Source organism: Amycolatopsis sp. NBC_01488 (genome assembly GCF_036227105.1).
Lineage (GTDB): Bacteria > Actinomycetota > Actinomycetes > Mycobacteriales > Pseudonocardiaceae > Amycolatopsis.
On record NZ_CP109434.1, the window covers coordinates 7,049,968 to 7,278,622 of the forward strand.

Sequence of the window (228,655 nt, forward strand, 5' to 3'; positions counted from 1 at the left end):
GGTGCTGCACGCCGAGGACGGCCGCAAGGGCGTCGAGACCGTCGCCGCGCACCCCGGCATCGACCTGATCCTGATGGACGTGATGATGCCGGAGATGGACGGCTACACCGCGACGGCGAAGATCCGCGCGATGCCCGAGCACGCCGGCATCCCGATCGTCGCGGTGACGGCGAAGGCGATGCCCGGCGACCGCGAGAAGAGCCTGGCGTCGGGCGCCACCGACTACGTGACGAAGCCGGTCGACGCGGACGACCTGATCGCCCGCATCAAGCGGCACGTGACGGCGTGATCGGGTGACCGCCGAAGAGGAGACGCTGCCGGTGCTGGCGCCGCCCGCCGAGGTGTCCGCCAACCTGGCTCGGCTCGCCGACACCGTCGCGCGCCTGCGCGGCGAGGTCGACCACGCGCACGCCGTCGCCGACGGCCGAGCGCTGATCGAGCTGGCCAAGGGCGTCCTGATGGAACGTCTGCACTGCACGCCCGCGGACGCCGCCCGGCAGCTGGAGACGTTGGCCGAACGCGCCGGGCTGACGTCGCTCGAGTTCGCCGCGGACGTCGTCGGTGAGGCCGCCGAGGACCGGATCACCGAGGTGACGCAGGAGTTCCTGGCCCGCGCCGAAGGCGAGGAGTCCGTCGCGGTGCGGTTGCGCACGGCCGAAAGCGGCGTGCTGGCGGCGGGGGACACCCAGCGCGTCGCGGAGTCCATCTTGGAGCACGCGCTGCGGCCGCTCGGCGCGAGCGCGGTCGCGGTGTGGCTGGCCGGACCGGACGGGTCCCTGACCCTCGCCGGGTCGGCCGGGTTCTCGGCCGAGGAGGCGGCCCGCTGGCGGTACGTCCCACCCGGCGTCGCGACGCCCGCCCGCAGCGCGCTGCTCGAGCGCGACACCGTCTGGTACCCGACGCTGTCCAGCGCCGGGCTGCCGTCGATCGGGCAGCACACCCTCGCCGAAGGCGGGCGCGTCGCGGTGCCCACCGGGACCGGCGGCCGGATCATCGGCGTCGTCGAGATGTGCTGGCCGGACCCGCTGCCCGCCGAGCCCGGACGACAGCGTCGGCAGCTGGAGGCGCTGGCCGAGTTGTGCGCGCACACGCTCGACACCTGGGACGGCGTGATCGCGCCGGTGGCCGCGGACGGGTCCGGGGACTTCCTCGGCGAGCTGGTGGATTTCGTCGACGGCCTGCACGACCCGGCCGTGCTGCTCTCGCCGTGCCTCGACGGCGGCCGGCTGAGCGACTTCCGCATCCACCACGCCAACGTCCGCTTCGCCGACCCCGGCGGGCGGCCGCGCAGCCGGATCGTCGGCACCCGGCTGCTGGAGACCTACCCGCTGGCGGCCGAGGAAAGCGGCCTGCTCGACATGATCCAGCGGGTCTACGCCACCGGCGAGCCGTTCCGCGCCGAGAGCATGGCGATCACCACCCTGGTCGACCAGGTGCCGCTGACCGTCCTCGCCGACGTCAGCGTGACCCGCTTCGCCGGCAACGTGCTGCTGATCCTGCGGATCCAGGACGACGCCGCGAAGCTCGCGGTGCTGCTGCAGCACGCCCAGCGGCTCGGCCGCATCGGCGGCTTCGAGGAGAACGTCGTGACCGGGGCGATCACCTGGAACACCGAGCTGTTCGCGTTGTACGGGCTGCCGCCGACCGCGACCCCGCTGTCGCTGAACGAACTGGCCGCGCACGCGCACGCGGACGACGCGCAGGGGATCGGCCGGTTCCTGCGCGCGGTGCTGCACCACCGGCGCCCGTCGTCGACGGCGTTCCGGCTGCAGCGCTCCGACGGCGTCGCCCGGTACATCCGGGTGGTCGCCGAGCCGGTCGTGGACAGTCGCGGCGAGCTCGTCGCGGTCCGCGGGGCTTATCAGGACGTTTCGGCGCAGCACTGGACCGAGGTGGCGCTCGCCGCGACGCGGGACAGGCTGGCCGAGACCGAGCAGCAGGCGATCGAGCGCAACCGGCTCACGCTGCAGCTGCAGCACGCGATCATGCCGCCGGCCACCGGCCCGATCGACATGCCGGGCCTGCGCGCCGCGGTCCGCTACCGGCCCGCGGAGAAGGAGCACCTGGTCGGCGGCGACTGGTACGACGCGGTCGCGCTCCCGACCGGCGAGGTGCTGCTGTGCGTCGGCGACGTCGCCGGGCACGGCATCGACGCGGCGACCGGGATGGTGAGCCTCCGCAACGCCCTGCGCGGCCTCGCGGCCACGGGTGCCGGGCCGGCCCAGCTGCTGACGTGGCTCAACCTGGTGGCCTACCACCTGACCGACCACGTGACGGCGACGGCGGTGGCGGCGGTGTACGACCCGGCGCACCGCAAGCTCCGCTGGGCCCGCGCCGGCCACCTGCCCCCGATCGTCCGCCACCGCGACGGCTCGGCGACGACGTTGCCGCTGATCCGCGGGTCGCTGCTGGGCGCGGTACGGGACGTCGAGTACCAGGAAGAGGAGCTCCAGCTCGCGGACGGCGACATCCTGCTGATCTACACGGACGGCCTGATCGAGCGCCGCGACCGCCCGGTGCAGGAGACGGTGTCGCGGCTGGTGACGCTGGTGGAGGGCCACGGCGGCGAGCTGGAGCACCAGCTGGACACGCTGCTGACCTACAGCACGGCCGACACCGACGACGACACGTGCGTGGTGGGCATCGAGGTCACGGCGACACCCTGAACCGCGTCGGCTCGCCCGGCTCAAGGGTTGACGGCCAGCACCAGGAAACCCGCCAGCAGCACCAGGTGCACGCCGCCCTGCAGGCGCGTCGCCCGGCCGGGGACCACCGTCAGGACGCTCACCACGACGGTCAGCGCCAGCAGCACGATCTGCGTCGAACCCAGGCCCAGCAGCAGCTGGACCGGCAGCCACACCGACGCCAGCGCGATCGCCGGGATGGTCAGGCCGATGCTCGCGATCGCCGAGCCGTAGGCGAGGTTGAGACTGATCTGCATCCGGTCGCGCCGGGCCGCGCGCGTGGCCGCGAGGGTCTCCGGCAGCAGGACGAGCAACGCGATCACGACGCCGACGAACGACTGCGGGAACCCGGCCGCGCGCACGCCCGACTCGATCGCCGGGGACTCGACCTTGGCCAGCCCGACCACCGCGACCAGTGCCACCAGCAGGAGCGCGAGGCTGCCCAGCGCGGCCCGGTTGGACGGCGGGTCGGCGTGGTCGTCCTCCTTGACCTCGCCGTCGGCGGCCACCGGGAGGAAGAAGTCGCGGTGGCGCACGGTCTGCGTCAGCACGAAAGTGCCGTACAGCGCCAGCGACGCGACCGCCGCGAAGGCCAGCTGCGCCGGGGAGAACGCCGGACCGGGGGTGCTGGAGGTGAACGTCGGCAGCACGAGGCTCAGTGCGGCCAGCGTCGCGACCGTGGCGAGCGCGGCGCCGCTGCCTTCGGGGTTGAACAGCGTGACGCCGTAGCGGCGTGCGCCGGCGAGCAGCGAGATGCCGACGATGCCGTTGGTCGTGATCATCACCGCGGCGAACACGGTGTCCCGCGCCAGCGAACCGGCTTCCGGGCCGCCGGAGACCATCATCGTGACGATCAGCGCGACCTCGATGACGGTGACCGCGACCGCGAGCACGAGCGATCCGAACGGCTCGCCGACGCGGTGCGCGACGACCTCCGCGTGGTGCACCGCGGCCAGCACGGTCGCGCCCAGCGCGATCGCGACGACCGCCACGAAGACCGGGCCGAGGTCGCGGCCCCAGGCCAGCGCCAGCACGACCACGCCGAGCACCGGCGTGACGGAGGTCCAGGACGTCAGGAAGGATCTCAGCGCGGCGACCATGCCTCCACCCTGGCACACCGGGAGTCACCTCGCGTGGTCGTACGGCGATGCTCACATAGTCCCTTGTGGACGGTCGAGGCCGGCGGGCACCGTGTCGAGGACGTACCGGCGGAAGGTTTCGCTGGGCGGCGGGAGGTTCCGCCCGGCCGCCCAGGCGAGGCCGATGTCGCGGGCAGCGTCCACATCGGTCAGTTCGAGGTGCGGTGCGGGGAACGCGGCCGTGTGCGGCAGCGACACGCCGAGCCCGGCGGTGACGAGCCCGCGCAGTGGTTCGACCTCGTCGCCCTGGTCCGCGGTTCCGTCCGTCAGTTCCGCCTCGAGCCCGGCCTCGCCGTGCTGGCGCAGTTCGAACCGGGCGCCCGGGTGCTCGCGCAGGAACCCCGCTCAGCGGAAGAGCCGGAGCGTCTGCGCGTCCATGCGTCCAGTGTATGGATCTTCAGCCGATCAGGCATTGGACGCATCGATCCGCGCAGAGGAGGCTGGAGGAATGGCAACCGTGGCAGAACAGCTGGTCAGGACCCTGCGGGACGCGGGCGTCGAGCGCATCTACGGGATCGTCGGCGACAGCCTCAACCCGATCGTCGACGCGGTCCGCCGCACCGACGGCATCGAGTGGGTGCACGTCCGCCACGAGGAGACGGCCGCCTTCGCCGCGGCCGCCGAAGCGCAGGTCACCGGCAAGCTCGCCGTGTGCGCGGGCAGCTGCGGGCCCGGCAACCTGCACCTGATCAACGGCCTGTTCGACGCCCACCGCTCCGGCGCGCCGGTGCTCGCGATCGCGTCGCACATCCCGTCGAACCAGATCGGCACCGGCTTCTTCCAGGAGACCCACCCGGATCGGCTCTTCGCCGAGTGCAGCCACTTCAGCGAGGTGGTGGCCGACCCGGCGCAGCTGCCGCGGCTCCTGCGGATCGCCACCCAGGCCGCCGTCGGCAAGGGCGGCGTCGCGGTGCTGACCATCCCGGGCGACCTCGCCGACCGCAAGGCCGCCGGCCCGCTGACCGAACGCCTGCCGCTCGTGACGCCGTCGCCCGCGGTGCCGGCTCCGGAAACCGTCCAGGAGCTGGCGGACCTGCTGAACTCCGGCGAGAAGGTGATGCTCTTCGCCGGCGCCGGTGTCCGCGGCGCGCACGAGGAAGTCATGGCGCTGGCCGAAAAGCTCGCGGCACCGGTCGGGCACTCGCTCGGCGGCAAGGAGTGGATCCAGTACGACAACCCGTTCGACGTCGGCATGAGCGGCCTGCTCGGCTACGGCGCCTGCTACGACGCGATGCACGAGGCCGACCGGGTCGTGTTGCTGGGCACGGACTTCCCGTACGACAAGTTCCTCCCACAGGCGCGCACGATCCAGATCGACCACGACGCGTCGCGGCTCGGCCGCCGGACCCCGCTCGAGCTGGCGGTGCACGGCGACGTCAAGGAAACGCTGCGGGCGCTGCTCCCGCTGCTGCGGCCACGCACGGATCGCGCGTTCCTCGCCCGGATGCTGCGGGAGCACGTGCGGAAGCTGGAGAAGGTCGTCGGCGCGTACACGACGAAGATCGAGCACCGGCGGCCCGTCCACCCGGAGTACGTGGCCTCGGTGCTCGACGAGGTCGCCGCCGACGACGCCGTGTTCACCGTGGACACCGGCATGGGCAACGTCTGGGCCGCGCGTTACCTGACCCCGAACGGCCGCCGCCGCGTGCTCGGCTCGTTCCGGCACGGCAGCATGGCGAACGCGCTGCCGCACGCGATCGGCGCGCAGCTCGCCCAGCCGGGCCGCCAGGTCGTGTCGCTCTCCGGCGACGGCGGGCTCGCGATGCTGATGGGCGACCTGCTGACGCTGCCCGCCTACGACGTCGGGGTGAAGGTCGTGGTGTTCAACAACGCCACGCTCGGCATGGTGAAGCTCGAGATGCTCGTCGACGGCCTCCCGGACTTCGGCACCGACCACGCGCCGGTGAACTTCGCGGCGATCGCGGCGGCGTGCGGGATCTTCGCCGAGCGCGTCGAGGACCCGGCCGACGTCCGCGGCGCGCTGGAAAAGGCGTTCGCCCACCCCGGCCCGGCGGTGGTCGAGGTGGTGACCGACCCGAACGCGCTGTCGATCCCGCCGCGGATCACCGGCGAGATGGTCCGCGGATTCGCCCTCGGCGCCACGAAGACGGTGCTCAACGGCGGCGTCGGCAAGATGGTCGACCTGGCGCGCGCCAACCTGCGCAACGCGCCGCGGCCGTGACCGGAGGTGGCCACCACGTCGTTGTGGTGGCCACCCGCCGGAGTCACGGGTCGGCGACGATGACCCCGGCGGCGGCGAGGTGCTCCAGTGCCGCCACCACCCGGGCCCGGCTCGTCTCGCCCAGCTCCGCGGCGTCGAGCGCGTCGCGGGCGGTGGCGTGCATCGCCAGTGCGCGGACGAACCGGACCACGTCCGGGGCGTCGAGCAGGCACCGCTCCGGGCGCTCGCAGCGGTGGGCGAGCGCCCCGAGCGGCTGCAGCGGGTTCAGCCGGTACGGCGCATCGAGGTCCACTGTGGACACCCGCGGCTAGTCGTGGACGATGACGCCGCGGATGTTCTTTCCGTCCCGCAGGTCCTGGTAACCCTCGTTGACCTGCTCGAGCGGGTACTTGCGGGTCACCAGCTCGTCGAGCTTGAGCTGGCCGGCGTCGTAGAGCCGCAGCAGCCGGACGATGTCGTACTGCGGGTTCGCCGAACCGAACAGCGTGCCCTTGATCGTCTTCTCGAACAGCGTCAGCACGCCGCCGGAGACGTGCACGGTGAGCTTCTCGGGGTTGGCGAGGCCGGTGATGACGACCGTGCCACCCTTCCCGACGACGTTGAACGCCTCGCTGACGACGTCCTCCTCGACGGTGCCGACGGTGATCAGCGCCTGGTCGGCCAGCTGGCCCCAGGTGAGTTCGTTGACCTTCTCCGCGGCTTCGGCCGCGGTGGCGAACGCGTGGGTGGCGCCGAACTTGAGCGCCGCCTCCCGCTTGAACTCGACGGGGTCGACCGCGACGACGTACTTCGCGCCAGCGTGCGCCGCGCCCTGCACGGCGTTGATGCCGATCCCGCCGATCCCGTAGACGACGGTGGTGTCCCCGGCCCGGACGCCGCCGGCGTAGTTCGCGGTGGCCCAGCCGGTCGGCACGCCGCAGCCGACCAGCACGGCCGTCTCCAGCGGCAGCCAGTCGTCGACCTTGACCACCGAGTGCTGCGAGATGGTGGCGCGCTCGGAGAACGTGCCGAGCATGCACATGGCGCCGAAGTCCTGGCCGCCGCCGTGGAAGCGGAAGGTGCCGTCCGGCAGATGACCCTCGAGGATGGTGGCGCCCATGTCGCACAGGTTCTGGCGGCCGGTGGAGCAGTAGCGGCAGGTGCCGCAGTTGGGGATGAAGCTGCAGACGACGTGGTCGCCGGGCTGCACCTTGGTCACACCGGGGCCGACGTCTTCGATGATCCCGGCGCCCTCGTGGCCGCCGATGATCGGGAAGCGCGGCACGAGGTCGTTGTCGATGAGGTGCAGGTCCGAGTGGCACAACCCGGCGGCGGCGTACTTGATGAGCACCTCGCCGGGGCCCGGGCCGTCGAGGTCCAGCTCCATGATCTCGAACGGCTTGCCGGCATCGAACAGTACGGCTGCCTTGGTCTTCACGGCCATCTCCTCCACGTGCGGCGGTGCACCCTTCGTGCTCGATTGTGTGGACCCGCGGGAGTGGTGGAGTGTCCGAATCCCGGACACCGCGAGGTCAGCGGACCCGCAGCGCGCGCATCCGGTTGTAGAGCGTCGAACGGCTGATGCCCAGCTGCTTGGCCGCCCGGACCTTGTTGCCGTCGCACGCGCGCAGCGTCCGGACGATCACGTCGTACTCCGCCTGCTCCCAGCCGCTGAGCGCCGCGCCCGGGGCCGGGTCCGAGCAGCCCGGGGCGATGTCCGACGCGGTCAGGTCGCCCGCCGACCGGCGGTCGGCCGCGTCCGCCAGGACACCCGCCAGCTCGCGCAGGTTGCCCGGCCACTGCTGGGAGCCCAGCAGCTCGAGCGCGCCCGGGGTCAGGCGCAGCGAGTCGCTGAAGCCGCGCAGCAACGCTCGGGCGATCGCCGGGATCTCGTCGCGGCGCTCGCGCAGCGGCGGCAGCTCGATCCGCCGGTGCACGCGCGCCGCGAGCGTCGCCTGTTCGCCGTGCAGCTCCGACGGCGGGCCGCTGAGCAGCGCGAACCACGCCGTCGTCGTGTCCAGCAGCCGGGCCACGCGGACCGCCGCCAGCGGGGGCAGCAGCTGGATGCCGTCGATCACCAGCAGGCCGCGCGCCGCCGCAGCCGCCGTCTCCACCCGCGCGCACCAGCCGGCCTCGCCGTCGACGACGTCGGACGCGTCGAACTCGTGCACCGGCTCGTCGCCGGCGACGACGCGGGCCGCCGTCGTCCGCCCGGCGCCCGGCTCGCCGGAGATCAGCACGCGCCGCCGGGCCCGGCCCGCACCCCGGAGGCGCTCGTCGACCGGCGCGGGGAAGAGGCCGCGCGCGGCCCGCGGGCGCGACACCACCGGGCTCGACGTCCGGACGGGCGCCAGCTCGAACAGCAGCCCCGCGCTCGCCGACACCGCTTCGACGCGCACCTCGACCGGCGTGCCCGACGTCAGCCGGAGCCGGCCGAGGCCACGCTGCGTGCGGGCCAGCTCGCGCAGCAGCCGGTGGTCGGCCGTGTCGACCAGCTCCGTCGCCGCGGTGTTCGCGAGCACGACGTCCTGGCCGAGCGCCAGCACCGCGCACGCCCGGTGCTGCACCGACTGGAACGCGGCCAGCAGCTGCTGCTCGGCCAGCTTCGCGCCGTCGAGCAGCCGGCGTTCGATGTCGGCGACCGCGCGCCGCAGGAACGGCCCGAGCAACGGGTTCGCGTCGCCCGCCGGGCCGGTGATGTCGAGGACGCCGGCCAGCCGCCGCGTCGTCGGGTGCACCAGGGGGTGGCCGTAGCAGGTGAACTGCTTCATGGCTTCGAGGAAGTGCTCGTCGCCGTCGACGGAGACGCCGCGGCGGGTTTCGAACGGCGTGGCGAGGGAGTTCGTACCGGTCCGCTCCTCCAGGAACTGGCAGCCGGGGACCGCGCTGATGTTCTCCAGGGCCAGCTCGACCGACCGCTCGCTGAACCGCCGCGCCACGATCCGGCACTCGTCGTCGGCGAGCACGACGCAGAACCGGGTGCCGGCCAGCTGCCGAGCCAGCTCGTCCAGCACCGGCGAGGCGGCCCGCAGGAGCCGGCTGCGGCTGTCGACGTCGGTGACGTCCAGCCGGTCGACCGCCGACGCCGGGGAGAGCCCGGACAGCTCCGCCCGCCGCCACGACTGCGCGATCTCGGTCCGCAGGTCCACTCGCACTCCTCGTCGAGCCGATCGGTGTCCCCGGGCCTCCATCATCACACGGACCGGGCGCGCGGAGAACCATCGCGGCGAAGTCCGTTGCGGCGCAACGGTTAGGCTCCCCACTCCGGCAGCCGGACGCCGTGCAGGCCGCGGTAGGCCGCGCGTTCGGGCGGGCGCCGGCCGTCGAGCAGGCCGGCACGAGGCTTGAAGACCTCGACGCCGATCGGGTGGCAGACGTCGATCGGGTCGCGGGCGCCCGGCCCCCACAGCGGGATCGACAGGTCGCCGCCCGGGCAGGTGGACAGCGCGCACAGCAGGTCCAGTTCGGCGAAGAACTCGAAGTGGTCACCCGGGCGGGCGGGGCAGGCCTTCATGAAGTACCGGTCCTCGTCGTTGAGGCCGGTGCACTGGAAGACGTTGAGGACGTCGTGCACGTCGAACTCGGTCAGCCCGAACGGCGCGACCGCGCGGACCAGGTTCGAGTGGCAGTGGAAGTCGAAGTCCTCGCCGGTGAGCATCCGGTTGACGTAGGGGTCGCACCGGGTGCCGAGCAGGTCGTGCACGCGGCCGCCGTCCGCGTCCTCGCCGTGGTCCTCGAGGGTGTCGGCGGTGATCGTCGCGAGCGGGCGGAGGAAGGGGAGCGTCGACCAGAGCCGGTCGAAGGTGCTGACGTGGGCACGCTGGAGCTGGCGGGTGCGCGCGGCCCAGAAACGTTCGCGGGGGTCGTCGGCGTTCCACAGGTTGAGGTCGCCGACCTGCGGGCCTTCGACGGTCGTGAGCCGGCAGAGATGGCCGCGCGGCACCCGCCAGGCACGGCCCGAGCGGATCGGGACCTCGAACGCGTCGACGAGCTCCCGGCCGGGCTCTTCGGCGAGCCGCCGGTAGAACGGCCGGTCGACGTCGAGCGCGCGGCCCTGGTAGGCGGCTGGGGGCATCGGGATCTCCCTCGTGCGGCGTGGGTGCCGCTCCAGCATGCCCCGGCTACGCACGGTGGCGCTCGACCACTCGTTCGGCTGCTGGGACGGCGGCGGGTCCGGCTCTTACCGTCGGGGGAGCTGTTTCGTGGGAGGAGTGACCGGCGGTGCTCGTGACCCTCCAGCGCACCGGCGACGAGCGGCGCCTGCCGGCCGCGGCGGAGCACCTCGTGGCGGTGCTGCGTTCGTGGGGCCCGGGCCCCGACCACCTGACGGGCCTGGCGCTGACGGGAATCACGGTCCCGAGCCGCCTCGGCCCCCGCCCGGTGGACGCGCTGGTGTTCACGCGGTCGGGAGTGGTGGTGATCGCGGCGGGGCTTTCGCCCGGAGCGGGGGAGCGAGCCGGAGCCGGCGTGGCGGCGGCAAAGGGAGCCCTGGCGGCTCACGACGGCGGGCGGTACGTGACGGGGCTGGTCGCGGTCGTTCCGGTGATCCAGGGCGACGGGCGTGGGGCGCCGGAGCCGGACGAGACCGGGGTGGCCGCGGTGCCGGACCCGCGCGAACCGGTGGCGGAGTCGCGTTGGCGCGGCGGGGCGGAATCCGCTCGGCGTGGGGCAGATGCGGGCGGGTCCGAGTCGGAGCGGGCTTGGCGTGGGGTGGGGTCGGCGGGTCGCGCGCCGGATCAGCGTGGTGCGGATCGGGGTGGGCTCGAGTCGGATCAGGCTTGGCGGGGGGTGGACTCGGTGGGTCGCGCGCCCGACGAGAGGCAGCAGCCTGGGGCGGATGCAAGTGGGTCTGCGTCCGAGAGGGCTTGGCTTGATGCGGGTTCGCCGGATCAGGCGCAGCTTGACGCTGACGCAGGCAAACCTGGGCCGGGACCCGCGCCGGAGCAAGCCTGGCGTGAGCCGGGGCCGGCCGACTCCGATCTGCCCTGGCTCGACGCCGGGGGCTTCCCCGGTGTCGCCGTCGTGCTCGCTGATTCGCGGGGGCTTCGGCGGATCATCGGGCAGCACAACCGGTGGCGGACCGTCTGGTCGGCCGACGACGTCCTCGACGCCTGCTACGCCCTTTCCCTCGCTCATCTCGCCCCACCTCGGGCCGCGTTGCTCGCCGACGGGTTTCCCGTCCGGCTTCCAGCCTTCGAGCGGGTGCCCGAACTGCCCGCCGTCGTGGCCCTTCCCTCTGAGCCGCCGCCCCGGGTCGAGGACGATCCCGGGCCGCGGGTCCGGGTGTCGCGCGGGCAGGCCGTCCCGCGGCCGCGGCCGATCCGGCAGGTGCCGTGGGGCTTCTGTTCGTGCTGGTCCTGCTCGTCACCGTGGGCGTGATCGCCGCCGTGTTCGTCGCGCAGGTCTTCCACGGCTCGTAAGGTTCGCGCCAACTAGGCCATCTGCACCGTTTCCCCGCCGCGTCGCCTGGGCACTTCCCGGTAGACGTGAAAGGGGTTCACGATGCCGCGCACCCGAGCGCTCGTCCTGCTGGCCGTCCTCACGGGCGCTTGTCTCACCGCCTGCAAGGTGCCCGACGTGTCCGCGTCCGGGGCCGGGTCCCAGCCCGCCGGGACGGCCGCCGCGGCGCCGGTCGCTCCCGGCGAGGCACGGGCCGAGCTGGCGCGGCTCAAGATCGCCGTGCGCGGCACCACCGACGGCTACAGCCGCGACAAGTTCCCGCACTGGGACAAGGTCGACGGCGCCTGCGACACGCGTGAGCAGGTCCTCAAGCGCGACGGCAAGGACGTCACGACCGGCGCCGACTGCGCCCCGAAGTCCGGCACCTGGGTCAGCCCGTACGACGGCGAGACCTGGCACCAGGCGTCCGATGTGGACATCGACCACCTGGTCCCGCTCGGCCAGGCCTGGGTGAGCGGCGCGAAGTCGTGGACCCAGCAGCGCCGGGAGCAGTTCGCGAACGACCTGATCCGTCCGCAGCTGCACGCCGTCACCGACAACCTCAACGAGCAGAAGAGCGACAAGGCGCCGGACCAGTGGAAGCCGCCGCTGGTCTCCTACTGGTGCACTTACGCCACCGACTGGATCGTGGTCAAGAGCAACTACGGCCTCACGATCACCGTCCCGGAGAAGACGGCGCTGGCCGGCATGCTCGACCACTGCTGACCTCAGCCGAGCGTCCGCGCCGCGGCCACCGCCTGCCCGGCGTACGACCGTCCGAACAGGACGGTGTGCACGAGCAGCGGGAACAGCTGGTGCAGCCCGATCCGCCGCTCCCAGCCCTCGGCCAGCGGCGCGACCTCGTCGTACGCGCCCAGCACGCGGTCGAGGTGCGGGCAGCCGAACAGGTGCAGCATCGCCAGGTCCGTCTCGCGGTGCCCGCCGTGGGCGGCCGGGTCGATCAGCCACGCCTCGTGCCCGTCCCACAGGACGTTGCCGGTCCACAGGTCGCCGTGCAGCCGAGACGGCGGTTCGGCCGACGCCGGGATCCGGCCGCAGGCGCGCTCGAACAACGCCGCTTCGGCCGCGTCGAACGTGCCCGCGTCGACCGCCTGCCGGACGTAGGGCAGGACGCGGTCCGACGCGTACCAGGAAGCCCAGTCGTCGCCGGGAACGTTCGCCATCGGCGCCCGGCCGATCCACGCGTCGGCGGGCCCGCCCGGGGGAGCCGCGCCGAACGCCGGGGCCCCGGCCGCGTGCAGCCGCGCCAGCTCCCGGCCGAGCCGCTCGGCCGCGGCCGCCGAAGACCGCCCCGGCGGGACGCGGTCGACCACCAGCCAGTCGTCGTCGTGGCCGGCCACGGACGGCACCGGAACGGCCTCCGCCGACGCCAGCCAGCGCAGGCTCGCGGCCTCGGCCGCGGTCGCGCCCGGCGCGTGCCCGCGCTTGACCACGACGACGCGGCCGTCGTCCAGGACGGCTTCGCGGAGGTCTCCCGGCATCGGGCGCCACTCGGCGACGGCGTGCCCGGTGAGCCGGGCCACGGGCTCGGTCATGTCCCGCACGGTACCGGCGCGCTACGGTGTCCGCCGGAGGGTGCGACGGTGACGGTGCGGGTCCAGGAGTTCGAACGGGTGCTGACGGCGCTGGCGGAGGTCCAGCGGTCGGAGGCACGCGACTATTCGTCGTTCAGCGTGCGCGGCAAGCGGTTCGGCTACTACTGGCCGCGAACCCGCACGGTCGGGGTGAAGCAGACGATCTCCGAGCAGCTGGCGCTGGTGTCCGAACGCCCGGACGTGTTCGAGGTCCAGTTCACCGCGGGCGGCTTCGGCTGGGTCGTGGTGTACCTCGACAAGATCGACGCCGACGAGCTGGCCGAGCTCGTCTACGAAGCCTGGCGGTTGTCCGCCCCGGAGGACCTCGTCGCCGAGGTCCCCTTCACCAGGATCGCCCGCGCGTAGCGCAGGGCGGACCGCCACGGTGTCGCGGGAAGGCCGTTCCCCGTCCAGTCCCCGGACTGGCGGACGCGGACGGGGAACGGAACCGGCTTCCTCAGCCCTCGACGCGGTGCGAGGCCCAGAACGACGTCAGGTCGGTCGACCCGGCGGCCGCCTGCGCCGCGGCCTTGAACTCGGCCGTCGTGGACACGCCGTACCAGTGCGACTGGGCGTAGGACTTCAGCAGGTTGGCCATCGCCGTGTCGCCGATGGTCCGCCGCAGGTCGTGCAGCGTGCACTTGCCGTAGTCGTAGACGACCGTCGAGTACCGGGACGAATGCGCGTCCCAGTACGCCATCGAGTTGGTCAGCTTCTCCGCGCTCGACTGCCAGGTGATGCCGCAGCCGCTGCCGGTGATCCCGCGGTAGAGGTCGGTGGCGTAGTCGGTGAAGCTCTCGTCGAGCCACGGCGAGTTGTACTCGTCATCGCCGACGATGCCGTAGAACCACTGGTGCCCCAGCTCGTGCGGGAGCGCCGTGGCCGACACGAGATCCAGCACGAAGCCGGGGTACTCCATGCCGCCGAACCAGAAGTTGTTGTCCAGCACCACGTCGACCTCGCCGTACGGGTAGTCGCCGAAGCGGCCCGAGTGCACGTCGATGGCGTCGGCGGCCAGGCTCAGCATCTGGTTGGCGCTGCTGGTGGAGATGCCGCTGACCGAGTAGACGTTGACCCGCACGCCCTTTCCGGACGTCGTGGTGATCTTCGCGAACGGCCCCGAAGCCCACGCGAAGTCGCGCACCTTGCTCGCGACCGCGTGCGTGGTGGTCGTCGTGCCGCTGGTCGTCTCGGTCGACGTGCCGGTGGCCGGGGTCAGCAGTGACGTCGGGTGCACCAGCGTGACGTCGAAGTCGCTGATCACGGTGTAGAACGACTCGCCGTTGTTGGTGTACGGGTCGAGGTGCCAGCCGCTGCCGTCGCGGACCGCGAGCACCGGCAGCGCATTGCCGATCATATTGTACGCGCCGTCGTGGCCGAACCGGTCGGCGCCGCTGGGCACCACGACGCTCAGGTCGAACCCGATGGTCGCGCTCTGGCCCTGGGCCAGGGGGCTCGGCAGCGTGATCTTCATGGCCGTGCAGTTCACGCTCAGCGCGGACGGCGTGCCGCCGGTGACGTTCGTGACCGTGATCGGCGTCGTCGGGCAGCTGCCGTGGTAGTTGTCCCACAGCCGCAGGTAGACCTCCGGCAGCGCGGTGGCCGACCCGTTGGTGAAGCTCACGCTCTGGTGCCCGGTCCACGTCGTGCCGGAGCTGTTCGACGTGAGGTTCACCGTGTAGGCGGGGTTGATCGGCGTGCGCGTGGAGTCCGCGGGCGCCGCGGTGATCGTCCAGGAGAAGGTGGCGCTGCCGCTGTTGCCCGCCGGGTCCTTGGCCGTGACGGTCACCGAGGACGTTCCGGCGGTGGTCGGCGTGCCGGTGATCTTGCCGGTGCCCGCGCCGATAACCAGCCCCGCGGGCAGGCCGCCGGCGCTGTAGGTGAGCGCGTCGCCCTGCGGGTCGCTCGCCTGGACCTGCAGCGAGACGGCCTGGCCGACCGCGCCCGACTGGGCGCCGGGTGAGGTCACGACCGGCGACTGCGGGTTGCTCGTGCCCGTCGTGGCCAGCGAGAAGTCGTCGAGGAGGAAGTCGGTCGCGAGGCTCGAGTCCTCGGTGCCGGTGATCTTGAGCGTGACGGTCTGGCCCAGGTAGCGCGACACGTCGACGGTGCGCTGGACGTACCCGGTGTTCTTGTCGAGGTTCGAGTAGCTCGCGAGGGTGTCGGTACCCGCCTGCACCACCAGCTTGTCGTAAGCGGTGCTGGTCGTCGTCTCCTTGGTGTCGACGTGCGCCCACCACGACAGCGTCGCCGAAGCGCAGCCGGCCGGGAGCGTCAGTGACTGGGACAGGGTGTCGGTGTGCGTGCTGCCGTAGCCGTCCAGCCAGGCGTCCATCGTCCCGCCGTGCGCGGGTTCCGCCGAGGTGGCGGCGGAGATCACGCTGGCGGACTGGGTCCACGGGGCGGTACCGCTCTCGAACCCGCCGTTGCCGACGATCTGGTCACCGCAGACCGCGGCGGCTTGGGCCGGCGCGGCGACGACGACTGTGCCCAGCAGGCCCGCTACGACGCTGAGCGCAGCAGAAAGCACCCTCGATCTCATGGAGGCAGTCCTTTCCCGGCTCCACCCGTGGGAGCCACGAAAAGCGTCCTCTGCGGTCCGGGTGGCAACAACCCGCCATGAGTCGGGTTCGGCGTTCAGGCCTGCTGGAGCACGTTCAGGAGGATGAAGAGCAGGACGAGGGCCCCGGCCACCGCGACGCCGGCGGAGACGGTGGTCCGGATCATCTCCCCGAACCCCTTGGCCGTGCGGGCCCGGTAGGCGGAGTAGTTGGAGCGTGCCTCGCGGGCGCTGTGGACACGGCTGCCGACGAACAGCCCGGCCCCCAAGGCGAGCAGGACGGCGAGGAAAACGGACACGAGCGGGTCCCTTCGGGTCGGAGGTGAATGGTGGACGGCCTCATTACTAGACCCGACGGACGCCGCGCGCCACGGCTGCGGGGTATCTCGTTTCCGGGCCGGTCGGCCCTGGTGGGACGGATGTCCCGCGTTCCTCGGAAAGTCCCGGCGGGCAGTCGACGGTATCCGTGGTCTTCCGTGCCAGGCAAGGAGTTTTCGGTGGTTCAACCCTCGGCCGCGAGTCCTTTGTGTCGTTCCCGCAATTCTCGCTTGACGATCTTTCCGCTGGGATTCTTGGGAAGGCGGTCCGCGAACACGACGTACTTGGGACATTTGTAACCGGCGAGATGTGCCTTTGCGTGGTCGATCACTCGCGCAGCGTCGAGGGTCACGCCTTCGCGTGGCACGACCACCGCGGTCACCGCTTCGATCCAGTGTGGATGGCCGATCCCGAAGACGGCGACCTCGGCGACGCCGTCGAGCAGGTACAGCGCTTCTTCGACCTCCCGGCTCGCGACGTTCTCGCCGCCGGTCTTGATCATGTCCTTCTTGCGGTCCACGACGGACAGATAGCCGTCTTCGTCGACGACGCCGAGGTCGCCCGAGTGGAACCAGCCCGCGCGGAACGCTTCGGCCGTCTTGGCCTCGTCGCGGTAGTAGCCGAGCGTGGCGTGCGGGCTGCGGTGCACGATCTCGCCGATCTCGCCCGGCGCCACGGGGTTGTCCTCGTCGTCGACGATGCGCGTCTCGACGTTGAGCGACGGCCGCCCGGCCGAGCCGGCGCGGTCGAGCTGTTCGTGCGGGCGCAGGATCGTCGCCAGCGGCGCCATCTCGGTCTGGCCGTAGAAGTTCCAGAGGGCGACGTCCGGCAGGCGGCGGCGCAGCTCGCGCAGCACCTCGACCGGCATCGCCGAAGCGCCGTAATACCCCTTTCGCAGGCTCGACAGGTCGGTCCGGTCGAAGTTTTCGTGGCGCAGCAAGGAGATCCACACCGTCGGCGGCGCGAACAGCTTCGTCGCGCGCTCCCGCTCGACGGCGGCGAGCAGCGCGGCCGGGTCCGGGCCGGGCAGGATCACGCTGGTGGCGCCGAGGTAGACGTCGACGGAGAAGAAGCAGTCCAGCTGGGCGCAGTGGTACAGCGGCAGCGAGTGCACCTCGACGTCGTCGGCGCTCATGCCGCCGTCGATGACGCACGAGACGTACTGCGCGAGCAGCGACCGGCTCGACAGCAGCACGCCCTTGGGGCGCGATTCGGTGCCGGAGGTGTACATGATCCGCAGCGGGTCGTCGTCGGCGACGAGGACGTCGGGCGCTTCGGCGTCCCCTTCGGACAGCCAGGCGCCGATGTCCGCCCACTCGCCGCCGCCGCTCTTCGGGATGCGCCCGCGGACGACGTCGGTCAGGCCCGCCAGCTCGAGAGCTTGGGCGGCGGTCGGTTCGAGGGCGTCCTCGACGACGAACGCCCTGACTTCGGCGTGGCGCAGGATGTAGGCGATCTCGTCGGCGCCGAGCATGAAGTTGACCGGCACGAGCAGCACGCCGAGCTTCGCGGTGGCGAACGCGAGGACGCCGTACTGCCAGGAGTTGTGACTCAGCAACGCCAGCCGGTCGCCCTTGCGGAGGCCGCGGGCGGCGAGGGCGTGGGCGCAGCGGTTGGCGGCGGCTTCGAACTCGGCGAAGGTGAGCTGCTCGCTCCCGTCGACGACGGCGAGCTTGCCCGGCAGCCGCAAAGCGGTGCGGCGGAGCAGATCGCCGAGGGCGTGCTGCCGGGCGCGGTCGACGAGGTGCTGGTCCATCCCGGGAGTCTCGGCCGGGGCCGGGGAACTCGCAAGTCTCCGGTCGGGCTTTCAGCGGGCGCTGTCGTCGATCTGCACGGGGTAGCCGGCCCGCAGGACGGCGATCGTGGCCGGTGGGGTCAGCACCCGGACGGTTCCTGCCGTGGGCAGCTGCTGCTGCAGGCCGTAGCCCGCGGTCGTCCAGGTGGTGAGGTGCCCGTCGACCTTGAGCTCGGGGTGGTGGTCGCGGAGCACGAAGACGCCGTCGGGGAGGTCGGCCCAGTTCAGTTCGTGGAGACGTCTGCGGTGCGTGCCGCGGATGAGGCGTTCGGAGTGCAGCCGCCGGTTCATCGCGGTGGCCGACGGCGTGCCGGGCCAGGCGTCGCGGTAGGCGGTGTAGGCCGGGCGGCGGCACTCGCCGCAGGGCCGGTGCCCGGCGGCGAACGAGACGGCCTCGTCGTGGAAGTACAGGTGGGTGTACCGGTTCGGCAGCCACTGCTCGCGCCACCGGTTCTTGAACGTGAGCGCGCAGGTGATCCACAGGTCGCCGCCGTGGCAGCGGACGATCTCGTGGCCCCGGTGCAGGACGCCCCGGTTGCCGGTCCAGGCGCCGCGCAGCGGGATGTCGACGATGTCGCCGATCGGGGTCACGCGGTTGCGCACCGGCGCCCCCGCTTTCCGGAGTGGCGGGCCGCGCGGGCGCACCGCAGAATGCGCGCATGCAGCCGACGGTCGTCCGGGTGGCGCGCCTGTCCGACCCGGCCGGGCCCGCCGACGGCGTCCGCGTGCTCGTCGAACGCCTGTGGCCGCGCGGCACGCCCCGCACGGCGGTGGTCCTGGACGGCTGGTACCGCGGACTGGCCCCGTCCGACGAGCTGCGCACCTGGTACGGCCACGACCCCGAGCGCTTCGCGGAGTTCGCCGCGCGGTACCGCGCGGAGCTGCGCGAGCCGGACCGGCTGGCGGCCCTCGAGCGGCTGCGGAACCTGGCGGCGGGCGGCCCGCTGACGCTGCTGACGGCCAGCGGCTCCCCGCCGATCAGCCAGGCGGCGGTGCTGGCCGAGGTGCTCGCCGCAGGGGAGTGAGGACGCGGAAGCCGCCGTGACCGGGCGGGGACGACCAACCGAGGTCAGCGGTCCGCCGGTCACGCGCGCGACCCGGCTTCCGAGCCACTTGCCGTGGTCGTGACCGTCGCGGTTGCCGTGCCCAGCGTGTCGTGGCGGGCGGTCAGCGTCAGCGTTCCCGGCGGCCCCGCGAACGGGCGCAGCCACACCGCCGCCGCGCCGCCCGTCGCGCCCAGGTCCAGGGTCGGGTCGCCGACCAGCTCGCCCTGGCCGGTCAGCGCCAGCGTCACCTTGCCGCTCGCGCCCGCGCGCAAGGTCCCGAAGCGGTCCAGGGCCGACACCACCACCCGGGTCGCGTCGCCGCCGTCCGCGCGCAGCTGCGTGTCGTCCGGGACGCACGCCAGGACGTCGCGGCTCCGGTCGCCGCTGAAGCGCCGGGACACCGCCAGCCGGTCACCCACGTAGCCGTCGATGCGCAGCTGGGGACGGTGTCCGCGCGGCACCGTCAGGTCGGCCGCGAACCCCGGATGCGGCAGGTGCGGGAAGTCCGCCTTCCGGCTGCGCGCCTCACCGCACGGCCGGTCGTCGAGGAACAGCAGGAGCCGGTCGCAGTTCGACCAGATCGTCGCGCCGTGGCCCGGTCCGGTGGGCGAGGCGGTGAAGTCCCAGGCGAAGCCGGGTTCGACGACCGCGCGGACCCGCGGGTCGCCCTGCGAGGCGTAGAACGCCGCCGCGGGCTTGGGGATCCGGAAGAAGTCCGAGACGCCGGCGAACTTCGAGCCGCCCATCGAGCGCTGCCAGCCCGACGGGTAGTCGAACGCGCACCACGCGAGCAGCCCGCAGTACCGGTCGTCGGCAGCGGCCAGGTCGTGGGCCTTCGCGTGCAGCTCGGCCTGCAGCTGCTGGGTCGCCGCCGGGTCGATCCGGCGGTAGGCGCGGACGCCGGCGATCGTGCCGATCGTCTCCGTGACCAGGTACGGGACCCCCGGCCGCGGCGGGCGCAGCTGAAACGGCGCGCCGCGGCGGGCGGTGTAGTCGTTGTAGGCCAGGATCTCGACGTCGCTGCCGGCGAACCGCGCCCCTGTGGAGCTGGCCAGCGCGCCGCTCGTCGGCCGCGACGGGTCGAGCTTCCGCGCGAGCCGGCCGGTCCGGCCGTACATCGCCGTCGTGCCGTTCGCCTCGTTCACGCGGGTGCCCCACACGATGATGCTGGGGTGGTTGCGGTCCCGGGTGATCATGCCCGAGACGTCCCGGAAGTTCTGCTGCTGCCAGGCGGCGTCCCCGATCCGGCCCCAGCCGGGGATCTCCTCCCACACCAGCAGGCCCAGCTCGTCGCACGCGTCGAGGAACGCGCTCGACTGCGGGTAGTGCGAGCAGCGGACCATCGTGCAGTTCAGCTCGCGCCGCAGGATCTCGGCGTCGCGCCGCTGGACGCGGTCCGGCAGCGCGCCGCCCGCGAACGGGTACCACTGGTGCCGGTTGAGGCCGAACAGCTTGAGCCGCCGCCCGTTGAGGAAGAACCCGTCCGGGGTGAACTTCGCCTCGCGGAACCCGACGCGCACGGTCTGCTGGTCGAGCGCCCGTGGCCCGGACCGGACGCTCACGACGACGTCGCACAGCGCGGGGTCTTCGACGTCCCACAGCCGCACCGCGCCCAGCCCGCGGACGTCGAACTCGACGGTCCGGGTGCCGACCGGCATCGGCGCGACGTCGACCGCGCCGCGGGCCAGCTCCCGGCCGGCTTGCCGCACCGACGCGGTCACCTGGATCGGCTCCGCGATCGCTACCGTCGTGTCCAGTTCGCACGTCAGGTGCAGCGACCGGTCCGGCCCGAGGACGTCGGCGGGGCGGGCGAAGACGTCGGCCAGCCGCGTCCGCGGGACCGTGTCGATCGAGGCCTGCCGGTAGATCCCGGCGGGCTGGTAGAAGTCGATCACCGACGGGCCGGCGGCGCTCGGCAGGTTGGGCGGGACGTCGAGCTGCCAGCGCCCGTCGACGACCACGGCGAGGACGTTGTCGCCCACCGTGACCTGCGGCAGCTCGACCTCGAAGGGCAGGTAGCCACCCTCGTGGGTGGCGACGAGCCCGCCGTTGAGGTAGACCGCCGCGTTCGTCATGACCCCGTCGAAGCGGGCGCGGACGCGCTCGGCCGTCATCGCCGCGGTCACGGTGAAGTGCTTGCGGTAGATCCACCGGTCCTGCCAGGACGACGGCTGCCAGCCGGTCCACGAAAGCGGCGTCACGCAGTGGGGGAGCTGCACCGGCGAAAGGTCGACCTCGTCGAAGTCGAGGTCCGCGCAGCCGTCCTCGTACCGCCCGAACAGCCAGAAATCGCCCAGCCGCACGGCGTCCGGGTCCGGCTCGCCCATGCCCGCCGACCCGGCCACGGTGCCGGCGACGGCCACGCCGAGCAGCGCGGCTCCGCCCGCGGCGAAGAACCCGCGCCGCGTCAGGCGGGTTTCGCTGCCGGCCATCGACGACCTCCGCTCGGTGCCTCACCCGGTAATCGCTTCTCACCTCTTAGACGTGACAAGCGATCAAAGGGTTGGCTCTCAGCGCAGAGTCGAAGCGCGGACGACCAGCTCGGGGGTGAAGACGACCTGCCGGTGCTCGTGGCCCGGTTCGGTCTCCGCCAGCAGCAGCTCCGCCGCCGTGCGCCCGAGGCGGCGCCGCGGCTGGCGGACCGAGGTCAACGGCACGGCGGCCGCCGCCGCGAACTCGATGTCGTCGTAGCCGACGATCGCCAGGTCCTCCGGGACGCGCATGCGCAGGTTCGCGCACGTCTGGAGCAGGCCGAGGGCGACCAGGTCGTTGGCGCAGAACGCCGCGGTCGGCCGGATCGACGCCGGTAGCCCGGCCAGCCGCTCGCCCGCGCCGCGGCCGTCGGCCACGGTCAGGGCGGTCGTCGTGAGGTCGACGAGGTGGTCGGGACCGAGGCCGGCCGCGCGGAGCGCCCGCAAGGCGCCGAGCCGCCGGTCGCGGACCTGCCCGACGGTCGTGTGGTTGCCGATGAACGCGATGCGGTCGTGCCCCTGCTCGACTAGGTGCCGCACGGCGATCTCGCCGCCGTAGACGTCGTCGACCGCGACCGAGCAGTGCGTCGTGCCGCCGGGTGTCCGGTCGACGACCACCACCGGCGTGCCGCGGAGCGCGATCTCGTGCAGCAGCGGCGCGTCCGGGTCGACCGGCGTGATGAGGATGCCCTGCACCCGCTGCTGCTCGAGGCGGCCGAGGTAGGCCGCCTCCCGGGACGGCTGGTGCGCGCTGTTGCAGAGGAACAGCGAGAGGTCGCCGGCGTCGGCCGCGTCTTCCATGCCGGCCGCGACGTCGGTGAAGAAGGGGTTGCTGCCGTCGAGCATCACGTACGCCAGCACGCGGCTGCGCCCGGCCCGCAGCTGCCGCGCGGACTCGTTGCGCACGAACCGCAGCTCGGCCATCGCCGTCTCGACCTTCGCGCGCGTGGCGGGGCTGACCCGGTCCGGCCGGTTGAGCACGTTGGACACCGTGCCGAGGGAGACACCGGCGGCCGCGGCGACGTCCTTCATGCCTGCCGCTTTCGGTTCGGCACCGGGCTCCTGGACCGTCATGGACCCCCCTCATTGAAACGTAACATCGCCACGAACAGTCCGACCGTGAAGACGTTCGGCCACGGTTCGGCGGATTCATTGACTTGTTCTCCGACCGCATAGTAGCGTCACCGCGCCAGGTTTGTGAAACCTTTCAATCCGGAGGTCGCGATGACGCGGCAGGACCCGGGCCGGGCCCCTCTGCTGGAGGTGCGCGGCGTGACCAAGTCGTTCGGCGCCGTCGCGGCGGTCGACGGCGTGAGCTTCGGCCTGTACCCCGGCGAGGCCCACGCGCTCGTCGGCGAGAACGGCGCCGGCAAGTCCACCATCGTGAAGATGCTCGCCGGGGTGCACAAACCCGACGACGGCACGCTGCTGCTCGACGGGCAGCCCGTGGAGTTCGGTTCGCCGGCCGACGCCAAGGCGGCCGGCATCGCGGTGATCTACCAGGAACCGACGTTGTTCCCCGACCTGTCGGTCGCGGAGAACATCGTGATGGGCCGCCACCCGCGCAAGGGACTCGGCCGCATCGACCGCGCCGCGATCCGGGCCGAGGCCGAGCGGCTCTTCACCCGCCTCGGCGTCCGGATCGACCCGGCCCGCCCGGCCCGCGGGCTCTCGATCGCCGACCAGCAGATCGTGGAGATCGCCAAAGCGCTCAGCGCCGACGCCCGCGTGCTGGTGATGGACGAGCCGACCGCCGCGCTGAGCCGCGTCGAGGTCGACCGGCTGTTCGGCGTCGCGCGGGCACTGCGCGAAGAAGGCGCGGCGATCATGTTCATCTCGCACCGCTTCGAGGAGATCACCGAGCTGTGCCAGCGCGTGACGATCATGCGCGACGGCAAGCACGTCTCCACCGACCTCGTCGACGACGTCACGGTCGACGACATGGTCAAGCGCATGGTCGGCCGCGACCTGGACGCGCTGTTCCCCAAGCAGGACGTCGAGCCCGGTGCGGTCGTCCTCGAAGTCGAAGGACTGGCCAGGGAAGGCGTCTTCCGCGACATCTCCTTCTCGGTGCGCGCGGGGGAGATCGTCGCGTTCGCCGGGCTCGTCGGGTCCGGGCGCTCGGAAGTCGTCCAGGCCGTCTTCGGCGTCGACGAGCGGGACGCCGGTGTCGTGAAGGTGAGCGGCAAGAAGCTCAAGGCGCACTCGTCGCGGGCCGCGATGGCCGCCGGGATGGCGCTGGTCCCCGAAGACCGCCGCCAGCAGGGCCTGATCATGGACCTCTCGATCGAGCGGAACGTGACGCTGCCGCGGTCGCGCGCGCTCTCGAAGCTCGGCTTCCTGACCGGTGCGAGCGAGCGGCAGGAGGCCCGGCGCTGGACCGAGCGCCTGCGCACCAAGTACCGCCGCCTCGCCGACCCCGTCGGCACGCTCTCGGGCGGCAACCAGCAGAAGGTCGTGCTGGCCAAGTGGCTCGCGATGGCGCCGAAGGTGCTGATCGTGGACGAGCCGACGCGCGGCATCGACGTCGGCACGAAGGCCGAGGTGCACCGGCTGATGTCGGCGCTCGCGGCCGAAGGCGTCGCGATCGTCATGGTGTCCTCGGAGCTGCCGGAGGTGCTCGGCATGGCCGACCGCGTGCTCGTGATGCGAGAGGGCAGGCTCGTCGCCGAGCTCCCGCGCGCCGACGCGACCGAAGACGCCGTCATGTTCGCCGCGATGGGCCAGGGGGCCGCTGCATGACCGTCACCAAGGAGGCCCCCGTGACCGGGGAACCGACCGTCCACACGCGACGGTCGTGGACCGCGAACGTGTTCAAGGCCCGCGAGTCCGGCATCGTCCTCGCGCTGATCGTCCTGGTCGCGTTCACCGCGACGCAGAACTCCCGGTTCCTGTCCGGCCAGAGCATCCGCGACATCCTGCTCGGCACGGCGATCCTCGCGGTGCTCGCCGTCGGGCAGGCGATCGTGATGATCACCCGCAACATCGACCTGTCGGTCGGCTCGGTGCTCGGCCTCGCCGCCTTCGCCGTCGGCTCGCTGATGCGCGACAACCCGGGCCTGCCGGTGATCGTCGCCGTGCTGGCCGGCCTCGGCGTCGGCGCGGTCTGCGGGCTCGTGAACGGCGCGCTGGTCCGGTTCGGCCAGGTGCCGGCACTGGTGGTCACGCTCGGCACGCTCTACGCCTACCGCGGCGTCAGCTACTTCTGGGCGGGCGGCCAGCAGATCAACGCCGACAAGCTGCCCGCGTCCTTCCTCGACTTCGGCACGGCGTCGGTGCTGGGTGTGCCGTGGCTGGTGCTCATCGCCCTGCTCGTCCTGGTGATCGCCGGGATCGTGCTGCGGAGCTACCCGGCCGGGCGCCAGCTCTACGCGATGGGGTCGAGCCCGCAGGCCGCGCAGCTGGCCGGCATCCGGGTCGGCCGCAACACCACGGCGGCGTTCCTGGTCAGCGGCGCGCTGGCGGGACTCGCCGGGGTCCTGTTCGCCGCGCGGTTCGGCACCGTGGACGCGGCCGCCGGCACCGGCTACGAGCTGAACGTCGTCGCGGCGGCCGTCGTCGGCGGGGTCGCGGTGTTCGGCGGCAGCGGCTCGGTCTGGGGCGCGGGCCTCGGCGCGCTGCTGTTGACCGTCATCGGCAGCGCGCTGGCCGTGCTCGACATCAACCAGTTCTGGCAGCAGGCGATCGTCGGCGCGCTGATCCTGCTGGCCATCGGCGCCGACCGGCTCGTCGCCGTGCGGATTGAAAAAACACTGCGAAGGCGCTTAGGAACGCAGGAGAGGGATTCCCATGTCTGACCAAGGGAACCGGCTCGGCCGGCTGCTCAGCTGGGACGCCGCCGTCGTCCTGGTGACGGTCATCGTGCTGATCATCGCCTCTGGCGCCGTCGAGAACTTCGGCACCAGCCGCAACTTCACCTTCCTGCTGCTCGACCTGCTGCCGATCGCGCTGGTCGCGCTGCCGATGACGTTCATCATCGTGACCGGCGAGATCGACCTGTCGGTGGCGAGCACGCTCGGGCTGACGTCCGCGGTGATGGGGTCGCTGTGGGACGCGGGGATGTCGATCGAGACGATCATCCCGCTCTGCATCCTGCTCGGCGCGGTCCTGGGCGCGTTGAACGGCTTCTTCGTCACCGTGCTGAAGCTGCCGTCGCTGGCCGTCACGATCGGCACCCTGGCTCTCTACCGCGGCCTCGCCTTCGTCGTCCTCGGCGACGGCGCGGTCGCCGACTTCCCGCGCGCCTACACCAGCTGGGTCACCGGGACGATCGGCGACGGGCCGATCCCGAACGTGCTCGTCCCGCTGCTCGTGGTGGCCCTGATCTTCGGCGTCGTGCTGCACGCGACCCCGATCGGCCGTGGCGTCTTCGCGGCCGGCGCGGGCGAGCAGGCGGCCCGGTTCGCCGGGATCCGCACCGGGCGGCTGAAGTTCTGGCTCTACGTCGTGAGCGGTGCGGTCGCCGGGCTCGCCGGGATCCTCTGGACCCTCCGTTACTCGAGTGCCCGCGCCGACAACGGCTACGGCCTCGAACTCGCCGTCGTGGCCGCTGTACTGCTCGGCGGCGTGTCCATCTTCGGCGGCAAGGGCACGCTGCCCGGCGTGCTCGCCGGAGTGGTCCTGTTGGCGTCGCTGCAGAACGCCCTGCGCCTGCAGGACGTGTCCAACGAGGCGCTCAACATCGTGACCGGCGTGCTGCTCATCGTGTCGGTCCTGCTGCCCAACATCGTGTCCTCGGCCCGGACGGCGCTGCGACGCCGGCACCGGGCTCCCAGCGCGGTTTCCCCAGAAAGGTGACGAAGATGTCCCGACGGTTCCTCACCGGTGCAGTGTCGGCCGGGCTGGTGCTCGTGCTGGCCGCCTGCAGCGGCACCACCAAGAACGACAGCGGCGGCTCCGGCGCGCAGCAGTCGACCGCCACGGCCAACCCCAACGCCGCGGCCAAGGAAGGCGTCAAGATGGCCTTCCTGCCCAAGCAGCTCAACAACCCCTACAGCGACATCGAGGTCAGCGGCGGCAAGGCCGCGCTGGCCGAGCTGAAGGGCGAGTACAAGCTGGTCGGGCCGAACGACGCGAGCGCGTCGTCGCAGGTCAGCTACATCAACACGCTGATCCAGCAGCAGCAGGACGTGATCGGCATCGCCGCGAACGACCCGAACGCCGTGTGCCCGTCGCTCAACCAGGCCCGCAGTGCCGGCATCAAGGTCGTCGCGTTCGACTCCGACGCCGCCAAGGACTGCCGCGACGTCTTCATCAACCAGGCCACCACCCAGGGCATCGGCGAGGCGCTGGCCAAGCAGGCCAAGGACCTCTCCGGCGGCTCCGGCGAGGTCGCGGTCCTGTCCGCGACGCCGAACGCGACCAACCAGAACGCCTGGATCGACGTGTTCAAGAAGGAGCTGGCCAAGCCGGAGTACTCGACCCTGAAGCTGGACAAGGTCGCGTACGGCAACGACGACGACCAGAAGTCGTTCCAGGAGGCCCAGGGCCTGCTGCAGTCGTTCCCGAACCTCAAGGTGATCATCGCGCCGACCACCGTCGGCATCGCGGCCGCGGCGCGTTACGTCAGCTCGTCGAGCTACAAGGGCAAGGTCGCGGTGACCGGGCTCGGCACGCCGAACCAGATGCGCGCCTTCGTCAAGGACGGCACGGTCAAGCAGTTCGCGCTGTGGAACCCGGCCGACATCGGCTACCTCGCCGCCTACGCGGGCGTCGCGCTCAAGTCGGGGCAGATCTCCGGCAAGGAGGGCGAGAAGTTCAAGGCGGGCAAGCTCGGCGACTACACCATCGGCGCGAACGGGGAGATCGTCCTCGGCCCGCCGACGACGTTCGACGCGAACAACATCGACAAGTTCAACTTCTGAGCGGCCTCCGCGGCCGGACCGGATCGCCGCCCCGGTCCGGCCGCGGGTTCCACAAAGGACGGATTGTGCCCCGATACTGCTTCTGCCTGCAGGTGAAGCCGGACCGGACGGCCGAGTACGCGCGGCGGCACCGCGCGGTGTGGCCCGAGATGCGGCAGGCCCTGCTCGACACCGGCTGGCGCGACTACTCGCTGTTCCTGCGCGAAGACGGCCTCCTGATCGGCTACGTCGAAGCCGACGACCTCGAAGCCGCGCAGGCGGCGATGGCGAAGACCGAGGTCAACACCCGCTGGCAGGCGGAGATGGCGGAGTTCTTCACCGGTCTCGACGGCGGCCCGCCCGACGAAGGCTTCCAGCTGCTCGAAGAGGTCTTCCACCTCGAACCCCCCACCGTCGCGGAAGGACAGTGATCGCCATGGGCGACTTGACGGCCGTGAAAGCGGCTTTGCGGGCCCAGCGCATCGAAACGCCGTCGTGGGCGTACGCGAACTCGGGCACGCGCTTCAAGGTGTTCCCGCAACCGGGCGTCCCGCGGACGCCCGAAGAGAAGATCGCCGACGCCGCGACCGTGCACCGCTTCACCGGGGTCGCCCCGAGCGTCGCGTTGCACATCCCGTGGGACCGCGTCGACGACTACGGTGCCCTGACCGCGTACGCGCGTGACGCCGGTGTCGAGATCGGCGCGATCAACACCAACGTGTTCCAGGACGAGGACTACAAGCTCGGCTCGGTCACGAACCCGGACGCCGGCATCCGCCGCAAGGCCACCGACCACCTCCTCGAGGCGATCTCCATCATGGACGCGACGGGTTCGCGCGACCTCAAGCTGTGGTTCTCCGACGGCATCAACTACCCCGGCCAGGACGACCTCCGGGACCGCCAGGACCGGCTGGCCGCGGCGTTGAAGGAGACCTACGACCGGCTCGGCGACCACCAGCGGATGCTGCTGGAGTACAAGCTCTTCGAGCCGGCGTTCTACGCCACCGACGTCCCGGACTGGGGTACGTCGTACGCCCACTGCATCGAGCTGGGGGAGAAGGCGACGGTGTGCATCGACACCGGCCACCACGCCCCCGGCACGAACATCGAGTTCATCGTCGCGTTCCTGCTGCGCGCCGGGAAGCTCGGCGCGTTCGACTTCAACTCGCGCTTCTACGCCGACGACGACCTCATGGTCGGGGCGGCGGACCCGTTCCAGCTGTTCCGGATCATGTACGAGATCGTCCGCGGCGACGCCCTCGACCCGGCGTACGGCATCGCGTTCATGCTCGACCAGTGCCACAACATCGAGGCCAAGATCCCGGCGATCATCCGGTCGGTGATGAACGTCCAGGAGGCCACGGCCAAGGCGCTGCTCGTCGACCGTCCCGCTCTGCGCGTGGCCCAGCAGGCAGGGGACGTGCTCGGCGCGAACGCCGTGCTGATGGACGCCTACAACACCGACGTCCGGCCGCTGCTGGCCGAGCTGCGCGAGGACGCCGGGCTCGACCCGGACCCCGTCGCGGCCTACCACCGCAGCGGGTACCAGGAGAAGATCGTGGCCGAGCGCGCCGGCGGCACGCAGGCCGGATGGGGAGCATGACGATGACCGTGCCGGAGCAGCTCATCGCGCGCAGCAACGCGCTCGGGGCCGACCCGCGCAACACCAACTACGCCGGCGGCAACACCTCCGCCAAGGGCGCCGTCACCGACCCGGTGACCGGCACGCCGACGGACGTGCTGTGGGTCAAGGGCTCCGGCGGCGACCTCGGCACGCTCAAGGAATGCGGGCTCGCGGTGCTGCGCCTCGACCGGCTGCGGTCCCTGGTGGACGTCTACCCGGGCGTCGAGCGCGAGGACGAGATGGTCGCCGCGTTCGACTACTGCCTGCACGGCCGAGGCGGCGCGGCACCCTCGATCGACACGGCGATGCACGGCCTGGTCGAGGCCCCGCACGTCGACCACCTGCACCCCGACTCCGGCATCGCGCTGGCCACGGCGGCCGACGGCGCGGCGCTGACGAAGGAATGCTTCGGCGACCGCGTCGCGTGGGTGGACTGGCGGCGGCCCGGCTTCCAGCTGGGCCTGGACATCGCCGCGGTCAAGGCGGCCAACCCGCAGGCCATCGGCGTGATCCTCGGCGGCCACGGCATCACGGCGTGGGGTGCCACCTCGGAAGAGTGCGAGCGGAACTCGCTCGACATCATCCGGACCGCCGAGGAGTTCCTGGCCTCGCGCGGCATCGCCGAGCCGTTCGGGCCGGTCGTCCCGGGTTTCGAGGCGCTCCCCGAAACCGAGCGGCACGCGCGTGCCGCGGCCCTGGCGCCGGTGGTCCGCGGGCTGGCCTCGACCGACCAGCGGCAGGTCGGGCACTACACCGACAGCGACGTCGTGCTCGACTTCCTGGCGCGCGAGAAGCTCGCGGCCCTCGCGGCTCTCGGGACGTCGTGCCCGGACCACTTCCTGCGTACCAAGGTCCGGCCGCTGGTGGTGGATCTCCCCGCGACGGCGCCACTGGAGGACGTCGTCGCGCGGCTGAAGGAGCTGCACGGCGAGTACCGCGACGCCTACCGCGCCTACTACGAGCGGCACGCCACCCCGGACTCGCCCGCGATGCGCGGCGCCGACCCGGCGATCGTGCTCGTCCCGGGTGTCGGGATGTTCTCCTTCGGCAAGGACAAGCAGACCGCGCGCGTGGCGGGCGAGTTCTACGTCAACGCGATCAACGTCATGCGCGGCGCAGAGGCCGTTTCCTCCTACGCGCCGATCCCCGAGAGCGAGAAGTTCCGGATCGAGTACTGGGCGCTCGAGGAGGCGAAGCTACAGCGGATGCCGAAGCCCAAGCCTCTCGCCGGGCGGATCGCGCTGGTGACCGGGGCGGCGTCGGGCATCGGCAAGGCCATCGCCCAGCGGCTCGCCGCCGAGGGCGCCTGCGTCGCCATCGCCGACCTCAACGCCTCGGCCGCCGAGGAAACGGCGACCGAGATCGGGAACGCGGACAAGGCGATCGCGGTCACCGCCGACGTCACCGACGCCGACGCGGTCCAGGCCGCGATGGACGCCACCGTGCTCGCCTTCGGCGGGATCGACCTGGTCGTCAACAACGCCGGGCTGTCCATCTCGAAGCCGCTGCTGGAAACCACCGAGCGCGACTGGGACCTCCAGCACGACGTGATGGCCAAGGGCTCGTTCCTGGTCGCGCGGGCGGCGGCCAAGGCGATGATCGATCAGGGCATCGGCGGCGACGTCGTGTACATCTCGTCGAAGAACTCGGTGTTCGCGGGTCCGAACAACGTCGCCTACGGCGCGGCGAAGGCCGACCAGGCCCACCAGGTCCGGCTGCTGGCCGCCGAGCTGGGCGCGCACGGCATCCGCGTCAACGGCGTCAACCCCGACGGCGTCGTCCAGGGCTCCGGCATCTTCGCCGGCGGCTGGGGCGCCCAGCGCGCCGCCGTCTACGGCGTCGAGGAGTCGAAGCTCGGCGAGTTCTACGCCCAGCGGACCATCCTCAAGCGCGAAGTGCTGCCCGAGCACGTCGCGGCCGCGGTGTTCGCCCTCACCGGCGGCGACCTCACCCACACCACCGGCCTGCACGTGCCGGTGGACGCCGGGGTGGCCGCCGCGTTCCTGCGATAGGGAGGATCGGATGACCCTCGACCGCATCACGCCGCGCAAGACCCGCGTCGGGCTCGTTTCCGGCGGGCTCGGCGCCTACTGGCCGCAGTTCCCGTCGCTGCTGCCGCAGCTGGCAGCCTCGGCCCGGCGTGTCGCCGACCGACTGTCCGAAATGGACTGTGAAATCGTCGACGCCGGGTTCGTCTCGGACGCGCAGCAGGGCGCGGCCGCCGCGGAAAAGCTGCGGGTGGCCGGCTGTGACCTGATCGTCGGGTTCCTCACGACCTACCTGACCTCCAGCATGCTGGCGCCGGTCGCGCAGCGCTCGGGCGCGCCGGTGCTGCTGCTCAACCTGCAGCCCACCGAGGCGATGGACCACGAGTCCTTCGACACCGGCGCGTGGCTGGCCTACTGCGGGGCTTGCCCGCTCCCGGAGATGGCCAACGCGTTCCGCCGCGTCGATGTCGAGTTCCGCTCGGTGTCCGGCTACCTCGAGGACGCGCGCGCCTGGACGCGGATCGAGCGCTGGATCAAGGCCGCGGGCGTCCGTGCGGCGCTGCGGCACGGACGGCACGGCCTGCTCGGGCACCTCTACCCGGGCATGATGGACGTCTCCACCGACCCGACCCTGGTGTCCGGCCAGCTCGGCGGGCACGTCGAGATCCTGGAGGTCGACGACCTGCGCGTGCGGGTCGAGAAGGTCACCGACGACGAAACCGCCGCACGCGTCGCCCTGGCGCGCGAAGTGTTCACTGTGGACGAGTCCGTAGTGGACGAAGACTTCGCCTGGGGCGCGCGGGTTTCCGTGGCGCTCGACCGGCTCGTCGAAGACTTCTCCCTCGACTCCCTGGCCTACTACCACCGCGGCCTCGACGGCGAGACCCACGAGCGGGTCGGCGCCGGGTTCATCCTCGGTGCGTCCCTGCTGACCGCGCGCGGCATCCCGGCCGTCGGCGAGTACGAGCTGCGGACGTCCCTCGCGATGCTGGTCATGGACCGCCTCGGCGCGGGCGGCTCGTTCACCGAGCTGCAGGCACTGAACTTCCGCGACAACGTGGTCGAGATGGGCCACGACGGCCCGGCGCACCTCGGCATCAGCGCGCGCAAGCCGCTGCTGCGCGGCCTCGGCGTCTACCACGGCAAGCGCGGCTGGGGCGTGTCGGTGGAGTTCGACGTCAAGCACGGGCCGGTGACGCTGTGCGGGCTCGGGCAGCGGCGCGACGGGACGTTCACGCTCATCGCGTCCGAAGGCACGGTCGTGCCCGGGCCGCTGCTGCGGATCGGCAACACGACCTCGCGCGTCGACTTCGGCTGCGACCCGGGGGAGTGGACCGACGCGTGGTCGGCCAGCGGCATCGCGCACCACTGGGCGCTCGGCACGGGCCACCGCGTCGCCGAGCTGACGGCGGTGGCGGACCTGCTCGGCCTGGAGCTGACCGTGGTGAACCCGTGACGCGGGTGGCGGCCGTCGACCTCGGCGCGTCCAGCGGGCGCGTGATGGCCGGGACCGCCGGGCCCGGCGTGCTGAGCGTCGAGGAGGTGCGGCGCTTCCCGAACGGCGGAATCCCGGCGGGACCGCTGCTGTACTGGGACGTCCTGGGGCTGTACCGCGAAACTCTCGCCGGGATCCGGGAGGCCGGACCGCTCGACGGCGTCGGGATCGACTCGTGGGCCGTCGACTACGGGCTGCTGGACGAGCGGGGCGCGCTGCTCGGCAACCCCGTCCACTACCGCGATCCGCGGACGGACGGAGTCCCCGCCGCGGTGGCCGCGAAGGTCTCCGACCGCGAGCTCTACGACGTCACCGGGGTGCAGCGGCTGCCGTTCAACACGCTGTACCAGCTGGTGTCCGAAGGCGACCGGCTCGACGCGGCGCGGACGATGCTGCTGATCCCGGACCTGCTGAACTACTGGCTCACGGGGTCGATCGGCGCCGAGCGCACGAATGCGTCGACCACGCAGCTCTACGACGTGCGCGCGCGGACCTGGGCGACCTCGCTCGCTTCGCAGGTCGGGATCCCGCCCCGGCTGCTGCCGCCCCTGCGCGATCCCGGCACGGTGGTCGGCACGGCTCGCGAACTGTCCGGGCTGCCGGTGGTCGCGGTGGGCTCGCACGACACGGCGTCCGCGGTGGTCGCCGTGCCCGCCTCGCCGGGGACGAACTTCGCGTACATCTCGTCGGGTACGTGGTCGCTGGCCGGGCTGGAGCTGCCCGAACCCGAACTCGGCGACGCGGCCATGGCGGCGAACTTCACCAACGAGGGCGGCGTCGACGGCACGATCCGCTTCCTGCGCAACGTGATGGGCCTGTGGGTGCTGTCGGAGACGCTGCGGACGTGGTCCACTTCGGACCTTCCCGGCCTGCTTCGCGCCGCGGCGTCGTCGCCCGGGCCGGCGTCGGTCGTCGACATCGACGCCCCGGAGTTCCTGCCACCGGGCGACATGCCGGCGCGTCTTGCGGCCGCCTGCACGGCGACGGGCCAGCGACCGCCGTCCGGCCGGGCCGCGGTGGTCCGGTGCATCTTGGACAGCCTGGCCCTGGCGTACCGCCGCACGCTCCGCCAGGCGGCTTCGCTGACCGGCCGCACCATCGACGTCGTCCACGTCGTCGGCGGCGGCGCGCGCAACGAGCTGCTGTGCCGGTTGACGGCGGACGCGTGTGGCGTGCCGGTCCTGGCCGGCCCGGTCGAGGCGGCGGCGCTGGGGAATGTGCTGGTCCAGGCCCGGGCGCTGGGGGAGGATCTCCCCGACCTGGCGGCGATGCGCGCGCTGGTGCGCGAGACGCAGGAGGTCCGCCGCTACGAGCCGTCCGGCGAGGGCGACTGGGCCGCGGCGGAGGCCCGGCTGGGCAGCCGGGACTCCCTTGGCCGCAACGCCTAGCTCGTCACCGGGCTGCTGCGGCCGCGCTTCAGCTCGAAGAACCCCGGGGTGCCGGTCACGAGCAGCACGCCGTCCCACAGCCGCCCGGCTTCCTCGCCGCGCGGGACCGGGCTGACGACCGGCCCGAAGAACGCGGTGCCGTCGACGTGGATCGCCGGGACGCCGAGGTCCTCGCCGATCGGGTCGAGCGCCGCGCGGTTGCCCTCGCGCAGAGCGGAGTCGAGGTCCGCCGAGTCCGCTGCGTCCGCCAGCGAGGCGGGCAGGTCGACGGCGGCCAGCGCGGCCAGCAGAGTTTCGCGTGAGACCGGCGCCTTGTCACGGTGGAAGCGCGTCCCCATCGCGGTGTAGAGATCGCGCAGCACCTCGTCGCCGTGCGTCCGCGCGGCAGCCAGCGCGACGCGCGCGGGGCCCCAGCGCTCGTCGAGCCAGCCGCGGTACCAGGCGTCCACTTCGCGGCCTTCGTTGTGCAGCGCCAGGCTGAACACGTGGAACCGCGTCCGGACCTCGCGCACCTCCTCCACTTCCAGCAGCCAGCGCGACGCGATCCACGCCCACGGGCACACGGGGTCGAACCAGAAGTCAACAGTTTTCACCCGGCCAACGCTAGGCGCCGGATCGGCCCGGCAGAAGATCCAATTCCGACATGGTGGACCGGGCCAATCAGAGCCAGCCGCGCTCGTCCGCGATCCGCACCGCCTCGACGCGGTTGCGGGCGCCGGTCTTGGTGATCGCCGCCGAGACGTAGTTCCGGACCGTGCCTTCGGACAGGTAGAGCCGCGACGCGATCTCGGCGACCGTGGCGCCGGTCCGGGCGGTGACGAGCACGTCCCGCTCGCGCGCGGTCAGCGGCGACTCGCCCGCGGCCAGCGTGGCCACGGCCAGGGCCGGGTCCACCACGCGCTCGCCGGTCCGCACGCGGCGGATTGCGTCGGCCAGGACGTCGGCCGGGGCGTCCTTCACGACGAACCCGGCGGCGCCCGCGTCCATCGCGCGGCGCAGGTAGCCGGCCCGCCCGAACGTCGTGAGCATGACGACCCGGCAGTCCGGCACCTGCGCGGCGAGCACCGCCGCGGCGGAAAGGCCGTCGAGGCCTGGCATTTCGATGTCCAGCAGCGCGACGTCGGGCCGGTGTTCGCGCGCCGCCGCGACGACCTCGTCGCCGCGGCCGACGGACGCGACCACCTCGAAGTCGTCCTCCAGCGACAGCAGCGCGCACAGCGCCTGGCGGACCAGCTCCTGGTCGTCGGCGAGCAGCAGGCGGATGGTCACAGCGTCACCCGCAGCCGCCAGCCGCGCGGCCGGACCGGTCCGGCGCGGAACTGCCCGCCGGCGGCCTTGACGCGTTCGCGCAGCCCGGCCAGGCCGGAGCCCTCCTCGGGCGTGCCGCCGACGCCGTCATCGACAACCTCCACAGTGGACTCCGAAAGGGTGACCGTGCACCGGGTCGCGCGGGCGTGCCGGGCGACGTTGGTGAGCCCTTCGCGGACCACCCACCCGAACAGCTCCTGCCGCGCCGGGTCCACGACGTCGGTCGCGGTCGGCAGGTCGGCCGTGACGCCGCACGCGCGCAGCAGCTCGCGACCGCGCGCGAGCTCGCCGGCGAGGGTGACCTCCCGGTAGCCCGACACCGCCGCGCGCACGTCCGTCAGCGCCTGGCGGGCGAGTGTCTCGACCGCGGTCATCTCCTCGCCCGCCCGGGTGGCGTCGGCGTCCACGAGCCGCCGGGCCAGGGTGCTCTTGACGGTGATCGCGGTGAGCGAGTGGCCGAGCAGGTCGTGCAGGTCGCGGGCGATCCGGGTCCGCTCGGCCTCGGACGCCAGCCGCGCGACCTCGGCCCGGGCTTCGACGAGCGCGGCGTTGGCCCGGACCGCCTCGGCGAAGGCGTGGACGACCAGCACGGTGAACACGAGCGCGACCGCCTGCGTCCACCCCGCGGTGCCCCACGCCACCCACGGGAGCACCAGCGCCGCGAGCGCCACGACGACCACGAGCGCGCCGGAATGACGCGGAAGCCGCGGCACGGCGAGGGACACGACGACCGCGGCGAGGAAGAACGCCTCGGCGTGGGCGAAGGGGAGTGCGGCGGCGAACAGGACGGCCAACACCCCCAGCAGTGGCCAGAACCGCCGCGGCGCCCGCTGGGCCGCAGCGCGCGCCGCGAGGACGTAGCAGACCACGAAGGCGGCGACGATCACGCACCCGGCGGCCGCGGCGCGCCCGGTCGAGTGCTGCAGCACGCCGGGCACGGTCACCGCCGGGTAGACGAGCATGCCCGCGTCGAGCACCATCACCCGCCAGCCGCGCACCCAGCGCTGCACGTCGGCCGGCTCCGTCGTCTCCATCACCGGCACGCTACCGGGCCCGCGCCCGCCGGCCGTTGACGAGCACCGTGACGCCGAGCAGGAGCAGCCCGCAGACACCCTGCTCGATCCGCAGCCACAGGGGGAACAGGCCGGGCAGGGCGACGATCACGACGATCGCCACGAGCATCACCGCGGCGACGATCCGCAGTCTCAGCAGCCCCTTCCGCGACCCGCGGGCCGCGCTGCGGGCGAAGGCGAACGTCAGCAGCGAGCTGGCGACGACGAGGGTGGCGCGCACCCACACCGCGTCGGTCACCATGGCGTGGTCGTTCCGGAAGAGCACGATCGCGACGAGCGTGAGGACGGAGAGCGCGGCGTAGCCACCGGTGAGCAGCAGGACGGCCCGGAAGCGGGCGGGTTCGGTTCGAGGCGTAGTCATCATGCCGAAGATGGTCGTCGCGCGGGGTGTCCGGGCGGCAGTGCCGTCCCTCAGCAGCCCGCCATGACATTTGTCATCGGCATGTCCAGGGCGGAGTACTGGGAGAGCGCTCTCACAGCGTGCTACAAAGAAGGGGTGACGACGCACCCGCCCTCGGCGCCGCCGACCCTGGAGGACGTCGCGCGGGTCGCCGGCGTCTCGCGGGCCACGGTGTCCCGCGTGGTCAACAGCGTGCGCAACGTCGACCCGAAGCTGCGCGAGACCGTCGAACGCGCGATCGCCGCCACCGGCTACGTCCCGAACCGCGCGGCCCGTTCGCTGGTCACGCGCCGGACCGGCGGGGTGGCGCTGGTGGTGTCCGAGCCCGAGCGGCACGTCGAAGCGTTCACCGGCGGTGTGTTCGGCGACCCGTTCTTCGGCCGGGTGGTCGAGGGCGTGGTCGCCCACCTGCGGCCCCAGGGGCTGCACCCGCTGCTGATGCTCGTCGACAGCGACGAAGAGCGCGAGAAACTCGTGCCGAAGCTGCGGCAGGAGCAGGTCAGCGGCGTGCTGCTGATCTCGCTGCACCCCGCGGAAGACCCGCTGCCGAAGATGCTGACCGACGCCGGCGTCCCGACGGCGCTCTTCGCCCGGCCCGGCCGCCCGGCGCCGGTGAGCTACGTCGACGTCGCCCACCAGGACGGCGCCCGGCTGGCGGCCGACCGGCTCGTTTCCCGCGGGTGCCACCGGGTCGCGACGATCGCGGGCCCGGCGGGGACGCCGGCGGGCCAGGACCGGCTGGCCGGGTTCCGCGACGCGATGGCCCGCCACGGCCACGCGTACGTGGCGGTCGCCGAGGGCGACTTCACCGAGCACGGCGGCGAGCGCGCGATGGAGCGGCTGCTGGCCGAGGAACCCGCCCTGGACGGGCTGTTCGTGGCCAACGACCTGATGGCGTACGGCGCTCTGACGGTCTTGCGCGAGGCGGGCCGTCGCGTCCCGGACGACGTCGCGGTGATCGGCTTCGACGACAGCCGGGTGGCGCTGAGCTGCCGTCCGCGTCTCACCACGGTCCGTCAGCCGGTGGAGGAGATGGGCGCGGCGATGGCCCGGATGGTCCTCGACCGGATGGCCGACCCGGCCGGGCGCGCCGAGTCGGTGATCTTCGACCCCGAGCTGGTGGTCCGCGACTCGGCCTGAGCGGCCGGGCGGGGTCGCCGACCCGGACCAGCCCCGCCACCGGTCCGCCCGATACTCCGCCCGCGTGGCCTGCCGGGCACCGACTCCGGCCTGTCCGGACAGTTCCGCTCACTGGTCTGGACATCGAGCCGCGCCTTGTGCTCAGATCGGGACGGCCTTTTCCAACGTTGTAAAACTGGCTGGGTCCCCCTGACCGGAACGGAGTTCCGCCGTGCGGACGAGAGCACCGAAAATCCTCCACCTGGCGACCGTCTTGGCGGTCACCGCGGCCGTCGTGAACATCGCGACCCCGGCTGACGCCGGACCGGCGGCGCGTCGGACCGTGACCGCCGGGAACGCGCGCTTCCAGGTCCTTTCCCCGACCCTGATCCGCACGGAGTACGCCGGCGACGGCCACTTCACCGACGCCGCGACGTTCAACGCCGTCGGCCGCGGGTCGTTCACGCCCCCGCCGTTCACGTCCACGACGGCGAACGGCGTGCTGACCATCCGCACCAGCGCGACGACCCTGACCTACCAGCTGGACTCCGGGCCGTTCGACGCCGGGAACCTCCAGGTCCGCGCGAACGCCGGCGCGACGCCGGTGACCGCGGCCCCCTGGCACCACCTGACCTGCGCCACGGGCGCGCTGTGCGAGGCCGAAGACCTGACCGCCGACGGGCTGGGCGTCGCCACCGACCACACCGGCTACACCGGGGAAGGCTTCCTCGCCGGGTTCGAGAGCACCGGCAACTCGGCCACCGCGGACGTCCTCGCTACCGCGGCCGGGACCTACGCCGTGACCGCCCGGTTCGCCAACGGCGTCGGCGGGGACGGCCAGCACGTCACGCGCACCCTCAGCGTGTCCGTCGACGGCGGCGCCGCGCAGAAGCTCACCCTGCCCGTGACGGCCGACTGGAACAGCTGGGCCACCGCGTCGGTGCCGGTCACGCTGTCGGCCGGCCGCCACAACCTCCGCCTCGAGCGCACCGCGAGCGACTCCGGCGACGTCAACGTCGATGCCCTGGCCGTGCTGTCCGCCGGCGCGTCCTTCCCGCCCGCCTCGGCCCGCGCGTTCAGCGGCTGCGCCTTGGACGTCAGCTGTGAGGCCGAATCCGGTCTCCGGGCCGGCTCGGCGATCGTGGCCACCGACCACGCCGGGTACGCCGGGCGCGGCTTCGTCGCCGAGCTCAACCGCGGCTCGTCGCTGACCCACCGCGTCGTGAACGTCCCTTCCGCCGGCACGTACCAGCTGGACGTCCGCTACGCCAACGGCACCGGCGGCGACGGCCTGCACCAGACGCGGACCGCCACGGTCGCCGCGTCCGGCGTGACCCGCACGCTGTCCCTGCCGGCCACCGCCGACTGGGACAGCTGGGGGAGCGCGTCGGTCCCGGTCGACCTCAAAGCCGGCACGAACGACGTCGTCCTCACCTGCCCGGACGATGCCAGCTGCCACGTCAACATCGACACCGTCGCGGTCACCAGGACCGGCGCCGCCGTGCCGCAGCCGCACATCACCCTGGGCGGCTACCGGCGCGGCCTCGACGGCGTCAACGGCGACAACGGCACGCCGTCGCTCACCGAAGGGCTCCTGCACCAGGACGGCTGGTACCTGCTCGACGACACACCGTCGGCGGTGTACGACCCCGCGGCCGGCAAGGCGACGCCGCGGCCGTCGCACGGCGGGAACCCCTACCAGGACGGCTACGTCTTCACCTTCGGCCACGACTACAAGGCGGGCCTGCGCGACCTCGCGACCCTGACCGGGCCCTCGGAGCTGCTGCCGCGCTGGGCCTACGGCGTCTGGTACTCGGAGTACATCGACCGCACCGCGGCCGACTACCGCGACAAGATCCTGCCGAAGTTCCGCAGTGAAGGCGTACCGCTCGACGTCCTCGTGACCGACACCGACTTCAAGGCGCCGGACACCTGGAACGGCTGGCAGTTCGACCAGAGCAAGTTCCCGGATCCGACGGCGTTCTTCGCTTGGGCGCACTCGCAGGGACTGCACGACACGCTGAACATCCACCCGAGCATCATGGGTTCGGACCCGCAGTTCGCCCGCGCGCAGGCGACGGCGAAGGGCAAGCTGGCGAAGTCCGGCTGCGGCACCGACTGCTACGTCTTCGACTGGGGCGACCCCGACCAGCTGAAGGCGTACCTGGACCTGCACGGCCAGCTGATGAGCCAGGGCAACGACTTCTGGTGGCTCGACTGGTGCTGCGACGCGTCGAAGTCGAGCCTGGCGGGCGTGACGCCGGACTCGTGGATCAACCAGAAGTACGCCGACCTGGCCGCGCCGGCCGTCGATCGGGGCTTCGTCATCTCGCGGGCGTACGGGTCGTTGCAGGCCGGCGGGTACAGCGGCCCGGTGGGCCTGTCGACCGGGCCCTGGGCGGACAAGCGCAGCACCATCCACTTCACCGGCGACACGTCGTCGACGTGGGGGACGCTGCGGATGGAGGTCGGGATCACCCCGGCCGAGTCGGCCGCGACCGGGATGTCGCCGATCAGCCACGACATCGGCGGGCACAACGACACGACCGGCTTGCGCGGCAGCGAGACCTACACCTCGGGCGGGCAGCAGCACCAGACGTTCAAGCTGCCCGACGACCTGTACGCGCGGTGGGTCCAGCTCGGCGCGTTCCAGCCGATCGACCGGCTGCACAGCAACCACAGCGACCGGCTGCCGTGGCAGTACGGCGATGCGGCGAAGGCATCGGCGACGAAGTTCCTCAACCTGCGCGAGAACCTGGTGCCCTACACCTACACGCTGGCGCAGCAGGCCGCGTCGACGGGCGTCCCGGTGGTGCGGCCGACGTACGTGGAGTACCCGGACGAGCCGGCCGCGTACGCGGCGGCGGGCAGCGAGTACTTCTACGGGCCGGACATGCTGGTGGCGCCGGTGACGTCGCCCGGGACCTCGGCGACGACGTCGGTCTGGTTCCCGCCGGGGCAGTGGACGGACTACTTCAGCGGCAAGTCCTACACCGGCGGCAGCACCCAGCAGGTCACGTCGGACCTCGGCACGATGCCGGTGTTCGTGCGGGCGGGCGGCATCACGGTCACCCGGACCGCGGACGTGACCAACGACGTCCAGAACCCGCTGAACCGTGCGACGGTCACGGTGGCCCCGGGCGCGTCCGGGTCGTTCTCGCTGTACGAGGACGACGGCACCTCGTCGGCGCACAGCGCGACGACGCGGATCACCTACACCGAGCGGCGCGGCGCCCACACGGTGACCGTGGAGCCGGCCCGCGGCCGGTCCCAGGTCGCTTCGCGCGAGTGGACGGTCAAGTTCCTCGGAGTGACGTCGGCGCCTTCGCGGGTCCAGGTCGGCGAGGGCTGGGCGCCCGCGAGCGGCTGGAAGTGGGACGCGGCAACGCAGACGCTGACGGTCACGGCCCACAGCGGCCGAGGACCGGTGACGGTCACGTATTGAGGACTACCGGCGGGCGGAGCCGGTAACAGCCGTCGAGGCCACCACGTGGGGTGGTGGCCTCGACGGCGCCCGGCCCGGCCACCATGTGGGGTGATGGCCTCCACGGCCCCTGGCCGGGCTCGTTCGGTGCCTGGCCGAGGGCCGTTGTTCGTGGGTTCGGGGTGATGCCGGAGCCCGGCTTTGGCTTGCTTTGCCGGCTGGCTCGGGCGGTGTTCGCGGGCCCACAGCCCGGGGCACGCGAGCCCGGCCTTTCCGGGCGTGGCTCGCCCCGACTTGGCCGGCATCGCGTCCGGTTGCCTTCCGCGCGGGGTAGCCACCTCGGCTTGGCCGGCACCCGGCCCGGTCGCCTTTGCCCGGGTGTAGCTCGCCTCGGCGCGGTCTGGTCGTACCGCGTACCGAGTCCAGCTCACTCCGCCTTCGCCAGCACCTGCTCCTGCCGCGCCCCTTCCGCGCCGACCTCGGTGGCCAGCTCGCGGGTGGCCGTGTCCGCGCCGGAGGTCCGCTCGCCGTTCGCCAGCACCACCAGCTGGGCCGCGTGGGCCCGCAGCAAGGCGACCAGCCGCTGGTCGAAGTCCGCGCCGCTTCCGGTCCGCAACGCCACCAGATCCGCCGCGGTGACCATCCCCGGCATCCGATGTCCACTGTGGACGTCCAGGGCGGGCAGGCCCGCCCGGTCGCGGACCGCCTTCAACCGCGTCAGCAACCGCTCCGACGGCCCTGCGACCGAGTCCGCGGCCGAGCGGACCGCCGGGCTCGCCGCGTGGCCGGGCGCGAGCCGGGCCGCCGACAGCGCGTTCTCCGTCATCGGCACCACGAGCTGCACCCACGCCACGTCGGTCGGGTTGAAGGGCGAAGCGGGGCCGGCGGTGGGGGCGGGGCCGGTGGTGGCGCACCCGCCCATGGTCAGCGCCACCACCACCGCCCCAGCACCAGCCGTCTCACGGACGGCCGGGCAGCCGGTAGTTCGGCCCGAGTACGCTGCCGCGGTCGGGCTTGTAGAGGTCGAACCCGCGTGGGTCGCACTGGAGACCGCCGTTGATGCAGTGCGTCACCAGCGCCGCCAAGGTCTCGGGGTCCCACGCGTTGAAGAAGTCGTAGTGCCACGAGTACCCGCGCCCGCTGGCCAGGTGCACGCCGGACATGTCGCCGCTCACCGGGAAGGCCATCTTGAACTCCAGCATCGGCACCGGCACCGGGTGGTCGGCCGGGCACGTCAGCGTCGCCCGGTCCGGGTACGCCATGTGGCTCTTGTGATCGGCCGAGTCCAGGTGGACGCCGTCCCAGCAGCTCGGCGCCTGGTAGCGGATGTTGAGCTGGCTGCCGGCGACACACTGGACCGGGATGTCCCAGTTGTGGAAGCTGTCCCCGCACTCCCAGCCCTCGATCGCGCCGGGCGCGTGCTGGAACTCGTCCTGCGTCGCCGTGACGCTCCCGGCGACGTACCGCAGGCCGGGCGGGAACGGCACCACCTTCGTGTAGTCGAGGATGCCGGACTTGTAGTAGACGACCTGCGCGAAGTTCGGCAGCACCACCTGGTTCCCGTTGTAGACCGTCGGGAACCAGTACGCCGAAAGGTCGTCCGGCGCGAGGCACGTCGTGTTGCCGACGCCCGAGTTCTGCAGCGACTGCAGCGTCGTGGCCGCGTTGGTGGTCTTGTTGCCGAGGAACGTGTGGTCGTGCGACGCGCCGGGCAGCCCGGGGAAGACGATCGGGTCGTCCGGCTGGTGGTGGCTGGGGGAGCAGTTGACCTGGAATTCGTGGTGGGTCACCAGGTCGTCGGCCCCGGCGGGCGACCAGGTGGCCGCGGTCAGGAAGGCGCCTGCCAGCACGGTGGCGGCGGTGCAGGCGAGGAGCGCGGCTTTCGTTGCCAAGGGTCCTCCACGGTGAGGTGCCAAGGATGGGAGAGCGCTCTCCCACAGCATGCGCACCGGCCCGCCGCCGTGTCAAGGACCACCCGGATCCGCCGCCGGACAGGCATTGTCCGATTCCCCGCCGGAATCTTGACAACGCGGGGCGTGATGCCGAACCATCGGACGCGCTGGAGAGCGCTCTCCAATCTCCGTCCCCTGTCGTACGGGAGTCATCGTGGACCGACCGTCGCTCCTCCGTGCCGTCCCGGCGCTGGTGGCCCTGCTGGTGCTGGGCCTGCTCGCCGGCCCGTCCCCGGCGCACGCCGCCACGCTGCTTTCCCAAGGCAGACCCGCGACCGCGTCGAGCAGCGAAGGCGCCGGTACCCCGGCGTCGGCGGCCGTCGACGGTGACACCGGCACGCGGTGGGCGAGCGCCTGGAGCGACCCGCAGTGGCTGCAGGTCGACCTCGGCGCGCCCGCGGACATCAGCCAGGTCACCTTGAACTGGGAAGCCGCCTACGCGACTGCATACGAAATCCAGGTTTCGGACAATGCCGCGACTTGGCAGACTGTATACAGTACGACGACCGCGACCGGTGGAATCCAGAACCTCGCCGTCACCGGTCACGGCCGTTACGTGCGGTTCTACGGCACCCACCGCGTCGGCGGTTACGGCTACTCGCTCTGGGAGTTCCAGGTCAGCGGCACCCCGGGCACGCCGACGCAGGGCGGCCCCGGCGTCACGCGCGTGACCGGCAGCCAAGGGAACTGGCAGCTGACGGTCGACGGGATACCGTGGACCGTCAAGGGTCTCACCTGGGGCCCGCCGGTCAGCGAGGCCGCCACGCGGATGCCGGAGTTGCACGCGATCGGCGTCAACACGGTCCGGACGTGGGGCACCGACGGCACGACCCAGCCCCTGCTCGACGCCGCCGCGGCCAACGGGATCAAGGTCGTCGCCGGCTTCTGGCTGCAGCCCGGCGGCGGCCCCGGCAGCGGCGGCTGCGTCGACTACACCACCGACACGAACTACAAGAACACGATGCTCGCCGAGATCCAGAAGTGGGTCACTGCATACAAAGCGAACCCCGGTGTGCTGCTGTGGAACGTCGGCAACGAGTCGATCCTCGGCATGCAGAACTGCTACTCCGGCACGCAGCTGGAGCAGGAACGGATCGCGTACACGCGCTTCGTCGAGCAGGCCGCGCAGGCGATCCACGCCATCGACGCGAACCACCCCGTCACGTCGACCGACGCCTGGACCGGTGCGTGGCCGTACTACCAGGCCTACGCGCCGGACCTCGACCTCTACTCCGTCAACTCCTACGCGCACGTCTGCCAGGTCAAGCAGGACTGGATCGCCGGCGGCTACACGAAGCCGTACATCATCACCGAGACCGGCCCGGCCGGCGAGTGGGAGGTGCCGAACGACGCGAACGGCGTCCCCGCCGAGCCGACCGACCAGCAGAAGCGTGACGGCTACGTCAACGCGTGGAACTGCGTGCTGGCCCACCCCGGCGTCGCCCTCGGCGCGACGCTCTTCCACTACGGCACCGAGGGTGACTTCGGCGGCGTCTGGTTCAACATCACCACGGGCAACGAGAAACGGCTCTCCTGGTACGCCGTCCGCAAGCTCTACAGTGGACAGACGAGCGGGAACACGCCGCCGGTGATCTCGTCGATGAACCTCAGCCGCAGCACCGACGTCCCGGCGGGCGGCACGTTCACCCTGACCGCCGCGGTGTCCGATCCGGACGGTGACCCGATCACCTACACCATGGGCTACAACAGCAAGTACATCAACAACGCCGCCGGCCTGATCCCGGCGCAGTTCACCGGGACCGGCCCGTTCACGGTCACCGCGCCGCAGCAGTTGGGCGTCTGGAAGATCTACCTCTACGCCCGGGACGGCCACGGCAACGTCGGCATCGAGACGCGGTCGCTGCGCGTGGTCGCCCCGCCGGTGCCGGGCACGAACCTGGCCCGCGGCGCGGCGACCACGGCGTCGACCTACCAGGCCGACGGCCCCGGCGCGCCGTACCCGCCGCAGGCCGCGACCGACGGCGACACCGCGACGCGCTGGGCGAGCGCGTGGGCCGACCCGCAGTGGCTGCAGGTTGATCTGGGCAGCCGGCAGGCGTTCGACCACGTCCAGCTGATCTGGGAGGCGGCCTTCGGGAAGGCCTACGAGATCCAGGTCAGCGACGACGCGGCGAACTGGCGGCCGGTGTACTCGACGACCACGGGCGACGGCGGCGCCGACGACCTCGCGATCTCGGCCACCGCCCGGTACGTGCGGATGTCCGCGACCCAGCGCGGCACCGCGTACGGCTACTCGCTGTACGAGTTCGGCGTCTACCGCTCCTGACGCTCAGCCGGGGATCAGGCAGAAGAGGTGACCTTCGGGGGCGGCCAGCACGGCCCAGTCGGCGCCACCGGGCTGGAAGTCCGGCTTGGTGGCGCCGAGCGCCGCGAACTCCGTGACAGCGCGTTCGAGATCGCCGACGCGGAGGTCGAGGTGGGCGTCCGGCCGGCCCGGGCCCCGATAGCCGGCGACGCGCTGGAAGCCGAGGCTGACCGGGCCGCCGCGTGAGGTGGGGGTTTCGCTGACGCGCTACCGCAACCGCGGGAACGACACCCGCGGTCCTGCGCCGCCTGCGAGAAGAAAGCGCTGCCCCAGCCTGATGCCCCGCCAATCACACGTGATGCCCGCCTGATCACGCGAAGTGCCCGCTCAATCACGCGCGATGCCTTCGAATTGCGCGCCACGCCCCGCCACGTGGGGGAGTCCTCCCGATCGCGCGAAATACCGATCGCGCGAAACACCCACCCGAGCACCCAGCCGCCCGAATCCTTTGCCAGGACGGTACTTTCGCACGCCGCCCGCCCGTCCCGAACCCCAACGCTCCCGCGCCTGCACGACGACCTCACCGAGCGGGCGGCGGCAATGAGGTGGGGCGGCGCGGCGGGAACGGGGGCCGGGCGCGTGGCCACCCCCAGCGGCCACGTGACGTCACCCCCGCGGCCGCTGCGCCACCCCGGGCTCCGGTGTCCTGTTTTCGAAACACCGACGGGAGTATCGTAGTCTTTCCGGGACAGCCTGTGTCAAGTTTTCGGAACAGCTAGGCTGACGGTTGTCACGTTTCCTGGCTGAAGGCGGTGTGTGGTGAGCGATGAGCGCAGTTTCGCCGAACGGCTGGCGCGGTTGATCGCGACCGTGCACCCGCCGGACCGCAAGCCGTACTCCTACCGGGAGATCGCGCACGGCGTCGCCGAGCAGACCGGCGTGACGATGTCGGCGACCCACGTCCAGCAGCTCGCCGTCGGCGCGCGCAAGGACCCGAAGCGCTCGCACATCCAAGCCCTCGCCCAGTTCTTCGGCGTGCCGGTGACGTACTTCTTCGACGACGAGGTCGCCGGGCAGGTCGACCAGCAGGTCGAGGACGTCGTCGCGTGGCGCGACACCGAGGCGCGGAACCTGGCGCAGCGGGCCATGCAGCTCTCGCCGCGCGACCGCGAAACCGTGACCGCGCTGCTCGACCAGCTGGCCGGCTACGACGAAAACCGCCGTCGCGGCAACCGGCGCCGGAAGCCGGAGTGACGCCGCGCGGTCGGCTACGATGACCTCGTCCGTGCTGGCGCCCCGGTGCACCCGGCTGGCGCCCGGTGACCGGGGAGGACCCATCGACGAGCGCGGCCTGACGGACCTGCGAGCCGGCGCCCGCCGGCGGGTGCGGACCGTGCTCGCCGCCGTCCCGGTGCCCCGGCCGTGGTCGATGAACGCCTGGGTCGACGGCCTCGAGGCCTGGCGCGGGCGCGAGATCGACCTCGTGCCGGTCGAGTACCGGCCGGGCCGTCCGTCCGGCGCCTGGCAGGCCCGCCCGGACTACGACCTGATCGCCTACGTCGAGCAGACGTCGGCACTGCACCAGGACCACATCATCGCCCACGAGCTCGCCCACATGCTGTGCGCGCACACCGGGACCTGCCAGCTGTCGGAGTCCGAGGCCGTCCGGCTCGCCCCGGACCTGGCGCCGCAGGCGCTGTCGCACCTGCTCACCCGCGTGACGACCGGCACCGACGAGTACGAAGCCGAACTGATCGCGGTGCTGCTGATGAGCGCCGCGACGAGCGAGCCGCCCGCCGTTCAGCCGGGTGCGTCCGGCCGGGCGGCGGACCAGGCTAGGCGGCTGGCGGCCCTCCTGGGATAGTCGCGTCTCGTGATCGACATTCTGTTCGTCGGGGTCGGGCTCTTCGCGTTGGCTGTCGGCATCTGGCGCGCGATCCGCGCCCGCCGCACCGGCGCGGGCGCCGGGCTGGCCGTCTCGCTCATCGCGCTCGGTGCGGCGTTCTGCTTCCTGTCGAACCGCGCGCAGCTCTTCGAGAGCGAGATCTACCCGAGCCTCGGACGGCTGTTGTCGAACCTCGCGACGATGGTCGCGGCCTACGGCATCGGGCTGACGGTCGCGGAGGTCAGCGGCACCCGCGACCGGGGCCGGCGCACCCGGCTCGTCGCGCTGGGCGTCGCGCTCGTCCTGCTGGCCGTGATGTTCTTCGGCACGCCGGGCCTGCCGCGCGGCATCGGCGTGTTCGACGAGCTGTACCGCACGCATCCGACGCTGGTCGTGTACGTGTTCGTGTACACCGTCTACCTCGGGTTCGCGGTGCTCGACATCGGCGTGGTCGCGGCGGTGACGGTCCGGGCGAGCGGCGGCGCCCTGCGCGCCGGGCTCGCGCTCTTGCTGCTGGCGTCGGCGTTCGCGGTCGTCTACCTCGCGGGGAAGATCGTCGCGACGATCGAGGCGGTGCAGGCGGACCACCCGGTGAAGGGCCTGTGCCGTGGGCCGTTCTCGACGCTGCCGTGCACGCTCGACGTCGGCTTCCCGGCGGTTTCGGTGCTGCTGATCGTGGTGGGGCTGACGATCCCGTCGATCCCGGGCCTCGTGTCGGGGCGCCGCGACGCGAAAACGCTCCGCCTGCTGCGCCCCCTTCGCGCGCACCTGATGCGGCGGTTCCCGGAGATCGTCCGCATCGACCCGGGCGGCGCGTCCCGCCGCGAGCGGTTGCTGACGGCGATGAGCGAGACGAACGACGGGCTGATCCTGGCGGGGGTGACGCCGGAGCTGCCGGCCGCGGCGGCGGCTCGGATGGTGCGGGATCTGCCGGACGAGCCGGGGGAGGAGGAGCCGCCGGTCGTGCGGGCGGAGCCGTTCGCCGCGGACGTCGCGCGGTTGCGGGCGATCGCGCGTGCGTACCGGAAGGTGGGCGACACAGAGGTGCGCGAAGTGGCCGGTCCGGCGCGGTGACGTCAGCCGCCGAAAGGGGCTTCCAGCCGCGGCTCCCAGCCGCGTTCGGTGAGCGCCACCAGCTGCAGTGCCTCGGCCCGACCGGCCAGCGGCAGCAGCGGCCGGACCTCGGCACCGACCTGCGAGAGGGTCTCCTCGTCGCCACCCATGGCCACGGTCACGTGGGCCGGCGGCCGAGGACCGAACCGGCCGCCGTACGGCGGAACCTCCGGCCAGTGAGCGCAAGCGGCGTCGGTGACCTCCTGGAGCGCGGGAGCCGGTAGCGCCGCGAAACCCGGAGCGGCCAGGAACTCGGTGAGCTGAACGGCAATCGGCGAGAACTTCGAAGCAAGCGCCCGGACCGCGGCCAGCTCCGGCTCGTCCAGAGAAGCGTCCGGCAGGAACGGGTACAAAGCCGTCACATGGGCGGGCAACCCGGGGCGGACCAAGGACGGGTCCACCCGCCGGGCGGCGGCCAGCGCGGGTTCGGCGGCGGGCAGCAGGATCACCAGTGCGGTGGTTCCGCGTTCGGGCACCCCCGCATCATGGCAGTCAGGCGACGGCGGTTTCCGGGAACCGTCCCGAGCGAGCCAGCGCCAGGCTGCGCCGGCACAACTCCACCAGCTCGAGGTTGGCGCGGCTGCGCGGGCTGCGGCCGCACAGCCCGCAGCGGATCGTCACCTCGCCGGTCAGCTCGTCCACCGCGACCAGCGCCTGGTGGTCGCAGCCGCGGCACCAGCGGTAGCCGATCGCCGGGTTCGTGTGCACCGGGGACGCGACGCAGTCGTGCAGCCAGCGGCGGTGCGTCCGGCACGTGACGCGGTCGGTCGCGTCGACGTGGCCGGCGTCTTCCGCGCGGTCTTCCTGTGCCAGCGTCGCGGCCAGCAGCGGCTGCCGCGCGGCGGCGGGCCGGTCCTGCGGGTTCGGGCTGGCCCACGCGTGGTGGTCGCCGCATCGGCACTTCTCGGACATGTCGCCCCCAGTGGTCGGGCCAATCGATCCGTCGAGTGTGACCGTGGCGACAGTGGGTGGACAACCGGGAAAACGCTCAGTTTCGACCAGCGGCAGGGGTGCCGCGGCGGGCGCGGGAAAGCGGACTTCGGCGCCCGCGTATGCGAACATGTGTTCTATGACCGACGAGGGGCCCATCCTGCACGCCGACCTCGATTCCTTCTACGCGTCGGTGGAGCAGCGCGACGATCCGGCGCTGAAGGGGCGCCCCGTCATCGTCGGCGGCGGGGTGGTCCTGGCCGCGAGTTACGAGGCCAAGGCCTATGGCGTGCGCACGGCGATGGGCGGCGCGCAGGCTCGCCGGCTGTGCCCGCGCGCGGTCGTCGTGCCGCCGCGGATGTCGGCGTATTCGGCCGCGAGCAAGGCCGTCTTCGAGGTCTTCCACGACACGACGCCGTGGGTGGAAGCCCTTTCGATCGACGAAGCGTTCCTCGACGTCGGAGGGTTGACCAGGATCGGCGGACGGCCCAGTGATATAGCCGAACGGCTGCGTGCCGACGTCGCCGAGCGCGCCGGCCTGCCGATCACGGTAGGGGTTGCGCGGACGAAGTTCCTCGCGAAGGTCGCCAGCCGTGTCGCCAAGCCGGACGGCCTGCTCGTCGTCCCGCACGACGGGGAGCTGGAGTTCCTGCACCCGCTGCCGGTCGCCGCGCTCTGGGGCGTCGGCAAGGTCACCACCGAAAAGCTGCATGCGCGCGGGATCACGACGGTCGGTCAGCTGGCCGCGTCCGAGCCGGTCGACCTGGTGAGCATGCTCGGCCGGGCGGCAGGCGGGCACCTGCACGCCCTCGCGCACAACCGGGACCCGCGCCGCGTCGAGGTCGGCAGGCGGCGCCGGTCGATCGGCGCCCAGCGGGCCCTCGGGCGCGGCAGGCGGACCCCGGCCGAGCTCGACGTCGTCCTGGTGGCACTCATCGACCGGATCGCCCGCCGCCTGCGCGCCGCTCGCCGCGTCTGCCGGACCGTGACGATCCGCCTGCGCTTCGCCGACTTCACGCGCGTCACGCGCTCGCACACGCTGAACGAGCCGACCGCGGGCACGGGCGTGCTGCTCGCCGCGGCGCGGGAACTGCTCGTGGCGGCGCTGCCGATGATCGCCGACCGCGGCATCACGTTGCTCGGCGCGGCGCTGTCCAACCTGGCCGACGAGGACCCGTTCCAGCTGGCGCTGCCGTTCGAACAGCAGCGGGCGACCGGGCTCGACACCGCGCTGGACGCGGTACGCGACCGGTTCGGCAGGGCGGCGGTCACCCGGGCGGTGCTGCTCGGCCGAGCCGAGGACTACGAAGTGCCCCTGCTGCCGGATTGACGGCCGGAAACGGTTTCAGTTTCCGGGCCGCTCCGGAATGCGGGCGTGGGTCAGCGCGGAAAGCGCGGCCGGACGCAGCGCGTCGGTCCGGTCCCACAGGCGCGCATCGACGCTTTCGCGTTGGCCCGCCTGTTCGACGGCTTCGAAACCGGCCTCGCGCAGGAGCCCGGCCATGGCCGCGGGGGACAGGAAGGTCTGCCACGGCTCACCCTGTTCCGCGGCGACCGGGGCGACGGCTTCGGCGTAGCCGTTTCCGGCCGCGTCGCGCAGTTCCGGCGGAAGTAGGTGATCGGCCACGATTTCCGATCCGGGGGCCAAACCGCCGAGAACCGTCAATGTGGCGAGAATCGCCTTCCGCGTCAGGTACATGGTGACACCGAGCCAGCTCACGAACACGGGGCGAAACGGGTCGAGTCCACTCTGGACCAGCCGTTCCCGGAGCGGATCCGCTTCGAAGTCGACCGGGACGAACGTGACCGAAGGGGGCACGGCGACCCCGGCGCGTTCGAGCAGTTCCCGTTTGGCGGCCTGGGTGGCCGGCCGGTCGACCTCGAACACGCGAAATCGCGCGGACGTGTCCCGATACGCGAACGAATCGAGCCCGGCGCCCAGAATCACATACTGGTCTATACCGGAATTGACGCGGAGGAGCCGGTCTTCGGTGAACCGGCTCCGGCACACCGCCTGGGTGCGGGCGCCGGCCAGGACGGGATGCGCGCCGTGGAGGTGGTGATAGGCCAGGAGTTCCTCGGCGTGGTCGCCGAGGACGACCGCGGCCAGGGTGTCGGAGAAGATGAGGGGGCCGGTGTCGACGAGCAAATGTGCCGCCCGCGCGGCGGCCGCGGTGAAGGCGGTGCGGCTGACGCGGGGAGCAATACCGGGAAAATCGGCGGCTGTCATATCCACACGGTACCGATTCGATTTCGAATATATCACAACAAAAACTCTTCTACAAGACAGCGCGCATTCCGGCTTGGTTGCGGTCACTCTGGACGAGGGCGGCGCTGCTGCCCGAGCGGCCATTGTGGACGCTTCACGGGTGTCGCGCGTGCCGGACGGGATTCGACAGGTTAGGGTCTGTCCGACCGTGTTCTGGAGAAGATGAGGAACGACGAACCATGGCGCAACGGGTGCACGTCGAGATGGTGGACGACCTCGACGGGAGCGAGGCTTCGCAGACCGTCCCCTTCAGCCTTGACGGGGTGACGTACGAGATCGACCTGTCCGAGGGCAATGCGTCCGCGCTTCGGGACGAGCTCGCCCGCTACGTCGCCGCCGCGCGCCGGATCGGGGGCCGCAAGGTGCGCCTCGCGACCGGCCAGTCGCTGTCGGGCTCGTCGAGCTCGGGCACCGACCGCGAGCGCAACCGCCAGATCCGCGAGTGGGCGCAGGCGAACGGCTACGAGGTCGCCGAGCGGGGCCGCCTGTCGAGCGAGATCATCCAGGGCTTCGAGGCCGACCAGGCCGCCGAGGCCGAGCCGGTGGAGGCCAAGCCGGCCCGCAAGCGCGCCGCGCGCAAGAAGGCCTGACGCCGAACCGGTTGCCGGGCAAGGAACTTCGCGCGGCCGTCCTGGGGTGACGGCGGCGTCGGTGTTCGGTGGCGGAGTTTCGCGCGCCTGGGTCGGGGAGATCCCGGCGCGCGAAATGGGCGCTCGCGGCGCAGGCTTCGCTCGTTTTCACCGCCGCTTCGGGCCTGCGGTGTCTTCTCCTGGTGAGTGTCTTCTGCCGGCGATGATCGCTCCGCCCTTCGCGGCGTCGAGCAAGCTCATCGGTGACTGTCCCGATCGGGCAGACGTGACCTCTGCCGATCCCGCTCCGTCGCGTGTGGATCTTCCCTCGGTCCACGGTGGCGGCCCGGTCGGCGCCCCGCGCCGCGAAAAAGGCACGGCAACCGGGCATTTCCCGGCCGGTAACGCTTGTCGGAGGGTGGCTCCGATCGCCAGACTGTCAGTGCTCCACGCGGCCGGTACCGCGCCGGAGCACGGCCCGGTGGCCGCCTCCTCCCTCGATGGCCGCCGGGCCGCCTTCGTGTCGCCGCTCCCTGCACCGTGGCATCCCCCGTCCGCGAAGCGCTTTCCGCCGGAACGAGCGGCCGATCGAGCGTCCCTGTAGACAATCGCCCGGGACAAGCGCACACTCAGACTACTCCATACTGCATACAATCTGCACTCGACGGTTCTGAGGAGGCGGTCACGATGGCCGAGGTCCGTGAGCTCCGGGACGTCTACGGACGGCGATACCGCGTCGGGGAGTCCGACCGGGAGCTGCTCGGCCGGCCGCGGGCGTGGATCACCTGGCTGGCCGCGGCGGCGATGCTCGCCGCGGGGGTGCAGCAGTACGGGTTCGGCGCGATCGTTCCCGCGCTGAGCCGGGCACACGGCTGGACCTTCGGCGGGATCGTCCTCTCGCTCGCGGTGTGGGCGATCTGCCAGGCCGGGACGGCGTTCCCGGCGGCGTGGCTGCGCGAACGCGGTCTGCTCCCCGCTCCCGCGGCGATGGCCGCCGGCGCCGTGCTGTGCGCCGCCGGGCTGGTCACGCTCGGCCACGCGACCAGCCTCGTCACCGTCTTCCTCGGCTACTCGGTGCTCGGCGGGCTCGGCACCGGCCTGGTCTACGCCACCTGCGTCGGCGCGGTGCTGGCCTGGTTCCCGGACCGGACCGCGCCGAGCGCGGGCATGGTCAGCGGCGCGTTCGCCTACGGCAGCGTGCCCTTCGTCGTGCTCGCGGCTGCCCTGCCTGCCGCGCGTCCGGTGCTCCTGGACGGCACCGCGGCCGTCGTGCTCGCCGTCGTCGCCGGGGCGGGCGCCTTGCTGCGGTACCCGCCGCGGCACTGGTGGCCCGCGACGCCCGAGCCGCGCACCTGGGCCCTCGACCCGGCGCACAACCGGCGCCCGGCCGTCCGGCACTACCGGCCGGCGGAGCTGTTCCGGTGCGGGACGACCCTCGCGCTGTACCTCGTCGTCGTGCTCGCGGCCGCCGTGCTGCTGTTCGACCTCGCCTACCTGGCGACGTTCGTCGCCGAGCGCGGCGGGCCTGGCCTCGCCGCGGCCGCGCTGGCCCTGCTCGCCGCCGCGACCGGCAGCGGCCGGGTGCTCATCGGCCGGCTCGCCGACCGGCTCGGCCGGCACCGGATCCTGCGGTTCGCGCTGGTCGCGGGTGGTGTCGCGCAGTTCGTCCTCTTCTACTCGGGAGAGCACCGGCACGCCGTCGGCCTGCTGTTCGGCGTTGCGCTCGCGGGGCTCGGGAACGGCTGCTGCTACACGCTGCTGGTCGGCCTCGTGCGCGAGTACTTCGGCGAGGAGTCGGCGGCCCAGAACTTCGGGATACTGTATTCCGCCAAGGCGGTCGGCGCGGTCGTCGGGATCGGGCTCGCCGCGCTGGTCGTGACGTCGCACGGGTTCGTCGGCGCCTTCGCCGCGGCCGGGCTGCTGAGCCTGGCCGGCGCGGTGCTCTCCGGGCGGCTGACCCAGCCGGGCCGGCCCAAGTCGCTGCTGCCGGCGGCCTGACGTGGGGCGGATGACGAGCCGGCGCCGGGTGGTGCGCGTCCACGACGGCGTGCCCACCACACGGCCGGACACGCTGACGGTCGAGGAACCCCTGGAAATCCGGGTGGCCGGGAAGGCGCTGTCGATCACGATGCGGACCCCGGGCGACGACTTCGACCTCGCCGCCGGGTTCCTGGTCGGCGAGGGCGTGGTGCGGGCCGCCGCGGACATCCACTCGATCCGGTACTGCGCCGGCGCCACGGCCGACGGCGGCAATACGTACAACGTCCTCGACGTCGTGCTCGCGCCGGGCGTCGCGCCGCCGGACGCGTCGGTGGAGCGGAACTTCTACACGACGTCCTCGTGCGGCCTGTGCGGGAAGGCGAGCCTGGACGCCGTCCGGACGACGGTGACGTGGCCGGTGGACGCGGACCCGTTCGGCACCGACCCGGCGACGCTCGCCGGTCTGCCCGGGGAGCTCCGTGCGGCGCAACGGGTCTTCGACCGCACCGGCGGCCTGCACGCGGCGGGCCTCTTCGACGCCGACGGGAAGCTGCTGTGCCTGCGCGAGGACGTCGGGCGGCACAACGCGGTGGACAAGGTGATCGGCTGGGCTTGCCGCGACGGCGGGCTGCCCCTCTCCGGGACGGCGCTGATGGTGAGCGGGCGGGCGTCGTTCGAGCTGGTGCAGAAGGCGGTGATGGCAGGGATTCCTTTGCTGGCAGCGGTTTCCGCGCCGTCGTCGCTGGCGGTGGACCTGGCTGCCGAGCTGGGCCTGACCCTGGTGGGCTTCCTGCGGGGCACGTCGATGAACGTCTACACGCGACCCGACCGGCTCGGCCTTCAGCCGAGCTGAGCGACCAGCGCGGCGACGGCGGCCGAAGGATCACCCCGGTGGACGGCGGCGAGCTGCCACGTCGGCGGCCGGTCGAACCGCCGGACGGTGAGATCGGGAAACCGCGCAGTGGCGGAGAGCGGCAGAACGCAGGCGGCGAGCCCGGCCCGCACGAGCCCGGCGGCGACGGCGAGATCATCGACCTCGAGCGACACCCGTCGACGGGGGAAGGCCCGGTCGACGGCTTCGCGGATGGCCCAGCCCGGCGGGAAGTCCACAAGGGACAGTTCGGAGAGATCGGCGGGTGCGGAGCGCGACCCGCCGGGCGCGGTGGCGAGCACGAGTTCTTCGCTCGCGAGCGGAATGGTGACCAGCCCGGATCCGGGATCGCCGGGCAGGGCGCTGTACGTGGTTGATGCCGGTGTGGCGGTGGTGGGGACGCGGTCGCTGGGGGAGCGATCGTGCGCAGAGCGGGCGGGCTCGGCGGGGCAACCGCTGGGCGGGGTGCCGCGTGCGGGCGATGCCGGTGTGGCGGTGTTGGGGACGGGCTCGCTGGGGGAGCGGTCGTGCGCAGAGCGGGCGGGCGAACCGCTGGACGCGGCGCAGCATGCAGGCGGTGTCGGTGTGGCGGTGTTGGGGACGGGCTCGCTGGGGGAGCGGTCGTGCGCAGAGCGGGCGGGCGAACCGCTGGACGCGGCGCAGCATGCAGGCGGTGTCGGTGTGGCGGTGTTGGGAATGGGGTCGCTGGGGGAGCGATGGCGCGCAGAGCGGGCGGGCTCGGCGGGGGAACCGCTGGCAGGGGTGCCGCATGCGGGCGATGCCGGGGTGGGAATGGTGCAGCCGACTGTGCCGCCGAGTGCGGCATGGGCCGCCGCGGGATCGTCGGCTGGCAGGTCGTGAGTGCGGATGAACGAACCGGTCGCCGAACCCGCCGATGACGAAACCCGATCGGCGACGGAACCGTCAGGCTCGGCTCGGCGGGCGAAGCCGGTCGCTCCGGCAACGGAGTCGATCCGGCCCACTGCAACCGATCCAGGGCCAAGACCCGAGGCCACGGTCAGCACCACATCCACAGTGGACTCCGCCAGGACCCGTTCCACGACACCGGGCCGGACCTGTCGCACCTCCACCGCCAACCCCGGGTGAACGTCCCGCAGCGCCGCCAGGACCCGGTGCCAGTCGGCCAGCAACCCCGGGCACACCCCGAGCCGTACCCGGCCGCCGACCGGGGACACCGCCGCCCTGGCGCGGGCTGCCGCCGCCAGGGCCGCCCGCGCGGCGGGCATGAATGCCTCGCCGGCGGGCGTCAGGACCACCCGGTGCGTCGTGCGGTGGAACAACGGCGTTCCCAGGTCCCGCTCCAACGCCCGGACCACCGTGGATACTGTCGACTGGACCGTCCGCAGCCGCAAAGCAGCCGCCGTGAAGCCGCCCTCCTCCGCGACCGCCACCACCACCGCCAGCTGGCGCAGCTCCATCACGGCACCTCGTCCGGGACGTAGCCGCGGGCGACGTCGGCGTGGGGCATCCGCGCGGACTCCGTGAAGGTGCGCAACCCGCAGTCCCGGTGGTGGATCAGCCCGATGTCGCGCGTGCCGAGCAGGTGCCGGCGTACGCTGATCCGCGCGTCCATGCACGTGAGCACCGCCGGCTTCACCGACATCAGCCCAGCACCTCGCGGACGAGCGCCGCCGTCTCGCTCGGCGTCCGGCCGACGCGGATTTCCGCTGCCTCCAACGCTTCCTTCTTCGCCGACGCCGTTCCCGCCGAGCCGGAGACGATCGCGCCCGCGTGACCCATCGTCTTGCCTTCCGGTGCGGTGAACCCGGCGACGTACCCGACGACCGGCTTCGACACGGTGGCCCGGACGAACTCCGCGGCCCGCTCCTCGGCGTCGCCGCCGATCTCGCCGATCAGCACGATCAGGTCCGTCTCGGGGTCCTTTTCGAACGCTTCGACGGCGTCGATGTGCGTCGTCCCGATGATCGGGTCGCCGCCGATGCCGACGCACGTGGAGAATCCGATGTCGCGCAGCTCGTGCATGAGCTGGTACGTCAGCGTGCCGGACTTCGACACGAGCCCGATCCGCCCGGGGCCGGTGATGTCGGCCGGGATGATCCCCGCGTTGGACTTGCCGGGCGAGATGATGCCGGGGCAGTTCGGCCCGATGATCCGCGTCCGCCCACCCGCCGCGACGGCGTGCGCCCACAGCCGGGCGGTGTCGTGCACCGGCACGCCCTCGGTGATCACCACCGCCAGGCCGATGCCTGCGTCCACCGCTTCGATCACGGCGTCCTCGACGAACGGCGGCGGCACGAACAGCACGCAGACGTCGGCGGCGGCCGACGCGATCGATTCCGCGACACTGCCGTAGACGGGCAGCGAACGACCGGAGATCTCCACCTCCTGCCCCGCCTTGCGCGGGTTCACCCCGCCGACGACGTTCGTGCCCGCGGCCAGCATCCGCCGGGTGTGCTTGGCGCCCTCGGAGCCGGTGATGCCGGAGACGACGATCCGGCTGGTCTCGTCCAGGAAGATGGCCACGTCTCAGACCTCCGCGATCGCGAGCTTCGCCGCCTCGCGGGCGGCGTCGTCCATGGTGGCCACCACGGTGACCAGGGGGTGGGCGGCTTCGGCGAGGATCCGCCTGCCTTCGGTGACGTTGTTCCCGTCGAGCCGGACCACGAGGGGCTTGGTGGCCCGCGCGCCGAGGATCTCCAGCGACCGCACGATCCCCGTCGCGACGGCGTCGCACGCGGTGATCCCGCCGAAGACGTTGACGAACACGCTGCGCACCTGCGGGTCGCCGAGGATCACCGTCAGCCCGTTCACCATCACCTCGGCCGAGGCACCGCCGCCGATGTCGAGGAAGTTCGCCGGCCCGCGCGCGCCGGCCTCCGCGGCGGCGGCCGCCACGACGTCCAAAGTGGACATGACCAGGCCGGCGCCGTTGCCGATCACGCCGATGTCGCCGTCGAGCTTGACGTAGTTGAGGCCCTTCGCACGGGCCTCGCGCTCCAGCGCGTCGCCGTCCGAGGTGTCGTCGAACGCACCGGACCGGCGGAAGGACGCGTTGTCGTCCAAGGTGATCTTGCCGTCGAGCGCGACGATCCCGGTGGACGTCCTGGCCAGCGGGTTGACCTCGACCAGCGTGCAGTCTTCGGCGACGAAGACGTCCCACAGCTTCTCGACGACGTCGGCGAGCTCGGCGCGGACGTCGGCGGGGAACGCGGCGGCCACCGCGGCGGAGTCGACGCCGGCGAGCGGGTCCACGGGAACGCGGACGAGCGCCGCCGGATCGGTGGCCGCGACCTCCTCGATCTCCATGCCGCCGTGGACCGACGCCATCGCGAGGAACGTGCGCGCGGCGCGGTCGAGCAGGAAGGAGACGTAGTACTCCTCGGCGATCTCGCTGGCTTCGGTCACCAGGACGCGGTGCACGGTGTGGCCCTTGATGTCCATGTCGAGGATGTCGTCGGCGGCCTGTTCGGCGTCGTCGGCTGTATGCACTACGCGGACACCGCCCGCCTTGCCGCGGCCGCCGGTCTTCACCTGGGCCTTGACGACCACCGGGCCGCCCAGTTCGGCCGCCGCGGACCGGACCGCGGCGGGGTCGGCGGCGACCCGCCCGCGGGGGACGGGAACGCCGTGCTTCTCGAAGAGGTCACGGGCTTCGTGTTCGAAGAGATCCATGCGGGGGCGTCCTTTCCGCAACGGGGCAGGGCGAGGAGATCCGCCGTGTCCGGGCGTGCATTGACGGTCCGCGGGGGCGGGATCGAGGCCCGGGAAAAACCCTGCGGATAGCCCTGGACACGGGCTGCTTGAAGAGTGACTATATGCCTACCCCATACGGTATGCAATCTACAGTCTGCCGCGAAGAGGCCGCTGACCTCGACGGACAGGGCAGCGGCGACGAGCGGACCGAGTACGGAGCGCCGGACAAGAGAGATCCGGCGGCGGACCAGAGGAGTTGAGCAATGGCGCTGACAACGACCGGCACCACCGCGGGGGAGAGTGCCCGAGCGACGAACGGCGCCGAGCCCGCGCCCGCCGAAATATCGGGTGGCCACCTCGTGGCGAAGGCGCTGAAGGCCGAAGGGGTCGACACGATCTTCACCCTCTGCGGCGGCCACATCATCGACATCTACGACGGCTGCGTCGACGAAGGCATCGAGGTCATCGACGTCCGGCACGAGCAGGTCGCGGCACACGCGGCCGACGGCTACGCGCGGATCACCGGCAAGCCCGGCTGCGCGGTCGTCACCGCGGGACCCGGCACCACCGACGCGGTCACCGGGGTCGCGAACGCCCTGCGCGCGGAGAGCCCGATGCTGCTCATCGGCGGCCAGGGCGCGCTCACCCAGCACAAGATGGGGTCGCTGCAGGACCTCCCGCACGTGGACATGATGACGCCGATCACCAAGTTCGCCGCCACCGTGCCGCACACCGCGCGCGTCGCCGACCTCGTGTCGATGGCGTTCCGCGAGGCCTACGCCGGTGCGCCCGGGCCGTCGTTCCTGGAGATCCCGCGCGACGTCCTCGACGCGCGGGTACCCCTGGAGCAGGCCCGCATCCCGGAGGCCGGCCGCTACCGCGCGTCGACGAAGAACGCGGGCGACCCCGCCGACATCGAGAAGCTCGCCGACCTGCTGGTGCACGCGAAGAAGCCGGCCATCCTGCTCGGCAGCCAGGTCTGGACCACGCGGGCCACCGAGCCGGCCGTCGACCTGGTGCGCACGCTCAACATCCCGGCGTACATGAACGGCGCCGGCCGCGGCACGCTGCCGCCGGGCGATCCGCACCACTTCCAGCTCTCGCGCCGCTACGCCTTCGACAACGCCGACGTCATCGTCATCGTCGGCACCCCGTTCGACTTCCGGATGGGCTACGGCAAGCGGCTGTCGAAGGACGCCGCCGTCGTCCAGATCGACCTCGACTACCGCACGGTCGGCAAGAACCGCGACATCGACCTCGGCATCGTCGGCGACGCCGGGCAGGTCCTCGCCGCGGTCGCCGAGGCCGCGTCCGGCCGCGCCGACAACGGTGCCGTCGGCCGGAAGGCCTGGCTCGAAGAACTCCAGGCGGTGGAGGAGAAGGCGAAGCAGAAGCGGCTGCCGCTGCAGCACTCGGACGCGAGCCCGATCCACCCGTACCGGCTGGTGCACGAGATCAACGAGTTCCTCACCGAGGACTCGATCTACATCGGCGACGGCGGCGACATCGTCACCTTCTCCGGCCAGGTCGTGCAGCCGAAGTCGCCCGGCCACTGGATGGACCCGGGTCCACTCGGGACACTCGGCGTCGGCATCCCGTTCGTCCTGGCCGCGAAGCACGCCCGCCCGGACAAGGAGGTCGTCGCGCTCTTCGGCGACGGCGCCTTCAGCCTCACCGGCTGGGACTTCGAGACGCTGGTGCGGTTCGACCTGCCGTTCGTCGGGATCGTCGGCAACAACTCGTCGATGAACCAGATCCGCTACGGCCAGGCCGCGAAGTACGGGCTGCCGCGCGAGCGCGTCGGCAACACCCTCGGCGACGTCCGCTACGACGAGTTCGCGCGGATGCTCGGCGGTTACGGCGAAGAAGTCCGCGACCCGGCCGACATCGGGCCGGCGCTGCTGCGGGCGCGGGAGTCCGGCAAGCCGTCGCTGATCAACGTCTGGGTCGACCCCGACGTGTACGCCCCCGGAACCATGAACCAGACCATGTACAAGTGAGCGGAGGCCAACGCATGGGTAAGGCACTGGAGGGCGTCCGCGTCCTCGACATGACGCACGTGCAGTCCGGACCGTCGTCGACGCAGCTGCTGGCCTGGCTCGGCGCGGACGTGATCAAGCTCGAAACCCCCGGCCGGGGCGACATCACGCGCGGCCAGCTGCGCGACCTGCCCGGAGTGGACAGTCTCTACTTCACGATGCTCAACGCGAACAAGCGCAGCATCACGCTGAACATGAAGAGCGCCGAGGGCAAGGAAGTCTTCGAGAGGCTCGTGTCCGGAGTGGACATCCTGGTCGAGAACTTCGGCCCGGGCGTCGTCGACCGGTTCGGCTACCCGTGGGACAAACTCTCGGCGCTCAACCCGCGGCTGATCTACGCCTCGATCAAGGGGTTCGGCCCCGGCCGCTACGCCGATTTCAAGGCCTACGAAGTGATCGCGCAGGCCATGGGCGGCGCGATGAGCACCACCGGCTTCGAGGACGGACCCCCGACCGCGACCGGCGCGCAGATCGGCGACTCCGGCACCGGCATCCACCTGGTGGCCGCCATCCTCGCCGCGCTCTACCAGCGGACCTCCACCGGACGTGGCCAGCGCGTCCAGGTCGCCATGCAGGACGCCGTGCTCAACCTGTGCCGGGTCAAGCTGCGCGACCAGCAGCGCCTGGCACACGGGCCGCTCGGCGAGTACCCGAACGACCACTTCGGCGACGAGGTCCCGCGCTCGGGCAACGCCTCCGGCGGCGGCCAGCCCGGCTGGGCGGTCAAGTGCGCGCCCGGCGGGCCGAACGACTACATCTACGTGATCGTCCAGCCACCCGGCTGGGCGCCACTCGCCCGCCTGATCGGCAAGGCGGAGCTGGCCGAGGACCCGGCGTGGGCCACCCCGGAGGTCCGGCTGTCCAAACTGGACAAGATGTTCGCCCTCGTCGAGGAGTGGACCGAGAAGCACACCAAGTGGGAAGTGCTGGAGAAGCTCAACGCCCACAACATCCCTTGTGGACCGATCCTGTCCACGAAGGAACTGATCGAGGACGACACCCTGGCCGAGCTCGGCTCGGTCGTCGAGGTTGCGCACCCGGAACGCGGCAGCTTCAAGACCGTCGGCTGCCCGCTCAAGCTGTCCGACTCGCCGGTCGAGATCGAACGGTCGCCGCTGCTGGGCGAGCACAACGACGAGGTGCTGGCCGAACTCGGCTACGGCGAGGCCGAGCTGGAGAAGTTCCGTGCGGCGGGGGTGATCTGAGTGGCGGATCGTGCGGCGGTCGAGAAGATCCTCGACCAGGCGGCCGCCGAGGGGCGGTCTTCGCTGACCGCGCCCGAGGGGCGTGCGGTGTGCGAGGCATACGGTATCCCGACCCCGGCCGAGCGGCTGGCCACGACGGCCGGCGAGGCCGTGGCGCACGCCGGAGAGATCGGCCTGCCGGTGGTGCTCAAGATCGTTTCCCCGGACATCCTGCACAAGACCGAAGCCGGCGGCGTGCTCGTCGGGCTGAAGGACGCCGAAGCGGTGAAGGCGGGCTTCGAGAAGATCGTCGAGAACGCGAAGGCGTACAACGCCGACGCCCGGATCCTCGGCGTCCAGGTCCAGCAGATGCTCACCGAGGGCCAGGAGGTGATCATCGGCTCGGTCACCGACCCGACCTTCGGCAAGATCGTCGCGTTCGGCCTCGGCGGAGTGCTGGTGGAGGTGCTCAAGGACGTCACCTTCCGGCTCGCGCCGACGAGCACCGAGGAAGCACTGTCGATGATCGACGGTATCCAGGCGGCGGAAATCCTGCGGGGGGTCCGTGGTTCGGATCCTGTAGACCGTGACGCGCTCGCCGCCGTGATCACCAGCCTCGGCCAGCTCGTCGCCGACTTCCCGCAGCTGTCCGAAGTGGACCTCAACCCGGTGCTCGCGACCGCACGCGGGGCCACCGCGGTCGACGTCCGGATCCTGGTCGACCCGGACGCGGCGAAGGAACCCTTCCGGTTCACCCAGGAGGAGATCCTCGCCTCGATGAACCGGATCATGAAACCGGCGTCGATCGCGGTGATCGGCGCGTCGGCCGAAGCCGGCAAGATCGGCAACTCGGTGATGAAGAACCTGGTCAACGGCGGGTACGCGGGCGAGATCCACCCGATCAACCCCAAGGCCGCCGAGATCCTCGACCGCAAGGCCTACGCGAGCATCACCGACGTCCCCGGCGACGTGGACGTCGCGGTCTTCGCCATCCCGGCGAAGTTCGTTCCCGCGGCCTTGGAAGAGGTCGGCAAGAAGGGCGCGGCCGGGGCGATCCTCATTCCGTCCGGCTTCGGCGAGACCGGCAACATCGAGCTGCAGGACGAGGTCGTCGCGATCGCGCGCAAGCACGGCGTCCGCATCCTCGGGCCGAACATCTACGGCTACTACTACACGCCGGAGAACCTGTCCGCGACGTTCTGCACACCGTATGACGTCAAGGGCGGCGTGGCCCTCTCGTCGCAGAGCGGCGGCATCGGGATGGCGATCCTCGGCTTCAGCCGCTCGGCGAAGATGGGCGTGTCCTCGATCGTCGGCGTGGGGAACAAGGCCGACATCGACGAGGACGACCTGCTCACCTTCTTCGAGCAGGACGACAACACCCAGCTCGTCGCGATGCACCTCGAGGACCTCAAGGACGGTCGCTCGTTCGCCGAAACGGCTAAGCGGGTTTCGAAGCGCAAGCCGGTCGTCGTGCTCAAGGCCGGGCGGACGTCGCAGGGCGCCAAGGCGGCCAGCTCGCACACCGGCGCGCTGGCCGGCGACGACAAGGTGTACGACGACATCCTGCGCCAGAGCGGCGTGATCCGGGCGCCCGGGCTGAACGACATGCTCGAGTACGCCCGCGGCATCCCGCTGCTGCCGACGCCGCAGGGCGAGAACGTCGTCATCATCACCGGTGCCGGCGGCTCGGGCGTGCTGCTCTCGGACGCCTGCGTCGACAACGGGCTGAGCCTGATGGAGATCCCGCCGGACCTCGACACGGCGTTCCGGAAGTTCATCCCGCCCTTCGGCGCGGCCGGCAACCCGGTCGACATCACCGGCGGCGAACCGCCCTCGACCTACCGCAACACCATCGCGCTGGGCCTCGAGGACGACCGCATCCACGCCCTGATCCTGGGCTACTGGCACACCATCGTCACCCCGCCGATGGTGTTCGCCGAACTGGTGTCCGAAGTGGTCGAAGAGTACCGCGCGAAGGGCATCCACAAGCCCGTCGTCGCGTCGCTCTCCGGCGACGTCGAAGTCGAAGAGGCGAGTGACTACCTCTACGACCACGGCGTCGTCGCCTACCCGTACACGACCGAGAAGCCCGTGGCGGTGCTCGGCGCGAAGTACCGCTGGGCGCGGGCCGCGGGCCTGCTCTGAGCGTCCTCCACAGGGGCTGGCCCATCCACGAGGAAAGGACGAAGATCCACCGCACGACGACGGCAACAGAGGGACACCAGTGCTTTCGGGGGTCCGGGTGGCGGAGCCCCCGGCCCGGGGCGAAGCACCGGATATCTGAGTCAACGGTGACGAAAGAGAACTCTTATGACCGCAGCCACATACCAGGAGATCACTGACGAGAACGGACGGGTGTACCGGGTAGGCGAGTCCCCGCAGGACCTCATGGGGCGCTCGCGCAGCTGGATGGTCTGGCTGCCCTGGATCGCCATGATGGCGGTCAGCGTGTTCGAGTACGGCTGGGGCGCCGTCGAGGGCACGCTGGAGGAGAAGTACGGCTGGACGCTGTCGGACGCGTTCTGGCTGGCGAGCATCTGGGCGGTGTTCCAGGCCGGGGTGGCGTTCCCGGCGGGCCGGCTCAGAGAGCGCAACGTCGTCTCGGCCAAGACGGCGATGCTGGTCGGGGCCGTGTGCAGCGGCATCGGCTACTTCACGATCGCGCACAGCGGGAACCTGATGTTGGCGTTCATCGGGTACTCGGTCCTCGGCGGCACCGGCGCCGGGCTCGTGTACGCGACCTGCATCAACATGGTCGGCAAGTGGTACCCGGAGAAGCGCGGCGCGCGGACCGGGTTCGTGAACGGCGGCTTCGCCTACGGTTCGGTGCCGTTCATCTACCTGTTCAGCGCGTTCCTCGGGCACGAGAACGTGACCGGGGTACTGGACGGCATCGGCCTGTACATGCTGATCGTCGTCGGCGTGTGCGGGTTCCTGTTCAAGGACCCGCCGAAGAGCTGGTGGCCGAAGGAGGTCGACCCGATCTCCTGGGCGAAGGGCAAGACGGGCGTGAAGAGCCTGGCCAAGAACCCGCCGGCGGTCCGGCAGTTCACGCCGATGGAGGCCATCCGGACCGGCATGCTCCCGCTGATGTGGATGAGCCTGGTGATCATCGGCGGGGTCTCGCTGTTCGGCATCAACTTCCAGGTGCCGTTCGCCAAGGAGAGCCACTTCGGCGCGTTCGTCGCGGCCTCTTCGGCCGGTGTGCTGGCCATCGTGAACGGCACCGGCCGCGCGGTCGTCGGCTGGGCGTCGGACAAGCTGGGGCGCAAGCAGACGCTCACGCTGGTGCTGGTGATCGCGGCCTTCGCCCAGTTCGGCGTGCTGTACGCCGGGAACACGCACAACCTGGTGCTGTTCATGGTGTTCGCGTTCCTGACCGGGTTCGGCGGCGGCGCCTTCTACCCGCTGTTCGCCGCGCTCGTGCCGGACTACTTCGGCGAGAACAACAACGCGTCGAACTACGGCCTGGTCTACAGCGCGAAACTGGTCGGCGGCGTCGGCGGCGGCGGGCTCGCCGCGGGCGTCGTCAGCGCGTGGGGCTACACCGGCGCGTACATCCTCGCCGGGTGCATCGCGCTCCTTTCGGCGGTGCTGACGCTGTTCCTGCGCCAGCCCGGCCGGACCCGCCACCAGCTCGCCGAAACCGAGCTGGTGGCGCGGCCTTCAGCCGCGGCCGGCGGCTGATCCGGTGACGCTCCCCGGTCCTGCCGAAATCAGGATCGGGGAGCTTCCGGACGTTCGTGGTAGGCCTGGCGGGTCCGTTCGGTGTGCTTGGCCATGATCTTCTCCGCGGCGCCGGTGTCGCCGTCGGAGATCGCGTGGATCAGCTCGTCGTGCTCGCTCCACGCGTCCCGCCCGCGGGGCTGGGCGATCGGCGTGTAGTACCAGCGGACCCGGCGGTCGACGAGCCCGATCAGCTCCGCGAGCACGGCGTTCCCCGACAGCTGGGTGATGAACGCGTGGAGGGCGGCGTTGGCCGCGACCAGGCCTTCGGTGTCTTCGGCGTGCAGTGCCTGGACTCCGGCCTGCTGCAGGTCCCACAGGCGCCGGACGTCCTCCGGGGTCGCGTTGCCGGCGGCGAGCTTCGCGGAGTGCGTCTCCAGCACGCTGCGGACGCTCAGCAGCTGGTCGGCCTCCTCGTCGGTCGGCAGGTGCACGAACGCGCCCTGGGCGGGGCGGAGGTCGACCCAGCCTTCGCTCTGCAGCCGCTGCAGGGCTTCGCGGACGGGCTGCCGGCTGACGCCGAGGTACTCGGCGAGGTCGGCTTCGACCAGGTGCTGCCCGGGTTCGAGGGTGCGATTGATGATCAGCTCGGCGAGAGCCTCGTAGACGACCTGGCGCAGCGGGGCCGGCCGTTCGACGCGCTTGGCGGCGGTCGAGCTGAGCGAGCCCTTGGCCGTGCGGCGGCCGCTCGGGCCGCGGTCGGGGAGCGGGGAAGCGGGCTGGCTCACGGGACACCTCGAAGGGGAGAGGAACGCGATGATCTGCGATCAGGATACAGGTTTTGGTATGCAAAATCCCAGCGACTCACCCGGTCGTGGCGGTTTGTACCGAGTTGGATCAAGTGCGCCCAGGCGAAGTGACCGCGTGGAGAAAGACTCTGGTCCCCAAAGTGGATCCAGGATACTGTATGCAATCACGTGCTGGACCGAAGTGGGAGGCACATCATGAAGGTGGCTGTTCTCGGGGCCGGGGCGATCGGTGCCTACGTCGGGGCCGCGCTGCACCGCGGCGGGACCGAGGTGCACCTGATCGCCCGGCGGGCCCACCTCGCGGCGATGCGCGAGCACGGCGTCCGCGTGCTCAGCCCGCGCGGCGACTTCACCGCGCACCCGCACGTCACGGACGACCCGGCCGAAGTCGGCCCCGTCGACTTCGTGTTCCTCGGGCTGAAAGCGAACTCCTACGCCGCGTGCGGACCGCTCCTCGCCCCGCTGCTCGGCCCGGACACCGCGGTCGTGGCCGCGCAGAACGGGATCCCGTGGTGGTACTTCCACGGCCTGGCCGGGCATCCGCTCGAAGGGCACCGCGTCGAGACCGTCGACCCGGGTGGCTCGGTCACCGCCGTGCTGGAGCTGCGGCGCGCGATCGGCTGCGTCGTCTACTGCTCCACGGTCATCGAGGAACCGGGCGTGATCCGGCACCTGGAAGGCACCCGGTTCTCCCTCGGCGAGCCGGACGGCGAGATCTCCGCCCGGTGCAAGGTGCTCAGCGCGGCGATGATCGCCGGCGGCCTCAAGGCGCCGGTCGAACCGCGGCTGCGCGACGACATCTGGATCAAGCTGATGGGCAACGTCGCCTTCAACCCGCTCTCGGCGCTGACCCGGGCGACGATGGCCCAGATGTGCGAGCACGACGACACGCGCGCGCTGGTCGCCACGATGATGACCGAAACCCTGGCCATCGCCCGTGCGGCCGGCAGCGACCCCGGCGTCTCGGTCGAGAAGCGCATCGACGGCGCCTGGCGCGTCGGCCACCACAAGACGTCGATGCTGCAGGACCTCGAAGCGGGCAAGCCCCTCGAGATCGACGCGATCATCGGCGCGGTCGTGGAGCTGGCCGGTCTCACCGGCGTGCCCGCGCCCGCGCTGCGGCACGTCCACGCCGCCATCTCGCTGCTCGACCACACCAGCAACCCGCCCGTCCCCGTCGGGGCGCACTGAACCGGAGGTGCCCGTGAAGCGCAGGAAGACCGAGCCGTACGTGCGGCTCACGCAGCCCCTGGTGCGCGACTCCGGCGTGCTGCGCCCGGCGACCTGGGAGGAGGCCCTCGACCGGGCCGCCGCCGGGATCCGCCGCACCCTGGAAGCCAAGGGCCCCGAGGCGTTCGGGATGTTCTCGTGCGCCCGCGCGACCAACGAGATGAACTTCGTCGCGCAGAAGTTCACCCGCGCGGTGATCGGCACGAACAACGTCGACTCGTGCAACCGCACCTGCCACGCGCCCAGCGTTGCCGGGCTGGCGCGGGTGTTCGACAGCGGCGGCGGGACGTCGTCGTACCAGGAGATCGAGGACGCCGACGTCATCGTCATCTGGGGCGGCAACCCCCGCGAGGCGCACCCGATCTTCTTCCAGCACGTGCTCAAGGCGGTCCACAAGGGAGCGAAGCTCTTCGTCGTCGACCCGCGGCAGACCAGCACCGCGAGCTGGGCGCACCGGCAGCTGCAGCTCGAAGTCGGCACGGACATCCCGCTGGCCCACGCGATCGCCCGCGAGATCATCCACTCCGGACTGGCGAACACGACGTTCATCGAGCGCGCCACCGAGGGGTTCGCCGAGTTCGCCGCGTCGGTCGAACCGTGGACGCTGGAGGTGGCCGAGAAGACCACCGGCGTCCCGGCCGAGCTGATCCGCGAGCTGGCGCACACGTACGCCCGGGCCGACCGCGGGCAGCTGTCGTGGACGCTCGGCATCACCGAGCACCACAACGGCACCGACAACGTCCTCGCGCTGATCAACCTCGCGCTGCTGGCCGGGCAGGTCGGCCGCTACGGCGCCGGGCTGAACCCGCTGCGCGGGCAGAACAACGTCCAGGGCGGCGGCGACATGGGCGCCATCCCGGACCGGATGCCGGGCTTCCAGGACATCCTCGACGCGGACGTCCGGGCCAAGTTCGACGCGGCGTGGGGCTCGTCGATCCCGCCGCACAAGGGGCTCAACCTGACCCAGATGCTCGACGCGATGGAACGCGGCGACCTGACCTGCGTGTACATCATCGGCGAGAATCCGGTCCAGTCCGAAGCGGACTGCGAGCACACGATCAAACGACTGTCCAATGTGGATCATCTGGTGGTGCAGGACATCTTCCTGACGAAGACCGCGCAGCTGGCCGACGTCGTGCTGCCCGCCTCGGCGGCCTGGTGCGAGAGCGATGGCACGTTCACCAACTCCGAACGCCGGGTGCAGCGCGTCCGCAAGGCCCTCGATCCGCCGGAAGGTGCCCGCGACGACATCGAACTGCTGTCGGAGCTGGCCCGCCGGCTCGGCCACGACTGGCACTACACCGGCGGCGAGCAGGTCTGGGACGAGCTGCGCTCGTTGTCGCCCATGCACGCCGGGATGTCGTATGCGCGCCTGGAAGAGCTGGGCGGCATCCAGTGGCCGTGCTACTCCGAGGACACCCTCGAACCGACGTTCCTGCACGGCCGCCTGTGGGCCGAGGACCCGGCCGAACGCGGCCGCCCGGCGCCGTTCACGGTGCTCGAGCACAGCCCGCCGGTCGACCTGCTCACCGAGGAGTTCCCGATCCGGCTCACCACCGGCCGGCGCCTGGACTCCTACAACACCGGCGTCCAGTCGGGCGGGTTCCCGTCGCCGCTGCGGCAGGGCGAGACCCTCGACCTCTGCCCGGAGGACGCGCGGTCGCTCGGCGTCGAACCCGACGAACTGGTCCGGATCTCGTCGCGGCGGGGGGAGATCGTCGCCCCGGTCCGGCTCGACAAGGGCCTGAAGCCCGGGCTGGCGTTCATGACCTTCCACTTCCCGGACGAGGTCGACGTCAACGTCATCACCATCGAGGCGACCTGCCCGATCGCCGGGACCGCCGAGTACAAGGCCGCGGCGATCCGCGTCGAGAAGCTGCCGGCGGAGGTCTGAGGTGGATCTCAAACTCCTCGACGCCGTCGCCACCCGCGAGGAACGCGAGGCCGTCGCTGGGTTCGCCGGCGGCGGGCGCGACCAGCTGCTCCCCGCCCTGCACGCGGTCAACGACCGGGTCGGCTGGATCAGCCAGGGCGCGCTGAACCTCATCTGCGAGGCGCTGCACGTGCCGCCCGCCGACGCGTACGGCGTGGCGAGCTTCTACTCGCTGTTCGCGCTGGAAGAACGCCCGGAACGGGTCGTGCACGTGTGCACCGACCTGGCCTGCCGGCTCAAGGGCGCGGACACCGTGTGCGACGTCCTCACCGAGCACGTCGGCGCCGCGGGGAAGGCACGCGGCGGGGTCACGTGGCTGCGCAGCCCGTGCCTCGGCGTCTGCGAACGAGCCCCCGCGGCGCTGACGTTCCAGGCAGGCGACCCGGCCACGACCGAGCTGATCGCCCCGGCGACCGGTGCGTCGGCCGTGCTCGCGGCCGGCCGGGGACCGTCCACCCGGGAGGGTGCGGCGCCGGTCATTCACCAGAAGGACGGGTTGCGGCTGCTGCGCCGGGTGGGCGTGGTCGATCCGTCCAGTTTGGACGACTACCGCGCGGCCGGTGGCTACGCGGCCCTGCGGAACGCGCTGCGGATGGGCGAGGCCGCGGTGATCCGCGAGGTCACCGACTCCGGGCTGCTCGGGCGGGGCGGGGCCGCGTTCCCGACCGGACGCAAGTGGGCGGCCACGGCCGCGCAGCCCGCCGGGCCGCACTACCTCGTGTGCAACGCCGACGAGAGCGAACCCGGGACGTTCAAGGACCGCGTGCTGCTCGAAGGCGACCCGTACGCGCTGGTCGAGGCGATGACGATCGCCGCGTTCGCGATCGGCGCGCAGCGCGGCTTCGTCTACCTTCGCGGTGAGTACCCGCGGGCGTTGCGGCTGCTGCGGAACGCCCTCGACGTCTGCCGCGAGCGCGGATTCCTCGGCGCCGACATCATGGGCCACGAAGGGTTCTCGTTCGACATCGAGATCCGGCGTGGGGCGGGCGCGTACATCTGCGGCGAGGAGACCGCGATCTTCAACTCGATCGAAGGCTTCCGCGGCGAACCCCGCACGAAGCCGCCGTTCCCGGTCGAGAAGGGGCTGTTCGGCAAGCCGACGGTGGTGAACAACGTCGAGACGCTGGTCAACGTGCCGCTGATCCTGACCGAGGGCGCGGCCGCGTACCGGGCGATCGGGACGGAAGCGTCGGCCGGGCCGAAGCTGTTCTGCCTGTCCGGGAACGTCGAACGGCCCGGCGTCTACGAGGTGCCGTTCGGCACGACCCTGCGCTCGCTGCTCGAGCTGGCCGGGGGAGTGCCCGAGGGCCGTTCGCTGCGCGCGATCCTCCTGGGCGGCGCCGCGGGCGGATTCGTCCGGCCGGACGAGCTGGACCTGCCGCTGACGTTCGAGGACGCGCGGGCGGCGAAGACGACACTGGGGTCTGGTGTCGTCCTGGTGCTCGACGACCTGGCCGACCTCGGCGGGTTCCTGCTGCGAATTGCGTCGTTCTTCCGCGACGAGTCGTGCGGGCAGTGCGTCCCGTGCCGGATCGGGACGGTGCGGCAGGAGGAGGCGATCCACCGCGTTCTGTCGGCCGGTTCGGACGAGCGGCCGTTGCTGCGCGAGGTCGGGCAGGTGATGCGGGACTCGTCGATCTGCGGGCTCGGCCAGACCGCCTGGAACGCCATCGAATCCGCCATCGACCGATTGGGAGCTCTCCAGTGACCATTGTGGACATAGGGATCCCCCGCCGCCTGGTCGAGTTCACTGTGGACGGCGAGAGCGTCCGGGTGCCCGAGGGCTCGACCATCCTCGACGCGTGCACGGCGGCGGGCAAGGAGATCCCGACGCTGTGCTACGGCGACACCCTGGAACCGGCGAACGCCTGCCGCGTCTGCATGGTGGAGGTCGAGGGCTCGCGGACGCTGGTGCCGTCGTGCTCGCGCAAAGCGGAGCCGGGGATGGTGGTGCACACCGATTCGGAGCGGACGCGCACGAGCCGCAAGGTCGTCCTGGAGCTGCTGGCATCGGCGACGGACCTGTCGACGACGCCGGGCGTCGCGGAGTGGCTGGCGGAAACCGGCGCCGACCCCGACCGCTTCGGCCCGGACGCCGCGACGGTGGCGCAACCGGCCATTGTGGACAACGAGCTGTACGTCCGCGACTACGAGAAGTGCATCCTCTGCTACAAGTGCGTCGACGCGTGCGGTGATCAGTGGCAGAACTCGTTCGCCATCACCGTCGCCGGCCGCGGGTTCGACGCGCGGATTTCGACGGAGTTCTCGAACCCGCTGCCGGACAGCGCGTGCGTGTACTGCGGCAACTGCGTCGAGGTCTGCCCGACCGGGGCTCTCAGCTTCAAGCGCGAATACGACAAGCGCGAGGACGGCACCTGGGACGAAGCACGCCAGACGCAGACGACGACCGTCTGCACGTTCTGCGGGGTGGGCTGCAACCTGACCCTGCACGTCCAGGACAACGAGATCGTCAAGGTGACGTCGCCCCACGAAAGCTCGGTGACCCACGGCAACCTGTGCATCAAGGGCCGCTTCGGCTGGCAGCACGTCCAGAACCGGTAGCGGCAGTCCTCGGAGGCGCCGCGGCTCGACGAGCCGCGGCGCCTCCGTCGTCTCGGCCGTTGACCCCGGGCCCACTGAGCAGCTATTCTCGATATGCGAAAGAAAAATTCCGGATAGCGAAATTCGAGGTCGCGATGCCAGAAGAGGGCCACTCCCTGCCGTACGCCGCCAACCTGTCGATCCTGTTCAAGGAGGTACCGCTGCCCGAGCGCGCGGCCGCCGCGCGGGAGGCCGGGTTCACCGACGTCGAGTACTGGTGGCCGTTCGACACCGCGGTCCCCGCGCGCGACGAGGTGGACGCCTTCGTCAAGAGCCTGGACGGCGTCCGGCTGCGCGGGCTGAACTTCTTCGCCGGCGACATGGCGGCGGGGGAGCGGGGCCTGGTGTCGTGGATCGGCCGCGAGGCCGAGTTCGCCGACAGCCTCGTCGTCGCGCTCGGCATCGCCGAACGCACCGGCTGCCGCAGCTTCAACGCGCTCTACGGCAACCGGCTCGACGGGGAAGACCCCGTCAAGCAGGACGACCTGGCGCTGGTGCACCTCGCCACCGCCGCCGAGGCCGCCGCGAAGATCGGCGCGCAGCTGGTCCTCGAACCGCTGTCCGGCGCGGACCGCTACCCGCTCAAGACCGCCGCGGACGCCGTGGCCGTGCTCGACGACCTCGGGCGCGACAACGTGCGGCTGCTGGCCGACCTGTACCACCTGGCAGTCAACGGCGACGACCTGGACGCGCTGGCGACACAGCACATCTCCCGGATCGGGAACGTGCAGATCGCCGACGCGCCCGGGCGTCACCAGCCCGGCACCGGGTCCCTGGACCTCGACGGGCACCTCGCGAGGCTGCAAAAGGCGGGCTATGACGGGTTCGTCGGGATCGAGTACGTCCCGGAACCGGACACCCTCACGTCGCTGAACTGGCTGCCGAAAACCCGAAGGGGACGAGCATGAAACTGGGATTCATCGGACTGGGCGTGATGGGCGCCCCGATGGCGGCGCACCTGGTCGCGGCCGGGCACGACGTCAGCGGCTACGACGTCACCCCCGCCGCGGGGGAGAAGCTGCAGGCCGCCGGTGGGCGCGCCGCCACCGGTGTCGCCGACGCGGTGGCCGGTGCGGACGTCGTGATCACGATGCTGCCGAACCACCCGCAGGTCGAGGCGGTCGTGCTGGCCGCCGGCGGGGTCCTCGACACCGCCGAGCCCGGCACGCTCCTGATCGACATGAGCACCATCCGGCCCGAGACGTCGATCGCCGTCGCGGAAGCCGCGCGGGACAAGAAGATCCGCGTCCTCGACGCGCCCGTGTCCGGTGGTCAGGCGGGCGCCGAGCAGGCGTCCCTGTCCATCATGGTCGGCGGCACCGAGGAAGACTTCGAAGCGGCGAAGCCGGTGCTCGACGCCGTCGGCAAGACCATCGTGCACGTCGGCCCGCACGGCGCCGGCCAGGTGGTGAAGGCGGCGAACCAGCTGGTCGTGGGCGGGATCTACGGCCTGGTGGCCGAGGCGATCGTGCTGCTCGAAGCGTCCGGAGTGGACGCCGCCACGGGACTCGACGTCCTCGCCGGCGGCCTCGCGGGCAGCCGGATCCTCGAGCTCAAGCGCAAGTCCATGGTGGAGCGCCAGTTCGCGCCCGGCTTCCGGATCGATCTGCACCACAAGGACATGGGGATCGCGTTGGCCGCCGCCCGGCAGGCCGACGTCGCGCTCCCGCTCACCGGGCTGGTCGCCCAGCTCGTCGCCGCCGGCCGCGCCATGGGGTACGGCTCCCTGGACCACTCGGCCTTGCTGAAGGTCGTCGAACAGTTGTCGGGCCGCGTCCCGGCGGAGGTGTGACATGCCCAGAATCCCCGCCATGCAAGCGGTCGTCGACGTCCTGGAAAGCGAAGGCGTCGACACGGTCTTCGGCTGCCCCGGCGCCGCGATCCTCCCGCTGTATAACGCCCTACAAGGCCGGGCGATCGAGCACCTGATCGTCCGCCACGAAGAGGGCGCGACGCACATGGCCGACGGCTGGGCCCGGACGAACGGCAACGTCGGCGTCGCGATCGGCACGTCCGGCCCGGCCGGGACGAACATGATCACCGGGCTCTACACCGCGCACGCGGACTCGATCCCGATGATCTGCATCACCGGCCAGGCGGCGACGACGAAGCTGCACCAGGAAGCCTTCCAGGCCGTCGACATCGTCGAGATCGCCAAGCCGGTGACGAAGTGGGCGGTGCAGGTCAAGGAGGCCGCGCAGCTGCCGTGGATCTTTCGCGAGGCCTTCCGGATCGCTCGCTCGGGCCGACCCGGGCCGGTGCTCATCGACCTGCCGATCGACGTCCAGAAGCAGGACATCGAGTGGGACTCCTCGATCGACTCGCCGCTCCCGGTGACGGCCGTGAAGCCCGCGTCCGCGCGGGTCGAGCGGGCCCTCGACATGCTGCTGGCGGCCGAACGCCCGCTGATCCTGGCCGGCGGCGGGGTCGTCCTCGGCGAGGCGAGTGAGCAGCTGCGGGCCGCGGCCGAACGCCTGGACGTCCCGGTGCAGGTGACGCTGATGGGCAAGGGGTCCTTCCCGGAGGACCACGAGCTGTTCGCCGGGATGGCCGGCATCCAGACGTCGCAGCGCTGGGCCAACGCGGCCTTCCTGGAGGCGGACCTCGTGCTGGCGCTTGGCGCCCGGTTCGGCGACCGGCACACCGGCGAGCTGTCGGTGTATCGCGGCGAGCGGAAGTTCATCCACGTCGACATCGAGCCCACCCAGCTCGGCAAGGTGTTCGGCCCGGACCTCGGCATCGTCTCGGACACGCGGGAGTTCCTGGACGCGCTGCTGGCGGCACTGGACCGCCGTTCGGTCGAGCCGAGGCGCGAGTGGGTCGGCCGGATCGCGGAGCTGAAGGAAGCGCTTCCCCGCCGCGACGACTTCGACACGCTGCCGATCAAGGCGCCGCGGGTCTTCAAGGAGATCAACGAAACCTTCGGCGAGGACACGTACTTCGTCACCGCGATCGGGCTCTACCAGATCTGGTCGGGCCAGTTCCAGCACGCGCACAAGCCGCGCCACTACCAGGTGTGCGGCCAGGCCGGCCCGCTCGGCTGGGAGATCCCCGCCGCCATCGGCGTCAAGAAGGCGCGGCCGGAGGCCGAGGTCGTCGGCGTGGTCGGCGACTACTCGTTCCAGTTCCTCGTCGAGGAGCTGGCGGTGGCGGCCCAGTACGACGTCGGGTTCGTACTGATCATGCTCAACAACGAGTACCTGGGCCTGATCCGCCAGGCCGAGACCGGGTACGACATGAACTTCGAGGTCGACATCCACTACGACGCGAACGGCACGGACAACGTCAAGATCATGGAGGCCTACGGCTGCTCGGGGACCCGCGTGCACGAGCCGGCCGAGATCCGCACGTCGCTGGAGTGGGCCCGCAAGGAGGCCGAGCGCACCAGCCGGCCGGTCCTGGTGGAGATCATGATCGAACGCGAGGGCAACGCCGCCATGGGCGCCGCCCTCGACGCCGTCCGCGAGTTCGAGCCCTGCTGACGCTCGTGAGTGCGTAACAGTGTTCTAACGCTGTTGCGCACTCACGACCGCCTTGCGTGACCACGGCCGCCGCACGAGACCCTGACCTCGTGCGGCGGCCTTTCCGCGCGCTGGATCAAGCGGTTGTCGGAAAGTACAAACCAGAGCCGTAAATTCACCCGTCTTTCAGGGGTTTTGCCGTGGTCGCGGCCACACCCGAGCGTGTGTACTTCTTCCCGAAGCAGCCCCGAAAGGACGTCCACAGTGGAATTCCTCCGACCCGCCTCGCTGGCCGACGCGCTCGCCGCGCGTGCCGCGAACCCCGGTGCGGTCCCGATCGCCGGCGGCACGGACGTGATGGTCGAGATCAACTTCGACCACCGCCGCCCCGGCGCCCTGCTCGACCTCGGCCGCGTCGCCGAGCTGCACGAGCACGGCACCGACGGCGGCCGGATCCGCATCGGCGCCGCCGTGCCCTACACCCGGATCATCGCCGAACTGGGCACGAAGCTGCCCGGCCTCGCGATGGCCGCGCGGACCGTCGGGTCCCCGCAGATCCGCAACCGCGGTTCCGTGGGCGGCAATCTGGGCGCAGCTTCGCCCGCGGGCGACTCGCACCCGGCGCTCCTGGCCGCCGACGCGGAGGTCGAGATCGCCTCGGTCCGCGGCACCCGGATCGTCGCGGCGAAGGACTTCTACACCGGCGTCAAGCGGAACGTCCTGGAGCCCGACGAACTGATCACGTCCGTGCTGCTGGCACCGGCCACCGGGCCCCAGCAGTTCAGCAAGATCGGCACCCGCAACGCCATGGTCATCGCGGTCGCGGCCTTCGGGCTGGCCCTGCACCCCGAGCGGCGGCGTGTCGGCACCGGCGTCGGCTCGGCGGCGCCCACCCCGCGGCGTGCGATCGAGGCGGAGGAATTCCTGGCCGCCGAGCTGGACTGGGACGCCCCGAAGGCGCTCAACGACTCGGTCAAGCGCCGCTTCGGTGACCTGGTCGCCGCGGCGGCGGCGCCGATCGACGACGTCCGGGGCAGCGCGGCCTACCGGCGCCATGCCCTGGGGGTCATGGCGCGCAGGACGCTGACCTGGGCCTGGGGCGAATACTGCGAAGGGAGCGCGAAGTGCGCGTGAACGTCACCGTCAACGGCGAGCACCGCCGGGCGGACAACGTCTGGGAAGGCGAGAGCCTGCTCTACGTGCTGCGCGAGCGGCTCGGCCTGCCCGGTTCGAAGAACGCCTGTGAGCAGGGCGAATGCGGCTCGTGCACGGTCTACCTCGACGGCGTCCCGGCGTGCGCGTGCCTGGTCGCGGCCGGGCAGGCCGAGGGCCGCGACGTCGTCACCGTCGAAGGTTTGGCGGAGGGGGACGATCTCGACCCCGTGCAGGAGTCGTTCGTCGAACGCGGCGCGGTCCAGTGCGGGTTCTGCACGCCCGGCCTGCTGGTCGCGGCGCACGACCTGATCGAGCGCGTCCCGGACCCCAGCGACGTCGAGATCCGCGAGGCCCTCGCCGGGAACCTCTGCCGCTGCACCGGGTACGAGAAGATCCTCGACGCCGTCCGTGACGCCGCCGCGAAGAAGGCCGTCCGATGAGCGCCCCGGCCCGGTCCCCGCAGGAACTGCACGACACCATCGCCGGCGGCATCGGCGAGAGCCCGCTGCGCCCGGACGGCACGCTGAAGGTCCGCGGCGAGTTCGCCTACTCCTCGGACCTGTGGCACGAGGACATGCTGTGGGGCGCGACGCTGCGCAGCCCGCACCCGCACGCCCGGATCGTCCGCCTCGACGTCTCCCGCGCGCTGGCCCAGCCCGGTGTCCACGCGGTGCTCACGCACGAGGACGTACCCGGCGAGAACGTCTACGGCCTCAAGTACCAGGACACCCCCGCGCTGGCCGCCGACCTGGTCCGCTACCAGGGCGAGCCGATCGCGATCCTGGCCGCCGACCACCCGGAGATCGCGCGCCAGGCGCTCAAGGAGATCGTCGTCGAGTACGACGTCCTCGAGCCGATCACCGACCCCGAACGCGCAGCCCACGACGACACCCTGCCGAAGCTGCACCCGGACGGGAACCTGGTCCGCCACCAGCGGATCGTCAAGGGCGACCCGGCCGCGACCGCGGACGTCGTAGTCTCCGGCGTCTACGAGATCGGCATGCAGGACCAGGCGTTCCTCGGACCGGAGTCCGGGCTCGCGGTGCCGGCCGAGGACGGCGGCGTCGACCTCTACCTGGCCACCCAGTGGCTGCACGTCGACCAGCGCCAGACGGCGAAGGCCCTCGGCCTGCCGCTGGAGAAGGTGCGGCTCACGCTGTCCGGCGTCGGCGGCGCCTTCGGCGGCCGCGAGGACCTGTCCATGCAGATCCACTCGTGCATGCTCGCGCTGCGCACCGGGCGTCCGGTGAAGATGAGCTACAACCGCCTCGAGTCGTTCTTCGGGCACGTCCACCGCCACCCGGCGAAGATGTACTACGAGCACGGCGCGACCCGCGATGGGAAGCTCGTTTACGTCCGGGCGAAGATGTACTTCGACGGCGGCGCGTACGCATCCAAGACCCCGGTCGTGGTCGGCAACGGCACCACGCTCAGCGTCGGTCCCTACAACGTGCTGAACGCGCACATCGAGGGTTGGGGCGTCTACACGAACAACCCGACCTGCGGCGCGATGCGCGGCCTGGGCGCGGTCCAGCCGACGTACGCCTACGAGTCCCAGATGGACAAGCTCGCGTCCGCGTTGGACATGGACCCGGCGGAACTGCGGATCCTGAACGCCCTGAGCGAAGGGTCCACTGTGGTCACCGGCCAGGTGGTCGACTTCCCGGCGCCGGTCGCCGAGCTGGTGCAGCGCGTCCGAGACCTGCCGCTGCCGCCGGAACCGGCCGCCGAACGCGACATCCGCGAGCTGCCCGGCGGCGCGTCCAACACCACCCACGGCGAAGGCGTCGTCCGCGGCATCGGCTACGGCGTCACGATCAAGAACATCTCCTACGCCGAAGGCCTCGACGACTACTCGACCGCCCGCGTGCGCCTGGAAGTGCTCGGCGGCGAAGCGGTGGCGATGGTGCACACCGCCGCGGCCGAGGTCGGCCAGGGGCTGGTGACGCTGCAGCAGCAGATCGCCCGCACCGAGCTGGGCCTGACGCGGGTGAGCGTGCACCCGGCCGACACGAGCGTCGGCGACGCGGGGTCCAGCTCGGCGTCGCGCCAGACCTACGTCACCGGCGGCGCGGTCCGCAACGCCTGCCGCGCGGTCGCCGACGCGGTCTACGCGCTGCTGGGGGTGCCCGCCGAAGGCATGTCCCTGACGGGAGGGAAGGTCGTCGCCGCCGATGGTGAAGTGGTCGCCGACCTGGCCGAGCTGCTGGGGGACACCGCGATCGAGGAGACCCGCGAGTTCCACCACCGCCAGACCTACCCGCTGGACCCCGAGACCGGGCAGGGCGACGCCCACGTGCAGTACGGCTTCTCGGCGCACCGCGCGGTCGTCGACGTCGACCTGGACCTCGGCCTGGTCAAGGTCGTCCAGCTCGACTGCGCCCAGGACGTCGGCAAGGCGATGAACCCCGACGCCGTCGTCGCCCAGATCCAGGGCGGCTCGGCGCAGGGCCTCGGCCTCGCCGTGATGGAGGAGATCCTGGTCAAGGACGGCAAGGTCCGGAACCCGTCGTTCACCGACTACCTCATCCCGACCATCCTCGACATGCCCCCGATGCGCGTCGACGTCCTCGAGCGGCCCGACCCGCACGCGCCCTACGGCGTCCGCGGCGTCGGCGAACCACCCACCATCTCGGCGACGCCGGCGATCGCGAACGCCATCCGCGCGGCCACCGGCCTCGAGCTGCCGCGCGTCCCCATCCGTCCCGAGCACATCACCGGAGTTTGAGATGACCACGTCGCTTTCCGTCGAGCATGACTGGCTCGACGAAGCCGTCCGCATCGCGGAGACGAACGTCGCGAACGGCGGCGGCCCGTTCGGAGCGCTGATCGTGCAGGACGGCGAGATCGTCTCGACCGGCGTCAACCGCGTCACCGCCAACCTCGACCCGACCGCGCACGCCGAGGTGGTCGCGATCCGGGCGGCCTGCCAGGCGCTCGGCACGTTCAAGCTGGACGGTTGCGTGCTCGTCTCCAGCTGCGAGCCGTGCCCGATGTGCCTGTCCTCGGCGCTCTGGGCGCGCGTCGACAAGGTCCTCTTCGCCGCCGACCGCGACGACGCGGCCAAGGCCGGCTTCGACGACCGCGCCTTCTACGAACTGTTCGACCGTCCGCGCGAAACGTGGACGGTCCCCGTCACGCGACTGTCCGCAAAGGACGGATTCGCGCCCTTCGCGGCCTGGCTCGACAAGAGCGACCGCACCGACTACTGACCACCGACTCCTGACCCACAAGGCCAGCTGACCGGAGCACAACCGAATCGAACGTCCCGCTCGCCCAGGCACGGTGCTGTGCCTCGGCCTGGCCGAGCACCCCCCACCGGCAAGGGCAGGACGCATGACCCAGGTAGAAATCCACGAACCCGAGATCGGCGAAGTACCCGAACCACCCCAGCGCCGATCCCTGCTCGACAAGCTGTTCGAGCTGCGCGCCCGGCAGAGCACGATCGGCCGTGAAGTCCGCGGCGGCGTCACGACGTTCGTCGCGATGGCGTACATCGTGCTGCTCAACCCGCTCATCCTCGGCGCCTCCGCCGACATCACCGGCGCGCACCTCTCGCCCGCACAGGTCACCACCGCGACGGCGCTGGCCGCCGCCGTGATGACGATCCTCATGGGGGTCGTCGGCAACGCGCCCCTCGCGCTGGCCGCCGGCCTCGGCATCAACGGCATCGTCGCCTTCCAGATGGCCCCGGAGATGACCTGGCCCCAGGCGTTCGGGCTGGTCGTGCTCGAAGGCGTGTGCATCGTGCTGATGGCCGTCAGCGGCGTCCGCGAGCGGATCATGAACGCCATCCCGCGGCCGCTCAAGACGGCCATCACCGTCGGGATCGGGCTCTACATCGCGCTCGTCGGCCTGGTCAGCGCCGGGTTCGTGAGCCGGGTGCCGGACGCGGCCGACAGCCCGGTGCCGGTGCGCCTGGGCAGCGACGGGCACCTCAACGGCTGGCCGATCGTGGTCTTCTGCCTCGGGCTGCTGCTGATGATCGTGCTGATGGCGCGCAAGGTCCCGGGCGCGGTGCTGATCAGCATCGGTGTCGCGACGGTGTTCGCGGTGGTGCTGCACGACGGCTTCGGCGTCGGCGGCTGGGGCCGCACCGACCCGGCGCTGCCCGACCACGTCGTCGCGGCCCCGGACTTCGGGCTGTTCGGCCACATCGACCTGTTCGGCGGGTTCGCCTCGGCGGGCGCGCTCGCGGCCACGGTCTTCCTGTTCACGCTGGTGCTGTCCGGGTTCTTCGACGCCATGGGCACGATCACCAGCGTCTCGGACGAGGCCGGGCTGTCGAAGAACGGCAAGGTCCCGCGGATGGGCCGGATCCTGCTGGTCGACGGCGCGGGCGCGATCGCGGGCGGTGTCACAGGCTCGTCGCCGAACACGGTGTTCCTGGAGTCCGCCGCCGGGGTCGGCGAGGGGGCCCGGACGGGCCTCGCCAGCGTCGTCACCGGGCTGCTGTTCGCCGGGACGCTGCTGTTCACCCCGCTCGCCGGAGTCGTCCCGGCCCAGGCCGCGGCGCCCGCGCTGGTGGTCATCGGCGGCATGATGGTCGCCCAGTGCCGCACCATCCCGTGGCAGGACCCGGATTACACGATCCCGGTGTTCCTCACCGCGGCCCTGATCCCGTTCACCTATTCGATCACCAACGGCGTCGGCGCCGGCCTGATCGCGTTCGTGCTGATCAAGATCGGCCGCGGCAAGTGGCGCGAGGCCGGCTGGCTGCTTTCCCTGCTCGCGCTGGTGTTCGCGGTGTACTTCGCCGTCGACGGCGTCGAAGCCCTCTTCCGCTAAGGAGTTCCGGTGGCCCTGATGTTCTTCAACGGCGGTGCCATGCGCGGCGAACCGCTGCACCACCTCCTCGACGGCTCGCCGTTCGTGGCGACCGCGGAGACCGCGCCGAAGTACCGGTTCTACGCCGTCGGCGAGCAGTGCCCGGCGCTGTACCCGGTGTCGCACGGCGGCGCGGCGGTGACCGGCGAGGTGTACGACGTCTCGCTGGACGACCTGCGGGACAAGGTCCTCCCGGCCGAGCCGCACGAGCTGGAGCTGGGTGTCGTCGAGCTGGCGGACGGCAGTTCGGCGTTCGCCATGCTGCTGCGGCGGCCCTACACCTCGCACGTCGCCCTGCGGGACATCACGGAGGTCGGCGACTGGCGGGCGTTCAAGGCGAGCGCGTGAGGGTCCTCGTCGCGCCGGACAAGTTCAAGGGGTCGCTGACCGCGGCCGAGGTGGCGTCGGCGGTGGCTTCCGGCCTCGCCGACGTCCACCCCGCACTCGAGGTCCAGGCCCTTCCGGTGGCCGACGGCGGCGACGGCACGGTCGACGCCGCCGTCGCCGCCGGGTTCCGGCGCGTGCGAGTCCCGGCTCGGGGCCCGACGGGAGTGCCGGTGACGGCGTCCTACGCGGTCCGCGGCGATACCGCCGTCGTCGAGCTGGCGGAGGCGTCGGGGCTGCACCGGCTGCCCGGCGCGCCGGCACCGCTCACCGCGACCAGCGCGGGCACCGGCGACGTGCTCGCCGCCGCGATGCGGGCGGGCTGCCGCCGGATCGTCCTCGGCGTCGGCGGCAGCGCCTGCACCGACGGCGGCGCGGGCATGCTGGCCGCGCTGGGGGCCTGGTTGCTGGACTCCGCCGGGCGGGACCTCCCGCCCGGCGGCGAGGCGTTGTCTCGGCTCGCTTCGCTGGATCTGTCCCGGTTGGACGTGTCCGATGTGGACATCGAGCTGGCGAGCGATGTCGACAACCCGCTCTACGGGCTGCGCGGTGCCGCTTTCGTCTACGGACCGCAGAAAGGCGCATCTCCCGACGACGTCGAGACGCTCGACGCGGCATTGCGGCACTGGGCGTCGCACGCCGGTCCGGCGTTCGCGGACCGGCCGGGCGCGGGTGCGGCCGGGGGAGTGGGCTTCGCCGCCATGGCGGTGCTCGGCGCGCGGATGCGTCCGGGCATCGAGCTGCTGCTCGAACTGCTCGGCTTCGACGCGGCCCTGTCCGGAGCGTCACTGGTCGTCACCGGCGAAGGTTCGCTGGACACGCAGACGTTGTCCGGAAAGGCCCCGGCCGGGGTGGCCCGGGCCGCGGCGGCGAAGGGCATCCCGTGTGTGGCGGTGTCCGGACGCTGTCAGCTGACCTCCGTGGAGCTGGCCGAGGCGGGCATCTCGGCCGCGTACGCGCTGACCGACCTCGAGCCGGACCCGGCGCGGTGCATGGCCGAGGCGGCGCCCCTGCTGCGCCGCCTCGCCCACCGCGTCGCCGTGGACCGGCTGAGTCCATGAGAGTGCTACTTCTCGCTGTCCAGGTGGTCGAGCTGGGCGGCAGCGTAGCGGTCGCCTGCCGCGGCCCCGGCCGGGACGGCGGCCTCGATCTCCGCCAGGTCACCGGCGGTGAGTTCGAGGTCGGCGCCCAGGGACTCCGCCAGCCGCGCGCGAGTGCGGGCGCCCACCAGCGGGACGATGTCGTCGCCCTGCGCGGCGACCCAGCCGATGGCGAGCTGCGCGGTCGTGACACCTTTCGCGGCGGCCAGCTTGCCGAGCGCGTCGGTCAGCGCGAGGTTGCGGTCGAGGTTCTCGCCCTGGAACCGCGGGCTGAAGCCGCGGAAGTCGCCCGCGCTCAGCTCGCGCGCCGGCGTCCAGTGCCCGCTGAGCAGGCCGCGCGAGAGGACGCCGTACGCGGTGACGCCGATGCCCAGCTCGCGGGCGGCGGGCAGGATCTCCGCTTCGATCCCGCGCGAGAGCAGCGAGTACTCGATCTGCAGGTCCGAGATCGGGTGCACGGCGGCGGCGCGGCGCAGGGTCTCCGCGCCGACCTCGGACAGGCCGATGTGCCGGATGTAGCCCGCCTGCACCAGCTCGGCCAGCGCGCCGATCTGGTCTTCGATCGGCACGGCCGGGTCGAGCCGGGCCGGTCGGTAGACGTCGACGTGGTCGGTGCCGAGGCGGCGCAGGCTGTAGGCGAGGAACGTCTTGACGGCCTCCGGGCGGCCGTCGTTGCCGAGCCAGGCGCCGTCCGGTCCGCGTAGCGCGCCGAACTTGACGCTGATCACCGCCTTGTCGCGGTCGCGGCCGCGGAGTGCGTCACGCAGCAGCAGCTCGTTGTGGCCCATGCCGTAGAAGTCACCGGTGTCGAGCAGGGTGAGGCCGGCGTCGAGGGCGGCGTGGATCGTCGCGACCGACTCGGTCTCGTCGGCCGGGCCGTACAGGTCGGACATGCCCATCAGGCCGAGGCCGAGGGCGCTGACGGCCGGACCGGTCCGGCCGAGGGTGCGAGTGCGCATGGAGTTCTCCCGTTTCCGTTGATACTCAACTCAACGTAGCATCGATATCGAACGAGTGCTACTCGGGATTTGTTATCATTGGAACCATGGTGACGAAGACGGCGGTGGACACCCGGGAGCGGATCCTCGAAGCGGCGGCCGCGCTGCTGGTGGCGGAGGGACGCGACGGCCTCTCGACGCGCGCGGTGAGCGCGGCGGCGGGCGTGCAGCCGCCGGCGCTGTACCGGCTCTTCGGCGACAAGGACGGCCTGCTCGACGCGGTCGCCGCGTACGGGTTCGACGAGTACCTGACGAGCAAGCGCGCGCTCGGCTCGACCGGCGACGCCGTCGAGGATCTGCGCCGCGGCTGGGACCTGCACGTCGAATTCGGGCTGTCGCGCCCGGAGTTCTACGTGCTCATGTACGGCGACGCGCGCCCGGGCCGCACGTCGCCGGCCGCCCGGGAAGCCGAGTCGATGTTGCGGAGCATCGTCGAGCGCGTCGCGGCGGCGGGCCGCCTCCGGGTGAGCGTCGACCGCGCGGCGCGGCTGGTGCACGCGACCGGCATGGGCGTGGTGCTGAACCTGATCGCGACGCCGGAAGACGAGCGCGACGCCGAGCTGTCGGCGACGGCCCGCGAAACGGTGCTGAGCCGGATCCTCACCGGCGCCGAAGAGCCCGCTGGGTCCGACCTGCCCGAGCGCGCGATCGCGCTGCGGGCGGCCCTCGCCGGCGCCGCGGCGCTGACCGAGGCCGAGCGAGTGCTGCTCGGCGAGTGGCTGGACCGCATCGCCGACGCCTGAGCGCGCCCACCTGGAGAGGTGCAGCCCCGGGACCCAGGGCCCCCCGCAACCCCGATCGGAAGCCAGAACCCGGCCATAGTCAGAATCAGGCTTCGGGGTGGCGGAGACAACAGTGCATCGCCCCACCGTCCGACCGAGGGCTGAATCGATACAGTCCGATCGGACATTGCTTGTCATCACTCCGAGGCTCAATATGTTGCCGCTCGCAACATATTGACGACAACGCTGTCGGAGGTCTCGATGATCAGGTGGAAAGCGGTCCTGGCCTGCGCCGGAGCGGGAGTTCTGCTGGCCGGGGCCCTGCCGGGCACGGCACTGGCGAGCGGCACCGCGACCGACTGCTGCGGTGGAGGCGCGTCCTGGGCCACGGGCAACAAGTCCGCCCTCGGGACCTCCACGACGACCGCGAGCCCGGTGTGGTTCACCGTGGCCAACGGCGTCACCTCCGAGGTCTTCTACCCCCGCGCCGACGTCCCGGACATGCAGGACATGCAGTACGTCGTCACCGACGGGTCGAGCTTCGTCGACCTGGAGCGCGACGCCACGAACCACGTCGTGACGATGCCCGACGAGAAGGCGCTGCAGTACACCGTCACCAACACCGCGAAGAGCGGCAAGTACCGGATCACCACCGACTACGTCACCGATCCGGCCCGCTCGACCCTGGTCACGAACACGCGGTTCCAGTCGCTCGACGGCGGCAGCTACCGGCTCTACCTTCTGGCCAACCCCTCGATGGCGGGCGGCGGATCCAACGACAACGCCTGGTGGGACTCCTCGGGCGCGCTGATGGCCAGTGGCACCGAGACGCTGTTCGGCGGCGCGGCCACCACGGTCGTCTCCGCACTGCGCGTCTCGACCGGCTTCGCCGCGCACGACAACGGCTACAGCGGCGCGGCCAGCGACTGCCTGGCCGACCTGCGCGCCGACCAGACCCTGAACAACCAGTTCGACGCCGTCTCCGGCACCGGCAACGTCGTCCAGTGTGGACAGATCCCGGTCGGCACGGACACGACCTTCACCGTCGCGCTCGGCTACGGCGGCACCGCGGCGGCCGCCTCGTCGGCGGCGAGCGGCTCGCTGGGCAGCGGGTTCTCCGCCGTGGCGACGTCGTACCGGAGCGGCTGGAACTCCTATGTGGGCGGTCTGAAACCCGCGCCCGCCAGCGTTTCCGGCGACACGCAACGGCGACGCGCCTACTACGTCGCGGCGATGGCGCTCAAGACCGCCGAGGACAAGCAGCACCCGGGCGCGAGCGTCGCGGGCCTGGCGACGCCGTGGGGCGACTACACCAGCGGCGACCAGCTCAACGACGGCTACCACCGCGTCTGGGGCCGCGACCTCTACCAGCAGGCGACCGGGCTCCTGGCCGACGGCGACAGCGCGCAGGCCAAGCGGATGGCCCAGTTCCTGTGGACCTCGCAGTGGATCGGCAGCCCGACCGCCGGTGACGGCACGACGTACCCGGCGGGCTCTTTCCCGCGCTACAGCCCGGTTTCCGGCGTCACCGGGGCGAGTGCCCAGCAGCTCGGCTGCTGCGAGCAGCTCGACCAGGACGCCGACGCGATCCTGCTGGCCTGGCTGACCGGCCTCACCGACGCCTCGACGTACGCGAAGGTCAAGACGACGGCAGGCCACCTCGTCGCGACCGGCCCGGACACCACCGAGCGGTGGGAGGAGCAGTACGGCAAGTCGCCCTCGTCGGTGGCCGCCGAGATCGCCGGGCTGATCGCCGCGGGCGCCATCGCCCGGGCCAACGGCGACACCGCGAGCGCGACGTCGTGGGAGTCCACAGCGGACTCGTGGCGCACCTCCCTGGCCGGGTGGACGGTCACGACGTCCGGCTACTGGGGCGGGCACACCTACTACGAACGCCTCGACCGCGGCGGCAACCCCAACGACACCGCGACGATCTGCTTCGACGAAGGCTGCTTCTACGAGCACGACGTCACCGACTTCGGCTTCCTCGACCTGGTGCGGCTCGGCATCCGCCCGGCCGGCGACACGACGATCGCGAACTCGGTGGCGCCGACGGCCGCCGCGTCCGACGGCAACTCCCCGGTGCAGGTGACGCTGCCCAACGGCGACGTCTACTTCCACCGCTACCCGCACGACAACTACGGCGAGAGCACAACGAGCTGCACCGGCTGGCCCGCCGGTGGCAGCCGGCGGTTCGGGCGGCTGTGGCCGGTGCTGTCGGGGGAGCGCGGCGAGTACGAGCTGGCGAACGGCCGCTCGGCGGCGGTGTACCTGAAGTCCATGGCGGATTCGGCCAACGACGGCTACTTCGTGCCCGAGCAGGTCTGGGACCGCGCGGACGTCGGCTGCTTCGGCCTCGGCCGCCCGACGGGCAGCGCGGGCCCGCTGATGTGGGCCGAGGGCCAGTACCTGCGGCTCGCGCAGAGCATGGACGCGGGCCACGACCTCGACACGCCGTCGATCGTCAAGGCCCGCTACGGCACCTGACGCGGGTTCCGGTCCGGCACGCCCCCTCGGTGTGCCGGACCGGGATCACTTCACCAGGCGGACGGTCTTCGCCGCCGGGCCGAACGCCGGGGACCGTCCACATCGAACAGCTCGCCGGCTACGGCGCGCCGGACCGGGACCCGCGGATGCGCGTCGTGACGGTCGCCTACCTCGCGCTGGCCCCGGACCTGCCGACGCCGCGTGCGGGCACGGACGCGGCGGAAGCGCGCTGGACCCCGGTGCGGTCGCTCACCGGCGAGCACCTGGCGTTCGACCACGACCGCATCCTCGCCGACGGCCTCGAGCGGGCCCGGGCGAAACTGGAGTATTCCCCGTTGGCGACGGCGTTCTGCCCGCCCGAATTCACCGTCGCGGAGCTGCGGCGGGTGTACGAGCTGGTCTGGGACACGCGGCTGGACCCGCGGAACTTCCACCGGAAGGTCACGGGCGCCGAGGGGCTGCTGGAGCCGACCGGCCGCACGACCACCCGCGACGGCGGGCGGCCGGCTCAGCTGTACCGCCGGGGCAAAGCGGAGCTGCTGTACCCGCCGATGCTGCGGACGTGAGTTCAGGCGAGGGCGCGGCCGGCGGGGCGGCGGGTGTGGGCCCACGCGGGCAGCGCGGTCAGCACACCGACGGCCAGCAGCACGCCGAGTGCGGCGAGCAGTTGCGACGACGGCGGGGGAGCGGCGAACTTCGGGTTGAAGAACCCGTACAAGGCGGTCCCTCCCGGAATCCCGGCCAGTACCGCGAGCGAGGCGGGCACGAGCTGGGCCGTGCACAACGCCATGACGACCTGGCCCGGCGTCGCGCCGAGGGTGCGGGTGACGGCCAGCGCGCGCCGTGCCTGGACCGCGCTGCTCCAGCCGACGAACACCGTGTTGAGGGCGGAAAGCGCGGTCAGCGCGAAGGTGACGCCGAGCGCCACCTGGCCGATCCGGGTGTTCACCGCCGCCATGGCGGGATCGGCCTGCCCGGTGCCGTGGGCGACGGAGGTGCGGAACGCGAGCAGCGCCGAGACCGTGACGCTGATGGCGGCCGTGCCGATCGCCGTGAGGGCGGCGCGGCCGGGCCGGCGGGCGAGCAGCCGGACGCCGACCAGCAGCGACGCCGGCAGGTACGCCGTGTGCGCGGTCAGCCGCGGGCGGCGCGTGGCCAGGTGGGCCGGCTCGGCCAAGGCGTGGACGGTGCTCGTGCGGGCGGCGCGCAGGACGGGCCCGAGCGTCCCGGCCAGGACGACCAGAGCGGCGAGGAGAACGACGGCGACGACGGTGCCGGTGGTCGGCGGGCCGGTGCCGACGAGCAGCCCGGCACTGGGGTTGGCCAGTCCGGGCGCGGCCAGCGTCCCGGCGGTCAGGCCGAGCGCGGTGGCCACGACGGTCGGCAGCAGGTACTGCGCCAGCAGGACGGTCCGCGGACCGGCCCCCACGGCCTTGAGCAGCCCGGCGCGCCGGTTGTCGCGGCCGGCCCGGACGGCGGCGAGCGCGGCGAGGGTGACGATCGCGGCCGCGGCGAGCAGCCAGCCGCCGACGACCAGGGTGGGCTGGGTGTCCTTGATCATGTTCCGGTCCGTCTGCAAGACGGTTTGCCAGGTGTGCGTGTTGACCCACCCGCCACCCCGGTTGTCGGGCGCGAACACGGTGTCGCGCCAGTCGACGGGCGCGTCGGGATCGGTCAGCTTCAGGTGGATCAGGTGGACGAATTCCGCATCGCCCGCCGCCGCCCGGGCGTCGTCCGTGGTGAGCCAGATCCGGCCGCCCCGGTCGGACGGCCCGGGCCCCTGCGCCCAGTCGCTCCACGGGTACACCGGGGTGGCGGCGCTGATCGCGATGCCGACGACCGGGTAGGCGCGCTCCTCGATGGTGACGCGGTCCCCGACGTGCACGCCGAACACGTCCGCGAAGCCGCGCTCGATCACCGCGCCGCCGGGACGCACCCAGGAGCCGTCGGTCACCAGTGGCCGGTCCACAGTGGACGGAGCACTGTCCCGTCCCTCGATCGAAGAGTGCGCGGTTCGGCCGTGGAGCCCGACGGTGGCGTCGAACGCGAAGACGGGGTCGGACTGCGCGGCCACCCCGGGCGCGGCCGCGAGGCGCCGGGCCAGGTCGGCCGGGTCGGGCTCCGTCGTGATGGCGGTGAGGTCGGGCCCGGCGGTGGCTTCGCGGGTGTTCTGGTACCCGGTGGTGACGGCGTTGCCGATCGCCAGGCCCAGGGTCAGGGCGGCGGTCGCCGCCGTGACGGCGACCAGGAACAGCGCGGCCTCGCCGGGGCGGCGGCGCAGGTCGCGCGCGGCCAGGCGCCACATCAGCAGCAGACGTCCCACGGCTCAGCCTTCCCAGCTCAGCAGCGCGCCGAGCGGGGTCGTGGCGCCGAGGCGGGTGTCGTCGAGAAGGGTGCCGTCGCGCAGGGAGACGACGCGGTCGGCCGTGGCGGCGACCCGCTCGTCGTGCGTGACGACGACCAGCGTCTGGCCGGCGGCGCGCAACTCGCCGAAGAGCCGGAGGATGTCGTGGGTCGCGACGCTGTCGAGGTTCCCGGTGGGCTCGTCCGCGAGGACGACGAGGGGCTCGTTGACCAGCGCCCGGGCGATCGCGACCCGCTGCCGCTGCCCGCCGGACAGTTCCGAGGGCAGGTGCCGGGCCCGGTCGCCGAGCCCCACGCGATCGAGGATCCGCGCGGCCCGCTCGCGCGCGGTGCGTGGTGAGGCACCGGCGAGCAGTGCGGGCAACTCGACGTTCTCGGCCGCGGACAGCTCGTCCATCAGGTGGAAGTCCTGGAAGACGAAGCCGATGGCACGCCGGCGCAGCCCGGCCAGCGCCCGCTCGCCGAGGTGGTCGATGCGCCGCCCGCCGAGCCGGACCTGGCCGCCGGTGGGCCGGTCGAGCCCGCCGAGCAACTGCAGCAGCGTCGACTTGCCACAGCCGCTCGGACCGGTCACGGCGAGGGTCTGCCCGGCGGGGACGTCGAGGTCGACCTCGTCGACGGCGCGCACCAGGCTCTCGCCCCGGCCGTACGCCCGCGACAGGCCGATCGCCCGCAGCACCGGTTCGGCGCTCGCTCGTGGTGGTGGTTCGCCCGCGCCCGTCCGCCGCGGGCGGCTCCCGACCTGCCGGCCGTCTCCCGTCATGCGTTCCCTCCGTCTTTCCCGCGGGTGGACCAGGTCCGCTCGCACGCCTCCAGCCAGCGCAGGTCGGCCTGGCAGCGCAAGGCGATGCCCTCCAGGAGCAGCCCGGCCTCCGACTTCGTGTCCTCGGCGAGAACGGCGCGCTGGACGTCGGCGAGACTGCGCACCAGCTCCCGCCGCCGCGCGCTCACGAGCGCGAGCGGATCCGCCAGCCCCGACTCGGCCGCGGCCACCAGCTTCAGGTGGAACTCCGTCACGTCCGCCTTCGGCCCGGCGCTCTCGGCCATCCACGTGACCACCCGCTCCTGCCCGGCCGCGGTCAGCGCGTACACCTTGCGCCGCGGGCCGCGCACGGGCGCGTCTTCACGTTCCTGGACGACCAGGCCGGCCTTCTCGAGCCGGGTGAGCGTCACGTAGATCTGCCCCACGTTCAGCGTTTCCCCCAGCGGCCCGAGCGCCGCCACCAGCCGCCGTCGCAGGTCGTAGCCGTGCGACGGTTCCTTGGCCAGCAGCGCCAGCACGACGTCCTGCATGGCACAATAGATAGCGGTTATCCAAAGCCGGTGTCAAGCGGCCCGGCCGGGCACCAGCCGCCGCGCGGCCGTGACCAGCGGCAGCAGCCGCGTGCCGAAGTTGCGGGCCGCCAGGCCGCCGCGCGTCGCCGGGATCAGCAGGGCTGCGGCCGTGGAAACGTTGCGCTGCTTGGGTTCCACCAGCTTGCGATGGGCGGCTTCGTACCGGCGGAACGCCGACGCGGTGTCACCCGGCGTCCGGCGCAGCTCCTCGGCCAGCGTGTACGCGCCCGCCATCGCCAGCGTCGAGCCGTCGCCGAACAGGGACACGCACGACGCCGCGTCCCCGGCCAGCGCGATCCGTCCCGACGCCCAGCCGGCCATCCGCACCCGGCTCACCGAGTCCAGGTACAGGTCGTCCGCCTCGCGCACGCGCTCCAGCAGCTCCGGCACGCGCCACCCGGCGCCTTCGTACGCGTCGGCGAGCATTCGCTTGTGCAGCACGGAATCGCGGTGGTCGAACCCCGGCACGGCGGCGCCGCGGAACAGGAACGCCGCGATGCCGGTGCCGCGCGCCGGGTGCACTGCGACGGCTCGGCCGGGGGAGTTGTACATCACCAGCTCCGTGCGGTCGGCCGGCGGCTCGGCCAGCGGCAGCGTCGCGATGTAGACGCCCATGTGCTCGGCGAACGCGTGCTCCGGCCCGAACGCCAGCCGCCGCACGCCCGAGTGCAGGCCGTCGGCGCCGAGCACCAGGTCGAAGCGCCGCGGGGCGCCGCGCTCGAACGTGACGTCGACGCCGCCGCCGTCCTGGCTCAGTGCGGTGATCGAATCGTGGAAGACGAACTCGGCGTCCGCGCGCGCCGCTTCGTGCAGGATCGCCGCGAGGTCGGTGCGGGGCAGCTCGATGCCGCCGTCGCCGCCGATCGCGACGCGGCCGGTCCGCCGCCCCGCGTCGTCGACGAACTTCAGCGACTTCACGGCGGTGCTCGCCTCGCGCAGCTTGCCGGTGATGCCCATCCGCTCCGCGACCTGCGCGGCGCGCCCGCGGACGTCGACCGGGCTGCCGCTCGAGCGCGGCCCGGCGGCGCGCTCGACCACGGTCGGCCGGAAGCCCGCGCGGGCCAGCCAGTACGCCAGCGTCGGCCCGGCGACGCCCGCGCCGGAGATCAGTATGGTCTGCTCGGTCATGGTGATACCCCCAGCTAACTCCTGACCATCGGTCAGTACCGACCGTACGCTCCTGTCCAACGGTCAGGCAAGCCGCTAGGCTCGGGCGATGACCGACGACACCCGCGCCCGGATCCTGCGCGCCGCGCTCGAGGAGTTCTCGGAGCGCGGCTTCCACGCGACGTCGGTCCGGGAGCTGGCCGAGCGCGTCGGCGTCACCAAGACCGCGGTGCTCTACCACTTCCCGGGCAAGGCCGACATCGTCACGGCGCTCGCCGAACCGCTCCTGACCGACCTCGAAGCGGCCATGGCGAAGGCCGCGGACGCCCCCGACCCACGCGTGGCGGCCATCGAGGGGCTCCTCGACGTGTGGCTCGGCCACCGCTACCTGCTGCGGATGAACCTGCGCGATCTCGGGCTCACCGCGTCGAAGGCGGTGTTCGACCGCTTCCGCGACGGCATGCTCGAGGCGAACCACCTGGTCGCGGGCGCGGACGCGGATCTGGCGGGCCGGGTTCGCGCGGCGCAGGCGATCGCGATGCTCAGCGACCCGGTGGTGCTGTTCGCCGACGCGCCGGCGGACGAACTGCGCGCCGCGATCCTCGACGGCGTCGACCGGCTGTTCGCGGTCTCGCCTCGCGAAGGCCGGCCGCGCGGCCGCGGCCGGCCGCCGGTGATGAGCCCGGAGACGATCGAGGCGGCCCGGCGCCTCTACGACGCGGGCCACGCCCCGGCGGACATCGCGACGGCATTGGGCGTCTCCCGCGCCACGATCTACCGGCACCTGCCCGGCACAGAATTATGAGACGCATTAATGAGACTTATTGAGACGTCACTTCGATCGTCGGCAAGACCGAAAGCTGGGCGGACGTCAGCTTCGAAGCCGCCGCGAACACCTTCTGCTGGTGCTCCTTGATCCGCTCGTCCACCAGCCGGCTCAGCTCGAAGGCGAGCCGCCCGGTTTGTTTCACTGTGCCGTCGTCCACCAGCGGCCGCACGCCCGACGTGATGACGATGCCCTCCGCCGCACCGGACTCGGATTGTGAGACGCCCACCGCGTAGGTCTCGCGCGGGTTGACCGGCCCGTCGATCGAGAAGTCCCGGATCCGGCCGAGCAACGCGTGCCACTCGGCGACCTCGCCCGGGACCTCGATGGCTTCGACGTCCGCCACGGTCAGACCCATGCCGCGGTCCCCGGTGCGGAAACACCGGGCGTAGGAGTTGAGCGCCGACACCCACAGCGCCTCGACGAGCACGGCGTCCACTCGCGGCTGGGCCAGCTCCGAGACCAGCCGCTCGCAGCACTTGAGTGTGAACTGCAGGTCGTCGAAGATCGCGACGAGGTCGGCCAGCCCCAGCGCGCCGGGGGTCACCAGCTGCCGGGCGCTCGAAGGGGTCGTCGTGGAAGGGGTCATCCGGGACACTCCTGTGCTGCGGCCGTCTGGACCTCAACGACACCGCATCCGAGGCGTCCCGTCGGTCTCAATTTGCGACACCACCCGCCACGGGCCGGAAGGACACGGTGAAGGACGTCTTCTGCGGCACCAGCCGGTACCGCGGCAGCACCCCGGGCCCACAGGCCGCCGTCCCGAGCCCGTGCTGGGCCAAGTCCAGCGTCAGGTGCACGTGGTCGCCGGAGACCAGCTCGTCGGTGTGCCTGGCCGCCTCCAGGTCCGCCGCCGTCCAGCGGCGGGCGGTGAAGTCGAACGTGGGATCGCCGTCGACGCGGATGCCCGTGCCGTCCGGGTCCGTCAGGCGGGCCCAGCGCACGGCCGTCCGGTTGCCGTTCTCCTGCGGGAAGACGTACGGCGTCTGCAGGCCGTCGACGCTGCTCGAGAACCGTCCGATCCGCGCCGCCTGGCGGCTGTCCGGGTAGGCCTCGCCCGGGCCGCCGCCGAACCACTCGGCCGAGCCGAACGTCCCGGGGACCGCCATCGCCAGGCCGAGCCGGGGGAGCGTGCCGGGGAAGTCGCCGTCCGGGGTCACGTCCACGCGCAGCCTGAGGCCGCCGTCGAAGGCCGTCCACGTGTAGTCCGCGAACAGGCCGAACGGCTGCGCCGGCGGGGCGACGCGGGTGCGCACCACCAGTTCGTCGCCGTCGGCGTCGACGGTGATCACGCGGTGCTGCAGCCGGTGCAGACCCGCCTCGCGCCACTGCTCGGCGTCGGGCCGCCCGGGCGACGAGCCGCGGTCGTTGTCCGTCGTGGCGCGCCAGACGTCCAGCCGCGGTCCCTGCACCGGGTGCCCGCCGAGCGACGTCAGCGTGCCGGTCGCCGGGTCGAACTCGCCGGCGCCGAGGATGAGCTGCCCGGCCGTGCGGAACACCGGCCCCCGCCCCGGCGGCGAAGGCCGTGCGGGCGCCGGCGACACCGGCAGCTGGCCCCAGCCAACGACGTGTCCGGCGGGCGCCCACGCCGTGTCAGAGACCAGCGACGCCGAGACGGTCAACCAGGACTCGCCGCCGGTGGGCGGCAATGGCGGCAGCGGGATCGAAACGCTCTGTCCGGAGTGGACTGCCGGGACGTCGAGGACGCCTTGCGCGACAGCGGTTCCTTCGTCTTCGAGCACCCAGGTGAACCGCAGGTGCCCGGTGCTCACGAAGTCGTAGTGGTTCGAGACGCGGATACCGGCAGGATCCGTGTCGATCCGGACCGGCTCGATGATCTTCGCGAACTCCGTCAGCCCTGGAGACGGTGTCCGGTCGGGGAAGAGCAGCCCGTCGATGACGAAGTTGCCGTCGTGGATGGATTCGCCGAAGTCGCCTCCGTACGCGAAGTGGCCCGGCGCGGCCAGGCCGTGGTCGATCCACTCCCAGACGAACCCGCCCTGGCAGTTCGGGTACCGCTCGAACAGCTCGCGGTACTCCAGCAGCCCGCCCGGCCCGTTGCCCATGGCGTGCGCGTACTCGCAGAGCACGAACGGCAGGTCCCGGCGGCGCTGGTTCTCGTCCTCCCGGCGCCCGATCCGCTCGACTTCGTCGGGCGTCGCGTACATGCGACTGTGGACGTCCACATAGGAGCACTCGTGGTCACCCTCGTAGTGCACCGGCCGGGTCGGATCGCGATGCCGCACCCACTCCGCCATCCGCGCCAGGTTGTCCCCGGTGTGGCTCTCGTTGCCCAGCGACCAGAGGATCACGCTGGGCCGGTTCTTGTCCCGCTCGACCGTGCGCCGCATCCGGTCCAGGTAGGCGTCCGTCCACATCGGATCGTCGCTCGGGTTGCGGTCCCAGCCGAGCGGCCCGAAGCCGTGCGTCTCGAGGTCGCATTCGTCGACCACCCACAGGCCGTACTCGTCGCACAGCTCCAGGAACGCCGGGTCCGGCGGGTAGTGGCTGGTGCGGACGGCGTTGACGTTGTGCCGTTTCATCAGCAGCACGTCGGCCAGCGCGGTCTCCCGCGAGACGACGCGGCCGGTGTGCGGGTCGTGCTCGTGGCGGTTGACGCCGCGCAGGAGCAGGCGCCGCCCGTTGACCTTGAGCCGGCCGTCCTCGACGGTCACTGTCCGGAACCCGATCCGCACCGGCACGCGTTCGGCCACCGTGGACAGCGTGCCGTCGTAGAGCCGGGGCGTCTCGGCGCTCCACGGCTCGACGGGCAGCTCCAGCGGCTCCCCGGCCGGATGCCCGGCAACGCCCAGCGCCGGGATGTCCAGCACGACGTCCGGCGCGGTCTCGACCCGGACCGTGCCCAGCCCGGTCGTGTGATCGTAGTCCGCACGCAGCCAGTAGTCGCCGATCCCGCCGGACGGCCGGGCGAGCAGCGTGACGGCCCGGAAGATCCCGGACAGCCACCACATGTCCTGGTCTTCGAGGTAGCTGCCGGCCGACCACTGGTGCACGCGGACGACCAGGACGTTGTCCCGCGGCCGCAGGAGCGGCCCGACCTCGAACTCCGACGGCAGCTGGCTGCCCTTCGTGACCCCGAGTTCGGTGCCGTTGAGCCAGATCCGGCCGCACGAGTCGATCCCGTCGAAGCGCAGCAGCGCGGATCCGGACGGCCAGTCGGAAGGCAGATCGAACCGCAGCCGGTGGTCACCGGTCGGGTTCTCCGACGGCACGTGCGGTGGGTCGACCGGGAAGGGGTAGTGCACGTTCGTGTAGGCGGGCTTCCCGTGGCCGTGCAGCTGCCACAGCGATGGCACCGGCAGCTCGTCCCACGCGCCGTCGTCGAAATCGATCTCCGAGACGTCCGGGGGAGCCGCGGCGAGGCTCGGCGACAGATGGAACCGCCAGGTTCCGTTCAGGGACAGCGACGGCGCGTCGGAGCCGAAGGCCGCGCGCGGAGTCACCGAGCCGTAGCCCGGGCCCGGGTCTTCGACGTACGACATGACACCTCCCGTGAGCGTTCCCGTGAACGTTCACGGGCCTGGTCGAAGTGTGCTGACCGCCGCGACGGTGTGTCAAGGGATCAGGCGGATTCGCGCAGGTGAAGCGCGGCGCGGACGATCAGCTGACCGGGTTCGAGGGGCGCGGCCCCGGTCACGAGCCGGGCCGCCTGCTCGACGGCCAGCGCGCCGAGCGCGCGGGTGTCGACGGCGACGCTGGAGAGCTCGGGTTCGACCAGCGTGCCGAGGGCCAGCCCGTCGAACCCGATCACGGCGAGGTCGGCGGGCACGCGCAGGCCGAACCGGCGGGCCTCACGCAGGGCGCCGATGGCGATGACGTCGTTGAAGGCGAACACAGCGGTGACGTCGGGGTGCGCGGCGAGCAGGGTGGCGAGCGCCGCACCACCGCCGTCGACGGTCTGGGCGGCCCGCGTGATCCACCCGGGCGCGACGGCGATGCCGTGCCCGGCGGCGGCCCGGAGGAACCAGCGCTGCCGGATGCTCGGCTCGGGCCGGCGGTCGTGGTCGAGCATCCCGATCCGCCGGTGGCCGCGCTCGACGAGGTGGGCGACGGCCTCGCGGACCCCGTCCTCGCCGTCGATCGAGATGCCGCTGAACCGCGGGGTGCGCGGCTCGCGGCCGAGCAGGACCACGGGGACGCCGGGGGTGAAGCGGTCGAGGTCCTCTTCGGACCGGCTGAAGTACCCGACGACGGCGTCGACCTGGGTGCCGATCACGCGAAGGGTGGCGAGTTCCTGCTCGGCGTCGTCGGCGGTGTCGTAGACGACGACGTGCCACCCGCGGGCCCTGGCCGCCTCGAGTGCCCCGGAGGCGACCTCGGTGAAGAAGGGGTTGAGCAGGTCCGGCACGACGAGGCCGATGGTGGTGGTGTCCTGCCGGACGAGGCCGCGGGCGAACCGGCTGGGCCGGTACCCCAGCTCCCGGGCGGCGTCCAGGACGCGCTGCTTGGTGGAGCCGTCGATCTCGGCCTTGTCGTTCAGCGCGCGCGACACGGTCTGCCGCGAGACGCCGGCCGAGCGGGCGACGTCGTGGATCGTCACCCGCCGGGGTTCCGTGCTCGAGGACACCGCCCACCTCCTGGAGGTCGAGTATGCCCGCCCACGGCCCGGGCGCTACCCGGCGGCCGTGATCGAAGCGCCGGCCCGCGTCGGCTCAGAAGATGGACCAGCCGGTCAACGTCGTGAAGCGGTCCAGTGCCGAGACGCCCGCGACCGAATTGCCGCGGGCGTCCAAACCGGGGCTCCACACGCACACCGCGCACCGGCCGGGGACCACCGCGACGATCCCGCCGCCGACGCCGCTCTTGCCCGGCAGGCCGACCCGGTAGGCGAACTCGCCCGCCGCGTCGTACGTGCCGCACGTCAGCATCACGGCGTTGATCCGCTTGGCCGCGCTCAGCCCGAGCAGGCGGGTGCCGTCGTTGCGGATGCCGTGGCGGGCCAGGAAGAGCGCCGAACGCGCGACGTCCGCGCAGCTCATCTCGATCGAGCACTGGCGGACGTACTGGTCGAGCACCGACGGCACCGGGTGGCGCATGTTGCCGTAGGACGCCATGAAGTACGCGAGCGCGCGGTTGCGGTCGGCGTGGGCCGCCTCCGACGCGGCGACCTCGGGGTCGACGTCGATGTCCGGCCGGCCGCTCTCCTCGCGCAGGAACGTCAGCAGCGCGTCGACCGCGTCACCGTGCCGGGCCAGCTCGTCGGTCACCACCAGCGCGCCCGCGTTGATGAACGGGTTGCGGGGGATGCCGTCCTCGTGTTCCAGCTGCACCAGTGAGTTGAACGGGTCGCCGGACGGCTCGCGCCCGACGCGCGTCCAGACGCCGTCGCCGCGGGACAGCACCAGCGCCAGCGTGAACACCTTCGACATGCTCTGCACCGAGAACGGCCGCCGCCAGTCGCCGACGCCGTGCAGCGCACCGTCCACTTCGGCCACGGCCATGCCGAACCGGCGCGGCTCGATCCGGGCCAGTGCGGGGATGTAGTCCGCGACGGCGCCGCGGCCGACCTCCGGCGCGACGTCGTCGGCGATCCGGTCCAGCAGCGCCGCGAGGTCCACGGCCGTAGCGTAGGAGCCGCGTCTGCCCGGGTGCGCGGCGGCCCGGTCAACTCGACCCTGTCAAATCAAAACGGGGTGATACCAGCAGAAAGCCAGTGGTGATCTCCGGCACACCTTAAGTCTTCCTTAGTCCGCTTGGTGACCTGCCGCACACGCTCTAGCGTCTCCAAACCATGGATTCCTCGCTGCTCACCGAAAAAGGTGAAAGCTACTCGAAAGCGCTGGGCAACCGCCAAGTGCAGATGATCGCCATCGGCGGCGCGATCGGCGTCGGGCTGTTCCTCGGCGCCGGCGGCAAGCTCCACCAGGTCGGCCCGTCGCTGATCCTGTCCTACGCGATCTGCGGGGTGGCCGCCTACTTCGTGATGCGCGCGCTCGGCGAGCTCGTTCTGCACGAGCCGAGCTCCGGCAGCTTCGTCACCTACGCGCGGAAGTTCATCGGCCCGTGGGCCGGCTTCGCCTCCGGCTGGATGTACTGGGTCAACTGGGCGATGACCGGGATCGCGGAGATCACCGCGGTCGCGATCTACGTCCACAAGTGGCTGCCCGACGTGCCGCAGTGGATCACCGCGCTGGTGGCCCTCGGCGTGCTGCTCGCGGTGAACCTGCTGAGCGTCAAGCTGTTCGGGGAGCTGGAGTTCTGGTTCTCGGTGGTCAAGGTGCTGGCCATCGTGGTCTTCCTGGTCACCGCGCTGGGCCTGGTGTTCACCAGCGCGAACATCGGCGGCACACCCGCCGGCGTGCACAACCTGACCGACCACAGTGGATTCTTCCCGGCGGGCATCGGCATCGCGCTGATGACGCTGCAGGCGGTCATCTTCGCCTACTCGGCCATCGAGGTCGTCGGCATCGCGGCCGGCGAGACGAAGGACGCCCGCAAGGTGCTGCCCAAGGCGATCAACGGGGTCGTGTGGCGGATCGGCGTCTTCTACGTCGGCTCGGTGCTGATGCTGGCGATGCTGCTGCCGTGGCCGTTCTACAACGGCGACGAGAGCCCGTTCGTGACGGTGTTCAGCCGCCTCGGCATCCCGGGCATCGGCGACGTGATGAACGCGGTCGTGCTGACCGCGGCGCTCTCCAGCGTCAACTCCGGCCTCTACTCCACCGGCCGGATCCTGCGCTCGCTGGCCGAAAAGGGCGAGGCGCCGTCGTTCGTGAGCCGGATGAGCAGCCGGCACGTGCCCTACGGCGGCATCCTGTTCACCTCGGTCGCCTACCTGCTCGGCGTGGTGCTGAACTACCTGGTGCCCAAGGACGCCTTCGACATCGCGATCGCGATCGCCTCCCTCGGCGTGATCAGCACCTGGGCGACGCTCGTGTTCTGCCAGCTGCGCCTGCGTCAGGCCGCCCTGCGCGGCGAGGTCGAGCGGCCGTCGTACCGGATGCCGTGGGCGCCGTACTCGGGCTGGGCGACGCTGGCGTTCCTGGCGTTGGTCGTCGTGCTGATGGGCTTCTCGGACGGCGCCGAGAAGATCGCGTTCTACTCGATCCCCGTGCTGGCCGTCGTGCTGGCGGTGGGCTGGCGAGTGATCTCGAAGCGGCGCGAAAGCGTCCTGGCCGAATAGCGCCGGACTCCCGGGTCAGCGCAGGTAGTTGTAGACGCTGGCCCGGGAGATCCCGAGCAGGTCGGTCAGCGCCGGCACCGCGTTCTTCACCTCCAGGAACCCGCGCTCCTTCAGCGTCCGCACCAGGTCCTTCTTCGCGGCGGCGGGCAGGCTGCGCGGGGTGTGGCCGCGCTCGGTCGCGTAGTCCTCGACCAGCGCGCGCAGCCCGTCGCCGGTCCGGGCGCGCAGGCTCTCGACCAGGGGCGCCGGTTCGTCGGTGCGGGCCAGCCGGGTCAGGGCGCGGGCCGCGGAGCCCAGCAGGGAGACGTCGAGGTTGAGGCACAGCGCCGCGACGTATTCGCCGCCCGAGTTGCGGATGCCGATCGACGTGCTCTTCGCGGGCCGGCCGTCGGGGAAGCGGTTCGGGTAGTTCTGCAGCACGTCCGGGAACCCGGGGTCGGCGATCCGGGCCAGGCCCAGCTCGGTCGCCGGATCGCCGACGGCGCGCCCGGACAGCCCGCCTTCGATCGCGCGCACCGCGTGGGCCGGGTCGCGCAGGTCGTGCAGCACGACTTCGCACAGGCCGGGGAACATCCGCCCGACGGCCTGGGCGATCTTCCCGGCCTCGCGCAGCAGCAGCTCGTCCTCGGTCATCCGATCAGCTCCCGCAGCCGGTCGGGCGCCTTCAACCCGGACCCGGTGAGGACGACGACGGTCGTCTCGCCGGGCCGGATGGCTCCTCGCGAGCGGAAGACGTCGATCGCCGCGGCGGCGGTCGCGCTGGTCGGCTCCGCGTAGAGGCCGAGCGACGCCAGCCGGCGGGCGGCCGCGGCGATGGCGTCCTCGGCGACGGCGGCGGTGTCGCCGCCCGACCGGCGGATCGCCGCGACGACCTCCGGGAGCCGGACCGGGTGCCGGATGGCGGTGCCTTCGGCGACGGTCGGGGCGAACTCCGGCGGCGGCCGGTCGTGGACGGCCGCGTCGATGGGGGCGCAGTTGCGCGGCTGGGCGACCAGCAGGCGCGGGCGCCGGGAGATCGCCCCGGCCGCCAGCAGCTCGCCGAACCCGAGGTCGCAGCCGAGCACGATGCTGCCGGCGCCGGCGACCGTGACGACCGCGTCCGGCGCGCGGAAGCCGAGGTCCTCCCACAGCTCGTAGGCCAGCGTCTTGGTGCCCTGCAGGAAGAAGGGGTGCCAGTTGTGGCTGGCGTAGGTCGTGCGGGACGAGCGGCGGACGGCCTCGGCGGCGGTGTCGTCGCGCGTGCCGGGCACCAGTTCGACGGCCGCGCCGTACGCGCGGGTTTGCAGGACCTTCGCCGCGGACGTCCCTTCGGGGGCCAGCACGGTGGCGGCGATCCCGGCGGCGGCGCTGTAGGCCGCGACCGACGAGCCGCCGTTGCCGGAGCTGTCTTCGAGCAGCTCGGTCACCCCGGCGCCGGCCAGCGCGGAGACCAGCACGCTGGAGCCGCGGTCCTTGAAGCTGCCGGTCGGGCTGAACCACTCGAGCTTGAACCGCACGTCGTCGTCGCCCCACGGCCGCGGCACCAGCGGCGTGCAGCCCTCGCCGAGCGAGACCGGCCGCAGGTCGCCGGGCAGGGCGGCCCGGTACCGCCAGAGCGACCGGACCCCGGTGTCGACGTCGCCGGGGGCGAGCCCGGCCAGCGGCGCGACGGTCAGCGGTGCGCCGTCGTCGCCGCGCCACCGCAGCGGGTCACCCGGGTAGCGCGTCCCCGAGCGCTCGTCGACGTACCAGTACTCCACGACCACCTCCGCTGAACAGATAGTCCAAGTATAGATGTTACGTCTACGGTTACTGACTGGTACGCGAAAGGCTTTCAGCTTCTTCTAAGGAAAATCTGTCACCGAAGTGTGGAAAATTCCTGACGAAGATCGTCGAGGAAGAGCGGAGGTACCGATGGTGTCCGGCTGAATACCCGCAGTCGTCCCGGTCGCGACGCGGATCACCGCGCGCCGCGGGCAGCCGGGGGACTCGGTCGCCGTCGGGCGTTTGAGCACGCGGAAGCCGGGTCGCCGGGGAGTCCACAGTGGACTCGGCCGATCCCGGCCGGGTAATCGCGTGCGTTCCGGGTGCGACTTTGGGCTGTGGGTAAAAGTGCCGGGGAAATAGCCGCCGGACAATCGGGAATGCTGCCGTTCCCGCGTTGTGGGCGGCCGGGGAGTCGTGACCGGGTTTACCGTCACGACAGTTTGTGGTGCGCGGACGGGATTCATTCGGACCACCGAACGGCGTGGTCCGGTGTGGTCAGTCGCACTCCGCTCACCGGGTGAGAAGGCTTGCCCCATCCGGGCGTGTATGCCAGTGAACCGCAGGTCTGACCACTGTGGCCGGCCGTCGCCCGCGGTACGACGCCAATGTGGCACCGCTTCCCGGCGCGCGGAACGTGACGGCAACGTTAAATTCTTGCGTCCTGCGGCTGGTTGATCCCGAATTTTCTGAACCATCGCGACGAAATCGTGGTGGGTTGTTGACGGACCCCGGCGGAACCCGCTTAAGTACACCCCGTTACCCCTCACCCATTCGTGCGTAGCGGGAGTGCCCATGCGTGTCCCGAAAGCCGACCTGATCGTCGCCGTGTCGCCCGTGCGGTGGCCGTCGGCGCGCGGGGTCGCGGCCGCCGCGCGCGCGGGCGGGCTCGGCGTGCTCGACCTGACCGGCGGGACCGCCGCGGAAGAGCTCGCGCTGCTGGGCGAATGGGGCGTCCCGGCGTTCGGCGTCCGGCTGACCGAACCGATCGTCGACCTGCCCGAAGCCGCGACCACGGTCCTGCTCGCCGAAGACGCGCCGTGCACCGCGGACGCGTTCCCGGGCCGCCGTGTGCTGGCGGAGGTGACCAGCCGGGCGTCGGCCGTGCGAGCCGTCGCCGGTGGCGCCCACGGCTTGATCGCACGGGGGCACGAATGCGGCGGCCGGACGGGGGAGCTGAGCACGTTCGTGCTGCTCCAGGCCCTGCTCGCCGACGAAACGCTCGACGTCCCGGTGTGGGCCGCCGGTGGGATCGGCCCGCACACGGCGGCCGCCGCGGTCGCGGGCGGCGCGGCCGGCGTGGTCGTCGACACCCAGCTCGCCCTGCTGCCCGAAGCCGAGCTCCCGGCGGCGCTCACCCGCGCGCTCACCGGGCTGGACGGCTCCGAGACGACGGTCGTCGACGGGGTCCGCCGCCTCGCACGCCACGGCTTCGAGCCGGTCGAGGCCGGCCAGGACGTCTTCCTCGCCACCCGCTTCCGCGACCGGTGGGGCACGGTGACCGCGGCCGTGCGCGGCCTGGCCGACGCCATCGGTGACGCCCTGCGCGTCGAAATCCCGGTGCTCGGGCCCGGCAGCGCGGGCAGCCGCGCGCTCGGCACGGCGCTGCCCATCGCGCAGGGACCGATGACCCGGGTCAGCGACCAGCCCGCGTTCGCCGCCGAGGTCGCCGCGGGCGGGGCGCTGCCGTTCATCGCACTGGCCCTGTCCGGTCCCCAGCAGACCCGTGACGTCCTGGAGCGGACCCGCGAAGCCGTCGGTGCCGCACCTTGGGGCGTCGGTGTCCTCGGGTTCGCCGCCGAGGACGTCAAGGCCGCGCAGCTCGAAGTGATCCGGGAGCTGCGGCCGACGCACGCGATCATCGCCGGCGGCCGCCCCGCGCAGGCCGCGGCGCTGGAGGAGGCCGGCATCGCCACCTTCCTCCACGTGCCGTCGCCAGGACTGCTGAAGCAGTTCCTCGAAGCCGGGGCCCGCAAGTTCGTCTTCGAAGGCTCGGAGTGCGGCGGCCACGTCGGGCCGCGCACCAGCTTCCCGTTGTGGGAGGCGCAGCTCGGCGTCCTCGCCGACTTCCTGGCGGCGACGCCGGACGCGGCCGCGGACCTGCAGCTGCTGTTCGCCGGGGGAATCCACGACGCGCGCTCGGCCGCCGTGGTGGCCGCGCTCGCCGCGCCGGTCGCCGTGCGCGGTGCCGCGATCGGCGTGCTGATGGGCACCGCCTACCTCTTCACCCGCGAGGCCGTCGACGCCGGCGCCGTGCTCCCGCTGTTCCAGCGGCGGCTGCTCGGCGCGGAGCACACCGACCTGCTCGAAACCGCGCCGGGACACGCCACCCGCTGCGTCCGCAGCCCGTTCACCACGGAGTACGCGGCGATCAAGGCCGGCCTGGCCGAGCAGGGCGTGCCGAGCCGCGACGCCTGGGAGCGGCTGGAACAGCTGAACGTCGGACGGCTTCGCCTGGCCAGCAAGGGTATCGAGCGCGTCGGCGCCGACCTGCGCGACGTCGGCGAAGACCGGCAGCTCGCCGAGGGCATGTTCATGGCGGGCGAGGTCGCCGTGCTGCGCTCGGCCGTCACCACGATCGCCGAACTGCACCATGCCGTCGGGGAAGGCGCGAACGCGGTCCTGCGCGAGCGGGCCGCCGCCTTCGGCGTCGCGACGACGGAACCCCCGGCGCCCGCGCCGCTGGACGTCGCGATCGTGGGCATGGCCTGCATGTTCCCGCAAGCTCCCGACCTGGCCACGTTCTGGGCGAACGTCCTGGCCGGCGCCGACGCGGTCACCGAGGTGCCGCGGCAGCGCTGGGACACCTCGCTCTACTACGACCCCGAAGGCCAGGGGGAGAAGACGCCGTCGCGCTGGGGCGGGTTCCTGCCCGAGATCGGCTTCGACCCGCTGCAGTACGGCATCCCGCCGTCGTCGCTGGCCAGCATCGAGCCGGTGCAGCTGCTGGCCTTGGAGGCCGCGCACCGCGCGCTCGTGGACGCCGGGTACGGAGACCGCGCGTTCGACCGGGCCCGCACGTCGGTCGTGTTCGGCGCCGAGGCGGGCAGCGACCTGTCGAACGCCATGACGCTGCGCTCGGTGCTCCCGTCCTATGTGGGCGAACTCCCGTCCGAACTGGACGAACGGCTGCCGCGGATCACCGAGGACTCGTTCCCGGGTGTGCTGGCGAACGTCATCGCCGGGCGGATCGCCAACCGGCTCGACCTGGGTGGCGCCAACTACACGGTCGACGCGGCGTGCGCGTCGTCGCTGACCGCCGTCGACGTCGCCTGCAAGGAGCTGACCGCCGGCACCAGCGATCTCGTCCTCTGTGGCGGCGCGGACCTGCACAACGGCATCAACGACTACCTCCTGTTCGCCTCGGCGCACGCTCTTTCGCCGACCGGGCGTTCGGCGACGTTCGACAGCGCGGCCGACGGAATCGCGCTCGGCGAAGGCGTCGCGTGCGTCGCGCTGAAGCGGCTCGCCGACGCCGAACGCGACGGCGACCGCGTCTACGCCGTGATCAAGGGGGTCGGGGCGGCGTCGGACGGACGTGCGCTCGGCCTCACCGCGCCGCGGCCGGAGGGCCAGCACACCGCCCTGACCCGCGCCTACCGCAACGCCGGCGTCTCGCCCGCGCGCGTCGGCCTCGTCGAGGCCCACGGCACCGGGACCGTCGTCGGCGACCGGACCGAGCTGGGCACGCTGACGAAGGTGTTCACCGAGGCCGGCGCCGCGCCCGGCGGCTGCACGATCGGGTCGGTGAAGTCGCAGATCGGGCACACGAAGTGCGCGGCGGGCCTCGCCGGGTTGATCAAGACCGCGCTCGCCCTGCACACCGGCGTCAAGCCGCCGACGCTCCACCTCACGGCGCCGAATCCCGCGTGGGACGCGGAGACGAGCCCGTTCGTGTTCCAGTCGGCCGCGCAGCCGTGGGCCGCGCCGGCCGCCGAGCGCATCGCCGGGGTGAGCGCGTTCGGCTTCGGTGGCACCAACTTCCACGTCGTGCTGGGCGCGCACGACAGCGTCCCGCCCGCGCAGGCGGCCGAGGAGTGGCCGGCCGAGCTGTTCCTCTTCGCCACCGACGCGGCGGTCCGCGACCTGCTGGCGCTGGCATCGGACGTGCCGGCCGGAACGCGGCCGTGGCGGCTGCGGGACCTCGCGCTGAGCGCGTCGCTGCGGGCGCCGGGCCGGCCGGTCCGGCTCGCGATCGTGGCGTCCACTGTGGACGAGCTGACCAGCTTGCTGCGCCAGGCACTCGCGGGACAGGACGCACCCGGCCTGTACCGGGCCGGGGCCGACGAGCCCGGCGAGGTCGCGGTGCTGTTCCCGGGGCAGGGCAGTCAGCGGCCGGGCATGTTCGCCGAGCTGTTCGTCGCCTTCCCCGAGCTGCAGCGGTACCTGCGGCTGGACCCGCCGACCGCCGACGTCGTGTTCGGCCCGGCGGTGTTCGGCGAGGCGGCGCGGCAGGCGCTGGCCGACCGCGTCACCGACACCCGGGTCGCCCAGCCCGCGCTCGGCCTCGCCGGGCTGGCCGCGTTCCGGCTGCTGACCCGCGCCGGCGTTCGGCCCGCGATGCTCGGCGGGCACAGCTACGGCGAGCTGACGGCGCTGGCCGCGGCAGGCGCCCTCACCCCCGAAGCGCTGCTGCACGCCAGCCACGCCCGGGCCGCGGCGATCCTCGACGCCATCCCCGAGGGCGACCCGGGTGCGATGGCGGCGGTCGCCGCGCCGGCGGCCCGGGTGGAGTCGGTCCTCACTTCGTCGTCGGTCGTGCTCGCGAACCACAACTCGCCCGAGCAGACGGTGATCTCCGGCGCGACCGCCGACGTCGAAGCCGCGGTCGAGCAGCTGCGCGCGGCGGGGCTCGGCGCGAAACGGATTTCGGTCGCGTGCGCGTTCCACAGCCCCCTGGTCGCCCCGGCGGGCGAGACGTTCGGCCGCGACCTCGGCGCGATCGGCGTCGTGCGGCCCGCCGTCCCGGTCTACGGCAACCGGACCGCGGGCCCCTACCCGGCGGACCCGGACGAGATCCGTGGCGAGCTGGCCGCGCAGGTGGGCTCGCCCGTCCGGTTCGTCGAGCAGGTCGAGGCGATGTACGCGGCCGGGGCCCGGGTGTTCGTCGAGGCCGGGCCGGGTGCGGTGCTGAGCAGGCAGGTCGGCGCGATCCTCGGCGACCGTCCGCATCGGACGGTGGGGTTCGAGCAGCCGGGACGCCGTGGCCTGCCGGGCTTCCTGACCGCGGTGGCGCAGCTGGCGGTGGCCGGGGTCCCGGTCGAGACCGCCTGGCTGTTCCGCGGCCGCGACGCGGTCGACGCGGCGACGGCTCCGCGGCCGAAGCGTCCCGGGTGGACGGTCGACGGCCACCTGCTCCGCGCCGCGGACGGCACGATCCCGGCGGGCGCACTCCGCCCGGCCGAGCGGGTCTCGCTGAGCCTGGCCGCTTCGGCGCCCGAGGCAGCGACGTCGGAGGCCATGGTCGCGGACTTCCTGCGCACGAGCCGCGAGATGATCGCCGCCCAGCGGGACGTGCTGCTGGGCTTCCTCGGCAGCGATACGCCGGCGGTCCGCTCGATCCCGGTGGTCGAGGTGGTCCCCGAGCTGCCTGCCGCGGTGGCGGCTCCGGTGGTCCCGGCCGCGCGGCCGGTGCTGGAGACGATCGTCGAGGTGATCGGGGAGCGGACCGGGTATCCGGTGGAGATGATCGAGCCGGACCTCGACCTGGAAGCCGACCTCAGCGTGGACTCGATCAAGCGGGCGGAGATCGCGGGCGAGCTGGCGTCCCGGCTGGGGCTCGTCGGCGGTGACGTGGAGGAGTTCGCGAAAGCCCGCACGGCCGCGGCGATCGCCGAGCTGATCGGCGCGGTGCGTCCGGAGGCCCCTTCCCGTTCGCCGGAGAGCTCGGTGCTGGAGACCGTGGTCGAGGTGATCGGCGCGCGGACGGGGTATCCGGCGGAGCTGATCGAGCCGGACCTGGACCTCGAAGCCGACCTGAGCATCGACTCGATCAAGCGCGCCGAGATCGCGGGCGAGCTGACGATCCGCCTGGGCACCGGCGAGGTCGAGGAGCTCGCCAAAGCCCGCACGGCGGCCGGGATGGCCGAGCTGCTGGGGGCGGGAACCGCGAAGCCCGCCCTCGACGAGCCCACGATCGTGGAGCGCCCCGAGCCGCGGCCGGTGATCGTCGCGCCGAAGCGGTACCTCATGACCGAGGTCGACCTCGCCCCCGCGACCGCACCCGACATCGCCGGACGCCGGTTCCTCGTGCTCGGGACCGGGCCGCTCGCCGAAGCCGTCCGAGCCGAACTGGCCGCGCACGGCGCCGAGGCCGAACTCGGCGACGACGTTCGCCCCGGCTTCGACGGGTACCTCCACCTCCCCGACGGCGACGCCGTCCTGCCCGCCGCCTTCCCCAAGTACCAGGCCGCCCTGGCCCACCGTCCACAGTGGCTGCTGACCGTGGGACCGGCCGAAGGGCTCCGCGGCTTCTACCGCAGCGTCTCCCGCGAGTACCCGGACACCCTCGCCCGGGTCGTCGAGCACGCCGACGCCGCGACCCTCGTCGCCGAACTGTCCACTGTGGACCGCGAACCGGTCGTGATCAGAACCGGGAACGGGCGGCGCGGCCTGACGCCCGCCGAAGAGGGCCTCGGCCTCCTCGGCAGCAGCGGCGCGGGACCGGCGGGCGACGGCGTCGCCGAGGCGGCCGCCATCGGCCTGGACCGGGACTCCGTCGTCCTGCTCGTCGGCGGCGCCAAGGGCATCACCGCCCGGTTCGCCACCACCCTCGCCGGGGCGGCCCGCTGCCGCGTCGAACTGCTCGGCCGGACGCCCGTCCCCGCCGCCGAGGACGAGTACCCGCACGCGAAGGACGCCAAAGAGCTGCGGGCCGCGCTGATCGAGGCCGGCCTGAAGAGCCCCGCCGAGATCGAGAAGGCCGTCCGCCGCATCGGCGGCGAACGCGAAGTCCGGAAGACCCTCCGGCAGCTCGACGCCCTCGGCAGCCCGGTGCGCTACCAGTCCGTCGACATGCTCGACGCCGAAGCCGTGCACCGCGCCGTCAAGGAGATCCACGCCGAGTACGGCCGCCTCGACGGCATCGTCTACGCGGCCGGCGTCATCGAGGACAAGCTCGTCGCCGACAAGACGCCGGAGTCGTTCGCCCGGGTCTACGGCACCAAGGTGGACGGTGCCAGGACCCTGCTGGAGGCGACCGCCGACCTGCCCGACGAGCCGAAGTTCGTGGTGCTGTTCGGCAGCATCGCCGCGACGCTCGGCAACCGCGGCCAGTCGGACTACGCCGCCGCCAACGACGCGCTCGAAGCGCTCGGACGGCGGTGGCCCGCCGGGCGGGCCGTGACCGTCCACTGGGGACCGTGGGCGCCGACCGGCGACCACGACGGCATGGTGACACCCGAGCTGATGCGGGACTACGCCCGCCGCGGCATCGAGCTGATCGACCCGGACGAGGGCACCCTCGGCCTGCTGCGCGAGCTGGCGTGGGGCCGCCAGGACGTCTCGGCCGTCGTCCACACCGCTTCGGGCTGGTGACGCGGATGCCGGACCCCGTGGCCATCGTCGGGATGTCGGTGCTGCTGCCCGGCGCGCCGGACCTTGCGGCGTACTGGCGCAACCTCGTCGGCGGCGTCGACGCGATCACCGAGGTGCCGCCGGCGAAGTGGGACAGCCTCCACTACGCGCCGGACGAGCGGCGCGCCGACCGCGTCTACTGCCGGCGCGGCGGGTTCGTCGACGAACTGGCCGAAGTGGACGTCACCGGCTTCGGGATCATGCCGAACTCCGTGCCCGCCACCGAACCCGACCAGCTGATCGCGCTGCGGGTCGCGGCGCAGGCCGTCGCGGACGCGGGCGGCCCGGACCGGCTGCCCGCCGACCGGGCACGCGTCGGGGTCGTGCTCGGCCGCGGCGGGTACCTGACGCCCGGGCTCGTCCGGCTCGACCAGCGCGTCCGGACCGCGAGCCAGCTTGTCCGGACGCTCGGCGAGCTGCTGCCGGACCTCGACGAAACGCGGCTCGAAGCCGTCCGGCAGGCCTTTACCGACCAGCTCGGGCCGGAGGCGCCGGAGTCCGCGATCGGGCTCGTGCCCAACCTCGCCGCGTCGCGGCTGGCCAACCGCCTCGACCTGCGCGGCCCCGCGTACACCGTGGACGCCGCGTGCGCGTCCTCGCTGATCGCCGTCGACCACGCCGTGCGCGAGCTCGCGTCCGGCCGCTGTGACGTCGTGCTCGCCGGCGGCGTCCACCACTGCCACGACATCACGTTCTGGAGCGTGTTCACCCAGCTCGGCGCGCTGTCGCCGAGCGAGCGGATCCGGCCGTTCCACCGGGACGCCGACGGCGTGCTGATCGGCGAGGGCACCGGCGTCGTCGTGCTCAAGCGCCTGGCCGACGCCGAGCGCGACGGTGACCGCGTCTACGCCGTGGTCACCGGCACCGGCGTGGCCTCCGACGGCCGGACCGCCAGCCTGGCCAACCCGGACTCCGGCGGCCAGGTCCGCGCGGTCCGGCAGGCGTGGGCGGCCGCGGGCCTGGACCCCACGGCCCCGGACTCGCTCGGGCTCCTGGAGGCACACGGCACCGCGACCCCGGCCGGTGACGCGGCCGAGCTCGCCACCCTCGAAGAGGTCTTCGGCCCCCGCGGCGCTGCCGTGCTCGGCTCGGTCAAGTCGATGATCGGGCACACGATGCCCGCCGCCGGGATCGCCGGGCTCGTCAAGGCGGCCCTGGCCGTGTACCACGGCGTCCTGCTGCCCACCCTGCACTGCGACGACCCGCACCCGATGCTCGCGAAGACCCGCTTCTCCACTTTGGACACCGCACAGCCGTGGGACGCGGCGGTGCGCCGGGCGGGCGTCAACGCCTTCGGGTTCGGCGGGATCAACGCCCACGTCGTGCTGGAGCAGCAGGCCTCGGGCCGGGCCGCACCGGTCGTCGTCCGCGAGCCGGAACGGGTGCTGCGGCTCGCGGCGCGGTCGGTCGGCGAGTTGCGTGACCTGCTCGACCGGCCCGGAACGCGGACGGTCGGCGACGGTCCCGTCCGGCTCGGGATCGTCGATCCGACGGAGAAACGGCTGGCACTGGCCCGCAAGGCGGTCGCGCGCGGCCGGCCGTGGCGCGGCCGCAACGACGTCTGGTTCGCCGACCGCCCGCTGCTCGGGCCGGGCGGCGGCAAGCTGGCCTTCGTCTTCCCCGGCCTGGAATCGGAACTGGCGCTGAACTGTGGTGACGTCGCCCGCCACTTCGGTCTGCCGTGGCACCACGACGACGTCGAGGTCGGCGACGTCGGCCGGCAGGGCACCGCGGTCTTCGAACTTGGCCGGCTGCTCTACGCCGCGCTCGGCCGACTGGGCGTCACGCCGGACGCGGTCGCGGGCCACAGCCTGGGGGAGTGGACGGCGATGGCCGTCGCCGGACTGCACGCCGAGGACGAGGTCGACGCGTTCCTCGCCGGGTTCGACCCGGACGCGCTCGTCGTCCCCGGTCTCGCCTTCGCCGCGATCGGGGCCCCCGCGCCGCGGGTGGTGGAGGAGCTGGCCGGGCGCGCGGACGTCGTGCTCTCCCACGACAATGCGCCGAACCAGGCCATGGTCTGCGGCCCGGCGGCGGCGGTCGACACGCTCGTGACGCGCTTCCGGGACGCGGGGATCGTGGCGCAGGTGCTGCCGTTCCGGTCCGGGTTCCACACGCCGATGCTGCGGCCGTACCTCGGCCCGATCCGCGCGGCGGCCGCCGGCTTCACGCTGCATCCTCCGGCGCTGCCGATCTGGTCGGCGACCACGGTGTCGGAGTACCCGGCCGCAGAGGCGGACGTCCGCGACCTGTTCGTCCGGCACCTGCTCGAACCGGTCCGGTTCCGCCCGCTCGTCCGCGCGATGCACGCGGCGGGCTTCCGCGCGTTCGTGCAGGTCGGCGCGGGACAGCTCGGCTCGCTCGTCGGCGACACCCTGCACGGCGAGGACCACCTGGTCGTCGCGGCGCATTCCGCCCACCGGCCCGGCCTCGCCCAGCTGCGCCGGGTCGCGACCGCGCTGTGGGCCGACGGCGCCGACCTCGACTTCACCCGCCTGCCCGGCGACCGCCCGGCTCCACACAAGGCCGTCAAGCTGGATCTCGGCGGCCACCTGATCTCCCTGGACGACGAGGTCCGCGCCCGCATCGCGCTGCCGGCCGTCCGGGAGTCCACTGTGGACAACCTGGCCGGGAAGGGCCCGCTCGCCGCGGAGTTCGCCGCCCTGCTGGCCGACACCGCCGAGCTGGCGTCCACTGTGCTCTCCGGCCGCCCGGCCGCGAAGAAGCGGCTTCCGCCGCCGAAGGAGCTGGACACGACCCTGACCGTGTCGGTCGAGGCGATGCCGTACCTGCTCGACCACTGCTTCTTCAAGCAGCCGCCCCAGGCCGACCCGGGCGACCGCTGGCCGGTCGTCCCGGCCACCACGGTGATCGACCACCTGATGGGCTTCGCCGAGCAGGCCGCGCCCGGCCGCCGCGCGGTCGCCGTGCACGACGTCCGGCTGAGCCAGTGGATCGCGGCGGTCCCCGCGGTCAGCGTCGGCGTGCGCGTCCGGCCACAGGGTCCCGACCGGGTGCTCGCGGCCCTCGACGGCTATTCGCAAGCGACCGTCGAGCTCGCCCCCGCGTATCCGGCGGACGCGCCCGCGCCGTGGCGGTTCCCCGCGTCGGCGGAGCAGGTCCCGGAAACCACGGCGGCCCAGCTCTACGACGAACGCTGGATGTTCCACGGCCCGCTCTTCCAGGGCGTCACCGAGCTGACCGCGGTCGGCGAACGGCACGTCCGGGCCGTGCTCACGACGCCCGCCGCACCGGGTGCGCTGCTCGACAACGTCGGCCAGGTGCTCGGTTACTGGATCATGTCCCGGCTGCGCGAACGCACCACCGTCTTCCCGGTCGGCATGCGCGAGATCCGCTTCCACGGCCCGCACCCGGCGCCGGGGGAGCGGCTGGAGTGCCTGGTCAAGATCACCGCGCTGAGCGAAGAGTTCCTCGACGCCGACATGCAGCTCGTCCACGACGGGCAGGTCTGGGCCGAGTTCACCGGCTGGCGCGACCGCCGCTTCGACAGCACCCCGCACATCCGCCAGGCCGACCGCACGCCCGAGCGTTCGACGCTGTCGCTCGACCAGCCGGGCGGCTGGGCGCTGGTGCACGAGCAGTGGCCGGACCTCGCGACCCGCGAGCTGATCATGCGCAACTACCTCGCGGGTCCCGAACGCGACGCCTACGACCAGCGCCCGCCGCGCGGCCGGCGCCAGTGGCTGCTCGGCCGGATCGCGGCGAAGGACGCCGTCCGCCAGTTCCTCTGGGCCGGTGGCGAACCCGAGATGTTCCCGGCCGAGCTGCGCATCGGCAACGACGACGCGGGCCGTCCTCATGCGACCGGAGCGTACGGCCGCGAGCTGCCGCCGGTGACGGTTTCGCTGGCCCACCGCGGCGAAGTCGGCGTGGCGATCGCCCGGCACGGCCGGTGCGGCATCGACGTCGAAGAGGTCGTCCCGCGCGTGGAGTCCACTGTGGACGCCGCGCTGGGCGCCGGTGAGCAGGTCCTGTTCGCGAGCCTGCCGGGCGATCCGGAGCGCTGGTTCGCCCGGTTCTGGACCGCCAAGGAAGCCGTGGCGAAGCTGCTCGGCACCGGCCTGCGCGGCGAGCCCCGGGACTTCGAAGTCGTCGCGGCCACGGCCGGCGCGCTCACCGTCCGCGTCGCCGGAACCGACCACGCCGTGCACTGCACCGACGTCGACAGCCTGCCCGGCGCGCCGCCGCGCCGCTACGTCGTCGCCTGGACCGAAGAGACGAAGGAGACCGCGGAATGAGCATCGAAACCACGGCCGGCCAGAAGGCGATCGACGAGGCGTCGGTGCTGGCTCAGCTCGGCGGGATGCTGCAGGAGCTGCTCGAAGAGTACGGCCTCGACGTAGAAGACACTGCGGGGATCACCATGGACACGACGTTCCACGACGACCTCGAGCTGGAGAGCGTCGACCTGGTGGCGCTGTCCGGGCAGCTGCGCGAACACTACGGCGAGCGCGTCAACTTCGCGACGTTCATCGCCGAGCGCGACCTCGAGGAGATCATCGCGCTGACCGTCGGCGAGCTGGTCCGCTACATCGTCGCCTCCCTGCGGGCGACGGCGTGAGCCGCGTCCGCGCGGGCGAGCTGGACGTGCACGTCCAGCGGCTCACCGCCGCCGTCCCGCTCGACGGGGACGCGCCGATCGTCGTCTGCGTCCACGGGCTGCTCACCGACAGCCTCGCCAGCTACTACTTCACGCTCGGCCCGGCGTTCGCCGAGCGCGGCCTCGACGTGCTGATGTACGACCTGCGCGGGCACGGCCGCACGACGCGCCCCGCGTCCGGCTACCACCTCGAGGAGTTCGTCGGCGACCTCGTCGCGGTCCTCGACGCGACCGGCGTGACGCGGCCGGTGCACGTCGTCGGCAACTCGTTCGGCGCGTCGGTCGCGTTCGGGCTGGCCGCAGCGCGGCCGGACCGGGTCGCCAGCGTCGTCGTGATCGAAGGCGAGCCGCCGACCGACGAGTGGACGCGCCACATGGCCGACGGCCTCGCCGACGCGAAGACCCGGCTGGCGATCGACGAGGTGATCGGCTGGATCGCCGACCACCACGGCGCGCACACCGCGCGGCTGTCGAAGGCGGCCAACAAGATCCTCCAGACGACCACGATCGCCGAGGACATCCCGCGCAGTGCGACGATCGCCGCCGACCTCTCGGCCGTGCGCTGCCCGGTGTTCGCGATCTTCGGCGGCGACTCGGGCCTCGCCGCGCAGGTGCCGCACTTCGAGTCGCACCTGGACCGCTGCCGCTGCGTCGTGCTGCCCGACCAGGGCCACTCGGTGCTGGTCGAGCGGACCGCCGAGACGATCGACCTGATCTTCGAGTGGGTCCGCGACACCTCGCGCGTCCCGGTGCGGGCGCGGTAGTGGCCCGGTTCCTGTTCGTCGTCCCGCCGCTGGTCGGGCACGTCAACCCGGCGGCAGGCGTCGCGGCCGAGCTCGCCGCGCGCGGGCACGAGGTGGCCTGGGCCGGGCACGAGGAGCTGCTGTGGCAGCTGGCCGGCCCCGAAGCGCTCGTCTTCTCCTGCGGCCTGCCGTCCGGTGCCCCCGCGCGCCCGGCCGGGCTCAAGGGACCGGCCGCGCTGCGGTTCCTCTGGGAGGACTTCCTCGTCCCGCTGGCCGACGCGATGGCCCCGGGCGTCGGCGCGGCGATCGACGCGTTCGCGCCGCACGTCGTCGTCGCCGACCAGCAGGCACTGGCCGGCGGGCTGCTGGCCGAGGCCCGCGGCTTGCCGTGGGTCACCTCGGCGACGACCTCGGCGGAGCTGGTCGACCCCCTCGCGGGCATGCCGAAGGTCGCGGACTGGGTCGCCTCGCTGGTCGCCGGCCTGCGGACGCGGATCGCCGGCGGCGCCGGCTCGGCGGACCCGCGGTTTTCGCCGCACGGCGTCCTGGCGTTCACCACCCGCGAACTGCTGGGCACGGCCGCGCTCCCGCCGCGGGTGCGGCTCGTCGGCCCGGCGCTGGGCTCGCGTCCGTCCACAACGGACTTTCCGTGGGAGTGGCTCGACCCGCTCCGGCCGACCGTGCTGGTGTCCCTCGGCACGGCGAACACCGAAGCGGGCGCGGGATTCCTGGCGACCGCGGCACAGGCGTTCGCCGACCTGGACGCGCGGGCCGTCGTCGTCGACCCCGGCGAGGTGCTGGGCCCGGTGCCGCCGAACGTCCTGGTGCGCCGGCAGGTTCCGCAGCTGCCGCTGCTGCCGAGGGTCGACGCGGTGCTGTGCCACGCGGGTCACAACACGGTGTGCGAAGCGCTGTGGCACGGCCTGCCGCTGGTGGTGGCGCCGATCCGCGACGACCAGCCGATCGTGGCGGCCCAGGTGGTGGCCGCGGGCGCGGGCGTCCGGCTGCGGTTCGGCCGCGCCGGCGCGGACCGCATCGCGGCGGCGGTCGAGGAAGTGCTGACCGAGCCGTCCTACCGGCGGGCGGCGGAAACCGTGGCGGCGTCGTTCCACGCGGCGGGCGGAAGTGCCGCCGCCGCGGGCCACCTGGAACAGCTGGCGCTCGAAAGCCTCGCTCGGTTGCGGCCTTGAAAATCGAAATTTACCTGGAAAAATCATCCGGCTACGGTCGAAGGCATGACCGTTTCCCCTTGCGCCCCCGAAGACGTCCCGGAACTGCTGAGGTCGGCCGCGGCGCTGTTCGCCGAAGACGGCGGGCGGCGTGACCCGTTCATGGACACCGGCTGGCCCGCTCGCGAAGGTCACGCGTACTACGCCGGCCTGGTCCAGGATCCGGCGTGCCTGTGCCTCCTGGCCGGTGACGGGCACTTGGTCGGCCGACTGCGGCGCCCCGACCCGCTGCGGCCGGGCGCGGTGACCGCCGTCCTGGAAAGCATGCGGGTCGGACCGGCGCACCGCCGGACCGGGGTGGGCGCCGAGCTGGTGGCCGCATTCCTGTCCTGGGCCGAGGAAAACGGCGCGAACGAGATCACCGTGCAGGCCTACACGGCCAATGAGGACGCTCTGGCCTTCTACCGGGCACAGGGCTTCGAGCCCTTCTCACTGACCCTGCGTCACCGGAACGGGTGGCTATCCACAGTGGACGGCGCGCACTAGCCTCGGAGGCCGAGCGAGGAGGGTGCGGATGACGGCCACCGCGGACATCGCCCACGAGCCGGGGCCCGCACCGCTGAGCCGCGGCCGGATCAACGCCGTGTTCGGCGCGGTGCTGCTGGGCATGCTGCTGGCCGCGCTGGACCAGACCATCGTCGGCACCGCGCTGCCCACCATCGTCGGCGACCTCGGCGGTGCCGGGCACCTGTCGTGGGTGGTCACGTCCTACCTGCTGGCCGAAACCATCATGACCGTCGTCGTCGGCAAGCTCGGCGACCTGTTCGGCCGCAAGCTGATGTTCCAGCTGTCGGTGATCGTGTTCGCGATCGGCTCGTTCGCCGCCGGGTTCGCCGACAGCATGGTCTGGCTGATCGTGGCGCGCGCGGTGCAGGGCCTGGGCGGCGGCGGGCTGATGGTCACCTCGACCGCGCTGATCGCCGACGTCGTCCCGCTGCGCGAGCGCGGCAAGTACCAGGGCGTCCTCGGCTCGGTGTTCGGCGTCGTCACGGTGGCCGGTCCGATGCTCGGCGGGTTCTTCGTCGACCACCTGTCCTGGCGCTGGGCGTTCTACGTCAACATCCCGCTGGTCGTCGTCGTGCTGATCGTCGCGTCCTCGGCGATGCCGAACGCGCGCGCCGCGGTCAAGCCGGTCATCGACTACCTCGGGATCCTGCTCATCGGCCTCGCCGCGACCGGCCTGACGCTCGTCACGAGCTGGGGCGGCACGCAGTACGCGTGGGGCTCACCGACGATCATCGGGATGGCGATCGGGTCGGTGGTGCTGCTGGGCGCGTTCGTCTTCGTGGAGCTGCGCGCGAAGGAACCGATGCTGCCGATGCGGCTGTTCCGCAACCCGGTGTTCACGGTCGGCGGCATCATGAGCTTCGTCGTCGGCTTCGCGATGCTCGGCGCGCTGTCCTACCTGCCGACGTACATGCAGTACGTCCAGGGCACGTCGGCGACGACGTCCGGGGTGCGGCTGCTGCCGATGGTGCTGGCGCTGCTGGTGGCGTCGATCGCCGCGGGCAACGCCGTGAGCAAGACCGGGCGGTACAAGATCTTCCCGCTGGCCGGCGCCGCGGGCATGACGATCGGCCTCTACCTGCTGTCGCGGCTCGACACCGACACGGGGTTCTGGGAGGCGTCGGCGTACATGGCGGTGCTGGGACTCGGGATCGGGCTCGGCATGCAGGTGCTGACCATCGCCGTGCAGAACACCGTCGACTACGCGGACCTGGGCGTCGCGACCTCGGGCGTGACGTTCCTGCGCTCGATCGGCAGCTCGTTCGGCGCGGCGATCTTCGGCACGGTGTACGCCAACCAGCTGTCGCCGAACCTGGCCGCGGCGGTGGCGTCGTTGCCTCCGGGCGTCGATCCTCGGGCTCTTCAGGTGCCGACCGCCCTGCACGCACTGCCCGACGCGGTGTCGGCGCCGGTGATCAAGGCGTACAGCGACTCCCTGCACGTCGTGTTCCTGGCGGCGGCGCCGGTCGGGCTGGTGGCGTTCGCGCTGGCGTTCTTCCTGAAGGAGGTCCCGCTGCGCGACACGGCCCGCGCGGCGGCCCCGGACCTCGGCGACGGCTTCGCGATGCCGGAGGCCCGCACGGACGACCGCGAGCTCGAACGAGCGGTCGCGACGCTGTTCTTCCGCGAGCGCCGCAAGGTGGCCCCGGCGATCGTCGAGCGGGCCGGATCGGACCTCGACGAAGGCGGGATCTGGTGCCTGCTGCAGGTCCACCTGCGCCACCGCCGCGGCGAGCCGGCGACGCTGCGGGCGATCGGCGAGTACTTCGGCGTCCCCGCACCGGTGCTGGAACCGGCGTTCAACCGGCTGGAGCTGACCGGTCACCTGCGCTACAGCGGCGGCGGCTGGGAGCTGACGCCGTCGGGCCAGGAGGAGTTCGCCAAGGTGGTCCGAGCCTGGCACGACTGGCTGGCTTCCCGCCTCGGCGACTGGGGAACGGCCGACCGGGCGAACCTGGACGCGGCGATCGGCCGTGTCGCGACCCGGCTGCTGGACCAGAGCGCGGAGTCGCGCTCCTCCGGGCGCCACGCCCTGGCCTGACCCGCCCGGGCGGCGCTTTCACGTGACAGTGGCGCTCGGCCGGTGACGAGGCCGGGTTGGGCCGGGGTGCGGACCGTTGTTGTTGCGGCGCGGCAGGTCTGGGTGCTGACCCAGGCTTGTTTGCGGGCACGGTAGAGGCTGGGTGCGGGTCCAGGGTTGCTTGCGAGCGCCAAGGCCGAGCTGGCGGGTACGGACAGGGCGCTCGCAGCGCAGGCTGGACCGCCGAGTGGCGGAGCGGCGGGTGCGGTCGGTCCGGTTCTCGGCGCTGGGGTCAGCGGCGCCAGATGTCGTGGGGTGTGCTGCCCGGGCGGGCGCGATCGGCCCGGTACTCAGTGCCACGTCAGCGGCGCCAGAAGTCATGGGGAGTCCGGCCCGGGCGGAAGCCGCAGCCCTCGACCAGCGCCGCCGCCGTGGGGAAGCCGTGGCCGACGCGGCCCGGTTCGTGGGCGTCGCTGCCGAACGCCACCGCGTCGCCGCCCGCTTCGAACCACCAGCGCACCACCTCGCCCGGGAGCGGCACCTGCGTGTTGACCTCCAGCGCCCGCCCGCTCGACGCCAGCGCGCGCAGCACCGTCCGGAACTCCTCCTCGAACTCCGCCGCCGCGAACGGCGGGCCCTCCGCGGGCCACGACCTCAGCGCGTAGTCGATGTGCGCCAGCACCGCGAAGCCGGCCGTCGACTCGACCAGGTCGAGCACCTCGGCCAGGTACGCCCGCAGGAGGTCGCCGGGCGGCCGGTCCGTGATCACCGTCAGCTCGTGGTGGTGCCCGCCGCCCGGGAGCGAATGCACCGAGCCGAGCACCCGGTCGAAGTCGTGCGCCGCGAGCAGCGCGTCGGCGCGCGGGCGGTGCCAGTGCGGCTCGCTCAATTCGACGCCCGACAGGATCCGCAGCGACGGGAACCGCGAGCGGCACTCCGACACGCACGCCAGGTACCCCGCGACGTCCAGGTCCGGCGGCTCCAGGACGCCGTCCGGGCGCAGGCGCACCCGGAAGTGGTCCGACAACAGCGGCCGGACCGGCTCGGGGATCAGCCACGGCGTCAGGTCCGCGTGCTCGGTGAACGCCACCGACGGCAGTCCCAGCTCCAGGGCCCGCTCGCACGAGCCGATCATCGACCCGGTCACCGTGTCCCACGACCATTCGGTGTGGACGTGACCGTCCGGCGGCAGGCTCATGAAACCCACGGTAGCCACCGACATCGGCTACCGTCTGGCTCATGGCGCAGAAGTCGGCGGCGGTCGAGCTGGAAGTCGGGCCGCACACCGTGCGGATCTCGAACCCGGACCGGGTGTACTTCCCGGCCCGCGGCGAGACGAAGCTCGACCTGGTCAACTACTACCTCTCGGTGGGCGACGGCATCGTCAACGCGCTGCGCGAGCGGCCGTGCATGCTGCACCGCTTCCCGTCCGGGGTGGCGGGGGAGAAGGTCCACCAGAAGCGCGTGCCGAACGGCGCGCCGCCGTGGCTGGAAACCGTCCGGGTGACCTTCCCGCGTTACCACCGCCACGCCGACGAGCTGTGCGTGACCGAGCTGGCCCACGTCGCCTGGGCGGTCCAGATGTCCACTGTGGAGTTCCACCCGTGGAACTCGCGCCGCGCCGACACCGAGAAGCCCGACGAGTGGCGCATCGACCTCGACCCGATGCCCGACTGCGGCTTCGACCGCGTCCGCCGGGTCGCGCACGTCGCGCACGAGATCCTCGACGAGCTGGGCGCGGTCGGCTGGCCGAAGACCTCCGGCGGCCGCGGCCTGCACATCTACGTCCGGATCGAGCCGGACCGGGGCTTCAAGGAAGTCCGGCGCGCGGCCTTGGCCTTCGCGCACGAAGTCGAACGCCGAGCCCCGGACGACGTCACGACCACCTGGTGGCGCAAGGACCGCGACCCCCGGCTGCTCTTCGTCGACTACAACCAGAACGCCCGCGACCACACGATCGCCAGTGCCTATTCGGTCCGCGGCAACCCGGAAGGCACGGTGTCGACGCCGATCCGCTGGGACGAGATCGACGACGTCGAGCCCGGCGACTTCACCATCGCCACCGTCCCGGCCCGCTTCGCGGAGCTGGGCGACCTCCACGCGGGCATCGACAAGGCCGTCTTCTCCCTCGATCCGCTGCTGGAGTGGGCCGACCGTGACGGCGTCGAGGAACCCCCCGAACCCGACTGACGTATTTTCCGGGCGTGCGAGCGGCTCTGTCCGGGGTGAAGATCGTGCTGTCCGGTTTGGACGCGGCCGCGTGGAGCCTGGTCGCGTTGCAGGTGGTCCTCGAACGCGCGGGCCACGACGTCCGCGCCCTCGGCGCGCGACCCCCGGTCGAGGTGGTGCTGGGCGCGTGCCACCGCGAGCGTCCGGGGTGTCTCCTGTTCTCGACCGCGCTCGGTGCTTCGGGACTCGATGTGCTGCGCCACGTCCGAGCCGACTCCGCGCTGGCCGGGCTGCCCGTGGTGCTCGCCGGCCGGCTGGGCGGCCCGGGCCCCGAAACAGCGGGCTTCGACGCGGTCTTCCCGGTCGCCGCCACGGATCCGGGAGGAGCCGTGGCGGCGTTGCGGGCCTACCTCGCGCGTCAGTCGAGGCGCTCGATGATCGTCGCGTTGGCGAGGCCGCCCGCCTCGCACATCGTCTGCAGGCCGTAGCGGCCGCCGGTCTGCTCCAGCACCGACAGCAGCGTCGTCATCAGCCGCGCGCCGCTGCCGCCGAGCGGGTGCCCGATGGCGATCGCGCCGCCGTTGACGTTGACCTTCGCCAGGTCGGCGCCGATCTCGGCCTGCCAGGCGAGCACGACGCTCGCGAACGCCTCGTTGACTTCGAATGCGTCGATGTCGCCCACGGAAAGCCCCGCCCGGGCGAGCACCTTGCGGGTGGCCGGGATGACGCCGGTCAGCATGTACAGCGGGTCGTCGCCGACGACGGCGAAGCTGTGGATCCGGGCGCGCGGCCGCAGCCCGAGCGCCTTCGCCGTCTCGCTGCTGGTGAGCAGCAGGCCCGCGGCGCCGTCGTTGATCGGCGACGAGTTGCCGGCGGTGACGTGCCAGCCGAGATCGGGGAACCGCTGTTCCCAGACGTCGGCGCGGAACGCCGGCTTCAGCCCGGCGAGGATCTCCGGTGTCGTCGACGGCCGGACCGTCTCATCGGTGGTGACGTCGACGAGCACGCCGTCGGGTCCCGGCGCCTTGAGCGGCGCGACCTCGCCGGCGAACTTCCCCTCGGCCCACGCCTTCGCGGCCCGCTGGTGGCTTTCGGCGGAGAACTCGTCGAGCTGCGCGCGGCTGAAGCCCCACTTAGCGGCGATCAGCTCGGCGCTGATGCCCTGCGGGACGAGGCCGTCCGGGTAGCGGGCGGCGACCTGCGTCCCGAACGGGTCGCGCCCGGCCACCTGGCTGCCCATCGGCACCCGGCTCATCGATTCGACGCCGGAGGCGATCACGACGTCGTACGCGCCGGCCATGACGCCCTGCGCGGCGAAGTGGACGGCCTGCTGGCTGCTGCCGCACTGCCGGTCGACGGTCACCGCGGGCACCGACTCCGGCAGGCCCGCGGCCAGCGCGGCCCAGCGGGCGGTGTTCATGCTCTGCTCGCCGATCTGGCCGACCGCGCCGCTGATCACGTCGTCGATCCGGGCCGGGTCGACGCCGGTGCGCTCGACGAGCGAGCGGAGCGCATGGGCGTGCAGGTCGACCGGGTGCACCCCGGCCAGCGTTCCGTTCGGCTTGCCCTTGCCGATCGGGGTCCGTACCGCGTCGACGATCACCGCGTCCGTCATGGCGTCTGCCTCCTCGCAGATCGGGGATGCCTTCGGTATACGCCTGGTGAGTTGGATTCCACAACTCAGCTGTTCGGCACGTCACACGACGTTGACGTGCTAGGTTGGATTTTCCATCCCAGGGAGGTGGCATGACCCGGCGTGGTCGCGAATGCTCGGTCGCCGAGGCTCTCGAGGTCGTCGGCGAGCGGTGGAGCCTGCTCGCCCTGCGCGAGATCATGCTGGGGGAGCGGCGCTTCAACCAGATCGCCGAGAACACCGGCGCCAGCCGCGACATCCTGGCCGCGCGGCTGCGCAAGCTGGTCGACGCGGGCGTGCTCGAGAAGGTCCCGTACGAGGCCCACCCGCCGCGCCACGAGTACTACCCGACCGAAGCCGGCCGCGCGCTGCAGCCGATCCTGCTGGGCCTGATGGCCTGGGGCGACAAGTACGTCCACCAGGGCGAGCCGCCCACGTTGTGGCGGCACGCCTGCGGCGAGGTGCTGGAACCGGCCACGGTGTGCGCGCACTGCGGCGAGCCGGTCAACGCGCCCGGCACCCACGCGATCCGGCTGGGCGCCGTCCACTCCTGAGCCGAACCTCGAAAAGGCCTTCTCGCATCCCCGCGAGGAGGCCTTTTCGGCGTTTGGGCGTTGACTTGAGACCCCGGTCACTGTAACTCTTGAACGAATCAGTGCAAGAACCTGACAGCAGCGCGAGAAATCGCAGCAGCTGCCAGGAAGATCCCGCCCAGCTCCTCAACGAAGAGGTGCCCATGACGGCTGTCCCGTGCTGCCCGCGCGCGCCCCCGGACCGGTCCGCGCCCGTCCCGTTCCCTGGTTGTGCCGTCCCGACGCGTCTCCCCTCCTCCCCGGATCAGAGGAACCCCATGAGAACGAAGCGACTCCTGTCGCACGCGGCGACCTACGCCGCCCTGTCCCTCCTCCTGGCCGCACCCGCCGTGGCCGCGAGTGCCGCCCCGGCCGCCCCCGCAGCCTCCCCGGCCGTCCAGCCCGCCGCTCAAGCCGCCACCGCGACCTACACCGCCAGCAGCCAGCTCGCCGGCTACCCCGTGACGAACGTCGGCGACGGCAAGCAGGACACCTACTGGGAGAGCACGAACAACCAGTTCCCGCAGTGGGTGCAGGCCGACCTCGGCGCTCCCACGGACGTCGCCCAGCTCGTGCTCAAGCTCCCCGCGGCGAACTGGGGCGCGCGCACCGAAACCTTCAGCGTGCAGGGCAGCACCGACGGGACGAGCTTCAGCGACCTGAAGCCCTCGGCCGGGTACGTCTTCGACCCCGCCAAGGCCAACACGGTCACCGTGGACGTCACCGGCAAGCCCCGGTTCGTGCGGCTGAACGTCAGCGCCAACACCGGCTGGCCCGCCGCGCAGCTGTCGGAGTTCGAGGTGCACGGCCCGGCCGGCGGGGACACCCAGCCGCCGTCCGCGCCCGGCAACCTCGCCTACACCCAGCCGGCGAGCGGCCAGATCCGCCTGACCTGGTCGGCCTCGACCGACAACACCGGCGTCACCGGCTACGACGTCTACGCCAACGGCCAGCTCCGCGGCAGCGTCGCCGGGACCGTGCTGACCTACACGGACAACCAGCCGGACGGCACCACCGTGTCGTACTTCGTGCGCGCGAAGGACGCCGCGGGCAACCAGTCGCCGAACAGCGCCACGGTGACCCGCACCGGCACGCAGTCCGGGACGAACCTCGCGCTGGGCAAGCCGATCACGGCGTCCTCGGCGCAGTTCACCTTCGTCGCCACGAACGCCAACGACGACTCCCTGACGACGTACTGGGAAGGCGGCGGCGGGACCTACCCGAACCTGCTGACCGTCGCGCTCGGCGCCAACGCCGACGTCGACCACGTCACCGTCAAGCTCAACCCGGATCCCGCGTGGGGCCCGCGGACCCAGACGATCGCCGTCGAAGGCCGCGAGCAGAGTTCGACCGCGTTCACGACGCTGTCCGCCGCGCAGACCTACAGCTTCGACCCGAACAGCGGCAACACCGTCACCATCCCGCTGAGCGGCCGCGTCGCCGACGTCCGCCTGCGCGTCACCGCCAACTCCGGTGCCGGCGGCGGGCAGGCCGCGGAGTTCCAGGTCTTCGGCGTTCCCGCGCCGAACCCGGACCTGACGGTCTCGGGCGTGTCGTGGTCGCCGCAGAACCCCGTCGAGACCGACGCGATCACCGCGTCGGCGACCGTCCGCAACGCCGGGACGGCCGCTTCGGGCGCGACGAACGTGAACCTCTACCTGGGTACGACGAAGGTCGGCACCGCGAACGTCGGCGCGCTGGCCGCCGGCGCGTCCACGACGGTGTCGGCGAACATCGGCACCCGCGACGCCGGCAGCTACCAGCTGACGGCGAAGGTCGACGAGGCCAACACCGTCATCGAGCAGAACGAGGCCAACAACTCCTACACGAGCACGACGCCGCTGGTCGTCAGCCCGGTGCAGAGCTCCGACCTCGTCGCGGCGACCGCGTGGTCGCCGACCAACCCGTCCGCGGGCAACGCGGTCACGTTGACCACGACCCTGCGCAACCAGGGCACGGTGGCGAGCGCGGGCGGCGCCCACGGCGTCACGGTGACGATCGCCGACCAGAACGGCACCGTCGTCAAGACGCTCAGCGGTTCCTACTCCGGCACCATCGCCCCGGGCGCCACCGCGCCGCCGGTGACCGTCGGCACCTGGACCGCGGCCAACGGCCGGTACACGGTCAAGACCGTCGTCGACGCCGACGCGAACGAGCTGCCGGTCAAGCAGGCCAACAACACGAGCACGCAGGCGCTGTTCGTCGGCCGGGGCGCGAACATGCCCTACGACATGTACGAAGCCGAAGACGGCGTGGTCGCGGGCGGCGCGTCGGTGATCGGGCCGAACCGGACGATCGGCGACCTCGCGGGCGAGGCATCGGGCCGCAAGGCCGTGACGCTGAACTCGACCGGCTCGTCGGTGGAGTTCACCACCCGCGCGTCGACGAACACGCTGGTCACCCGGTTCTCCATCCCGGACTCCGCGGGCGGCGGCGGGATCACCTCGACGCTGAACGTCTACGTCGACGGCACGTTCCTCAAGGCCATCGACCTGACCTCGCACTACGCGTGGCTCTACGGCGCCGAAACCGGCCCCGGCAACTCGCCGGGCACCGGGCCGCGCCACGTCTACGACGAGGCCAGCACGCTGCTCGGCACGACCGTGCCCGCCGGGCACAAGATCAAGCTGCAGAAGGACGCGGCCAACAGCACGAACTACGCGATCGACTTCGTGAACTTCGAGCAGGCGACCGCGCAGGCGAACCCGGACCCGGCGCACTTCGCCGTCCCCGCCGGGTTCACGCAGCAGGACGTGCAGAACGCCCTCGACAAGGTCCGGCAGGACGCCACGCTCACCGGCGTCTACCTGCCGGCCGGGAGCTACTCGATGTCGAGCAAGCTGAACGTCTACGGCAAGGCCGTGACGGTCACCGGCGCCGGGCCGTGGTTCACGAAGTTCTCCGCGCCGTCCGGCCAGGAGAACACCGACATCGGCATCGACGTGCAGTCGACCGCGAACGGCTCGACGTTCAGCGGGTTCGCCGTGTTCGGGAACTACACGTCCCGCATCGACGGCCCCGGAAAGGTGTTCAACCTGACGAACGTCGCGAACCTGACGATCGACAACATCTGGGTCGAGCACCAGGTCGTCATGGTCTGGGGCACCAACGTGGACAACACGACGATCAAGAACTCCCGGATCCGCGACACCTTCGCCGACGGGATCAACCTCACGAACGGGAGCACCGGCAACCACGTCGTCAACAACGAGGCCCGGTCCACCGGGGACGACAGCTTCGCGCTGTTCGCCGCGACGGACATCAACCAGGGCAACCAGTACGACAACGTGTTCGAGAACCTGACCGCGCTCACCCCGTGGCGCGCGGCCGGACTGGCGGTGTACGGCGGGTACAGCAACACCTTCCGGAACCTCTACATCGCGGACACGCTGACGTACTCGGCGATCACGATCAGCTCGCTCGACTTCGGCTACCCGTTCCTCGGGTTCGGGCCGCAGCCGACGACGGTCCAGAACGCTTCGCTCGTCCGGGACGGTGGCCACTTCTGGGGCCAGCAGACGTTCCCGGCGATCTGGATGTTCTCCGCGTCCAAGGAGTTCCGCGGAATCCGGGTGTCCGATGTGGACATCCAGAGCCCGACCTACAGCGGGATCATGTTCCAGACGAAGTACGACGGCACCACGCCGGAGCACCCCGTCGAGGACACCGTGCTGACGAACGTGTCGATCACCGGTGCCCACCGCAGCGGTGACGCCTTCGACGCCAAGTCGGGGATCGGGATCTGGGCCAACGAGCTGCCGGAACCGGGCCAGGGCCCGGCCGTCGGCTCGGCGACCTTCACCGGGCTCACGCTGAGCGACAACGACCAGGACATCCGCAACACGACGTCCACCTTCACCATCGTCCGCAACTGAGCGATCGGCCCAGGTGCCCGCCGGGAAGCCGTTTCCCGGCGGGCACCGCCGTGCCAGGATGGCGGTGATCGCGGACGGAGGTGGGCTCGTGCGGATCCTGGTCACCGGTGGCACCGGGCAGCTCGGCAGGCCGGTCGTCGAACGCCTGCGCGCGGCGGGGGAGGAGGTCCGCGTGCTCAGCCGCACGGCGGGCCCGGACGTCGTCCCCGGCGACCTGCGGACCGGGCGCGGCATCGACAGCGCGGTGGCCGGGGCCGACGTCGTCGTCCACTGCGCCACCGACTTCTTCGGGCGGGAAGAGCTGCTGGCCCGCACGCTCGTCGAGGCGGCACGGTGGTCCGGTGGCCCGCACCTGGTCTACGTCTCGATCGTCGGCGTCGACCGCGTCCCGCTCGGCTACTACCGAGCCAGGCACGAAACCGAGCAGGTCATCGCGTCCTCGGGCCTGCCGTACACGATCCAGCGGGCGACGCAGTTCCACGCGCTGGTCCGGACGCTGCTCGCCGGCGCGACCCGGCTCCCGGTGGTGCCCGTGCCGCGGGTCTCGTTCCAGCCGGTCGACGTCCGGGACGTCGCTCGGCGGCTCGCGGACCTCGCGCTGGCCGAACCGGCCGGCCGCGCCGACGACTTCGGCGGCCCCGAGATCCTCACGGCGGCCGAGCTGACCCAGGCGGTCCTCGAAGTGAGCGGCCGGCGGCGAAAGCTCGTGCCGGTGACCGTGCCGGGCGAGACGTTCCGCGCTTACGCCGGTGGCGGGCACCTTGCGCCGGATCACCTCGACGGCGAGATCACCTTCGCCCGGTACCTGGCCGGGCAGCCCGACGCGGGCGTCCTGCGCTACCGGGAGCGCTAGGTCCGGGGCGTCAGCGGCTCCGGGCGCGCTGCCTACGTCCACGACCGGCTGGCCGAAAGCCTGTGCCGCACCACTGCTGACGTATCGTATCTAATCGGAATAATTACGAAGAATCTTGACCTAGGATCCGCATAGGTCATATGTTTGGCGGGTTGCACGCCGGTCCCGCCTTCAACGCCGAACGGATCCGACATGGCGAACCCCGCCCTCCCGCCCTCGCGTCGCACCTTCCTCAAGCTCGGCGGCGCGGTCGGCGCCGGAATCGCCCTCAGTGGCGCTCGTCCTTTCACCGCAAGCGCAGACGTCGTCCGCCCGGCTGACGCGGACCTGATTCCGGACAGCCGGGCGACGACGCTGTGGTACCCCGCGCCCGCGGCGGAGGACAAGATCATCGAACAGGGTCTGCCGATCGGCAATGGTCGGATCGGTGCCCTGGTCGGTGGTGACCCGGCCGCCGACTTCCTCTACCTCGCCGACGCGTCACTGTGGACCGGCGGCGCCAACGACGTCCTCGAGGACGACGGCCAGTTCCCTTACGAGCGCGAGAAGTTCGGCACCCTCGGACTGCTGGCGAAGGTGCGGATCTCCGTGCCCGCGCACACCGGCGTGACGGACTACCGCCGCACGCTCGACCTCAGCAACGGCGTCGTCGTGATCACCTACCGGCACAGCGGAGTGCGGTACCGCCGCGAGTACTTCGCGAGCCACCCCGACGACGTCGTGGTGATCCGGCTCAGCGGCGGGCCGGTCACCGGCTCGGTCTCGCTGGAGCCCACCCGCGGCGAGGCGACGGCGGGCCCGGCGGCGTTCGCCGGCACGTTCGACAACGGCCTGAAATACGCGTGCGCCGCGGCCGGTGGCGTGACTTTCAGCGGGAGTCGCGAAGTCGTCATCGTCCTCAGCGGCGGGACGAACTACGTGCCCGACGCGGCCCGGAAGTTCCTCGACGCATCGCTCGACCCGCTGGCGCTCGCGAAGCAGAAGGCGTCGAAGGCCCTGCGGGCCGGCGGCGGCGCGCTGCTCGCCACCCACGTCGCCGACTACCGGCGGCTCTACGACCGGATGACCGTCGACCTGGGACAGTCGCCGCCGGCGAAGCGGGCGCTGGACACGTGGTCGCGGCTGCTGGCCCGGCACGCCGACCCGGCGACGCCGGACCCCGAGCTGGAGGCGAGCTACCTGCAGTTCGGGCGGTACCTGACGATCACCGGCTCGCGCGACGGGCTGCCGATGGGCCTGCAGGGGTTGTGGCAGAACACCAACACGCCCGACTGGATGAGCGACTACCACACCGACATCAACCTGCAGATGAACTACTGGCTCGCCGACCGCGCGGCGCTGCCCGGGAGCTTCACTGCACTGGCCGACTACTGCCTCGCGCAGCTTCCCGTGTGGACGGACAGCACGAAACGGCTGTTCAACGACCCGCGCAACCGGTTCCGGAACACCAGCGGCAAGATCGGCGGCTGGGCGATCGCGTTCTCGACCAACATCTACGGCGGCTCCGGCTGGTGGTGGCACCCCGCCGGCAACGCGTGGCTGTGCAACTCGCTGTGGGACCACTACGCGTTCACGCAGGACAAGGCGTACCTCGCGCGGATCTACCCGCTCCTCAAGGGTGCGGCCGAGTTCTGGGAGGCCCGGCTCGTCCCGATGACCGTCGACGGCCGCGAGGTGCTCGTCGACGACCACGACTGGTCACCCGAGCACGGCCCGCAGGACACCCGGGGCAACACCTACTCGCAGGAGATCGTCTGGGACCTGTTCGCCCACTACCGCGAAGCCGCCGCGGTCCTCGGCCGCGACCGCGCGTACGGCGACCGGATCGCGGGGCTGCAGCAGAAGCTGTACCTGCCGAAGGTGAGCCCGGCGACGGGCTGGCTCGAGGAGTGGATGTCGCCGGACAACCTCGGCGAGACGACCCACCGGCACCTCTCGCCGCTGATCGGCTTCTTCCCCGGCGACCGGATCGCGGCCGACACGGCGGCTCCGGAACTGCTCGACGGCGTCCGCGCGCTGCTGACCGCCCGCGGGATGGACAGCTACGGCTGGGCGTGCGCGTGGCGGTCGGCGTGCTGGGCGCGGCTCAAGGACGCCGACAAGGCGTACCAGCTGCTGCTGACGGTGCTGCGGCCGTCGGTCGCCAACGGCAACGGGACCGCGCCGAACTTCTTCGACATGTACAGCCAGGGCAGCTACACGATCTTCCAGATCGACGCGAACCTCGGCGCGCCGACGGCGATGGCGGAGATGCTCGTCTACTCACGCCCCGGCGTGCTGGAGCTGCTGCCCGCGCTGCCCTCGGCGTGGGCCTCGTCGGGCCGCGTGACGGGGATCGGCGCACGCGGCGGCTTCGACGTCGACCTGTCCTGGCGCGACGGGAAGGTGACCCGCGCGGTGGTCCGCAGCGTCGGCGGGACCCGGACGGAGGTGCGCGCCGGCGCCTGGCGTCGCGTGATCACCCTGCGGCCGGGGCAGTCGGTCACGGTCCAGCCAAGTTGAGGGGTAACCTCCGGAAACCGATGTAGTGTTCAATCACTTTCTTCGGACCGGAGGTCTCACCGTGAACGTCGTCCTGTGGGTCGTGGCGGGTCTGCTCGCCGCGCTGTACCTGGCTGCCGGCGGCATGAAGCTGGTGACGCCGCGGGAGAAGCTGCTGGAAAACCCGAACATGGGCTGGACAACGGACTTCTCCGACGCGGCGGTCAAGGGCATCGGCGCCGTCGAGATCCTCGGCGCGTTCGGGCTGATCCTGCCGTGGGCCCTCGACATCGCGCCGGTGCTCACCCCGGTGGCCGCCACCGGGCTGGCGGTGGTCCAGATCGGCGCGATCATCGTGCACGCACGGCGCAAGGAAACCAAGGCGCTGCCGATGAACGTCGTGCTGCTGGTGCTGGCGGCGTTCGTCGCGGTGGGCCGGTTCGCCGGCTGACAGCTCGTCCGGAGGTTCGTTGACGCTTCCCGCTCACACAGCTTCCTGATGGATGGCCGGATGTTCGCCCCGCAGCTCGCGGCGCTCGACGGCTCCGGTGCGTCACCGTCGACGAACGCGGCCACGGCGGCACGCCCGCCGACGGCCCGTTCGACTACGGGGACGTCGCCCGGGACGTCCTGCGGGTGCTCGACGGGCTCGGCGTCTCGCGGGCGGCCGTCGTCGGGACCAGCCAGGGCGGGTTCGTCGCGCTGCGGATGGCGTCGCCCGGATCTGCTTCGGCGGCTTTCCCGTGGACGAGTGGAAGGAGCGCTGGAAGCCGGTGGCGCCGGACCAGCTGAAGCTGACCATGGGCGCGCTCGTCGACCGGGACTCCGTGCTCGCGCGGGCCGGGGAGATCGCGTGCCCGGCCCTGGTGCTGCACGGCTCGGCCGACCTCGCGTACCCCGTGGAGCGAGCGGCCGAGCCCCTGGTCGTCGTCGACGGCGGCGCCCACTTCCTCGGCTACACCCACCCGGACGAGGTGAACCCGGCGCCGGCGAAGTTCCTCGGCACGCACGCGTAATACCCTGGAGGTCTCAGGGAGGTCCGGTGGACGTCGATCTGCGGAAGCTGCGCTACTTCGTCGCGGTCGCCGAGGAACTGCACTTCGGGCGCGCCGCCGCGCGGCTGCACATCGCGCAGCCGGTGCTCTCGCGGCAGATCCGCGCGCTCGAAGGTGAGCTACGAGCGCAGTTGTTCGTGCGGGACAAGCGGTCCACCGCGCTGACCGAGGCCGGTCGTCAGCTGCTGGAGGACGCGCGTCCGTTGCTGGCTTCGGCGTCTGCGCTGCGTCGGCGGGTGGCCACGGCCGCGCGCGGCACGTCGACGTTCACCGTGGCGTTCATGCCGGGGATCACGGTCACCGCCGCGGTCCGCGCGTTTTCCTCGCGGTATCCGGACGTCTCGGTGGAACTGCTCCGGACGACGTGGGACGACCAGGTCGAAGTCCTCCACGACGGCCGCGCCGACGTGAGCGTGGTCCGGCTGCCGGTGGACCGGCGCGGGCTGAGCGTGCGGCCGCTGTTCGCCGAGCCGCGGGTGGCGGTGCTGCGGGCGGACCACCGGCTGGCGGGCAAGGAGTCGGTGCGGGTCGGGGACCTCGCCGACGAGCACCTGCTCAACGATCCGGACGCGGTGCCCGAGTGGCGTGACGTCGCGGTCGAGCTGCGGGAGGGCGCGGCACCGCGACGGCGGGAGTTCCGGAGCGTCGAAGAGAAGCTGGAACACGTCGCCGCCGGGCGGGGGATCGCGGTGATCCCGCGGTCGACGTCGGAGTACTACACGCGTCCCGACGTCGCGCACGTCCCGGTCGAGGACCTGCCGCCGAACGAGGTGTGCCTGGCGTGGGTCGCGGCGCGGCGGTCCCGGCTGATCTTCGCGTTCGCCGAGATCTTGTCTTCGGTATAACCGTATATCAGAATGACGGTATGACTCGCTGGGCGACGTTCGACTGTTTCGGCACGCTGGTGGACTGGCGCCACGGCATCGCCACCGGGCTCGAGCTGCTGTTCCCCGGCCGGGGCGCGGAGCTGCTGGAGGTCTACCACACGATCGAACCGCGGGTGCAGGTCGAGCAGCCCGTGCGGCGCTACCGCGAGGTGCTCGCGGAGTCACTGCGGCGGACCGCGGCCGAAGCGGGCGTCGAGCTGCTGCCCGACGACGCGTCCGTGCTGGCGACCGGCCTGCCGTACTGGCCGGTGTTCCCCGACGTCCGGCCCGCGCTCACCGCGTTGCGCGAGGCGGGCTGGCGGATCGCGCTGCTGACGAACTGCGACCGCGACCTCATCGGCGAGACGCAGCGCCGGCTCGTGGTGCCGATCGACGCGATCGTGACCGCCGAGGACGTCGGTTCGTACAAGCCCGGCCACGCGCACTTCGAGCGTTTCGCCGCCACCTTCGATGCCACGCGCGAGAACTGGGTCCACATCGCACAGAGCCACTTCCACGACATGGTGCCGGCCCAGGCGTTGGACATCCGCCGGATCTGGATCAACCGGCACGCCCAGCCGGACGACCCGTCGATCGCCGACGCCGTGCTGCCCGGCCTCGACGACCTGGTCGCGACGGTGGAGCGGGTGCACGCGTTCTGATGGTGCTGCAGACGACGAACACCCGCGACGCGCTGGTCGCCGAGGTACGCCGCCGGATCCTCAGCGGGACGCTGTCCCCGGGGACGCCGCTGACCGAGCAGGGCCTGGCGACGACGTTCGGCGTGGCGCGCCCGACGGTGCGCTCGGCGTTGCAGGAGCTGGTCGCCCGGCACCTGGTGGAGCGCTCCGACGGCCGTTCGCTGCGGGTCCCGCTGCTGACGGACGCCGACGTGCGCGACCTGTTCACGGTCCGCCTGCCCCTGGAGCTCACGGCGGCGCGGCTGGTCGTCGGCGGACGGCGGCCGCTGGCCGGGGTGTCGGCGGCGTTGTCGGTGCTGGAGTCCCTGGCGCCGGGAGCGGGCTGGAGCGAGCGAGTGGAGGCGCACACGGCGTTCCACCTGGCCCTCGTCGACGCGGCGGGCAGTGTCCGGTTGAGCCGGATCTACCCGCCGCTGCAGGAGGAGATGCAGCTGTGCCTGGCCCGGTTGCGCGGGTCGTACCCGAACCCGGCCGAGCTGGCGGTGGAGCACCGCCGGTTGTTCGAGGCGATCGCGTCGGGCAACCGGGCGAGCGCCGAGGCGGAGATGCGCGACCACTTGGAGCGCGCCCGGAACGGGTTGCTCGACCTCTGAGCCCGGTGCGGAGGGCCTGGCTCGCCTCCGCCGGCTTCGCACTGCTGTCGACCGGCCTCGGCCTGTTCGTCACGGTCGCGGCTGGCTTGCCGCGGTTCCGGTCGCCGTCGAGTGCCGCAGGGGTGAGGCCCGCCCACAGCGGCCGACGGGTGCGAGGCACGATCTGACTGGCGCCGTCGGGGTCGTCGGTCAGTAGCCTGCCGCGGAACCGCCGTGCTGGACCTCGACCCGGTGGCTCGTGAACAAGCTCGCCCGCAGCGCCGCCCAATGGCGCGGTGTCGAGCGCGGTCGCCGGGCTGCCGGCGGCGGGCCCGCGCGGTACTCCATCTCCACCCGCACCCAGTCGTAGATCCAGTCGCCTCGCATGGCGCTCCTCGTCTCTGTTTCCGAATCCCTGTCTCCGAGGAACCCCACGGTCGTCCTGAGGGGACCGCCGCCGCATCGGGTGATCGCGTGCTTCGCCGCGCCTGGATCCCTTACCCGCGCAGCTCCGTCAGCGCGTCCAGGTGCCGGGGCGTCCAGCCCAGGTCGCGCCGGGCTCGGGCCGGGGTCAGCTGCTGGTCCAGTGCGAACGCCTCCGCGATCGGGCCCATGCGCGCCACCGCTTCGGCGAGCGTGAGGCGAACGATCGGACCTCCGGCCGCGAGCGCCGAGACGATGTCGGCGAGCCGCACGTTCTGCCCGCTCACCCCGGCGTACACCGACTTCGGTGGCGCCTGCAGCGCCAATGCGTACAGCTCCGCGATGTCCTCGACGTGGACCAGCGCCCAGTGGTTGGACCCGTCGCCGATCAGGGGCACCGGCGCGGCGAAGAACGTCTCGACGAGGCCGCCGCCGAGGCCGTAAACCAGGCCGGGCATGACCAGCACCGGGTGCCCGCCGTGGGACAGCACGCGCTCTTCGTTGGCCCGGCGCCACGCCGTGATCGCCGGCGGGTTCTGCGGCGCGTCCTCGTCGACGACGCCCGCCGTGTCGCCGTACACCCAGACCCCGCCCGTGTGGACGTACGGCCCGCGGTCGCCGAGGCCGGTCTGCAGTGCCGCCGCGGCCGCGAGGTCGACCTCCGCCGTGTCGTCGCCGTAGTGCTGGCCGAGGTGGATGACGCCGTCGGCGGCTGCCGCGGCCTCGCGGAGGACGTCCGTGGCCGTCAGGTCGCCGCGGACCGGCTGTGCGCCCAGCTCGGTGAGGATCCGCGCCGAGGCTTCGCTGCGCGCGAGGGCGCTGACCTCGTGCCCGTGCCGCCCGAGCGCCCGGACCGTCGAGCGGCCGACGTACCCGGAGCCGCCCGTCAGGAAGACCTTCATCGTGGGACCTTTCGTGGTCGTGAGTGGTTCCCTTCCGACTCTCGGCGCCCGGGAGCGTCGCGTCCAAGACCCTTTCCGCTCGCTGTGATACCCGCAGGGCATTACGCTGGTGCCGTGCCCGCGACCACGTTCCTGTTCGTGCCCGGCGACCGCCCCGACCGCTTCGGCAAGGCCGCGGCGAGCGGCGCCGACGTCGTGCTCCTGGACCTCGAGGACGCCGTCGCCCCGGCGGCCAAGGACGCCGCGCGCACCCACGTCGAGAGCTGGCTCGAGCACCACCGCGCCATGGTCCGGATCAACGCCCCGGGCACGCCCTGGTTCGACGCCGACGTGGCCATGGTGACCGCCCGCGGAATCCCGGTGATGGTGCCGAAAGCGGAAACGCCCGGCGTGCTCGCGGGGTTCCGCGAAGTCGTGGCCCTCGTCGAAACCGCGCGTGGCGTCGAACGCGCCGGTGAGCTGGCCACCGTCCCGTCGGTGACGCGCCTGGCGTTCGGCAGCGTCGACCTCGCTGCGGAGCTCGGCGTCGCGCCCGAAGATCCGGAGCCGTTCGCCTACGCGCGTTCGCGGCTGGTGATCGCGTCGGCGGCCGCGGGGCTGGCGCCGCCGGTGGACGGCGTCACCACGGACCTGCGCGACGACGAGCGCCTGACCGCCGACGTCCGCTACGCCCGCCGGCTGGGCTTCGGTGGCAAGCTGTGCGTGCACCCGCGTCAGATCGCCCCGGTCCGCGCGGGCTTCGCGCCGAGCGAGGCCGAGCGGGAGTGGGCCCGGCGAGTGCTCACGGCGGGGGCGTCGGCGTCCACTGTGGACGGCCGGATGGTGGACAAGCCGGTGCTCGCCAGGGCCCGCCGGATCCTGGGCGAGTGAGGGCCCACCGGGTGGCGCTGCGCCGGCTGAAGTCCGGCGACGACGAGTTCCGCTTCCAGCTGAACCGCAGCGCGCTCGGCGAGTACGTCTACGACCGGCTCGGGTTCGTCGAGACCGGCCGTCCGCGAGCGCACAAGATCGCGATGCGCTACACGGCGCCCTGACGCCGCAACGCTTCCCCGTCGAAGCCGAACTCCGCCAGCACCGCGTCGGTGTGCTCGCCCAGCGACGGCACCGGATCCATCCGCGGCGCGCGGCCGGGCATCGTGATCGGCGGCAGCGTGGCCCGGATCGGGCCGCCCGGCGTCGAGACGTCCGCGAAGCGAGCGCGCGCCGTCAGCTGCGGGTGCGCCAGAACGTCCGGCAGCTCGCGGCGGCGCGCGTGCGCGATCCGGCCCCGGCGAAGCCGCGACTCCAGCTCAGCGCCGGTCAGTCGCGCGAAGATCGCGTCGATCTCCCGTTCCAGATCCGCGCGGTGGGCGACGCGGGCGCTGCCGGTGGCGAACCGCTCGTCGGTCACCCACTCCGGCCGTTCGACGGCGTGCTCGCAGAACGCCGCCCATTCCCGTTCGTTCTGCACCGCCAGCACCAGCTCGGTCCCGTCGCCCGCGGTGAAGGTGCCGTACGGCGCGATCGCCGGGTGGCTGGTGCCGGTGCGCGGCGGGGGCGTGCCGCCGTAGCCGGCGTAGTAAAGGGGGAACCCCATCCACTCGACCAGCGAGTCGAACAGGCTGACCTCCAGCTCGGTGCCGTGCCCGGTGCGTTCGCGGTCGTAGAGCGCGGAAAGGATGCCAGAGAACGCGTACATGCCGGCGCCGATGTCCGCCGCCGGGATGCCGCTCTTGGCCGGCTCGGTCGCGGACCCCGTCACCGAGACCAGACCGGCTTCCGACTGGATGAGCAGGTCGTACGCCTTCGCGTCGCGGTAGGGGCCGCTCGAGCCGTAGCCCGACACCGAGCACGTGATCAGCCGGGGCCGCGAGGCGCGGATCGCCGCCGCCCCGAGACCGAGCCGCTCGGCGACGCCGGGTGCGAAGTTCTGCACGAACACGTCGGCCCGGTCCAGCAGGGCCGCCAGCACCGGCGCCGCGGCGTCGCTCTTCAGGTCCAGCGTCACGCTCTCCTTGGACCGGTTCAGCCAGACGAAGTGACTGGACTGACCGTGGACGGTTTCGTCGTAGGCGCGGGCGAAATCCCCGCTGCCCGGCCGCTCGGTCTTGACCACCCGGGCGCCGAGGTCGGCCAGGTGCCGGGTGGCCAGCGGCGCGGCGACCGCCTGTTCGCAGGACACGACCGTGACGCCGTCGAGGGGCAGGGAGCGCATGGCCGCATCCTGCCACCCGGGGTCGGACCGCGCGGGCGATGGCGATGTTCCCGGCCAGTCGCTCGCCGGTCTCGTAGACCAGGTACTCGCGACCGTGGTACGTGCCGAAGCTCGAGGCCGCTAGCGCGGCACCACCGCGAACCGCCGCAGCCTCAGCGCCGGGTTCTTCGTCCGCACCTCGCTGATCCGCTCCCAGGACACCTCGCCCACGGCCACGCCGGCCTGCTCCCCGAGCGACGTGACGACGACGCCCATCGGGTCGACGAGCATGCTGGTGCCCGACCCGGTCGGCGCGGACTGGCCCGCCGCGGCGACGTAGAGCGTGTTCTCGATCGCGCGGGCGCGGATCAGCGTGCTCCAGTGGTACTCCTTCAGCGGCCCGGGCACCCATTCCGCCGGCAGCAGCACGACGTGGGCGCCCGCGTCCGCGAGCCGGCGCGTGACTTCGGGGAAGCGCAGGTCGTAACAGGTCTGGAGGCCGAAGCGGACGCCGTCGACCTCGAACGTCTCCGGCTCGGTGATCTCGCCGGCGCGCACGACGTCGGACTCGCGGAAGCCGAACGCGTCGTACAGGTGGATCTTGCGGTACCGCGCTGTCACGCCGCCTGGGCCGGCTGCGACCAGCGTGTTCGAGATCCGGGAACCGTCGAGGCGCTCGTTCATGCCGCCGACGATCGTGACGCCCCGCGCTGCGGCGAGCGAGCGCAGGCCCGTGACGAACTCGCCGTCGAGCGCCTCGGCGGAGTCGACGAACCGGTGGTCCATCGCCGGGACCGTGAACATCGCGTACTCGGGCAGCACCACCACCCGGGCGCCGCGGTCGGCCGCGTCGCCCACCAGCTTCGTGATCAGCGCGAGGTTGGCGGCCTTGTCGTCGCCGGGCGCGAACTGCGCGAGAGCCACGTGCGTCATGCGATTTCCTTCCGGGGCGGATCGGGCATGCGGTCGAGCTTGCCGAGCACGACCGTGTAGCAGAAGATCCCGGCGAGCAGCACCACGCCGGTCACGAGGAACGCGCCGGCGAAGGAGCCAGTCACGTCCACGACGGCACCGGTCACGATCGGCGCGGCGATGCCGATCATGTTGGCCACGAAGTTGACCAGCCCGCCGAGCGTGCCGGAACAGCCTTCCGGTGCGATGACCGCGACGATGCTCGAACCGGCGGGCACCGACACGGCGAGCCCGGCGGCGCCGACCGACAGGAACACCAGCGCCACCGCGACCGAACCGGCGTAGGCGGCGCCGGCCACCGAAAGCGAGACCAGCATGCTCGTCACGAGCACGATCCGGCGCGCCTTCGTCTCGTTGCCGGTGCGGGCGATCAGCCGGTCCAGCACGATCCCGCCGACGAGGAACTGGGCGAGCACCGCGACCAGCCACGGGATCATCGTGTAGAAGCCGCCCGCCAGGAGCTTCACGCCGAACTGCTTCTCCAGGTAGCCGGGCAGCCAGGTCAGCAGCACGTAGTACGCGTAGGTGTAGGACGCGTACCCGAGCGCGAGGCCCCAGGTCTTGCGGCGGCGCAGCAGGTGACCCAGCCCGGTGAGGGAACTGGGTGTCGGCGCGTCTTCGTCGTCCGCGCCGCCCTCGCGCAGGTACGCGAACTCCTCGGGCGACAGCCGCCCGCGGGCCAGTGCCTGTTTCGGCGTCAGGTACAGCAGCCACCAGACGAGCAGGTAGCCGACGCTCAGGACGCCGGTGAAGACGAACGCCGCGTGCCAGCTGAACGCCGTCACGAGGAAGGCCATCACCGGGATGCCGAGGACGTTGGAGATCTTGGCGCAGCCGTCGAAGATCGCGGTGGCGCGGCCGCGTTCGGACCGCGGGAACCACTGCCCGATCGCCTTCCAGCCCGCCGGGATGGTGGGCGCCTCGCCGAAGCCGAGCACCAGGCGCGAGCACAGGAGCAGGCCGAGGCCGCCCGCCGACGCCGTCAGGAACGACGCGATCGCCCACAGGACGGCGGCGGCGCGGTTGACCCAGCGGACGCCGATCCGGTCGATGATCGCGCCGATCGGCAGCTGCAGCACCGCGTACGTCCAGAGGAACGCCGACGCCACGACGCCGAGCTGAGCCGCGCTGAGGTGGAACTCGCGCATCATCTCGGGCCCGGCGATGGACAGGTTGACGCGGTCGACGTAGTTGACGAACGAGCCGACGCCGAGCACGCCGGCGATCGCCCAGCGCGTGCGGCCGACGGTGCGGCTCTTCGTCCGCTCCGCGGTCGTCATCGGGCCTGCTTCGCGAGCGACGTGGTCTCCTCGAAGGCCGCGGTGAGCCCGGCGGCGAGCGCGCCGTGCTGCATGGTCAGCGCGAGCTGCCCGGCGCCGTGGGCGAGGGCGAACTCCTTCTCCGCCCGGCTCCACGCGGGCAGGACCCACGGCTTCCCGGCCGCGCGGGCCGCGTCGGCGACGCGCTCCAGGTCGGCGAAGTCGCCGGGCCCGCGGGTGTAGGCACCCCGCTCGCGCCGCAGCGAGAGGTCCGACGGGCCGACGAAGACGCCGTCCACGGTGTCGAGCGCGAGGATCTCGGCGATGTCCTCGAGCGCGCCGGCGTCCTCGATCATCGGCAGGCAGCGGGTGCCGCGGTCCTGCTCGGCGACCCACTCGTCGGTGAAGCCGCGGTAGCCGGTGGTCCGGCCACCCGCGAAGCTGCGGTCGCCCAGCGGCGGGAACTTCGCGAACGCCGTGACGGCCTTGGCGTGGGCCGCGTTCTCGACGTGCGGGATGACGACCGCGTCGGCGCCGAAGTCGAGGGCCTGCTGGATCGGGCCGCGCTCGGGGCCGAGGACCTTGGCCAGCACCTCCAGGCCGAGCGCGCGCAGGAACGGGACGAACCGCTCGAGGTCGGCCAGGTCGAACGCGCCGTGCTCGATGTCGAGGACGGCGGCGCCGTAGCCGATCCCGCGGGCGATCTCGGCCGCCGCGAACGAGGGATCGGAGAGCCAGACGGCGTAGCGCCGGTCGGCGGGGACTGGGGACATCGGGAACCTCCTGCGCACGGACGACGGTAGCTCCGGTCGTTGTGTGCACCGTGTATACACGATGGATATCGGTGGGTCCAGACGCTAAGCTGGCCCCCGGACGACGAGGGGAGCGGCATGACGACCAGCGCACCGGCCGGGCCGGCGCGGGACCGCGTGTACGCCTGGCTGCGCGACGGGATCATCGCGGGCGAGCTCGAAGGGGGCCGGTTCCTCGACGAGCAGTGGGTGTCGGGCGTGGTCGGGGTGTCCCGGACGCCGGTCCGCGAGGCGTTCCACCGCCTGGAGGCCGAGCGCTTCATCAGCCTCCTGCCGCGCAAGGGCGCGCAGGTCCGCACGGTCACCGCGCGCGAGCTCGAGGAGGTTTACCAGAGCAGGCGGCTGATCGAGGGCCACGCGATCGCGGAGGTCTGCGCGGTCCGGGCCGGAGCGCCCGCGGAGATGGCCGGCCTGATCGAGGAGATGGACCGCGCCGGGAGGGCCCGCGACTGGTTCGCGGTGTCCGGCCTGGACCGCTCGTTCCACCGCGCGATCGTCAACGCGGCGGGCAACTCCGTGCTGACCGAGCTGTACGACACGCTGCGCTCGCGGCAGCAGCGGGTCGCCGTGCGGGCGCTGGAGGCCCGGCCGGAGCGGCTGCCGGTGATCGACGCCGAACACCGCGCCCTGGTGGCGGCGCTGGACGCGCACGACGCCGAAGAGGCGCTGAGGATCCTCAACCAGCACCTGCGCCCGGTGTCGGAAGTGGTCTCGGCGCTCGACCGCGGCTGATCCCACCCGCAGCGGTACCGGCCACCCGAATGATAGGAATGGCCGGTGACCGAACCGAACCTGATCGAAGCCGCCGCGGCCGAGGCCGTCACGCTGACCAGCGAGCTCATCCGCATCGACACGACCAACACCGGCGACCCCGACACGCTGGTCGGCGAGCGGGCGGCGGCCGAGTACGTCGCGGAGAAGCTGACCGACGCCGGCTACGAGATCACGTACGTCGAGTCGGGCGGGAAGAACCGGCACAACGTGATCGTCCGGCTCGAAGGCGCCGACCGGTCCAGGGGTGGGCTGCTCATCCACGGCCACCTCGACGCCGTGCCCGCCGACCCGTCCGAATGGTCGGTCCACCCGTTCTCGGGCGCGATCCAGGACGACTACGTCTGGGGCCGCGGCGCGGTCGACATGAAGGACATGTGCGGGATGGCGCTCGCGCTGGCCCGCCACTACAAGCTGCACAACGTCGTCCCTCCGCGCGACCTCGTCTTCGCCTTCCTCGCGGACGAAGAAGCAGGCGGCAAGTACGGCGCGCAGTGGCTCGTCGAGAACCGGCCCGACCTCTTCGAGGGCGTCACCGAGGCGATCAGCGAGGTCGGCGGCTTCTCCATCACACTCAAGGACGACGTCCGCGCCTACCTGATCGAGACGGCGGAGAAGGGCATCCGCTGGATGAAGCTGCGTGTGCGCGGCACGGCCGGGCACGGCTCGATGATCCACCGCGACAACGCGGTGACGAAGCTGGCCGAGGCCGTGGCGAAGCTCGGCAACCACCGCTTCCCGCTGGTGCTCACCGACTCCGTGAAGGAGTTCCTGGCCGGCGTCACCGAGATCACCGGCTGGGACTTCCCCGAGGACGACCTCGAGGGCTCGGTCGCCAAGCTGGGCAACATCTCCCGGATGATCGGTGCGACCCTGCGCGACACCGCCAACCCGACGATGCTCACCGCCGGGTACAAGTCGAACGTCATCCCGTCGGTCGCCGAAGCCGCCGTGGACTGCCGGATCCTGCCGGGGCGCCTCGAGGCCTTCGACCGCGAGCTCGACGAGCTGCTCGGCCCGGACATCGAGAAGGAGTGGATGGAGCTCCCGCCGGTCGAGACGACGTTCGACGGCGCCATCGTCGACGCCATGACCGCCGCCGTGCTCGCCGAGGATCCGGGCGCGAAGACGTTGCCGTACATGCTTTCCGGCGGGACCGACGCGAAGTCGTTCCAGGACCTCGGCATCCGCAACTTCGGGTTCGCGCCGCTCAAGCTGCCGGCCGACCTCGACTTCTCCGCGCTCTTCCACGGCGTCGACGAGCGGGTCCCGGTCGAGGCGCTGAAGTTCGGCACCCGCGTGCTGGACCGGTTCCTGCGCACGTCCTGATGACCGCGTTCGCGCTCGCCGACGGCACGTCCCTGCAGGTGGTCCGCAGGGGCGATCCGGGCGCGCCGGTGACCGTCGTGTTCGTCCACGGCTATGCGCTCGACCAGCGCAGCTGGGGCCGGATCGCGCCGCTGGTGCCGGACGCGGCCGACGGGCCGGTGGCCGTGCTGACCTACGACCAGCGCGGCCACGGCGGCTCGGGGCGGGCGCGGCGCGGCACCGCGACGATGGCGCAGCTCGGCGACGACCTCGCCGAGCTGCTGGCGGGCGAGGTCCCGGCCGGCCGGGTGGTGCTGGTCGGGCACGACATGGGCGGCCTGGCGATCATGTCGCTGTCGCAGCGGCACCCGGAGCTGTTCGCGGCGCGGGTTTCGGGGCTGGTGCTGCTCGCGACGTCGTCGGGCAAGCTGGCCACCGAGGTGTCGGCGACCTGGCCGAACGCGCTGGGGAAGCTGGCCCGCGACCTCGAGGCGGTGCTCGGTTCGAAGCTCTTCGGCGTGGTCCGGGAGCACACGAGCCGGGCGGTCAGCGCGGGCCTGCGGTGGTGGCTCTTCGGCGACGACCCGGACCCGGAGCTGGTCGAGCTGACCGTGAAGATGATCCGCGGCAACTGGCCGCACACGGTCTCGCTGTTCCGCCCGGCGCTGGACGCCTACGCGCGCGAGGCGGCATTGACGCAGGTGAGCGGCCTGCCGGTGACGGCGATCGTGGGGGAGCGGGACCGGATCGTCCGCGCCGCCGACGTCGAGCAGTGGGTCGGCGGCCTCGACAGCGGGACGGCCGTGGTACTGCCCGGCGTGGGGCACGTCGTGCCGCTGGAAGCCGCGCCGCAGGTGCTGCCGCGCGTCGTCGCGCTGGTCAACGCCTCGTACCGACAAGATGAGAGTTCTTGACAACTACTCTTTTCGGCTCGATGCTGGGCGCATGTTCTCCGTGACGGTGATCGAAGACGCGTCGGCGGCCGAGGTGTCGCTGGACCCGGTGCGGGCCCGGTTGCTGGCCGAACTGGCCGAGCCCGCCTCGGCGACCATGCTGGCCGCGCGCGTCGACCTGCCGCGCCAGAAGGTCAACTACCACCTGCGGACCCTCGAGGCCCACGGCCTGGTGGAGCTGGTCGAGGAGCGGCGGAAGGGCAACGTCACCGAACGGATGATGCGCGCGACGGCGTCGTCGTACGTCATCTCGCCGACGGCGCTGGCCGCGGTGCAGCCCGACCCGGCCCAGTCGCCCGACCGGCTTTCGGCGCGTTGGCTGCTTGCCGTCGCGGGCCGGCTCGTGCGGGACGTCGGCCTGCTGATCACCGGCGCCGCGAAGGCTCGGCAGCGGGTCGCGACCTTCGCGCTCGACGGCGAGGTCCGGTTCGCCTCCGCCGCCGACCGCGCCGCGTTCGCCGAAGAGCTGACGACGGCGCTCACCACGCTGGTCGGGAAGTACCACGACGAGACGGCCGAAAAGGGCCGCCAGTACCGGGTGGTCGTCGCCGTCCACCCCGCCGTTCCCGAGGAGACCGCCCATGGGGCATGAGTTCGAGCGCACCGACACCGCGGCGGTCGACGCCACGCCGGAGCAGCTGTGGGAAGCCATCGCGACCGGGCCCGGCATCGACTCGTGGTTCATGGGCCGCAACGAGGTCGAGGGCGGGACGGGCGGCGTCGTCCGCGGCGCGTTCGGCGGCTACCGGCCGGAGTACCGGATCCGCGAGTGGGACCCGCTGGAAAAGCTGGTCTACGGCAGCGACCTCGCGTCGGACGGCCGGACGATCGCCTACGAGTTCCTGATCGAGGGCCGCGCGGGCGGCAGCTCGGTGATCCGCTGCGTGACCAGCGGCTTCCTGCCCGGCGACGACTGGGCGGACGAGTTCGAGGCGATGGCCGCCGGCGGCGAGATGTTCTTCCGCACGCTCGTCGAGTACGTCACCCACTTCGCCGGCCGCGTCGCGGTGCCGGTCACGGCGTTCGGCCCGCCGGTGGGGGACTGGGCCGGGGCGTGGACCCGGCTCGGCTGGGCGCTGGGCCTGTCTTCGCGACCCGCCGAGGGCGACCGGGTGCGGATCTCGCTCGACGGCCGCGCGCCCGCGGAAGGTGTCGTCTACGCGGTCAACGATCAGACGGCGGGCGTGCGGACCACGGACGCGATGATCCGGTTCCTGCGCGGCTTCCACGGCCCGATGGTCGCGGCCCACCACGTCTTCACCCCGGGCGCGGACGCCGAGGCCGAGGAGAAGGCTTGGGGCGACTGGCTGAACCGCGTGTTCGGGTGAGCGGTGGGCTGAAGGTGCTCTTCAGCCCCTCACGTCGGCAGCCCGGCCGGCAGGCTCTCCTTCGTTTTCTTGCGGCGCAGCCAGACCCGGCGCGTGCCGTCGGCGTAGAGCCGCACGGTGCGCAGTTCCCAGCCCGCGAACTCCGCGTGGATGGAGAGCTGGATCGCCGCCGCACGCCGGGACACGCCCGGGGGGAGGTGCAGACGGCGATACTCCCAATCCCCTTCGACCACCGCCTCGCTGACCGCTGTCATGGCTGGATCACCTGGGTCCCTTCTCCGGCGGCCGAGCCGACGAACACCCGGCCGCTCTTCTCGTCCACCCCGACCGAGTCCGGCTGGCGCACGGTGGGGAACCGGTACTTCTCGACGGGCTCGCCGCCGCGGACGTCGAACCCGACCACTTCGTTGCGCCCGGTGAGCGTCACCCAGGCCAGGCTCCGCTGAGCGTCGTAGGCGATCCCGTACGCGCCCCCGGCCACCGGGTAGCGCTGCCGCAGGATCAGCGGGTCGGCCGAGAACGCCAGCAGGGCCCCCGCCCGCGCGTCCGTCACCAGCACCCGCCCGTAGGAGTCCGCCACGGCGTTCGCGGCCCCGTCGCCGGCGCGCAGGCCCTCGTTGACCTTCCCGGCGGCGACGTCGACCGAGAACACCGCCGTCCGCAGCCGATCCAGGACCACGACACCCTTCCCGGTGTCGACGACGTCGTCGGCGCTGTAGAGCTGCCCGCCGATCGTCCGCGCCGGACCGGTGGCCGGCAGCACCTGGATGTCCTTCGCCGCCCCCATCGCGACCAGCCGGCCGGCACCGTAGGCGATGCTCGACGCCGGCTGCCCGCCCGTCTTCGTCTCGGTCAGCTTCCGGTCCGGCAACGTCAGCTGCTGCACCACACCCTGAGCCGGCTCCGCGATCTCGACCCGCCCCGCCGACACGGTCAGCCTCTCCGCCGTGCCGTATAACGGCATATTCACCGGCGGAGACGCGAGCGCGTTCAGGTCGTACAACCGCAAAGACGGCGGCTGAGCGAGGGCCACGACCAGCGTTCCCTGCGCCACGGCGAGAGCCGTGACGGATCCGGTGGCGAGCACCTGACCGGCGGGCTTCACGGTCACGGCGGGGGAGACCGCCGGCTTCGCCGCCACCGGGTTCGCGACGATCTGCAGGTCGTCGCTGTCGGACTTGGCCGACGAGCAGCCCGAGAGCGCCAGGACACCGGCGAGCGGGATCGCGATCCACGACACGGCGGCGAACCGACGCACGTTGCGGCCTCCAGGTGTCCCTCGACGGACGGTCTCCACCAGCATCCTCCACGATCGTCTTGCCGTCACGTGCATGTCACCCAACAGACACCTAGTGCGGCCACCGCTCCGGGTAGCCGACGTCGATCGCGCTGACGTCGTCGAGCGCCGAGCGGATCGCCGGGGGCAGGGTGATCTCCTCCGCCGTCAGCGAGCCGGTGAGCTGACCGGTGTCCCGGGCGCCCACGACCGGGGCGACGACGCCCGGCCGGTCGCGGACCCAGGCGAGCGCCACGGCCAGCGGCGACGTGCCGAGCCCGTCGGCGGCGGTCGCGACCGCCTGCACGATCCGGGCGGCGCGGTCGGTCCGGTGGTGCTCGACGTAGCCGGCGTACGCGCTGTTCGCGCCGCGGGAGTCGGCGGGCGTGCCGGTGCGGTACTTGCCCGTCAGCACGCCGCGGCCGAGCGGTGCCCAGGGCAGCAGCCCGATGCCGTGGTGCTCGGCGGCCGGGACGACCTCGCGGTCCACCCCGCGTTCCAGCAGCGAGTACTCGACCTGGGTGGAGACGATCGGCGCGACCGCGGCGGCGCCGGCGGCGGCCGTTGCCAGCTGCCAGCCCGCGTAGTTCGAGACGCCGACGTAGCGGGCTTTCCCGCTGGTCACGGCGTACTCCAGGGTGGCGAGGGTCTCGGCGATCGGCACGCAGGTGTCCCAGGCGTGCAGCTGCCACAGGTCGACGTGGTCGGTGCCGAGCCGCTTCAGCGAGCCGTCGAGCGCGGTGAGCAGGGCGCCGCGGGAGGCGCCGCCGCCGAACGGGCCGTCGGTGCGCCGGGCGACCGCCTTGGTCGCGAGGACGACGTCGTCGCGCGGCACCAGGTCACCGAGCAGCGAGCCGAGCACCCGCTCGCTCTCGCCCTCGCCGTAGATGTCGGCCGTGTCCACCAGGGTGCCCCCGGCGTCGACGAAGGCGACCAGCTGGCTGGCCGCTTCCTCCGCGTCGGTGTCGCCACCCCAGGTCATGGTGCCGAGCGCCATCCGCGAGACGCGCAGTCCCGAGCGGCCGAGCAGTCGCTTTTCCACGACCGCCGAGCCTAGTGGGCCCCCCCGTCCGGACCTGACCAAGGTGAGTCGTGTCGCGGTCAAGGGCCCCCGTTAGGGTCTGGCATCGTGCGAATCGGACTCAACCTCGGCTACTGGGGAGCGGGGAACGACCCCGCGAACCTGGCGCTGGCGGGGCAGGCGGACGAGCTGGGCTACGCGGTCGTGTGGGCGGCGGAGGCGTACGGCTCGGACGCGGTGACCGTGCTGACCTGGATCGCGGCGCGGACGTCGCGGATCGACGTCGGCGCCGCCGTGCTGCAGATCCCGGCCCGGACGCCGGCGATGACCGCGATGACCGCGGCGACCCTCGACACGCTCTCGGGCGGCCGGTTCCGGCTGGGCCTGGGCGTGTCCGGCCCGCAGGTGTCCGAGGGCTGGCACGGCGTGCGGTTCAGCTCGCCGGTCGGCCGCACCCGCGAGTACGCCTCGATCGTGCGCTCGGCGTTGCGGCGGGAGCGGGTGCGGTTCGAGGGCGAGCACTTCACGCTGCCGCTGCCGGACGGCCCGGGCAAGGCGCTGCGGCTGACCGTCCGGCCCGCGCGCAAGCACATCCCGCTCTACCTGGCCGCGATCGGCCCGAAGAACCTCGAGCTGACCGGCGAGATCGCCGATGGCTGGCTGCCGGTGTTCTTCTCGCCGGCGCACGCGGGGGAGCAGCTGGCGCACCTGCGGGCCGGCGCGGAGCGGGCCGGGCGCAGCCTGGACGGCTTCGACGTCGCCCCGAGCGTGCCGCTGGTGCCCGGCGACGACTGGCGGGCCTGCGCGGACGCCGTCCGCGGGTACGCGGCGCTCTACCTCGGCGGGATGGGGAGCAGGGAGAAGAACTTCTACAACCGGCTGGCCTGCCGGATGGGCTTCGAGGCCGAAGCCGCCGACGTACAGGAGAAGTACCTGGCCGGCGACCGGGCGGGGGCGATGGCGGCGGTGCCGCTGGAGTTCCTCGACGCGACGTCGCTGCTGGGCCCGAAGGAACGGATAGCGGAGAAGATGACCGAATACGCCGAAGCCGGCGTGACGACCCTGTCGGTGTCGCCGTACACCGACGACGCGGCGGCCGCGCTGCGCACCGCCGTCGAGGCGCTCGAGACAGCGGGGGTGGCCTGACGTGGGCTGGTTCGAAGCACTCGTCCTGGGCCTGGTCCAGGGCCTGACGGAGTTCCTCCCGATCTCCTCGAGCGCGCACCTGCGGATCGTCGCGGCGCTCGTCGGCTGGGACGACCCGGGCGCGGCGTTCACCGCCGTCACCCAGATCGGCACCGAGCTCGCGGTGATCATCTACTTCGGGAAGAAGATCGGGAAGATCCTCCAGGCCTGGTTCTTCTCGCTGTACAAGCGGGAGTGGCGCCAGGACCCGGACGCCCGGCTCGGCTGGCTGATCATCGTCGGCTCGCTGCCGATCGTGGTGCTCGGCCTGCTGCTGCAGGACCAGATCGACAGCGCGTTCCGCGACCTGCGGATCACCGCCACCGTGCTCATCGTGTTCGGCCTGATCCTGCTCTACGCCGACCGGACCGGGAAGCAGGAGCGGACGCTGGACCACCTGACGGTGCCGCACGGCCTCGGCTTCGGCTTCGCCCAGGCGCTGGCGCTGATCCCGGGCGTCTCCCGTTCCGGCGGCACGACCAGCGCGGGCCTGCTGCTGGGCTACACCCGCGCCGAGGCCGCCGAGTACTCGTTCCTGCTGGCCCTGCCGGCGGTGTTCGGTTCGGGCGTGTACAAGCTCAAGGACATCGGCTCGGGCGGCGTGCCGGCCCAGTGGGGCCCGACGATCCTGGCGACGCTGGTCGCCTTCGGCGTCGGCTACGCGGTGATCGCCTGGCTGATGGCCTACATCAAGAAGCGCAGCTTCGTCCCGTTCGTGATCTACCGGCTGGTCCTCGGCGTGCTGCTGTTCGTGCTGATCTTCACCGGCGCGCTCGACCCGAACGCGGGCCCGGTCGGCCACTGATCCACCCTACGTGGGGACCGCATGATCGGTCCCCACGTAGGGTGGGGGCCGTGAGTACGGTCATTCTGCTCAGGCACGGCAAGTCGACGGCCAACGGCTCCGGCGTCCTGGCCGGGCGTTCCCCGAAGGTCAACCTCGACGACACCGGCCGCGCCCAGGCGGAGAAGCTGGTCGACCGGCTGGACGGCGTGCCCCTCTCGGGGCTCGTCGTCTCGCCGATGCTGCGGTGCAAGCAGACCGTCGGCCCCCTCGCGGCCGCCCGGAGCCTGGAGAAGGTCGTCGAGCCCGGGCTGTCCGAAGTGGACTACGGCGACTGGACCGGCAAGGAGCTCAAGCACCTCGCGAAGGAGCCGCTCTGGCGGGTCGTGCAGGCGCACGCCTCGGCTGCGGTGTTCCCCGGCGGCGAAGGGCTCGCGGCGATGCAGGCGCGGTCGGTGGCCGCCGTCCGCGCGCACGACCGGCGGATCGCCGCCGAGCACGGCGACCACGCCGTCTGGCTGCTGTGCAGCCACGGCGACGTGATCAAGTCCATCCTCGCCGACGCGCTCGGCCAGCACCTCGACGCGTTCCAGCGGATCGTCGTCGATCCCGCGTCGATCTCGGTCGTGCGCTACACCGAGACGCGGCCGTTCGTCATGCGCGTCAACGACCACGGCGGCGATCTCCGCGGGATCGTGCCCCCGGAACCCAAGCCGAAACGCGGCAAGAAGGCCGCCAGGAGCAGTGACGCCGTCGTGGGCGGTACCACCGGACGGTGACCCTGGCCACCTCCGGAAAGCGCTGACATCGGCACCGGTGGACCACGTAGGGTGGCGGGACCGAGTGTTGCACCCGACCAGGAGCCTGCCCCGATGATTTCGCCGGACAACCCGTTCGCCGCACCCAGCGAGCTGCCCTACGCCCTGCCGCCCTTCGACCGGATCGCCGACGAGCACTACCGGCCCGCGTTCGAGGCGGGCCTGGCCGAGCACGCGGCGGAGATCGAGCAGATCGCGGCGCAGGACGCCGAGCCGACGTTCGAAAACACCATCGTGGCCCTCGAGCGCGCCGGCGAGCTGCTGGGCCGCGTGGCGAGCGTGTTCTACAACCTGTCCGGCTCCAACAGCACCGACGAGATCCAGGCCATCCAGGCAGAGTTCGCGCCGAAGCTGGCCGCCCACCACGACGCCATCCACCTGAACCCGAAGCTGTTCGCCCGCATCGACGCCCTGCACGCGAAGCGCGAAGAGCTCGGCCTGGACGAGGAGTCGCGGCGGTTGCTGGAACGGCGGCACCTCGACTTCAGCCGCGCGGGCGCCGGGCTCGGCGAGGCGGAGCAGGCCCGCCTGCGGGAGCTGAACGGGCAGCTGTCCACGCTGCAGACGAAGTTCCAGCAGAACCTGCTCAAGGACACCAACGACCTGGCCGTGGTGATCGAGGACCGAGCCGAGCTGGCCGGCTTCGGCGACGGCGCGATCGCCACCGCGGCCGAAGCGGCGGCCGCCCGTGGCGAGGACGGCAAGTACGTCATCCCGCTGACCCTGCCGACGAGCCAGGCGTCGCCGCTGGAGACGCTGCGCGACCGCGACGTCCGCGCGCGGATCCACACCGCGTCGATGGCGCGGGGCAACCGCGGCAACGACTTCGACAACAACGCCCTCGTCGCCGAGATCACCCGCCTGCGGGCCGAACGGGCCGCGCTGCTCGGCTACCCGAACCACGCGGCGTACGTCATCGCCGACGAGACGGCGAAGACGGCGGAGGCCGCCGCCGGGCTGCTCGAGCGCCTGGCACCCGCCGCGGTCACCAACGCCCGCACCGAAGCCGCGGAACTGCAGCAGCTGCTCGAAGCGGACGTTCCCGGCGCGGCCCTGCGCCCGTCGGACTGGCCGTACTACGCCGCCCAGGTCCGCCGCGAGCGCTTCGACGTCGACACCGAGGCCCTGCGCCCGTACTTCGAAGCCGACCGCGTGTACCTCGACGGCGTCTTCTTCGCCGCCACCAAGCTCTACGGGCTCACCTTCACCGAGCGGACCGACCTCCCGAAGTACCACCCGGAGGTCCGGACCTTCGAGGTCTTCGACGCCGACGGCACGCCGCTCGGCCTGTACCTGCTCGACCTCTACACCCGCGACGCCAAGCGCGGCGGCGCGTGGATGAACACCTTCGTCGACCAGTCGGAGCTGCTGGACCGCAAGACGGTCGTGGTCAACGTGCTCAACGTCGGCAGGCCGCCGGCGGGGGAGCCGACCCTGCTCACCTTCGACGAGGTCGTCACGGCGTTCCACGAGTTCGGCCACGCCCTGCACGCGCTGGTCTCGGCGGTCCGCTACCCGACGTTCTCCGGCACCAACGTGCCCCGCGACTTCGTCGAATACCCGTCCCAGGTCAACGAGATGTGGATGCTGTGGCCGGAGGTCCTGGCCAACTACGCCAAGCACCACGAGACGGGCGAGGCGCTGCCCCAGGAGCAGGTCGACAAGCTCCTCGCCGCCCAGCAGTACGGCGAAGGCTTCGCCACCACCGAGTACCTGGCCGCCTCCCTGCTCGACCAGGCCTGGCACCGCCTCGGCGTCGACGACCGCGTGGACGACGTCCAGCGCTTCGAGACCGACGCGCTCGTCAAGGCCGGTGTCGCCGTCGAAGCGATCCCGCCGCGCTACCGCACGACGTACTTCGCCCACGTCTTCAGCGGCGGCTACAGCGCCGGGTACTACTCGTACATCTGGAGCGAGGTCCTCGACGCCGACACCGTCCAATGGTTCCGCGAGAGCGGGGGACTGACCCGCGAGAACGGCGACCACTTCCGCCGCACCCTCCTAGGCCGAGGAGGAAGCATCGACCCGATGGACGCCTTCCGGGCCTTCCGCGGCCGCGACCCCGAGATCGACCCGCTGCTCGCACGCCGAGGCCTCAACGGAGTCTGACTCTTCAACTGTATAACGACCTAGACCGCGGGGCTGGCTTCAAGAAACCAGCCCCGCGGTCTTGCCTTCCTTGCCCTAAAAACCGCACTGAAAGGGGAGACCCGCGCGTCAGGTGGTCTGGCCGCCGGCGACGATGTGGTCGACGAAGCCGTAGGACAGGGCTTCCTCGGCGTCGAACCAGCGGTCGCGGTCGGCGTCGGTGGTGATCCGTTCGACGCTCTGGCCGGTCTGGCGGGCGGTGATCTCCGCGATGCGGCGCTTCATCTTGCCGAAGACCTGGGCCTGGATGGCGATGTCGGTGGCGGCGCCGCTGATCCCGGCCGAGGGCTGGTGCATGACGATGCGGGTGTTGGGCAGCAGGTAGCGCTTTCCGGGGGTGCCGGAGGTGAGCAGGAACTGGCCCATGGAGGCGACGAAGCCGAGGCCGTAGGTGGCGACGTCCGGTTTGACGAGCTGCATGGTGTCGTAGATGGCCATGCCTGCGGTGACGGAGCCGCCCGGTGAGTTGATGTAGAAGGTGATGTCCTTCGCCGGGTCGTCGGCGGCGAGCAGGAGGAGCTGGGCGATGAGCCGGTTGGCCACCTCGTCGTTGACCTCGGAGCCGAGGAAGACGATGCGGTCGCGCAGGAGCTGTTGGTAGACCGAGTCTTCGGGTGCGGTGCTCGGTGCCTGCATGTCGGGTACGGCGAAAGTGGTCATGGGCCGACGGTAGGGCGCGGGAGGGAGCGTCCGGTGGTGGTTTCGCTGTGAGCGTGCGGTGTTCGCCGGGAGCGGAGTGAGCCGGGTCTTGCCAGGGTGACCTTCGGCCGCTAACGTACAACCACATGGTTGTACTTCGGGCAGAGCGTGAGGAGTCGCTCAACCAGCTCTTCCGCGCCTTGGCCGACGGCACGCGCCGCGACATCCTGGCGCGGTCGATCACGGAAACACCGTCGGTGTCCGAGCTGGCCGCGCACTACGAGATGAGCTTCGCTGCCGTGCAGAAGCACGTCGCGGTGCTCGAGCGGGCGGGTCTCGTCCGGAAGCGAGCGAACGGCCGCGAACAGCGGGTGGCGGCCGACCGGGCGCGGCTGCGGCGGGCCGGTGAACTCCTCGACTTCTACGAGTCCGTTTGGCGCCGGCGAGTGGCGCAGCTCGACGACCTCCTGCAAGAGAAAGAAGACTGACGATGCCCGTCACCTCGGTGACCAAGGATCCGGAAGCGCTCACCCTGACGCTGGTGGCCGACTTCCCGGTTTCGCAGGAACGCCTGTGGGAGGCCTGGGCCGATCCGCGGCAGCTGGAGCGGTTCTGGGGGCCGCCGTCGGCGCCCGCGACGTTCACGCACCACGACTTCCGGGTCGGTGGCCGGGCGGAGTACTTCCTGACCGGGCCGGACGGGGAGAAGTGGAGTGGCGCCTGGAAGTTCACGGCCGTGGATCCGATCGACTCGTTCGCGGCGGACGACGGTGAGGACAACGCCGACGACGAGGACCTGCCGATGTCGATGGCGTTCGCCTTCGAGGCGACGCCGACGGGGTCGCGGATGACCAGTGTCACCCGGTTTTCGAGTGGTGAAGCCATGGCACGGACGACCCCGGGCATGGAAGCGGGCCTGCGCGCCGCGCTGCCCCAACTGGACGAGGTGCTGGCCGGATGAGAGCGCTCAAGATCATCGAGCACGTGTCGCTCGACGGCGTGATCCAGAACTCCGCCGACGGGGACGGGTTTCCGTACAGCGACTGGACCGGGCCGTACCGGACCCCGGCCGGTGCGGAGATGATGCTGGCCGCGCACGGTGACCGGTTCGACCTGCTGCTGGGCCGGCGCACCTACGACATCTTCGCGGGGTTCTGGCCGACGGTGACGGGCAACTCGATGGCGGACCGCCTGAACGCGGCGAAGAAGTACGTCGTCACCCATCGCCCTGCGGGCTTGGGCTGGGGGCCCGTGGAAGGTGTCGGGCCGGACCTGGTCGAGGGCGTCCGGCGCATCAAGGCGGAGGACGGTCCGGGGCTCGTCGTCTCGGGCAGCTCCACGTTGACGTCGGTGCTGCTCGAACACGGGCTCGCGGACGAGGTCGTGCTGGTCGTCTACCCGGTGCTGGTGGGGACGGGCAAGCGGCTCTTCGGGGAGGGGACCCCGGGGCAGTCGTTCGAGTTCGCCGGGACGACGCCGACGCCGTCCGGCGTCCTCCTCAGCACCTACAGGGTCGTCGGGCCGCTGAAGACCAGTTGACGAAGAAGGGGTCACCGTCCTGGGTGGACGGTGACCCCTTCGTGGCTCGGACTCAGATGAGGCCGAGCTTCTGCACGGTGTCGCGCTCCTCGACGAGCTCGGCGACGGAGGCGTCGATGCGGGCGCGCGAGAAGTCGTCGATCTCGAGGCCCTGGACGATCTCGTACTTGCCGTTCTTCGCGGTGACCGGGAAGGACGAGATGATGCCCTCGGGGACGCCGTAGGAGCCGTCGGAGACGACCGCGGCGGAGGTCCAGTCGCCGGCCGGGGTGCCGTTGACCCAGGTGTAGACGTGGTCGATGGCGGCCGACGCGGCCGATGCGGCGGAGGAGAGGCCGCGGGCTTCGATGATCGCCGCGCCGCGCTTGGCGACGGTGGGGATGAAGTCGCTCTCGAGCCAGGCCTGGTCGAGGTCGACGGGCTTGCCGGCGACCTCGGCGTGCTGGACCGACGGGTACTGGGTGGCGGAGTGGTTGCCCCAGATGGCGAGTTTCTTGAGCTCGGTGACCGGCACGCCGAGCTTCTTGGAGAGCTGGGCGAGGGCGCGGTTGTGGTCGAGGCGGGTCATCGCGGTGAAGCGGTCGGCGGGCACGTCGGGGGCGTGCGAGCGGGCGATGAGGGCGTTGGTGTTGGCGGGGTTGCCGACCACGAGGACCTTGACGTCGTCGGCGGCGCCGGCGTTGATGGCTTCGCCCTGGGGCTTGAAGATGCCGCCGTTGGCCTCGAGGAGGTCGCCGCGTTCCATGCCCTTGCTGCGGGGGCGGGCGCCGACGAGGAGGGCGATGTTGGTGCCTTCGAAGGCCTGCTTGGGGTCGTCGAAGATGTCGGTGCCGGCCAGGAGCGGGAACGCGCCGTCCTCGAGCTCCATGGCGGTGCCCTCGGCCGCCTTGACCGCCTGCGGGATCTCGAGGAGCCGCAGCTTCACCGGGACGTCCTGGCCGAGGAGCTGACCGGACGCGATGCGGAAGAGCAGCGCGTAGCCGATCTGGCCGGCGGCGCCGGTGACGGTCACGTTGACAGGGGCTTGGGTCATTGCGGTACTCCAGCTTGAGACGACTTTGGCTAGTGCTTGGGAGCCTATCCCTCCTCGCGGTCGCCGGTCGGGTGCGTCCAGTCACTCTCGCGTGATCGATCAAGGCGATGAGCGTCGAGCTGAACCACGCGATCGTGTGCGCGACCGAGCGGGAGGGGAACGTGACCGAGGAGCCGGCGGGCGTCGTCGTGGCGGCCTGCTGCCGGCGGAGTGAAACGATCAAGCCCGGACGTCGCGGGGTGATCGCGGACGGCGGACGGCGGTCCGGCGGTGCGAAATCGTTTTCCGGTCGAATTTCTTCGCTTTCGCGGGAATGTCGGACCAGAATTATCGGTATACCGCGTGGCGGGACGGCTACTGCGTGTTGCTCCGTTCAGCGGGGTTTCGGACCATGATCCATTCGCTACCATGGTCGGCGCCCCCGTCCCCAATTCGAATGTATTGGGAAGGATTCCGATGCTGTCTGCGGTCGTTGCTGCCGTAATGGCGCTGTCCTCTGTGGTCACCCCGCATTCGTGGAACACTCCTCCGCCGCCCGACAAAATCGTCATCGACGTCGTGAACGTCAACGGCACCGGCTGTCCGGCCAACACGGCCGCGGTCGCGGTCTCGCAGGACAACACGGCGTTCACCGTGACCTACAGCACCTACACGGCGTTGGTGGGGGTGGGCGCCGGGCCGCTGGACGCCAGGAAGAACTGCCAGATCGGCCTGCGCGTGCACGTGCCGCAGGGCTTCACCTACGGAATCGCGCAGGCCGACTACCGGGGATTCGCGCACCTGGAACGTGGTGCGACGGGCCTGGAAAGAGCGAACTACTATTTCCAGGGTAATTCGCCGACGGCCTACGTCCAGCATCCGCTGGCCGGTGCGTTCGAAGACGACTGGCATTTCACCGATTCGACGGAGGTGGGGGCGATCGCGTTCAAGCCGTGCGGTGAGGAACGCAATCTGAACATCAACACGGAATTGCGGGCCGCGGCCGGGACGTCGGATCCGAAGAAGACGACGAGCTACGTGACGATGGACTCGACCGACGGCAGCATCACCACGACGTACCACTTCGCGTGGCTGACCTGTCCCTGATCGGAGCACCGTGGGAACGGGGCGGCGCGGCTTGGCACTGCGCCGCCCCGGCGGTCACTTCTTCGCGGGGGCGCGGGGATCGGTGGCCTGGACGTCGAAGACGCGGCCGAGGGAGATGAGCGCTTCGTCGAGGTGGCTGAGGCTGGAGAGGACGGCCCGGGTTTCGGCCTGCTCGACGCGGTCGGAGACCGGGGTGCCGTCGTCGCGCACGAGCGTGCCGGGTGTGGGGCCACCCGGCGCGTCGAGTGCGGCGCGGAGGGTGTCGATGTTGGCCAGCAGCCGGCCGGTGAACTGGCGCAGGCGGTCGGCGGCGGGGCCGGCGAGCATGCCCGGCTGGGCGCGGGCGGCGACGTGGCGGGCGCGGAAGGCGATGGTCTCCAGCGTGGTCAGGACGTGCCAGCCGTAGTCGCGGCGGGCGCTGCGCAGGTTGACCGGGTGGGTCAGCGGTTCGATGGTGGTGCGGACCTGTTCGACGGCGCGGTCGAGGTCTCGGGAGAGTTCGATGACGTTGACGTTCTCCTCGCCGGTGAGCAGGTCGCGGGCGTGCTCGAGGAACTCCGCCAGCTCGTCGAGCACGGCGGTGATGTCGTCGAGCATGACCGAGCGGGTGCGGACCGGGACGATGACGACGGCGGCGAGGATGCCCGCGGCGGCACCGACCGCGGTTTCGGCGACGCGGATCCAGAGCACCGCGAGGCTGAACGTGCCGAGCAGGCTGTAGAGCAGGCCGAGCATGCTGGTGATGAAGAAGGCCATCACGACCTGGGAGACGCGCGCGGTGTAGACCATCCCGAAGACGCACACCAGGATCAGCGCGAGGGTGGCCGGGGTGTTGCCGCCGACGCCGACGGCGAGCAGGACGCCGCCGACGATGCCGATGAGGGTGCCGCCGAGGCGGCGGACGCCCTTGACGAAGGTGGCGCCGGCGCTGGAGGCGCCGATGAACACGACGAAGACCGTGAGCACGGCCCAGTACCAGCGCTGGTGGGAGACCAGCTCGCCGCCGAGCACGGCCAGCCCGCCGCCGACGACGGCCTGGATGGCGCTGCGGGTGCGGTTGTCGTAGGCGAACGCGGGGGTCGGCTCGTCGTCGTCATCGTCGAGGGGGTCCGGGGCGGACTCGGGGTCGGCGGCGCGCTGGGCGCGGTCGTCGGCCAGGGCCAGCTCGGCGAGGGCCCTGCGGACGCCGTCGCCGGGGGCCGCGTGTTCGTCGATGCGGCTGCCCTCGACGAGCATGCGGCTGTACTCGCCGGTCTGGCTGATCAGCGGGAGCTCGCGCGGGTCGCGTTCCATGAGGGCGCGGAAGCGGGCGAGCCGGGCGATGAGGTCGTCGCGGACGTCGGGGGCGAGCTCGTCGGAGCAGGTGCGCTGGACGGTGCTGGCCAGCCACTGGACGGCCAGCTCGACCTCGATGGCGCGGCGGCGCAGGCGGTCGGCGGCGCGGGCGTCGACGACGTCGGGAGCGGCGTCCTCGATGAGCAGGACGCACTCGTGGAGCCGGGCCAGCGCGCGTCGCAGCTGCTTGCGGGTGCGTTCGCTGCCGTTGACCGCGAGGTGGGCCTCGGTGGCGCGGACGACGGCGGCCAGGCGCGCCCGGAAGGCGCGGCGCACGCGGAGGAACTCGGCCTCGGGGTTGTGGCGCAGCAGCACGAACCGGACGACGGCGTTGGCGAGCACGCCGACGGCGAGTGCCATCAGCAGGTGCGGGACCTGCGCGAGGTGGGCCTGCAGGAACATCGGGAAGAAGAACAGGAAGAAGCCGATCGAGCCCAGCGCGGTGCCGCGCGGGCCGAAGCGCTGGGCGTAGACCGCGACGAAGATCAGCAGGACGAACACGACGCTGTCGAGCGGTGGCAGGGCCGAGCCGAGGCTGGCGACGGTGATGGACGCGGCCCCGGCGAGGAGCGCCAGCACGAGCGTGCCGGCCTGGGCGCGGGGCGTCGGGTCGTTGACGGTGAACGCCGTCATCATCGCGGCGATGGCGCCGACCAGCATCACGGTGAGCGGGACGTGGGTGGGCAGCAGCGCGGCCACGGCGAGGACGATGCCGAGGACGGCGGACCCGGCCAGCCGCAGCCGGACGAGGCCGGGGTCGGCCGCCACCAGCCGGTCGAGGGCGGCGGTGCGGAAGTGGTTCATCGGGCGAGCAGCTCCCACTGGGCGAGGGTGGTGCGGCGGCCGCGGGCGGCGGTGATGCGCAGCCGGTAGTGCGGGTGGGCGGCCGGGGTGGCGAGTGCGAAGGGCCGGGTCTGGCGGCGCCAGCGGAACAGCTGGTCGTGGCGTTCGTCCAGGGTGGTCCAGTGCTCGCCGTCGTCGGAGCCTTCGAGGATCCACGCGCTGGGGTCGCCGCGGCGGGTGCCGGAGGTGAGCGTGTACAGCGTGACCTCGCGGGGTTCGCCGGTGACGGTGAACTCGACCGACGGCGTGGCGCTCCGGAAGGTGACCTGGGTGCGGGTGGTGTCGTCGAAGAGCGCGCCGAGGTTCTTGGCGTCCTCGCTGGTGGCGGTGCCGGTGAGGTCGGAGATCGGGTCCGGGTGTTCGGCGGGGGGCGGCGGGGCACCCCATTCGGTCGGTTCGGTGGCGAGGTCGAAGACGAGTTCGGCGCCGCCGGCGAGGGTGGCGTGGGCGATGGTCGTGGCGTCGTGCGGTTCGCCGTCGACGGTCAGGCCGCGGACGTAGACGGTCTCGTCGGTGTTGCCGGGCGCGCGGACGACCAGCGTCCTGCCGTCGCCCAGGTGCACGGTCGCCTTCTCGAACAGCGGCGAGCCGATCGCGTAGCGCGGGCTGCCCACGGCCAGCGGGTAGAACCCGAGGGCGCTGAACACCCACCACGCGGACATCTCGCCGTTGTCCTCGTCGCCGGGGTAGCCCTGGCCGATCTCGCTGCCCAGGTAGAGCCGTCGCAGCACTTCGCGCACGACGCGCTGGGCCTTCGCGGGCGCGCCGGCGAGGTGGTAGACGTACGGGATGTGGTGCGAGGGCTGGTTGGAGTGGCCGTACTGGCCCATGCGGACGTCGCGGGCCTCGGTCATCTCGTGGATCAGTCCGCCGTACGCGCCGGGACGCTGCCCGGTCTCCGGGGTCGCGAAGAACTCGTCGAGCTTCGCTTCGAGGCCGGCGTGGCCGCCGTGCAGCGCGGCGAGGCCAGGGCCGTCGTGGGGTGCGGTGAACGCCGTGTTCCACGCGTTGGTCTCGACGAAGTCGCCGCCCCACGCGGCCGGGTCGTAGCCCTCCGGACCGAACTTGCGGCGGCCGTCGCGGTGGCGGCCCTGGAAGAAGCCGATCTCGGGGTCGAAGTGGTGGACGTAGTGCTTCGCGCGCTCGCGGAAGTAGGCGGCGTAGTCCGCGTACATCCGTGCCCGGGGCCCGTCGCTTTCCCGGGAAAGCGCCTCGGACAGGTTCGCGAGGCCGAAGTCGTTGATGCAGCCCTCGAGTGCCCAGGACAGTCCTTCGTGGACGGACACCGGGGTGTAGCCGAGGAAGATCGACTGGTCGAGGCCCTTGCGCCCGACCGAGCGGTGTGGCGAGGTGACGGTGGCGTTCTTCAGTGCGGCGTCGTAGGCGGCCTCGACGTCGAAGTTCCGGATGCCCTTGAGGTAGGCGTCGGCGAAGGCCACGTCGGAGCTGGTGCCGGTCATCAGGTCCGCGTAGCCCGGCGAGGACCAGCGGGCGATCCAGCCGCCTTCGCGGTACTGCTGGACGAACCCGTCGACCATCCGGCCGCAGTGCTCGGGGGTGAGCAGCGCGTACGCGGGCCAGGTGGTGCGGTAGGTGTCCCAGAAGCCGTTGTTGACGTACAGCTCGCCGTCGACGACTTTCGCGCCGGTGCGCCGCCGGGTGCTCGGCCACCGGCGGCGCACCACCGGGCTGGCGTGCCGGATGCCTTTCGGGGTGTTCTCGTGGGCGGCGTTCGGGTAGAGGAACAGCCGGTAGAGGTTGGAGTACAGGGTGGTGCGCTGGTCCTCGGTGGCGCCTTCGACCTCGACGCGGCCGAGCTGCTCTCGCCACAGCTCGCGGGCCTGGTCGCGGACCTGCTCGAACGTCGTCCCGGCCGGGATCTCCAGCTCGAGGTTGCGCTTGGCCTGCGCCAGGCTGATCAGCGACGTCGCGATCCGCAGGGTCACGTCGGGGCCGTCGAACTCGAAGTAGCCCGACACCCGCCGCCACGGTGGCACGCGGACCTTGGCGCCGCGCGTCGCCGGGGCGTCCGTGACGCCGTAGACGAACATCCGGCGCGCGCCGGCGGACAGGCGGCTGCGGACCCGCGTGTAGCCGCTGATCACGCCGGTGTCGGCGTTCAGGCGCAGGCGGCCGCGGTCGCGGACGTTGTCGAACAGCAGCCAGCCGTGCTTGTCCGGGAAGGTGAACCGCAGGATCGCGGCGTGGGACGTCGGCGCGAGGTCGGCGGTCATGCCGTTGGCGAACCGGACGCCGTAGTGGTGCGGCGAGTCGGTCTCGTCGTCGTGGGAGAAGGCCAGTGCGCGCTTGCGGCGGTCGCGTTCGACCGGGCCGGTGCCGGGCATGACGTGGAAGGTGTGCCGGTCGCCCATCCACGGGCTCGGCTGGTGGCTCAAGGCCAGGGCCTGCAGCGCCGGGCGGTTCTGCTCGTCGTTGTGGCGGTGGTAGGAGTAGATCCAGTTGGTGACGCGAGCGTCGGTGACCGGGGTCCAGAAGTTGAACCCGTGCGGCACCGCGGTCGCCGGGAAGGTGTTGCCGCGGGAGAAGTCGCCGCTGGAGTGCGTGCCGCGGGTCGTGCGGACGCAGTCGACCGGGTCGCGCGGCGGCTCGGGGCGTTCGGCGACGCGGACGTCGTCGAGCCAGCCGGTGATCTCGCCGGGTGCGTCGGTGCGCAGCACGATCCGGCTGATCCGGCGCCCCGCGAACGCTCCCAGCGGACGGCGGACGAGGTTCCACTGGTCGACCCACAGCGTCTTGTCGTCCACCGGCGCGAACCCGGCCGAGGTGCCGTCGGCGAACTCGACGTCGAGGCTCACCCGGGTGGCGTGGTAGGCGGGGATCTCGCCGTCGGACCGCGGGAAGACCACATAGGACAGCTCGGTGTGCCCGGTGACGGGCACGTCGAGTGCGAACAGGACGCTGCGCGGGCGGGCGCCGTAGCGCAGGGCCCTGACCCCGGTGAAGCCGACGCCGGTCTTGGCCGTGGGGGAGCGGTCCGGCCCGCTGTCGACGGTCAGCGCGGGGTCCGCGGGCCGCGGGTCACCGGTTTCGAAGGAAGAGGAGAACACGGCGTCGGGCATGCGCCCACCGTATCGGCCGAACGGCGTAGCGTGTGCTCGACGCGGGGGAGGTCCCGGTGGGGGGAGGGTGGAGTGAGCACGCACACCGTCCGGCACGAAGGTGCCGAGCTGCGTTACGAGCTGCGGGGCGACGGCCCGCTCCTGCTGCTGATCGCCGGCCGCGGCGGCTACCGCGACCGGTACGCCGGGCTCGCCCGGCGCCTCGCCGGCACCTACACGGTGCTCACCTACGACCGGCGCGGCCCGGGCACCGACTTCGACATGGGCCAGCAGGCCCGCGACGCGGCCGCCGTCATCCGCGCGGTCGCGCCCCGCGCCGCGGTGTTCGGCCAGGGCGCGGGCGGCTCGGTGGCGTTCGAGCTCGCCGCGCAGGTCCCGGACGCGGTGACCGAGCTGGTGGTCCACGAAGCGCCGGCGATCACGCTGCTGCCGGACGCGCCGAAGTGGCTGACCCTGGCCCGCCAGGTCCGGGCCACCCACGAGCACGCGGGGCTCGACGCGGCGCTCGAACTGGCCGGTCTGGCCCGGGCCGACTTCCCGGACGCCGCGGCCGCGGAGCTGTTCCTGGCCCGCGAGTTCCCGGCGGTGGTCCTGCACACCCCGGACCTCGACGCGGTCCGCCGCACGGGCATCCCGGTGGTGACGGCCGCCGGCGAAGCGAGCCGCGACACGTGCCTGGAGCAGTCGGCCCGGATCCAGGCGGAGCACCTGGCGTGCCGGTACGCCCGGTTCCCGGGGGGCCACCAGGGCTTCGAGTCCGACGCGGAGGCGTTCGCACCGGCGTTGTGCACGACCCTGGCGAGGCTGCACCGCCTCTGAGCGGGCGGCAGATCGTCGACGCGGAGAGGCCCTCCCCGCCGAACCGGCGAGGAGGGCCTCCGCTGAACCGGGGACTAGATCTTCGCGCACTGTCCGGCGGCCGGGCCGCGGACGGTGTTCGGCAGGTCGTAGTCCGTCGGGACCGGCGAGTTCAGCGCGCAGGCCAGCGGGCCGCCGATCGTGCTCGACGTCAGCACCGGCCCGTGGTTGGCGGTCAGCGCGACCGGGCCGCCCACCTGGGTCAGCTCGATCGACACCTGGCCGGACGCCCCGGTGATCGCCACCGGGGCGTCCACCTTCGTGCGGTTGAGCACGACCTGAGCGGCGCCCGTCGCGGCGAGCGGGCCCTTGATCTCGCCGCCGCGCACCACCAGCGACGCGCCGGCGCCCACGGTCACCGGGCCCGAGACCGTCGCGTCCTGCAGGCACACCGTGCCGGACGTGACCGAAAGCGGCCCGGACGACGCGCCCGTGATCGTCTTCGTGCAGGAGGCGTCCGGCTTGCCCAGCAGCTCGAACTCGGCCAGCTGCGCCGGGGCGCCGGTGCTGGTCGCGGTGACTTCGAGCTTGTAGTAGGCGTAGTGCGCCGGGTTGGCGACCTTGAACGCGCGGGTCTGCTGCCGCCAGCTGAACGCCTGGTTCGTCTGCTGGTCGGCCACCGCCCAGGTCTTGCCGTCGTAGGAGCCCTTCAGCGTCCAGCTCTTCGGGTCGCCCGCACCGGTCTGGGACGTCAGCGTGTAGTGCGTGACGGCTTCGTCGGTGTTGTTCAGCTGGTACTGCAGGGCGCCGGTGACGGCGGCCTGGGTGCGCGAGGTGTTGTCGATCAGCGCCGCGGCGTTGGAGCCGTCCGAAGTGGACAGCGTGCCCTTGCCGGGACCGGTCTCGTCGTGCAGCGGCGTCGGTACCGCGTCACCCGTGGTGATCGACTTCGGCGCGTCGTTCGGGCCGGTGCCCCAGTTCGAGGGGTTCGGGCCCATGTCGAAGTCGATGACCCCGCCGCGCGCGATCAGGTCCTGCGGCAGCGACGTCGAGGAGTACGCCTTGCCGTTGACCTTCACGCCCTGGACGTAGACGTTCTTCGCGCTGTTCTTCGGCGCGTTGATCACCAGGTTCTTCCCGCCGGCCAGGTGGATGGTGGCCTTCTTGAACAGCGGCGACCCGATCGCGTAGTTCGGGCTGCCCATCTGCAGCGGGTAGAAGCCCAGCGAGCTGAAGATGTACCACGCCGACATCTCGCCGTTGTCCTCGTCGCCGGGGTAGCCCTGGCCGATCTCGCTGCCGTTGTAGAGCCGCGACAGCGCTTCACGGACCTTCGCCTGCGTCTTCGAGGGCTGACCCGCGTAGTCGTACATGTAGAGCAGGTGGTGCGCCGGCTGGTTGGAGTGGCCGTACTGGCCCATCCGCACGTCCCGCGCCTCCCGCATCTCGTGGATCACGCCCCCGTAGGAACCCGGGAAGTTGGCGGTCTCCTGGTCGGCGAAGAACTGGTCCAGCTTATTCGCTAGACCGGCCTTGCCGCCGTAGAGGTTCGCCAGGCCCTGACCGTCCTGCGGCACGGTGAACGCCATGCCCCAGCCGTCGGTCTCGGTGTAGTCCCCGCCCCACGAGCGCGGGTCGTACTGGTCCTTGGTCTTGGTGAACTTGCCGTTCGCGTCCTTGCCCTGGAAGAACCCGACGCTCGGGTCGAACAGGTTCACGTACTGCTGGGCGCGGCTGGTGAAGTACTCGTAGTTCTCCTGGTACTCCGCCTTGCGCGGGTCGTTCGGCGCCGCTTCGTCGGCCAGCTTCTTCGACAGGTTGGCGATGCCGAAGTCGTTGACGTAGCCCTCGATCGCCCACGAGAAGCCCTCGCTGGCGGTGTTGGGCGTGTAGCCGAGGAAGATGCCCTGGTCCAGGCCCTTGCGGCCGACCGCCGAGTTCGGCGGCGTGACCGTGGCGTTCTTCAACGCCGCGTCGTAGGCCGACTTGACGTCGAAATTGCGCACGCCCTTGAGGTAAGCGTCGGCGAACGCGACGTCCGAGCTCGTGCCCGTCATCAGGTCCGCGTAGCCCGGCGAGGACCAGCGCGCGATCCAGCCGCCGTCGCGGTACTGCTGCACGAACCCGTCGACCATCTTCCCGGCCATGTCCGGCGTGAGCAGCGAATACGCCGGCCACGTCGTGCGGTAGGTGTCCCAGAAGCCGTTGTTGACGTACATCTGGCCGTCGACCACCTTCGACCCGGTCTGGGTCGCGGTGTCCGTGCCGGTCTTCGGCGACACGGGGCTCGCGTACTGGTAGACGGGCTTGTCGGCGGTGCCGGTGTTCTCGGACTGGGAGTTCGGGTAGAGGAACAGCCGGTACAGGTTCGAGTAGAGCGTCGTGAGCTGGTCCTTCGACGCGCCTTCGACCTCGATCACCTTGAGCTGGTCGTCCCACGCCTTCTGCGCGGCGTCGCGCACGGTGTCGAACGTCGCGGCGGGGGCGATCTCCTGGGCGAGGTTCTTCTTCGCCTGGTCGACGCTGATCAGCGACGTCGCGATCCGCATGTTCACGGTCTTGTCGGCGCCGGCGTCGAAGCGGAGGTAGCCGGTGACGTTGTCGCGGCCCTGCCCGGTGAGCTTGCCGCCGGCGGTGACGGGCTTGTCGAACGTCGCGTAGACGAACATCCGGCCCGCACCGGCGTACACGTTGGTCTCGGTGTAGCCCGAGAGCGTCCCGTTGGCCGGGTCGAGCGTGAGCCCGGCCGAGTTGTTGACGCTGTCGAAGATCAGGCTCGAGTCCGCGCCCGGGAAGGAGAACTTCATCATCGCCGCGTGGTCGGTCGGCGCGATCTCGGTCTTGATCCCGTTCTGGAACTGCACGCCGTAGTAGTGCGCCCGCGCGACCTCGTCGCTGTGCTTGAACGGCAGCGCCCGCGCGTCGCGGTTGGCGTCCGGCACCCCGGCGGCCGCGGACGGCATCACCTGGAACGCCTGGCGGTCACCCATCCACGGGCTCGGTTCGTGGCTCACGCTGAACGCCTGCAGCTGCGGGAGGTTCTGCGCGTTGTTCTGGGTGCTGTAGTTGTAGAGCCAGCTGCTCGACCCGGCGTCGGTGACCGGGGTCCAGAAGTTGAACCCGTGCGGCACCGCGGTGGCCGGGAAGTTGTTGCCCCGGGAGAAGGTGCCGTTGGCCATCGTGCCGCGGGTGGTGACCACGTTGTCGCTCGGGCGGGTGCTCGACGGCGGGGTCGGGGTCGCCGACACCTTGACGTCGTCCAGCCAGCCCTGCAGCGAACCCGGGCCGTTCGGGTTGTCGTAGCCGACCAGGATCCGGTCGATCGTCTTGCCCTTGGCGACCTGCCCGATCGCCGAGCGCACCAGGTTCCACTGGTTGGCGTAGAGCACCTTCGAGGCGCCCTGGCCCTCCGGCGTCAGCGGGAAGCCGTACTGGTCGGTCGCACCGAGGTTGCGCAGGTACGTGCCGTCGGTGAAGGCCAGGTCGATCGCGACGTTCGTGCTGGGGTACTTCAGGTCGCCGGTGATGAACTGCGGCTGCACCTTGTACGACAGCTCGGTCGAGTCCACGACCGGGATGTTCACGTCGAAGATCTTGTTGTACGACCAGCCGTGCCCGGTCGCGGTCTGGCTGCCGGAGTAGCGGAACGCCTTCATGCCGGTGAAGCCGACGCGGTTCTTGTTCGTGTAGCCGCTGGTCGGGCCGGAGTCGACGAAGCTGCGCATGTTCGGCAGCGGCGGCGGGGCCGGTTCGTCGTTGGCCAGCAGCAGCTCCGACATCTGCAGGATCGGGCCGCCGTTGTTGCGGGTGACGTCGAGCCGGTAGTACTTGTACGCCGCACTCGGCGCGGCCAGCTTGTAGTCCTTCTGCTGGAACCGCGCGGTGAACGCCTGGTCGGCCTGCTTGTCCAGGTCCGTCCACGCGCTCGCGTCGTTGGACCCCTGCAGCGTCCAGTCCTTGGGGTCGCGGTTGTCGAAGTCGTTGGCCGAGGAGATCGCGTAGTGCGTGATCGACGTCGGCTCCGACAGCGTGATCTGCGCCCACGCCGTCGGGTCCCAGGACAGCCACTTCGTGTCCGTGGTGCCGTCGACGAGGTTCGACACCACCTCGCCGCCGTCGGTGTTCTCGCTGCTGGCGCTGGTCTCGGTGACCTTGCCGCGGATGTCGCCCGGGATGGCGGTGCCGTTCGCGCCGTTCACGCCGTACGCGCGCGGCTTGCCCGCCGCGTCGGTGTCGACGGTGTCGGTCCACGTCGGCTGGACGTCACCGGGCTCGAAGGAGGACGAGAAGTCGGCCGGAAGGGCGTCTTCGGCGGCGGACGAGGCCGCGGGGAGGGCGACCAGGCCGGCGGCGACCACGGCGGCGGTCACCAGGAAAGCGACCGGCGGTCTGGCGCTTCGGGGCATCGTTGCTCCAAGCTCTGGAGGGTGAACGGGGGACCGACGGACGGGGACCGGCGGCGCCCAGAGAGCGAAACGCGCGGGTGACATCGATGTCAAGACCGGTCGGCAAACCTGGCCAGAACTGGACAACCGAGGGAACGGGGACCAGATGAGACGCGTTCGGACCATCACCGCAGTCACGGCACTCCTGCTCGCCACGGCCGGGTTCGCCCCGGCGGCCGCCACCACCGCCACGGACGCCGCGGTCCGGCCGGTCACCGCCTGCGGCGACCTGGTCCGCGGGTTCGCGCTCCCGGGCGCCGCCACGCACGTCACCTCGGCCACCGTCGTCGCCGCGACCGCCACCGACCCGGAGTACTGCGGCGTCCAGGGCTACGTCGAGCCCGCCGTGCGGTTCGCGCTGCGGCTGCCCACCAAGACCTACGCCGGGCGCTACCTGCAGTACGGCTGCGGCGGCTTCTGCGGCCTGGTCAGCCCGCCCGCCTTCGCCGACTGCGGCCTGCCCCACGGTGGGGACGTCGCGGTCGCCGCCACCGACGACGGGCACGTCGGCAAGACCCCCGCCGTCGTCGACGACGGCAGCTGGGGCGCCCACGACCAGGCCGCCCGCGACGACTTCGAGTTCCGCGCACCCCACGTCGTCGCGCGCGCCTCGAAGGCGATCATCCAGGCCTTCTACGGCGCCCCGCCGCGCAAGTCGTACTTCACCGGCTGCTCCGACGGCGGCCGCGAAGGCCTCGAGCTGGCCCAGCGCTACCCGGCCGACTTCGACGGCGTCGTCGCCGGCGCACCCGCGGACTACTGGAGCCCGCTGCTGGAGTTCCAGGCCTGGCTCGCCCGGGTGAACACCGCCGCCGACGGCAGCCCCATCCTCACCGCCGCGAAGCTGCCTGCCCTGCACAACGCCGTCCTCGCCGCCTGCGACCGCCTCGACGGGCTCGCCGACGGCCAGCTCGACGACCCCCGCGCGTGCCACTTCGACCCGGCGAAGCTGACCTGCACCGGCCCGGACACCGCGGCGTGCCTCACCCCGGCCCAGGTCACCGCGACCCGCAAGCTCTACTCGCCGCCCACCGACGCCCACGGCACCCTGCTCTACCCCGGTGGTGAGCTGCCGGGCTCGGAGCTGTCCTGGGCCGGGTGGATCATCGGCGTGCCCGAGACCGGCGGCGTCTCCTTCGCCCGCAGCCTCGCCGACAACTACCTGCGCTACCTCGGCTACCCGATCGGCGCACCGGCCTCGACCGTCGACACCTTCGCCTTCACCCGGCGCGAGTTCGACCGGCTGATCCCGGAGGGCGTCCGGTACAACGCGATGAGCCTCGATCTCTCGGCGTTCCAGCGGCGCGGCGGCAAGCTCGTCCTGTGGCACGGCTGGGCCGACGAAGCCATCCCACCGGCCGGCACGCTCGACTACTACCAGCGGCTCACGCACGGTCGGCCCCAGGACTTCGCCCGGCTGTTCATGGTCCCGTCGCTCTACCACTGCAGCGGCGGCACCACGATCACCGAGTTCGACCCGCTCAAGCAGCTCGTCGCCTGGGTCGAACGCGGCACCACGCCCACGGTGGTCACCGCGACCGGCCGCGACGCCGCCGGCCACGTCACCCGCACGCGGCCGGTGTTCGCCTACCCGCGGCGCGCGGTCTACGACGGCACCGGCAGCGTCGACGACGCGGCCAACTTCCGCCCGGCGCCGCCGGCCTCGCCGCCGCACGACGCCGTCGACTGGGCGGGCAACGGCCTCTACGCCATCCCGGGGCCGGTAGCCCGCTGAACGGGTCACGCGGGTCCGGCGTCGTCGCTAAGATCACGATCATGACGACGCCGGAACCCGCCGACCGGGTACTTTCCCGCGCCTCGCTCGCCGAGGGCAGCCCCACCCGCTGGTTCGACCAGCTCTACACCGCCGCCGCCCGCGGCGAGGCCGAGGTGCCGTGGACGCGCGGCGCACCCAACGCCGACCTGGCCGCATGGGTCACACCCGGCGACGGCCGCCGGGCCCTGGTCGTCGGCAGCGCGCTGGGCGACGACGCCGAGCTCCTGGCGGCCCACGGCTGGGCGGTGACGGCGTTCGACGTCGCCCCGACCGCCGTCGAGGCCGCCAGGGCCCGGTTCCCCGAGTCCACGGTGGACTACGTGGTCGCCGACCTGCTGGCCCCGCCGGGGGAGTGGCACCACGCGTTCGACCTGGTCGTGGAGATCATGAACATCCAGGCGATGCCCCGCGACTTCCGCCCGGCGGCGCTGGCCGCCCTGGCGGGCTTCCTCGCCCCCGGCGGCACGGCGATCGTCTCCGAGGTCGCGGAGGAGAACTTCGACATGGCCACCTGGGTGAGCCCGCCGTGGCCGTTCAGCCGCACCGAAGTCGCGTCGGTCGCCCAGGACGGCGTCAAGCTGCTGAGCCTGGAGACGATCCGCGACGGAGCCCGCTACTGGGCCGAGTTCACACGCTAGCGAGGAACCGGGACAGCACGCGGGTGCCGAAGTGCAGGCCCGCCACCGGCACCCGCTCGTCCACCCCGTGTGCCATCGCCCGGTACGGGAAGCCCTTCGGCAGCCACAGCGGGGCGAACCCGTAGTTCGCGATCCCCAGCTGGGCGAACGCCTTCGCGTCGGTGCCGCCGCCGAGGCAGTACGGCACCACCACCGCCTCCGGGTCTTCCGCCCGCAACGCGGCGGCCATCGCGTCGAACCACGGCGAGTCCACCGGGGCCTGCACCGGCGGCTGGTGCGCGACGAACTCCCGCGTCACGCCCGCGCCGAGCAGCTCGTCCAGCGCCGCGAACAGCTCGTCCTCGGTGCCCGGCAGCACCCGCACGTCGACCTGCGCGGTCGCCGTCGACGGGATCACGTTCACCTTGTAGCCCGCGTCCAGCATCGTCGGCGTCGTGCTGGTGCGGATCGTCGGCAGCACCAGCGAGCCCGCCGGGCCGAGCGCCGCCACCGCGGCGTCCACTCCGTCCGAAGTGGACAGATCCACCGGCACGCCGAGCGCCGATCCGGTGCGCTCCAGGAACGCCCGCACCGCCGGGGTCAGCGTCACCGGCCAGCGGTGCGACGCGATCCGGTGCAGCGCGCCCACCAGCCGGGTGACGGCGTTCTCGTCGTTGGGCCGCGACCCGTGCCCGGCGCGGCCGCGCGCGGTCAGGCGCAGGTGCGCCGTGCCGCGCTCGGCCGTCCCGACCGGGTACAGGTGCACGTCACGGCCGTCGGCCGCCGGCACGTGGTAGGTGTAGCCGCCCGACTCGCTGATCGCCGCCTCGCAGCCTTCGAACAGCTCGGGGTGAGTGGCGACCAGCCAGTGCGCGCCCCACTCACCGCGGTCCTCCTCGTCGGCGACGAACGCCAGCACCAGTTCACGCCGCGGCCGCACGCCGCCGGCCAGCGCGGCGAGCACCATCGCGACGAAGTCCTTCATGTCGGTCGCGCCGCGGCCCCACAGGTAGCCGTCGCGGACCTCGCCGGAGAACGGCGGCACCGACCAGTCCGCCGCGTCCGCCGGCACGACGTCGAGGTGGCCCTGCACCAGCAGCGCGGGCAGTGCCGGGTCGGTGCCGGGCACCCGCGCGACCACGCTGGCCCGGCCGGGCGCGGCCTCGAGGATCTTCGCCGGGATGCCGAGCGAGTCCAGGAACGCCGCCACGTACTCGGCGGCCGGCCGCTCAGGAGCGGCGTCGTTGTTCCCGCGGTTGGTGGTGTCGAAGCGGATCAGGTCCGCGCACAGCTCGACGACGTCAGCCATAGATGCCCTGCACCGCCCCGCCCGCGATCGCCGTGACGACCTTGAACGCCTTCATCGCCTCGGTCATGGTCGCCGCGTCGAACCCGACCCGCCGGGTGCCGATCTGCTCCACCGTCGGGATCACCGCCGTCGACTGCGCCAGGTGGCTCGCGTCGAACTCCACCTCGATCCGGTGCGCCCGCACCTGCCGCTCCTCGCGCCCGGCCCGCGCCATGGCGTCGGCCGCCGCGCCGGTCAGCAGCTCCGCCGTGCGCGCCGGCGGCAGGCAGATCGCCGCGTACCGGCTCACGCACTCCTTCACCTGGACCAGCTCCGCCTCCGGAGCGTAGTCACGGGCGTCGTCACACGTTTTGTCGTCACCCGAAACGAGCAGGACAGGGACGCCGTACTCCGCGGCCATCGCCGCGTTCAGCCTGCCCTCGCTCGCCGGGACGTCGTCCAGCCACACCCCGGTGATCTGGTTCTCCAGGTAGGTGTGGGAAAGCACCCCGTCGAACCCCGCACCCGCGTGGTAGCCCAGGAACACCACACCGTCCACACCGGAGTCGACGCCCTGCATCATCGACAGCGGCTTGTGCCGCCCGGTCAGCATCCGCGCCCGCGGGTCGAGGTCCTCCAGCAGCAGGTTCCGCTGCGACGAATGGGCTTCGTTCACCAGGACGTCACTGGCCCCGGCCTCGAACAACCCGGCCAGCACCGCGTTGACGTCGCCGGTGAACAGCCGCCGGAAGCGGTCCCACTGCGGCGAACCGGGCACGACGTCGTCGGTCCAGGTGACACCGGTGGCGCCCTCCATGTCCGCCGAGATCAGGATGCGCATGCCCGGCACTCTAACCAGGCCGCCCGGGCCCCGGGCGCGGAATCCCCGATCACGGTCGGTCACCAAACCCGATCGATAACGATCGGACACCTGCCGAGGCGGCAACATATTGCGCGGTTGTCCGGGTATGTGGTTACTTCTCGTCCTTGGGGAGGCTCACAGCGAGAACGATGGGGTGGTTTTTGGTGCATTTCCAACGCAGAGTCGGGCGGTTCGGCCGCGTGGGCGCGGTCGTCGCGGCCGCGACGCTGGCGGCGATCCCGCTCGCCGTGCCCGCGCAGGCCCAGCAGGGCAAGGTGCTGCGGGTCGCGCTGACCACCGGCATCGACCACCTGAACCCGTTCACCGCCTCGCTGGCCGCCTCGACGCAGGTCGGCCGCTTCGTCTACGAGTTCCTCACGATCCCCTCGGCCGAGACCGCGCAGGCCTCGCCCGCGCTCGCCGAGTCGTGGACACCGTCGCCGGACAAGCTCACCTGGACGTTCAAGATCCGGTCCGGCGTCAAGTGGAGTGACGGGCAGCCGGTCACCGCCAAGGACGCCGCGTTCACGTTCACCCGGATGATGAACGACGAGAACGCCCGCACCGCGAACGGCAACTACGTCACCAACTTCGACACGGTCTCCGCGCCCGACGACACCACGCTGGTCATCAAGACCAAGACCGTGCAGTCGGACATGAACCTGCTCGACGTCCCGATCGTGCCCGAGCACGTCTGGGCGCCGATCAAGGACCTCAACGACCCGAAGACCGACAGCATCCCGGTCGTCGGCGTCGGCGACGGCCCGTACCAGCTCACCGACTACAAGCAGAACGAGTACGTCAAGTTCAAGGCCAACAAGGACTACTGGCGCGGCGCGCCGAAGGTCGACGAACTCCAGCTGCTGGTCTTCAAGGACTCCGAAGCCGCCGTCAACGCCCTGCGCCAGGGCGAGGTCGACGTCATCAACCGGCTCACCCCGACCCAGTTCACCGCGCTCAAGGGTCAGCCGAACATCGCCACCAACGCCGCGCCCAGCCGCCGCTACGACGAGATCAACCTCAACTTCGGCGTGCAGAACAGCGAGAACCAGCCGATCGGCGACGGCAACCCGGCGCTCAAGGACATCCGGCTGCGCAAGGCGATCGTCCAGGCCATCGACAAGCAGGCCGTCGTCGACCGCGTCGCCAGCGGCCTCGCCCAGGTCGGCACCGGCGTCATCCCGCCCATCTACCAGAACTACCACTGGGAACCGGCGGCGAACGAGCAGGTCAAGTTCGACATCGCGGCCGCCAACACCGCCCTCGACCAGGCCGGCTACGCCAAGGGCGCCGACGGTGTCCGCACCGTTCCCGGCGGCGGGAAGCTCGAGCTGCGGCTGACCGGGCACGCCAACCGGCCCTACGACCAGCGCCTCGCGCAGTACGTGTCGGGCTGGCTCAAGGACATCGGCATCACGGTCAAGCAGGAGCTCGTTTCCGACGACGAGCTCAACGACCGCACCAACTCCGGCAAGTACGACCTGGCCATCTCCGGCTACGCCACCAACCCGGACCCGGACTCCGCGCTGCAGCTGCACATCTGCGCGGCCCGCCCGAACGCCCAGGGCAAGGGCGCCACGACCGACACGTTCTTCTGCGACCCCCAGTTCGACAGCCTGCGCGCCCAGCAGCTCGCCGAGACCGACGACGCCAAGCGCGCCGGGATCGTCAAGCAGGCCCAGGCCCGCCTCGCCGACCAGGCCGTCAACGTCGTGCTCGACTACCAGAACGCGCTCGAGGCCTACCGCTCCGACAAGTTCTCCGGCTTCACCAAGCAGCCGCAGCCCGAGGGCGCGATCCTCGAGCAGTCCGGCTACTGGGGCGTCTACGGCGCCACCCCCGCCGGCTCCCAAGCCACGGCCGACTCCGGCGACAGCGGCACCGTCGTGTGGATCGTCGTCGGCGCGATCGTCCTGGTGATCATCGTCGCCGGTGGCGTGATCATCAGCCGCCGCAGCAAGACTTCGGAAGACCGCGAGTAGGAATGACCGCCCCCGAACAGGCCGCTGCGCTCGTCGACCCCGGCGAGCGCAGCGGCGGGACCGGCACCGCCCGGTTCGTGCTCAAGAAGCTCGTCGAAGCCGTCGTCAGCATCGTGCTGGTGATCGTGCTGTTCTTCTTCCTCTTCCGGATGCTGCCCGGCGACCCGGTCGCGACCATGGTCCGCGAGCGGCCCACCGACCCGCAGCAGGTCGCCGAGCTGCGGGAACGCCTCGGCGTCGACCGGCCGGTGCTGCAGCAGTTCGGCGACTACCTGTGGAAGCTGCTGCACGGCGACTTCGGCACGTCCTACTTGGAGAACCGCCCGGTCGGCGACATGATCGCCGAACGCCTCTGGCCGACCGTCCTGCTCGTCGGCAGCGCGACCGTGCTCGCCGTCGTGCTCGGGCTGTGGCTCGGCACCCGGGCGGCCTGGCGCCGCGACAGCGCGTTCGACCGCACCCAGACCGGCATCGCGCTCACCCTGTGGTCGGTCCCGCAGTTCTGGCTCGGCCTGATCCTGCTGGTCGCCACCAACGGGCTGTTCCCCAGCCGCGGCATGCACTCCCCGGACGCCGCCCCCGACTTCTTCTCCCAGACCCTCGACGTCCTGCACCACCTGGTGCTGCCGTGCGTGACGCTGCTGGCGGTGTTCTACGCCCAGTACATGCTGATCATGCGGTCGTCGCTGCTCGGGGAGATGAACGCCGACTACCTCACCACCGCCCGCGCCAAGGGCCTGCGCGACGACCTCGTCCGCCGCCGCCACGCCGTCCCGAACGCCCTGCTGCCCACCACCACGCTGGTGTTCATGCAGTTCGGCGCGGTCGTCGCCGGCGCGGTGTCGGTCGAAGCGGTGTTCAGCTGGCCGGGCCTCGGGCAGCTGACCTACCAGTCCCTGCACGGCCCGGACCTGCCGGTGCTGCAGGGCGTCTTCGTCGTCCTGGCCGGCGCCGTCGTGCTGATGAACCTGCTCGCGGAACTGCTCTACCGCGTGCTCGACCCGAGGGTGCGCACCTCATGACCACCGAGAGCATCGAATCGCCACGGGCGATCGCCTGGCGGCGCCGCCGGCAGGCCGTCGCGAAGACGTGGCGCGAATTCGCCACCCAGAAGGGCGCGCTCACCGGGCTGGCGATCCTCGCCGTCACCGTCGTCGTGGCCCTGCTGCTGCCCCTGATCAGCGACGAGTCCGGCCTCGACGTCACCCGGGCCGACGGCGGCGCGCTCAGCCCACCCAGCGGCCGGTACTGGCTCGGCACCGACATCGACGGCCGCTCGGTCCTGCTGATGACGCTCTGGGGCACCCGGATCTCCCTGCTCGTCGGGTTCTCCGCGACCGTCCTGTCGGTGCTCATCGGCACCCTCCTCGGGATCACCGCCGCCCACTTCGGCGGCTGGACCTCGACGATCCTGATGCGGTTCACCGACTTCTTCCTGGTGCTGCCGTCGCTGGTGCTGGCGATCGCGCTGTCGGCGGTGCTGCCGCACGGCGTCTTCACCGTCATCGTCGCCATCGGCCTGACCTCCTGGCCCAGCACCGCCCGGCTGGTGCGCGCCCAGACGCTCACCATCGAAAGCCGTCCGTACATCGAGCGCGCCCGGGCGCTGGGCGGGGGACACCTGCACGTCGTCGGCCGGCACGTCCTGCCCGGCGTGCTGCCGCTCGTGCTGGCCAACACCACGCTCGTCGTCGGCAACGCCGTCATCGCCGACGCCACCCTGGCGTTCCTCGGCGTCGGCGACCCGAACGCCGTGTCCTGGGGCGCGATGCTGGAAACCGCGCTCAACAACGGCGCCGTCACCCGCGGCGCCTGGTGGAACCTGCTCCCGCCGGGCATCGCCATCGTGCTCGTCGTGCTCTGCTTCACCCTGGTCGGCCGGGGACTGGAGACCGTGCTCAACCCGAGGTTGAAGAAGTGACCACGCCGCTGCTGCAGCTGAAAGACCTCAACGTCACCTATGCGGTCGGCGAGCTGGACGTCCCCGCCGTGCGCGGTGTCGACCTCACCCTCGACCCCGGCGGCACCCTCGGCATCGCCGGCGAATCGGGGTCGGGCAAGTCGACCGTCGCGATGAGCGTGCTGCGCCTGCTGCCGCGCACGGCGAAGATCACCGGCGAGATCGTCCTCGACGGCGAAGACGTCACCGCCATGAAGTGGGGCCGCCTGCGCGCGGTCCGCTGGGCCGAGGCGTCCGTGGTCTTCCAGGGCGCCATGCACGCCCTCAACCCGGTCCGCAGGATCGGCGACCAGATCGCCGAGCCCATCCGCCTGCACCCACCCGGGGGCAAGCCGCCGACGGACGCCGAGGTCGACGCCCGGGTCGCCGAGCTGCTCACCCAGGTCGACCTGCCCCCGGGCCGGGCCGGTGCCTACCCGCACGAGCTCTCGGGCGGGCAGAAGCAGCGCGTCATGATCGCCATGGCCCTGGCCTGCTCGCCCCGGCTGATCATCGCCGACGAGCCGACCACCGCCCTCGACGTCATCGTCCAGGCCCAGGTCCTCGACCTGCTCTCCCGGCTGGTCGCCGAGCAGGACATCGGCCTGATCATGATCAGTCACGACCTGTCGGTGCTCGCCGCGACCTGCCGGCGCATCGCGGTGATGTACGACGGGCAGATCGTCGAAGAAGGTCCCAGCGCCGAGGTGATGGGCTCCCCGAAGCACGAGCACACCCGGGCGCTCGCGGCGGCGTTCCCGACCGTCGGCGACCCGGTGTCCCGCTTCGCCCCGGCGACCAGCACCCCGCTGCCACCGGAGCCCGCGGGCCGCGTCCCGGGCGGCGAGCCGCTGCTGGCCGCGGAGAACCTGCGGGTGTCCTTCCGCGACCGCACCGGCAAGCGCATCGACGCCGTGGCCGGGGTCGACCTCGCGGTGTCGCGTGACGAGATCGTCGCCCTCGTCGGCCAGTCCGGCTCCGGCAAGACGACCCTCGCCCGGACCCTGCTCGGCCTGCAGAAACCCGACTCCGGCGTGGTCCGCTACGCCGGGAACCCGGTGCCGTCGGGCGGCCCGGGGCTGAAGGCCTACCGGCGGCAGGTCCAGCTGGTCCTGCAGGACCCGACCAGCGCGCTGAACCCCGCCCACACGGTGTACGAGGCCGTCGCCGAAGGCCCCCGGATCCACGGGCTCGCCGACGAACGCGCGGTCGTCCACCGCGCACTGGAAGCCGCGGAACTGCGGCCCGCCGAGAAGTACGCCGACCGGCTCCCGCACCAGCTCTCCGGCGGGCAACGCCAGCGCGTCGTCATCGCCGGGGCGCTGGCCCTCGAGCCGTCGGTGGTGGTGGCCGACGAACCCGTCGCGTCGCTCGACGCGTCCGTCCGCGGCGAAATCCTCGGGCTGCTGCTGCGGCTGCGGCGCGAGCTCGGCCTCGCCGCCCTGGTGATCACCCACGACCTGGGCCTGGCCTGGAACATCGCCGACCGCGTCGCCGTGATGTACCGCGGCGAGCTGGTCGAAACCGGGACGGTGGAACAGGTCCTGCTCGACCCGCGGCACGAGTACACGAAGTCCCTGCTGGCCGCCCTGCCCGGCGGCACCGCCCAGCGCCGCACCGTCGAAACCTGACACTGAGGGAACCCCGCCCGAGCGCAGTGTGTAACCTCCGAACGGAAATGGCGACCACCACCGACCCCGCGCAGAAGCCCTCGACCGGACTGGCCGAGCGGCTCCTCACGCCTTCGCGATTCCCGTACCGCACGATCGCGATGGGCACGGTCGGGAGCACCCTGCTGATGCTCGCCGCGTTCGGCGCCGGCGGCATCCTGATCAAGGACCCGGTGCTCGGCCACGGCCCGCTCTCGTGGATCCGCTACGGCCACGGGCGCATGCTCGCCAACGCGGTCCTCTACACCGGCTTCGGCCTCGTCGTGTGGGCCTGGGTCCGGCTCGGCCGCTACGTGCTGCTCGGCCGCGTCGGCAGCCGTCCCGTCCTGGTCGCCGCCGGCTGCTGGATGGCGCCGCTGCTCATCTCGCCGCCGCTGTTCACCCGCGACGTCTTCTCCTACCTCGGCCAGGGCGCCCAGCTGCTCTACGGGCTCGACCCGTACGCCAACGGCCCCGCCGAGCTCGACGTCCTGCCGAACGTCGTGCAGAACGTCCACCCGCTCTGGCAGACCACGCCGGCGCCGTACGGGCCGCTGTTCCTGCTGATCTCCAAGGGCGTCGTCTCCGTCAGCGGCGACAACATGATCCTCGGCGTCATCCTGATGCGCCTGGTCCTGCTGGCCGGCCTGGCCGGCACGCTGTGGGCGCTGCCGCGGCTGGTCAAGCACCTCGGCGGCAAGCTCCCGGTCGCGCTGTGGCTCGCGGTGGCCAGCCCGATGATGGTGATCCACCTCTTCGGCGGCCCGCACAACGACCTGATGATGCTCGCGTTCCTCACCACCGGCGTCCTCGCGGCACTCGAGCGCAAGCACGTCGTCGCGGTCGTCCTGGTCACGATCGGCATGCTGATCAAGCCCACGGCGGCGATCGCGCTGCCGTTCATCGTCTGGATGTGGGCCAACCACCTCGAAGGCGAGTCGAAGGTCCGCACCTTCCTCCGCGCGGGCGCGGCGTCGGTCGGGCTGTTCCTCCCGGTGTTCGTGGCGGGCACGTGGATCTCGCTGGGCTCGCTCAACCTCGGCTGGTGGTCCGGGCTCAAGGCCCCGCAGCTCATCGCGAACTGGCTCAACATCCCCACCGGCATCGGCGAGGTGTTCTACAACCTCGTCCACCTGGTCGTCGACGTCCAGCCCTCGCCGTTCGTCACGGTCGCCCGGGCGGCGGGCATGCTCGTGCTGATCGGCTTCGGCATCCGCCAGTGGTGGCTCGGCCGCGGCGGCGGCACGGAAGCGGTCTACCGGGCCGGGATCTCGCTGCTCGCGGTCGCGATCCTCATGCCGCCGACGCTGCCGTGGTACCTGACCTGGGGTTTCGTGCTGCTCTCGGCGTTCAAGTGGCAGCCGCGCCACCTGGCGCTGGTGGTGGCGGTGTCGGTGTTCGTGACGCTGGTGTACTACCCGACCGGCGAGCAGGCCCTGTACGACTGGTGGTTCATCGCCCTGGTGGTGGTGGCGAGCCTGTACTCCGCGGCGTCGCTGCTGCGACCGGACCCCCTGGGCCTGATCGACGCGTGGCGCCGCCCGGAGAAGTTCCTCCGCGACTGACGCTCGTGAGTGAGAAACAGGGTTAGGACACTGTTTCTCACTCACGACCCCGCCCAGCCACGCCAAGTGTGGATCTCCGTCGCCACCACCGCGTGTTCCGGCGGCCGCTCCCGGTACTGCCCGTACTTCGCCTGGAGCCAGGAGATCGGCTCGGCGCGCTCGGCGTCGGGAAGCACCCGCGCGGAGCCGTCCGCCCGGGCCCACCACAGCCGCGACCAGTCCTCGTCGTAGCCGTCGGCCAGGAAGCACACCGCCGGGTTCTCCGCGATGTTGGCCAGCCGCCGCAGCGACGTCGTCGACTTCGGTTTGTGGTCCACCGCGAACACCACCGTGTCGCCGTGCACCGCGAACGTCACCGGCACCAGGTGCGGCACCCCGGCCGCCGACACCGTCGCCAGCCGCGCGACCCGCGCCGCGGCGAACCGTTCCCGGGCCTCTTCCGGAGTCATGTCAGCGCCGGAGTGTCGAACGTCAGCGTCCCCAGATCCGCGTCCAGCGTCACCGGGACCTCCAGCGGCAACGTCGGCGACGACGCGACGTGCCCGAACCCGAACTCCTCCACCACCGGCACCCCCAACGGCCCCAGCCGCTCCAGCAGCAGCGCACGGACGTCCGCCGGGTCGCCGCACGCCGCCCACGAACCCAAGACGATCCCGCGGACCCCGGCGAACCAGCCGCTGCGCAGCAACTGCGTCAGCATCCGATCCAGCCGGTACACGCTCTCCGTCACGTCCTCCAGCAGCACCACCGCGTCCCGCGCCGAACCCTGCTCCGGCGTCCCCAGCCCCGCCGCCAGCAACGACAGGTTCCCGCCGGTCAGCCGCCCGGACGCCCGCCCCGGCACGAGCGCCGAACCGCCGCGCACCACCAGGTTCCGCTCCGGGTCGAACAACGTCCGCCGCAGGTGCTCCACCGCGAAGTCGTCGAACAGCACGCTCGCCGGCATCGGGGAGAACAAACTGGACAGTCCCAAGTGGACGTTCACCGCGCGGTGCAGCGCCGTGATGTCCGAAGACCCGGCCAGGACCTTCGGGCCCGCCTCCCGCAACGCCGCCCAGTCCACCAGGTCGAGCATCCGCTGCACGCCGTAGCCGCCGCGCGCGGCGAGCACGCACCGCACGCCCGGATCCAGCCACGCCTCGGTGAACTCCGCCGCCCGCGCGGCATCCGAACCGGACAGATAGGGCGGCGACCCCGGCTCGGCCCGCACGCACGGCCCGATCCGCAGCTCGACACCCCAGCTCCGCAGCACCGGCACGGCCTTCTCCAGCAGGTCCGCCGGCACCGGCCCGGCCGGCGCCACCAGCGCCACGGTGTCACCCGCCCGCAGGCGCGGCGGCCTCACCGGGACAGCTCCAGCCGCGCCACACCCGGCGTCTCGAACCCGAACACCTGGCCGTAGAACGACAATTCGGCCTCCACCGCCGCGATGATCGTCGCGGCTTGCCGGAACCCGTGCTGCTCCCCGGGGAACCGCTGGTAGGCGTACGGGATCCCGCGTCCGGCCAGGCCGGCGACGAACCGGTCCGCCTGCTCCGGCGGGCAGATCCGGTCCTCCAGGCCCTGCTGGAACAGCACCGGCCCGGCCAGCGACGCCGAGTTCGCCAGCGGCGACCGCTCGACGTAGCGCTGCCTCGCCGCGGGCAGCGGCCCGACCAGCCCGTCGAGGTAGCGCGACTCAAAGTCGTGCGTGTCGCCCTCGGTGCCGGTCCACCCGGCCAGGTCCAGCACCGGGTACATCACCGTGCCGGCCCGGTAGGTCTTCGTCGTGGTCAGGGCCGCCGCCGCGGTGAACCCGCCCGCGCTGCCGCCGCGGATCGCCACCCGGTCGCCGTCGGCCAGCCCGGCCGCCACCAGCGCCTCGGCCACCGCCGCGCAGTCGGCGACGTCCACCACGCCCCACTGCTCCCGCAGCCGCTCCCGGTAGGCCCGCCCGAAACCGGTGGACCCGCCGTAGTTCACCGCCGCCACCGCGATGCCCCGGCTGGCGAAGTAGGCCAGCTCCGGATCCAGCACCGGCAGGTACTGCCCGGTCGGCCCGCCGTGGACGTGCACCAGCAGCGGCGGCCGCTCGCCCTCGGGCGCCGCGAAGTCCGGGTTCGCCGGCAGGTAGAGCACCACCGGCACGATTTCGCCGCCGGGCGTGGTGAACACCCGCTCCTGCGGCACCGGCAGGTGCTCCGCGGGCAGCTCCGGCCGCGGCGTGAGGTCCGTCAGCGTCCCGGCCGCGAAGTGCACCACCGCGGCTTCGCGGACCGGCCCCGCCGCGACCCCGACGAAACCGCCGTCGTAGGCCGCGAACCCGGTCGACGACCACGCCGTCAGCTCCTCGGCCATGGGCGTCACCGAGCCGTCCGCCTCGTCGAGCACGGCCAGCCTTCCCGACGCCAGCACCGCGTGCCGCCCGCCGCCGAGCGGAACGAACCAGCGCGAGCCCACCTTCCACAGCGGGCCGCCCAGCTCCCGCTCGACCGGCGCGAGGTTCGTCAGCGCCCCGTCGAGCCCGACCCGGTGCAGGTTCCACCAGCCGTCCGGATCGAGCAGGGCCAGCAGCGTCTCCGGTGTCTCCCACTCGACCTGGCAGACCGAGACGTCGGCGCCGCCGGCCACGACCCGGTGCGGCCCGAACGACCCGTCCTCGGCGATGGGAGCCACGCACAGCTCGGTCCCGTCCCACGGCATCGCCGGGTGGTCCCAGCCGAACCACGCCGCGTGCCGCCCGTCCGGCGCCGGCTTGGCCACGGTCAGGAAGTGGTGACTCGCGGCGAGCACCCGCTCGCCGCCGCCGTCGAGAGAGATCGCCACCAGCTCGCGCTCGATGTCCGTCGGCCGCGGCCCGACGCTGCGTTCGCGCACCGCGAACACCGCACCGGGCCGCCCGGCCCGCAGGTCGCCGTAACGGACGCTCTGCGGCTGCGCGGGAGCCGGGGTGAGCGGCACGACCCCGGTTTCGCTCAGCGCGTACACCCGCTGGTCGGCCCAGTGCGTGAACACCACCACCCCGTCGGCGACGGCCCACGGCCGCCCGCCGTACTCGTGCAGCCGATTGCGGACGTTCCACGGCGGCGGCAGCACGTCCTCCGTCCCGCCCGGCACCGCCCGCACCAGGGCGACCCGGCCCTGCTCACCGGGCCGCGCCTCGGCCCACCACACCTCGTCCCCGACGACGTCGAGCCATTGCGGGCCGCCACCGGCGGCGGCCACGTCGGCGGCGGTGATGGGCGAGGACCAGGTTCCGTACGGCGAGATCCGAGACACCCCGTGAGGCTATCGGCCCGCGAACGGTGGGGCGGCGGATGCCGATCATGCGGCCGTGGCCTAGGGTCGAGGGTGCTATGTCTCGCGTAATCCACGTCTTCCGCCAGCCGGATCGGTTCGTCGCCGGCACCGTCGGCGAGCCCGGCGATCGCACGTTCTACCTCCAGGCGTCCGAGGACGTGCGCACCATCAGCGTCACCATCGAAAAACAGCAGGTCGTCGTCCTCGCGGAGCGCCTCAGCTCACTGCTCGAGGAAGTCGCCAGCCGTTTCGGTGCCGACGTGCCCGAGGACGTCCCCGACGACCTCGTCGACGTCGACCCCCTCACCGTGCCGGTCGAGGAGGAGTTCCGCGTCGGCACGATGGGCCTCGGCTGGGACGCCGACAGCAGCGCCGTCGTCATCGAGCTGCTCGCCATCACCGAGGGCGAGGTCGACGAGACGGTCGTGCTCGACGACACCGAGGAGGGCCCGGACGCCGTCCGCGTCTTCCTCACCCCGGTCGCCGCCCGCGCCTTCGCCGAGCGGGCCGACCGCGTCGTCAACGCCGGCCGCAAGCCGTGCCCGCTGTGCGGGGAGCCGCTCGACCCGGCCGGGCACATCTGCCCGCGGCAGAACGGCTACCGGCGCGAAACCGACGCGGACGAAGACTGACCATGGCCGACACCCCGGCGGACCAGCCGGACCCGGCCGACCCGGCGTCCCGGGAGCTGGTCACCCACGGCCGCATCGACGTCGAAGGACGCCTCGGCGACGCCTCCAACGTCACGCTCTTCTGCGCCATCGAGCTCGACGGCGTCACCGGCCGCGTCGTGTACAAGCCGGTGTCGGGGGAACGGCCGCTGTGGGACTTCCCCGACGGCACCCTCGCCGGGCGTGAGGTCGCCACGGCGATCATCAGCGAGGCCGCCGGCATCGGCGCCATCCCGCCGACCGTGCTGCGCGACGGGCCGTTCGGCCCCGGCATGGTCCAGCTGTGGATCGAGACCACCGAGGACGACCTCGTCGAGGTCCGCGCCCCCGAAGACCTCCCGGACGACTGGCGGGTCGTGCTGCACGCCCACGACCGGCTCGGCGAACCCGCGGTGCTGGCCCACGCCGACCACCCCGGGCTGCGGGACCTCGCCGTGCTCGACATCGTCGTCAACAACACCGACCGCAAGGGCGGGCACCTGCTGCCCGGCCTCGACGGCCGCGTCTACGGCGTCGACCACGGCATCTGCCTGCACACCGACCCGAAGCTGCGCACCGTCCTGTGGGGCTGGATCGGCGAGCCGGTGCCGCCGGACACCGTCGAGAAGCTGCGCAAGCTGCGTTCGGAGATCGACGGCGACCTCGGCAGGACGCTGTCCGAGCACATCACCAAGTTCGAGATCCGGGCCTTGGCCGAACGCACCGACTTCCTGCTCGCCGAGGGGATCTTCCCCGAGCCCGGCGACGACTGGCGCGCCATCCCGTGGCCCCTGTTTTGATCGACTCCGCTGCCCGCGCGCGGCTCATCGACCGCTTCGGTGCGGAACTTGCCGAACCCTGGTGCGACGCCCTCCCGGACCTGGTCGCGCGGCTGACCGCGCAGTGGGGTCTCGAAGTTCGCGAAGCCCGGCCCGGCAACACCGGCCGCACGCTGCTGTGCACCGGCCCCGGCGGCGACCCGCAGGTTCTCAAGCTGACCCCGGACGCCACCGTCGCCCGCTCCGAAGCCGCCGCGCTCGCGGCGTGGGCCGGGTGTTCCCGCGTGGTGAACGTCCTCGACGCCGACCTCGGCGCGAACGCGATCCTGCTCGAAGGCCTGGTCCCGGGCACGCAGCTGGGCGACCGCGACGTCCCGTGGGCCGAGGTCGGCGACCTGCTGAACCAGCTGCACTCCGTCGAACCGGCCGGGCCCTTCGGGAAGCTGGCGACGGGCATCGAGTTCATCTTCGGCCTGTCCGAACGCCGCCGCCGCGAGTCCCCGGCCGCCGCGCAGATGAGCGCCGAAGTCCTGGCGAAGGGCCGTGAGCGGGCCATGGCGCTCGCCACCAGCGGACCGGTCGCGCTGGTCCACGGCGACCTGCACCCGGCCAACGTCCTCGACGCCGGACCCGGCCGCGGCATCGTGGCCATCGACCCGCGCGCCGGCTTCGGCGACCCGGCGCTCGACGCCGTCGACTGGATGTTCGTTCCGATGGCGAAGGGCGGCACGATCGACGACGGCATCGCCGCCCTCGCTCCGCACGTCGAGGACTTCGACGCCGACCGCGTCCGTGCCTGGTGCGTCGCGATGGCCCCGCTGATCGCGCTGTCGCCGCTGCGGCGGGGCGAGCGGACGCCGTTCACCGACGCGGTGCTCGAACTGGCGCGCTGACCGGCGTGGCACGACCCGCGCGGGCACCGACCACCACTAGGTTGCCTGGTCGTGCGCTCCCATTCCTATGACGACGTGCTCGCCGGCCCGCGCCGCAAGAAGGTGCCGGAGGTCCCCGCCGAACCCGGCCTCGTGGTCGAGGACCCGGCCAGCGGCTACTGCGGCGCGGTGGTGAAGATCGAGTACGGCAACGTCGTGCTCGAGGACGCCAAGGGCCGCCACCGCGTGTTCCCGCTCGCCCCCGCCGGGTTCCTCCTCGAAGGCAAGCCGGTCACGCTGGTGCCGGTCAAGACGGTGAAAGCCCCGGTCAAGCAGGTTTCGGCGTCCGGGTCGGTGAAGGTGCAGGGCCTGCAGGCCCGGGTCGCGCGCGACTCCCGGATCTGGGTGGAGGGCAAGCACGACGCCGAGCTGGTCGAACGCGTCTGGGGGCACGACCTGCGCGTCGAAGGCGTCGTCGTGGAGCCCCTCGACGGCGTCGACGTCCTCTCCGAGCGGATCGCCGAGTTCGGCACCGGACCCGGCCGCCGCCTCGGCGTCCTGGTCGACCACCTCGTACCCGGCAGCAAGGAGTCGCGGCTGGTCCAGGCCGTCCGCGACGAGCACGTGCTGGTCACCGGGCACCCGTACATCGACGTCTGGGAAGCCGTGCGCCCCGCCGCCGTCGGCATCCGGGCGTGGCCGAAGATCCCGCGCGGCACCGAGTGGAAGCAGGGGATCTGCGACGCGCTCGGCTGGGGGCAACCTTTCGAAGGCTGGCAACGTGTCCTGAGCGGGGTGAGCAGTTTCCGCGACCTCGAGACCCCGCTCATCGGGGCCGTGGAGCGGCTCATCGACTTCGTCACCGAGCCGACGGAAGAGGACTGAATGTCTGAATTGTCCAAGGTCACGCGTAGGTCACGTCCCGTCACCGCGCCGGTGCGAACCGGCACGATCTGAGAGCATGAAGCCATGTCCTGGGCACTGGTCTGGTTGATCGTCGGCATCGCCCTGATGATCGCTGAAGTCGTCTCCGGCGACTTCGTGCTGATCATGCTGGGCGTCGGCGCGCTGTTCGGCGCCGGGGCCGACGTGCTCACCGGGAACCTCTTCGTCGACGTCGTCGTGTTCGCCGTCGCCTCCGTCGGCATGCTCGTGCTGGTCCGGCCCGCGCTGAAGCGCCGCTTCCTCGCCGGGCCGATCCACCACACCGGCATCGACGCGCTGATCGGCGCCCGCGCCGTCGTCGTGTCCACAGTGGACTACGAGGCCGGGCAGGTGAAGCTGGCCGGCGACGTCTGGTCCGCGCGCAGCCTGTCGGAAAACGTTCCACCGATCGAGCCCGGCACTCCGGTCACCGTCGTGGAGATCTCCGGCGCCACCGCCGTCGTGTCGGCCGAGCCGTGAGCCTGGGGCTCGTCGTCGTTCCCGAAGGCCGGGCCGCGGTGATCGAACGCGGCGGGCGGTTCCGTGCCGTGCTCGGCCCCGGCCGGCACTTCGTGCTGCCGTTCGCCGACACGGTCCGGGCACGCGTCGACCTCGGCGACCAGGTCCTGTCCGCGCCGCCGCGCGTCATCGAAGCGGGTGACGGGCGGGAAGTCCTCATCGGATTCGAGGTCGTCTTCGCCGTCACCGATCCGCGGCTGGCGACCTACGAGATCAGCAACCCGGCGATGGCGATCGAACAGCTGACGACCACGGCACTGCGGCAGGAAGCGAGCCTGACCACGGCCGAGCGCGCCGTCACCGCGCCGGGGGACCTGCACCGTACAGTGTGGACGGTCCTGCACGACACCACGGGCCGCTGGGGGATCGAAACCCGGGAGCTGAAGCTCGCGGTGAGCCCGCCCGCGGCGCCCGGAACACCGTCAACCGCGCAAGAATGGTACTAGGTAAGGGGAAGATCTCTTGACCACCACAGTGATCATCGTGGTCGTCTTATTGGCTCTCTTCGTGATCATCACGGTGGCCAAGGCGATCATGGTCGTGCCGCAGGCGCAGTCGGCGGTGATCGAGCGGCTGGGCCGGTTCCGCACGGTGGCCTCGCCCGGCCTGACCTTCCTGGTGCCGTTCCTGGACAAGGTGCGCGCCCGGATCGACCTGCGCGAGCAGGTCGTCTCGTTCCCGCCGCAGCCGGTGATCACCGAGGACAACCTGACGGTGTCCATCGACACCGTCGTGTACTTCCAGGTCACCGACTCCCGTGCCGCGGTGTACGAGATCTCCAACTACATCGTCGGTGTCGAGCAGCTGACCACCACCACGCTCCGCAACGTCGTCGGTGGCATGAGCCTCGAGCAGACGCTGACCTCGCGCGACTCGATCAACACGCAGCTGCGTGGCGTGCTCGACGAGGCGACCGGCCGCTGGGGCATCCGCGTCGGCCGCGTCGAGCTCAAGGCGATCGACCCGCCGCCCTCCATCCAGGACTCGATGGAGAAGCAGATGCGCGCCGACCGGGAGAAGCGCGCCATGATCCTCACTGCGGAAGGCCAGCGGGAATCGGCGATCAAGACCGCGGAAGGCCAGAAGCAGAGCCAGATCCTCTCCGCCGAAGGTGCCCGCCAGGCCACCATCCTCGCCGCCGAGGCCGAGCGGCAGTCCCGCATCCTGCGGGCCCAGGGTGAACGGGCCGCCCGGTACCTGCAGGCGCAGGGCCAGGCGAAGGCGATCGAGAAGGTGTTCGCCGCGATCAAGGCCGGCCGCCCGACGCCGGAGGTGCTGGCCTACCAGTACCTGCAGACGCTCCCGCAGATGGCGCAGGGCGACGCCAACAAGGTCTGGATGATCCCGAGCGACTACGGCAAGGCCCTCGAAGGCTTCGCCCGCGCGCTCGGCGCCCCCGGCGACGACGGTGTGTTCCGCTACGAGCCGCCGAAGGACGACGACGTCCCGGCCAAGCCCGACCTCGAGGACGAAGAGGTCTCGAGCTGGTTCGAGACGAAGAGCGACCCCAAGGTCGCCGAGGCGGTCGCGGCCGCGGAAGCCGTCGCGCGCAAGGAGGTCCCGGCGATCGGGGCGCCTTCGTCGCCGCCCGCGCGCCCGGCGATCCCGCGTCCGGTGCAGCAGCAGCCCGAGCCGGAGCAGGCGGACGAGGAGCGGGGCACGGAGGTCACGTCCGCGCCGCAGCAGCCGCCGACCCCGCAGAGCGGTCAGCCGTTGCCGCAGCCGCAGGCCCCGGTCGGCCCGCCTCCGGGCGGCCAGTACCAGGGCCCGCCGCCGCAGTCCCCGCCGCCGGGCCAGTTCGGCGGCCCCCAGCAGAACCCGGGCAGCGGGCCGTTCCCGCAGCAGCCCCCGTTCGGCGGCCCCCAGGGTGGTCCGCGCCGCTGACGCGCACGTGAAAATGGGGGCCTCCCACCGGTTTGGTGGGAGGCCCCCATTTCGTGGGTCAGCTCCGCTGGTACACGGTGACGTCGTCGATGTCGGCCTTCGAGCGGTCCTTCAGGAAGATCACGCACAGCACCGTGACCACCGCCGACAGGACGATGTAGCCCGAGATCGAGTACGGCGTCCCGGTCTGGTGCAGCAGCCACGTCGCCAGCAGCGGCGCCGGCCCGCCCGCGAACACCGACGCCAGCTGGTAGCCCAGCCCCGCGCCGCCGTAACGCAGGTGCGTCGGGAAGCTCTCGCCGATCAGCGCCGCCTGCGGCCCGTACTGCAGCGCGTGCGGGACGAACGACACGACGACCGCGACGAACACCAGCGCGTGGCTGCCGTGCGCCAGGATCGTGAAGTACGGGAACGCGATCACGGCCGTGAACACCGCGCCGGTCAGGTACACCCGCTTGCGGCCGACGCGGTCCGACAGCGTCGAGAACACCGGGATCAGCGCCAGCTCGCACGCGGCGCCGACGAGGACCGCGTTGAGCACGAACGTCTTGCTGAAGTCGTGGCGCGCCACGACGTAGATCAGGACGTAGCTGGTGAAGAGGTAGAACGGCATCTGCTCGCTGAAGCGCACGCCGGCCGAAAGCAGGATTTCGCGCCAGTGGTGGCGGATCGCGTCGAGCACCGGCGTCCGCGCGGTCTGCCGGTTCTTGATCAGCTTCGCGAACATCGGCGTCTCGAGGATCTTCAGCCGGATCACCAGGCCGACCGCGACCAGGATCAGGCTCGCCAGGAACGGCAGCCGCCAGCCCCACGAGTCGAACGCGTCGGGGGAGAGGGTCGCCGACAGCAGCGTCATGCCGCCGGTGCCGAGCACCAGCCCGACCGGGACGCCGATCTGCGCGAAACTGGCCAGCAGCCCGCGTTTGCGCTGGTCGCCCCACTCCATCGCGAGCAGCACCGAGCCGCTCCACTCGCCGCCGATCGCGATGCCCTGGACCAGCCGCAGCAGCACGAGGATCAGCGGCGCGGCGAACCCGATGGCCGACGTCCCGGGCAGCATCCCGACGACGCCGGAGGAGACGCCCATCAGCAGCAGCGTCACGATCAACGTGGCCTTGCGCCCGATCCGGTCACCCCAGTGCCCGAAGATCGCGGCGCCGACCGGGCGGGCGGCGAACCCGACCGCGTAGGTCGCGAACGACTGCATGGCCCCCGCGTAGGCGCTCGACGAGGGGAAGAACAGGTGCGGGAAGACCAAGGCCGCCGCGGTGTTGTAGAGGAAGAAGTCGTACCACTCGATGGTCGTGCCGATCGCGCTCGCCAGCGCCGCACGCCGTACTTGCGTCTTGCCGGACTTGCTGTCCGGTTCCACCTTGTGAGTGACGCTGTTGTCGCCCAACACCATCTCGCAACACCTCCGGTGACCGATGTCACACAACAGTGTGACGCCCGTCGACGGATTCGGCGATTCTTGACGCCGATCGCTACTGAGGCGTCAACGGCCGCCCGGCTCAGTTCTTGCCGAATCTGCAACGTTGCAGATTCGGCAAAGTTCGGTACGGTGGGTTCATGGACACCGACGGCGCCGGGCTCCGGGAGCGCAAGAAGCACGAGACGCGGATCGCGCTGAGCTGGGCCGCCATCCGGCTGACCGTCGAACGCGGCTACGCCCACGTCCGGATCGAGGACATCGCCGCCGAGGCCGGGGTGTCCACCCGGACGTTCAGCAACTACTTCGGCACCAAGGGCGAGGCCATCGTGGCCCGCCACCACGACCGGGCCCGCGCGATCGCCGCGGCGCTGCGCGAACGCCCGGCCGGCGAGCCGATCTGGGCGGCCATCACCGCGGCGGCGCTCGCCGGGTTCGACCTCGGCGAGCCGGTGCCCGACGGGCAGGTCCCCGACCAGGCCTGGCTGACCGGGATCCGGCTGATGGTCGCGGAACCCGCGCTGCAGGGCGAGTTCCACAAGGCCGGGGCGGCGGGCGAAGCCGAGATCGCCAGGGTCGTCGCCGAACGCACCGGTACCGACGTCGAGCGGGACGTCTACCCGAAGCTCGTCGCGGGTGTCGTGGCCGCCGGGCTCAACGTCGTGGCTCAGCAGTGGTTCAGGACCGAGCCGCCGCGATCGATGGAAGACCTGCTGCGGGACGTGTTCGGCCGGCTCGCCGCCGGCCTGCCCGAACCCCGCTGAACCCCCTCGCTCCACGCCCGGCAGGGTCGCCGGGCTGGTTCGTCATGCCCTTTCACCGCAAGGAGTTCCGCCATGGAAGACGTCGTCATCGCGGGTGCCGGACCCAACGGCCTGATGCTCGCCTGCGAGCTGGCCCTCGCCGGCATCCGCCCACTCGTGCTCGAACGGCTGCCGGAGCCGACCGAGGAGAACCGCGCCAACGGCCTGGTCGGCCAGGTCGTGCGCCTCCTCGACTGCCGCGGGCTGCACGAGCGCCTCGCCGGCCCGATCCGCCCGCCCGCCCCCGCGTTCGTCTTCGGGGCGATGCGCCTGGACCTCACCCTCCCCGAGCACAACTCGCTGAACATCCTCGGCGTGCCGCAGCGGCGTGTCGCGGCGATGCTCACCGAACGCGCCGCCGAACTCGGCGTCGAGATCCGCCGCGGCCACGAGCTCACCAGCCTGACGCAGGACGCCGACGCCGTCACCCTCGACTTCACCGGCCCGGACGGGCCCGGCCGGCTCACCACCCGGTACCTCGTCGGCGCCGACGGCGGGCGGAGCATCACCCGCAAGCTCGCCGGCATCGGCTTCCCCGGCGTCACCGAGGACCGCACGCTCTCCTTCACCTCGAACGCCACCGTGCCCGCGGAGTTCGTCGATCCCGCGTCCGGCGGGCTGACCGTGCCCGGCCACGGCGTCATCCCGCCGTTCTTCCACTACCGCACGGAAGTCGGCCTCTTCGTCTACGCGCCGTTCCCCACCGGACCGCTGGTCACCACGATGGAGTGGACCGACGCCGAAGAGGCCGCCGACGAGCCCCCGATGACCCTCGACGACCAGCGCGCCGGCATCGAGCGCGTGCTCGGCTTCGCCCTGCCGATCGAGCCACCCGAGGGCGACGGGCCGCACCTGCTGCGCCGGCTGCGCGGGCGCAGCACCCGGCTGGCCGAGCGCTTCCGCGACGGCCGCGTGCTGCTCGTCGGCGATGCGGCGCACATCCACTCCGCGATCGGCGGCCCCGGCCTGAACCTCGGCCTGCAGGACGCCGTCGGCCTCGGCTGGAAGCTCGCCGCCCAGGTGCAGGGCTGGGCACCCGCCGGCCTGCTCGACACCTACGAGAGCGAACGCCGCCCGGTCGCCGAGCGCGTCGTCATGCACACCCAGGCCCAGTCCGCGCTGATCGCGCCGGGCCGCGACGTCACGGCGCTGCGGGAGCTGTTCGGCGAGCTGCTGCGGCTGCCGAGCACGGTGGCGCACATCGCCGACCTGATGTCCGGCGCCGACGTCCGGTACGAACCGGGCACCGACCACCCCCTCGACGGCCGCTGGGCCCCGGATCTGGAGCTGGCCGACGGAACGCGGCTCGCCGAGCTGACCCGCACCGCCCGCCCGCTGCTGCTCGACTTCACCGGCTCGCTCGGCGACGAGCTGCGCGGCTGGACCGGCCGGGTCGACCTCGTCACCGGCGCAGCGCAGGGCGACGCGACGGCGTTGCTCATCCGCCCGGACGGCTACGTCGCGTGGGCGACCAGCTCGGCCGAGCCCGACGACACCGAGCGGAAGGCGCTGAGGGCAGCCCTCGAACGGTGGTTCGGCAGCCCCGTCGGCAGGTAGGAGATCGCCTACGCAATGTCGTCCGTCGCCGACCACGCCCGCGCGCGGGACTTCTACGTCGGCAAGCTCGGCTTCGACCCGGACGACGAGTCCAGCGGATCTCCCAGCACAACATGGGCGGCGGCCGGCGCTTCCACGTGCCGCGGGCTGGCCCGGTTGCTGGACACCCTGCCGGACCCGGCCCCGTTACGATCGGGAGGTGACCCCCGCCGCCGCTGATCCCGCCGAAACGAAACCCCTGCGCGCCGACGCCCGGCGCAACCGGGCGCGCGTGCTGGAAGCGGCCGAGAGCGTGTTCGCCTCCAAGGGCACCGGGGCGCCCACCGAAGAGGTCGCGCGGGCCGCCGGCGTCGGCATCGGCACCGTGTTCCGGCACTTCCCGACGAAGGAAGCCCTCCTGGAGGCCGTCCTGGTCGCCCGGCTGCACCGGTTCGCCGACGAAGCCGAAGCCGTCGTGGCCGCCGACTCGGCGGACCCCGGCGCGGCGTTCTTCACCTTCCTGGCCGGCTGGATCGAGATGTCGAGTGCGAAGAACGCCTACTTCGAGGCGCTCACCGCCGCCGGGGTCAGCGTGCCGAAGGCGAAGTCCGAGATCGGTGCCCGGCTCCTCGACGCGCTCGGAGTGCTGCTGTCCCGGGCCCAGGCCGCGGGCGCGGTCCGCGAGGACCTCGTCCCCGGTGAGCTCATCACGATCATCATCGGCGTCGCCAAGGCGGCCGAGTACGCCGGCCCGGACGCGCGGCTGCGCGACCGGGCGGTGACGATCCTCTTCGACGGCCTCCGACCGTCAGCGGGGGAGCGGCGCTGAGGCGACCGGCTCCAGCGTCGGGCGCTTCGCGGTGAGCGCGTCGCCGGAGGATTCGCCGCGCAGCCGGCGGCGCACCCACGGCAGCGCGTGCTTGCGGGCCCACTGAACGTTCTGGCTGCGGCGGGCGGCCGGGCTCAGCACTTCGCGCGGGCCCAGTTCGGCGCCCTCGAGCGGGTGCTCGACGCCCAGGGCCGCCAGGACCGCGATCGCGACTTCGGTGTGCCCGTAGGCGTTGAGGTGCAGGCGGTCCGGCGCCCAGTAGCGGCGGTCGCGCAGCTGCCGCATGGCCCACATGTCCACCAGGTGGGCGCCGTGGCGCGTCGCGATGGCGCGGACGAACTCGTTGTAGATCGCCACCCGGCCGCGCATCCTGCGGAACAGTGCGTCCTCGACGCCGTCGACCCCGGTGAAGAGCACCAGCTCGGCGCCGGTCGCGCGGATCTTCGCGACGGCGGCCTCGTAGTCGTCCACCAGCGCGTCGATGTCGACCTTGGGCCGCATCAGGTCGTTGCCGCCGGCGTAGAGCGTGAGGAGGTCGGGCGCCATGGCCAGCGCCGGCTCGAGCTGCTCGCCGAGGATCTGCGGCAGCAGCTTGCCGCGGATGGCGAGGTTGGCGTACCGGAAGTCCGGCTCGCGGGCGGCGAGCTGCTCGGCGACGCGGTCGGCCCAGCCGCGCACGCCGTTCGGGGCGGCCGGGTCGTCGTCCCCGACCCCTTCGGTGAACGAGTCCCCCAGGGCCACTAAGCGCTTGCTCATGCCTGCAGTCTAAGCAGGCTCTTGCAGCAAGGATCACGCCCATGGGACGAAGCCGCCGCTGCCGAGACAGTTCCAGGGAACGTCGGCCAGGTCTTCGCCTAGGCGGAGACCTGCCGGGCCCGGTGGTCGGCGACGTGGACGCGGGTGGCGCACCGCGTCGAGCAGAACCTGCGGCGGCCGTTGCGGGAATTGTCGACGTACGCCGTATCGCAGCCTTCGCGGCCGCAGATGCCCAGGCGGTCCGGGGCCTCGCACACGAGGTGCGCGAGGCCGCCCGCGGTGTAGGCGCGGACGCGGCCGACCGAGCCGGCGTCTTCGGCGGAGTAGTGCAGGTGGGGTGGCTTGCCGTCGTGGGTGGCGAGGTACGGGCGGCAGGCCGACTCGGCCAGCAGGTCGTTGACCAGCTCGGGGCGTTCCGCGGGGTCGGCGGCGAACACCGGGCGCAGGCGGCGTGCCCACGTGCCGATGCGGGTGGCTTCGTCCTCGGTCAGCGCCGCGATGGACATGCCGTTGCGGACCATCCCGGCCAGCAGCTCGCTCGCGGAGCCCGCGTTCACCAGGTCGGCGGCCACCAGCGCGGCCGGGCCGCCGTAAGGGTTGAAGTGCACAAAGCCATTACACCACGATCGGGAACATGGACGGAAACCGTTGCCCCCGCTGCGGCTGGCCGCTCGCCGAACTGCCGGCGACCGCGGCCCGGCCCGCCACCCACCGGCTCGACTACGTGCGCTGCGTCTGCGGCAGCTGGCTCGCCCGCCTCGACGGCGAGGTCGTCGGCGCCACCCGGACGCCGTGAACTCACAGGTCGAGCACGCCCGCCGCGTTGTCGTTCCACTGGTCGACGCGGCGGATGTACTCGTACAGCGCGCGGCTGCCGCGCACCCAGCGCCCCTGATCGGCGATCGCGAGGTCGTCGGCGCCGGCGCGGCGGGCCTCGGTGGCGAACCCGGACCGCAGGGAGTGCCCGGTCACCGGGTACGGCAGGCCTGCCCGGACGCCGGCCCGGGTGAGGATCTGGTTGACGCCGGTGGTGCTCAGCGCGGGCTCGCCGACGTTGCCGTGCCGGTCGACGCGCCGGAACGCCGGCCCGTCGGTGATCCCGGCGCCCGAGCGCCACGCGTGCCACGCCCGCACCGGGTCGGTGTCGGGGCTCTCGCGCCGCGGGACGACCATGTCACCGGTGCTCTTGCCGTGCCGCACGGTCACCGCAAGGCCCCGGTCGTCAACCGGCTCGACGTCGGTGACCAGCAGGTTCGCCAGGTCCGAACAGCGAGCGGCGATGGGGAAGCCGATCAGGAGCATCGCCCGGTCGCGGGCGCCGGCCAGGGTGTCCGGGCAGGCTCGTGACATCGCCCGCAGGTCGGTCAGGGTGACCATGGTGGCCTTGCCGCGGCCACGCTGGATCCCCTCCCGGGCCAGCCGCTGCCGATAGCCCTTCAACGCCCGCCACGCCGCCCGGCTCGCTTCGGGATCGACGACGACCTTGTGGTGCCGCAGCCCGGCGAGCGCGCCGGTGAGCCGCCGTTCGATCGTCGACGGCGCCGCCGGCGCGGCCCGTTCCGGCACGCCGGGCACGGCGCGTTCGTCCGGGCGCAGGGTCCGGCCGCGTTCGAGCCAGACGACGAACCCGGTCAGGGCGCCGAGGGACGCCGACAGCGGCGGGATCCCGGTTTCGGCGGTGTAGTCCTGCCACACCTGCCAGTCCTGGGCGTAGGCCTTGAGCGTGTTCGGCGGCCGCTGCTCGTCGACGTGCCGCGCGGCGGCTTCGTCGAGCAGGGCGAGCCGGTCCTGGGGGCTCAGGGTCGCGTCGGGAACCGGTTCCAGCTCGGGCACGCGCCGAGGTTACGGGATGTCGATCTCCGCGGGCAGGAACCGGGCCAGGGCGTCGGCCACCTCGTCGGGGCGTTCCAGGGTCTGGATGTGCGGGGCGCCCGGGACGACTTCGAACTTCGCGCCGCCGCCGAGCCGGGTCGCGATGTCGGCCATGCCGTCGACCGGGATCGACGCGTCCTTTTCACCGGCCAGGGCCAGCACCGGCGCCGGGAAGTCGCGAAGCCGTTCGTAGACGTCGAGGCCGCCGTAGCCACGCCAGATCGAGGCCCAGGTGGCCGGATCGAACGAGGCGACGCACCCGCGGGCGTACCGCACGCCTTCGGTGTCCGCCGCCAGGGCCTCCGGGGTGAACCAGCGTTCCAGCGTGGGTGCGATCAGCGGCGTCATGCCCCCGGTTTCGGCGAGACGGGCACGCTCCTCGAAGGCTTCCGGCATCGGCCGGTCCGGCGCGGCCATCAGCGTCAACGACGCGAAGCGCTCAGGCGCGGCGACGGCGGCGGCCTGCGCGATCGCCCCGCCCAGCGACAGACCGGCGACGTGGGCGGTGTCCAGGTCGAGGGCGTCCAGCACGGCCACGAGGTCGGTGGCGGTGGCCGCCATGGTGAACGGCAGCGGCGCCGCGGCGGCCGAGCCGTGCCCGCGGACGTCGTAGGCGACCACGCGGCGGCCGCCGGCGAGGCGGTCGAGCACCGGGTCCCACATCCGCCGGTCCAGGCCGAGCGAGTGGACGAGCAGCACGGCCGGCCCCCGGGTACCCCGGACGGTGGCGGTGGTTTCGTGGTCGGACACGCGGATCCTCATGGCTTGATCCTTTCAGCGGTGTCCACGCAAAATCGGTCCCGGGACGCTGTCGATCCGGCCGCGCGCCGTTCGTGTGAGGGGCGGGACAGCGAAAGGAGCCGACGTGAAGCAGTACCTGCTCAGCATCTACCAGCCCGATGGCCCGATCCCGCCGCCGGAGGTCCTCGACGGCGTCACGAAGAAGCTCGACGCCCTGAACGCGGACCTCAAGGCGGCCGGGGCTTGGGTGTTCGCCGGTGGGCTGCACCCGCCGTCGACCGCTACCGTGCTGCGAGCCGACGACGGCGACACGCTCATCACCGACGGGCCGTTCGCCGAGGGCAAGGAGCACCTCGGCGGGTTCACGATCATCACCGCGCCCGACCTCGACGCGGCGCTCGCCTGGGGCAGCCGGCTCGCCGACGCCGTCGCACCGCTGCCGGTCGAGGTGCGGCCGTTCGCCGGATGAGCGTCGAGGAGGTCTTCGCCGCGGAGTACGGCCGGGCGGTGTCGGTGCTGGTGCGGATCTTCGGCAGCATCGACGTCGCCGAGGAAGCCGTGCAGGACGCGTTCGCCGAGGCCGTGCGGCGGTGGCCGGCCGCCGGGGTGCCGCCGAGCCCGGCGGGCTGGATCATCACGACCGCCCGCAACCGCGCCGTCGACCGCCTGCGCCGGGAGGCCGCCCGGCAGGACAAGCACGCCCAGGCGGCGTTGCTGCATGCGGAGACCGAGCCCGTGGAGGAGGGCGCCGTGCCCGACGAACGGCTCCGGCTGATCTTCACCTGCTGCCACCCCGCGCTGGCCCGCCCCACCCAGGTCGCGCTGACGCTGCGGCTGCTCGGCGGCCTGACCACCGCGGAGATCGCCGGCGCGTTCCTGGTGGCCGAGCCGACGATGGCCCAGCGGATCGTCCGGGCGAAGAACAAGATCCGCGACGCCGGCATCCCGTACCGCGTCCCGCGCGACGCCGACCTCCCGGCGCGGCTGTCCGCGGTGCTGGGCGTGCTGTACCTGATCTTCAACGAGGGCTACACGGCGAGCGCGGGCGAGGATCTGGTCCGCGACGACCTGTGCCGCGAGGCCATCCGGCTCGCCCGCGTCCTGGCCGGGCTGATGCCCGACGAGCCGGAGGTCTGGGGCCTGCTGGCGTTGATGCTGCTGATCGACGCACGCCGCGCGACCCGCACGACCGCCTCCGGCGACCTGGTGCTGCTGGCCGACCAGGACGTCTCGCGCTGGGACGCGGACCTGGTCGCCGAGGGCCAGGAGATCGTCCGCCGCTGCCTGCGCCGCAACCAGCCGGGCCCGTACCAGATCCAGGCGGCGATCCAGGCCGTCCACAGCGACGCGCCCACCGACTGGTCCCAGGTCAAGGCGCTCTACGACCAGCTGCTGACGGTGTCGCCGACGCCGGTGGTGGCGTTGAACCGGGCGGTGGCGGTCGCGGAGGTCGACGGCCCTGAGACCGCGTTGGCGCTGGTCGAGGACCTGGAGCTGCCGCGGTTCCCGCTGTACCACGCGATCCGCGCGGACCTGCTGGACCGGATCGGCCGACGCGGGGAAGCGGTGGCGTCCTACACGACGGCGATCGAGCTGACTCGCAATTCGGCCGAGCGGGCTCTGCTGGAGCGGAAGCGCGCCTCAGCGTCAACTCCGGGTTGACATCAGGGGGTTCTAGTTTTTCGAGGGCCCGATCGCCCCCTGTCGCGTCCTCGGTCTCCTGCCTTGTTCTGGGTTTGGATATGTGACCTTATCCAAACCCAGGTGCTCGAGCTTCTATCTTCTAAATCTGAATAGCTCTTTTTAGTTCTGATTAGAAGCTTTGATAGAGTACCGATCATGACGGAAGATGCTGGTCAGCTGCGGGTTTGCGAGTACCGGCGCTGCGGAGCGCCGCTGCCGCCTGCGGTGGGGCGGGGGAGCCGGGCGCGGTTCTGCCAGGACGGGAAGACCTGGGGGCGGCGCAACCTGTCCTGCCGCGACGCCGAAGCCGTGCTGTCGGACGCCGAGTCGCTGCGGGAGAGCGATACCGAGCTGGACGACACCGCCGTCACCGCGCTCGCCGGGCAGGTCGATCGGGTCCTCGAGCCCGCGCGCGGGCTCGTCGAGACCCTCGCGACCCTGCGCCACCAACTGGAAGCCACCACCGCCACCGCGCTCTCCGAGCGGGACGCGGCACTGACCGAAGCCGACGAGCACCGTCGTCAGCGTGGGCTCGCCGAAGCCGAAGCCGCGCAGGCCCGTGACGTCGCCGAAGACGCCGCGAGGACCGCTGCCGGCGCCGAGAAGGCAATGGCGGCGGCAGAACGGGAACGGGATGCCGCCCGTGGCGCCCAGCGCGAGGCGCTTCACGAACGGCAACGCGTCGAAGGGCAGCTGGCCGCGGTCCGCGACGAGCTGGCGCGGGTCGCCGAACGAGCCGAGGCGAGCGCGAGCCTGGCCGGCGAGCGAGCGTCGACGATCGCCACCTTGACCGCGGACCTCGCCGCCACCCGCGCCGCGCTCGACGAGGAACGCGGCCGCGGCCAAGCTGCCGCGGCCCGTGCCGAGGCGGCCGAAACGCGCGCCGAAACGGTCGCCGGGCGGCTCGACGCGGCACGCGAAGAGCTGACCAAGGCAGCTGCTGCCCACCACGCCGCGCAGGAAGCCACCCTCGAACGGGCGCGAGCGGAGGTGGAACGCATGCGCGCCGGGTACGACCAGCGGCTGGCCGAGGCGCAGGCCGCGCACGAGCAGACCGTCCGGTCCATGCACGAGACGACCACGAACCTCGGCGCCGAACTCCGCGCCGCCGCGGGCCGTGCCGACAACGCCGAACGCGCGCTGACCAGGGCACTCGCCGTCTTGCGGGAGATCCCGAACGCCGAGTTACCCGAGGACGTCGTGGCAATGCTCAAGTAACTACTTGACTATTAGTCCGCGCCGCGCATACTTAAGTACATGCTTGACCATGACCTGGACCTGCTGTTCCGCGCGCTGGGCGACCGGACGCGGCGGGCGCTGGTGGAGCGGCTCGTGCGCGGGCCCGCGTCGGTCAGTGAGCTGGCCGAGCCGCTGACCATGTCGCTCGCCGCCGTCGTGCAGCACCTGCAGGTCCTCGAAGCCGCCGGGATCGTGCGGTCGGAGAAGGCCGGCCGCGTCCGGACCTGCCGGATCGAGCCGGAGCTGTTGCGGGCCGGCGAGCACTGGCTGGGGCGGCAGCGCACCACGTGGGAAAGCAGGCTCGACCGGCTCGGTGACTTCCTCGCCGAGCCGCCCGGCCCCTCGGAAGGGAGCACGACATGACCGTCAAGCACACCACTTTCTCACTCGAACGCACCTACCCCGTCCCGCCGGCGCGGGTGTTCGCCGCCTGGGCGGACCCGGTCGCCAAGAACCGCTGGTTCGTTTCCGAGGGTGCGCACGAGCTGGATTTCCGCGTCGGCGGCCAGGAAACCATCGACGGCCGCGCGCCCGACGGCGGTGCCCTGAACCTCGTTTCGACCTATCACGACATCGTGCCGGAGCAGCGGATCGTCTACTCCTCCACGCTCGCCGGCGCCGGCGCGCTCGCGACCGTCTCCATCACCACCGTCGAACTGCTGCCCGAAGGTGACGGCACCCGGCTGGTCCTCACCGAGCAGGACACGTTCCTCGACGACGCCGAGAAACCGGAGTGGCGCGAGCAGGGCACGGGCGACTGGCTGGACAAGCTGGGCGAGGAGCTGAAATGACGGCAGAACTTGCCGGAGCGTCGTTCACGCCGTCCGGTACCGCTGGGGACTGACGCCGAACTCGCGCTTGAAGGCCGCGCTGAGCGCGAACGCGCTGCCGTAGCCGACCTGGTGGGCAACCGAGCCGATCGTGGCGTCCGGTTGCTGGCGCAGCAGGTCCGCGGCGAGCGCGAGGCGCCAGCCGGTGAGGTAGGCCATCGGCGTCTCGCCGACCGTCGTGGCGAACCGGCGGGCCAGTGCGGCGCGGGAGACGCCGGTGTCGGCGGCGAGCTTCGCGACCGTCCACGGCTCGGCCGGCTGGTGCTGCAGCAGCCGCAACGCCTGGCCGACGACCGGGTCGTCGTGGGCTCGGTACCAGGCGGGCGCGCTGGTGTCGGGCCGGTCGAACCACGCGCGCAGCGCGGCGATCAGCACCAGGTCCAGCAGCCGGTCGAGGACGGCTTCCTGTCCGGGCAGGTCCTTGCCGATCTCGCCGGCGAGCAACCCGGCCAGCGGCGTCGGCCAGTCGGCCGCCCGCAGGACGATCAACGTCGGCAGCGCGGCCAGGAGCTTCTTGCTGATCTCGCCCGCCATGCCGTAGGTGCCGGTGAGCAGCACGACCGGGCCGCCGGTGCCCCAGGTGCGGACGCCGAGGTCGGTGTACTCGGTGAGGTGCCCGCCGTCGGGAGTGCGGCACTCCTGGCCGGGCAGGATCAGCGCCTGCGGCGGTGTCGACGGGTGGTCGGCGACCAGGTACGGGTCCGGGCCGCGGACGATCGCGACGTCGCCTTCGCCCAGCAGGACGCTCTCGCCGGCGTCCGGGACGATCCACGCTTCGCCGCGCACCACCGACACCACGGTCAGCGGTGCTTCGTCTTCGATGCGCAGTGACCACGGCGGGGTCAGCACCGAGCGGAGCAGGAACGCGCCGTGGGCGCGGGAACCGTCCAGGAGCGCGGCGAGCGGGTCCATGCCGCCGAGTGTAGACGCTGGAACATGCGATTGAGGCTGTGAACTATGGAGAGTCTTATCGGCGACCGGTTGACTCTCGGCCATGACAACGAATTTCCTGGTGCTGGGGCGCCCGGCGACGGACGTCGAGGACTTCGCGCGGGACGCGGCGGCGGCCGGGGCCTGGGCGCGGTGAAGGGGAGAACGATGTCGACGGTGGTGCTGGTGGCCGCGCTGGTCGCGGCCGGGTTGATCGCCGGGCTGTTCTACGCCTACGCGTGCTCGGTGATGCCGGGTTTAGCACGTGGCGACGACAAGACGTTCGTGGAGGCGATGCGCGGCATCGACGTCGCGATCGTCAACCCGGTCTTCATGCTGACGTTCCTGGGCGCGCCGGTGCTGGCGGGCGTGGCGGTGTTCCTGAACCCCGGGCCGCGGCCGTGGGTGATCGCGGGGTTCGTGTTCCTGGTGGCGATGATCGTGATCACAGGCGTGGTGCACATCCCGCTCAACAATGCGATGGATAGCGGCGGTGACGACTACGCGGCGGTGCGGGCGGCGTTCGAGGCGGTCTGGGTGCGCTGGAACGTCGTGCGTGCGGTGGTGAGCACGGCGGGCTTCGGCTGCCTGGTCGCCGCCGTGCTCACCAAGAGGTGACTCAGTCCGCGAGGCGGAAGAGCAGGTCGGTGACCCAGTCGGCGGGATCCGGCACCTCGAGGGGGTTGGTGCGCAGGACTTCCAGGCGGCCGCCCCACTCCTCGCCGTCGGGGCCTTCCGTGACATCCCACGTGACGCCCTCGGCGGCGCCCCAGGCCAGTACGTCCGCGGTCGCGGCGGCCAGGCCGTCAGGGGCGCCGACGTAGGTTTCGAGGACGTACTTCCCGGCCGGGACCTCGCCGAGGAACGCCGGTTCCCGCAGGTCGAACTCGCCGTCGACCGGGACGCCCGCTTCGACGGTGAACCGCATGCCGGGGTGCAGCACGCGGTAGCGGAAGAACGGCGCTCCGGCCGGGACGATCCCGCGGCCGGCCAGGGTGCCGATGAGCGGCGGCAGCCGGTCGGCGATGCGCGGGAAGTCCTCGATCCCGAGGGTGGCGCGCTCGGCGACGTAGCGCTGGGCCGGTCGGTCCACGATGGACGGCATCAGGGTTCCTCCGGGACGAAGATCGGGCGGACTTCGATACTGCCGTAGGTCACGGCGGGGTGCTTGGCCGCGATCTCGAGGGCTTCGTCGAGGTCGTCGCATTCGAGGACGACGTAGCCGCCGACCTGCTCCTTGGCTTCGGTGAAGGGGCCGTCGGTGAGCAGCACTTCCCCGTCGCGGACGCGGATGGTCGTGGCTTCCGACGGCGGGCGCAGGCCGCCTCCGCCGTGGATCTTGCCGCGGCGGGCAAGGTCTTCACCCCAGCCGTCGCAGCCGTCGTACTGGTGTTCCTCGGCGGTCTCGTCGCCGGCGATCAGCAGCAGGTAGCGCATTCAGCGTCCTTCCAGTACTTCGCGCAGACGCGCGGCGAAGGCTTCCGGCTCGGCCATGAACCCGCCGTGGTCACCGGGGAAGAACTCCGGCTTCCGGTCGAGGTCGGCGGCCAGGCCGAGGCCCGTTTCGTGGGCGAGCTGCCCGGCGGACTTCTCGCCGACGGCGACGACCAGCCGCGCGGACGTCGCCCGCAGCGCGTCGAGGTCCGGCTCGTAGGCGCCGGTGGCGGGCATCAGGTGCCCGAAGAAGTAGGCGAAGTTGCCTTCTCCGCGCGGGTCGAGCGGCGGAGCCGGGTCGATGCCCAGGGTCGCCATGAACGCGGCGAAGGCCGGGCCGACGCCGTGTTCGCGGTAGAGCGCGGGGATGTCGGGGCCGTCGAGCGCCCCGGTGGGCGCGTACCGGGTGACCGGGGGTTCGTGCAGCACGACCGTGCGGACGTCGCCGGGGTACCGCACGACGTGGTCGAGCATCGTGATGGCGCCGCCGCTGCTGGCGAGGACGTCCGCGGGGCCGACGTCGGTGAGCAGGCGGTGGACGTCGTCGGCGTGCTCGCGGATCGTGTCGGGTCCGGGTTCGCCCTCGAGGGGACTGCGGGACAGGCCGCGGGGGTCGTAGGTGACGACGGTGTGGTCCTCGGCCAGCAGGGGCCGGATCGAGGTGAACACCGTCGAGTCGGCGGGGCCGCCGGGGACCAGCAGCAGCACGGGGCCGCTGCCGGTGACGTCGTAGGTGATCGTGGCGCCGGGGACGGCAAGGGTGGTCATGGGTGTTCCTCCGGTGGTCGGGCTTCTCCCGACCGACGAACGGACGCGGCCGGGACCGACACCGCTTCGGAGATTCTTCGCGTGAGGTACGCGCGTTCGGACTCGGTGGGCGCGAGGTCGCGCGCTTTCGCGTACCACTCGGCGGCTTCGGCGTGCCGGCCGAGCCGGCGGAGGAAGTCGGCGCGGGTGGCGGGCAGGAGATAGTAGCCGTCCATGGTCAGCTCGTCGAGGAGGGCGAGCCCGGCGAGCGGGCCGTCGGCCATGCCGACCGCGACGGCCCGGTTGAGCTCGACGACGGCGCTGGGGACGTGCTTGCGCAGCTCGCCGTAGAGGCCGGCGATCTGCGCCCAGTCGGTGTCGGCGGGCCGGGCGGCGGTGGCGTGGCAGGCGGCGATGGCGGCCTGGATCTGGTACGGCCCGGGCTGCCGCCGGCGCAGCGCGGTCTCCAGGAGCTGGGTGCCTTCGGCGATTTCGCCCGCGTCCCACCGGGTGCGGTCCTGTTCTTCGAGCGGGACGAGCTCGCCGTCGGGGCCGGCCCGGGTGGCGCGGCGGGCGTGCTGCAGCAGCATCAGCGCGAGCAGGCCGAGGGCCTCGGGTTCGTCCGGCATGAGGTGGGCCAGGACGCGGGCGAGCCGGACGGCCTCGGCGGCGAGGTCGGGGCGCAGCAGGTCGGGCCCGGCGCTGGCGGAGTAGCCCTCGTTGAACGTCAGGTACAGCACGCCGAGGACGGCGGCGGTGCGTTCGGGCAGCAGGTGCGCGGGCGGGACGCGGTACGGGATCCCGGCGTTGCGGATCTTGCGCTTCACCCGCACCAGCCGCTGGGACATGGTGGCTTCCGGGACGAGGAAGGCGCGGGCGATCTCGGCCGTGGACAGCCCGGCCAGCGTGCGCAGCGCCAGCGCGACCTGGGCTTCGGTGGCCAGGGCGGGGTGGCAGCAGGTGAAGATGAGCCGCAGCCGGTCGTCGGTGACGCCGCTGTCGTCGAGGTCCGGCTCGTCGGGCACGTGCATGAGGGCGGCCTCCCGGAGCTTGGCGGCGCCGGCGGTTTCGCGGCGGAGCCGGTCGGTGGCGCGGTTGCGGGCGGCGGTGGTCAGCCAGGCGCCGGGCCGCCGCGGGACGCCGTCGCGCGGCCAGGTGCGCAGCGCGAGAGCGAACGCCTCCTGGGCGCACTCCTCGGCGAGGTCCCAGTCGCCGGTGATCCGGATGAGCGTGGCCACGACCTGGCCCCACTCTTCGCGGAACGCCTCCGCGACCGCCGTCTCGACGTCCACCACCGCTCCTCCTCCCGCCGGGTCACCCACCCGACGAACGGCGGGGGCCGGGACCGACCGCCGCGGCGTGGCAGGCGCCGAACCCCTCGGCGCGCACGACGATCCGGCCACCTTCGACGCGGACGGCCGTCTCGGTGGCGTCGCTGACCGCCGTGACGCCGGCGGCGGCGGCGAGCTCGCCCGCGGCGTCGCAGACGAGCCTCAAGCGAGGACTCGCGGGGGGTGCGATTGCCTGGTCGAGGCAGCCGCGCAGGTCGGCGACGGCGAGCCGGGCCAGGGCAGCGAGTTCGCCGGGGTCGCTGGTGACGAGCACGGCGGTGACGTCGGCGCCCGCGCGCACAGCCTCCTCGAAGGCGGACGCTCGGTGCAGGCCGAGGATCGTGACGACGCCGTCGCCGGGCCGGAACGGTTCGCCGGTCAGCAGGTCGGTCGCCGGCGGCGGGGTCCAGGGTTTGTCCGCCAGGCGGGCGTGACTGGTGATCGGCGGGGTCGCGGGCCAGTCGTCGACGAGGTCCAGGTCGAGCAGTGCCGCGCAGGCGGTGACGACGTGGAACGGCTCGCCGAAGCCGGGTGCGGCCACGGCGAGCTGGCTCGCGCCGTGCAGCGTCGTGAGGGCGGCTTCGGCGACGCGGACGAGGCGCCGTCCCGGGCGCAGCCGTTCGAGGGCGAGCCCGAGCAGGATCGCCTCGATGCGCATGAGCTGCGCGAACGGCCGGCGGGTGTGCTCGTCGGCGAGGATCTCGGGCAGCAGGTCGCGGCCGAGGCGGGCTTCGCCGCTGTCGCTGTCGGTGGCCAGCGGCAGGCGGGCGACCCAGGCGCGGGCGAACGCGGCCAGGACGTCGGCCGCGGTCGGGTTCGGCGGTGGGGTGGCGTAGCGGGGTGCGCGTTCGGCGAGGTCGGCCAGGACGGCGAAGTAGAGGGCCCGCTTGCCGGGGAAGTTGGAGTAGACCGCGCCGCGGGTGAGCTCGGCGCGTTCGGCGATGACGTCGATCTTCGCCTCGCGGAAGCCGCGCTCGGCGAACTCGTCGCGGGCGGCGGAGAGGACCTTCGCGCGATTGCGTTCCTGGGTTTCCGCCCTGCTGAGCCTGACCATCGTCCTCCTTGCCACGGCGTCGCCAGTCAAGATACCGTGACCACTGAGATGATAGGAACATCTGATCTGACCATGTGGAGTTGCGGATGAGCCCCGAGATCGACCTGACCGACCTGAAGGTCCTCACCGACCCGTTCACCGCCTACGACCAGGCGCGGGAAGTGAGCGCGCTGGCCAAGCTCGTGATTCCCGGCTTCGGCCCGTTCTGGGCGCTGACCCGTTACGCCGAGGCTCGCGCGATGCTGGCCGACCCGCGGTTCGAGGTGCGCGCGGAGAGCTTCCTGCGGCCGCCGGGCATCCCCGAGCACTGCCTGGCCTACCTGCGGACGATGGCCGAGCAGGACGGGCCCGAGCACCTGCGGCTGCGGCGGCTGGTCGCCCCGGCGTTCACCCCGAAACGCGCCGCGCAGCTGCGCCCACGGCTGCTGGCCCTCACCGAACGCCTGCTCGACGACCTGCCCGCGCACGCCGAGGACGGCGTCGTGGACCTCGTCGCGCACTTCGCGCGGCCGCTGCCGATGGACGTCATCTGCGAGATGGCCGGCATTCCCGACGCCGACCGGCCGCGCTGGCGGGAGTACGGCGCCGCGGTCGCCGGCGGCGTGGGCCCGGACTTCGCCGCCGCGATCCCGGCGATCATCGAGGGCGCGAAGGACGCGGTGGCGCGCAGCCGGGCCGAACCGGGCGACGACCTCATCGGCGACCTCGTGCGCGCCGAGGACGACGACCGGCTCACCGACACCGAGCTGGTCACCCTGGTCTGGCACCTCGTGCTGGCCGGGCAGACCCCGGTGAACCTGATCGCGAACGCCGTCGAGGCCCTGCTGCGGCACCCCGACCAGCTCGCGGCCGTGCGTGCGGAGCCGGGACGGTGGCCGGGGGCGGTCGAGGAGCTGATGCGCTTCTGCAGCCCGCAGCTGCTGACCACGCCGCGGTTCGCGCGCGAAGACGTCGAGATCGACGGGCAGCTGATCCGCGCAGGCGAACGGGTCACGGCCGCGATGGTGGCCGCCGACCGCGACCCGCGGGTGTTCGCCGACGCGGACCGGCTCGATGTCACCCGGGAAGGGCCGGCGCAGCTGGGGTTCTCGCACGGCCCGCACTTCTGCCTGGGCGCGTCGATCGCGCGGGTGGAGACGGAAGTGGCGCTGTCGGCGCTGTTCGGCCGGTTCCCGGATCTCGCGCTCGCCGTCGACGACGTGCCGCGCGCGCCCGACGGCGGGACCTGGCGGCCCGCGAACCTACTGCTGGCGCTCTGACACCAGGGTTTCGATGCCGTCGAGGACGCGGGCGAGGCCGAAACGGAAGAGGTAGGCCGGGTCTTCGGCGTTGTTGTGGGCCTCGCCCGCGGCCTGGCCGACCCTGCGGCCAGGGCGTAGTGCGCCGCCGGAGTCCGACCCGGAGCTGCTGCTCGGCTGAGGCTTCTTCACGAGAAGAACCGGCGTCCAGGCAAGGATTTTCGTGGGATTTCGCCGTATCCAGCGTGATCCCCGATGTCTCCTGTCCGCGACGGCGGGGTTCTCGCCGGGTCACTGGGGGTGCGGGCGCGCGGGTGCTCCTCCCGCGCGCCCGCCCGGTTCTTGTCGGTGTCCGGCGCTAGCGTGCGCGCCATGGACCCCATTGCCGCCGAGCTGCACCGGTACCTCCAGGAAAAGCGCGAGAGCGTGCTCGCGTCGTTGTCCGTGTTGAGCGAGTACGACATCCGCCGTCCGATGACCCCGACGGCCACGAACCTGCTGGGCCTGGTCAAGCACCTGGCCAGTGGCGAGCTGGGGTCACTCGGCGAGTGCGTCGGCCGCCCGTCCCCGGTCCGGCTGCCGTGGGTGGAGGACGGCTCGGTCTGGGACGGCGCGGACATGTGGGCCACCGCGGACGAGACCCGCGAGGAGGTGGTCGAGCTGTACCGGATGGCGTGGCGGCACACGGACGAGTCGATCGAGCAACTGCCGCTGGACGCGCCCGCTTCGGTGCCGTGGTGGCCGGAAGAGCGCCGCAAGACGACGTTCGGGTCGCTGCTGGTGCGGGTGACCGCCGAGACGGCACACCACGCCGGGCACGCCGACATCGTCCGCGAGCTGGTCGACGGCCACGGGGGCGCCGACCACGACGACATCGGCGACGCGGCGTGGTGGGAGCGGTACACCGCCCGCGTCCAGCAGGCCGCCGACCACCACCGCCCGTCCGTCAGCCCACCGGCGTGACCGCGTAGTCCTTGACCCGCATGGAGTCGTGCATGCGCACGCCGCCGGTGTTGAGCTTCGCCAGCGCCGTGGTGACGCGCGCCGGCAGTGCCGAGACCAGCTGGCCGCCGCGGGCCAGTGCCCACACCCCGGCGCGGGAGGCGGGGATCAGGCTGCGGGCGGCACCGGCGGCGAACGCGCGGCTCTTGCGCACCAGCTCGCCCATTTCCCTTTCGTAGGCGGCGAAGGCGCGTTCGTGGTCGCCGCCCGCCGCGGCCAGCTCGCCGGCCAGGACGTACGCGCCGAGCACCGCGAGGCTGGTGCTGCCGCCGACGGCCGGCGGGGCAGTAGCCGGCGTCGCCGACGAGCGTGACGCGCCCGCGTGACCACGTGTCGAGCCCGAGCTGGGTGATCGAGTCGAAGTAGAACGGGCCTGGCCCGTCGAGCTCGGCGAGCCAGCCGTCGACCTGCGGGTGCATCCCGGCGTACGCCTCGCGCAGCAGCTCCTTCTGTCGCGTGACGTCGCGGTGGTGGTAGTCCAGCAGCTCGTCGTGGCGGAAGAGGAACACCGCGCGGGTTTCGTCGAGGTGGCGGGCGCGGTAGATCCCCGCGGTGCGGCCGGGGCCGAGGTGCAGGACGGTCTCGCCGTCGCCGAGGCCGAAGGCGCCCGGAATGGAGAGCACGGCCAGGTAGGCGCCGATGAAGTTCGTCAGGCCGGCTTCCTCGCCGAAGACCAGGCGCCGGACGTTCGAGTGCAGCCCGTCGGCGCCGACGACGAGGTCGAACTCGCGCGGCGCGGCGTGCTCGAAGGTGACGTCGCCGTCGGGGGAGATGCTGGTGATCGACTCGCCGAAGAGGTACTCGACGTCGTCGCGGCCGGCGTCGTAGTAGATCTCGCTGAGGTCGTCGCGCATGATCTCGACGTGCCGGTCGGAGGTGGCGCGGTAGATCTTCGACAGGTCCACGCGCACCGGCCGGCGGACGCCTTCGCGGTGCAGAGTCATCCGGGTGGTGCCGGTCGCGTGCGCTTCCACGCGGGGCAGCACGCCCATCCGTTCGGTGATGTCCATGGCGGGCCGGAAGAGGTCGACGGCGTGGCCGCCGGTCTTACGCAGTGCCGGGGCGCGTTCGACGACCGTGACGTCGAAGCCGCGGCGGGTGAGCCAATAGGCGAGCACCGGACCCGCGATGCTGGCGCCCGAGACGAGAATCCGCATGAGTACCTCCCTGACTTAACGGTAGGTAAGTTGTACCACAGCTCCTTACCTATCGTTAAGTCAGTTATGCTGGGCCGGTGCCGAAACCCTCCGACACCAAGCAGCGCATCCTCGACGTCGCGCGCGACCTCTTCACCACCCAGGGCGTGCAGCGCACCAGCCTCCAGGACATCGCCGACCGCCTGGGCATCACCAAACCCGCGCTCTACTACCACTTCCCGTCGCGCGACGACCTCGTCCGCAGCATCGTCGCGCCCATGCTCGACGACGGCGAACAGTTCCTCCTCGCCCAGGAAGCCCGCGGCGACGCGCCGGTCCGGGAGCTGATCGAGGGCTTCTTCGACTTCAACTACCGCCACCGCGCGGACGTGATCATGCTGCTGGCCGAGCTGCCGACGCTGGCCGACCTCGGCCTCATCGACCAGGCGCTGGGCTGGCGCACCCGGCTCACCGCGCTGATCTGCGGCCCTGCGCCGACCCTCGAGCGGCAGGCTCGGGCCATCCTCGCGCTCGGCGGCCTGCAGGACGTCTGCATGCAGTTCCCCGATGCCCCGGTCGAACAGCTGAAAGCGGCGGCGGTCGCCGGAGCTCTCGACGCACTCGGCGGCTAACGGACAGCGGCGCGCTCGATGATCGCGCCGGTGTCGACCCCGGCCGGGAGCGTGCCGAACGCGATGCCCCAGTCGCCGCCGAACCGGGACGCGCAGAACGCGTCCGCCACCGCCGGGTGCCCTTGGCGCACCAGCAGCGACCCCTGCAGCACCAGCGCCATCGCCTCGACCACCCGCCGCGCCCGGTACTCGATCGCGTCGAGGTCGGTCAGCTCCTTGCGGACCCGGTCCACGGCGTCGTCGAGCCGCGCGTCGCCGCCGGCCGCCTGCTCGACCTCGGCGAAGAACGCCGCGACCGACTCCGGCTGCTTGCCCATGGCGCGCAACGCGTCCAGCGCGGCGACGTTGCCCGAGCCCTCCCAGATCGACGACAGCGGAGCCTCGCGGTAGAGCCGCGGCATGCCCGACTCCTCGACGTACCCGTTGCCGCCGAAGCATTCCAGCGCCTCCGCCGCGTGCATCGGCGCCCGCTTGCACACCCAGTACTTCGACACCGCGAGCCCGAGCCGCCGGAACGCCTGCTCCTGCGCGTCGTCGCGCCGATCGCCCGCCGCGGCCAGCCGCATCGCCACCGTCGTCGCCGCCTCGGACTCGACCACGAGATCCGCGAGCACGTTCGCCATCAGCGGCTGGTCGACCAGGGCCTTGCCGAACGCGTGCCGGTGCGTCGCGTGGTGCACCGCACGCACCGCACCCAGCCGCATCCCGGACGCGCTGCCGAGCGTGCAGTCCAGCCGGGTGTTGTTGACCATCTCGATGATGGTGCGGACCCCACGGCCCTCCTCACCGACGAGCCAGCCGACGGCATTGTCGTATTCGATCTCCGACGACGCGTTGGACCGGTTGCCCAGCTTGTCCTTCAGCCGCTGCAGCCGGATCGGGTTGCGCGAGCCGTCGGGCAGGACGCGGGGGAGCAGGAAGCACGAGAGCCCGCCGGGCGCCTGGGCCAGCGTCAGGAACATGTCCGACATCGGCGCCGAGGTGAACCACTTGTGCCCGACGAGGGTGTAGCTGCCCTCGGCACTCGGCGTCGCGGTCGTGGTGTTGGCGCGGACGTCGGAACCGCCCTGCTTCTCGGTCATCGACATGCCCGCGATCAGGCCGCGCTTGGTGCCCGGCTCGCGCAGCCCGAAGTCGTACTCGGTCGCGGCCAGCAGCGGCTCGTACCGCGCGGCCAGCTCCGGGTTGGCCCGCAACGCCGGGATCGCGGCGTAGGTCATCGAGATCGGGCAGCTGTGCCCGGCCTCGACCTGCCCCCAGACGTAGAACTTCGCCGCCCGGGCCGCGTGCGCACCCGCACGCGGGTCCCGCCACGGCGTGCCGTGCAGCCCGTGCGACACCGCGACGGTCATCAGCTCGTGCCAGTACGGGTGAAACTCGACCTCGTCGATCCGGTGGCCGTACCGGTCGTGCGTGCGCAGCACCGGCTCGTTCTCGTTGACCACCCGGCCCCACTCCTGGGCCTGCTCGCTGCCGGCCAGCCGGCCCAGCTCGTGCAGCTCGTCCGACGCCCACCCGGCGTCGGCCCGCTCCAGCCCGGCCAGCAGCGCGGGGTCGTCGGCAGTGTCGTGGCCGGTGAACGGCGGGACCTGGTTGGTGACCTCATGCGTGGCGGGCATCGGAACCTCCTAGAGCGCGGACGAAGAACGTGCGGAGCTCGGCGACGTCGCCGGCGTTACCGCTGGTCAACGGGCCGATCAGGACTTCGGCGGCCGCGCCCACCAGGGCGGCGGCGGTGAGCCGGCCGTCCTGCGGCGGCAGCGCGCCTGCTTTGACACCGGCCGCGACGTGCTCGGCGACGACGTCGGTGAACGCGCGCCGGAATTCGAGCCGTTCGGCGTCGATCCGCGCGTCGACCGGTTCGGCGAGCAGGGCGTACGCCTGACGCGGCGCCTTGAGCGCGCGCTGGGCGAACGTCTCGAACACGGCAAGAACCCGGTCAGCGGGCTCGCCGGGCTGCGCGGACGCGGCCCGGACGGCCTCGACCTCCCGCGTCACGACCTGCCGGAACACGTGCACGACCAGGTCGGCCTTGGTGGGGAAGTGCTGGTAGACGCTCCCGACGGCGACGCCGGCCCGCTCGGCGACGGCCGCGACGGAACAGCCGCTGTAGCCGTGTTCGGCCAGCTGCTCGGTCGCGGCGGCGACGATCGTCGCGCGCTGGGCGTCGAGCCGTTCCTGGACCTTCGGGGTGCGGCGGTAGGGCACAGCAAGAAGTGAAGCACTGATTCATTGCTTCAGTCAACGCTGCAGACGACGCACCGCGCGAAGCTCAGGTGGCCCGCGGCACCAGCGCCACCAAGTATCGGCAGGGGAGCGCCCCCGGGTTCGCGAACACCCGCTCCGGCGCCGTCCCCAGCTGCAGGCAGTCTCCGGCGGCCAGCTCGTGCACCTCGGCCCCCTCCCGGAGCCGCAGGTGCCCCTCCAGCACCCAGATCTGCTGGTGCAGGAACGCACTCGCGAGCAACGGCACCTCCGCACCCGCGGGCAGCTCGATCTCGACCAGCTCCAGCGGCCGCCCGGCGGCGGGGGAGACCGCGCGCCGCCGGTACCCGGTACCCGGATCCACCCACACCGGCTGCTCCGCCGCACGTACCAGCCGTCGCTCGTCGCCTTCGGCCCGCGCGATCAGCTCGGACAACGTCATCCCCAGCGCCGCCGACAGCTTCGCCAGCAACGCCGCCGTCGGCTGGACGTCACCCCGCTCGATCTTGCCGATCATCGCGCGCGACACCCCGGACGTCTCGGCCAGCGCAGCCGCCGAGAGACCTTGGGACGTCCTCGCCCCGTGCACGGTGGCGGCCAGGCGAGCGGTCAGGGGATCGGTCATGGGTTGATACTATACGACCCCTTCTGGCTACCATATGAGCCATGCTGATCCGAGACGCCACCCACGGAGACGCGGCCGCCTGCGCCGCCCTCTACGCCCCCTACGTCACCGACACCGTCATCTCCTTCGAGGACGAACCACCGTCCACCGCCGAAATGACCCGCCGGATCGCCGACGCGCACGCCTGGTTCGTCCTCGAAGACGCCGGCCGCGTCGCCGGTTACGCCTACGCCCACCGCTTCGCCGAACGCGCCGCCTACCAGTGGTCCTGCGAGACGAGCATCTACCTCGAACGCGGCCGCCGCCGCACCGGCGCCGGCCGCGCCCTGTACGAAACGCTCTTCGAACGACTGCGGGACAACGGCTTCTGCCGCGCCTTCGCCGGGATGACCCTCCCCAACGACGCCAGCGCCGGCCTGCACCGCGCACTCGGGTTCGAACCCGCAGGCATCTACCGCCGGGTCGGCTGGAAACACGGCGCGTGGCGCGACGTCGCCTGGGTCCAGAAGGACCTTCGCGCAACCGATGGTTGCACTTCTCCGCCGGTGCCGCTAACGTGACACGCAACCAAACGTTGCACGAGGAGCCGGCATGGACTACGGAACGCTCGACCGCGAAATCCACATCGAAGCCACCCCCGAAGTCGTCTTCGACGTCGTGAGCAGCCCCGAACACCTCCGCGAATGGTGGCCCGACGAAGCCGACTACCCGGTCGAACCCGGGGGACAAGGCCGCATCGGCTTCGGCGGCCACCGGGTCGGCTTCACCGTCGTCGACGCCGTCCCCCCGAAACACTTCTCCTTCCGCTGGACCCACGCCGAGGGGGAGACCGCCGCCCCCGGCAACTCGTTCCTCGTCGTCTTCGAACTCGAGCCCACCACCACCGGCACCCGCCTCCGGATGACCGAAACCGGCTTCCGCGAACGCGGCTGGGACGAAGCCAAGATCGCCGCCGAGTACGCCGACCACGTCAGCGGCTGGGACCACTTCCTGCCCCGCCTGCCCGCCTGCGCCGCCAAGGTGGGAGTCACCCGGTGAGCACCGCCGTGGACGACGACCTCTGGTCGGCCGTCGGCGACCCCACCCGCCGCCGCCTGCTCGACCTGCTCCTCGGCGCGGGGAGCGCCACCGCGACCAGCCTGAGCGAACACCTCCCGGTGACCCGCCAAGCCGTCGCGAAGCACCTCACCGTCCTCGACCGCGTCGGCCTCGTCCACGCCACGGCCACCGGCCGCGAGAAGCAGTACCGCGTCGACGAAGCCCAGCTCGCCCGCGCCGTCGCCCAGCTCGCCGACGTCGGCGCCGCCTGGGACGCCCGGCTGCGCCGCATCAAGCACCTCGCCGAAACCATCCAGAAGAACCGGTAGAGAGAGAAGACCATGGACATCCTGCACCGCATCGGCATCGAGAAGTCCTCGCCGGATCAGGTCTACGAGGCGCTCACCACCCTCGACGGCCTCTCCGGGTGGTGGACCAAGAAGACCGTGGGGGACACCGACCTCGGCGGCGTGATCGCGTTCCGGTTCATCCCCGGCGGCTTCGACATGAAGGTCACCGAGCTCGACCCGGGCCGGCTCGTCCGCTGGGAGGTCGTCGACGGCCCGCCGGAGTGGATCGGCACGACGATCCACTGGGACGTCGAGCAGCGCGGCGACCACACGATCGTCCTGTTCAAGCACGAAGGCTGGCGCGAGGCCGGCGAGTTCATGCACCACTGCAGCACGAAGTGGGCCATCTACCTGATGAGCCTCAAGCAGCTGCTGGAGACCGGAGAGGGCGCCCCGGCACCGCGGGACGTCATGATCAGCGACTGGCACTGACGTTACTTGACATAATGTACATTATCGGCACTTGGGACGTGCTGCGACGCAAAGCCGGGAGGGGTCCTGAAGCCCGGTTTCCCGGGAGGTGCGTTCGGTTCGTCAGGACGGCTTCTCCTGAGGTTTCCGGTCGGACCTTCTGACACATCGAGCGCCTGACGCCCTGCGGGCGCCTTTCGGACGCCGCAGGAGCATCCCCTGGAGCCATCGGACAGATGCGCCACCACCCGACCTCAAAACGTCACGGTGACGAAACTGCGGTGGGCGATCCGACGCACAGACGGCAGTCGGCAATGTCGACGCCGCAGCCTTGCTGACTGCCGACCGCCGCACAGTCTCCCGCAGCGGACCGGTCGCTCGAACATACGTGCGCATCCCCGCTGCGCGCATTGTGGGGCGACTCAGGGTCGAATTCGTCTTCGAGAGAGCCTTGGATCCCCCGGGAGACCATTCCGGGCTAAACCGACATTTCATGCATAATGGCGATTATGCATGAAATGTCGGGGCCGACCCGCCGACCGGAATTGTCGGTGGTGTGCTGTACAAGATCCACATGAAGGTTTCCGAGGCCCAGCAAGCCTTCTTCGCGGCCAGACGGCCCCGCAAGGACTCTCCGCACACCACCGACGCCTACCGCCGCGACCTCGCCGGGATCACCACTCTCCTGGTTTCGGAGCTCGGCCGCCCTGTCGAGGATCTCGACGTCGCCGACCTGACCGGACCGGCGCTGCGGTCGGTGTTCGGCGTGTTCGCCGACGGGCACGCGAAGAGCTCGGTGCTGCGGGCCTGGTCGACGTGGAACCAGTTCTTGACGTTCTGCGTGGCGGACGGGCTGCTCGAGGGCAACCCGATGGGTGCGGTGGCGCGCCCGCGGACGCCGGCGTTGACGCCGAAGCCGTTGCGGGGTGAGGAAACCCCGGAGCAGCTGCTGTCGGCGGCGGCCGCGGGTTCGCGGCGCGCGCGGGATCCGTGGCCGGAGCGGGACGTGCTGGTGATCGCGCTGGGGCTGGTGGCGGGGTTGCGGGCGGCGGAGATGCGGGCGCTGACGGCGCGGTCGCTGGTGGGGCGTGCGGGTGAGCTGCGGTTGCACGTGAAGGGGAAGGGCAGCCGGGACCGGTCGATCCCGGTGCAGCCGGTGCTGGCGGAGCTGATCGAGCGGTATCGGGCGTCGTGCCGGGTGCGGTTCCCGAGCGTGCGGTTCTCCCCTGGTTCGCCGTTGCTGCTGGATCGGTCGGGTGAGCCGATCGGGCGGGGTGCGCTGGAGTACCTGGTGAAGTCGTGTTATCGCGGTGCGGGGTTGCACGACCGGGTGCCGGCGGGGGCGAACCTGCACGCGTTGCGGCACACGTTCGCGACGCGGTTGGCGGAGGACGGGGCGACGGCGTCGGAGATCATGGCGTTGCTGGGGCACGCGAGCTTGGCGACGAGCCAGAACTACATCGAGGCGACGGGCCGGGAGCAGCGTGCGGCGGCGGCGAGCAACCGGACGTACCGGGCGTTGGACGGCTTGGGTTGAGGCCGTTCGGCTCGTTCTCCCCCGGTGGTCAGCGGAGCTGTTCGAGGTCTTTGGCGGCTCGGGCGATGTCTTCGGCCAGTCCGCGCAGTTCGCGTGGGTCCGCGCCGTCGTCGGCCGCGGTCACGATGTCTTCGGCCGCGCACCGCAGCTGGAACAGGCGGTCCTGCAGTGCGGCGATTTCCGTGTCGGACAGCACGACGGCGTCCTCGGGCAGGCCGCTTCGCTGCAGCGCGGTGCGGCGCTCGTAGGCGCGCTGGCGGCAGGACTGGCCGCAGTAGCGGCGGCGGCGGCCGACGTTGCCGCCTTCGGGGAGGCGTCGTCCGCACCAGCCGCAGTGCCGGGGCGCGCCTCGGCGTCCGGGCACGAGTTCGACGGGGGCGGGCTGGGCTAGTTCGACGGCTTCCCTCACCCGGGAGACCCTAGCTGGCCACTGGTTGCTCATGCCGGGGTCATGGCGGAAGGGCACACTGGGGGGATGCAGGCGTCGTTTCCGTACCTGGCCGATCCGGTTCCCCGTGCGTTCGCGCACCGGGGGTGGCACCTCGACGAACTCGACGGGCTCGAGAATTCGCTGCCGGCGTTCCAGCGGGCGTGCGCGGAGGGGTACCGGTACCTGGAGACGGACGTGCACGCGACCGCGGACGGTGTGGTGGTGGTGCACCACGACGCGAGCTTGGATCGGACGACCGACGGGTCGGGGCCGATTGCGACGCAGAAGTGGGAGCAGCTGAAGAACGTCAAGATCGGGGGGAAGGCTCCGCTGTCGCGGCTGGAGGATCTGCTGGAGGAGCTGCCGAACGCGCGGTTCAACGTCGATGTGAAGGCCGATCGGGCGGTGGAGCCGTTCGTCGAGGTGCTGGAGCGGACGCAGGCGCACGATCGGGTGGCGGCGGCGGCGTTTTCGGACGCGCGGCTGGTGCGGTTGCGGAAGCTGGCGGGGCCGAAGCTGGTGACGGCGATGGGGCCGCGGTCGGCGTTCGCGTTGTGGGCGCGGGGGAAGCTGCCGCTGTTGCCCCTCGGGCGGCTGGTGCTGGGGGCGATGGCGCAGGTGCCGGTGCGTCAGGGTGCGCTGCGGGTGGTGGACAAGGCGTTCCTGTCGATCGCCGGGCGCTCGGGCATCGAGGTGCACGCGTGGACGATCGACGATCCGGCGGAGATGCGGATGTTGCTGGACCTGGGGGTGCACGGGATCGTGACGGATCGGCCGGATCTGTTGCGCGAGGTGCTGATCGAGCGGGGCAAGTGGCAGCGGTCGCAGGAGCTGTGAGCGTCAGCGGGGTGCTTTGCCGTTCCAGGCGGCGTCCCAGGTCTTGGGGCCGAGCAGGCCGCTGTCCTTGATGCCGTTGGAGCGCTGGAGGTCGAGGACGGCGGTGCGGGTCTTGTCGTAGTAGCAGCCGGTGCCGGTGAAGCCGTAGCCGAAGGCGTTCATGCGGAGCTGGAAGGCCTTGAGCGGGGCGGCGCAGTCGCCGTAGGAGTAGACGACGCCGGGCCAGGCGGGCTTGGGGCCGCCGGGTCCCGGTGGCGGGGTGGGCAGGTCTCCCCCGCCGATGTAGGCGGATTCGGCGTAGGTGGGGACGCGCTTGCTGCGGGCGTCGGCGTCGCCGGTGAGCTTGAGCAGGCCGGCGCACTGCCAGGGTTGCCAGCCGCGCATGCGGTAGAGGTAGAGGGCGCGGTAGTCCTGTTCGGCGGGGGCGGCCTGGTCGGGGCGGCCGGTGCCGCCGACGCTGCGCCAGGTGGGCAGGTCGAACTGGTAGGCGCCGTAGTAGCCGTTGCCGGTGTTGGTGGCGTAGCGGCCGCTCGACTCGCACATGCGGAGCTTGGTCCAGGCGCTCGAGGTGGGATCCGCGGAGGCGATGGCGGGGACGGTGAGCTGCAGACCCAGGGCGGCGAGGGCGAGAAGGAGGATTCTCGCGGCGGTGCGTCTCCGGTTCTGGATCATGGGAGCACAGTAGGAGCGTGTCCCACTGACCACAAGAGACACACTGCGCGCCTCAGTCTCACATGAAACTTCTTTCACTCTGGTCAGCGACACGCGGGGCACGGCGGACCGTGATTCGCCCGGAAGTGGCGGATGATCACGAAGCGACGAACCGGGCACGGTTTCGGCGGTTCGGTCATCGGCGTCGTTGCGGCCCAGTATTCTCCGCGCTGACCTGGAAGTTCTCGACATCGAGGAGCCGTGGATGACGCTGGCCGGGACGCGTTCGACCAAGCGCGAGCGCTGGGGCTGGTATTTCTACGACTGGGCGAATTCGCCGTTCTATTCGTCGACGACGACGGTGTTCGGCGCCCTTTCGATGAGCTCGATCGCGGCGGCGGACGCGAAGTCGAACATCACCCTTAACGGGGACCACGCGTGCGTGAACGCGGCCGGCGCGGCGGACACGTTGCACAACTGCGACGTGACGTTGTTCGGGCTGCAGTTCCCGGCCGGTTCGGTGTGGGGGTACCTGCTGTCGGTGGCGACGGTGGTGCAGGTGCTGGTGCTGCCGATCGCCGGTGCGGTGGCCGACCGCAGCCACCACAAGCGCCGGATCCTGGGCGGGTTCGCGTTCCTCGGTGCGGCCGCGGCGGCGGCGATGTTCTTCCTGGCCGGTTCGGACTGGCAGCTGGGCGTGGTGCTGTTCGTCGTGGCCAACATCGGCTACGGCGGGTCGCTGGTCGTCTACTACTCGTTCCTGGTCGACATCGGCGGCCCGGACGAGCGGGACGACATCTCGGCGAAGGGCTGGGCGTTCGGGTACTTGGGTGGCGGGCTGGCGCTGGCGTTGCAGCTGGGGTTCTACCTCGGGCACGACGCGTTCGGCGTCAGCAAGGGCATGGCGGTGCAGATCTGCTTCCTGACCTCGGGGCTGTGGTGGGCGCTGTTCACGTTCCCCGCGGTGCGGGCGCTCCCCCGCAGGCACACGCCGGTCGACGTCGTGCCGGGGCGGTCGGTGCTGCGCGCGGGCTTCGCGGAGCTGTGGCAGACGGTCAGGGCGGCGAGGGCCTATCCGTTGACGCTGGCGTTCCTGGGCAGCTACCTGGTCTTCACCGATGGGATCAACACCGTGGTGACGGTGTCGGCGCAGTACGGCAAGGACGAGCTGGGCTTCGGCGACTCGGTGCTGATCGTGACGATCCTGGTGATCCAGTTCGTGGCGTACCTGGGCGGGACGCTGCACGGGCTGGTGGCGCGGCGGATCGGGGCGAAGCGGACGATCCTGGGGAGCCTGGTGGTGTGGGTGGTCGTGCTGGCCGGGGCGTACTTCGTGCAGCCGAAGCAGCTGGTGCAGTTCCTGGCGGTGGCGGTGGGGATCGGACTGGTGCTGGGCGGGACGAACGCGCTGTCGCGGTCGTTGTTCAGTCAGCTGATCCCGGCGGGCAAGGACGCGCAGTACTACTCGCTCTACGTCGTGGGTGAGCGCGGGACGTCGTGGCTGGGGCCGCTGCTGTTCGCGGGGGTCGGGCAGGCGACGGGGTCGTTCCGGCTGGCCATCATCGCGCTGGTGGTCTTCTTCGCGGCGGGTTTGGTGCTGGTGTGGCTGGTGCCGGTGCGGCGGGCGATCGTGGCGGCGGGCAACACGCCGCCGGAGGTGCTGTGACCCTGTGACGTGGGTCGTTCGGCTGTCACCCGGCGCGAGGTGACGGCCGCGTCAAGCCACCGATAGGGTCAGGTGTCGTGACCTTGTTGAACGACCGGGCCGGCGGCCCCGACCCGACCGACGCCCTCTCGTCGGTGCCCGCGGCCGGTTCGCGCCGCGGGACGCCGCCGGTGGGCAGGCTGAAGTTCTGCTACGGGCCGATGGACTGCGGGAAGTCGACCCTGGCGCTGCAGATCGACCACAACCACGCGCGCCAGGGCCGGCGCGGCCTGGTGCTGGTGCGCCACGACCGGTCGGGCGCGCCGCGGATCTCGAGCCGGATCGGGCTGAGCCGGCAGGCGGTCGAGGTCGGCGAGGACACCGACGTGCGGGACCTGGTGCGGCAGGAGTGGGCGCGGGGGCAGCACGTGGACTACGTGGTCGTGGACGAGGCGCAGTTCCTCTCCCCCGGGCAGGTCGACCAGCTGGCGGAGCTGGCCGACGAGGTCGAGATCGACGTGTACTGCTTCGGCATCGCGACGGACTTCCGGAGCCGGCTGTTCCCGGGTGCCGCTCGCCTGTTCGAACTGGCGGACGAGCTGCAGCCGGTCCAGGTGGAGGTTTTGTGCTGGTGCGGGCTGCCCGGGCGGTTCAACGCGCGGGTGCTCGACGGCGAGGTGGCGCGTGCGGGCGACACCGTCGTGGTGGCAGATACCGAACAATCCGTAGTTGAATCTTCAGCTTCGGCCGGTTTTGAGGCCGAAAACACTACTGTGCGTTATCAGGTATTGTGTCGCCGCCACTTTCGATCGGGTGACTTGGGGCCCGTTACTGGTCGTCACGGTCAGTTACGGTTGGCCTGACGTGGGCACCAGTAGCCCATCCGGGGGATATCAGCACTAAGAAGGCCGTATTGACGTCACGCCGGAGCGCGAAACGCCTCCTACTAGAGGAAGCTGATGCCGTTGGGTGACGCAGCTCATCGTGAGCAACGACATGGTCGTCCGGGAATCCCCGGGGGTACTTGGTCGTTGCATAGGGTGAGCATCACCCAGGCTCCACCCGGAGCTGACTGAAAGGACCCCCATCATGGCCGACCGTGTTCTTCGTGGAAGCCGGCTGGGAGCGGTCAGCTACGAGACCGACCGCAACCACGACCTCGCCCCACGCCGCACTGTGCGTTACGCCTGCCCGAAGAACCACGAGTTCGAGGTGCCGTTCTCCGACGACGCCGAGATCCCGACGGTCTGGGAGTGCCGCCTGCACGGCAGCGAATCGGAGATCGTGGACGGCGGGCAGCCCGAGCAGAAGAAGGTCAAGCCGCCGCGCACCCACTGGGACATGCTGCTCGAGCGGCGCACGATCCCCGAGCTCGAGGACCTGTTGAACGAACGTCTCGCCGAGCTGAAGGGCCGGCGGACCTCCCGGTCCGCGTAACCCTTCGAGCGTCGGCCCGTAGCCACCGCTCCCGCCACAACGGAAAGGCCCCGCGACCTCCCCCCGCGGGGCCTTTCGCATGCCCGCGCTATCCCGCCGCGGCGCTGAACGGGCCGCGGAGAGCCGCCCACTGCAGCAGCATGATCGTCTTCGCGTCCGAGATCTCTCCCGTCTCGATCTTCTTGAGAGCGTCCTCGAAGCGCAGCTGCACCACCTCGATGTCCTCCCCCTCCGCCGCGATCCCGCCGCCCTCGCCGCGGTCCGCCGGGTCGTACGGCGCCGCGTAGCAGTGCAGGCGCTCGGTCACCGAGCCCGGGCTCGGGTAGACGTCGAAGACGCGCTCCAGCTCGCCGATGCGGACGCCCGTCTCCTCCTGAGCCTCGCGGCGGATCGCCGTCTCCGGGTCGTCGGCGTCCAGCAGGCCCGCGGCCATCTCCAGGAACATGCCGTCCGGGTGGTCGTTGACGTAGACGGGATAGCGGAACTGCCGCGTCAGCAGCACCGTGCCGCCCTCGACGTCGTAGAGCAGCACGGTGGCGCCGTTGCCGCGGTCGTAGGTCTCCCGCTGCTCGCTGGTCCACCGGCCATCCCGGTGCTGGTAGTCGAACGTCGTGCGGCGCAGGACGTACCAGGCCGAGGACAGCACTTCCACGTCGGTGACGCGGACGCGGGGGTTGCGGTCGGGGGCGCTTGCGATGGTGGTCATGCCGCGACCATAATGTGCATGACTCGGCAGAAACAAGGAGGACCGTGCATGTTGGTCGGTGAACGTCGCGACCTGCTGCTCGCCCGGCTCGCGGCCGAGGGCAAGGTGCTGGCCAAGGACGTCGCGGCCGAGCTGGGCGTCTCGGAGGACAGCATCCGCCGGGACCTGCGCGACCTGGCCGCCGCCGGGCTCTGCCAGCGCGTCTACGGCGGCGCGCTGCCCGTCTCCCCCGCCGTCGCCGACTACGCGAGCCGCACGGCGATCGCCGTCGACGGCAAGGACCGCGTCGCGCAGGTCGCCGCGAGCCTGGTCCGGCCCGGGTCGACCGTCATCCTCGACGGCGGCACCACCACCCTCGCCGTCGCGAAAGCCCTGCCCGGGGACCTCGAGGCCACCGTCGTCACGCACAGCCCGACCGTCGCCGTGGCCCTCCTCGACCACGCGAACGTCGAGGTGTTCCTGCTGGGCGGGCGCCTGTTCCGGCACTCCGCGGTCACCTGCGGCGCCGCCGCGGCCGAGGCCGCCCAGGCGATCAGCGCCGACGTCTTCCTGCTCGGCGTCACCGGCGTCCACCCCGACGCCGGGCTCACCACCGGTGACGCCGAGGAGGCCGCGATGAAACGCACCCTGGCCCGGCGTGCTGCCGACACCTACGTGCTGGCCAGCGCCGAGAAGCTCGGGGCGGCCTCGCGATTCACCGTCCTGCCCCTCGCCGACGTCGCCGGCGTGATCACCGATGCGGAGAACGTGCAGGAACTTGCAGAGCGGGTGCCGATCCTGCGGGCATGACTTCGACGTACCACTCCCGGCCCGCCACCACCGCGAACAACGGCGCCGGCAGCCACACGAGCACCCGCAACACCGCCGCGAGCCGCCCGGTGCCGCGAACGTCGGACACGTGCGCCGCCAGCGCGGCCTGCTTGCGCCCGGCGAACCGCCGCACGTCGAACCGGTGGGTGACCGACGAGGCCGGGCTGTAGGCGCGCTCGAGCGCTTCGACGTCGTACTCGAACGGGATGCGCAGCACCCGCAGGACCCGGACGAACCGCAGCGCGAAGTCGCGGGGCAGCGTGGCCTCCAGCAGCCGCGTCCCGCTCAGGCGGGCCGCTCGCCGGGCGACTTGGTGGACCTTGACGTGGTCTCGGTGGCCGTAGCCGCCGTTGGGGTCGTAGCCCAGCAGGACGTCGGCCCGCTCCTCGTGCAGGATCGCGGCGAGCCGGTGCGCGGCCTCCTCGGTGTCGGCGCGGGCGAAGCGCTGCCGGCCGGGCGGGTCCGGGTACAGCTCGGGCCCGTGCCCGCTGTCGGCGTACCCCAGGTGCACGACGCGCCGGACGCCGAGGATGGCCGCGCTCGCCTCCAGCTCGGCCCACCGCGGGCTGGGCACCGAAGCGTCCATGCCGTCGGTGGCCACGACGACCACCACCCGGTGCCCGTCGGCCGCCGCGCGGGCGAGGGTGCCGCCGCTGAGCAGGACGGGGTCGTCGGCGTGGGCGTGGAAGGCCACGATGGTCGTCATCGGCCCCATGATGGCCGAGAACGGGAGAAGGCGACGTGAGTGAGCACCGGGTCCGGTTCGCGGCGCTGTTCGACGCCGAGGTCCGCCCGCACAACGAGCGGTTCCGCGCCGCGGCCGCGGTGAAACCCGGCGAGGACGTCCTCGACGTCGGCTGCGGCACCGGCGAGTCCACCCGCGAAGCCGCGCAGGCGGGCGCGACGGCGCTGGGCGTCGACGTTTCGGAAGCCGCCATCGCGAGGGCTCGCGAGCTTGGCGGGGCGAGGTTCGAGGTCGCCGACGCGCAGACCCACGCGTTCGCGGCCGCGGCGTTCGACGTCGTGCTCAGCCGGTTCGGGGCGATGTTCTTCCCCGACCCGCCCGCGGCGTTCGCCAACCTCGCCCGCGCGCTGCGGCCCGGCGGCCGCCTGGTGCTGCTGGTGTGGCAGGAGCGGGCCCGCAACGAGTGGTACTCGGTGCTGCACGACGCCGTCGCGCCCGGCACCACCCCGCCACCCGCCGGGCCGCACTTCTCCCTCGGGAACCCTGATCGCACGCGCGCGCTACTCGAAGGCGCCGGGTTCCGCGACGTCGAGTTCACCGAGCTGCGCGAGCCCGTCTGCTACGGGCCTGATGCGGCGACGGCGTGCGAGTTCGCCCTCGGTCTCAAGGACGTCCAGGAGCTGCGGCCCACCGCGGACGCCCCGGCCCGCCTGCGAGCCGCGTTCGCCGCGCGCGAAACCCCGGACGGCGTGCTGCTGGGCGCCCGGACGTGGATCGTGACCGCCCGGCTCAGCCGCGCTTGAGCAGCCGCCGGACCTGCTGCCATCGGCGCTCGGCGCCCCACTTCGCCACCCGCAGGAACGCCTCACGGATGATCGAGCCGTCCATCTTGGACTCGCCGATCTCGCGTTCGGTGAAGGTGATCGGCACCTCGACGATTTCGAACCCGGCTTCGGCCGTGCGGATCGTCAGGTCGATCTGGAAGCAGTAGCCGTGCGAGTTGACCTCGTCCAGCGCCAGCTTCTCCAGCACCGGGCGCCGGTAGGCGCGGAAACCGGCCGTGATGTCGCGCGTGCGCATGCCGAGCGCGATCTGCGAGTAGACGTTGGCGCCGCGCGAGAGCACCTGGCGCTTCAGCGGCCAGTTCACCACGGCGCCGCCCGGCACGTACCGCGACCCGATGGCCAGGTCCGCGTCACCGACCGCGTCCAGCAGCCGCGGCAGGTCCTCCGGCGCGTGCGAGCCGTCGGCGTCCATCTCGACGATCGTGTTGTACTCCCGCGCCAGGCCCCACCGGAACCCGGCGATGTAGGCCGCCCCCAGCCCCGCCTTCTCGGTCCGGTGCATGACGTGGACGTTCTCGTTCGCGGCCGCGCGCTCGTCGGCCAGCTCGCCGGTGCCGTCCGGGCTGCCGTCGTCCACCACGAGCACGTGCACGTCCGGGAGTACCTTGTGCAGGCGATCCAGGATCGGGCCGAGGTTCTCCCGCTCGTTGTACGTCGGGATCACCACCAGCACCGGCTCGATTCCCCGGGCCCCCCGCGGCGCCTGCGACATCCGTGCTCCTCCGATATCCGCGGCGGTCAGTCCGCCGCTTCCCCTGCCGTGCCGGCGCTGCCGCGCCGGGTGCGAAAACGGAGCACGAGCCCGCCGGCCACCCCGGCGATCGCCAGTGCCAGCAGCCCGTACTCCGTCCACGCACCGAGTCGATCCGACAGCGTAGTCTGCGTCCGCAGCGGGACGCGCCCGACCAGGGAATCCGCGGTGAAAAGGCCCGTTGAGCTGGTAACCGTCCCGTCGGGGGCGACGATCGCGCTCACTCCTGAGACGGCGGACACCACGACCGCGCGACCGTGCTCGACCGCCCGCAGCCGCGACATGGCCAGCTGCTGGAGGCTCATCTCGCTCTCGCCGTACCAGGCGTTGTTGGTCGGCACGACGAGCAGCTCGGCGCCGTCGCGCACCGCGTCGCGGCCCGGGTAGTCGAACGCCGCTTCGTAGCAGACGAACGCGCCGACCTTGGTGCCCGCGACGGCCAGGGCCTGGTTGGTGCCGTCGCCGGGGACCATGTCGACGGTCTCGGAGTCGAGGAACGGCGTGACGAGCTCGGCGAGCTTCCGCGCGGGGACGTATTCGCCGAAGGGCACCAGCTGCTGCTTGGCGTAGCGAGCGCCGGGGCCGGTGTGCGGGTCCCAGGCGATGACGGAGTTCTGGAGGTGCCGGTCGGGCAGCTCGTAGATCGCGCCGATCAGCGCGGGCACGCCGAAGTTCGCGACGAGCTGGTCGACCTGCGGGTCGGGCCCGGTGACGGTGGTCGCGCTTTCCGGCCACAGCAGCAGGTCCGGCTTCGGGACCTTCCCGGCGTGGATGGCGTCGAGGAGCCGTTCGCTTTCGGCGATGGTGTTGCGGCGCAGGACTTCCCGCTGGCCCTGCAGCGCCAGCCCGATGTTCGGGGCGTTGCCCTGCACGGTCGCGACGGTCCGTTCGCCGTCCTGGGCGTCGGTGCCGATCGTCGGCCAGAGCGCCAGGCCGGCCACGACGGGCAGCAGCGTGCCGGCGGCGGCGAACACGGCCGGGCGGGTCCGCAGCGCGGCCATGAGCGCCGCCCGGCCGTCCCAGAGGCGTCCGAGGAGAGCGGCCAGGCAGAAGCCGGTGAGGACGACGGCCAAGCCGACCAGCGGCGCGCCGCCGATCGAGGCGAGCGGCAGGAACGCGCCTTCGGGCTGGCTGAAGGCGACGCGGCCCCACGGGAAGCCGCCGAACGGGAACCACGCGCGCGGAGTCTCCAGCGCGATGAACACCAGCGCGGCCCACAGCGGCCCGGCCGGCAGGCGGGACACCAGCGTGATCAGGCCGCCGGCGAGGCCGTAGTAGAGCGCCAGCGCGAACGACAGGCCCAGCCACGGCCACGGGCCGAAGTCGGGGCCCAGGAAGTCGAGCAGCCACGTCAGCAGCGGGAGGAAGAAGACGAACCCGAACGCGAAGCCGTAGCCGAACGCGCCGCGGAAGCGGCGCCGGCCGCGCAGCACGAGCGCGAACCCGGCGAACGCCAGCGGCGCCAGCCACCACAGCGGGCGTGGCGCGAAGCTCAGGTAGTAGGCGAACCCGGACACCAGCGCGCCGGCCAGCCGCAGCAGCCAGGCACGCGGGAACCGCCGGGTACGGGCGGGTTGGTGCGGGGCGCCCGGTTCGGGGTCCGCCACGGTGACTGCCACGGGTGAGAACTCTAGGTGATGGCGTCGTGGAGGACTTCACCCGCGCGGACCGTGCGCAGGCACCGCGGCAGCGCGGCGCCCGGTTCCAGCCTCGGCAGCGGCGGGACGCCGGCGCGCGGGTCGGTGGACCAGCGCTGCACCCGGCTGTCCGGGGTCGCGACGACGAGGTCGGTCGCGTCCCAGATCGCGTAGTGCGCCGGGGCGCCCGGGACGAGGCTGCCGGTGACGCCGTCGGTGACCCCGGCGGCGCGGTGCCCGGCCCGGGTGTGGGCGGTGAACGCCGCCCGCGGCGACAGCCCCGCACCCGCGGTGCGGTGGTAGGCGGCCGCGCGGACGCTCGCCCACGGGTCGAGTGGCGTCACCGGCGCGTCGGAGCCGAAGGCCAGCAGGACGCCTTCCGCGGCCAACGTCGAAAACGGGTTGAGCCCGGCCGCGCGGTCCGCGCCGAGCCGTTCGGCGTACATGCCGTCCTCGCCGCCCCACCGGGCGTCGAACAGCGGCTGCATCGACGCGACCACGCCCCAGCCGGCCAGCAGCTTCGCCTGCTCGGCGGTGACCATCTCCAGGTGCTCGAGGCGGTGGTGGCGGGCGGCCAGGGCACGCTGGCCGACCTCCTTCTCGGCGAGCCGGAAGCCTTCGACGACCTCGGCGACGGCGGCGTCGCCGATGACGTGGAACCCCGCCTGCAGCCCGGCTTCGGTGCACGCGGCCAGGTGCTCGCCGATGCGGTGCGCGTCGAGGTAGCGCGTGCCGGATCCGGCGTGGTCGGCGTACGGCGTGCTCAGGGCGGCGGTGTGGGAGCCGAGCGCGCCGTCGACGAACAGGTCGCCGGCCAGGCCGCGGGCGCCGAGCGCGCGGGCGGTGTCGACGGCGCCCAGCTCGCCCCAGTAGCCGACGACCTCGGGCGTGCCGGGGCCGGCGAGGGCGAGCAGGGCGGCGAAGTCGTCGCGGCCGGAGATGTCGGGGCCGCCGCATTCGTGGACGCTGACGATTCCGTGCTGTGCGGCTTCGGCGAGGAACGCGCGCTGGGCGCGTTCGCGCTGGTCCGGGGTGATCGCGGCGCGCACGGCCGCGCGGACGGCGTGGTGGGCGGCGCGGGTCAGCGAGCCGTCGGGCGACCAGCCCGCGGCGTCGCGGGCGGCCGGGGCGAGCGCGACCAGAGCCGTGGAGACCAGCGCGGAGTGGACGTCGACGCGGCTGAGGTAGACGGGCGTGCCGCCGGCGGCGGCGTCGAGCTCGGCGCGGCTGGGCAGCCGCGGGTCGGTCCAGGCGCTCTCGTCCCAGCCGTGGGCGAGCAGGACCTGGCCGGGGACGACGGCGTCGCGTACGCGGGCCAGCAGTTCGGCGCTGCTGTGGACGCCGGTGAGGTCGAGGCCGGTCAGGTGCAGGCCGGTGGCGGTGGCGTGGACGTGCGCGTCGACGAAGGCGGGGGCCACGAAAGCGCCCTGGAGGTCGACGATCTCGGCGCCGGGGTGCAGGGCACGGGCCGGGGCGTCCTGGCCGACCCAGACCACGGTGCCGCCGGTGACCGCCATCGCCGTGGCGTCCGGGCCGGCGGGGGTGTAGACGCGCCCGCCGAGCAGGAGCGTCGTGTGTTCGTCCGTCACGCCCTTGAGTCTCCCCCGGGCGGCAGCGCCCTCGGCACCTGGGTGAAGGCACACCAGCAGACAGGAAGATTTACTCCGTGAGAACGTTATGACAGGATATTTTAACGCGTTCCCGACGACTAGGAGTACAAGTGACTGCGATCCAGGAACCTGTGACGCCTGCCGCCGCCTTCGACCAGCCCTACGAGTACGCCCGCGCCGAGCTGGCGGAACCCGACTGGCGCCGCTTCCCCGGCTGGCACGACGTGACCGACGCCGAGTGGCGTGACGCGCAGTGGCAGCGGGTGCACTGCGTCCGCAACGTCAAGCAGCTGCGCGCCCTGATGGGCGACCTGCTGGAGGAGCGCTTCTACGACGACCTGCTCGCCGACCAACGCGAGCTGGCGACGATGTCGATGCTGCTGCCCCCGCAGATGCTCAACACGATGGCGCCGACGGCCGGCACCGACCCGGCGAAGGTCACCGAGGCGTTCTACGCCGACCCGATCCGCCGCTACATGCTCCCGGTGAAGAGCGACCGCGACGCGACGTGGCCGAGCCACCCCCACTCGGAACGCGACTCGCTGCACGAGGCCGAGATGTGGGTCGTCGAGGGCCTGACCCACCGCTACCCGACCAAGGTGCTGGCCGAGATGATCTCGACCTGCCCCCAGTACTGCGGCCACTGCACCCGCATGGACCTCGTCGGCAACTCGACCGAGACGGTCGAGAAGCACAAGCTGACGCTCAAGCCGGTCGACCGCCAGGACGCGATGATCGCGTACTTGAAGAAGACCCCGGGCGTGCGCGACGTGGTGGTCTCCGGCGGCGACGTCGCGAACGTGCCGTGGCCGCAGCTGGAGTCGTTCCTGATGCGCCTGATGGACATCGACACGGTTCGCGACATCCGCCTGGCGACGAAGGCCCTGGCGGCGCTGCCGCAGCACTGGATCCAGCCGAAGGTGGTCGAGGGCCTGGAGCGCGTCGCCGTGACCGCCCAGCGCCGCGGCGTCAACCTGGCGATCCACACCCACGTCAACCACGCCCAGTCGGTGACGCCGCTGGTGGCGGAGGCGGCCCAGACAGCGCTGAATGTGGGCGTCCGCGACGTCCGCAACCAGGGGGTGCTGATGCGCGGCGTCAACGCGACCCCGGCGGCCCTGCTGGACCTGTGCTTCGCGCTGCAGGGCGAGGCGAACATCCTGCCGTACTACTTCTACATGTGCGACCTGATCCCGAACGCGGAGCACTGGCGGGTTTCAGTGTGGGAGGCGCAGGAGCTGCAGCACGCGATCATGGGGTACCTGCCGGGGTATGCGACCCCGCGGATCGTGTGCGACGTGCCTTATGTCGGGAAGCGGTGGGTGCACCAGCTGGCCGAGTACGACCGGGAGCTCGGGATCTCGTACTGGACCAAGAACTACCTGACCAGCGTAGACAGGGCCGATGCTGAGGACCGCGGCGAGGCGCTGCAGCGGCGGTACCCCTACTACGATCCGATCACCACCCTGCCCGAAGCCGGCCAGACCTGGTGGGCCAACCGCTCCCGCTGACGCCGACGCGCCGACCTTCGAGAGAGCTGCCGAGGGGGTGCCTCGGAGCCCGATCCGAGCCATCCGCGCCCCCTCGGCCGTCTCAGACGTTTGGGCTGGTCAGGACCGGTGCGTACCGGTTGCGACCGATCCTCATACGGCCCAGAAACGGCCCAGAAATTCCACTGTGGACAGACGTGCACGCCACGCGGCCACCTCAACCTGTGAGGTCGAGCAAATGCTCTAGCATCGCCCACGATCGCAGTCTTGTGCGCCCGGCATCGGCGCAGAAGTGCTCCGCTGACCGGGTTCCAGACCAGGAGGTGCCCGTCGTCGTCTCCGGACACGACGACGAGCGTACCGGCGATCTGGGCGGCCGTGACCGCGGTGACCGGGTGCTCGTGCCCGTGCAGCATCCGGCGGTGCAGGGACGGCCGGGCGCGGCTCCACCGGCAGGACCACGGGCGCCGGATCGGCAGGTCAGCGAGCCGTTCGAGGTGCTCGTCGAGAGCGTGGAGGTGCATCGCGACGTCCAAATAGGATAGTCGAAGGCCAGCGTCGTCGTGGTCGAGGAGCTCGGGGAACACCTGCCGATAGGCCAGCCCCGCGGCGGGGATTTCATCCAGCGACTCGATCGCCGTGACCAGTCCACGGGGTTCCGCGAACACGAGGAAACCCACGTCCGCCAGCAGGTCCACCAGCACGCCGGCGTGCCGCGCGTGCACGGCGACGTATCGCCTGGTGTAGCTGTCTGCTCGCTCCCATCCGTCCGGCGCGGCTCGAACCGCGGCCAAGGCGGCCGTGACGATCCTGTGGTGGGCGGCATGCGCATCGACGATCGGCAGCTCTCCCCCGCGTGCGGAGGTGAGATGTTCGCGGAACGAGTTGTGGAAGACGCGCACGGCGGTGTCACCGAAGTGCAGGGACTGGGACAGGTCTTCGAGTGCGTCGTTCAGCACGTCGGAGTCAAGGCCGGTGATCGCGTGAAGCTGCTGCCTGGTCAAGCCGTCGCCCTGGGCAACGGCGAGCAGCGCGAGCACCGGGCGCAGGGCGGTGCGCCAATGTTGTTTCTTGCTGTCCGACCCGGTCATTGCGATGCTCCGGCGCAGAAAACCGTGGTAGACCTGGCTGAGGTCGCCCGGTAGCTCCGGCACGGCAAAGGGTTGCACCTGGGCGCTTTCCAGCAGCTCACCGATCGCGTGGTGCGCGTAGAGGAAGTTCCCCTTGCTGGCTGCCGCCCCGGAAT

The 228,655-nt window shown here is 72.0% G+C and carries 205 protein-coding genes and 4 pseudogenes (2 of these 209 running past the window's edge); 124 read left to right on the plus strand and 85 right to left on the minus strand.

The annotated features are described in order from the left end of the window. On the plus strand, positions 1–289 hold the 3' end of the coding sequence (locus OG738_RS33445; protein WP_329047096.1) for a HAMP domain-containing protein. The gene continues 4,259 nt to the left of window position 1, outside the view; only the last 289 of its 4,548 coding nucleotides appear in the window; its start codon lies beyond the left edge, outside the window; its stop codon occupies positions 287–289. 4 nt (positions 290–293) lie between these two features. After that, positions 294–2,666: a SpoIIE family protein phosphatase gene (locus tag OG738_RS33450; RefSeq protein WP_329047098.1), complete on the plus strand. Its 2,373-nt coding sequence runs from the start codon at positions 294–296 to the stop codon at positions 2,664–2,666. A gap of 20 nt (positions 2,667–2,686) precedes the next feature. On the opposite strand, the gene OG738_RS33455 is transcribed toward OG738_RS33450, so the two are convergent. Together OG738_RS33455 and OG738_RS33460 are read right to left on the minus strand one after the other, a co-directional pair. Next, on the minus strand, positions 2,687–3,784 hold the full coding sequence (locus OG738_RS33455) for a calcium:proton antiporter (RefSeq protein ID WP_329047100.1): 1,098 nt from the start codon (positions 3,782–3,784) through the stop codon (positions 2,687–2,689). Between the two features lie 51 nt (positions 3,785–3,835). Then, positions 3,836–4,021 (minus strand): hypothetical protein, encoded by a 186-nt coding sequence (locus OG738_RS33460; RefSeq protein WP_329047102.1) that lies wholly within the window; start codon positions 4,019–4,021, stop codon positions 3,836–3,838. Between the two features lie 250 nt (positions 4,022–4,271). On the opposite strand from OG738_RS33460, the gene OG738_RS33465 reads away from it, so the two are divergent. After that, on the plus strand, positions 4,272–6,005 hold the full coding sequence (locus tag OG738_RS33465; RefSeq protein WP_329047104.1) for a pyruvate dehydrogenase: 1,734 nt from the start codon (positions 4,272–4,274) through the stop codon (positions 6,003–6,005). Between the two features lie 43 nt (positions 6,006–6,048). Here OG738_RS33465 and mftB read toward each other — a convergent pair whose 3' ends face one another. From mftB to OG738_RS33485, 4 genes are all read right to left on the minus strand, one after another. After that, positions 6,049–6,297 (minus strand): mycofactocin biosynthesis chaperone MftB, encoded by a 249-nt coding sequence (gene mftB, locus OG738_RS33470; RefSeq protein ID WP_329047106.1) that lies wholly within the window; start codon positions 6,295–6,297, stop codon positions 6,049–6,051. 15 nt (positions 6,298–6,312) lie between these two features. Further along, positions 6,313–7,422, minus strand: coding sequence for an NDMA-dependent alcohol dehydrogenase (locus OG738_RS33475; RefSeq protein WP_329047108.1), 1,110 nt, complete (start codon positions 7,420–7,422; stop codon positions 6,313–6,315). Between the two features lie 94 nt (positions 7,423–7,516). Next, positions 7,517–9,133: a sigma-54-dependent Fis family transcriptional regulator gene (locus tag OG738_RS33480; protein ID WP_329047110.1), complete on the minus strand. Its 1,617-nt coding sequence runs from the start codon at positions 9,131–9,133 to the stop codon at positions 7,517–7,519. A gap of 101 nt (positions 9,134–9,234) precedes the next feature. Beyond that, entirely contained in the window at positions 9,235–10,059 is an 825-nt protein-coding gene (locus OG738_RS33485) for an urea carboxylase-associated family protein (RefSeq protein ID WP_329047112.1), read from the minus strand. A gap of 146 nt (positions 10,060–10,205) precedes the next feature. On the opposite strand from OG738_RS33485, the gene OG738_RS33490 reads away from it, so the two are divergent. After that, positions 10,206–11,363 carry a hypothetical protein gene (locus OG738_RS33490; RefSeq protein ID WP_329047114.1) on the plus strand — a complete coding sequence of 386 codons (1,158 nt, stop codon included), beginning with the start codon at positions 10,206–10,208 and terminating at the stop codon, positions 11,361–11,363. A gap of 123 nt (positions 11,364–11,486) precedes the next feature. Then, complete coding sequence (locus OG738_RS33495; protein ID WP_329047116.1) at positions 11,487–12,149, plus strand: HNH endonuclease family protein; 663 nt, start codon at positions 11,487–11,489, stop codon at positions 12,147–12,149. A 2-nt stretch (positions 12,150–12,151) separates the two neighbouring features. On the opposite strand, the gene OG738_RS33500 is transcribed toward OG738_RS33495, so the two are convergent. After that, positions 12,152–12,979, minus strand: coding sequence for a fructosamine kinase family protein (locus OG738_RS33500; RefSeq protein WP_329047118.1), 828 nt, complete (start codon positions 12,977–12,979; stop codon positions 12,152–12,154). Positions 12,980–13,027: 48 nt separating this feature from the next. On the opposite strand from OG738_RS33500, the gene OG738_RS33505 reads away from it, so the two are divergent. After that, positions 13,028–13,384: an MmcQ/YjbR family DNA-binding protein gene (locus tag OG738_RS33505; protein WP_329047120.1), complete on the plus strand. Its 357-nt coding sequence runs from the start codon at positions 13,028–13,030 to the stop codon at positions 13,382–13,384. A 91-nt stretch (positions 13,385–13,475) separates the two neighbouring features. Here OG738_RS33505 and OG738_RS33510 read toward each other — a convergent pair whose 3' ends face one another. The 4 genes from OG738_RS33510 to OG738_RS33525 form a co-directional block, all read right to left on the minus strand. Further along, positions 13,476–15,548, minus strand: a complete 2,073-nt coding sequence (locus tag OG738_RS33510; protein ID WP_329056918.1) for a putative Ig domain-containing protein — start codon at positions 15,546–15,548, stop codon at positions 13,476–13,478. A 107-nt stretch (positions 15,549–15,655) separates the two neighbouring features. Next, complete coding sequence (locus OG738_RS33515; protein WP_329047122.1) at positions 15,656–15,877, minus strand: hypothetical protein; 222 nt, start codon at positions 15,875–15,877, stop codon at positions 15,656–15,658. A gap of 203 nt (positions 15,878–16,080) precedes the next feature. Next, positions 16,081–17,652, minus strand: a complete 1,572-nt coding sequence (locus OG738_RS33520) for an acyl-CoA synthetase (RefSeq protein WP_329047124.1) — start codon at positions 17,650–17,652, stop codon at positions 16,081–16,083. 51 nt (positions 17,653–17,703) lie between these two features. Beyond that, a complete protein-coding gene (locus OG738_RS33525) occupies positions 17,704–18,294 on the minus strand; it encodes a hypothetical protein (protein ID WP_329047127.1) in 591 nt (196 codons plus the stop codon). A 56-nt stretch (positions 18,295–18,350) separates the two neighbouring features. On the opposite strand from OG738_RS33525, the gene OG738_RS33530 reads away from it, so the two are divergent. After that, positions 18,351–18,716: a DUF488 domain-containing protein gene (locus tag OG738_RS33530; RefSeq protein WP_329047128.1), complete on the plus strand. Its 366-nt coding sequence runs from the start codon at positions 18,351–18,353 to the stop codon at positions 18,714–18,716. A 59-nt stretch (positions 18,717–18,775) separates the two neighbouring features. Here the strand turns inward: OG738_RS33530 and OG738_RS33535 are convergent, their stop codons facing one another. Together OG738_RS33535 and OG738_RS33540 are read right to left on the minus strand one after the other, a co-directional pair. Further along, a complete protein-coding gene (locus OG738_RS33535; RefSeq protein ID WP_329047131.1) occupies positions 18,776–21,169 on the minus strand; it encodes a glycoside hydrolase family 2 protein in 2,394 nt (797 codons plus the stop codon). 78 nt (positions 21,170–21,247) lie between these two features. Further along, positions 21,248–22,282 (minus strand): LacI family DNA-binding transcriptional regulator, encoded by a 1,035-nt coding sequence (locus OG738_RS33540; RefSeq protein ID WP_329047133.1) that lies wholly within the window; start codon positions 22,280–22,282, stop codon positions 21,248–21,250. 150 nt (positions 22,283–22,432) lie between these two features. Between OG738_RS33540 and OG738_RS33545 the strand changes: the two genes are divergently transcribed. The 9 genes from OG738_RS33545 to OG738_RS33585 all read left to right on the plus strand — a co-directional run bounded on the left by OG738_RS33545 (position 22,433) and on the right by OG738_RS33585 (position 33,546). Beyond that, positions 22,433–23,950: a sugar ABC transporter ATP-binding protein gene (locus OG738_RS33545; RefSeq protein WP_329047135.1), complete on the plus strand. Its 1,518-nt coding sequence runs from the start codon at positions 22,433–22,435 to the stop codon at positions 23,948–23,950. Further along, entirely contained in the window at positions 23,947–25,005 is a 1,059-nt protein-coding gene (locus tag OG738_RS33550; protein ID WP_329047137.1) for an ABC transporter permease, read from the plus strand. The genes OG738_RS33545 and OG738_RS33550 overlap by 4 nt, the downstream gene beginning before the upstream one ends. Further along, entirely contained in the window at positions 24,998–26,005 is a 1,008-nt protein-coding gene (locus tag OG738_RS33555) for an ABC transporter permease (protein ID WP_329047139.1), read from the plus strand. The genes OG738_RS33550 and OG738_RS33555 overlap by 8 nt, the downstream gene beginning before the upstream one ends. Positions 26,006–26,010: 5 nt before the next feature. Beyond that, positions 26,011–27,072, plus strand: a complete 1,062-nt coding sequence (rhaS, locus tag OG738_RS33560; protein WP_329047142.1) for a rhamnose ABC transporter substrate-binding protein — start codon at positions 26,011–26,013, stop codon at positions 27,070–27,072. Positions 27,073–27,137: 65 nt separating this feature from the next. After that, entirely contained in the window at positions 27,138–27,482 is a 345-nt protein-coding gene (locus OG738_RS33565; protein ID WP_329047144.1) for an L-rhamnose mutarotase, read from the plus strand. Between the two features lie 5 nt (positions 27,483–27,487). Further along, entirely contained in the window at positions 27,488–28,654 is a 1,167-nt protein-coding gene (rhaI, locus tag OG738_RS33570) for an L-rhamnose isomerase (protein WP_329047146.1), read from the plus strand. A gap of 2 nt (positions 28,655–28,656) precedes the next feature. After that, positions 28,657–30,687, plus strand: a complete 2,031-nt coding sequence (locus OG738_RS33575) for a bifunctional aldolase/short-chain dehydrogenase (protein WP_329047148.1) — start codon at positions 28,657–28,659, stop codon at positions 30,685–30,687. A gap of 10 nt (positions 30,688–30,697) precedes the next feature. After that, positions 30,698–32,119, plus strand: a complete 1,422-nt coding sequence (locus tag OG738_RS33580; RefSeq protein WP_329047150.1) for an L-fucose/L-arabinose isomerase family protein — start codon at positions 30,698–30,700, stop codon at positions 32,117–32,119. A 5-nt stretch (positions 32,120–32,124) separates the two neighbouring features. Next, on the plus strand, positions 32,125–33,546 hold the full coding sequence (locus tag OG738_RS33585) for a rhamnulokinase (RefSeq protein ID WP_329056920.1): 1,422 nt from the start codon (positions 32,125–32,127) through the stop codon (positions 33,544–33,546). Here the strand turns inward: OG738_RS33585 and OG738_RS33590 are convergent. The 4 genes from OG738_RS33590 to OG738_RS33605 form a co-directional block, all read right to left on the minus strand. Continuing rightward, positions 33,543–34,139, minus strand: coding sequence for a DsbA family protein (locus tag OG738_RS33590; protein ID WP_329047152.1), 597 nt, complete (start codon positions 34,137–34,139; stop codon positions 33,543–33,545). The genes OG738_RS33585 and OG738_RS33590 overlap by 4 nt on opposite strands. 67 nt (positions 34,140–34,206) lie before the next feature. Next, positions 34,207–34,815, minus strand: a complete 609-nt coding sequence (locus tag OG738_RS33595; RefSeq protein ID WP_329047153.1) for a response regulator transcription factor — start codon at positions 34,813–34,815, stop codon at positions 34,207–34,209. Next, on the minus strand, positions 34,812–35,888 hold the full coding sequence (locus tag OG738_RS33600) for a sensor histidine kinase (RefSeq protein ID WP_329047155.1): 1,077 nt from the start codon (positions 35,886–35,888) through the stop codon (positions 34,812–34,814). Before OG738_RS33600 ends, OG738_RS33595 begins: the two co-directional genes overlap by 4 nt. Before the next feature lie 10 nt (positions 35,889–35,898). Then, entirely contained in the window at positions 35,899–36,291 is a 393-nt protein-coding gene (locus OG738_RS33605; protein WP_329047157.1) for a hypothetical protein, read from the minus strand. 132 nt (positions 36,292–36,423) lie between these two features. Here OG738_RS33605 and OG738_RS33610 point away from each other — a divergent pair, with 132 nt between their 5' ends. Together OG738_RS33610 and OG738_RS33615 are read left to right on the plus strand one after the other, a co-directional pair. Then, entirely contained in the window at positions 36,424–37,467 is a 1,044-nt protein-coding gene (locus OG738_RS33610) for a LacI family DNA-binding transcriptional regulator (RefSeq protein WP_329047159.1), read from the plus strand. A gap of 211 nt (positions 37,468–37,678) precedes the next feature. Next, positions 37,679–40,891, plus strand: a complete 3,213-nt coding sequence (locus OG738_RS33615; RefSeq protein ID WP_329047161.1) for a TIM-barrel domain-containing protein — start codon at positions 37,679–37,681, stop codon at positions 40,889–40,891. Between the two features lie 406 nt (positions 40,892–41,297). On the opposite strand, the gene OG738_RS33620 is transcribed toward OG738_RS33615, so the two are convergent. Together OG738_RS33620 and OG738_RS33625 are read right to left on the minus strand one after the other, a co-directional pair. Then, on the minus strand, positions 41,298–41,810 hold the full coding sequence (locus tag OG738_RS33620; protein WP_329047163.1) for a DUF305 domain-containing protein: 513 nt from the start codon (positions 41,808–41,810) through the stop codon (positions 41,298–41,300). Between the two features lie 19 nt (positions 41,811–41,829). Then, positions 41,830–42,762: a DUF1996 domain-containing protein gene (locus tag OG738_RS33625; protein ID WP_329047165.1), complete on the minus strand. Its 933-nt coding sequence runs from the start codon at positions 42,760–42,762 to the stop codon at positions 41,830–41,832. Between the two features lie 214 nt (positions 42,763–42,976). Here OG738_RS33625 and OG738_RS33630 point away from each other — a divergent pair, with 214 nt between their 5' ends. Further along, entirely contained in the window at positions 42,977–45,109 is a 2,133-nt protein-coding gene (locus OG738_RS33630) for a discoidin domain-containing protein (RefSeq protein ID WP_329047167.1), read from the plus strand. A gap of 3 nt (positions 45,110–45,112) precedes the next feature. On the opposite strand, the pseudogene OG738_RS33635 reads toward OG738_RS33630, so the two are convergent. Then, positions 45,113–45,274: pseudogene (locus OG738_RS33635) on the minus strand (VOC family protein); the annotation flags it as partial. A gap of 633 nt (positions 45,275–45,907) precedes the next feature. Here OG738_RS33635 and OG738_RS33640 point away from each other — a divergent pair. The 3 genes from OG738_RS33640 to OG738_RS33650 are packed head-to-tail and all read left to right on the plus strand — an operon-like array spanning position 45,908 to position 48,047. After that, the gene (locus OG738_RS33640; protein WP_329047169.1) at positions 45,908–46,342 is read left to right on the plus strand and encodes an XRE family transcriptional regulator; all 435 of its coding nucleotides are present in this window, start codon (positions 45,908–45,910) and stop codon (positions 46,340–46,342) included. A 19-nt stretch (positions 46,343–46,361) separates the two neighbouring features. Then, positions 46,362–46,952 carry a hypothetical protein gene (locus OG738_RS33645; RefSeq protein ID WP_329047170.1) on the plus strand — a complete coding sequence of 197 codons (591 nt, stop codon included), beginning with the start codon at positions 46,362–46,364 and terminating at the stop codon, positions 46,950–46,952. A 9-nt stretch (positions 46,953–46,961) separates the two neighbouring features. Then, positions 46,962–48,047, plus strand: a complete 1,086-nt coding sequence (locus OG738_RS33650; protein ID WP_329047172.1) for a hypothetical protein — start codon at positions 46,962–46,964, stop codon at positions 48,045–48,047. 2 nt (positions 48,048–48,049) lie between these two features. Here OG738_RS33650 and OG738_RS33655 read toward each other — a convergent pair whose 3' ends face one another. After that, entirely contained in the window at positions 48,050–48,562 is a 513-nt protein-coding gene (locus tag OG738_RS33655; RefSeq protein WP_329047174.1) for a 2'-5' RNA ligase family protein, read from the minus strand. Positions 48,563–48,578: 16 nt separating this feature from the next. After that, positions 48,579–48,998 carry a hypothetical protein gene (locus OG738_RS33660; RefSeq protein ID WP_329047176.1) on the minus strand — a complete coding sequence of 140 codons (420 nt, stop codon included), beginning with the start codon at positions 48,996–48,998 and terminating at the stop codon, positions 48,579–48,581. A 157-nt stretch (positions 48,999–49,155) separates the two neighbouring features. Between OG738_RS33660 and dinB the strand changes: the two genes are divergently transcribed. Further along, positions 49,156–50,346 carry a DNA polymerase IV gene (gene dinB, locus OG738_RS33665; protein WP_329047178.1) on the plus strand — a complete coding sequence of 397 codons (1,191 nt, stop codon included), beginning with the start codon at positions 49,156–49,158 and terminating at the stop codon, positions 50,344–50,346. Positions 50,347–50,361: 15 nt separating this feature from the next. On the opposite strand, the gene OG738_RS33670 is transcribed toward dinB, so the two are convergent. Continuing rightward, entirely contained in the window at positions 50,362–51,246 is an 885-nt protein-coding gene (locus OG738_RS33670) for a class I SAM-dependent methyltransferase (protein ID WP_329047180.1), read from the minus strand. Between the two features lie 218 nt (positions 51,247–51,464). Between OG738_RS33670 and OG738_RS33675 the strand changes: the two genes are divergently transcribed. From OG738_RS33675 to fdhD, 3 genes are all read left to right on the plus strand, one after another. Further along, complete coding sequence (locus OG738_RS33675) at positions 51,465–51,875, plus strand: histone-like nucleoid-structuring protein Lsr2 (protein WP_329047182.1); 411 nt, start codon at positions 51,465–51,467, stop codon at positions 51,873–51,875. A 666-nt stretch (positions 51,876–52,541) separates the two neighbouring features. After that, positions 52,542–53,852 carry an OFA family MFS transporter gene (locus OG738_RS33680; RefSeq protein ID WP_329047184.1) on the plus strand — a complete coding sequence of 437 codons (1,311 nt, stop codon included), beginning with the start codon at positions 52,542–52,544 and terminating at the stop codon, positions 53,850–53,852. 1 nt (position 53,853) lies between these two features. Further along, complete coding sequence (gene fdhD / locus OG738_RS33685) at positions 53,854–54,687, plus strand: formate dehydrogenase accessory sulfurtransferase FdhD (protein ID WP_329047185.1); 834 nt, start codon at positions 53,854–53,856, stop codon at positions 54,685–54,687. Here fdhD and OG738_RS33690 read toward each other — a convergent pair. Genes OG738_RS33690 through sucC form a run of 4 tightly spaced genes read right to left on the minus strand, consistent with a single transcriptional unit; the run spans position 54,675 to position 58,359 of the window. Beyond that, the gene (locus OG738_RS33690; protein ID WP_442875829.1) at positions 54,675–56,144 is read right to left on the minus strand and encodes a LysR family transcriptional regulator; all 1,470 of its coding nucleotides are present in this window, start codon (positions 56,142–56,144) and stop codon (positions 54,675–54,677) included. The genes fdhD and OG738_RS33690 overlap by 13 nt on opposite strands. After that, the gene (locus OG738_RS33700) at positions 56,144–56,329 is read right to left on the minus strand and encodes a hypothetical protein (protein ID WP_329047186.1); all 186 of its coding nucleotides are present in this window, start codon (positions 56,327–56,329) and stop codon (positions 56,144–56,146) included. The genes OG738_RS33690 and OG738_RS33700 overlap by 1 nt, the downstream gene beginning before the upstream one ends. Continuing rightward, entirely contained in the window at positions 56,329–57,210 is an 882-nt protein-coding gene (sucD, locus tag OG738_RS33705; RefSeq protein ID WP_329047187.1) for a succinate--CoA ligase subunit alpha, read from the minus strand. Before sucD ends, OG738_RS33700 begins: the two co-directional genes overlap by 1 nt. 3 nt (positions 57,211–57,213) lie before the next feature. After that, entirely contained in the window at positions 57,214–58,359 is a 1,146-nt protein-coding gene (sucC, locus tag OG738_RS33710; RefSeq protein WP_329047188.1) for an ADP-forming succinate--CoA ligase subunit beta, read from the minus strand. Between the two features lie 284 nt (positions 58,360–58,643). Here sucC and OG738_RS33715 point away from each other — a divergent pair, with 284 nt between their 5' ends. From OG738_RS33715 to OG738_RS33730, 4 genes are all read left to right on the plus strand, one after another. Beyond that, the gene (locus OG738_RS33715) at positions 58,644–60,380 is read left to right on the plus strand and encodes a thiamine pyrophosphate-binding protein (protein ID WP_329047189.1); all 1,737 of its coding nucleotides are present in this window, start codon (positions 58,644–58,646) and stop codon (positions 60,378–60,380) included. A 14-nt stretch (positions 60,381–60,394) separates the two neighbouring features. Next, a complete protein-coding gene (gene frc / locus OG738_RS33720) occupies positions 60,395–61,624 on the plus strand; it encodes a formyl-CoA transferase (RefSeq protein ID WP_329047190.1) in 1,230 nt (409 codons plus the stop codon). Continuing rightward, a complete protein-coding gene (locus tag OG738_RS33725; RefSeq protein WP_329047191.1) occupies positions 61,625–63,751 on the plus strand; it encodes an acetate--CoA ligase family protein in 2,127 nt (708 codons plus the stop codon). Positions 63,752–63,916: 165 nt separating this feature from the next. Continuing rightward, entirely contained in the window at positions 63,917–65,293 is a 1,377-nt protein-coding gene (locus OG738_RS33730; protein WP_329047192.1) for an OFA family MFS transporter, read from the plus strand. 29 nt (positions 65,294–65,322) lie between these two features. Here OG738_RS33730 and OG738_RS33735 read toward each other — a convergent pair whose 3' ends face one another. Next, positions 65,323–66,060 carry a GntR family transcriptional regulator gene (locus tag OG738_RS33735; protein WP_329047193.1) on the minus strand — a complete coding sequence of 246 codons (738 nt, stop codon included), beginning with the start codon at positions 66,058–66,060 and terminating at the stop codon, positions 65,323–65,325. Between the two features lie 216 nt (positions 66,061–66,276). Here OG738_RS33735 and OG738_RS33740 point away from each other — a divergent pair, with 216 nt between their 5' ends. The 14 genes from OG738_RS33740 to OG738_RS33805 all read left to right on the plus strand — a co-directional run bounded on the left by OG738_RS33740 (position 66,277) and on the right by OG738_RS33805 (position 82,733). Then, complete coding sequence (locus OG738_RS33740) at positions 66,277–67,272, plus strand: 2-dehydropantoate 2-reductase (RefSeq protein ID WP_329047194.1); 996 nt, start codon at positions 66,277–66,279, stop codon at positions 67,270–67,272. Positions 67,273–67,285: 13 nt separating this feature from the next. Further along, positions 67,286–69,205 (plus strand): molybdopterin oxidoreductase family protein, encoded by a 1,920-nt coding sequence (locus OG738_RS33745; RefSeq protein ID WP_329047195.1) that lies wholly within the window; start codon positions 67,286–67,288, stop codon positions 69,203–69,205. Position 69,206: 1 nt separating this feature from the next. After that, positions 69,207–70,952, plus strand: a complete 1,746-nt coding sequence (locus OG738_RS33750; protein ID WP_329047196.1) for an NAD(P)H-dependent oxidoreductase subunit E — start codon at positions 69,207–69,209, stop codon at positions 70,950–70,952. Then, positions 70,949–71,806 carry a 2Fe-2S iron-sulfur cluster-binding protein gene (locus tag OG738_RS33755; RefSeq protein ID WP_329047197.1) on the plus strand — a complete coding sequence of 286 codons (858 nt, stop codon included), beginning with the start codon at positions 70,949–70,951 and terminating at the stop codon, positions 71,804–71,806. The genes OG738_RS33750 and OG738_RS33755 overlap by 4 nt, the downstream gene beginning before the upstream one ends. 134 nt (positions 71,807–71,940) lie before the next feature. Continuing rightward, the gene (locus OG738_RS33760) at positions 71,941–72,753 is read left to right on the plus strand and encodes a hydroxypyruvate isomerase family protein (RefSeq protein ID WP_329047198.1); all 813 of its coding nucleotides are present in this window, start codon (positions 71,941–71,943) and stop codon (positions 72,751–72,753) included. Continuing rightward, positions 72,750–73,637, plus strand: coding sequence for a 2-hydroxy-3-oxopropionate reductase (locus tag OG738_RS33765; protein ID WP_329047199.1), 888 nt, complete (start codon positions 72,750–72,752; stop codon positions 73,635–73,637). Before OG738_RS33760 ends, OG738_RS33765 begins: the two co-directional genes overlap by 4 nt. A 1-nt stretch (position 73,638) precedes the next feature. After that, a complete protein-coding gene (gene gcl, locus OG738_RS33770) occupies positions 73,639–75,327 on the plus strand; it encodes a glyoxylate carboligase (protein ID WP_329047200.1) in 1,689 nt (562 codons plus the stop codon). 243 nt (positions 75,328–75,570) lie between these two features. Further along, positions 75,571–76,440 (plus strand): FAD binding domain-containing protein, encoded by an 870-nt coding sequence (locus OG738_RS33775; protein WP_329047201.1) that lies wholly within the window; start codon positions 75,571–75,573, stop codon positions 76,438–76,440. Continuing rightward, the gene (locus tag OG738_RS33780) at positions 76,431–76,901 is read left to right on the plus strand and encodes a (2Fe-2S)-binding protein (RefSeq protein WP_257919071.1); all 471 of its coding nucleotides are present in this window, start codon (positions 76,431–76,433) and stop codon (positions 76,899–76,901) included. The genes OG738_RS33775 and OG738_RS33780 overlap by 10 nt, the downstream gene beginning before the upstream one ends. Beyond that, complete coding sequence (gene pucD / locus OG738_RS33785) at positions 76,898–79,189, plus strand: xanthine dehydrogenase subunit D (RefSeq protein WP_329047202.1); 2,292 nt, start codon at positions 76,898–76,900, stop codon at positions 79,187–79,189. The genes OG738_RS33780 and pucD overlap by 4 nt, the downstream gene beginning before the upstream one ends. Before the next feature lies 1 nt (position 79,190). Continuing rightward, positions 79,191–79,673 carry a nucleoside deaminase gene (locus OG738_RS33790; protein WP_329047203.1) on the plus strand — a complete coding sequence of 161 codons (483 nt, stop codon included), beginning with the start codon at positions 79,191–79,193 and terminating at the stop codon, positions 79,671–79,673. A gap of 124 nt (positions 79,674–79,797) precedes the next feature. Then, positions 79,798–81,249, plus strand: a complete 1,452-nt coding sequence (locus OG738_RS33795; RefSeq protein WP_329047204.1) for an NCS2 family permease — start codon at positions 79,798–79,800, stop codon at positions 81,247–81,249. A 9-nt stretch (positions 81,250–81,258) separates the two neighbouring features. Beyond that, the gene (locus OG738_RS33800) at positions 81,259–81,636 is read left to right on the plus strand and encodes an allophanate hydrolase-related protein (RefSeq protein WP_329047205.1); all 378 of its coding nucleotides are present in this window, start codon (positions 81,259–81,261) and stop codon (positions 81,634–81,636) included. Beyond that, on the plus strand, positions 81,633–82,733 hold the full coding sequence (locus OG738_RS33805) for a glycerate kinase (protein WP_329047206.1): 1,101 nt from the start codon (positions 81,633–81,635) through the stop codon (positions 82,731–82,733). The genes OG738_RS33800 and OG738_RS33805 overlap by 4 nt, the downstream gene beginning before the upstream one ends. A 5-nt stretch (positions 82,734–82,738) precedes the next feature. On the opposite strand, the gene OG738_RS33810 is transcribed toward OG738_RS33805, so the two are convergent. Further along, positions 82,739–83,731 (minus strand): aldo/keto reductase, encoded by a 993-nt coding sequence (locus OG738_RS33810; RefSeq protein WP_329047207.1) that lies wholly within the window; start codon positions 83,729–83,731, stop codon positions 82,739–82,741. A gap of 86 nt (positions 83,732–83,817) precedes the next feature. Between OG738_RS33810 and OG738_RS33815 the strand changes: the two genes are divergently transcribed. The 3 genes from OG738_RS33815 to OG738_RS33825 all read left to right on the plus strand — a co-directional run bounded on the left by OG738_RS33815 (position 83,818) and on the right by OG738_RS33825 (position 87,545). Further along, on the plus strand, positions 83,818–84,513 hold the full coding sequence (locus OG738_RS33815; protein ID WP_329047208.1) for a TetR/AcrR family transcriptional regulator: 696 nt from the start codon (positions 83,818–83,820) through the stop codon (positions 84,511–84,513). A gap of 240 nt (positions 84,514–84,753) precedes the next feature. Next, positions 84,754–86,979, plus strand: coding sequence for a glycoside hydrolase family 15 protein (locus tag OG738_RS33820; RefSeq protein WP_329047209.1), 2,226 nt, complete (start codon positions 84,754–84,756; stop codon positions 86,977–86,979). A gap of 146 nt (positions 86,980–87,125) precedes the next feature. Next, entirely contained in the window at positions 87,126–87,545 is a 420-nt protein-coding gene (locus OG738_RS33825) for an NUDIX hydrolase (protein WP_442875830.1), read from the plus strand. Positions 87,546–87,547: 2 nt separating this feature from the next. On the opposite strand, the gene OG738_RS33830 is transcribed toward OG738_RS33825, so the two are convergent. From OG738_RS33830 to OG738_RS33845, 4 genes are read right to left on the minus strand one after another with little or no spacing between them, the layout of a single operon-like run. Then, complete coding sequence (locus tag OG738_RS33830) at positions 87,548–89,302, minus strand: ABC transporter permease (RefSeq protein ID WP_329047210.1); 1,755 nt, start codon at positions 89,300–89,302, stop codon at positions 87,548–87,550. A 3-nt stretch (positions 89,303–89,305) separates the two neighbouring features. After that, the gene (locus OG738_RS33835; RefSeq protein ID WP_329047211.1) at positions 89,306–90,106 is read right to left on the minus strand and encodes an ABC transporter ATP-binding protein; all 801 of its coding nucleotides are present in this window, start codon (positions 90,104–90,106) and stop codon (positions 89,306–89,308) included. Then, positions 90,103–90,636: a PadR family transcriptional regulator gene (locus tag OG738_RS33840; RefSeq protein ID WP_329047212.1), complete on the minus strand. Its 534-nt coding sequence runs from the start codon at positions 90,634–90,636 to the stop codon at positions 90,103–90,105. The genes OG738_RS33835 and OG738_RS33840 overlap by 4 nt, the downstream gene beginning before the upstream one ends. A 33-nt stretch (positions 90,637–90,669) precedes the next feature. Next, the gene (locus tag OG738_RS33845; protein ID WP_329047213.1) at positions 90,670–91,806 is read right to left on the minus strand and encodes an FAD-dependent monooxygenase; all 1,137 of its coding nucleotides are present in this window, start codon (positions 91,804–91,806) and stop codon (positions 90,670–90,672) included. An 88-nt stretch (positions 91,807–91,894) separates the two neighbouring features. Here OG738_RS33845 and OG738_RS33850 point away from each other — a divergent pair, with 88 nt between their 5' ends. Continuing rightward, a complete protein-coding gene (locus OG738_RS33850; RefSeq protein ID WP_329047214.1) occupies positions 91,895–92,590 on the plus strand; it encodes a TetR family transcriptional regulator in 696 nt (231 codons plus the stop codon). A 16-nt stretch (positions 92,591–92,606) separates the two neighbouring features. Here OG738_RS33850 and OG738_RS33855 read toward each other — a convergent pair whose 3' ends face one another. The 4 genes from OG738_RS33855 to OG738_RS33870 form a co-directional block, all read right to left on the minus strand. Next, entirely contained in the window at positions 92,607–93,200 is a 594-nt protein-coding gene (locus OG738_RS33855; RefSeq protein ID WP_329047215.1) for a hypothetical protein, read from the minus strand. 67 nt (positions 93,201–93,267) lie between these two features. Continuing rightward, on the minus strand, positions 93,268–96,114 hold the full coding sequence (locus OG738_RS33860) for a glycoside hydrolase family 2 TIM barrel-domain containing protein (protein ID WP_329047216.1): 2,847 nt from the start codon (positions 96,112–96,114) through the stop codon (positions 93,268–93,270). Positions 96,115–96,194: 80 nt separating this feature from the next. Next, positions 96,195–97,199 carry a LacI family DNA-binding transcriptional regulator gene (locus OG738_RS33865; RefSeq protein WP_329047217.1) on the minus strand — a complete coding sequence of 335 codons (1,005 nt, stop codon included), beginning with the start codon at positions 97,197–97,199 and terminating at the stop codon, positions 96,195–96,197. A gap of 85 nt (positions 97,200–97,284) precedes the next feature. Beyond that, positions 97,285–98,190, minus strand: a complete 906-nt coding sequence (locus OG738_RS33870) for a glutaminase (RefSeq protein WP_329047218.1) — start codon at positions 98,188–98,190, stop codon at positions 97,285–97,287. Between the two features lie 173 nt (positions 98,191–98,363). Here OG738_RS33870 and OG738_RS33875 point away from each other — a divergent pair, with 173 nt between their 5' ends. Next, entirely contained in the window at positions 98,364–99,755 is a 1,392-nt protein-coding gene (locus OG738_RS33875; protein WP_329047219.1) for an amino acid permease, read from the plus strand. A 15-nt stretch (positions 99,756–99,770) separates the two neighbouring features. Here OG738_RS33875 and OG738_RS33880 read toward each other — a convergent pair whose 3' ends face one another. Next, the gene (locus OG738_RS33880) at positions 99,771–100,388 is read right to left on the minus strand and encodes a helix-turn-helix transcriptional regulator (protein WP_329047220.1); all 618 of its coding nucleotides are present in this window, start codon (positions 100,386–100,388) and stop codon (positions 99,771–99,773) included. Further along, positions 100,385–101,494, minus strand: coding sequence for a threonine synthase (locus OG738_RS33885; protein ID WP_329047221.1), 1,110 nt, complete (start codon positions 101,492–101,494; stop codon positions 100,385–100,387). Before OG738_RS33885 ends, OG738_RS33880 begins: the two co-directional genes overlap by 4 nt. 799 nt (positions 101,495–102,293) lie before the next feature. Here OG738_RS33885 and OG738_RS33890 point away from each other — a divergent pair. Genes OG738_RS33890 through OG738_RS33920 form a run of 7 tightly spaced genes read left to right on the plus strand, consistent with a single transcriptional unit; the run spans position 102,294 to position 118,214 of the window. After that, positions 102,294–109,034 (plus strand): SDR family NAD(P)-dependent oxidoreductase, encoded by a 6,741-nt coding sequence (locus OG738_RS33890; protein WP_329047222.1) that lies wholly within the window; start codon positions 102,294–102,296, stop codon positions 109,032–109,034. A gap of 5 nt (positions 109,035–109,039) precedes the next feature. After that, positions 109,040–113,332, plus strand: coding sequence for a beta-ketoacyl synthase N-terminal-like domain-containing protein (locus OG738_RS33895; RefSeq protein WP_329047223.1), 4,293 nt, complete (start codon positions 109,040–109,042; stop codon positions 113,330–113,332). Further along, complete coding sequence (locus OG738_RS33900; protein ID WP_329047224.1) at positions 113,329–113,655, plus strand: acyl carrier protein; 327 nt, start codon at positions 113,329–113,331, stop codon at positions 113,653–113,655. The genes OG738_RS33895 and OG738_RS33900 overlap by 4 nt, the downstream gene beginning before the upstream one ends. Continuing rightward, on the plus strand, positions 113,652–114,458 hold the full coding sequence (locus tag OG738_RS33905; protein WP_329047225.1) for an alpha/beta fold hydrolase: 807 nt from the start codon (positions 113,652–113,654) through the stop codon (positions 114,456–114,458). Before OG738_RS33900 ends, OG738_RS33905 begins: the two co-directional genes overlap by 4 nt. After that, a complete protein-coding gene (locus OG738_RS33910) occupies positions 114,458–115,627 on the plus strand; it encodes a glycosyltransferase (RefSeq protein WP_329047226.1) in 1,170 nt (389 codons plus the stop codon). The genes OG738_RS33905 and OG738_RS33910 overlap by 1 nt, the downstream gene beginning before the upstream one ends. Before the next feature lie 45 nt (positions 115,628–115,672). After that, positions 115,673–116,152, plus strand: coding sequence for a GNAT family N-acetyltransferase (locus OG738_RS33915; protein ID WP_329047227.1), 480 nt, complete (start codon positions 115,673–115,675; stop codon positions 116,150–116,152). A 28-nt stretch (positions 116,153–116,180) separates the two neighbouring features. After that, positions 116,181–118,214: an MDR family MFS transporter gene (locus tag OG738_RS33920; protein WP_329047228.1), complete on the plus strand. Its 2,034-nt coding sequence runs from the start codon at positions 116,181–116,183 to the stop codon at positions 118,212–118,214. Positions 118,215–118,554: 340 nt separating this feature from the next. Here OG738_RS33920 and OG738_RS33925 read toward each other — a convergent pair whose 3' ends face one another. Beyond that, positions 118,555–119,391 (minus strand): PHP domain-containing protein, encoded by an 837-nt coding sequence (locus OG738_RS33925; protein WP_329047229.1) that lies wholly within the window; start codon positions 119,389–119,391, stop codon positions 118,555–118,557. Positions 119,392–119,432: 41 nt separating this feature from the next. Between OG738_RS33925 and ligD the strand changes: the two genes are divergently transcribed. Both ligD and OG738_RS33935 read left to right on the plus strand, forming a co-directional pair. After that, on the plus strand, positions 119,433–120,383 hold the full coding sequence (gene ligD / locus OG738_RS33930) for a non-homologous end-joining DNA ligase (RefSeq protein ID WP_329047230.1): 951 nt from the start codon (positions 119,433–119,435) through the stop codon (positions 120,381–120,383). A 14-nt stretch (positions 120,384–120,397) separates the two neighbouring features. Next, on the plus strand, positions 120,398–120,850 hold the full coding sequence (locus OG738_RS33935) for a hypothetical protein (protein ID WP_329047231.1): 453 nt from the start codon (positions 120,398–120,400) through the stop codon (positions 120,848–120,850). Here the strand turns inward: OG738_RS33935 and OG738_RS33940 are convergent. Continuing rightward, positions 120,781–121,977 carry a thiolase family protein gene (locus OG738_RS33940; protein WP_329047232.1) on the minus strand — a complete coding sequence of 399 codons (1,197 nt, stop codon included), beginning with the start codon at positions 121,975–121,977 and terminating at the stop codon, positions 120,781–120,783. The genes OG738_RS33935 and OG738_RS33940 overlap by 70 nt on opposite strands. Before the next feature lie 131 nt (positions 121,978–122,108). Between OG738_RS33940 and OG738_RS33945 the strand changes: the two genes are divergently transcribed. From OG738_RS33945 to OG738_RS33985, 10 genes and pseudogenes are all read left to right on the plus strand, one after another. Next, positions 122,109–122,549 carry a winged helix-turn-helix transcriptional regulator gene (locus OG738_RS33945; protein WP_329047233.1) on the plus strand — a complete coding sequence of 147 codons (441 nt, stop codon included), beginning with the start codon at positions 122,109–122,111 and terminating at the stop codon, positions 122,547–122,549. A 296-nt stretch (positions 122,550–122,845) separates the two neighbouring features. Continuing rightward, a complete protein-coding gene (locus OG738_RS33950; protein WP_329047234.1) occupies positions 122,846–126,442 on the plus strand; it encodes a CARDB domain-containing protein in 3,597 nt (1,198 codons plus the stop codon). A 58-nt stretch (positions 126,443–126,500) separates the two neighbouring features. Continuing rightward, positions 126,501–127,295, plus strand: a complete 795-nt coding sequence (locus OG738_RS33955) for an SDR family oxidoreductase (protein ID WP_329047235.1) — start codon at positions 126,501–126,503, stop codon at positions 127,293–127,295. Positions 127,296–127,487: 192 nt separating this feature from the next. Next, the gene (locus OG738_RS33960) at positions 127,488–129,797 is read left to right on the plus strand and encodes a glycosyl hydrolase family 95 catalytic domain-containing protein (RefSeq protein WP_329047236.1); all 2,310 of its coding nucleotides are present in this window, start codon (positions 127,488–127,490) and stop codon (positions 129,795–129,797) included. A gap of 61 nt (positions 129,798–129,858) precedes the next feature. Then, a complete protein-coding gene (locus OG738_RS33965; RefSeq protein ID WP_329047237.1) occupies positions 129,859–130,227 on the plus strand; it encodes a DoxX family protein in 369 nt (122 codons plus the stop codon). Between the two features lie 62 nt (positions 130,228–130,289). After that, positions 130,290–130,568: pseudogene (locus OG738_RS44785) on the plus strand (alpha/beta fold hydrolase); the annotation flags it as partial. Further along, complete coding sequence (locus OG738_RS33970; RefSeq protein WP_329047238.1) at positions 130,520–130,792, plus strand: alpha/beta fold hydrolase; 273 nt, start codon at positions 130,520–130,522, stop codon at positions 130,790–130,792. The pseudogene OG738_RS44785 and the gene OG738_RS33970, both read left to right, overlap by 49 nt. A gap of 26 nt (positions 130,793–130,818) precedes the next feature. Next, positions 130,819–131,676: a LysR family transcriptional regulator gene (locus OG738_RS33975; RefSeq protein WP_329047239.1), complete on the plus strand. Its 858-nt coding sequence runs from the start codon at positions 130,819–130,821 to the stop codon at positions 131,674–131,676. Positions 131,677–131,696: 20 nt separating this feature from the next. After that, complete coding sequence (locus OG738_RS33980; RefSeq protein WP_329047240.1) at positions 131,697–132,359, plus strand: HAD family hydrolase; 663 nt, start codon at positions 131,697–131,699, stop codon at positions 132,357–132,359. Beyond that, the gene (locus tag OG738_RS33985) at positions 132,359–132,991 is read left to right on the plus strand and encodes a GntR family transcriptional regulator (protein WP_329047241.1); all 633 of its coding nucleotides are present in this window, start codon (positions 132,359–132,361) and stop codon (positions 132,989–132,991) included. The genes OG738_RS33980 and OG738_RS33985 overlap by 1 nt, the downstream gene beginning before the upstream one ends. A 189-nt stretch (positions 132,992–133,180) precedes the next feature. On the opposite strand, the gene OG738_RS33990 is transcribed toward OG738_RS33985, so the two are convergent. Together OG738_RS33990 and OG738_RS33995 are read right to left on the minus strand one after the other, a co-directional pair. Further along, positions 133,181–133,357 carry a hypothetical protein gene (locus tag OG738_RS33990; RefSeq protein WP_329047242.1) on the minus strand — a complete coding sequence of 59 codons (177 nt, stop codon included), beginning with the start codon at positions 133,355–133,357 and terminating at the stop codon, positions 133,181–133,183. Between the two features lie 110 nt (positions 133,358–133,467). Further along, positions 133,468–134,295 carry an NAD-dependent epimerase/dehydratase family protein gene (locus tag OG738_RS33995; protein ID WP_329047243.1) on the minus strand — a complete coding sequence of 276 codons (828 nt, stop codon included), beginning with the start codon at positions 134,293–134,295 and terminating at the stop codon, positions 133,468–133,470. Positions 134,296–134,409: 114 nt separating this feature from the next. On the opposite strand from OG738_RS33995, the gene OG738_RS34000 reads away from it, so the two are divergent. Continuing rightward, the gene (locus tag OG738_RS34000) at positions 134,410–135,165 is read left to right on the plus strand and encodes an HpcH/HpaI aldolase/citrate lyase family protein (protein WP_329047244.1); all 756 of its coding nucleotides are present in this window, start codon (positions 134,410–134,412) and stop codon (positions 135,163–135,165) included. Then, entirely contained in the window at positions 135,162–135,329 is a 168-nt protein-coding gene (locus OG738_RS34005) for a hypothetical protein (protein ID WP_329047245.1), read from the plus strand. Before OG738_RS34000 ends, OG738_RS34005 begins: the two co-directional genes overlap by 4 nt. Here OG738_RS34005 and OG738_RS34010 read toward each other — a convergent pair. From OG738_RS34010 to OG738_RS34025, 4 genes are all read right to left on the minus strand, one after another. After that, the gene (locus tag OG738_RS34010) at positions 135,314–136,489 is read right to left on the minus strand and encodes a CaiB/BaiF CoA transferase family protein (RefSeq protein WP_329047246.1); all 1,176 of its coding nucleotides are present in this window, start codon (positions 136,487–136,489) and stop codon (positions 135,314–135,316) included. The genes OG738_RS34005 and OG738_RS34010 overlap by 16 nt on opposite strands. Before the next feature lie 120 nt (positions 136,490–136,609). After that, the gene (locus OG738_RS34015) at positions 136,610–137,401 is read right to left on the minus strand and encodes a carbon-nitrogen hydrolase family protein (RefSeq protein ID WP_329047247.1); all 792 of its coding nucleotides are present in this window, start codon (positions 137,399–137,401) and stop codon (positions 136,610–136,612) included. After that, positions 137,398–138,720, minus strand: coding sequence for an MFS transporter (locus tag OG738_RS34020; protein ID WP_329047248.1), 1,323 nt, complete (start codon positions 138,718–138,720; stop codon positions 137,398–137,400). The genes OG738_RS34015 and OG738_RS34020 overlap by 4 nt, the downstream gene beginning before the upstream one ends. Then, entirely contained in the window at positions 138,717–139,472 is a 756-nt protein-coding gene (locus tag OG738_RS34025; protein ID WP_329047249.1) for an HpcH/HpaI aldolase family protein, read from the minus strand. Before OG738_RS34025 ends, OG738_RS34020 begins: the two co-directional genes overlap by 4 nt. A 117-nt stretch (positions 139,473–139,589) precedes the next feature. Here OG738_RS34025 and OG738_RS34030 point away from each other — a divergent pair, with 117 nt between their 5' ends. The 5 genes from OG738_RS34030 to OG738_RS34050 are packed head-to-tail and all read left to right on the plus strand — an operon-like array spanning position 139,590 to position 143,871. Next, positions 139,590–140,243, plus strand: coding sequence for a GntR family transcriptional regulator (locus tag OG738_RS34030; RefSeq protein WP_329047250.1), 654 nt, complete (start codon positions 139,590–139,592; stop codon positions 140,241–140,243). 45 nt (positions 140,244–140,288) lie between these two features. After that, positions 140,289–141,611, plus strand: coding sequence for a M20/M25/M40 family metallo-hydrolase (locus OG738_RS34035; RefSeq protein WP_329047251.1), 1,323 nt, complete (start codon positions 140,289–140,291; stop codon positions 141,609–141,611). After that, complete coding sequence (locus tag OG738_RS34040) at positions 141,611–142,504, plus strand: alpha/beta fold hydrolase (protein ID WP_329047252.1); 894 nt, start codon at positions 141,611–141,613, stop codon at positions 142,502–142,504. Before OG738_RS34035 ends, OG738_RS34040 begins: the two co-directional genes overlap by 1 nt. A gap of 31 nt (positions 142,505–142,535) precedes the next feature. Further along, positions 142,536–143,135 carry an ArsR/SmtB family transcription factor gene (locus OG738_RS34045; RefSeq protein ID WP_329047253.1) on the plus strand — a complete coding sequence of 200 codons (600 nt, stop codon included), beginning with the start codon at positions 142,536–142,538 and terminating at the stop codon, positions 143,133–143,135. Further along, complete coding sequence (locus OG738_RS34050) at positions 143,125–143,871, plus strand: SRPBCC family protein (protein WP_329047254.1); 747 nt, start codon at positions 143,125–143,127, stop codon at positions 143,869–143,871. The genes OG738_RS34045 and OG738_RS34050 overlap by 11 nt, the downstream gene beginning before the upstream one ends. A 29-nt stretch (positions 143,872–143,900) precedes the next feature. On the opposite strand, the gene OG738_RS34055 is transcribed toward OG738_RS34050, so the two are convergent. From OG738_RS34055 to OG738_RS34065, 3 genes are all read right to left on the minus strand, one after another. Next, positions 143,901–144,125 (minus strand): DUF5703 family protein, encoded by a 225-nt coding sequence (locus OG738_RS34055; RefSeq protein WP_329047255.1) that lies wholly within the window; start codon positions 144,123–144,125, stop codon positions 143,901–143,903. Continuing rightward, complete coding sequence (locus OG738_RS34060) at positions 144,122–145,129, minus strand: YncE family protein (protein ID WP_329047256.1); 1,008 nt, start codon at positions 145,127–145,129, stop codon at positions 144,122–144,124. Before OG738_RS34060 ends, OG738_RS34055 begins: the two co-directional genes overlap by 4 nt. Positions 145,130–145,220: 91 nt before the next feature. After that, on the minus strand, positions 145,221–146,189 hold the full coding sequence (locus OG738_RS34065; RefSeq protein WP_329047257.1) for an aldo/keto reductase: 969 nt from the start codon (positions 146,187–146,189) through the stop codon (positions 145,221–145,223). An 87-nt stretch (positions 146,190–146,276) separates the two neighbouring features. Here OG738_RS34065 and OG738_RS34070 point away from each other — a divergent pair, with 87 nt between their 5' ends. From OG738_RS34070 to OG738_RS34085, 4 genes are all read left to right on the plus strand, one after another. Continuing rightward, entirely contained in the window at positions 146,277–147,314 is a 1,038-nt protein-coding gene (locus tag OG738_RS34070) for an LLM class F420-dependent oxidoreductase (protein WP_329047258.1), read from the plus strand. A 1-nt stretch (position 147,315) separates the two neighbouring features. Beyond that, on the plus strand, positions 147,316–148,158 hold the full coding sequence (locus OG738_RS34075; protein ID WP_329047259.1) for an undecaprenyl-diphosphate phosphatase: 843 nt from the start codon (positions 147,316–147,318) through the stop codon (positions 148,156–148,158). Between the two features lie 50 nt (positions 148,159–148,208). Beyond that, positions 148,209–148,916 (plus strand): histidine phosphatase family protein, encoded by a 708-nt coding sequence (locus OG738_RS34080; protein WP_329047260.1) that lies wholly within the window; start codon positions 148,209–148,211, stop codon positions 148,914–148,916. 93 nt (positions 148,917–149,009) lie between these two features. Then, positions 149,010–151,064, plus strand: coding sequence for a M3 family metallopeptidase (locus tag OG738_RS34085; RefSeq protein WP_329047261.1), 2,055 nt, complete (start codon positions 149,010–149,012; stop codon positions 151,062–151,064). A 108-nt stretch (positions 151,065–151,172) separates the two neighbouring features. Here the strand turns inward: OG738_RS34085 and OG738_RS34090 are convergent, their stop codons facing one another. Further along, positions 151,173–151,763, minus strand: a complete 591-nt coding sequence (locus tag OG738_RS34090) for a ClpP family protease (protein ID WP_329047262.1) — start codon at positions 151,761–151,763, stop codon at positions 151,173–151,175. A 125-nt stretch (positions 151,764–151,888) separates the two neighbouring features. Between OG738_RS34090 and OG738_RS34095 the strand changes: the two genes are divergently transcribed. From OG738_RS34095 to OG738_RS34105, 3 genes are read left to right on the plus strand one after another with little or no spacing between them, the layout of a single operon-like run. Then, the gene (locus OG738_RS34095) at positions 151,889–152,230 is read left to right on the plus strand and encodes an ArsR/SmtB family transcription factor (protein ID WP_329047263.1); all 342 of its coding nucleotides are present in this window, start codon (positions 151,889–151,891) and stop codon (positions 152,228–152,230) included. A gap of 2 nt (positions 152,231–152,232) precedes the next feature. Continuing rightward, on the plus strand, positions 152,233–152,703 hold the full coding sequence (locus OG738_RS34100) for an SRPBCC family protein (protein ID WP_329047264.1): 471 nt from the start codon (positions 152,233–152,235) through the stop codon (positions 152,701–152,703). Beyond that, the gene (locus OG738_RS34105) at positions 152,700–153,281 is read left to right on the plus strand and encodes a dihydrofolate reductase family protein (protein ID WP_329047265.1); all 582 of its coding nucleotides are present in this window, start codon (positions 152,700–152,702) and stop codon (positions 153,279–153,281) included. Before OG738_RS34100 ends, OG738_RS34105 begins: the two co-directional genes overlap by 4 nt. Positions 153,282–153,333: 52 nt before the next feature. On the opposite strand, the gene OG738_RS34110 is transcribed toward OG738_RS34105, so the two are convergent. Further along, entirely contained in the window at positions 153,334–154,314 is a 981-nt protein-coding gene (locus OG738_RS34110) for a malate dehydrogenase (RefSeq protein WP_329047266.1), read from the minus strand. A 456-nt stretch (positions 154,315–154,770) separates the two neighbouring features. Here OG738_RS34110 and OG738_RS34115 point away from each other — a divergent pair, with 456 nt between their 5' ends. Continuing rightward, the gene (locus OG738_RS34115; RefSeq protein ID WP_329047267.1) at positions 154,771–155,400 is read left to right on the plus strand and encodes a DUF4360 domain-containing protein; all 630 of its coding nucleotides are present in this window, start codon (positions 154,771–154,773) and stop codon (positions 155,398–155,400) included. A gap of 54 nt (positions 155,401–155,454) precedes the next feature. Here OG738_RS34115 and OG738_RS34120 read toward each other — a convergent pair whose 3' ends face one another. Continuing rightward, positions 155,455–157,539, minus strand: a complete 2,085-nt coding sequence (locus OG738_RS34120) for an FUSC family protein (protein ID WP_329047268.1) — start codon at positions 157,537–157,539, stop codon at positions 155,455–155,457. Next, positions 157,536–160,658, minus strand: coding sequence for a GH92 family glycosyl hydrolase (locus OG738_RS34125; protein ID WP_329047269.1), 3,123 nt, complete (start codon positions 160,656–160,658; stop codon positions 157,536–157,538). The genes OG738_RS34120 and OG738_RS34125 overlap by 4 nt, the downstream gene beginning before the upstream one ends. Positions 160,659–160,730: 72 nt before the next feature. On the opposite strand from OG738_RS34125, the gene OG738_RS34130 reads away from it, so the two are divergent. Continuing rightward, entirely contained in the window at positions 160,731–161,477 is a 747-nt protein-coding gene (locus OG738_RS34130; protein WP_329047270.1) for an alpha/beta fold hydrolase, read from the plus strand. 74 nt (positions 161,478–161,551) lie between these two features. On the opposite strand, the gene OG738_RS34135 is transcribed toward OG738_RS34130, so the two are convergent. Further along, positions 161,552–165,862, minus strand: a complete 4,311-nt coding sequence (locus OG738_RS34135) for a GH92 family glycosyl hydrolase (protein WP_329047271.1) — start codon at positions 165,860–165,862, stop codon at positions 161,552–161,554. Between the two features lie 145 nt (positions 165,863–166,007). Between OG738_RS34135 and OG738_RS34140 the strand changes: the two genes are divergently transcribed. Together OG738_RS34140 and OG738_RS34145 are read left to right on the plus strand one after the other, a co-directional pair. After that, positions 166,008–167,636, plus strand: coding sequence for a tannase/feruloyl esterase family alpha/beta hydrolase (locus tag OG738_RS34140; protein WP_329047272.1), 1,629 nt, complete (start codon positions 166,008–166,010; stop codon positions 167,634–167,636). A gap of 41 nt (positions 167,637–167,677) precedes the next feature. Continuing rightward, a complete protein-coding gene (locus tag OG738_RS34145; RefSeq protein WP_329047273.1) occupies positions 167,678–168,316 on the plus strand; it encodes a class I SAM-dependent methyltransferase in 639 nt (212 codons plus the stop codon). Here the strand turns inward: OG738_RS34145 and OG738_RS34150 are convergent. Both OG738_RS34150 and OG738_RS34155 read right to left on the minus strand, forming a co-directional pair. Beyond that, complete coding sequence (locus OG738_RS34150) at positions 168,306–169,604, minus strand: M20/M25/M40 family metallo-hydrolase (RefSeq protein WP_329047274.1); 1,299 nt, start codon at positions 169,602–169,604, stop codon at positions 168,306–168,308. The two genes, OG738_RS34145 and OG738_RS34150, sit on opposite strands and share 11 nt — an antisense overlap. After that, on the minus strand, positions 169,597–170,424 hold the full coding sequence (locus OG738_RS34155) for a M55 family metallopeptidase (RefSeq protein ID WP_329047275.1): 828 nt from the start codon (positions 170,422–170,424) through the stop codon (positions 169,597–169,599). The genes OG738_RS34150 and OG738_RS34155 overlap by 8 nt, the downstream gene beginning before the upstream one ends. Before the next feature lie 170 nt (positions 170,425–170,594). On the opposite strand from OG738_RS34155, the gene OG738_RS34160 reads away from it, so the two are divergent. The 5 genes from OG738_RS34160 to mptB are packed head-to-tail and all read left to right on the plus strand — an operon-like array spanning position 170,595 to position 177,580. Then, positions 170,595–172,427: an ABC transporter substrate-binding protein gene (locus OG738_RS34160; protein WP_329047276.1), complete on the plus strand. Its 1,833-nt coding sequence runs from the start codon at positions 170,595–170,597 to the stop codon at positions 172,425–172,427. A 2-nt stretch (positions 172,428–172,429) separates the two neighbouring features. Then, positions 172,430–173,449, plus strand: coding sequence for an ABC transporter permease (locus tag OG738_RS34165; protein ID WP_329047277.1), 1,020 nt, complete (start codon positions 172,430–172,432; stop codon positions 173,447–173,449). Beyond that, positions 173,446–174,348, plus strand: coding sequence for an ABC transporter permease (locus tag OG738_RS34170; protein ID WP_329047278.1), 903 nt, complete (start codon positions 173,446–173,448; stop codon positions 174,346–174,348). The genes OG738_RS34165 and OG738_RS34170 overlap by 4 nt, the downstream gene beginning before the upstream one ends. Beyond that, positions 174,345–175,997 (plus strand): ABC transporter ATP-binding protein, encoded by a 1,653-nt coding sequence (nikE, locus tag OG738_RS34175; RefSeq protein WP_329047279.1) that lies wholly within the window; start codon positions 174,345–174,347, stop codon positions 175,995–175,997. Before OG738_RS34170 ends, nikE begins: the two co-directional genes overlap by 4 nt. 47 nt (positions 175,998–176,044) lie before the next feature. Further along, complete coding sequence (gene mptB / locus OG738_RS34180) at positions 176,045–177,580, plus strand: polyprenol phosphomannose-dependent alpha 1,6 mannosyltransferase MptB (protein ID WP_329047280.1); 1,536 nt, start codon at positions 176,045–176,047, stop codon at positions 177,578–177,580. A gap of 41 nt (positions 177,581–177,621) precedes the next feature. On the opposite strand, the gene OG738_RS34185 is transcribed toward mptB, so the two are convergent. The 3 genes from OG738_RS34185 to OG738_RS34195 are packed head-to-tail and all read right to left on the minus strand — an operon-like array spanning position 177,622 to position 180,838. Further along, a complete protein-coding gene (locus OG738_RS34185; protein ID WP_329047281.1) occupies positions 177,622–178,029 on the minus strand; it encodes a TIGR03668 family PPOX class F420-dependent oxidoreductase in 408 nt (135 codons plus the stop codon). Then, a complete protein-coding gene (locus OG738_RS34190) occupies positions 178,026–178,925 on the minus strand; it encodes a S66 peptidase family protein (RefSeq protein WP_329047282.1) in 900 nt (299 codons plus the stop codon). The genes OG738_RS34185 and OG738_RS34190 overlap by 4 nt, the downstream gene beginning before the upstream one ends. Then, positions 178,922–180,838, minus strand: coding sequence for a prolyl oligopeptidase family serine peptidase (locus OG738_RS34195; RefSeq protein ID WP_329047283.1), 1,917 nt, complete (start codon positions 180,836–180,838; stop codon positions 178,922–178,924). Before OG738_RS34195 ends, OG738_RS34190 begins: the two co-directional genes overlap by 4 nt. A gap of 77 nt (positions 180,839–180,915) precedes the next feature. Here OG738_RS34195 and OG738_RS34200 point away from each other — a divergent pair, with 77 nt between their 5' ends. From OG738_RS34200 to OG738_RS34230, 7 genes are all read left to right on the plus strand, one after another. Then, positions 180,916–181,491: a DUF3090 domain-containing protein gene (locus tag OG738_RS34200; protein ID WP_329047284.1), complete on the plus strand. Its 576-nt coding sequence runs from the start codon at positions 180,916–180,918 to the stop codon at positions 181,489–181,491. A gap of 2 nt (positions 181,492–181,493) precedes the next feature. Beyond that, a complete protein-coding gene (locus OG738_RS34205; RefSeq protein ID WP_329047285.1) occupies positions 181,494–182,309 on the plus strand; it encodes an SCO1664 family protein in 816 nt (271 codons plus the stop codon). Continuing rightward, positions 182,294–183,181: an aminoglycoside phosphotransferase family protein gene (locus tag OG738_RS34210; RefSeq protein ID WP_329047286.1), complete on the plus strand. Its 888-nt coding sequence runs from the start codon at positions 182,294–182,296 to the stop codon at positions 183,179–183,181. The genes OG738_RS34205 and OG738_RS34210 overlap by 16 nt, the downstream gene beginning before the upstream one ends. Positions 183,182–183,232: 51 nt before the next feature. Beyond that, positions 183,233–184,045, plus strand: coding sequence for a DUF3097 domain-containing protein (locus OG738_RS34215; RefSeq protein ID WP_329047287.1), 813 nt, complete (start codon positions 183,233–183,235; stop codon positions 184,043–184,045). Positions 184,046–184,129: 84 nt separating this feature from the next. Next, entirely contained in the window at positions 184,130–184,564 is a 435-nt protein-coding gene (locus tag OG738_RS34220; protein ID WP_329047288.1) for an NfeD family protein, read from the plus strand. Continuing rightward, entirely contained in the window at positions 184,561–185,049 is a 489-nt protein-coding gene (locus OG738_RS34225) for an SPFH domain-containing protein (RefSeq protein ID WP_329047289.1), read from the plus strand. Before OG738_RS34220 ends, OG738_RS34225 begins: the two co-directional genes overlap by 4 nt. 88 nt (positions 185,050–185,137) lie before the next feature. Continuing rightward, positions 185,138–186,487 (plus strand): SPFH domain-containing protein, encoded by a 1,350-nt coding sequence (locus OG738_RS34230; protein WP_329056924.1) that lies wholly within the window; start codon positions 185,138–185,140, stop codon positions 186,485–186,487. A gap of 58 nt (positions 186,488–186,545) precedes the next feature. Here OG738_RS34230 and OG738_RS34235 read toward each other — a convergent pair whose 3' ends face one another. Continuing rightward, a complete protein-coding gene (locus OG738_RS34235; RefSeq protein ID WP_329047290.1) occupies positions 186,546–187,892 on the minus strand; it encodes an MFS transporter in 1,347 nt (448 codons plus the stop codon). Between the two features lie 164 nt (positions 187,893–188,056). Between OG738_RS34235 and OG738_RS34240 the strand changes: the two genes are divergently transcribed. The 4 genes from OG738_RS34240 to OG738_RS34255 all read left to right on the plus strand — a co-directional run bounded on the left by OG738_RS34240 (position 188,057) and on the right by OG738_RS34255 (position 191,084). Continuing rightward, a complete protein-coding gene (locus OG738_RS34240; RefSeq protein ID WP_329047291.1) occupies positions 188,057–188,680 on the plus strand; it encodes an acyl-CoA-like ligand-binding transcription factor in 624 nt (207 codons plus the stop codon). Between the two features lie 72 nt (positions 188,681–188,752). After that, positions 188,753–190,276, plus strand: coding sequence for an FAD-dependent monooxygenase (locus tag OG738_RS34245; protein WP_329047292.1), 1,524 nt, complete (start codon positions 188,753–188,755; stop codon positions 190,274–190,276). Positions 190,277–190,291: 15 nt separating this feature from the next. Beyond that, positions 190,292–190,495, plus strand: a complete 204-nt coding sequence (locus tag OG738_RS34250) for a hypothetical protein (RefSeq protein ID WP_329047293.1) — start codon at positions 190,292–190,294, stop codon at positions 190,493–190,495. Further along, positions 190,476–191,084 (plus strand): TetR/AcrR family transcriptional regulator, encoded by a 609-nt coding sequence (locus OG738_RS34255; protein WP_329047294.1) that lies wholly within the window; start codon positions 190,476–190,478, stop codon positions 191,082–191,084. Before OG738_RS34250 ends, OG738_RS34255 begins: the two co-directional genes overlap by 20 nt. On the opposite strand, the gene OG738_RS34260 is transcribed toward OG738_RS34255, so the two are convergent. Both OG738_RS34260 and OG738_RS34265 read right to left on the minus strand, forming a co-directional pair. Further along, positions 191,064–191,840, minus strand: a complete 777-nt coding sequence (locus OG738_RS34260) for an SGNH/GDSL hydrolase family protein (RefSeq protein ID WP_329047295.1) — start codon at positions 191,838–191,840, stop codon at positions 191,064–191,066. The two genes, OG738_RS34255 and OG738_RS34260, sit on opposite strands and share 21 nt — an antisense overlap. Positions 191,841–191,938: 98 nt before the next feature. Further along, the gene (locus OG738_RS34265) at positions 191,939–192,448 is read right to left on the minus strand and encodes a CGNR zinc finger domain-containing protein (protein ID WP_329047296.1); all 510 of its coding nucleotides are present in this window, start codon (positions 192,446–192,448) and stop codon (positions 191,939–191,941) included. A 26-nt stretch (positions 192,449–192,474) separates the two neighbouring features. Between OG738_RS34265 and OG738_RS34270 the strand changes: the two genes are divergently transcribed. Beyond that, entirely contained in the window at positions 192,475–192,636 is a 162-nt protein-coding gene (locus OG738_RS34270; RefSeq protein ID WP_167379534.1) for a hypothetical protein, read from the plus strand. Between the two features lie 2 nt (positions 192,637–192,638). On the opposite strand, the gene OG738_RS34275 is transcribed toward OG738_RS34270, so the two are convergent. Beyond that, positions 192,639–193,673: a site-specific integrase gene (locus OG738_RS34275; RefSeq protein ID WP_329047297.1), complete on the minus strand. Its 1,035-nt coding sequence runs from the start codon at positions 193,671–193,673 to the stop codon at positions 192,639–192,641. 9 nt (positions 193,674–193,682) lie between these two features. Further along, positions 193,683–194,474 (minus strand): alpha/beta fold hydrolase, encoded by a 792-nt coding sequence (locus tag OG738_RS34280; RefSeq protein ID WP_329047298.1) that lies wholly within the window; start codon positions 194,472–194,474, stop codon positions 193,683–193,685. A gap of 103 nt (positions 194,475–194,577) precedes the next feature. Here OG738_RS34280 and OG738_RS34285 point away from each other — a divergent pair, with 103 nt between their 5' ends. From OG738_RS34285 to OG738_RS34305, 5 genes are all read left to right on the plus strand, one after another. Beyond that, a complete protein-coding gene (locus OG738_RS34285) occupies positions 194,578–194,922 on the plus strand; it encodes a YciI family protein (RefSeq protein WP_329047299.1) in 345 nt (114 codons plus the stop codon). Further along, positions 194,919–196,115, plus strand: a complete 1,197-nt coding sequence (locus OG738_RS34290; protein WP_329047300.1) for an RNA polymerase sigma factor — start codon at positions 194,919–194,921, stop codon at positions 196,113–196,115. Before OG738_RS34285 ends, OG738_RS34290 begins: the two co-directional genes overlap by 4 nt. Positions 196,116–196,292: 177 nt before the next feature. Continuing rightward, positions 196,293–197,354 (plus strand): hypothetical protein, encoded by a 1,062-nt coding sequence (locus OG738_RS34295; protein WP_329047301.1) that lies wholly within the window; start codon positions 196,293–196,295, stop codon positions 197,352–197,354. 39 nt (positions 197,355–197,393) lie between these two features. Further along, positions 197,394–197,738, plus strand: coding sequence for an ArsR/SmtB family transcription factor (locus OG738_RS34300; protein ID WP_329047302.1), 345 nt, complete (start codon positions 197,394–197,396; stop codon positions 197,736–197,738). Continuing rightward, positions 197,735–198,166: an SRPBCC family protein gene (locus tag OG738_RS34305; RefSeq protein WP_329047303.1), complete on the plus strand. Its 432-nt coding sequence runs from the start codon at positions 197,735–197,737 to the stop codon at positions 198,164–198,166. Before OG738_RS34300 ends, OG738_RS34305 begins: the two co-directional genes overlap by 4 nt. A gap of 24 nt (positions 198,167–198,190) precedes the next feature. Here the strand turns inward: OG738_RS34305 and OG738_RS34310 are convergent, their stop codons facing one another. Beyond that, a complete protein-coding gene (locus OG738_RS34310; RefSeq protein ID WP_329047304.1) occupies positions 198,191–199,117 on the minus strand; it encodes an AraC family transcriptional regulator in 927 nt (308 codons plus the stop codon). A gap of 186 nt (positions 199,118–199,303) precedes the next feature. Here OG738_RS34310 and OG738_RS34315 point away from each other — a divergent pair, with 186 nt between their 5' ends. Then, complete coding sequence (locus OG738_RS34315) at positions 199,304–199,753, plus strand: anthrone oxygenase family protein (RefSeq protein ID WP_329047305.1); 450 nt, start codon at positions 199,304–199,306, stop codon at positions 199,751–199,753. A gap of 1 nt (position 199,754) precedes the next feature. Here OG738_RS34315 and OG738_RS34320 read toward each other — a convergent pair whose 3' ends face one another. Genes OG738_RS34320 through OG738_RS34340 form a run of 5 tightly spaced genes read right to left on the minus strand, consistent with a single transcriptional unit; the run spans position 199,755 to position 203,701 of the window. Next, on the minus strand, positions 199,755–200,240 hold the full coding sequence (locus OG738_RS34320; protein ID WP_329047306.1) for a GyrI-like domain-containing protein: 486 nt from the start codon (positions 200,238–200,240) through the stop codon (positions 199,755–199,757). After that, a complete protein-coding gene (locus OG738_RS34325; RefSeq protein WP_329047307.1) occupies positions 200,240–200,572 on the minus strand; it encodes a YciI family protein in 333 nt (110 codons plus the stop codon). Before OG738_RS34325 ends, OG738_RS34320 begins: the two co-directional genes overlap by 1 nt. Then, entirely contained in the window at positions 200,573–201,337 is a 765-nt protein-coding gene (locus OG738_RS34330) for an alpha/beta fold hydrolase (RefSeq protein WP_329047308.1), read from the minus strand. Next, positions 201,334–202,608, minus strand: a complete 1,275-nt coding sequence (locus OG738_RS34335; protein WP_329047309.1) for an RNA polymerase sigma factor — start codon at positions 202,606–202,608, stop codon at positions 201,334–201,336. Before OG738_RS34335 ends, OG738_RS34330 begins: the two co-directional genes overlap by 4 nt. A 22-nt stretch (positions 202,609–202,630) precedes the next feature. After that, positions 202,631–203,701: a TetR/AcrR family transcriptional regulator gene (locus OG738_RS34340; RefSeq protein ID WP_329047310.1), complete on the minus strand. Its 1,071-nt coding sequence runs from the start codon at positions 203,699–203,701 to the stop codon at positions 202,631–202,633. 86 nt (positions 203,702–203,787) lie between these two features. Between OG738_RS34340 and OG738_RS34345 the strand changes: the two genes are divergently transcribed. Continuing rightward, positions 203,788–204,960, plus strand: coding sequence for a cytochrome P450 family protein (locus OG738_RS34345; protein ID WP_329047311.1), 1,173 nt, complete (start codon positions 203,788–203,790; stop codon positions 204,958–204,960). On the opposite strand, the pseudogene OG738_RS34350 reads toward OG738_RS34345, so the two are convergent. Then, positions 204,943–205,088, minus strand: a pseudogene (locus OG738_RS34350) (TetR/AcrR family transcriptional regulator); the annotation flags it as partial. The gene OG738_RS34345 and the pseudogene OG738_RS34350 overlap by 18 nt on opposite strands. A 223-nt stretch (positions 205,089–205,311) precedes the next feature. Between OG738_RS34350 and OG738_RS34355 the strand changes: the two are divergent. Next, positions 205,312–205,902 (plus strand): DinB family protein, encoded by a 591-nt coding sequence (locus OG738_RS34355; RefSeq protein ID WP_329047312.1) that lies wholly within the window; start codon positions 205,312–205,314, stop codon positions 205,900–205,902. On the opposite strand, the gene OG738_RS34360 is transcribed toward OG738_RS34355, so the two are convergent. Together OG738_RS34360 and OG738_RS34365 are read right to left on the minus strand one after the other, a co-directional pair. Beyond that, positions 205,886–206,191, minus strand: a complete 306-nt coding sequence (locus tag OG738_RS34360; protein WP_329047313.1) for a hypothetical protein — start codon at positions 206,189–206,191, stop codon at positions 205,886–205,888. The two genes, OG738_RS34355 and OG738_RS34360, sit on opposite strands and share 17 nt — an antisense overlap. Positions 206,192–206,609: 418 nt before the next feature. Further along, positions 206,610–207,098 (minus strand): annotated as a pseudogene (locus tag OG738_RS34365) (FAD-dependent monooxygenase); the annotation flags it as partial. Between the two features lie 77 nt (positions 207,099–207,175). Between OG738_RS34365 and OG738_RS34370 the strand changes: the two are divergent. After that, complete coding sequence (locus tag OG738_RS34370) at positions 207,176–207,709, plus strand: TetR/AcrR family transcriptional regulator (RefSeq protein WP_329047314.1); 534 nt, start codon at positions 207,176–207,178, stop codon at positions 207,707–207,709. Here the strand turns inward: OG738_RS34370 and OG738_RS34375 are convergent. The 3 genes from OG738_RS34375 to OG738_RS34385 form a co-directional block, all read right to left on the minus strand. Further along, positions 207,706–209,328, minus strand: a complete 1,623-nt coding sequence (locus OG738_RS34375) for an acyl-CoA dehydrogenase family protein (protein ID WP_329047315.1) — start codon at positions 209,326–209,328, stop codon at positions 207,706–207,708. The genes OG738_RS34370 and OG738_RS34375 overlap by 4 nt on opposite strands. Further along, entirely contained in the window at positions 209,312–209,917 is a 606-nt protein-coding gene (locus tag OG738_RS34380) for a TetR/AcrR family transcriptional regulator (RefSeq protein ID WP_329047316.1), read from the minus strand. The genes OG738_RS34375 and OG738_RS34380 overlap by 17 nt, the downstream gene beginning before the upstream one ends. A 64-nt stretch (positions 209,918–209,981) precedes the next feature. After that, positions 209,982–210,539, minus strand: a complete 558-nt coding sequence (locus OG738_RS34385) for a helix-turn-helix domain-containing protein (RefSeq protein WP_329047317.1) — start codon at positions 210,537–210,539, stop codon at positions 209,982–209,984. 41 nt (positions 210,540–210,580) lie between these two features. Here OG738_RS34385 and OG738_RS34390 point away from each other — a divergent pair, with 41 nt between their 5' ends. The 5 genes from OG738_RS34390 to OG738_RS34410 all read left to right on the plus strand — a co-directional run bounded on the left by OG738_RS34390 (position 210,581) and on the right by OG738_RS34410 (position 213,875). Further along, positions 210,581–211,099, plus strand: coding sequence for a GNAT family N-acetyltransferase (locus OG738_RS34390; RefSeq protein WP_442875831.1), 519 nt, complete (start codon positions 210,581–210,583; stop codon positions 211,097–211,099). A 31-nt stretch (positions 211,100–211,130) separates the two neighbouring features. Beyond that, entirely contained in the window at positions 211,131–211,577 is a 447-nt protein-coding gene (locus OG738_RS34395) for an SRPBCC domain-containing protein (RefSeq protein ID WP_329047318.1), read from the plus strand. Continuing rightward, a complete protein-coding gene (locus tag OG738_RS34400) occupies positions 211,574–211,906 on the plus strand; it encodes an ArsR/SmtB family transcription factor (protein ID WP_329047319.1) in 333 nt (110 codons plus the stop codon). The genes OG738_RS34395 and OG738_RS34400 overlap by 4 nt, the downstream gene beginning before the upstream one ends. A gap of 12 nt (positions 211,907–211,918) precedes the next feature. Continuing rightward, positions 211,919–212,359, plus strand: coding sequence for an SRPBCC family protein (locus OG738_RS34405; RefSeq protein ID WP_329047320.1), 441 nt, complete (start codon positions 211,919–211,921; stop codon positions 212,357–212,359). A gap of 535 nt (positions 212,360–212,894) precedes the next feature. Beyond that, positions 212,895–213,875 carry a tyrosine-type recombinase/integrase gene (locus tag OG738_RS34410; RefSeq protein ID WP_329047321.1) on the plus strand — a complete coding sequence of 327 codons (981 nt, stop codon included), beginning with the start codon at positions 212,895–212,897 and terminating at the stop codon, positions 213,873–213,875. 28 nt (positions 213,876–213,903) lie between these two features. Here the strand turns inward: OG738_RS34410 and OG738_RS34415 are convergent, their stop codons facing one another. Next, positions 213,904–214,284 (minus strand): hypothetical protein, encoded by a 381-nt coding sequence (locus tag OG738_RS34415; RefSeq protein WP_329047322.1) that lies wholly within the window; start codon positions 214,282–214,284, stop codon positions 213,904–213,906. Between the two features lie 66 nt (positions 214,285–214,350). Between OG738_RS34415 and OG738_RS34420 the strand changes: the two genes are divergently transcribed. Continuing rightward, positions 214,351–215,142, plus strand: coding sequence for a glycerophosphodiester phosphodiesterase (locus tag OG738_RS34420; protein ID WP_329047323.1), 792 nt, complete (start codon positions 214,351–214,353; stop codon positions 215,140–215,142). 3 nt (positions 215,143–215,145) lie between these two features. On the opposite strand, the gene OG738_RS34425 is transcribed toward OG738_RS34420, so the two are convergent. Continuing rightward, complete coding sequence (locus OG738_RS34425; RefSeq protein ID WP_329047324.1) at positions 215,146–215,814, minus strand: transglycosylase family protein; 669 nt, start codon at positions 215,812–215,814, stop codon at positions 215,146–215,148. Between the two features lie 244 nt (positions 215,815–216,058). Between OG738_RS34425 and OG738_RS34430 the strand changes: the two genes are divergently transcribed. The 3 genes from OG738_RS34430 to OG738_RS34440 all read left to right on the plus strand — a co-directional run bounded on the left by OG738_RS34430 (position 216,059) and on the right by OG738_RS34440 (position 218,875). Next, entirely contained in the window at positions 216,059–217,459 is a 1,401-nt protein-coding gene (locus OG738_RS34430; RefSeq protein ID WP_329047325.1) for an MFS transporter, read from the plus strand. Positions 217,460–217,536: 77 nt separating this feature from the next. Then, the gene (locus OG738_RS34435) at positions 217,537–218,301 is read left to right on the plus strand and encodes a thymidine kinase (protein WP_329047326.1); all 765 of its coding nucleotides are present in this window, start codon (positions 217,537–217,539) and stop codon (positions 218,299–218,301) included. Between the two features lie 226 nt (positions 218,302–218,527). After that, positions 218,528–218,875: an RNA polymerase-binding protein RbpA gene (locus OG738_RS34440; protein ID WP_003081521.1), complete on the plus strand. Its 348-nt coding sequence runs from the start codon at positions 218,528–218,530 to the stop codon at positions 218,873–218,875. Positions 218,876–218,963: 88 nt separating this feature from the next. Here OG738_RS34440 and OG738_RS34445 read toward each other — a convergent pair whose 3' ends face one another. Then, positions 218,964–219,581 (minus strand): NUDIX domain-containing protein, encoded by a 618-nt coding sequence (locus tag OG738_RS34445; RefSeq protein WP_329047327.1) that lies wholly within the window; start codon positions 219,579–219,581, stop codon positions 218,964–218,966. Between the two features lie 48 nt (positions 219,582–219,629). Between OG738_RS34445 and OG738_RS34450 the strand changes: the two genes are divergently transcribed. Then, on the plus strand, positions 219,630–220,370 hold the full coding sequence (locus tag OG738_RS34450; protein ID WP_329047328.1) for a DeoR/GlpR family DNA-binding transcription regulator: 741 nt from the start codon (positions 219,630–219,632) through the stop codon (positions 220,368–220,370). Here the strand turns inward: OG738_RS34450 and OG738_RS34455 are convergent. Continuing rightward, on the minus strand, positions 220,312–221,097 hold the full coding sequence (locus OG738_RS34455) for a PIG-L deacetylase family protein (RefSeq protein ID WP_329047329.1): 786 nt from the start codon (positions 221,095–221,097) through the stop codon (positions 220,312–220,314). The genes OG738_RS34450 and OG738_RS34455 overlap by 59 nt on opposite strands. A gap of 35 nt (positions 221,098–221,132) precedes the next feature. On the opposite strand from OG738_RS34455, the gene OG738_RS34460 reads away from it, so the two are divergent. After that, positions 221,133–221,879, plus strand: coding sequence for a class I SAM-dependent methyltransferase (locus OG738_RS34460; protein ID WP_329047330.1), 747 nt, complete (start codon positions 221,133–221,135; stop codon positions 221,877–221,879). On the opposite strand, the gene OG738_RS34465 is transcribed toward OG738_RS34460, so the two are convergent. The 3 genes from OG738_RS34465 to OG738_RS34475 are packed head-to-tail and all read right to left on the minus strand — an operon-like array spanning position 221,866 to position 225,898. Then, positions 221,866–222,633: a polyprenol monophosphomannose synthase gene (locus OG738_RS34465; protein WP_329047331.1), complete on the minus strand. Its 768-nt coding sequence runs from the start codon at positions 222,631–222,633 to the stop codon at positions 221,866–221,868. The genes OG738_RS34460 and OG738_RS34465 overlap by 14 nt on opposite strands. Before the next feature lie 26 nt (positions 222,634–222,659). Beyond that, complete coding sequence (lnt, locus tag OG738_RS34470) at positions 222,660–224,291, minus strand: apolipoprotein N-acyltransferase (RefSeq protein ID WP_329047332.1); 1,632 nt, start codon at positions 224,289–224,291, stop codon at positions 222,660–222,662. Between the two features lie 11 nt (positions 224,292–224,302). Next, positions 224,303–225,898: an amidohydrolase gene (locus OG738_RS34475; RefSeq protein WP_329047333.1), complete on the minus strand. Its 1,596-nt coding sequence runs from the start codon at positions 225,896–225,898 to the stop codon at positions 224,303–224,305. Between the two features lie 131 nt (positions 225,899–226,029). On the opposite strand from OG738_RS34475, the gene OG738_RS34480 reads away from it, so the two are divergent. Further along, on the plus strand, positions 226,030–227,430 hold the full coding sequence (locus OG738_RS34480; RefSeq protein WP_329047334.1) for a KamA family radical SAM protein: 1,401 nt from the start codon (positions 226,030–226,032) through the stop codon (positions 227,428–227,430). On the opposite strand, the gene OG738_RS34485 is transcribed toward OG738_RS34480, so the two are convergent. Further along, on the minus strand, positions 227,367–228,655 hold the 3' portion of the coding sequence (locus OG738_RS34485; RefSeq protein WP_329047335.1) for a hypothetical protein. The gene runs 499 nt beyond the window's last position; the window shows 1,289 of its 1,788 coding nt (coding positions 500–1,788); its start codon lies off the right edge, out of view — the gene reads right to left on this strand; its stop codon occupies positions 227,367–227,369. The genes OG738_RS34480 and OG738_RS34485 overlap by 64 nt on opposite strands.

What these genes read in the sequence shown, in the direction of transcription:
- OG738_RS33455 (WP_329047100.1), bottom strand. Translation starts at nt 3,784, where the DNA reads ATGGTCGCCGCGCTGAGATCCTTCCTGACGTCCTGGACCTCCGTCACG.
- OG738_RS33465 (WP_329047104.1), top strand. Translation starts at nt 4,272, where the DNA reads ATGGCAACCGTGGCAGAACAGCTGGTCAGGACCCTGCGGGACGCGGGC.
- OG738_RS33485 (WP_329047112.1), bottom strand. Translation starts at nt 10,059, where the DNA reads ATGCCCCCAGCCGCCTACCAGGGCCGCGCGCTCGACGTCGACCGGCCG.
- OG738_RS33495 (WP_329047116.1), top strand. Translation starts at nt 11,487, where the DNA reads ATGCCGCGCACCCGAGCGCTCGTCCTGCTGGCCGTCCTCACGGGCGCT.
- OG738_RS33500 (WP_329047118.1), bottom strand. Translation starts at nt 12,979, where the DNA reads ATGACCGAGCCCGTGGCCCGGCTCACCGGGCACGCCGTCGCCGAGTGG.
- OG738_RS33520 (WP_329047124.1), bottom strand. Translation starts at nt 17,652, where the DNA reads ATGGACCAGCACCTCGTCGACCGCGCCCGGCAGCACGCCCTCGGCGAT.
- OG738_RS33530 (WP_329047128.1), top strand. Translation starts at nt 18,351, where the DNA reads ATGCAGCCGACGGTCGTCCGGGTGGCGCGCCTGTCCGACCCGGCCGGG.
- OG738_RS33535 (WP_329047131.1), bottom strand. Translation starts at nt 21,169, where the DNA reads ATGGCCGGCAGCGAAACCCGCCTGACGCGGCGCGGGTTCTTCGCCGCG.
- OG738_RS33540 (WP_329047133.1), bottom strand. Translation starts at nt 22,282, where the DNA reads ATGACGGTCCAGGAGCCCGGTGCCGAACCGAAAGCGGCAGGCATGAAG.
- OG738_RS33545 (WP_329047135.1), top strand. Translation starts at nt 22,433, where the DNA reads ATGACGCGGCAGGACCCGGGCCGGGCCCCTCTGCTGGAGGTGCGCGGC.
- OG738_RS33550 (WP_329047137.1), top strand. Translation starts at nt 23,947, where the DNA reads ATGACCGTCACCAAGGAGGCCCCCGTGACCGGGGAACCGACCGTCCAC.
- OG738_RS33555 (WP_329047139.1), top strand. Translation starts at nt 24,998, where the DNA reads ATGTCTGACCAAGGGAACCGGCTCGGCCGGCTGCTCAGCTGGGACGCC.
- rhaS (WP_329047142.1), top strand. Translation starts at nt 26,011, where the DNA reads ATGTCCCGACGGTTCCTCACCGGTGCAGTGTCGGCCGGGCTGGTGCTC.
- rhaI (WP_329047146.1), top strand. Translation starts at nt 27,488, where the DNA reads ATGGGCGACTTGACGGCCGTGAAAGCGGCTTTGCGGGCCCAGCGCATC.
- OG738_RS33575 (WP_329047148.1), top strand. Translation starts at nt 28,657, where the DNA reads ATGACCGTGCCGGAGCAGCTCATCGCGCGCAGCAACGCGCTCGGGGCC.
- OG738_RS33580 (WP_329047150.1), top strand. Translation starts at nt 30,698, where the DNA reads ATGACCCTCGACCGCATCACGCCGCGCAAGACCCGCGTCGGGCTCGTT.
- OG738_RS33600 (WP_329047155.1), bottom strand. Translation starts at nt 35,888, where the DNA reads ATGGAGACGACGGAGCCGGCCGACGTGCAGCGCTGGGTGCGCGGCTGG.
- OG738_RS33605 (WP_329047157.1), bottom strand. Translation starts at nt 36,291, where the DNA reads ATGATGACTACGCCTCGAACCGAACCCGCCCGCTTCCGGGCCGTCCTG.
- OG738_RS33645 (WP_329047170.1), top strand. Translation starts at nt 46,362, where the DNA reads ATGACCTCGTCCGTGCTGGCGCCCCGGTGCACCCGGCTGGCGCCCGGT.
- OG738_RS33660 (WP_329047176.1), bottom strand. Translation starts at nt 48,998, where the DNA reads ATGTCCGAGAAGTGCCGATGCGGCGACCACCACGCGTGGGCCAGCCCG.
- dinB (WP_329047178.1), top strand. Translation starts at nt 49,156, where the DNA reads ATGACCGACGAGGGGCCCATCCTGCACGCCGACCTCGATTCCTTCTAC.
- OG738_RS33670 (WP_329047180.1), bottom strand. Translation starts at nt 51,246, where the DNA reads ATGACAGCCGCCGATTTTCCCGGTATTGCTCCCCGCGTCAGCCGCACC.
- OG738_RS33675 (WP_329047182.1), top strand. Translation starts at nt 51,465, where the DNA reads ATGGCGCAACGGGTGCACGTCGAGATGGTGGACGACCTCGACGGGAGC.
- OG738_RS33680 (WP_329047184.1), top strand. Translation starts at nt 52,542, where the DNA reads ATGGCCGAGGTCCGTGAGCTCCGGGACGTCTACGGACGGCGATACCGC.
- OG738_RS33690 (WP_442875829.1), bottom strand. Translation starts at nt 56,144, where the DNA reads ATGGAGCTGCGCCAGCTGGCGGTGGTGGTGGCGGTCGCGGAGGAGGGC.
- OG738_RS33700 (WP_329047186.1), bottom strand. Translation starts at nt 56,329, where the DNA reads ATGTCGGTGAAGCCGGCGGTGCTCACGTGCATGGACGCGCGGATCAGC.
- sucC (WP_329047188.1), bottom strand. Translation starts at nt 58,359, where the DNA reads ATGGATCTCTTCGAACACGAAGCCCGTGACCTCTTCGAGAAGCACGGC.
- OG738_RS33715 (WP_329047189.1), top strand. Translation starts at nt 58,644, where the DNA reads ATGGCGCTGACAACGACCGGCACCACCGCGGGGGAGAGTGCCCGAGCG.
- frc (WP_329047190.1), top strand. Translation starts at nt 60,395, where the DNA reads ATGGGTAAGGCACTGGAGGGCGTCCGCGTCCTCGACATGACGCACGTG.
- OG738_RS33730 (WP_329047192.1), top strand. Translation starts at nt 63,917, where the DNA reads ATGACCGCAGCCACATACCAGGAGATCACTGACGAGAACGGACGGGTG.
- OG738_RS33740 (WP_329047194.1), top strand. Translation starts at nt 66,277, where the DNA reads ATGAAGGTGGCTGTTCTCGGGGCCGGGGCGATCGGTGCCTACGTCGGG.
- OG738_RS33760 (WP_329047198.1), top strand. Translation starts at nt 71,941, where the DNA reads ATGCCAGAAGAGGGCCACTCCCTGCCGTACGCCGCCAACCTGTCGATC.
- OG738_RS33765 (WP_329047199.1), top strand. Translation starts at nt 72,750, where the DNA reads ATGAAACTGGGATTCATCGGACTGGGCGTGATGGGCGCCCCGATGGCG.
- gcl (WP_329047200.1), top strand. Translation starts at nt 73,639, where the DNA reads ATGCCCAGAATCCCCGCCATGCAAGCGGTCGTCGACGTCCTGGAAAGC.
- pucD (WP_329047202.1), top strand. Translation starts at nt 76,898, where the DNA reads ATGAGCGCCCCGGCCCGGTCCCCGCAGGAACTGCACGACACCATCGCC.
- OG738_RS33790 (WP_329047203.1), top strand. Translation starts at nt 79,191, where the DNA reads ATGACCACGTCGCTTTCCGTCGAGCATGACTGGCTCGACGAAGCCGTC.
- OG738_RS33795 (WP_329047204.1), top strand. Translation starts at nt 79,798, where the DNA reads ATGACCCAGGTAGAAATCCACGAACCCGAGATCGGCGAAGTACCCGAA.
- OG738_RS33810 (WP_329047207.1), bottom strand. Translation starts at nt 83,731, where the DNA reads ATGCGCACTCGCACCCTCGGCCGGACCGGTCCGGCCGTCAGCGCCCTC.
- OG738_RS33815 (WP_329047208.1), top strand. Translation starts at nt 83,818, where the DNA reads ATGGTGACGAAGACGGCGGTGGACACCCGGGAGCGGATCCTCGAAGCG.
- OG738_RS33820 (WP_329047209.1), top strand. Translation starts at nt 84,754, where the DNA reads ATGATCAGGTGGAAAGCGGTCCTGGCCTGCGCCGGAGCGGGAGTTCTG.
- OG738_RS33825 (WP_442875830.1), top strand. Translation starts at nt 87,126, where the DNA reads ATGCGCGTCGTGACGGTCGCCTACCTCGCGCTGGCCCCGGACCTGCCG.
- OG738_RS33835 (WP_329047211.1), bottom strand. Translation starts at nt 90,106, where the DNA reads ATGACGGGAGACGGCCGGCAGGTCGGGAGCCGCCCGCGGCGGACGGGC.
- OG738_RS33840 (WP_329047212.1), bottom strand. Translation starts at nt 90,636, where the DNA reads ATGCAGGACGTCGTGCTGGCGCTGCTGGCCAAGGAACCGTCGCACGGC.
- OG738_RS33845 (WP_329047213.1), bottom strand. Translation starts at nt 91,806, where the DNA reads ATGACCGAGCAGACCATACTGATCTCCGGCGCGGGCGTCGCCGGGCCG.
- OG738_RS33850 (WP_329047214.1), top strand. Translation starts at nt 91,895, where the DNA reads ATGACCGACGACACCCGCGCCCGGATCCTGCGCGCCGCGCTCGAGGAG.
- OG738_RS33855 (WP_329047215.1), bottom strand. Translation starts at nt 93,200, where the DNA reads ATGACCCCTTCCACGACGACCCCTTCGAGCGCCCGGCAGCTGGTGACC.
- OG738_RS33860 (WP_329047216.1), bottom strand. Translation starts at nt 96,114, where the DNA reads ATGTCGTACGTCGAAGACCCGGGCCCGGGCTACGGCTCGGTGACTCCG.
- OG738_RS33875 (WP_329047219.1), top strand. Translation starts at nt 98,364, where the DNA reads ATGGATTCCTCGCTGCTCACCGAAAAAGGTGAAAGCTACTCGAAAGCG.
- OG738_RS33880 (WP_329047220.1), bottom strand. Translation starts at nt 100,388, where the DNA reads ATGACCGAGGACGAGCTGCTGCTGCGCGAGGCCGGGAAGATCGCCCAG.
- OG738_RS33890 (WP_329047222.1), top strand. Translation starts at nt 102,294, where the DNA reads ATGCGTGTCCCGAAAGCCGACCTGATCGTCGCCGTGTCGCCCGTGCGG.
- OG738_RS33895 (WP_329047223.1), top strand. Translation starts at nt 109,040, where the DNA reads ATGCCGGACCCCGTGGCCATCGTCGGGATGTCGGTGCTGCTGCCCGGC.
- OG738_RS33900 (WP_329047224.1), top strand. Translation starts at nt 113,329, where the DNA reads ATGAGCATCGAAACCACGGCCGGCCAGAAGGCGATCGACGAGGCGTCG.
- OG738_RS33915 (WP_329047227.1), top strand. Translation starts at nt 115,673, where the DNA reads ATGACCGTTTCCCCTTGCGCCCCCGAAGACGTCCCGGAACTGCTGAGG.
- OG738_RS33920 (WP_329047228.1), top strand. Translation starts at nt 116,181, where the DNA reads ATGACGGCCACCGCGGACATCGCCCACGAGCCGGGGCCCGCACCGCTG.
- OG738_RS33925 (WP_329047229.1), bottom strand. Translation starts at nt 119,391, where the DNA reads ATGAGCCTGCCGCCGGACGGTCACGTCCACACCGAATGGTCGTGGGAC.
- ligD (WP_329047230.1), top strand. Translation starts at nt 119,433, where the DNA reads ATGGCGCAGAAGTCGGCGGCGGTCGAGCTGGAAGTCGGGCCGCACACC.
- OG738_RS33940 (WP_329047232.1), bottom strand. Translation starts at nt 121,977, where the DNA reads ATGACGGACGCGGTGATCGTCGACGCGGTACGGACCCCGATCGGCAAG.
- OG738_RS33945 (WP_329047233.1), top strand. Translation starts at nt 122,109, where the DNA reads ATGACCCGGCGTGGTCGCGAATGCTCGGTCGCCGAGGCTCTCGAGGTC.
- OG738_RS33950 (WP_329047234.1), top strand. Translation starts at nt 122,846, where the DNA reads ATGAGAACGAAGCGACTCCTGTCGCACGCGGCGACCTACGCCGCCCTG.
- OG738_RS33955 (WP_329047235.1), top strand. Translation starts at nt 126,501, where the DNA reads ATGGCGGTGATCGCGGACGGAGGTGGGCTCGTGCGGATCCTGGTCACC.
- OG738_RS33960 (WP_329047236.1), top strand. Translation starts at nt 127,488, where the DNA reads ATGGCGAACCCCGCCCTCCCGCCCTCGCGTCGCACCTTCCTCAAGCTC.
- OG738_RS33980 (WP_329047240.1), top strand. Translation starts at nt 131,697, where the DNA reads ATGACTCGCTGGGCGACGTTCGACTGTTTCGGCACGCTGGTGGACTGG.
- OG738_RS33985 (WP_329047241.1), top strand. Translation starts at nt 132,359, where the DNA reads ATGGTGCTGCAGACGACGAACACCCGCGACGCGCTGGTCGCCGAGGTA.
- OG738_RS33990 (WP_329047242.1), bottom strand. Translation starts at nt 133,357, where the DNA reads ATGCGAGGCGACTGGATCTACGACTGGGTGCGGGTGGAGATGGAGTAC.
- OG738_RS33995 (WP_329047243.1), bottom strand. Translation starts at nt 134,295, where the DNA reads ATGAAGGTCTTCCTGACGGGCGGCTCCGGGTACGTCGGCCGCTCGACG.
- OG738_RS34010 (WP_329047246.1), bottom strand. Translation starts at nt 136,489, where the DNA reads ATGCGCTCCCTGCCCCTCGACGGCGTCACGGTCGTGTCCTGCGAACAG.
- OG738_RS34015 (WP_329047247.1), bottom strand. Translation starts at nt 137,401, where the DNA reads ATGACGCACGTGGCTCTCGCGCAGTTCGCGCCCGGCGACGACAAGGCC.
- OG738_RS34020 (WP_329047248.1), bottom strand. Translation starts at nt 138,720, where the DNA reads ATGACGACCGCGGAGCGGACGAAGAGCCGCACCGTCGGCCGCACGCGC.
- OG738_RS34025 (WP_329047249.1), bottom strand. Translation starts at nt 139,472, where the DNA reads ATGTCCCCAGTCCCCGCCGACCGGCGCTACGCCGTCTGGCTCTCCGAT.
- OG738_RS34030 (WP_329047250.1), top strand. Translation starts at nt 139,590, where the DNA reads ATGACGACCAGCGCACCGGCCGGGCCGGCGCGGGACCGCGTGTACGCC.
- OG738_RS34040 (WP_329047252.1), top strand. Translation starts at nt 141,611, where the DNA reads ATGACCGCGTTCGCGCTCGCCGACGGCACGTCCCTGCAGGTGGTCCGC.
- OG738_RS34045 (WP_329047253.1), top strand. Translation starts at nt 142,536, where the DNA reads ATGTTCTCCGTGACGGTGATCGAAGACGCGTCGGCGGCCGAGGTGTCG.
- OG738_RS34050 (WP_329047254.1), top strand. Translation starts at nt 143,125, where the DNA reads ATGGGGCATGAGTTCGAGCGCACCGACACCGCGGCGGTCGACGCCACG.
- OG738_RS34055 (WP_329047255.1), bottom strand. Translation starts at nt 144,125, where the DNA reads ATGACAGCGGTCAGCGAGGCGGTGGTCGAAGGGGATTGGGAGTATCGC.
- OG738_RS34085 (WP_329047261.1), top strand. Translation starts at nt 149,010, where the DNA reads ATGATTTCGCCGGACAACCCGTTCGCCGCACCCAGCGAGCTGCCCTAC.
- OG738_RS34090 (WP_329047262.1), bottom strand. Translation starts at nt 151,763, where the DNA reads ATGACCACTTTCGCCGTACCCGACATGCAGGCACCGAGCACCGCACCC.
- OG738_RS34095 (WP_329047263.1), top strand. Translation starts at nt 151,889, where the DNA reads ATGGTTGTACTTCGGGCAGAGCGTGAGGAGTCGCTCAACCAGCTCTTC.
- OG738_RS34100 (WP_329047264.1), top strand. Translation starts at nt 152,233, where the DNA reads ATGCCCGTCACCTCGGTGACCAAGGATCCGGAAGCGCTCACCCTGACG.
- OG738_RS34105 (WP_329047265.1), top strand. Translation starts at nt 152,700, where the DNA reads ATGAGAGCGCTCAAGATCATCGAGCACGTGTCGCTCGACGGCGTGATC.
- OG738_RS34110 (WP_329047266.1), bottom strand. Translation starts at nt 154,314, where the DNA reads ATGACCCAAGCCCCTGTCAACGTGACCGTCACCGGCGCCGCCGGCCAG.
- OG738_RS34115 (WP_329047267.1), top strand. Translation starts at nt 154,771, where the DNA reads ATGCTGTCTGCGGTCGTTGCTGCCGTAATGGCGCTGTCCTCTGTGGTC.
- OG738_RS34120 (WP_329047268.1), bottom strand. Translation starts at nt 157,539, where the DNA reads ATGAACCACTTCCGCACCGCCGCCCTCGACCGGCTGGTGGCGGCCGAC.
- OG738_RS34125 (WP_329047269.1), bottom strand. Translation starts at nt 160,658, where the DNA reads ATGCCCGACGCCGTGTTCTCCTCTTCCTTCGAAACCGGTGACCCGCGG.
- OG738_RS34135 (WP_329047271.1), bottom strand. Translation starts at nt 165,862, where the DNA reads ATGCCCCGAAGCGCCAGACCGCCGGTCGCTTTCCTGGTGACCGCCGCC.
- OG738_RS34140 (WP_329047272.1), top strand. Translation starts at nt 166,008, where the DNA reads ATGAGACGCGTTCGGACCATCACCGCAGTCACGGCACTCCTGCTCGCC.
- OG738_RS34145 (WP_329047273.1), top strand. Translation starts at nt 167,678, where the DNA reads ATGACGACGCCGGAACCCGCCGACCGGGTACTTTCCCGCGCCTCGCTC.
- OG738_RS34150 (WP_329047274.1), bottom strand. Translation starts at nt 169,604, where the DNA reads ATGGCTGACGTCGTCGAGCTGTGCGCGGACCTGATCCGCTTCGACACC.
- OG738_RS34155 (WP_329047275.1), bottom strand. Translation starts at nt 170,424, where the DNA reads ATGCGCATCCTGATCTCGGCGGACATGGAGGGCGCCACCGGTGTCACC.
- OG738_RS34160 (WP_329047276.1), top strand. Translation starts at nt 170,595, where the DNA reads ATGGGGTGGTTTTTGGTGCATTTCCAACGCAGAGTCGGGCGGTTCGGC.
- OG738_RS34165 (WP_329047277.1), top strand. Translation starts at nt 172,430, where the DNA reads ATGACCGCCCCCGAACAGGCCGCTGCGCTCGTCGACCCCGGCGAGCGC.
- OG738_RS34170 (WP_329047278.1), top strand. Translation starts at nt 173,446, where the DNA reads ATGACCACCGAGAGCATCGAATCGCCACGGGCGATCGCCTGGCGGCGC.
- mptB (WP_329047280.1), top strand. Translation starts at nt 176,045, where the DNA reads ATGGCGACCACCACCGACCCCGCGCAGAAGCCCTCGACCGGACTGGCC.
- OG738_RS34185 (WP_329047281.1), bottom strand. Translation starts at nt 178,029, where the DNA reads ATGACTCCGGAAGAGGCCCGGGAACGGTTCGCCGCGGCGCGGGTCGCG.
- OG738_RS34200 (WP_329047284.1), top strand. Translation starts at nt 180,916, where the DNA reads ATGTCTCGCGTAATCCACGTCTTCCGCCAGCCGGATCGGTTCGTCGCC.
- OG738_RS34205 (WP_329047285.1), top strand. Translation starts at nt 181,494, where the DNA reads ATGGCCGACACCCCGGCGGACCAGCCGGACCCGGCCGACCCGGCGTCC.
- OG738_RS34220 (WP_329047288.1), top strand. Translation starts at nt 184,130, where the DNA reads ATGTCCTGGGCACTGGTCTGGTTGATCGTCGGCATCGCCCTGATGATC.
- OG738_RS34230 (WP_329056924.1), top strand. Translation starts at nt 185,138, where the DNA reads ATGGTCGTGCCGCAGGCGCAGTCGGCGGTGATCGAGCGGCTGGGCCGG.
- OG738_RS34235 (WP_329047290.1), bottom strand. Translation starts at nt 187,892, where the DNA reads ATGGTGTTGGGCGACAACAGCGTCACTCACAAGGTGGAACCGGACAGC.
- OG738_RS34240 (WP_329047291.1), top strand. Translation starts at nt 188,057, where the DNA reads ATGGACACCGACGGCGCCGGGCTCCGGGAGCGCAAGAAGCACGAGACG.
- OG738_RS34245 (WP_329047292.1), top strand. Translation starts at nt 188,753, where the DNA reads ATGGAAGACGTCGTCATCGCGGGTGCCGGACCCAACGGCCTGATGCTC.
- OG738_RS34250 (WP_329047293.1), top strand. Translation starts at nt 190,292, where the DNA reads ATGTCGTCCGTCGCCGACCACGCCCGCGCGCGGGACTTCTACGTCGGC.
- OG738_RS34260 (WP_329047295.1), bottom strand. Translation starts at nt 191,840, where the DNA reads ATGAGCAAGCGCTTAGTGGCCCTGGGGGACTCGTTCACCGAAGGGGTC.
- OG738_RS34270 (WP_167379534.1), top strand. Translation starts at nt 192,475, where the DNA reads ATGGACGGAAACCGTTGCCCCCGCTGCGGCTGGCCGCTCGCCGAACTG.
- OG738_RS34280 (WP_329047298.1), bottom strand. Translation starts at nt 194,474, where the DNA reads ATGAGGATCCGCGTGTCCGACCACGAAACCACCGCCACCGTCCGGGGT.
- OG738_RS34290 (WP_329047300.1), top strand. Translation starts at nt 194,919, where the DNA reads ATGAGCGTCGAGGAGGTCTTCGCCGCGGAGTACGGCCGGGCGGTGTCG.
- OG738_RS34295 (WP_329047301.1), top strand. Translation starts at nt 196,293, where the DNA reads ATGACGGAAGATGCTGGTCAGCTGCGGGTTTGCGAGTACCGGCGCTGC.
- OG738_RS34300 (WP_329047302.1), top strand. Translation starts at nt 197,394, where the DNA reads ATGCTTGACCATGACCTGGACCTGCTGTTCCGCGCGCTGGGCGACCGG.
- OG738_RS34305 (WP_329047303.1), top strand. Translation starts at nt 197,735, where the DNA reads ATGACCGTCAAGCACACCACTTTCTCACTCGAACGCACCTACCCCGTC.
- OG738_RS34310 (WP_329047304.1), bottom strand. Translation starts at nt 199,117, where the DNA reads ATGGACCCGCTCGCCGCGCTCCTGGACGGTTCCCGCGCCCACGGCGCG.
- OG738_RS34315 (WP_329047305.1), top strand. Translation starts at nt 199,304, where the DNA reads ATGTCGACGGTGGTGCTGGTGGCCGCGCTGGTCGCGGCCGGGTTGATC.
- OG738_RS34320 (WP_329047306.1), bottom strand. Translation starts at nt 200,240, where the DNA reads ATGCCGTCCATCGTGGACCGACCGGCCCAGCGCTACGTCGCCGAGCGC.
- OG738_RS34325 (WP_329047307.1), bottom strand. Translation starts at nt 200,572, where the DNA reads ATGCGCTACCTGCTGCTGATCGCCGGCGACGAGACCGCCGAGGAACAC.
- OG738_RS34330 (WP_329047308.1), bottom strand. Translation starts at nt 201,337, where the DNA reads ATGACCACCCTTGCCGTCCCCGGCGCCACGATCACCTACGACGTCACC.
- OG738_RS34340 (WP_329047310.1), bottom strand. Translation starts at nt 203,701, where the DNA reads ATGGTCAGGCTCAGCAGGGCGGAAACCCAGGAACGCAATCGCGCGAAG.
- OG738_RS34345 (WP_329047311.1), top strand. Translation starts at nt 203,788, where the DNA reads ATGAGCCCCGAGATCGACCTGACCGACCTGAAGGTCCTCACCGACCCG.
- OG738_RS34355 (WP_329047312.1), top strand. Translation starts at nt 205,312, where the DNA reads ATGGACCCCATTGCCGCCGAGCTGCACCGGTACCTCCAGGAAAAGCGC.
- OG738_RS34375 (WP_329047315.1), bottom strand. Translation starts at nt 209,328, where the DNA reads ATGCCCGCCACGCATGAGGTCACCAACCAGGTCCCGCCGTTCACCGGC.
- OG738_RS34385 (WP_329047317.1), bottom strand. Translation starts at nt 210,539, where the DNA reads ATGACCGATCCCCTGACCGCTCGCCTGGCCGCCACCGTGCACGGGGCG.
- OG738_RS34390 (WP_442875831.1), top strand. Translation starts at nt 210,581, where the DNA reads ATGCTGATCCGAGACGCCACCCACGGAGACGCGGCCGCCTGCGCCGCC.
- OG738_RS34395 (WP_329047318.1), top strand. Translation starts at nt 211,131, where the DNA reads ATGGACTACGGAACGCTCGACCGCGAAATCCACATCGAAGCCACCCCC.
- OG738_RS34405 (WP_329047320.1), top strand. Translation starts at nt 211,919, where the DNA reads ATGGACATCCTGCACCGCATCGGCATCGAGAAGTCCTCGCCGGATCAG.
- OG738_RS34420 (WP_329047323.1), top strand. Translation starts at nt 214,351, where the DNA reads ATGCAGGCGTCGTTTCCGTACCTGGCCGATCCGGTTCCCCGTGCGTTC.
- OG738_RS34425 (WP_329047324.1), bottom strand. Translation starts at nt 215,814, where the DNA reads ATGATCCAGAACCGGAGACGCACCGCCGCGAGAATCCTCCTTCTCGCC.
- OG738_RS34430 (WP_329047325.1), top strand. Translation starts at nt 216,059, where the DNA reads ATGACGCTGGCCGGGACGCGTTCGACCAAGCGCGAGCGCTGGGGCTGG.
- OG738_RS34440 (WP_003081521.1), top strand. Translation starts at nt 218,528, where the DNA reads ATGGCCGACCGTGTTCTTCGTGGAAGCCGGCTGGGAGCGGTCAGCTAC.
- OG738_RS34445 (WP_329047327.1), bottom strand. Translation starts at nt 219,581, where the DNA reads ATGACCACCATCGCAAGCGCCCCCGACCGCAACCCCCGCGTCCGCGTC.
- OG738_RS34450 (WP_329047328.1), top strand. Translation starts at nt 219,630, where the DNA reads ATGTTGGTCGGTGAACGTCGCGACCTGCTGCTCGCCCGGCTCGCGGCC.
- OG738_RS34455 (WP_329047329.1), bottom strand. Translation starts at nt 221,097, where the DNA reads ATGACGACCATCGTGGCCTTCCACGCCCACGCCGACGACCCCGTCCTG.
- OG738_RS34465 (WP_329047331.1), bottom strand. Translation starts at nt 222,633, where the DNA reads ATGTCGCAGGCGCCGCGGGGGGCCCGGGGAATCGAGCCGGTGCTGGTG.